This is a genomic window from Falsiroseomonas stagni DSM 19981, from assembly GCF_900114315.1.
Classification (GTDB): Bacteria; Pseudomonadota; Alphaproteobacteria; order Acetobacterales; family Acetobacteraceae; genus Falsiroseomonas; species Falsiroseomonas stagni.
This window is the reverse complement of sequence record NZ_FOSQ01000001.1, coordinates 1,199,718-1,420,665: the sequence shown is the minus strand read 5'-3', so window position 1 is coordinate 1,420,665 and position 220,948 is coordinate 1,199,718. Positions and strand designations below refer to the sequence as shown.

The 220,948-nt window shown below is 70.3% G+C and carries 222 protein-coding genes, 2 tRNA genes and 3 pseudogenes (1 of these 227 running past the window's edge); 128 read left to right on the top strand and 99 right to left on the bottom strand.

The window, feature by feature from the left end; all coding sequences use genetic code 11:
- The 6 genes from BM041_RS06700 to BM041_RS06675 form a co-directional block, all read left to right on the top strand.
- A protein-coding gene (locus tag BM041_RS06700; RefSeq protein WP_092957182.1) for a M20/M25/M40 family metallo-hydrolase crosses the window boundary here: on the top strand, nt 1-758 show its 3' portion. 649 nt of this gene lie to the left of the window's left edge; the window shows 758 of its 1,407 coding nt (coding positions 650-1,407); its start codon lies beyond the left edge, outside the window; its stop codon occupies nt 756-758.
- Between the two features lie 2 nt (nt 759-760).
- Nucleotides 761-1,723: a Bug family tripartite tricarboxylate transporter substrate binding protein gene (locus BM041_RS06695; RefSeq protein ID WP_245761946.1), complete on the top strand. Its 963-nt coding sequence runs from the start codon at nt 761-763 to the stop codon at nt 1,721-1,723.
- Between the two features lie 14 nt (nt 1,724-1,737).
- Complete coding sequence (locus BM041_RS06690) at nt 1,738-3,432, top strand: M28 family peptidase (RefSeq protein ID WP_092957177.1); 1,695 nt, start codon at nt 1,738-1,740, stop codon at nt 3,430-3,432.
- Nucleotides 3,432-4,190: an SDR family NAD(P)-dependent oxidoreductase gene (locus BM041_RS06685; protein ID WP_092957174.1), complete on the top strand. Its 759-nt coding sequence runs from the start codon at nt 3,432-3,434 to the stop codon at nt 4,188-4,190. Before BM041_RS06690 ends, BM041_RS06685 begins: the two co-directional genes overlap by 1 nt.
- Nucleotides 4,191-4,201: 11 nt before the next feature.
- Entirely contained in the window at nt 4,202-5,626 is a 1,425-nt protein-coding gene (locus tag BM041_RS06680) for a M20 family metallopeptidase (protein WP_092957171.1), read from the top strand.
- A gap of 131 nt (nt 5,627-5,757) precedes the next feature.
- The gene (locus tag BM041_RS06675) at nt 5,758-6,279 is read left to right on the top strand and encodes a MarR family winged helix-turn-helix transcriptional regulator (RefSeq protein WP_092957169.1); all 522 of its coding nucleotides are present in this window, start codon (nt 5,758-5,760) and stop codon (nt 6,277-6,279) included.
- On the opposite strand, the gene BM041_RS06670 is transcribed toward BM041_RS06675, so the two are convergent.
- Nucleotides 6,227-6,790, bottom strand: coding sequence for a nucleoside 2-deoxyribosyltransferase (locus tag BM041_RS06670; protein WP_092957167.1), 564 nt, complete (start codon nt 6,788-6,790; stop codon nt 6,227-6,229). The genes BM041_RS06675 and BM041_RS06670 overlap by 53 nt on opposite strands.
- A 137-nt stretch (nt 6,791-6,927) precedes the next feature.
- On the opposite strand from BM041_RS06670, the gene BM041_RS06665 reads away from it, so the two are divergent.
- From BM041_RS06665 to BM041_RS06635, 7 genes are read left to right on the top strand one after another with little or no spacing between them, the layout of a single operon-like run.
- Nucleotides 6,928-7,797 (top strand): FAD binding domain-containing protein, encoded by an 870-nt coding sequence (locus tag BM041_RS06665; protein WP_092957164.1) that lies wholly within the window; start codon nt 6,928-6,930, stop codon nt 7,795-7,797.
- Nucleotides 7,794-8,258: a (2Fe-2S)-binding protein gene (locus BM041_RS06660; RefSeq protein WP_092957161.1), complete on the top strand. Its 465-nt coding sequence runs from the start codon at nt 7,794-7,796 to the stop codon at nt 8,256-8,258. The genes BM041_RS06665 and BM041_RS06660 overlap by 4 nt, the downstream gene beginning before the upstream one ends.
- On the top strand, nt 8,255-10,591 hold the full coding sequence (locus tag BM041_RS06655) for a xanthine dehydrogenase family protein molybdopterin-binding subunit (RefSeq protein ID WP_092957158.1): 2,337 nt from the start codon (nt 8,255-8,257) through the stop codon (nt 10,589-10,591). The genes BM041_RS06660 and BM041_RS06655 overlap by 4 nt, the downstream gene beginning before the upstream one ends.
- Nucleotides 10,584-11,366: an ABC transporter ATP-binding protein gene (locus tag BM041_RS06650; RefSeq protein ID WP_245761945.1), complete on the top strand. Its 783-nt coding sequence runs from the start codon at nt 10,584-10,586 to the stop codon at nt 11,364-11,366. Before BM041_RS06655 ends, BM041_RS06650 begins: the two co-directional genes overlap by 8 nt.
- Nucleotides 11,356-12,222, top strand: a complete 867-nt coding sequence (locus tag BM041_RS06645; protein WP_092957152.1) for an ABC transporter permease — start codon at nt 11,356-11,358, stop codon at nt 12,220-12,222. The genes BM041_RS06650 and BM041_RS06645 overlap by 11 nt, the downstream gene beginning before the upstream one ends.
- Nucleotides 12,219-13,142: an ABC transporter permease gene (locus tag BM041_RS06640; RefSeq protein WP_092957149.1), complete on the top strand. Its 924-nt coding sequence runs from the start codon at nt 12,219-12,221 to the stop codon at nt 13,140-13,142. The genes BM041_RS06645 and BM041_RS06640 overlap by 4 nt, the downstream gene beginning before the upstream one ends.
- Before the next feature lie 19 nt (nt 13,143-13,161).
- Nucleotides 13,162-14,178 carry an ABC transporter substrate-binding protein gene (locus tag BM041_RS06635; RefSeq protein ID WP_456303954.1) on the top strand — a complete coding sequence of 339 codons (1,017 nt, stop codon included), beginning with the start codon at nt 13,162-13,164 and terminating at the stop codon, nt 14,176-14,178.
- 31 nt (nt 14,179-14,209) lie between these two features.
- Here BM041_RS06635 and atzD read toward each other — a convergent pair whose 3' ends face one another.
- On the bottom strand, nt 14,210-15,274 hold the full coding sequence (atzD, locus tag BM041_RS06630) for a cyanuric acid amidohydrolase (RefSeq protein ID WP_092957146.1): 1,065 nt from the start codon (nt 15,272-15,274) through the stop codon (nt 14,210-14,212).
- A gap of 65 nt (nt 15,275-15,339) precedes the next feature.
- Between atzD and BM041_RS06625 the strand changes: the two genes are divergently transcribed.
- Both BM041_RS06625 and BM041_RS32065 read left to right on the top strand, forming a co-directional pair.
- Entirely contained in the window at nt 15,340-16,491 is a 1,152-nt protein-coding gene (locus BM041_RS06625; protein WP_092957143.1) for an FAD-dependent oxidoreductase, read from the top strand.
- A pseudogene (locus BM041_RS32065) lies at nt 16,407-16,604 on the top strand (hypothetical protein); the annotation flags it as partial. The gene BM041_RS06625 and the pseudogene BM041_RS32065, both read left to right, overlap by 85 nt.
- Here BM041_RS32065 and BM041_RS06620 read toward each other — a convergent pair.
- The 5 genes and pseudogenes from BM041_RS06620 to BM041_RS06600 form a co-directional block, all read right to left on the bottom strand.
- A pseudogene (locus BM041_RS06620) lies at nt 16,527-17,057 on the bottom strand (ABC transporter permease); the annotation flags it as partial. The pseudogenes BM041_RS32065 and BM041_RS06620 overlap by 78 nt on opposite strands.
- A gap of 182 nt (nt 17,058-17,239) precedes the next feature.
- Complete coding sequence (locus BM041_RS06615) at nt 17,240-18,010, bottom strand: ABC transporter ATP-binding protein (protein WP_092957136.1); 771 nt, start codon at nt 18,008-18,010, stop codon at nt 17,240-17,242.
- Complete coding sequence (locus BM041_RS06610) at nt 18,007-18,972, bottom strand: ABC transporter substrate-binding protein (protein ID WP_092957133.1); 966 nt, start codon at nt 18,970-18,972, stop codon at nt 18,007-18,009. Before BM041_RS06610 ends, BM041_RS06615 begins: the two co-directional genes overlap by 4 nt.
- Before the next feature lie 10 nt (nt 18,973-18,982).
- Nucleotides 18,983-19,489: a VOC family protein gene (locus BM041_RS06605; protein WP_092957130.1), complete on the bottom strand. Its 507-nt coding sequence runs from the start codon at nt 19,487-19,489 to the stop codon at nt 18,983-18,985.
- A 113-nt stretch (nt 19,490-19,602) separates the two neighbouring features.
- Nucleotides 19,603-20,901 (bottom strand): amidohydrolase family protein, encoded by a 1,299-nt coding sequence (locus BM041_RS06600; protein WP_175533774.1) that lies wholly within the window; start codon nt 20,899-20,901, stop codon nt 19,603-19,605.
- 162 nt (nt 20,902-21,063) lie between these two features.
- On the opposite strand from BM041_RS06600, the gene BM041_RS06595 reads away from it, so the two are divergent.
- From BM041_RS06595 to BM041_RS06510, 18 genes are all read left to right on the top strand, one after another.
- A complete protein-coding gene (locus tag BM041_RS06595; protein ID WP_092957124.1) occupies nt 21,064-22,074 on the top strand; it encodes an ABC transporter substrate-binding protein in 1,011 nt (336 codons plus the stop codon).
- A gap of 4 nt (nt 22,075-22,078) precedes the next feature.
- On the top strand, nt 22,079-22,849 hold the full coding sequence (locus BM041_RS06590; RefSeq protein WP_092957121.1) for an ABC transporter ATP-binding protein: 771 nt from the start codon (nt 22,079-22,081) through the stop codon (nt 22,847-22,849).
- A complete protein-coding gene (locus BM041_RS06585; RefSeq protein ID WP_217648626.1) occupies nt 22,846-23,682 on the top strand; it encodes an ABC transporter permease in 837 nt (278 codons plus the stop codon). The genes BM041_RS06590 and BM041_RS06585 overlap by 4 nt, the downstream gene beginning before the upstream one ends.
- 11 nt (nt 23,683-23,693) lie before the next feature.
- Nucleotides 23,694-25,043, top strand: coding sequence for an FAD-dependent oxidoreductase (locus tag BM041_RS06580; protein ID WP_092957118.1), 1,350 nt, complete (start codon nt 23,694-23,696; stop codon nt 25,041-25,043).
- Nucleotides 25,040-26,188, top strand: a complete 1,149-nt coding sequence (locus tag BM041_RS06575; protein ID WP_092957115.1) for a CaiB/BaiF CoA transferase family protein — start codon at nt 25,040-25,042, stop codon at nt 26,186-26,188. Before BM041_RS06580 ends, BM041_RS06575 begins: the two co-directional genes overlap by 4 nt.
- A complete protein-coding gene (locus BM041_RS06570; protein WP_092957112.1) occupies nt 26,185-26,961 on the top strand; it encodes an enoyl-CoA hydratase-related protein in 777 nt (258 codons plus the stop codon). Before BM041_RS06575 ends, BM041_RS06570 begins: the two co-directional genes overlap by 4 nt.
- A 7-nt stretch (nt 26,962-26,968) precedes the next feature.
- Nucleotides 26,969-27,871: a LysR family transcriptional regulator gene (locus BM041_RS06565; RefSeq protein ID WP_092957109.1), complete on the top strand. Its 903-nt coding sequence runs from the start codon at nt 26,969-26,971 to the stop codon at nt 27,869-27,871.
- A gap of 238 nt (nt 27,872-28,109) precedes the next feature.
- A complete protein-coding gene (locus tag BM041_RS06560; RefSeq protein ID WP_092957106.1) occupies nt 28,110-28,913 on the top strand; it encodes a putative hydro-lyase in 804 nt (267 codons plus the stop codon).
- 32 nt (nt 28,914-28,945) lie between these two features.
- Entirely contained in the window at nt 28,946-30,022 is a 1,077-nt protein-coding gene (locus tag BM041_RS06555; RefSeq protein WP_092957103.1) for a TRAP transporter substrate-binding protein, read from the top strand.
- Between the two features lie 77 nt (nt 30,023-30,099).
- A complete protein-coding gene (locus tag BM041_RS06550) occupies nt 30,100-30,645 on the top strand; it encodes a TRAP transporter small permease subunit (protein ID WP_217648625.1) in 546 nt (181 codons plus the stop codon).
- Nucleotides 30,642-32,015 (top strand): TRAP transporter large permease, encoded by a 1,374-nt coding sequence (locus tag BM041_RS06545; RefSeq protein ID WP_245761944.1) that lies wholly within the window; start codon nt 30,642-30,644, stop codon nt 32,013-32,015. The genes BM041_RS06550 and BM041_RS06545 overlap by 4 nt, the downstream gene beginning before the upstream one ends.
- A gap of 9 nt (nt 32,016-32,024) precedes the next feature.
- A complete protein-coding gene (locus BM041_RS06540; protein WP_092957097.1) occupies nt 32,025-32,696 on the top strand; it encodes a DUF2848 domain-containing protein in 672 nt (223 codons plus the stop codon).
- Between the two features lie 119 nt (nt 32,697-32,815).
- Nucleotides 32,816-33,547: a GntR family transcriptional regulator gene (locus BM041_RS06535; RefSeq protein WP_092957094.1), complete on the top strand. Its 732-nt coding sequence runs from the start codon at nt 32,816-32,818 to the stop codon at nt 33,545-33,547.
- A gap of 61 nt (nt 33,548-33,608) precedes the next feature.
- Entirely contained in the window at nt 33,609-34,493 is an 885-nt protein-coding gene (locus BM041_RS06530; protein ID WP_092957091.1) for a polysaccharide deacetylase family protein, read from the top strand.
- Nucleotides 34,490-35,878 carry an MmgE/PrpD family protein gene (locus BM041_RS06525; protein ID WP_092957088.1) on the top strand — a complete coding sequence of 463 codons (1,389 nt, stop codon included), beginning with the start codon at nt 34,490-34,492 and terminating at the stop codon, nt 35,876-35,878. Before BM041_RS06530 ends, BM041_RS06525 begins: the two co-directional genes overlap by 4 nt.
- Nucleotides 35,879-35,932: 54 nt before the next feature.
- Nucleotides 35,933-37,102, top strand: a complete 1,170-nt coding sequence (locus BM041_RS06520; protein ID WP_092957085.1) for an acyl-CoA dehydrogenase family protein — start codon at nt 35,933-35,935, stop codon at nt 37,100-37,102.
- Nucleotides 37,102-38,304 (top strand): CaiB/BaiF CoA transferase family protein, encoded by a 1,203-nt coding sequence (locus BM041_RS06515; RefSeq protein ID WP_092957082.1) that lies wholly within the window; start codon nt 37,102-37,104, stop codon nt 38,302-38,304. Before BM041_RS06520 ends, BM041_RS06515 begins: the two co-directional genes overlap by 1 nt.
- Entirely contained in the window at nt 38,304-39,431 is a 1,128-nt protein-coding gene (locus BM041_RS06510) for a CaiB/BaiF CoA transferase family protein (protein ID WP_092957079.1), read from the top strand. The genes BM041_RS06515 and BM041_RS06510 overlap by 1 nt, the downstream gene beginning before the upstream one ends.
- Here BM041_RS06510 and BM041_RS06505 read toward each other — a convergent pair whose 3' ends face one another.
- A complete protein-coding gene (locus BM041_RS06505; protein WP_092957076.1) occupies nt 39,432-40,664 on the bottom strand; it encodes an acetyl-CoA hydrolase/transferase family protein in 1,233 nt (410 codons plus the stop codon). It abuts the gene before it with no gap.
- A gap of 71 nt (nt 40,665-40,735) precedes the next feature.
- Here BM041_RS06505 and BM041_RS06500 point away from each other — a divergent pair, with 71 nt between their 5' ends.
- From BM041_RS06500 to BM041_RS06490, 3 genes are read left to right on the top strand one after another with little or no spacing between them, the layout of a single operon-like run.
- On the top strand, nt 40,736-42,067 hold the full coding sequence (locus BM041_RS06500) for an MmgE/PrpD family protein (protein ID WP_175533772.1): 1,332 nt from the start codon (nt 40,736-40,738) through the stop codon (nt 42,065-42,067).
- A gap of 14 nt (nt 42,068-42,081) precedes the next feature.
- The gene (locus BM041_RS06495) at nt 42,082-43,473 is read left to right on the top strand and encodes a phenylacetate--CoA ligase family protein (protein WP_092957070.1); all 1,392 of its coding nucleotides are present in this window, start codon (nt 42,082-42,084) and stop codon (nt 43,471-43,473) included.
- Nucleotides 43,470-44,735: an amidase gene (locus tag BM041_RS06490; protein ID WP_175533771.1), complete on the top strand. Its 1,266-nt coding sequence runs from the start codon at nt 43,470-43,472 to the stop codon at nt 44,733-44,735. Before BM041_RS06495 ends, BM041_RS06490 begins: the two co-directional genes overlap by 4 nt.
- On the opposite strand, the gene BM041_RS06485 is transcribed toward BM041_RS06490, so the two are convergent.
- Nucleotides 44,722-45,501: an enoyl-CoA hydratase/isomerase family protein gene (locus tag BM041_RS06485; RefSeq protein ID WP_092957064.1), complete on the bottom strand. Its 780-nt coding sequence runs from the start codon at nt 45,499-45,501 to the stop codon at nt 44,722-44,724. The two genes, BM041_RS06490 and BM041_RS06485, sit on opposite strands and share 14 nt — an antisense overlap.
- Nucleotides 45,502-45,609: 108 nt before the next feature.
- On the opposite strand from BM041_RS06485, the gene BM041_RS06480 reads away from it, so the two are divergent.
- Entirely contained in the window at nt 45,610-46,611 is a 1,002-nt protein-coding gene (locus BM041_RS06480) for a TRAP transporter substrate-binding protein (protein ID WP_092957061.1), read from the top strand.
- A gap of 11 nt (nt 46,612-46,622) precedes the next feature.
- Here the strand turns inward: BM041_RS06480 and BM041_RS06475 are convergent, their stop codons facing one another.
- On the bottom strand, nt 46,623-46,997 hold the full coding sequence (locus tag BM041_RS06475; protein ID WP_092957058.1) for a carboxymuconolactone decarboxylase family protein: 375 nt from the start codon (nt 46,995-46,997) through the stop codon (nt 46,623-46,625).
- 77 nt (nt 46,998-47,074) lie between these two features.
- On the opposite strand from BM041_RS06475, the gene BM041_RS06470 reads away from it, so the two are divergent.
- From BM041_RS06470 to parE, 5 genes are all read left to right on the top strand, one after another.
- Nucleotides 47,075-47,608 carry a TRAP transporter small permease subunit gene (locus tag BM041_RS06470; protein WP_245761943.1) on the top strand — a complete coding sequence of 178 codons (534 nt, stop codon included), beginning with the start codon at nt 47,075-47,077 and terminating at the stop codon, nt 47,606-47,608.
- Nucleotides 47,605-48,900, top strand: coding sequence for a TRAP transporter large permease (locus BM041_RS06465; RefSeq protein ID WP_092957055.1), 1,296 nt, complete (start codon nt 47,605-47,607; stop codon nt 48,898-48,900). The genes BM041_RS06470 and BM041_RS06465 overlap by 4 nt, the downstream gene beginning before the upstream one ends.
- Entirely contained in the window at nt 48,900-49,832 is a 933-nt protein-coding gene (locus BM041_RS06460) for a hypothetical protein (RefSeq protein WP_092957052.1), read from the top strand. Before BM041_RS06465 ends, BM041_RS06460 begins: the two co-directional genes overlap by 1 nt.
- A 53-nt stretch (nt 49,833-49,885) precedes the next feature.
- Nucleotides 49,886-50,404 (top strand): MaoC family dehydratase, encoded by a 519-nt coding sequence (locus BM041_RS06455; protein ID WP_092957049.1) that lies wholly within the window; start codon nt 49,886-49,888, stop codon nt 50,402-50,404.
- A gap of 102 nt (nt 50,405-50,506) precedes the next feature.
- Nucleotides 50,507-52,534 (top strand): DNA topoisomerase IV subunit B, encoded by a 2,028-nt coding sequence (parE, locus tag BM041_RS06450; RefSeq protein ID WP_092957046.1) that lies wholly within the window; start codon nt 50,507-50,509, stop codon nt 52,532-52,534.
- Between the two features lie 68 nt (nt 52,535-52,602).
- Here the strand turns inward: parE and BM041_RS06445 are convergent, their stop codons facing one another.
- Both BM041_RS06445 and BM041_RS06440 read right to left on the bottom strand, forming a co-directional pair.
- Nucleotides 52,603-53,211, bottom strand: coding sequence for a hypothetical protein (locus BM041_RS06445; RefSeq protein WP_092957043.1), 609 nt, complete (start codon nt 53,209-53,211; stop codon nt 52,603-52,605).
- Between the two features lie 167 nt (nt 53,212-53,378).
- Nucleotides 53,379-54,005 (bottom strand): annotated as a pseudogene (locus tag BM041_RS06440) (TerC family protein); the annotation flags it as partial.
- Nucleotides 54,006-54,127: 122 nt separating this feature from the next.
- On the opposite strand from BM041_RS06440, the gene purB reads away from it, so the two are divergent.
- The 11 genes from purB to BM041_RS06385 all read left to right on the top strand — a co-directional run bounded on the left by purB (nt 54,128) and on the right by BM041_RS06385 (nt 62,658).
- Entirely contained in the window at nt 54,128-55,474 is a 1,347-nt protein-coding gene (purB, locus tag BM041_RS06435) for an adenylosuccinate lyase (protein WP_092957037.1), read from the top strand.
- An 82-nt stretch (nt 55,475-55,556) separates the two neighbouring features.
- Nucleotides 55,557-55,865, top strand: a complete 309-nt coding sequence (locus BM041_RS31145) for a hypothetical protein (protein WP_245761942.1) — start codon at nt 55,557-55,559, stop codon at nt 55,863-55,865.
- Between the two features lie 16 nt (nt 55,866-55,881).
- Nucleotides 55,882-56,622 carry an NRDE family protein gene (locus BM041_RS06425; protein ID WP_092957031.1) on the top strand — a complete coding sequence of 247 codons (741 nt, stop codon included), beginning with the start codon at nt 55,882-55,884 and terminating at the stop codon, nt 56,620-56,622.
- 142 nt (nt 56,623-56,764) lie between these two features.
- Entirely contained in the window at nt 56,765-57,529 is a 765-nt protein-coding gene (gene purC, locus BM041_RS06420) for a phosphoribosylaminoimidazolesuccinocarboxamide synthase (protein ID WP_092957028.1), read from the top strand.
- Nucleotides 57,526-57,765, top strand: a complete 240-nt coding sequence (gene purS / locus BM041_RS06415; RefSeq protein WP_092957025.1) for a phosphoribosylformylglycinamidine synthase subunit PurS — start codon at nt 57,526-57,528, stop codon at nt 57,763-57,765. The genes purC and purS overlap by 4 nt, the downstream gene beginning before the upstream one ends.
- A gap of 6 nt (nt 57,766-57,771) precedes the next feature.
- Nucleotides 57,772-57,999 carry a hypothetical protein gene (locus BM041_RS06410; protein WP_092957022.1) on the top strand — a complete coding sequence of 76 codons (228 nt, stop codon included), beginning with the start codon at nt 57,772-57,774 and terminating at the stop codon, nt 57,997-57,999.
- 99 nt (nt 58,000-58,098) lie between these two features.
- The gene (purQ, locus tag BM041_RS06405; protein ID WP_092957019.1) at nt 58,099-58,797 is read left to right on the top strand and encodes a phosphoribosylformylglycinamidine synthase subunit PurQ; all 699 of its coding nucleotides are present in this window, start codon (nt 58,099-58,101) and stop codon (nt 58,795-58,797) included.
- Nucleotides 58,794-61,013: a phosphoribosylformylglycinamidine synthase subunit PurL gene (gene purL, locus BM041_RS06400; protein WP_092957016.1), complete on the top strand. Its 2,220-nt coding sequence runs from the start codon at nt 58,794-58,796 to the stop codon at nt 61,011-61,013. Before purQ ends, purL begins: the two co-directional genes overlap by 4 nt.
- Nucleotides 61,013-61,252 (top strand): BolA family protein, encoded by a 240-nt coding sequence (locus BM041_RS06395; protein WP_092957013.1) that lies wholly within the window; start codon nt 61,013-61,015, stop codon nt 61,250-61,252. Before purL ends, BM041_RS06395 begins: the two co-directional genes overlap by 1 nt.
- Nucleotides 61,253-61,277: 25 nt before the next feature.
- On the top strand, nt 61,278-61,619 hold the full coding sequence (gene grxD, locus BM041_RS06390) for a Grx4 family monothiol glutaredoxin (RefSeq protein ID WP_092957010.1): 342 nt from the start codon (nt 61,278-61,280) through the stop codon (nt 61,617-61,619).
- 64 nt (nt 61,620-61,683) lie between these two features.
- Nucleotides 61,684-62,658 (top strand): glycosyltransferase family 2 protein, encoded by a 975-nt coding sequence (locus BM041_RS06385; RefSeq protein WP_092957008.1) that lies wholly within the window; start codon nt 61,684-61,686, stop codon nt 62,656-62,658.
- Nucleotides 62,659-62,881: 223 nt separating this feature from the next.
- Here BM041_RS06385 and rpsD read toward each other — a convergent pair whose 3' ends face one another.
- Nucleotides 62,882-63,499 carry a 30S ribosomal protein S4 gene (gene rpsD / locus BM041_RS06380; protein WP_092957005.1) on the bottom strand — a complete coding sequence of 206 codons (618 nt, stop codon included), beginning with the start codon at nt 63,497-63,499 and terminating at the stop codon, nt 62,882-62,884.
- A 223-nt stretch (nt 63,500-63,722) separates the two neighbouring features.
- Here rpsD and BM041_RS06375 point away from each other — a divergent pair, with 223 nt between their 5' ends.
- The gene (locus BM041_RS06375; protein ID WP_092957002.1) at nt 63,723-63,923 is read left to right on the top strand and encodes a hypothetical protein; all 201 of its coding nucleotides are present in this window, start codon (nt 63,723-63,725) and stop codon (nt 63,921-63,923) included.
- Nucleotides 63,924-63,993: 70 nt separating this feature from the next.
- On the opposite strand, the gene BM041_RS06370 is transcribed toward BM041_RS06375, so the two are convergent.
- The 6 genes from BM041_RS06370 to gltX form a co-directional block, all read right to left on the bottom strand.
- Entirely contained in the window at nt 63,994-64,962 is a 969-nt protein-coding gene (locus tag BM041_RS06370; RefSeq protein ID WP_092956999.1) for a Bug family tripartite tricarboxylate transporter substrate binding protein, read from the bottom strand.
- Nucleotides 64,962-65,828, bottom strand: a complete 867-nt coding sequence (locus BM041_RS06365; protein ID WP_092956996.1) for an alpha/beta fold hydrolase — start codon at nt 65,826-65,828, stop codon at nt 64,962-64,964. Before BM041_RS06365 ends, BM041_RS06370 begins: the two co-directional genes overlap by 1 nt.
- Nucleotides 65,825-66,655, bottom strand: a complete 831-nt coding sequence (locus tag BM041_RS06360) for an RNA methyltransferase (RefSeq protein WP_092956993.1) — start codon at nt 66,653-66,655, stop codon at nt 65,825-65,827. The genes BM041_RS06365 and BM041_RS06360 overlap by 4 nt, the downstream gene beginning before the upstream one ends.
- Before the next feature lie 154 nt (nt 66,656-66,809).
- A complete protein-coding gene (gene copM, locus BM041_RS06355) occupies nt 66,810-67,160 on the bottom strand; it encodes a CopM family metallochaperone (RefSeq protein WP_092956990.1) in 351 nt (116 codons plus the stop codon).
- A gap of 82 nt (nt 67,161-67,242) precedes the next feature.
- Complete coding sequence (gene cysS / locus BM041_RS06350) at nt 67,243-68,637, bottom strand: cysteine--tRNA ligase (RefSeq protein ID WP_092956987.1); 1,395 nt, start codon at nt 68,635-68,637, stop codon at nt 67,243-67,245.
- A gap of 5 nt (nt 68,638-68,642) precedes the next feature.
- Nucleotides 68,643-69,974: a glutamate--tRNA ligase gene (gltX, locus tag BM041_RS06345; protein WP_092956984.1), complete on the bottom strand. Its 1,332-nt coding sequence runs from the start codon at nt 69,972-69,974 to the stop codon at nt 68,643-68,645.
- Between the two features lie 135 nt (nt 69,975-70,109).
- On the opposite strand from gltX, the gene BM041_RS06340 reads away from it, so the two are divergent.
- On the top strand, nt 70,110-70,478 hold the full coding sequence (locus tag BM041_RS06340; RefSeq protein WP_217648647.1) for a hypothetical protein: 369 nt from the start codon (nt 70,110-70,112) through the stop codon (nt 70,476-70,478).
- 4 nt (nt 70,479-70,482) lie between these two features.
- Here BM041_RS06340 and BM041_RS06335 read toward each other — a convergent pair whose 3' ends face one another.
- The 3 genes from BM041_RS06335 to BM041_RS06325 are packed head-to-tail and all read right to left on the bottom strand — an operon-like array spanning nt 70,483 to nt 73,494.
- Entirely contained in the window at nt 70,483-70,896 is a 414-nt protein-coding gene (locus BM041_RS06335; RefSeq protein WP_175533769.1) for a hypothetical protein, read from the bottom strand.
- On the bottom strand, nt 70,893-72,557 hold the full coding sequence (locus BM041_RS06330) for an NAD+ synthase (RefSeq protein WP_092956981.1): 1,665 nt from the start codon (nt 72,555-72,557) through the stop codon (nt 70,893-70,895). The genes BM041_RS06335 and BM041_RS06330 overlap by 4 nt, the downstream gene beginning before the upstream one ends.
- A 31-nt stretch (nt 72,558-72,588) precedes the next feature.
- Complete coding sequence (locus BM041_RS06325; protein WP_092956978.1) at nt 72,589-73,494, bottom strand: DMT family transporter; 906 nt, start codon at nt 73,492-73,494, stop codon at nt 72,589-72,591.
- Nucleotides 73,495-73,552: 58 nt separating this feature from the next.
- Between BM041_RS06325 and BM041_RS06320 the strand changes: the two genes are divergently transcribed.
- Nucleotides 73,553-74,602 carry a 2OG-Fe(II) oxygenase family protein gene (locus tag BM041_RS06320; protein WP_139225972.1) on the top strand — a complete coding sequence of 350 codons (1,050 nt, stop codon included), beginning with the start codon at nt 73,553-73,555 and terminating at the stop codon, nt 74,600-74,602.
- Nucleotides 74,603-74,737: 135 nt separating this feature from the next.
- On the opposite strand, the gene BM041_RS06315 is transcribed toward BM041_RS06320, so the two are convergent.
- The 5 genes from BM041_RS06315 to glmU all read right to left on the bottom strand — a co-directional run bounded on the left by BM041_RS06315 (nt 74,738) and on the right by glmU (nt 81,603).
- Nucleotides 74,738-75,910: a beta/alpha barrel domain-containing protein gene (locus BM041_RS06315; RefSeq protein ID WP_092956973.1), complete on the bottom strand. Its 1,173-nt coding sequence runs from the start codon at nt 75,908-75,910 to the stop codon at nt 74,738-74,740.
- Nucleotides 75,907-77,289, bottom strand: a complete 1,383-nt coding sequence (locus tag BM041_RS06310) for a class II 3-deoxy-7-phosphoheptulonate synthase (RefSeq protein WP_092956970.1) — start codon at nt 77,287-77,289, stop codon at nt 75,907-75,909. The genes BM041_RS06315 and BM041_RS06310 overlap by 4 nt, the downstream gene beginning before the upstream one ends.
- An 86-nt stretch (nt 77,290-77,375) precedes the next feature.
- Nucleotides 77,376-78,752, bottom strand: coding sequence for a glutathione-disulfide reductase (gene gorA, locus BM041_RS06305; protein WP_092956967.1), 1,377 nt, complete (start codon nt 78,750-78,752; stop codon nt 77,376-77,378).
- 7 nt (nt 78,753-78,759) lie between these two features.
- Complete coding sequence (gabD, locus tag BM041_RS06300; RefSeq protein ID WP_092956964.1) at nt 78,760-80,238, bottom strand: NADP-dependent succinate-semialdehyde dehydrogenase; 1,479 nt, start codon at nt 80,236-80,238, stop codon at nt 78,760-78,762.
- Between the two features lie 57 nt (nt 80,239-80,295).
- Nucleotides 80,296-81,603 carry a bifunctional UDP-N-acetylglucosamine diphosphorylase/glucosamine-1-phosphate N-acetyltransferase GlmU gene (gene glmU / locus BM041_RS06295; protein ID WP_092956961.1) on the bottom strand — a complete coding sequence of 436 codons (1,308 nt, stop codon included), beginning with the start codon at nt 81,601-81,603 and terminating at the stop codon, nt 80,296-80,298.
- 63 nt (nt 81,604-81,666) lie between these two features.
- On the opposite strand from glmU, the gene BM041_RS06290 reads away from it, so the two are divergent.
- Nucleotides 81,667-82,317 (top strand): HAD-IA family hydrolase, encoded by a 651-nt coding sequence (locus BM041_RS06290; RefSeq protein WP_092956958.1) that lies wholly within the window; start codon nt 81,667-81,669, stop codon nt 82,315-82,317.
- Here the strand turns inward: BM041_RS06290 and BM041_RS06285 are convergent.
- On the bottom strand, nt 82,291-83,115 hold the full coding sequence (locus BM041_RS06285) for a DUF3108 domain-containing protein (protein ID WP_092956955.1): 825 nt from the start codon (nt 83,113-83,115) through the stop codon (nt 82,291-82,293). The two genes, BM041_RS06290 and BM041_RS06285, sit on opposite strands and share 27 nt — an antisense overlap.
- A gap of 60 nt (nt 83,116-83,175) precedes the next feature.
- Between BM041_RS06285 and BM041_RS06280 the strand changes: the two genes are divergently transcribed.
- Nucleotides 83,176-83,250, top strand: a tRNA-Val gene (locus BM041_RS06280).
- Nucleotides 83,251-83,315: 65 nt separating this feature from the next.
- Here the strand turns inward: BM041_RS06280 and BM041_RS06275 are convergent.
- From BM041_RS06275 to hppD, 5 genes are all read right to left on the bottom strand, one after another.
- Nucleotides 83,316-83,864, bottom strand: a complete 549-nt coding sequence (locus BM041_RS06275) for an EF-hand domain-containing protein (protein ID WP_092956952.1) — start codon at nt 83,862-83,864, stop codon at nt 83,316-83,318.
- A 123-nt stretch (nt 83,865-83,987) separates the two neighbouring features.
- Nucleotides 83,988-85,400, bottom strand: coding sequence for a M20/M25/M40 family metallo-hydrolase (locus BM041_RS06270; protein WP_092956949.1), 1,413 nt, complete (start codon nt 85,398-85,400; stop codon nt 83,988-83,990).
- Nucleotides 85,401-85,476: 76 nt separating this feature from the next.
- Nucleotides 85,477-85,824 (bottom strand): hypothetical protein, encoded by a 348-nt coding sequence (locus tag BM041_RS06265; RefSeq protein ID WP_139225971.1) that lies wholly within the window; start codon nt 85,822-85,824, stop codon nt 85,477-85,479.
- Between the two features lie 50 nt (nt 85,825-85,874).
- Complete coding sequence (locus BM041_RS06260; protein ID WP_092956943.1) at nt 85,875-87,023, bottom strand: acyl-CoA dehydrogenase family protein; 1,149 nt, start codon at nt 87,021-87,023, stop codon at nt 85,875-85,877.
- 138 nt (nt 87,024-87,161) lie between these two features.
- Nucleotides 87,162-88,268 carry a 4-hydroxyphenylpyruvate dioxygenase gene (gene hppD, locus BM041_RS06255; protein ID WP_092956940.1) on the bottom strand — a complete coding sequence of 369 codons (1,107 nt, stop codon included), beginning with the start codon at nt 88,266-88,268 and terminating at the stop codon, nt 87,162-87,164.
- A 118-nt stretch (nt 88,269-88,386) separates the two neighbouring features.
- On the opposite strand from hppD, the gene BM041_RS06250 reads away from it, so the two are divergent.
- Nucleotides 88,387-88,860: an Lrp/AsnC family transcriptional regulator gene (locus BM041_RS06250; protein WP_217648623.1), complete on the top strand. Its 474-nt coding sequence runs from the start codon at nt 88,387-88,389 to the stop codon at nt 88,858-88,860.
- Here the strand turns inward: BM041_RS06250 and BM041_RS06245 are convergent.
- Nucleotides 88,849-90,063, bottom strand: coding sequence for a BaiN/RdsA family NAD(P)/FAD-dependent oxidoreductase (locus tag BM041_RS06245; RefSeq protein ID WP_092956937.1), 1,215 nt, complete (start codon nt 90,061-90,063; stop codon nt 88,849-88,851). The two genes, BM041_RS06250 and BM041_RS06245, sit on opposite strands and share 12 nt — an antisense overlap.
- Before the next feature lie 63 nt (nt 90,064-90,126).
- On the opposite strand from BM041_RS06245, the gene BM041_RS06240 reads away from it, so the two are divergent.
- On the top strand, nt 90,127-91,122 hold the full coding sequence (locus BM041_RS06240; RefSeq protein ID WP_092956934.1) for an NAD-dependent epimerase/dehydratase family protein: 996 nt from the start codon (nt 90,127-90,129) through the stop codon (nt 91,120-91,122).
- Between the two features lie 57 nt (nt 91,123-91,179).
- A complete protein-coding gene (locus BM041_RS06235; protein ID WP_092956931.1) occupies nt 91,180-93,540 on the top strand; it encodes a xanthine dehydrogenase family protein molybdopterin-binding subunit in 2,361 nt (786 codons plus the stop codon).
- Nucleotides 93,541-93,747: 207 nt separating this feature from the next.
- Here the strand turns inward: BM041_RS06235 and BM041_RS06230 are convergent, their stop codons facing one another.
- Nucleotides 93,748-94,773, bottom strand: a complete 1,026-nt coding sequence (locus BM041_RS06230) for a dipeptidase (protein WP_092956928.1) — start codon at nt 94,771-94,773, stop codon at nt 93,748-93,750.
- Nucleotides 94,774-95,021: 248 nt separating this feature from the next.
- On the opposite strand from BM041_RS06230, the gene BM041_RS06225 reads away from it, so the two are divergent.
- Complete coding sequence (locus tag BM041_RS06225; protein ID WP_092956925.1) at nt 95,022-95,384, top strand: hypothetical protein; 363 nt, start codon at nt 95,022-95,024, stop codon at nt 95,382-95,384.
- 1 nt (nt 95,385) lies between these two features.
- Here the strand turns inward: BM041_RS06225 and BM041_RS06220 are convergent, their stop codons facing one another.
- Both BM041_RS06220 and pdxA read right to left on the bottom strand, forming a co-directional pair.
- On the bottom strand, nt 95,386-96,117 hold the full coding sequence (locus BM041_RS06220; RefSeq protein WP_217648622.1) for a pyridoxine 5'-phosphate synthase: 732 nt from the start codon (nt 96,115-96,117) through the stop codon (nt 95,386-95,388).
- A complete protein-coding gene (gene pdxA / locus BM041_RS06215; RefSeq protein WP_281244501.1) occupies nt 96,114-97,115 on the bottom strand; it encodes a 4-hydroxythreonine-4-phosphate dehydrogenase PdxA in 1,002 nt (333 codons plus the stop codon). Before pdxA ends, BM041_RS06220 begins: the two co-directional genes overlap by 4 nt.
- Before the next feature lie 142 nt (nt 97,116-97,257).
- Between pdxA and BM041_RS06210 the strand changes: the two genes are divergently transcribed.
- On the top strand, nt 97,258-98,040 hold the full coding sequence (locus BM041_RS06210) for an urease accessory protein UreH domain-containing protein (RefSeq protein ID WP_217648621.1): 783 nt from the start codon (nt 97,258-97,260) through the stop codon (nt 98,038-98,040).
- 82 nt (nt 98,041-98,122) lie between these two features.
- A complete protein-coding gene (locus BM041_RS31765) occupies nt 98,123-100,552 on the top strand; it encodes a calcium-binding protein (RefSeq protein ID WP_092956917.1) in 2,430 nt (809 codons plus the stop codon).
- On the opposite strand, the gene BM041_RS06200 is transcribed toward BM041_RS31765, so the two are convergent.
- Entirely contained in the window at nt 100,553-101,347 is a 795-nt protein-coding gene (locus BM041_RS06200) for a DUF2189 domain-containing protein (RefSeq protein WP_245761941.1), read from the bottom strand.
- 168 nt (nt 101,348-101,515) lie between these two features.
- Here BM041_RS06200 and ccoN point away from each other — a divergent pair, with 168 nt between their 5' ends.
- The 9 genes from ccoN to BM041_RS30465 are packed head-to-tail and all read left to right on the top strand — an operon-like array spanning nt 101,516 to nt 109,492.
- Nucleotides 101,516-103,012 carry a cytochrome-c oxidase, cbb3-type subunit I gene (ccoN, locus tag BM041_RS06195; protein ID WP_092956914.1) on the top strand — a complete coding sequence of 499 codons (1,497 nt, stop codon included), beginning with the start codon at nt 101,516-101,518 and terminating at the stop codon, nt 103,010-103,012.
- A gap of 13 nt (nt 103,013-103,025) precedes the next feature.
- Nucleotides 103,026-103,754, top strand: coding sequence for a cytochrome-c oxidase, cbb3-type subunit II (gene ccoO, locus BM041_RS06190; protein ID WP_092956911.1), 729 nt, complete (start codon nt 103,026-103,028; stop codon nt 103,752-103,754).
- Between the two features lie 14 nt (nt 103,755-103,768).
- Nucleotides 103,769-103,936, top strand: a complete 168-nt coding sequence (locus BM041_RS06185) for a cbb3-type cytochrome oxidase subunit 3 (protein WP_092956908.1) — start codon at nt 103,769-103,771, stop codon at nt 103,934-103,936.
- Between the two features lie 13 nt (nt 103,937-103,949).
- Nucleotides 103,950-104,822 carry a cytochrome-c oxidase, cbb3-type subunit III gene (gene ccoP, locus BM041_RS06180; protein ID WP_092956905.1) on the top strand — a complete coding sequence of 291 codons (873 nt, stop codon included), beginning with the start codon at nt 103,950-103,952 and terminating at the stop codon, nt 104,820-104,822.
- Between the two features lie 18 nt (nt 104,823-104,840).
- A complete protein-coding gene (gene ccoG / locus BM041_RS06175) occupies nt 104,841-106,328 on the top strand; it encodes a cytochrome c oxidase accessory protein CcoG (RefSeq protein ID WP_092956902.1) in 1,488 nt (495 codons plus the stop codon).
- Nucleotides 106,325-106,807 carry a FixH family protein gene (locus tag BM041_RS06170; RefSeq protein ID WP_092956899.1) on the top strand — a complete coding sequence of 161 codons (483 nt, stop codon included), beginning with the start codon at nt 106,325-106,327 and terminating at the stop codon, nt 106,805-106,807. Before ccoG ends, BM041_RS06170 begins: the two co-directional genes overlap by 4 nt.
- Complete coding sequence (locus tag BM041_RS06165) at nt 106,804-109,161, top strand: heavy metal translocating P-type ATPase (protein WP_092956896.1); 2,358 nt, start codon at nt 106,804-106,806, stop codon at nt 109,159-109,161. The genes BM041_RS06170 and BM041_RS06165 overlap by 4 nt, the downstream gene beginning before the upstream one ends.
- Nucleotides 109,158-109,319, top strand: coding sequence for a cbb3-type cytochrome oxidase assembly protein CcoS (gene ccoS / locus BM041_RS06160; protein WP_092956893.1), 162 nt, complete (start codon nt 109,158-109,160; stop codon nt 109,317-109,319). The genes BM041_RS06165 and ccoS overlap by 4 nt, the downstream gene beginning before the upstream one ends.
- Nucleotides 109,316-109,492, top strand: a complete 177-nt coding sequence (locus tag BM041_RS30465; protein WP_175533766.1) for a hypothetical protein — start codon at nt 109,316-109,318, stop codon at nt 109,490-109,492. The genes ccoS and BM041_RS30465 overlap by 4 nt, the downstream gene beginning before the upstream one ends.
- A 45-nt stretch (nt 109,493-109,537) precedes the next feature.
- Here the strand turns inward: BM041_RS30465 and BM041_RS06155 are convergent, their stop codons facing one another.
- The 6 genes from BM041_RS06155 to BM041_RS06130 form a co-directional block, all read right to left on the bottom strand.
- Nucleotides 109,538-110,359, bottom strand: a complete 822-nt coding sequence (locus BM041_RS06155) for a CheR family methyltransferase (protein ID WP_092956890.1) — start codon at nt 110,357-110,359, stop codon at nt 109,538-109,540.
- The gene (gene cheB / locus BM041_RS06150; protein ID WP_092956887.1) at nt 110,356-111,441 is read right to left on the bottom strand and encodes a chemotaxis-specific protein-glutamate methyltransferase CheB; all 1,086 of its coding nucleotides are present in this window, start codon (nt 111,439-111,441) and stop codon (nt 110,356-110,358) included. Before cheB ends, BM041_RS06155 begins: the two co-directional genes overlap by 4 nt.
- Before the next feature lie 23 nt (nt 111,442-111,464).
- On the bottom strand, nt 111,465-111,872 hold the full coding sequence (locus BM041_RS06145) for a response regulator (protein WP_092956884.1): 408 nt from the start codon (nt 111,870-111,872) through the stop codon (nt 111,465-111,467).
- Entirely contained in the window at nt 111,869-112,333 is a 465-nt protein-coding gene (locus BM041_RS06140; RefSeq protein WP_092956881.1) for a chemotaxis protein CheW, read from the bottom strand. The genes BM041_RS06145 and BM041_RS06140 overlap by 4 nt, the downstream gene beginning before the upstream one ends.
- Before the next feature lie 16 nt (nt 112,334-112,349).
- Complete coding sequence (locus BM041_RS06135; RefSeq protein ID WP_092956878.1) at nt 112,350-114,962, bottom strand: hybrid sensor histidine kinase/response regulator; 2,613 nt, start codon at nt 114,960-114,962, stop codon at nt 112,350-112,352.
- A 105-nt stretch (nt 114,963-115,067) separates the two neighbouring features.
- Entirely contained in the window at nt 115,068-115,682 is a 615-nt protein-coding gene (locus tag BM041_RS06130; protein ID WP_092956876.1) for a histidine phosphotransferase family protein, read from the bottom strand.
- A gap of 141 nt (nt 115,683-115,823) precedes the next feature.
- Here BM041_RS06130 and BM041_RS06125 point away from each other — a divergent pair, with 141 nt between their 5' ends.
- From BM041_RS06125 to BM041_RS06070, 12 genes are all read left to right on the top strand, one after another.
- Nucleotides 115,824-116,006 carry a DUF3553 domain-containing protein gene (locus BM041_RS06125; RefSeq protein WP_342713782.1) on the top strand — a complete coding sequence of 61 codons (183 nt, stop codon included), beginning with the start codon at nt 115,824-115,826 and terminating at the stop codon, nt 116,004-116,006.
- Nucleotides 116,003-116,758 (top strand): sulfite exporter TauE/SafE family protein, encoded by a 756-nt coding sequence (locus tag BM041_RS06120; RefSeq protein ID WP_092956873.1) that lies wholly within the window; start codon nt 116,003-116,005, stop codon nt 116,756-116,758. The genes BM041_RS06125 and BM041_RS06120 overlap by 4 nt, the downstream gene beginning before the upstream one ends.
- 113 nt (nt 116,759-116,871) lie before the next feature.
- Nucleotides 116,872-117,864, top strand: a complete 993-nt coding sequence (gene moaA / locus BM041_RS06115; protein WP_092956870.1) for a GTP 3',8-cyclase MoaA — start codon at nt 116,872-116,874, stop codon at nt 117,862-117,864.
- Entirely contained in the window at nt 117,864-118,280 is a 417-nt protein-coding gene (locus tag BM041_RS06110; RefSeq protein WP_092956867.1) for a hypothetical protein, read from the top strand. Before moaA ends, BM041_RS06110 begins: the two co-directional genes overlap by 1 nt.
- Nucleotides 118,281-118,409: 129 nt before the next feature.
- Nucleotides 118,410-119,213: an NAD kinase gene (locus BM041_RS06105; protein WP_175533765.1), complete on the top strand. Its 804-nt coding sequence runs from the start codon at nt 118,410-118,412 to the stop codon at nt 119,211-119,213.
- A 175-nt stretch (nt 119,214-119,388) separates the two neighbouring features.
- Nucleotides 119,389-120,066, top strand: coding sequence for an ATP phosphoribosyltransferase (gene hisG, locus BM041_RS06100; RefSeq protein ID WP_092956864.1), 678 nt, complete (start codon nt 119,389-119,391; stop codon nt 120,064-120,066).
- Entirely contained in the window at nt 120,063-121,394 is a 1,332-nt protein-coding gene (gene hisD, locus BM041_RS06095) for a histidinol dehydrogenase (RefSeq protein ID WP_092956862.1), read from the top strand. The genes hisG and hisD overlap by 4 nt, the downstream gene beginning before the upstream one ends.
- Nucleotides 121,395-121,597: 203 nt before the next feature.
- Nucleotides 121,598-121,816: a translation initiation factor IF-1 gene (gene infA / locus BM041_RS06090; RefSeq protein WP_092956859.1), complete on the top strand. Its 219-nt coding sequence runs from the start codon at nt 121,598-121,600 to the stop codon at nt 121,814-121,816.
- A 38-nt stretch (nt 121,817-121,854) separates the two neighbouring features.
- Nucleotides 121,855-122,436, top strand: coding sequence for a Maf family protein (locus BM041_RS06085; protein WP_092957570.1), 582 nt, complete (start codon nt 121,855-121,857; stop codon nt 122,434-122,436).
- Nucleotides 122,433-123,572 carry a ribonuclease E/G gene (locus tag BM041_RS06080; RefSeq protein WP_245761940.1) on the top strand — a complete coding sequence of 380 codons (1,140 nt, stop codon included), beginning with the start codon at nt 122,433-122,435 and terminating at the stop codon, nt 123,570-123,572. The genes BM041_RS06085 and BM041_RS06080 overlap by 4 nt, the downstream gene beginning before the upstream one ends.
- Nucleotides 123,569-123,751, top strand: coding sequence for a DNA gyrase inhibitor YacG (gene yacG, locus BM041_RS06075; RefSeq protein WP_092956856.1), 183 nt, complete (start codon nt 123,569-123,571; stop codon nt 123,749-123,751). The genes BM041_RS06080 and yacG overlap by 4 nt, the downstream gene beginning before the upstream one ends.
- A gap of 92 nt (nt 123,752-123,843) precedes the next feature.
- Nucleotides 123,844-123,919, top strand: a tRNA-Phe gene (locus BM041_RS06070).
- A gap of 40 nt (nt 123,920-123,959) precedes the next feature.
- On the opposite strand, the gene BM041_RS06065 is transcribed toward BM041_RS06070, so the two are convergent.
- Both BM041_RS06065 and BM041_RS06060 read right to left on the bottom strand, forming a co-directional pair.
- Nucleotides 123,960-125,630 carry an ADYC domain-containing protein gene (locus tag BM041_RS06065; protein WP_092956853.1) on the bottom strand — a complete coding sequence of 557 codons (1,671 nt, stop codon included), beginning with the start codon at nt 125,628-125,630 and terminating at the stop codon, nt 123,960-123,962.
- Between the two features lie 105 nt (nt 125,631-125,735).
- Nucleotides 125,736-126,011 carry a hypothetical protein gene (locus BM041_RS06060; protein ID WP_092956850.1) on the bottom strand — a complete coding sequence of 92 codons (276 nt, stop codon included), beginning with the start codon at nt 126,009-126,011 and terminating at the stop codon, nt 125,736-125,738.
- A 223-nt stretch (nt 126,012-126,234) separates the two neighbouring features.
- On the opposite strand from BM041_RS06060, the gene BM041_RS06055 reads away from it, so the two are divergent.
- From BM041_RS06055 to BM041_RS06040, 4 genes are read left to right on the top strand one after another with little or no spacing between them, the layout of a single operon-like run.
- The gene (locus tag BM041_RS06055; protein WP_092956847.1) at nt 126,235-127,149 is read left to right on the top strand and encodes a branched-chain amino acid ABC transporter permease; all 915 of its coding nucleotides are present in this window, start codon (nt 126,235-126,237) and stop codon (nt 127,147-127,149) included.
- Nucleotides 127,149-128,426, top strand: a complete 1,278-nt coding sequence (gene livM, locus BM041_RS06050) for a high-affinity branched-chain amino acid ABC transporter permease LivM (RefSeq protein ID WP_092956844.1) — start codon at nt 127,149-127,151, stop codon at nt 128,424-128,426. The genes BM041_RS06055 and livM overlap by 1 nt, the downstream gene beginning before the upstream one ends.
- Complete coding sequence (locus tag BM041_RS06045; RefSeq protein ID WP_092956841.1) at nt 128,423-129,247, top strand: ABC transporter ATP-binding protein; 825 nt, start codon at nt 128,423-128,425, stop codon at nt 129,245-129,247. The genes livM and BM041_RS06045 overlap by 4 nt, the downstream gene beginning before the upstream one ends.
- Complete coding sequence (locus BM041_RS06040; protein ID WP_092956838.1) at nt 129,244-129,969, top strand: ABC transporter ATP-binding protein; 726 nt, start codon at nt 129,244-129,246, stop codon at nt 129,967-129,969. The genes BM041_RS06045 and BM041_RS06040 overlap by 4 nt, the downstream gene beginning before the upstream one ends.
- A gap of 66 nt (nt 129,970-130,035) precedes the next feature.
- Here the strand turns inward: BM041_RS06040 and gluQRS are convergent, their stop codons facing one another.
- Nucleotides 130,036-130,875, bottom strand: a complete 840-nt coding sequence (gene gluQRS, locus BM041_RS06035; RefSeq protein ID WP_456303953.1) for a tRNA glutamyl-Q(34) synthetase GluQRS — start codon at nt 130,873-130,875, stop codon at nt 130,036-130,038.
- A 50-nt stretch (nt 130,876-130,925) separates the two neighbouring features.
- Between gluQRS and BM041_RS06030 the strand changes: the two genes are divergently transcribed.
- Nucleotides 130,926-131,576, top strand: coding sequence for an alpha/beta hydrolase (locus tag BM041_RS06030; protein ID WP_092956835.1), 651 nt, complete (start codon nt 130,926-130,928; stop codon nt 131,574-131,576).
- A 163-nt stretch (nt 131,577-131,739) separates the two neighbouring features.
- Complete coding sequence (locus tag BM041_RS06025) at nt 131,740-132,315, top strand: HNH endonuclease (protein WP_092956832.1); 576 nt, start codon at nt 131,740-131,742, stop codon at nt 132,313-132,315.
- 7 nt (nt 132,316-132,322) lie between these two features.
- Here BM041_RS06025 and BM041_RS06020 read toward each other — a convergent pair whose 3' ends face one another.
- Both BM041_RS06020 and BM041_RS06015 read right to left on the bottom strand, forming a co-directional pair.
- Complete coding sequence (locus BM041_RS06020) at nt 132,323-132,880, bottom strand: demethoxyubiquinone hydroxylase family protein (RefSeq protein ID WP_092956829.1); 558 nt, start codon at nt 132,878-132,880, stop codon at nt 132,323-132,325.
- Nucleotides 132,880-133,353 carry a disulfide bond formation protein B gene (locus BM041_RS06015; RefSeq protein ID WP_092956826.1) on the bottom strand — a complete coding sequence of 158 codons (474 nt, stop codon included), beginning with the start codon at nt 133,351-133,353 and terminating at the stop codon, nt 132,880-132,882. Before BM041_RS06015 ends, BM041_RS06020 begins: the two co-directional genes overlap by 1 nt.
- 94 nt (nt 133,354-133,447) lie before the next feature.
- Between BM041_RS06015 and BM041_RS06010 the strand changes: the two genes are divergently transcribed.
- Nucleotides 133,448-134,074 (top strand): glutathione S-transferase family protein, encoded by a 627-nt coding sequence (locus BM041_RS06010; RefSeq protein WP_092956823.1) that lies wholly within the window; start codon nt 133,448-133,450, stop codon nt 134,072-134,074.
- A gap of 70 nt (nt 134,075-134,144) precedes the next feature.
- Here the strand turns inward: BM041_RS06010 and BM041_RS06005 are convergent, their stop codons facing one another.
- The 5 genes from BM041_RS06005 to BM041_RS05985 form a co-directional block, all read right to left on the bottom strand.
- Nucleotides 134,145-134,705, bottom strand: a complete 561-nt coding sequence (locus BM041_RS06005) for a cob(I)yrinic acid a,c-diamide adenosyltransferase (protein ID WP_092956820.1) — start codon at nt 134,703-134,705, stop codon at nt 134,145-134,147.
- The gene (locus BM041_RS31760) at nt 134,699-135,733 is read right to left on the bottom strand and encodes an energy transducer TonB (protein WP_092956817.1); all 1,035 of its coding nucleotides are present in this window, start codon (nt 135,731-135,733) and stop codon (nt 134,699-134,701) included. The genes BM041_RS06005 and BM041_RS31760 overlap by 7 nt, the downstream gene beginning before the upstream one ends.
- Nucleotides 135,730-136,617, bottom strand: a complete 888-nt coding sequence (locus tag BM041_RS05995; protein ID WP_092957561.1) for a cation diffusion facilitator family transporter — start codon at nt 136,615-136,617, stop codon at nt 135,730-135,732. The genes BM041_RS31760 and BM041_RS05995 overlap by 4 nt, the downstream gene beginning before the upstream one ends.
- 127 nt (nt 136,618-136,744) lie before the next feature.
- The gene (gene metH / locus BM041_RS05990) at nt 136,745-140,248 is read right to left on the bottom strand and encodes a methionine synthase (RefSeq protein ID WP_092956814.1); all 3,504 of its coding nucleotides are present in this window, start codon (nt 140,246-140,248) and stop codon (nt 136,745-136,747) included.
- Between the two features lie 43 nt (nt 140,249-140,291).
- Nucleotides 140,292-141,242 (bottom strand): ArsR/SmtB family transcription factor, encoded by a 951-nt coding sequence (locus BM041_RS05985; RefSeq protein ID WP_092956811.1) that lies wholly within the window; start codon nt 141,240-141,242, stop codon nt 140,292-140,294.
- Nucleotides 141,243-141,281: 39 nt separating this feature from the next.
- On the opposite strand from BM041_RS05985, the gene BM041_RS05980 reads away from it, so the two are divergent.
- Complete coding sequence (locus tag BM041_RS05980; protein WP_092956808.1) at nt 141,282-141,653, top strand: hypothetical protein; 372 nt, start codon at nt 141,282-141,284, stop codon at nt 141,651-141,653.
- Between the two features lie 69 nt (nt 141,654-141,722).
- On the opposite strand, the gene BM041_RS05975 is transcribed toward BM041_RS05980, so the two are convergent.
- From BM041_RS05975 to BM041_RS05950, 6 genes are all read right to left on the bottom strand, one after another.
- Entirely contained in the window at nt 141,723-142,403 is a 681-nt protein-coding gene (locus BM041_RS05975; RefSeq protein WP_092956805.1) for a hypothetical protein, read from the bottom strand.
- On the bottom strand, nt 142,403-143,818 hold the full coding sequence (locus BM041_RS05970; protein ID WP_092956802.1) for a TRAP transporter large permease: 1,416 nt from the start codon (nt 143,816-143,818) through the stop codon (nt 142,403-142,405). Before BM041_RS05970 ends, BM041_RS05975 begins: the two co-directional genes overlap by 1 nt.
- Before the next feature lie 18 nt (nt 143,819-143,836).
- Nucleotides 143,837-144,505, bottom strand: coding sequence for a TRAP transporter small permease subunit (locus tag BM041_RS05965; protein ID WP_092956799.1), 669 nt, complete (start codon nt 144,503-144,505; stop codon nt 143,837-143,839).
- Nucleotides 144,506-144,566: 61 nt separating this feature from the next.
- Nucleotides 144,567-145,682 carry a TRAP transporter substrate-binding protein gene (locus BM041_RS05960; RefSeq protein ID WP_092956796.1) on the bottom strand — a complete coding sequence of 372 codons (1,116 nt, stop codon included), beginning with the start codon at nt 145,680-145,682 and terminating at the stop codon, nt 144,567-144,569.
- Between the two features lie 109 nt (nt 145,683-145,791).
- On the bottom strand, nt 145,792-146,616 hold the full coding sequence (locus tag BM041_RS05955; protein WP_092956793.1) for a ferredoxin--NADP reductase: 825 nt from the start codon (nt 146,614-146,616) through the stop codon (nt 145,792-145,794).
- Nucleotides 146,617-146,697: 81 nt separating this feature from the next.
- Complete coding sequence (locus BM041_RS05950) at nt 146,698-148,767, bottom strand: methyl-accepting chemotaxis protein (RefSeq protein WP_092956791.1); 2,070 nt, start codon at nt 148,765-148,767, stop codon at nt 146,698-146,700.
- A gap of 125 nt (nt 148,768-148,892) precedes the next feature.
- On the opposite strand from BM041_RS05950, the gene BM041_RS05945 reads away from it, so the two are divergent.
- The 4 genes from BM041_RS05945 (at nt 148,893) to BM041_RS05935 (ending at nt 151,714) form a co-directional block, all read left to right on the top strand.
- A complete protein-coding gene (locus BM041_RS05945; RefSeq protein ID WP_092956788.1) occupies nt 148,893-149,582 on the top strand; it encodes a GNAT family N-acetyltransferase in 690 nt (229 codons plus the stop codon).
- Nucleotides 149,583-149,652: 70 nt separating this feature from the next.
- Nucleotides 149,653-149,823, top strand: a complete 171-nt coding sequence (locus BM041_RS30460; protein WP_175533764.1) for a hypothetical protein — start codon at nt 149,653-149,655, stop codon at nt 149,821-149,823.
- Between the two features lie 76 nt (nt 149,824-149,899).
- Nucleotides 149,900-151,096: an amidase gene (locus BM041_RS05940; RefSeq protein ID WP_092956786.1), complete on the top strand. Its 1,197-nt coding sequence runs from the start codon at nt 149,900-149,902 to the stop codon at nt 151,094-151,096.
- Between the two features lie 99 nt (nt 151,097-151,195).
- Nucleotides 151,196-151,714 carry a GNAT family N-acetyltransferase gene (locus tag BM041_RS05935; protein WP_092956783.1) on the top strand — a complete coding sequence of 173 codons (519 nt, stop codon included), beginning with the start codon at nt 151,196-151,198 and terminating at the stop codon, nt 151,712-151,714.
- 17 nt (nt 151,715-151,731) lie between these two features.
- Here BM041_RS05935 and BM041_RS05930 read toward each other — a convergent pair whose 3' ends face one another.
- From BM041_RS05930 to BM041_RS30455, 4 genes are all read right to left on the bottom strand, one after another.
- On the bottom strand, nt 151,732-152,115 hold the full coding sequence (locus BM041_RS05930; RefSeq protein ID WP_092956780.1) for a hypothetical protein: 384 nt from the start codon (nt 152,113-152,115) through the stop codon (nt 151,732-151,734).
- Nucleotides 152,116-152,295: 180 nt separating this feature from the next.
- Entirely contained in the window at nt 152,296-153,846 is a 1,551-nt protein-coding gene (locus tag BM041_RS05925; protein WP_092956777.1) for a sigma-54-dependent transcriptional regulator, read from the bottom strand.
- A 6-nt stretch (nt 153,847-153,852) separates the two neighbouring features.
- Nucleotides 153,853-154,275 carry an Hpt domain-containing protein gene (locus tag BM041_RS05920; protein WP_092956774.1) on the bottom strand — a complete coding sequence of 141 codons (423 nt, stop codon included), beginning with the start codon at nt 154,273-154,275 and terminating at the stop codon, nt 153,853-153,855.
- Nucleotides 154,275-155,231 carry a glycosyltransferase family 2 protein gene (locus BM041_RS30455; protein ID WP_175533763.1) on the bottom strand — a complete coding sequence of 319 codons (957 nt, stop codon included), beginning with the start codon at nt 155,229-155,231 and terminating at the stop codon, nt 154,275-154,277. The genes BM041_RS05920 and BM041_RS30455 overlap by 1 nt, the downstream gene beginning before the upstream one ends.
- A 291-nt stretch (nt 155,232-155,522) precedes the next feature.
- On the opposite strand from BM041_RS30455, the gene BM041_RS05910 reads away from it, so the two are divergent.
- Nucleotides 155,523-156,629, top strand: coding sequence for a glycosyltransferase (locus tag BM041_RS05910; RefSeq protein WP_092956770.1), 1,107 nt, complete (start codon nt 155,523-155,525; stop codon nt 156,627-156,629).
- 7 nt (nt 156,630-156,636) lie between these two features.
- On the opposite strand, the gene BM041_RS05905 is transcribed toward BM041_RS05910, so the two are convergent.
- From BM041_RS05905 to BM041_RS05875, 7 genes are all read right to left on the bottom strand, one after another.
- Nucleotides 156,637-157,311, bottom strand: a complete 675-nt coding sequence (locus BM041_RS05905) for a lipid-binding SYLF domain-containing protein (RefSeq protein ID WP_092956767.1) — start codon at nt 157,309-157,311, stop codon at nt 156,637-156,639.
- Between the two features lie 132 nt (nt 157,312-157,443).
- Complete coding sequence (locus BM041_RS05900; RefSeq protein WP_092956764.1) at nt 157,444-158,076, bottom strand: histidine phosphatase family protein; 633 nt, start codon at nt 158,074-158,076, stop codon at nt 157,444-157,446.
- 42 nt (nt 158,077-158,118) lie between these two features.
- Nucleotides 158,119-159,405, bottom strand: a complete 1,287-nt coding sequence (locus BM041_RS05895) for a family 1 glycosylhydrolase (protein WP_092956762.1) — start codon at nt 159,403-159,405, stop codon at nt 158,119-158,121.
- A gap of 34 nt (nt 159,406-159,439) precedes the next feature.
- Complete coding sequence (locus tag BM041_RS05890; protein ID WP_092956759.1) at nt 159,440-160,246, bottom strand: ABC transporter permease; 807 nt, start codon at nt 160,244-160,246, stop codon at nt 159,440-159,442.
- Nucleotides 160,243-161,031: an ABC transporter ATP-binding protein gene (locus BM041_RS05885; protein ID WP_092956756.1), complete on the bottom strand. Its 789-nt coding sequence runs from the start codon at nt 161,029-161,031 to the stop codon at nt 160,243-160,245. Before BM041_RS05885 ends, BM041_RS05890 begins: the two co-directional genes overlap by 4 nt.
- 54 nt (nt 161,032-161,085) lie before the next feature.
- On the bottom strand, nt 161,086-162,261 hold the full coding sequence (locus tag BM041_RS05880; protein WP_092956753.1) for a hypothetical protein: 1,176 nt from the start codon (nt 162,259-162,261) through the stop codon (nt 161,086-161,088).
- Nucleotides 162,258-163,439 (bottom strand): hypothetical protein, encoded by a 1,182-nt coding sequence (locus tag BM041_RS05875; RefSeq protein ID WP_139225969.1) that lies wholly within the window; start codon nt 163,437-163,439, stop codon nt 162,258-162,260. Before BM041_RS05875 ends, BM041_RS05880 begins: the two co-directional genes overlap by 4 nt.
- Nucleotides 163,440-163,535: 96 nt before the next feature.
- Between BM041_RS05875 and BM041_RS05870 the strand changes: the two genes are divergently transcribed.
- Together BM041_RS05870 and rfaE1 are read left to right on the top strand one after the other, a co-directional pair.
- Complete coding sequence (locus BM041_RS05870) at nt 163,536-164,249, top strand: metallophosphoesterase family protein (RefSeq protein WP_092956747.1); 714 nt, start codon at nt 163,536-163,538, stop codon at nt 164,247-164,249.
- Nucleotides 164,250-164,493: 244 nt separating this feature from the next.
- Complete coding sequence (gene rfaE1, locus BM041_RS05865) at nt 164,494-165,984, top strand: D-glycero-beta-D-manno-heptose-7-phosphate kinase (protein WP_092956744.1); 1,491 nt, start codon at nt 164,494-164,496, stop codon at nt 165,982-165,984.
- A 174-nt stretch (nt 165,985-166,158) separates the two neighbouring features.
- Here rfaE1 and BM041_RS05860 read toward each other — a convergent pair whose 3' ends face one another.
- Nucleotides 166,159-166,632 (bottom strand): MmcB family DNA repair protein, encoded by a 474-nt coding sequence (locus BM041_RS05860; protein ID WP_092956741.1) that lies wholly within the window; start codon nt 166,630-166,632, stop codon nt 166,159-166,161.
- Between the two features lie 84 nt (nt 166,633-166,716).
- Between BM041_RS05860 and BM041_RS05855 the strand changes: the two genes are divergently transcribed.
- Nucleotides 166,717-167,142: an Rrf2 family transcriptional regulator gene (locus BM041_RS05855; protein WP_092956738.1), complete on the top strand. Its 426-nt coding sequence runs from the start codon at nt 166,717-166,719 to the stop codon at nt 167,140-167,142.
- On the opposite strand, the gene BM041_RS05850 is transcribed toward BM041_RS05855, so the two are convergent.
- A complete protein-coding gene (locus BM041_RS05850; protein WP_092956735.1) occupies nt 167,130-167,993 on the bottom strand; it encodes an NUDIX hydrolase in 864 nt (287 codons plus the stop codon). The genes BM041_RS05855 and BM041_RS05850 overlap by 13 nt on opposite strands.
- A 112-nt stretch (nt 167,994-168,105) precedes the next feature.
- Between BM041_RS05850 and BM041_RS05845 the strand changes: the two genes are divergently transcribed.
- The 4 genes from BM041_RS05845 (at nt 168,106) to BM041_RS05830 (ending at nt 171,748) form a co-directional block, all read left to right on the top strand.
- Nucleotides 168,106-169,962, top strand: coding sequence for an ABCB family ABC transporter ATP-binding protein/permease (locus BM041_RS05845; protein ID WP_092956732.1), 1,857 nt, complete (start codon nt 168,106-168,108; stop codon nt 169,960-169,962).
- Between the two features lie 77 nt (nt 169,963-170,039).
- Nucleotides 170,040-170,312: a hypothetical protein gene (locus BM041_RS05840; RefSeq protein ID WP_092956729.1), complete on the top strand. Its 273-nt coding sequence runs from the start codon at nt 170,040-170,042 to the stop codon at nt 170,310-170,312.
- A gap of 149 nt (nt 170,313-170,461) precedes the next feature.
- Entirely contained in the window at nt 170,462-170,761 is a 300-nt protein-coding gene (gene rpmB / locus BM041_RS05835) for a 50S ribosomal protein L28 (RefSeq protein WP_092956726.1), read from the top strand.
- Nucleotides 170,762-170,962: 201 nt separating this feature from the next.
- Nucleotides 170,963-171,748, top strand: coding sequence for a sensor histidine kinase (locus tag BM041_RS05830; protein ID WP_092956723.1), 786 nt, complete (start codon nt 170,963-170,965; stop codon nt 171,746-171,748).
- Here BM041_RS05830 and BM041_RS05825 read toward each other — a convergent pair whose 3' ends face one another.
- The 4 genes from BM041_RS05825 to BM041_RS05810 all read right to left on the bottom strand — a co-directional run bounded on the left by BM041_RS05825 (nt 171,749) and on the right by BM041_RS05810 (nt 176,328).
- Complete coding sequence (locus BM041_RS05825; protein WP_092956720.1) at nt 171,749-172,705, bottom strand: esterase-like activity of phytase family protein; 957 nt, start codon at nt 172,703-172,705, stop codon at nt 171,749-171,751. It abuts the gene before it with no gap.
- 8 nt (nt 172,706-172,713) lie between these two features.
- Nucleotides 172,714-174,582 (bottom strand): cobaltochelatase subunit CobT, encoded by a 1,869-nt coding sequence (gene cobT / locus BM041_RS05820; protein WP_092956717.1) that lies wholly within the window; start codon nt 174,580-174,582, stop codon nt 172,714-172,716.
- A gap of 61 nt (nt 174,583-174,643) precedes the next feature.
- Nucleotides 174,644-175,654 (bottom strand): cobaltochelatase subunit CobS, encoded by a 1,011-nt coding sequence (cobS, locus tag BM041_RS05815; protein WP_092956714.1) that lies wholly within the window; start codon nt 175,652-175,654, stop codon nt 174,644-174,646.
- A 62-nt stretch (nt 175,655-175,716) separates the two neighbouring features.
- Nucleotides 175,717-176,328 carry a J domain-containing protein gene (locus tag BM041_RS05810; RefSeq protein ID WP_092956711.1) on the bottom strand — a complete coding sequence of 204 codons (612 nt, stop codon included), beginning with the start codon at nt 176,326-176,328 and terminating at the stop codon, nt 175,717-175,719.
- An 88-nt stretch (nt 176,329-176,416) separates the two neighbouring features.
- On the opposite strand from BM041_RS05810, the gene BM041_RS05805 reads away from it, so the two are divergent.
- On the top strand, nt 176,417-176,713 hold the full coding sequence (locus BM041_RS05805) for a BolA family protein (RefSeq protein WP_092956709.1): 297 nt from the start codon (nt 176,417-176,419) through the stop codon (nt 176,711-176,713).
- A 1-nt stretch (nt 176,714) separates the two neighbouring features.
- Here BM041_RS05805 and BM041_RS05800 read toward each other — a convergent pair whose 3' ends face one another.
- Nucleotides 176,715-177,293: a DUF2889 domain-containing protein gene (locus BM041_RS05800; RefSeq protein WP_092956706.1), complete on the bottom strand. Its 579-nt coding sequence runs from the start codon at nt 177,291-177,293 to the stop codon at nt 176,715-176,717.
- Between the two features lie 90 nt (nt 177,294-177,383).
- A complete protein-coding gene (gene aroB / locus BM041_RS05795; protein ID WP_245761960.1) occupies nt 177,384-179,129 on the bottom strand; it encodes a 3-dehydroquinate synthase in 1,746 nt (581 codons plus the stop codon).
- Between the two features lie 49 nt (nt 179,130-179,178).
- Between aroB and BM041_RS30450 the strand changes: the two genes are divergently transcribed.
- Both BM041_RS30450 and BM041_RS05790 read left to right on the top strand, forming a co-directional pair.
- Nucleotides 179,179-179,325, top strand: a complete 147-nt coding sequence (locus tag BM041_RS30450) for a hypothetical protein (RefSeq protein WP_175533762.1) — start codon at nt 179,179-179,181, stop codon at nt 179,323-179,325.
- Between the two features lie 6 nt (nt 179,326-179,331).
- The gene (locus tag BM041_RS05790; RefSeq protein ID WP_092956700.1) at nt 179,332-180,225 is read left to right on the top strand and encodes a site-specific tyrosine recombinase XerD; all 894 of its coding nucleotides are present in this window, start codon (nt 179,332-179,334) and stop codon (nt 180,223-180,225) included.
- A gap of 108 nt (nt 180,226-180,333) precedes the next feature.
- On the opposite strand, the gene BM041_RS05785 is transcribed toward BM041_RS05790, so the two are convergent.
- From BM041_RS05785 to BM041_RS05775, 3 genes are read right to left on the bottom strand one after another with little or no spacing between them, the layout of a single operon-like run.
- On the bottom strand, nt 180,334-180,711 hold the full coding sequence (locus BM041_RS05785) for a hypothetical protein (protein ID WP_092956697.1): 378 nt from the start codon (nt 180,709-180,711) through the stop codon (nt 180,334-180,336).
- A 5-nt stretch (nt 180,712-180,716) separates the two neighbouring features.
- A complete protein-coding gene (locus BM041_RS05780; protein WP_092956694.1) occupies nt 180,717-181,475 on the bottom strand; it encodes an SDR family NAD(P)-dependent oxidoreductase in 759 nt (252 codons plus the stop codon).
- A 41-nt stretch (nt 181,476-181,516) separates the two neighbouring features.
- On the bottom strand, nt 181,517-182,239 hold the full coding sequence (locus BM041_RS05775) for a M48 family metallopeptidase (protein WP_092957555.1): 723 nt from the start codon (nt 182,237-182,239) through the stop codon (nt 181,517-181,519).
- A 75-nt stretch (nt 182,240-182,314) separates the two neighbouring features.
- Here BM041_RS05775 and BM041_RS05770 point away from each other — a divergent pair, with 75 nt between their 5' ends.
- Nucleotides 182,315-183,199 carry a DMT family transporter gene (locus tag BM041_RS05770; protein ID WP_175533761.1) on the top strand — a complete coding sequence of 295 codons (885 nt, stop codon included), beginning with the start codon at nt 182,315-182,317 and terminating at the stop codon, nt 183,197-183,199.
- Here the strand turns inward: BM041_RS05770 and BM041_RS05765 are convergent.
- From BM041_RS05765 to BM041_RS05755, 3 genes are read right to left on the bottom strand one after another with little or no spacing between them, the layout of a single operon-like run.
- Entirely contained in the window at nt 183,187-183,501 is a 315-nt protein-coding gene (locus BM041_RS05765) for a cupin domain-containing protein (protein ID WP_092956688.1), read from the bottom strand. The genes BM041_RS05770 and BM041_RS05765 overlap by 13 nt on opposite strands.
- Nucleotides 183,498-184,436: a dihydrodipicolinate synthase family protein gene (locus BM041_RS05760; protein ID WP_175533760.1), complete on the bottom strand. Its 939-nt coding sequence runs from the start codon at nt 184,434-184,436 to the stop codon at nt 183,498-183,500. The genes BM041_RS05765 and BM041_RS05760 overlap by 4 nt, the downstream gene beginning before the upstream one ends.
- A gap of 19 nt (nt 184,437-184,455) precedes the next feature.
- Nucleotides 184,456-184,956 carry a YcgN family cysteine cluster protein gene (locus BM041_RS05755; RefSeq protein ID WP_092956682.1) on the bottom strand — a complete coding sequence of 167 codons (501 nt, stop codon included), beginning with the start codon at nt 184,954-184,956 and terminating at the stop codon, nt 184,456-184,458.
- An 83-nt stretch (nt 184,957-185,039) separates the two neighbouring features.
- On the opposite strand from BM041_RS05755, the gene BM041_RS05750 reads away from it, so the two are divergent.
- Together BM041_RS05750 and BM041_RS05745 are read left to right on the top strand one after the other, a co-directional pair.
- A complete protein-coding gene (locus BM041_RS05750; protein ID WP_092956678.1) occupies nt 185,040-185,555 on the top strand; it encodes a DUF3592 domain-containing protein in 516 nt (171 codons plus the stop codon).
- Nucleotides 185,552-186,673: a glycoside hydrolase family 71/99 protein gene (locus BM041_RS05745; protein ID WP_139225967.1), complete on the top strand. Its 1,122-nt coding sequence runs from the start codon at nt 185,552-185,554 to the stop codon at nt 186,671-186,673. Before BM041_RS05750 ends, BM041_RS05745 begins: the two co-directional genes overlap by 4 nt.
- 153 nt (nt 186,674-186,826) lie before the next feature.
- Here the strand turns inward: BM041_RS05745 and BM041_RS05740 are convergent, their stop codons facing one another.
- Together BM041_RS05740 and BM041_RS05735 are read right to left on the bottom strand one after the other, a co-directional pair.
- Complete coding sequence (locus tag BM041_RS05740; protein ID WP_092956672.1) at nt 186,827-187,072, bottom strand: DUF3297 family protein; 246 nt, start codon at nt 187,070-187,072, stop codon at nt 186,827-186,829.
- Nucleotides 187,073-187,111: 39 nt separating this feature from the next.
- Nucleotides 187,112-187,732, bottom strand: coding sequence for a phosphohydrolase (locus BM041_RS05735; protein WP_092956669.1), 621 nt, complete (start codon nt 187,730-187,732; stop codon nt 187,112-187,114).
- Nucleotides 187,733-187,832: 100 nt separating this feature from the next.
- On the opposite strand from BM041_RS05735, the gene BM041_RS05730 reads away from it, so the two are divergent.
- The 6 genes from BM041_RS05730 to BM041_RS05710 all read left to right on the top strand — a co-directional run bounded on the left by BM041_RS05730 (nt 187,833) and on the right by BM041_RS05710 (nt 195,515).
- Nucleotides 187,833-189,059, top strand: coding sequence for a metallophosphoesterase family protein (locus tag BM041_RS05730; protein WP_092956666.1), 1,227 nt, complete (start codon nt 187,833-187,835; stop codon nt 189,057-189,059).
- Nucleotides 189,056-192,502 (top strand): ATP-binding protein, encoded by a 3,447-nt coding sequence (locus tag BM041_RS31755; RefSeq protein ID WP_092956663.1) that lies wholly within the window; start codon nt 189,056-189,058, stop codon nt 192,500-192,502. The genes BM041_RS05730 and BM041_RS31755 overlap by 4 nt, the downstream gene beginning before the upstream one ends.
- Before the next feature lie 60 nt (nt 192,503-192,562).
- Complete coding sequence (locus BM041_RS05720) at nt 192,563-194,098, top strand: UxaA family hydrolase (RefSeq protein WP_092956660.1); 1,536 nt, start codon at nt 192,563-192,565, stop codon at nt 194,096-194,098.
- Nucleotides 194,099-194,236: 138 nt separating this feature from the next.
- The gene (locus BM041_RS05715; RefSeq protein WP_092956657.1) at nt 194,237-195,139 is read left to right on the top strand and encodes a hypothetical protein; all 903 of its coding nucleotides are present in this window, start codon (nt 194,237-194,239) and stop codon (nt 195,137-195,139) included.
- Nucleotides 195,139-195,327, top strand: a complete 189-nt coding sequence (locus BM041_RS29885; RefSeq protein ID WP_139225966.1) for a hypothetical protein — start codon at nt 195,139-195,141, stop codon at nt 195,325-195,327. Before BM041_RS05715 ends, BM041_RS29885 begins: the two co-directional genes overlap by 1 nt.
- A complete protein-coding gene (locus tag BM041_RS05710; RefSeq protein WP_092956655.1) occupies nt 195,324-195,515 on the top strand; it encodes a hypothetical protein in 192 nt (63 codons plus the stop codon). The genes BM041_RS29885 and BM041_RS05710 overlap by 4 nt, the downstream gene beginning before the upstream one ends.
- Here the strand turns inward: BM041_RS05710 and BM041_RS05705 are convergent, their stop codons facing one another.
- From BM041_RS05705 to BM041_RS05680, 6 genes are all read right to left on the bottom strand, one after another.
- Complete coding sequence (locus BM041_RS05705) at nt 195,516-195,827, bottom strand: YdhR family protein (RefSeq protein ID WP_092956652.1); 312 nt, start codon at nt 195,825-195,827, stop codon at nt 195,516-195,518.
- 4 nt (nt 195,828-195,831) lie between these two features.
- A complete protein-coding gene (locus BM041_RS05700) occupies nt 195,832-196,023 on the bottom strand; it encodes a hypothetical protein (protein ID WP_092956649.1) in 192 nt (63 codons plus the stop codon).
- 24 nt (nt 196,024-196,047) lie between these two features.
- Complete coding sequence (locus tag BM041_RS05695) at nt 196,048-196,893, bottom strand: fumarylacetoacetate hydrolase family protein (RefSeq protein WP_092956646.1); 846 nt, start codon at nt 196,891-196,893, stop codon at nt 196,048-196,050.
- 41 nt (nt 196,894-196,934) lie between these two features.
- Nucleotides 196,935-197,684: an SDR family oxidoreductase gene (locus BM041_RS05690; protein WP_092956643.1), complete on the bottom strand. Its 750-nt coding sequence runs from the start codon at nt 197,682-197,684 to the stop codon at nt 196,935-196,937.
- 17 nt (nt 197,685-197,701) lie between these two features.
- Nucleotides 197,702-199,492, bottom strand: a complete 1,791-nt coding sequence (locus BM041_RS05685; protein WP_092956640.1) for an IlvD/Edd family dehydratase — start codon at nt 199,490-199,492, stop codon at nt 197,702-197,704.
- A 258-nt stretch (nt 199,493-199,750) separates the two neighbouring features.
- Nucleotides 199,751-200,794 carry an alpha/beta hydrolase gene (locus BM041_RS05680; RefSeq protein ID WP_092956637.1) on the bottom strand — a complete coding sequence of 348 codons (1,044 nt, stop codon included), beginning with the start codon at nt 200,792-200,794 and terminating at the stop codon, nt 199,751-199,753.
- Nucleotides 200,795-200,897: 103 nt separating this feature from the next.
- On the opposite strand from BM041_RS05680, the gene BM041_RS05675 reads away from it, so the two are divergent.
- From BM041_RS05675 to BM041_RS05660, 4 genes are all read left to right on the top strand, one after another.
- Complete coding sequence (locus BM041_RS05675; protein ID WP_245761938.1) at nt 200,898-202,301, top strand: MATE family efflux transporter; 1,404 nt, start codon at nt 200,898-200,900, stop codon at nt 202,299-202,301.
- 29 nt (nt 202,302-202,330) lie between these two features.
- The gene (locus BM041_RS05670; RefSeq protein WP_092956631.1) at nt 202,331-202,762 is read left to right on the top strand and encodes a hotdog fold thioesterase; all 432 of its coding nucleotides are present in this window, start codon (nt 202,331-202,333) and stop codon (nt 202,760-202,762) included.
- Nucleotides 202,759-203,763, top strand: coding sequence for an asparaginase (locus tag BM041_RS05665; RefSeq protein WP_092956628.1), 1,005 nt, complete (start codon nt 202,759-202,761; stop codon nt 203,761-203,763). The genes BM041_RS05670 and BM041_RS05665 overlap by 4 nt, the downstream gene beginning before the upstream one ends.
- A gap of 119 nt (nt 203,764-203,882) precedes the next feature.
- Complete coding sequence (locus BM041_RS05660) at nt 203,883-205,109, top strand: acyltransferase family protein (RefSeq protein ID WP_092956625.1); 1,227 nt, start codon at nt 203,883-203,885, stop codon at nt 205,107-205,109.
- Here BM041_RS05660 and BM041_RS05655 read toward each other — a convergent pair whose 3' ends face one another.
- Together BM041_RS05655 and aspS are read right to left on the bottom strand one after the other, a co-directional pair.
- Nucleotides 205,110-205,967: an EipB family protein gene (locus BM041_RS05655; RefSeq protein ID WP_092956622.1), complete on the bottom strand. Its 858-nt coding sequence runs from the start codon at nt 205,965-205,967 to the stop codon at nt 205,110-205,112.
- A 31-nt stretch (nt 205,968-205,998) separates the two neighbouring features.
- Nucleotides 205,999-207,816, bottom strand: coding sequence for an aspartate--tRNA ligase (gene aspS, locus BM041_RS05650; protein ID WP_092956619.1), 1,818 nt, complete (start codon nt 207,814-207,816; stop codon nt 205,999-206,001).
- Nucleotides 207,817-207,941: 125 nt separating this feature from the next.
- On the opposite strand from aspS, the gene rnd reads away from it, so the two are divergent.
- Entirely contained in the window at nt 207,942-209,123 is a 1,182-nt protein-coding gene (gene rnd, locus BM041_RS05645; RefSeq protein ID WP_092956616.1) for a ribonuclease D, read from the top strand.
- A 122-nt stretch (nt 209,124-209,245) separates the two neighbouring features.
- Here rnd and BM041_RS05640 read toward each other — a convergent pair whose 3' ends face one another.
- Nucleotides 209,246-209,878 carry a transposase gene (locus BM041_RS05640; protein WP_175533759.1) on the bottom strand — a complete coding sequence of 211 codons (633 nt, stop codon included), beginning with the start codon at nt 209,876-209,878 and terminating at the stop codon, nt 209,246-209,248.
- 201 nt (nt 209,879-210,079) lie between these two features.
- On the opposite strand from BM041_RS05640, the gene BM041_RS05635 reads away from it, so the two are divergent.
- The 5 genes from BM041_RS05635 to BM041_RS05620 all read left to right on the top strand — a co-directional run bounded on the left by BM041_RS05635 (nt 210,080) and on the right by BM041_RS05620 (nt 213,038).
- Nucleotides 210,080-210,823 carry a DUF5131 family protein gene (locus BM041_RS05635; RefSeq protein WP_092956610.1) on the top strand — a complete coding sequence of 248 codons (744 nt, stop codon included), beginning with the start codon at nt 210,080-210,082 and terminating at the stop codon, nt 210,821-210,823.
- Between the two features lie 2 nt (nt 210,824-210,825).
- Nucleotides 210,826-212,019: a three-Cys-motif partner protein TcmP gene (gene tcmP, locus BM041_RS05630; protein WP_092956606.1), complete on the top strand. Its 1,194-nt coding sequence runs from the start codon at nt 210,826-210,828 to the stop codon at nt 212,017-212,019.
- A 180-nt stretch (nt 212,020-212,199) separates the two neighbouring features.
- Nucleotides 212,200-212,346 carry a hypothetical protein gene (locus BM041_RS30445; RefSeq protein ID WP_175533758.1) on the top strand — a complete coding sequence of 49 codons (147 nt, stop codon included), beginning with the start codon at nt 212,200-212,202 and terminating at the stop codon, nt 212,344-212,346.
- Between the two features lie 52 nt (nt 212,347-212,398).
- Nucleotides 212,399-212,644, top strand: a complete 246-nt coding sequence (locus BM041_RS05625; protein ID WP_092956603.1) for a hypothetical protein — start codon at nt 212,399-212,401, stop codon at nt 212,642-212,644.
- Nucleotides 212,625-213,038, top strand: a complete 414-nt coding sequence (locus tag BM041_RS05620; protein ID WP_175533757.1) for a putative toxin-antitoxin system toxin component, PIN family — start codon at nt 212,625-212,627, stop codon at nt 213,036-213,038. The genes BM041_RS05625 and BM041_RS05620 overlap by 20 nt, the downstream gene beginning before the upstream one ends.
- Before the next feature lie 185 nt (nt 213,039-213,223).
- Here BM041_RS05620 and BM041_RS05615 read toward each other — a convergent pair whose 3' ends face one another.
- The 3 genes from BM041_RS05615 to BM041_RS05605 are packed head-to-tail and all read right to left on the bottom strand — an operon-like array spanning nt 213,224 to nt 217,658.
- A complete protein-coding gene (locus BM041_RS05615; RefSeq protein WP_092956598.1) occupies nt 213,224-214,738 on the bottom strand; it encodes a Ppx/GppA family phosphatase in 1,515 nt (504 codons plus the stop codon).
- A 16-nt stretch (nt 214,739-214,754) separates the two neighbouring features.
- Nucleotides 214,755-216,914, bottom strand: a complete 2,160-nt coding sequence (locus BM041_RS05610; protein WP_092956595.1) for an RNA degradosome polyphosphate kinase — start codon at nt 216,912-216,914, stop codon at nt 214,755-214,757.
- Nucleotides 216,915-216,923: 9 nt separating this feature from the next.
- Nucleotides 216,924-217,658: an HdaA/DnaA family protein gene (locus tag BM041_RS05605; RefSeq protein ID WP_092956592.1), complete on the bottom strand. Its 735-nt coding sequence runs from the start codon at nt 217,656-217,658 to the stop codon at nt 216,924-216,926.
- Between the two features lie 327 nt (nt 217,659-217,985).
- Here BM041_RS05605 and BM041_RS05600 point away from each other — a divergent pair.
- Nucleotides 217,986-220,948, top strand: a 2,963-nt coding sequence (locus BM041_RS05600; protein ID WP_175533756.1) for a tetratricopeptide repeat protein, incomplete at its 3' end; no start/stop codon positions are given.

Sequence of the window (220,948 nt, the reverse complement as noted above, 5' to 3'; positions counted from 1 at the left end):
GCCTGCGCGACCATGCGCATCATTCAGGCCATTGGGGCGGGGTGCTGACGGACCCCGGCCTGGTGCTGGCGCATGCGCTGGCCAGCATCACGGACCGCCAGGGCCGCATCCTGGTGGAGGGCTGGACGCCGGCCGCAATCCCGCCCGCGGTGAAGCGTGCCATCGGCGAATTGGTGTTCGAGGATATCCCCGGCCTGCCGCAGGGCGATGCGAACTGGGGCGAGCCCGGGCTGACAAAAGCCGAAAAAATCTTCGGCTGGACCAGCGTGATCGTGCTGGCGCAGATCACCGGCCACCCCGACGCGCCCACCAATGCGGTGCAGGGGGAGGCGCGGGCCCGGCTGCAGGTGCGGCACTGCGCAGACGTGCCGGGCGACAGCATCGTCCCCGCGCTGCGGCGCCACCTGGATGCGAAGGGTTTTCCGGAGGTCGAGATCATCCCCGTGATGGAGCGCGACATGTTCGGCGCTTCCCGCACCGATCCGGATGATCCCTGGGTCGGCATGGTGGCGGGGTCCATGGCGCGCACCACGAACCGTGCGCCGAACATCGTCCCCAACTCCTCGGGCTCCAATCCCTCCGACATGTTCCTTGAGGAGCTGGGCACGCCGGTGATCTGGATTCCGAACAGCTATGCCGGCTGCAACCAGCACGGGCCGGATGAGCACGCGTTGGCGCCGCTGCTGCGCGAAGGGCTCGGCCTGCTGGCGGGCGTGTGGTGGGACATCGGCGAGGGGCGGGTGCCGGCGAAGCGATGAGCATGCAGCGAAGGGGATTCCTCGCCGGCGGCGTGGCGCTGCTGGCGTCGCCGGCACTGGCGCAGGGCGGCTTCCCGGCCCGGCCCGTACGCGTGATCATCCCCTTCGCGCCTGGCGGTGGCACGGACAACCTCGCCCGGCTGATCGAGCCACATGTGAACCGGGCGCTCGGCCAGAATCTGGTGATCGAGACACGGCCCGGCGCGGGCGGCGTCATCGGATCGGAAGCCGTCATGCGGGCGGAGCCGGACGGCCACACCGTGCTGATGACGGATGCCAGCTTCAGCATCATCCCGGGCCTCTACCCCCGCCTGCCCTTCGACGTGCTGCGCGACTTCGCGCCGATCTCCCTGCTGGCCACGGGATCGTCCGTGCTGCTCGTGCATCCATCGCTCCCCGTGCGCAGCGTGCAGGAACTGATCGCGCTGGCGAAGGCGCGCCCTGGCGAACTGAGCTACGCGTCCGGCGGCAACGGCACCGGCCCCCACCTGGCGGCGGAACTGGTGAAGATCCAGGCGGGGATCGACCTGACGCATGTGCCCTATCGCGGCACGGGGCCGGCGACGAATGACGTGGTGGCGGGGCATGTGAAGCTGATGTTCAACGGCATCAGCGCCGCCAAGCCGCATGTCGATGCCGGGCGGCTCGTGGCGCTGGCCGTGACGGGCGATGTGCGCAACCGCGCGCTGCCGGATGTGCCGACCTTCGACGAGCAGGGCCTGCCGGGCATCGAGGCCGCGAGCAACTGGGGCGTGCTGGCGCCTGTCCGCACGCCGGATGCGGTCCTGCGCGTGCTGGAAAGCGCCTTTACCGCCGGTGTCACGGAACCCGCCATCGCGGCGCGGCTGGAATACCTCGGCTTCACCCCCGCGGGCGCGGATGGCGCGACCTATGGGCGGCGACTGGCGACGGATGTCGAACGCTGGACGCGGGTGATCCGCACTGCCGGCGTGAGAATGGATTGAGGGGAACGGCAAGCATGCCCGACGGCACGACGACGAACTTCACCGACGCGGTCAGCGGCCCGGAGATGATGGCCAATCTGCGAGAGATCGCGCGATGGGTGAAAAGCTCCGGCACCGCGGAGGAGCGGGAGGGCCTGGCCTTCATCGACCAGCGGATGCGGGATTACGGCTTCCGGACGGAGGTGATCCTGCATGACGCCTTCATCAGCCTGCCGGGCAAGGCCTCCGTGCTGGTCGACGGCAAGCCGCTGAAGGCCATCACGCAAAGCTTCTCCCAATCCTCGCCGCCGGAGGGTGTCTCCGGCGTGCCCCTCTATGTCGGGCATGGGACGGAGGCCGATTTCGCGGGCAAGGACCTGGCCGGGAAGATCCTGCTGATCGAGGGCATGGCCACGCCGGCGACGGCGCAGCGCGCGACGAATGCGGGCGCGATCGCCCATCTGCACATCAGCCATCACGAGCACATCCATGAGATGTGCATCTCCCCAGTCTGGGGCAGCCCGGGCAACAGCACCAGGGACGGCATGCCGCGCACCGTCGTGTGCAGCGTCGACCATGCCGATGGCAGTGCCATCCGCGATGCGCTGGCGGCGGGGAAGGCCCCGGTCGTCACGCTGCATGCGGAAGCCGATACCGGCTGGCGCAAGACGCCGATCCTGGTGGCAGAGCTGGACGGGCCGGCGGGCGGCGGTGACGAGCCCTTCGTCCTGCTCTCCGGCCACCACGACACCTGGTACTACGGCGTGATGGACAATGGCTCCGCCAATGCGGGGATGATGGAGGTGGCTCGACTTTGCGCTGAGCGGCGCGAGCAATGGCAGCGTGGCCTGCGGGTCTGCTTCTGGTCCGGCCATTCGCATGGCCGCTATTCCAGCAGCGCCTGGTATGCCGATGCCCACTGGGACGAGTTGGATCGCCGCTGCGTCGCGCATGTGAATGTGGACAGCCTGGGCGGCGCGGGCGCGACCGTGCTGGCGAACACGGCGGCGATGGCGGAGCTGTGGCAGTTGGCGGCTTCCGCCGTGCAGGCCCACACCAACCAGGTCTACAAGGGCAAGCGTAAGAACCGCAGCAGCGACGACAGCTTCGTCGGCGTCGGCATTCCCTCCATGTTCGGCACGCTCAGCGAACAGCCGGCGAAGCATGCCGCGGCACGCAATGCGCTGGGCTGGTGGTGGCACACGCCGCACGACACGATCGACAAGGTCGATGAGGGCAATCTGGTGCGGGATACGCGGGTGCTGGGCCAGGTCGTCTGGAACCTGATGGCGACACCGGTGGTGCCGCTGGATCATGCCGCGACCGCGGCTTCCCTGCTGGCGGAGTTGGAGCCGCTGCGGGCGACGCTTGCGGGACGCTTCCCGATCGAGGCGGTGGTGGACAGCGCCATGGCGCTGCGCGATGCGGCGGCGGCGCTGGCGGGGCGGCCGGCGAAGGACGCGGCGCGGGCGAATGCGGCGCTGATGCGGGCATCGCGCGCGCTGGTGCCGGCGGACTATACGGCCGGCGACCGCTTCCTGCATCCGCATGCCCTGCCCATGCCGAACTGGCCGACGATCCAGCCGATCCGCGACCTGGCCGCCACCACGCTGGGCACGGATGAGGAGAAGTACGCGGCCGTCGATGCGCTGCGCGCGCGCAACCGCATCGCCTATGCCCTGCGCGAAGCCCGCGCGGCCATCGCGGACGCCGCGGCGGCGCTGGGCTGATGCAGATCCGGTTCGATGGCCAGGTGGTGGCCGTCAGCGGGGGCGCGATCGGCTTCGGTCGCGCCATCTGCCAGCGTTTCGCGGCGCTCGGCGCGCGCGTCTTCACCTGCGACGTGGATGCGGCGGGGCTGGCGGAAACCGCGGTCGGGCGGGGCATCACGACGGCGGTCGTGGACCTCTCCGACCGCGCCGCGGCCGGTGCCTGGATCAAGGGCGTGGAGGCGGCAACGGGCGAGGCCATCCGCGTGCTGGTCCATAATGCCGGCGGCACGCTGGGCGCAGCCTTCCACCGGGTGGAGGAAGCGCCGGACGCCGATTGGGATTCGATCTTCGCCGTCAACGTCAACGCTGCCCTGGGGCTGACCCGTGCCGCGGGGGCGGGCATGAAGGCGGCGGGACGCGGGCGGATCGTCACCGTCTCCTCCACCGCAGGGCTCCAGGCCTCCCGCACCGGGATCCAGGCCTATACGGCGGCGAAGCACGCGCTGGTGGGGCTGACGAAGCAGCTGGCGGTGGAATTCGGCCCCTACGGCATCACGGTCAACAGCGTGGCGCCCGGGCTGCAATACAGCACGCCGGACAAGATGAAGGTCTGGGAGGCGCGGCCGGAGGCCGAGAAGCAGGCGGTGCTGCGGACCATCGCGCTCGGCCGGCTGGGGGAACCCGATGACATCGCCGATGGCGTGCTGTTCTTCGCCTCGGAGCATGCGAAACTCATCACCGGCCATGTCCTGCCGGTGAATGGCGGGCGGATCTAGGGGATACGGCAATGCGCAATGACGACGAGATCTGGCGCCTGGTGGATGACCGGCGCCCGGAATACGCGGCGCTGAGCGACCGGGTCTGGGGCATGCCGGAGCTCTGCTACAACGAGCATCGCAGCGTCGCCGAGCACATCGCGATGCTGGAAGCCGAGGGCTTCGCCATCACGAAGGATGTCGCCGGCATCCCGACCGCCGTCATGGGTGAGTTCGGGGAGGGTGGGCCGGTCATCGCCATCCTCGGCGAATATGATGCGCTGCCTGGTCTGTCCCAGGAAGCCGGCGTGGCGGAGCACCGGCCGATCCCGGGCGATGGCAACGGCCATGGCTGCGGCCACAACCTGCTGGGCTCTGCGAGCCTGCTCGCCGCCGCCGCGGTCAAGGATTTTCTCAAATCCAACAACCTGCCGGGGCGCGTCCGCTATTACGGCTGTCCCGCGGAGGAAGGCGGCGCGGCCAAGGGCTTCATGGTACGCGCCGGCGCCTTCGACGACGTGGACATCGCCATATCCTGGCATCCGGCCGCCTTCTCCGGCGTGAATGAACCGATCAGCCTGGCCAATACGCGCATCGATTTTTCGTTCATCGGCCGTGCCGCCCATGCGGCCTCCTCCCCGCATCTCGGCCGTTCCGCCCTGGATGCGATCGAGCTGATGAATGTCGGCGTGAACTACATGCGGGAGCACATGCCCTCCGACGCGCGCATCCACTACGCCTATCTCGATGCCGGCGGCATCGCGCCCAATGTCGTGCAGAGCCGCACCAAGGTCCGCTACCTCATCCGCGCGCGGAACCTCGATGAGCTGAACACGCTGGTGAAGCGCGTGCGCAAGATCGCCGATGGCGCGGCGCTGATGACGGAGACGACGGTCTCCACCCAGGTCATCTCCGCCGTCTCCAACCTGCTCGGCAACTCGCCGCTCGAACAGCTCATGCACGACAATTTCGAGCGTCTCGGCCCGCCGCCCTTCACGGAGGCGGACAAGGAATTCGCCGCCGAGATCCAGAAGACGCTGCGGGATGAGGACATCCTCTCTGCCTATCGCCGCCAGGGCGTGGTGCCGGAAACGGGCAAGCCGCTGTGTGACGCGATCGTGCCGCTCGGCGCCAAGGGCGCGGGGATGAACGGCTCCACCGATGTGGGCGACGTGTCCTGGAAGGTGCCGACCGTGCAGGCGCGGGGCGCCACCTACGCCATCGGCACCCCCGGCCATTCCTGGCAGGTGGTGGCGCAGGGCAAGACCGACGCGGCCCATACGGGCATGGTTCATGTGGCCAAGGTGATGGCGGGCACGGCGGTGGATGCGCTGCGCAACCCCGACATCATCGCCAAGGCCAAGGCCGACCACCGCGCCCGCACCGGCGGCAAGCCCTATCAGAGCCCGCTGCCGCCGGATGCCAAGCCGGCACTGGGCATGTCCCTGGCGGAATAGCCGCCCGGAACCGGCGATCGGGCCAGGGTCGTGCCCGGGGCGCACCCGCGGTCGCCTGCTTCTGGCCGCTCCTGCCCGGCTGACCCGCCGGCGCGCTTTCCGGCGCGGCGGCGGGGGTTGTAGAAGGGGCCATGACCCGTCGCGCCGCCAAGGATTCGGACCGCGCCCTGGCGCTGCCGCTGGAACACAGCCTCGGCTTCCAGGTCCGGGATTTGAACCGCGCCATGCAGCGCGCCCTGCAGATCCGCATCCAGCCCAGCGGTGCCACGCTCGGCGCCTGGTACTTCCTTCGCGTGCTGTGGGAGGAGGACAGCCTGACCCAGCGCGAACTCGCCACCCGCATCGGCATGCAGGAACCGACCGCCGTGATTGCCCTGCGGGGCATGGAGGAAGCGGGCTGGATCACCCGGGACCGCAGCCAGGAGGATCGGCGGAAGGTCCATATCCGCCTGACCCCGGCCGGCCGCGCCCTGCGGGAGGTGCTGCTGCCCCGGGCGCGGGAGGTGATCGGAGTCGCCACCCAGGGGATGAGCGAGGCGGAGGTCGAGACGCTGATCGCCCTGCTGAAGCGGGCCAAGGCGAATCTGGAACCCCCGACCTTCAGCCCGGCGCCACGCCGAGTCGCCGGGCCGCGGCCGCCACACAGCGACTGAAGACCGCCAGCGAATCGAAGGGCAGGTCCCGGCCGCCTTCCGGCAGCTGGATGGGCAACCCGCCGGTTTCCACGGCGCCCGGAATCATCAGGTTGTCCGGCAGGCCAAAGCCGCCGACTGTCAGCCCCGGCATGGGGTCCGGCACCGCCGCCACCTGCGCCTGGCTGCGGGCGGCGAAGAGGATCGCGCTGTTGGAATAGGCGAAGATCGGCCGGCCCCGTCCCAGGAACCAGCCGAGTTCGACCAGGGTGCCGGCATCGGCCGAGGCGCCGCGGAACGGCGTCAGGTTGGCGATGACGATGTCGGCGCGTTCCATCATCGCCATGTCCTTGGCGAAGATGATCCGCCAGGCCGCCGCCTCCGGCATGGCGGCCAGGCTCGCCACATCCTCATTCAGCGGCGGCAGGGCGGTGATGCCGTGCGCGGCGCAGATGGCGGATTTCCGCGCGGCATGGCCCGGCGCATCGGGCAGGAAGACATCGGGACCGGCGAGATAGGCGGTAATGGGCATGACCCCAGCTGACCACGCCGCGCGCAGCCTGGGCAAGAAGGCGGCATCCGGCGGCGTGGCGGAACGGGCGATGCGGAAAACGCCTCTGGCAGGGGCAGGCCCGGTTCTGGCAGTTTCGCCCCCATGAGGATGATCGCGTGAAGCCGGCGCCCTTCGACTGGCATGCGCCGGAGACGGTGGATGCCGCCCTGGCCCTGAAGGCCGCGCATGGGGAAGCCGCACGCTTCCTGGCCGGGGGGCAGTCCCTGGTGCCGGCGATGAATTTCCGGGTGGCGCAACCCGGCGTGCTGATCGACCTGAACCGGGTGGCGGGGCTCGATTCGCTGGATTGGCTGGCGGATGGGTCGCTGCGCGTCGGCGCCACCGTCCGCTACCGGATGATCGAGCGGGACGCGGCCGTGGCGCGGCGCCTGCCCCTGCTGGCGGAAGCGCTGGCGGAGGTGGCGCATCCGCAGATCCGCACGCGCGGCACGCTGGGGGGCAACCTCTCCCACGCCGATCCGGCCAGCGAGATGCCGGCGGTGATGCTGGCGCTCGGGGCACGGATGGAGCTGCGGCGCGCCTCCGGGATGCGGGAGGTCGCGGCGCGGGACTTCTTCCTGGGCCCGCTGACCACGGCGCTGGCGGAGGATGAGATGCTGGCCGCGATCATCATCCCTCCCCTGCCCCCGGACACCGGCACCGCCTTCCTGGAAGTGGCGCGGCGGCGCGGCGACTACGCGATGATGGGCGTGGCCGCTTTGCTGCGGCGGGATGGCGCCGGGCGCTGCGCGGAAGCGCGGCTGGCCTTCTGCAGCGCGGGGCCGACGCCGATGGCGGCACCGGTCGCGGCCGCTTCGCTGGTCGGAACGGCGCTGACGGGCGCGGATATCGCGGCAGCCGCCGAAGCGGCAAAGGCGGAGATCGAGCCGATGGGCAGCGTGCAGGCATCCCCGGCCTATCAGCGGCACCTCGCCGGCGTGCTGGCCGCCCGGGCACTGACTCTGGCGGCGGAGCGCGCGGCATGAAGGTGCGCGTGACGGTGAATGGCGTCGCCCATGAGCGCGACGTGGAGCCCCGCCTGCTGCTCAGCGACTTCATCCGCCACGAGATCGGCCTGACCGGCACGCATGTCGGCTGCGAGCACGGCGTCTGCGGCGCCTGCACGATTCTCTGGGATGGCGCGCCGGCGAGGGCCTGCCTTGCCTTCGCCGTGCAGGCGGAGGGGCATGACATACGCACGGTGGAGAGTCTGGCGCAGGCCCCGGCCAGGCTCAATGCGCTGCAACAGGCCTTCCAGGACAGCCATGCGCTGCAATGCGGCTACTGCACCCCCGGCATCCTCATGACCATGACGGCCTTCCTCGCCGAGAATCCGAAACCCACGGAGGATGAGGTGCGCCACGCGCTATCCGGCAACCTCTGCCGCTGCACGGGCTACCAGCACATCGTCGATGCGGTGTTGCTGGCCGCGGAGCGCGGCGCATGACGCATTCCTTCGGCAAGCCGCTGACCCGGAACGAGGACCCCCGCCTGCTGCGGGGCGAGGCGCTGTTCGTCGATGACGTGGAACTGCCCGGCCTGCTGCATGTGGCCTTCCTGCGCAGCCCGCACGCCCATGCGCGACTGCTGTCGGTCGATCTCGGCGCCGCGCGCGCCCGGCCCGGCGTGATCGCGGCTTATGCGGCGGAGGATCTGGGCGACTACTGGAAGCCAGGGCCGCTGCTGGTGCCGCCGCCGCCCGTGCCGGGCATGGTCTTTCATCAATGCTGCCAGGTGCCGCTGGTGAAGGACAAGGCACGGCATGTCGGGGAGCCCGTGGCGATGGTGGTGGCCGAGAGCCGCTACATCGCGGAGGACGCGCTGGGCGACATCGCCGTTGAGTGGGAGGTCCTCGACGCCGTCGGCGATCTCGAAGCCGCGCTGCAACCCGGCGCGGCCCTGGTGCATGAGCATCTCGGCGTGAACGTCGCGGCGAAGGTCCACCAGCATCGCGGGGATTACGCGGCGGCCGCGAAGGCGGCGGCGCTGGTCGTTAGGCGGCGCTTCACCTATGATCGCGGCGCCTCCATTCCCATGGAAACCCGCGGCGTCGTCGCGCAATGGGACCCGCGCGCGGACCGGCTGACGGTGTGGGACACGACCCAGGCGCCCGTCGTCATCCGCAACGGACTGGCGGCGATGCTGGGCCTGAGCGAACGCCAGGTGCGCGTGGTGGCGCCCAATATCGGCGGCGGCTTCGGGCCGAAGATGATGATGTTCTACCCCGAGGAAGTGCTGGTGCCCTGGGCGGCCATGCGCCTCGGCCGGCCGGTGAAGTGGATCGAGGATCGGCTTGAGCATTTCTTCGCCACGACCCATGAACGCAGCCAGATCCATGATGCGGAGATCGCGCTGGATGCGTCGGGCCGCATCCTCGGCGTGAAGGATGTGTTCCTGCACGACAACGGCGCCTACGACCCCTATGGCCTGACCCTGCCGCTGAACAGCCAGTGCACGCTGCTCGGCTGCTATGTCGTGCCGGCCTATGACAGCGTCTTCACCGCCGTCTTCACCAACCGCACGCTGGTCACGCCCTATCGCGGCGCCGGCCGCCAGCACGGTGTCTTCGTGATGGAAAGGCTGCTCGATATCGCGGCGCGACAACTCGGCATCGACCGCAACGAGATCCGGCGCCGCAACTTCATCCCGCCGGATGCCTTCCCCTACGACCAGGGCGTCATCTACCAGGATTTCTCCCGCCTCTCCTACGACAGCGGCAATTACGCGCCGATCCTGGCGAAGGCGCTGGACGCCATCGGCTATGACCGCTTCATCGCGGAGACGCAGCCCAGGGCGCGCGCGGAGGGACGTGCGCTCGGCATCGGCGTGGTCTGCTATGTCGAGGGCACCGGGATCGGCCCCTATGAGGGCGCGAAGGTCCAGGTGCAGGGCAGCGGCAAGGTCAGCCTCGCCACCGGCATCGGCAGCCAGGGCCAGGGCCACGCCACGGCCTTCGCGCAGGTGGTCGCCGAACAACTCGGCGTCGATATTCGCGACATCGAGGTGACGACCGGCGACACCGACCAGTTCTATTGGGGGGTCGGCACCTTCGCCAGCCGGGGCGCCGTCGTCGCCGGCAGCGCGGCGCATGAAGCCGCGAAGGTCGTGCGGCAGAAGATCCTCAAGACCGCCGCGCGCCACTTCGAATGCGCGGAGGAGGATCTGGTGATCGCCGATGGCAAGGTGCATGTCGTCGGCGTGCCCGACCATTCGATCACGCTCGGCGCGCTGGCGGGCCTGGCGAACCCCATGCGCGGCGCGGTCACGCCGGGCACGGAGCCGGGGCTGGAGGCGACCTCCTATTTCGGTCCCGCCGGCGGCGCCACGGCCAGCGGCGCGCATGCGATGATCGTGGAGGTCGATCCGCTGACCCTGCGCCCCACCATCCTCGACTACGTCGTGGTGCATGATTGCGGCACGGTGATCAATCCGCTGATCCTGGCGGGGCAGATCCAGGGCGGCGTCGCGCAGGGAATCGGCAATGCCTTCTTCGAACAGCTGCACTGGGACGAACAGGGCCAGTTGATGAATGCCAGCCTGGCGGATTACCTGCTGCCCACCGCGCTGGATGTGCCGCGCATCCGGATGGACCACACGGTGACGCCATCGCCGCTGAATCCGCTCGGCGTGAAGGGAGCCGGGGAGGCGGGCGCGATCCCCGTCGGCGCGCTGTTCGCGCAGGCTCTGGAGGATGCGCTGGACCTGCCTTCCAAGGAGATCGAGATTCTCGAAATGCCGCTCAGCCCCTCGCGCCTCTGGGAGATCAGCAACGGTGGCTGAGCCGGCGATCGCCGCGCGTAACCTGTCGCTGGTGTTCGGCACCAATGACGGGCCGGTCCATGCGCTGTCCGACGTGAATATCGACATCGCGCCAGGCGAATTCATCTCCCTCATCGGCCCCTCGGGCTGCGGGAAGACGACGCTGCTGCGCGTCATCGCCGACCTGGAGAAGCCGACGGGTGGCGAGATCCGCGTCAATGGAGTGACGCCGGAGGAGGCGCGGCTGGCGCGCGATTACGGCTATGTCTTCCAGGCCCCGGCGCTGTTCCCTTGGCGTACCATCGAGGGCAACGTGATGCTGCCCTTGCAGATCATGGGCCTCTCCAAGGCCGAGCGGCAGGAGCGGGCGCGCAAGCAGCTGGCGCTGGTGAACCTCTCGGGCTTCGAGCGGAAATTCCCCTGGCAGCTTTCGGGCGGCATGCAGCAGCGCGCCTCCATCGCCCGCGCACTCGCCTTCGAGCCGAAGCTGCTGCTGATGGACGAGCCCTTCGGCGCGCTGGATGAGATCGTTCGCGACCACCTCAACGAGCAACTGCTGAAGCTCTGGGCGGCGACGCGGAAGACGGTGGTCTTCGTCACCCATTCGATCCCGGAGGCGGTGTTCCTCTCAACCCGCATCGTCGTCATGTCCCCGCGGCCGGGGCGGATCACCGACATCGTCGATTGCGACCTCGGCCCCGACCGGCCGCTGGAGATCCGGGAGACGTCGGAATTTCTCCGCATCGCCCAGCGCGTGCGGGAGGGTCTTCGCGCAGGCCATTCCTATGAGGGCTAGCATCCTCCCGGTGCTGACCGTCTCCGCCGGGATCGTGGTGCTGTGGTACCTCGGCGCCGTCTGGCTGAACTGGCAGGTGGTGTGGGACATGCAGGCGCGGGCCGGCAACGCGCCCGACTTCGCCACGATGGTGTCGCTGACCCTGTCGCATGCCAGGCCGCTGCTGCCGGCGCCGCATCAGGTCCTGACGGAAACCTGGAACAGCCTGACGGGGCCACCCATCACATCGCCCCGCAGCCTGGTGAACCACGCGATAGTCACGCTGTCCGCGGCGCTGGCGGGGTTCGGGCTGGGGTCGCTGGCGGGGGTGCTGCTGGCGGTCGCCATCATCCATGTGCGGGCGCTGGAGCGCAGCCTGATGCCCTGGATCATCGCATCCCAGGCCGTGCCGGTGCTGGCGTTGGCGCCGATCGTGATCGTCGCGCTGGGCGCGCTCGGCATGACGGGGCTGATGCCGAAGGCGATCATCAGCGCCTATCTCTGCTTCTTCCCCGTCGCAATCGGCATGGTGAAGGGGCTCGCCGCGCCCGATGCGCTGGCACGCGACCTGCTGCGGACCTATTCGGCGACGCCGGCGCAGGTGTTCTGGACGCTGCGCGTGCCGACCTCCCTGCCCTACCTCTTCGCCGGGCTGAAGGTCGCCGTCGCGGCCGCCGTCGTCGGCGCCATCGTGGCGGAACTGCCGACCGGCGCGCAGGCGGGGCTCGGCGCGCGGCTGCTCGCGGGGTCCTATTTCGGGCAGACCTTGCAGATCTGGTCGGCGCTGACCGTCGCGGCCGTCGTCTCCGCCAGCCTGGTCGGGCTGCTGGGCCTGGCGGAGCGCCTCGTGGCGCGGCGGATGGGGGCGCGGGCATGAGGACGGCGCTGCTGGCCGCCCTGGCCGTGCTGGGCTTCGCGCTGGCGATCGCCGGCGTGCATGCGCCGGGCGAACCGGGTGGGCCGATGTGGTTCGGCATCACGGTCGTGGCGCTGCTGGCGGCCTGGCTGGTGAAGCGACTCGGCGACCTGCCGGGCCAGGGCTGGCAGGCGCTGGCCGCCCCCCTCGCCTTCGGGGCCACGATCCTCGCGCTGTGGGAGGTATTGGTGGTGGGCTTCGGGGTGCCGATGGCCCTGATGCCGGCGCCCTCCGCCATCGCGGTGCGCATGGTCGGCGGGGCGCATCTGCTCTGGCAGGATTTCGTGCAGACCTTCGTCAAGGCCGTGCTGGCGGGCTACGCCATCGGCTGCGGCGCGGGCTTCCTGATGGCCCTGCTGGCGGATCGCGTGCCCTTCCTGCGGCGCGGCCTGCTGCCCATCGGCAATTTGGTCGCGGCGCTGCCCGTTGTCGGCATCGCGCCCATCATGGTCATGTGGTTCGGCTTCGACTGGCAGTCCAAGGCCGCCGTCGTCGTCGCCATGACCTTCTTCCCGATGCTGGTGAATACGGTGGCGGGCCTGGCCGCCGCCGGCGCGCTGGAGCGCGACCTGATGCGCAGCTACGCCGCCGGCCATGGCCAGACGCTGCTGCTGCTGCGCCTGCCGGCAGCCCTGCCCTTCATCTTCACGGCGCTGAAGGTGAATGCCCCCCTGGCGCTGATTGGCGCCATCGTGGCGGAGTTCTTCGGGTCCCCCACCACCGGCATGGGTTTTCGGATCACGACGGAAGCCGCGCGCCTCGCCCTCGACATGGTCTGGGCGGAAATCGTTGTCGCGGCGGTGGTGGGTTCGGCATTCTACGGCGCCATGGCGCTGATCGAGCGGCGGGTGACCTTCTGGCACCCGTCGGTTCGCGGCTGACAATGAAGGAGAGACAGGGATGGTGATGGAATCGATGCGGCGCGCCCTGCTGGGCGGGCTGGTGGGGCTCGGGATGCTCGCGGGCGGTGCTGCGGCACAGGCGCAGCCGGTCGAACGCGTGAACCTTCAGCTGAAGTGGGTCACGCAGGCGCAGTTCGCGGGCTACTACGTCGCGCAGGCACGCGGCTTCTATCGCGCCGCCAACCTCGATGTGCGGATTGCGCCGGGCGGGCCGGACATCGCCCCGCCGCAGGTCATCGCGGGCAACCGCGCCGACGTAATCGTGGAATGGATGCCGGCCGCGCTGGCCAGCCGCGAACGCGGCGTGCCGCTGGTGAACATTGCCCAGCCCTTCCGTCGTTCCGGCATGATGCTGACCTGCCGGGCGGAGACCGGCATCCGCACCCCCGCCGACCTCCGCGGCAAGACGCTCGGCGTGTGGTTCTCCGGCAACGAGTATCCGTTCCTCGCCTGGATGTCCCGCCTCGGCTACCCCACCAATGGCACGCCTCAGGGTGTGCGGGTGCTGCGCCAGGGCTTCAACGTGGACCCGCTGCTGCAGCGCCAGGCCGATTGCGTCTCCACCATGACCTACAATGAGTACTGGCAGGTCATCGATGGCGGCTTCCGCCCGGAACAGCTCCAGGTCTTCCGGTACGAGGAACAGGGCGTGGCCACGCTGGAGGACGGGCTCTATGTGCTGGAGAACCGCCTGACGGACGCCGCCTTCGTGGCGCGGATGGCACGCTTCGTGCGCGCCTCCATGCAGGGCTGGGACTGGGCGCGGCAGAACCCGGATGCGGCGGCGCAGATCGTGCTGGATAACGATGCCTCCGGCGCGCAGACGGTCGCGCATCAGCGCCGCATGATGGGGGAGATCGCCCGCCTGCTGGATACCGAGGGCGGTGGCCGCCTGGTGCCCGCGGATTACGAGCGTACGGTGCAGACGCTGCTGTCCTCCGGCGGCGAATCGCCGGTGATCAGCCGGGCGCCGACCAATGCCTGGACGCATGCGGTGATGGACGCGATCCGCTGAACCTGCAGGGGGCCGCCGCTCGCGGTGGCCCCTATTCCCGCGCGAAGATGCAGACCAGGCCGCCACCGGGCGGTCCCTGATGTTCCGCCCCGCCGCTGACAAAAACCTGGCCATCGCCGGTGACAGCGGCGACGATGGCACCCAGCGCGCCGCGCAGATGCCGCTGCGCATCGATATCCGTATCGCCCAGCATGGTGTGCCGCGCGCCGCGGATATGGCCCGCCTTGTCGGGCTCCCCCTTCGCGATCACGCCGAGCACGCGGCTGCGATCCGCAACGGCGGGCGACGCTTCCAGCCCGGCCGCCCGGCAGGCGGCGATGACGCCATCGAGGTCCAGCAAATCCCGCATCGGCGCGACCCCCGCGGTGATGCCCGGCGTCCAGCCCGCAGCGCGGCCGATCACGACGACCTCGTTGCAGGTCACCTCGATGCCCGAGGAGATGCTCACGCGACTGGAGAAATGCTGGACGTCCCGCAGCAGCGCCGCTTCCGTGCCTGCTTCCGGCGCGATGTCGCCGATCGCGATGCCGGCGCCGAAAGCCGCCGCCGCGCGCGACAGCGCCATCAGCATGCGGGGATCACCGCTGCGCGCCTCCGGCCCGGGTGCCAGCGCGCAGGGCGCTTTCACCTGCACCAGGGCCACATCCTCGGCCCGCGCAATGCCGGCATCCGCCATGGCGGCGCGGACGGCGGCGGAGACGGCCTCGATCTGCGCGACGCGGCCGATCTCGCCGGCCTGCGTCGGCGGGCTGAAGGCGCTGCCGAGGGCGAGGCCCGATGCGCCACCACGGTCGCGCGCCACGGCGAAGACCATGTAGTGCGGCGAGAGGGCGCCCTCCGTGCCCCCCGACAGCACGCAGGGGATGCGCGCGGCCAGCGCCTCCGGTGCCTCGCCCGTATGCCGCGCCAGCAGCAGCATCAGCGATTGCGTGAAGAAGCCCCTGGTGAAGTCATTGAGGCCGCCATTGCCCTCCGTCTTGCCGATCACGGCGCGGACATCGCCCGCGCGGATCGTGCCGGCGGCGATCAGCCCTGCCAGCGCGGAAAGGTCGCCCGGATGGGCCATGGGGAGACGGTGGATCGACAGGCTCGGCATCGCTAAAGCATAGGTCAGGTGGCGCGGGCTTTGCACGGCCCGCGCGGAACTGGCGGGTATTTTCCATGCGCATCGGCATCATCGGTACGGGAGTCGCGGGCAGCCTGCTGGCGGAGGCGCTTCTCGACTCCCCAGGCATCGACGTGGCGGCCTTCGAACGCGTGGCGCCTGGCGAGCATGCGGAGGCCGGCACGGGCCTCAACATCGGCCCGAACGCGCTGAAGGCGCTGCGCCGGCATATGCCCGCCCGCCACGCCGCGCTGCGGGAGGCATCGCTCCCCTGGCATCGCTGGTTCGTGGACCTGGCCGATGGAACGCGGCTCTTCGACCTCGACATGCTCTCGGTCGCGGAGGAGCCGGGCGTGCGGATCCGCTGGTCGGAACTCTACCGCCTGCTGCGCGCCCCGGCGGCAGGCTGCACCCGCAACGCGCATGTGCTCGAGGCGCTGGAGGAGGATGCGGCCGGGCGCCTGGTGCCGGTCTTCCGCACGCCGGATGGCCTCACGCGGCACGGCTCCTTCGACCTGCTGGTCGGCGGCGACGGGCGCTACAGCCGGCTGCGGGCGCTGACGGCCGGAGAGCCGACGAGCACGCTGCTCGGCGTCTGCATCTGGCGCTTGCTGGTGACGGAAGCCGCGGACTGCCCCTATGACGATTACGGCCAGTGGTTCAACGGCAATGCGCGGCTGTTGTCTTTCCGCGTGCCGGGCGGCGCCGTCTACATCGCTGGCACCTTTCCGCTGAACGGGTCGGAGACGATCCCCGAGGCGATGAAAACGGCCGAGGCGCAGCGCGCCCTGTTCACGCCGGATGGCGGGACGCCCGGCCCCGCCGTGGCCTGGATGCTGGACAAGATCGAAGAGCACCTGCCCGAGATCCACTGGGCGCGCAGCGCGACGTCGCCTGTGCAGCGCCATGCCGCCGGCGGGCGCGCGCTGTTCCTCGGCGATTCGGCGCAGGCGATGGTGCCGACCCTCGGCCAGGGCGCGACGCAGGCAGTGGAATGCGGCGTCGTCGCCGGCGTGGTGCTGAAGCGCGGCGGGACGGTGGCTGAGATCGCGGCGCTGCGGGATCCCCGGGTGAAGTTCGTCAGCGACTTCTCCTGGGAAGCCAGCGACACGCTGGTACCGCCCTGCGACGTGGTGGCGGGCACGCGCGCCAAGATGCAGGCGCCCTTCATGGACAAGCTGCGGCAACTCTACACCGACGTCGTGTAGCGCTACCGCCCGGCCCAGTGCACGAAGCGCTTCTCGATCAGCAGGAAGAGCAGGTTGAGCGCATAGCCGAGCGCGCCCGCCACGAAGATGGTGCCGTACATCAACCCGCTCTCGAACAGCATCTGCGCGTTGATGACGCGGTGACCGAGACCGTCGGTGGATCCGATGAACATCTCCGCCACCACCACGATCACCAGCGCCAGTGACACGCCGGCACGCATGCCGACAAGGATCTGCGGCAGCGCCTCCCACACCAGCACATCGGCCATGATGCGCGGGCCGGAGGCACCCATGATGCGCGCCGCCAGCACCCGCGTCCTGCGCGCATTGATCACGCCATAGGCGGCGTTGAACAGGATGACCAGCGCAGCGCCGAAGGCAGCGACGGCAATCTTGGTGGACTCGCCCGGCCCGAACAGTACGATGAACAGTGGAAACATGGCGGAGGCCGGGGTGGAGCGGAAGAAGTCCACCACGAACTCCACGCTGCGATAGACGCTTTCCTTCGCACCCAGTGCGACGCCGAGCGGCACGCCGATGACCGTCGCGATCAGGAAGGACAGCATCGTGCGCTGCACGGTGCGCCAGGTATCCAGCGCCAGCGTGCCGCGCGTCAGCGCCGCCCAGGTATCGGTGAAGGCTTCCGAGGGCGGCGGCAGCAGGATCGGGTCGGCGACGCGCAGCCAGACGGCGACCTGCCAGAGCAGGATGAAGCCGATCGCGCCAGCGACGGGCGCCGCGAAGGTCTTCATGCCGCCACCGCCGCCTGGAACACATCCAGGCACCGCGCCTTGATGGCGACGAAACCCGGGGAGGACAGCGCCGCCGTGCCGCGCGGCCAGGGCAGCGCCACCGGCACATCATCCGCCACCGTCGTCGGCCGCCTGGTCAGCATGAGCAGCCGGTCCGCCAGCACGATCGATTCTTCCAGGTCGTGCGAGACGAGCAGCGTGGTGACGCCGATCTCCTTCAGCACGGCCTGCAGCAGGTCCCGCAGCGACAGCGTCGTCTCATAGTCGAGGGCCGAGAAGGGCTCATCCAGGAACAGCACCTCCGGCTCCACCGCCAGCGCGCGCATGATGGAGACAAGCTGCTGCTGGCCGCCCGAGAGTTCGTAGGGGTAGCGATGCAGGTCGAAGCGCACGCGGAAGCTGGCGGCCAGCCGCTCCACGCGACGTTCGATCTCCGACTTCGGCAGGCCCATCAGCCGCAGGGGGTAGCGGATGTTGTCGGCGGCGCGGCGCCACGGGAACAACGCCTCCCGGTAGTTCTGGAAGACGTAGCCGACGCGCACATCGGCGACATCGCGCCCATCATACAGGATGGTGCCACCATCCATCGGCAGCAGCCCCGCCGCCATGTTGATCAGCGTGGACTTGCCGCAGCCATTAGGCCCAAAGATGGCCAGGATGTCGCCCCGCCGCACATCGAGGTCGAAGCCGGAATAGACGGGCTGCCCGCCGAAGGCCTTGCGGAGGCCGCGGATCGAGATCGCGGCCTCCCGCGGGGGGATGCTCACAGCGCGCGCAGGAAGGACCGCACCTCGATCCGGTCGCGCACCACGCCCTGCGCCACCGCCAGGTCCACGAATTTCTGGAAATCCGCGATCTCCTCCGCCGTCATGTCCTTCACCATGCGGAAGTTCACCAGCGGGATGGTCGGCGCCAGTTCGGCGGAGGTCTGCATATGCTGCACCAGCAGCGGCCGCACGCTGGCGGGGTCCGACATCACCAGCGCGCAGGCCTGCGCCCAGGCTTGCGCAAAACGCTGCGCCACCGCGGGCCTTTCACTGAGGAACCTGCCCGTCAGCGCCGCACCCGCCGCCCAGGCCTGCGCATCGCGGCGGCCCAGCAGATGCGTCGCGATCACGCCCGTCTCCAGCCGCCGCGCGGCGCCGGCGCGTTCCGCGATGGTGGCGACGGGTTCCAGCGTATAGGCGGCATCGAAGGTACCGGCGGCCAGGGCACCGACATGCACGCCCATCTGCTGTTCCTGGATCGTGTAGTCCCACCCCTCCTGCAACCCGTTCGCCGCCAGCACCGCACGGGCGGCGGAGATGTTGGCCGGGCCAGGGGCGGAGAGGATGCGCGCGCCCTTGAGGTCCCGGATGGATTGCGCGGTGCTGCCGGCGCGCACCACGAACTGCTCCATCTGGTACTGCGCGTTCTGGCCGTTCAGCGCGATGTAGACCGCGGTGTTGGCGCGCCGCGCATTGATGTTGGCGCCCTCCAGCGTCACCAGGTTGGATGCGGCCTCCACATCGCCCGCCACCATGGACTGCACGATCAGCGGCGCGGCCTGCAGCGGCACGGCGCTGGCCTCGATCCCCTGCGCGGCGAAGAAGCCGCGCTCCACCGCGACATAATAGGGCAGGGCGGAGGAGACGTTGAAGACCGCGACCCGGACGCGATCGGGCGCCTGCGCGCGCGCCACGGACGGCACCGCGAGTGCGGCGAGAAGCAACGGGCGACGGCTGATCATGGCGGCTTCCTCAGACAAGCTTCGGATAGGAGGCGGGGTCGTGGAAATTCTGCCCGGCGACGTAGCGGCGATGGTCGGACATGTCCGGCATCGCCCCCGTCTCCGCCAGGCCATCGAAGGTGAGTTCGAGCTGCACGCCGGAGGGATCATGGACGAAGAGCTGCCAGAGGCTCGTGCCCGGCACCAGGAACTCCCGCCAGTCGAGACCCGCGGCGCGGAAGCGCGCGATGAAGGCGTGATAGCCGTGGCAGGTCAGGGAGACGTGGTCGATGGCGCCCGTGCCCGTCGGCGCGCGACCTTCCGCGCCCAGCGCGGGACCACCGGCATAGACATGCAGGATCGCGGCGCCGCCCGGCAGCGGAACGCCGAGCCAGGCGCCGGGATAACCGAAATCAGGCCGCTTGACCTCCGACAGCCCGATGATGCGGGTGTAGAAGGCGACGGTCTGCGCCAGGTCATTCGTCTTGACGGCGACATGGAACAGGCCGGCGGTGATCGCGGCGCCTTCAGGCTTCATGCTGCATCCATCCTCATCCCCGAGGAATGCAGCAACCCGCGTGCCAGCGTGGGCGCGCCGTCAGGGCCGTGCAGGAGACGCCGCATTGCGCGCGGCGCAGGCAGGCACGCCCATCAGGCGGGCAGGCCGCCCCAGCCCGCGCGGCGCATCGCCGCCACCAGCGCCGCCTCCTCCTCCTCCACCAGGCGCCCGTCGCGCACCAGCACGGCGCCATCCACCATCACGTCGCGCACGCTGCGTGGCGAGGCGGAATAGAGGAGGTTGGCGCCGAGGTCATGCGCCGGTGCCATTTCCAGACGGTCAAGGTTCCAGACGACGAGGTCCGCGCGCTTGCCGACCTCCACGCTGCCGGTGACGTGGTCGATGCCGAGTACGCGCGCGCCCTCCACCGTCATCATCCGTAGCATGGTGGCGACCGGCAGCGCGGTGGGATCGCCGGCGGATTGCTTGCCGACCAGCGCGGCCAGGCGCGCTTCCCAGATCATGTCCATCGCGTTGTCGCTGGCCGTCCAATCCGTGCCGAGCCCGACCGGCACGCGGCCAACATAGCGATGGAGCGGGATGGTCCGCGCCTCGATCTTCAGGTTGCTGGCGGGGCAATGGGCGATGGCGATCCCGTCCGCGCACCAGCCCTCGATCTCCGATTCGTCGAGGTAGATCGCATGGGCCGCCACGGTGCGCGGCGTGGCTAGTCCCGCCCGCCGCAGGCAGTCCAGCGCGCCCGCATGGCCGCGCGCCCGCACGGCGGCGACCTCCGGCGCGGATTGCGCGACATGCAGCACCACGCGTGCCTCCTCCCGTTCGGCGCGCCGCGACACATCGGCCAGCAGCGCATCCGAACAGGAATCCAGCGCATGCGGCGCGATGGCGGTGGTGATGCGGGAGCGCGCGGGATCGGCCCCGAAGCGATCGATCAGCCGGTCCGTCTCGGCCCAGGCCTCCGCCGCGCGCTCATCGGTCAGCGTGCTGCCGACCACGGCGCGCAGGCCGGAGGCCTCGATCACCGGCGCCAGGCGATCCATCCCGGCCAGGCGATCGGCAATGCAGGTGACGCCGTTCAGCAGGAATTCCGCGCAGGCGGCGCGCAACGACAGCGCGTAATCCGCCGCCGTGAACCGCTCCTGCCCCGGCACGCGGTAGGCGCCGGCCCAGAAGTCGCGCGGCAGATCCTCCGCCAGGCCACGGAACAGCGCCGTCGCGGCATGGGTGTGCACATTCACCAGCCCGGGCGTCACCAGCGCATGGCGGCAATCGATCACCGAATCACCGGGCGCCAGCGGCAATCCCGGGCCGACCGCGGTGATGCAGCCCGCCTCGACCCGGATGTCCTGGCCGAGCAGGGTGCGATGCGCCGCATCCATGGTGAGGATCGCGGCATGGGTCAGGATCAGGGCCATGGCCCATGCGCGCATGCCGCGGGCTGGCGGGTCAAGCCTGGCGACCCGTTCGATTTTTCCGCACAGCTCGGCCGCGAAATTCCTTCTTTTCGCACAGGCGGCACCATGCTTGCATGCCATCCCGACGCGCCGCGCAGCCGAGGGGGCCAAGCGCGCAACGTGCGATGGAGATTGGGCATGGCGTTGGATCGCAGGACGTTGCTCAAGGCCTCGGCCGCCGCCGCGGCGGGCACCGGGATGATGGTGGATGTGGCGGAAGCCCAGGGCCGCACGGTGATCAATCTCCAACTCGGCTGGATCACCGGAGGCAACCAGATCGGCGAGGTCTGCGCCAAGCAGCTCGGTTACTACGAGGCCGAGGGCCTGGATCTGCGCATCCAGCCCGGCGGGCCGAACATCGATGGCGTGGCCGTCGTCGCGGCCGGGCGGTTCGAGGTCGGGCAGGTCTCCTCCTCCCCCTCGCTCATGCTCGCGGCGTCGCAGGACATTCCGGTGCGCTGCTTCGCGGCCGGCGCGCAGGTGCATCCCTTCAGCTACATCTCCCGCGCCCGCAACCCGGTGCGCCAGCCGCGCGACCTGATCGGCAAGAAGATCGGCACGCAATCCACCGCCGTCATCCTGCTGCGGGCGCTGCTGGCCAAGAACAACATCGCGGAGCGTGACGTCACCATCATCCCGATCGGCGCCGACATGGCGCCGCTGATGACGGGCCAGGTGGATGTCATCACGGGCTGGCTGACCAACACCACGGCGCTGCGCGTGGTGCAGGACCCCGTGGTGATGCGGCTGTGGGACACGGGCGTGCGGCTCTACGCCCTGCCCTACTACGCCACGGCGCAGACGCTGGAACGCCGCGCCGATGTACTCGCGCGCTTCCTCCGTGCCTCCGGCCGCGGCTGGGCCTATGCCCATGCCAATCGCGCCGCCGCCGTTGACCTGCTGCTGAAGGAATTCCCGAACCTCAATCGCGCCGATGAGCGGGAGGCGCTGGAGGTGATGCTGGCCTACGCCTTCGGCCCGAAGACCGCCACGGAGGGCTGGGGCACCATGGACCCGGATGTGTGGCGGGAGCAGATCGACCTCTACGCGCAGCTCGGCCAGTTCTCCCGCCGCACGCCGCGGCTGGAGGAGGTGATGACGCTCGACATCCTCCGCATGACGAACGGCAACCGCCCGCTGATCGGCTGAGCGAGTGTCCGCGGCCGTCGAATGCCGGGGCGTCACGGTGCGGTTCGTCACGGACCGCCGCACTGTGACGGCCCTGCGCGATGTCAGCATGGCGGTGGAGGCCGGCGGCTTCCTCTCGCTGCTTGGCCCCTCAGGCTGCGGGAAGTCCACGCTGCTGCGCGTGGTGGCGGACCTCGTGAAGCCGAGCGCGGGCGATGTCTCCGTCTTCGGCATGGCACCGGCGGCGGCGCGGGCGGCGCGGACGCTGGGCTTCGTCTTCCAGGATGCGGCGCTGCTACCCTGGCGGACGGCGCTGCAGAATGTGGAGCTGCCGCTCGAAGTCGGCGGGCGGCGCGAACTGCCGAAGGGCGCGCCGACACCGCGGGAACTGCTGAAGCTGGTCGGGCTGGAGGGGTGGGAGAACAGCTTCCCTCATGAACTCTCCGGCGGCATGCGCCAGCGCGTCTCCATCGCACGCGCGCTGCTGGGCGGGCCGCGGCTGCTGCTGATGGATGAGCCCTTCGGGGCGCTGGACGAAATCACCCGCGACCGGTTGAACGAGGAACTGCGCCGCGTGTGGCAGGAGACGGGGACGACGATCCTCTTCGTCACCCATTCGGTCTATGAGGCCGTCTTTCTCGGCGAGCAGGTGCTGGTGCTGGCCGCCAATCCCGGCCGCAACGCCGCGCTGGTCACGGTGGACCTGCCGCGGGACCGTGACCTGTCGATACGGGAAACACCCGCCTTCACCACCATCGTCTCCGGCCTTCGGGACTCACTGGGGAGGGGGCATTGAGCATCACCGCCGACACCCTGATGGATGATCCCGGGCTGAAGGAGGCCGAGGCCGCACATGAACGCGCGCGCCGACGCCTGGCGTGGCGGCGGCGCCTGCTGCCGGTGGCGGGCATCCTGTCGATGCTGCTGCTGTGGTGGTGCCTGGTCTATATCCTCGAAGTCCCGCCCTTCGTCGCGCCATCGCCGGTGGCCGTCGCCACGACGCTGGTCGCGAAATGGCCGATCCTGATGGCGAATCTGGTGCCGACAGCGATCGAGGCGCTGGTCGGCTTCGCGCTCGGCAACATCGTCGCCATCATCATCGCCACCGTCTTCGTGCACCGGAAGACCGTGGAGGAAGCCTTCTTCCCCGTCGTCGTCCTCATCAACACCATCCCCGTGGTCGCCAAGGCGCCGATCCTGGTGCTGCTGCTGGGCAACGGGATGGAGCCCAAGATCGCGATCGCCGCGCTGATCTGCTTCTTCCCGACCCTGGTGAACATGGTACGCGGGTTGGAATCGGTGAATCCGCAGGCGATGGAGCTGATGCGCGTGCTCTCGGCCAGCGAGCGCGAAATCTTCTTCAAGCTGCGGCTGCGCAATTCGCTGCCCTATCTGTTCTCCGCGCTGAAGATCGCGGCCTCCACCGCCGTCATCGGTGCCATCGTCGGCGAATGGATCGGCTCCACCACCGGCATCGGCGCGCTGATCATCCAGTCCATGTACAATTTCGACAGCGCGATGCTCTACGCCACCGTCATCGTCGGCTCCGCCTTCTCCGTCGCCTTCTTCGGCGTGATCATCGCCGTGGAACGCCTGGTGGTGCGCTGGCAGCCGGCCAACCCCGTCTAGAGGAACCAGTCATGGACACGCAGCGCGTGCAGGAGACGCCGCGGGAGGCGACCATCGTCGCGCGGTCGGATGTCGTCGTCGTGGGCGGCGGTCCCGCAGGATTTTCGGCCGCCGTCGCGGCGCGGCGGATGGGCTGTTCCGTCACCCTGCTGGAACGCTATCCCTATCTCGGCGGCCTCGCATCCGGCGGCATGGTCCTGGTGCTGGACGACATGCATAACGGCCAGGAAGTCACCACCACCGGCATCTGCATGGAGATGATCGACCGCATGGCGCGCGTCGGCGCCTGCGTCTATCCGCCGGAAGCGGAGCGGGTGACGGATTGGGCGATGTACCGGAAGTGGTCGCGCTGGGGCGTCTTCGACTTCCGGTCCCATGTCCGCCCGCACCCCATCGTCATGGCCGCGACCTTCGACCCCGATGGCTGGAAGCGCATCGCCAATGAGATGGTGGCCGAGGCCGGCGTGCAGACGCGCACGCATTCCTGGTTCTCCTCCGCCATCGTGCAGGACGGCGCCATCAAGGGCGTGGTGTGCGAGACCAAGGCGGGCCGCCAGGCCATCATGGGCGATGTCGTCATCGACGCGACCGGGGACCTCGACGTCGTCGCGGCCGCGGGCGGGGACTTCACCCATGGCGCCTACATGGTGACCACCGTCTTCCGCCTCGGCGGCGTCGACACGGATGAAGCCGAACGCGTGCAGTTCGAGGAACCGGAACGCCACGCCGCCCTCGACAAGCAGGCCAAGAAGATCATGGGCGGGTCCTGGGACTATTGGTGGCTAAAGACGCCGCTTCCCGGCGTGGTCTGGTGCAACTGCCCGCACCTCGTCGGCTATGACGGGCTTTCCGTCGAGGACATGTCCAAGGCGGATTTCGAGGGGCGGAAGCGCATCTACGCGCTCGTCCAGTATGCGCGGGACCACATGCCCGGCTTCCAGAACTGCTTCGTCATCGATGTGGCGCCGCAGCTCGGCATCCGGCAGACGCGGCTGCTGCGCGGCGACTATGTCGTGACGAAGGAGGATGTGCAGGACCGCGTCCACTTCCCCGACACCGTCGCGCGCGGGCGGGACTACTACACCCCCTATCGTGCCATGCTGCCGAAGGGTCTGGATGGCGCCATCGTCGCGGGCCGGCACTACTCCGCCACTGAATCCGCGCAGAAGCAGTCGCGGGAGATTCCACCCTGCATGGCGATGGGGCAATCCGCCGGCGTTGCCGCGGCGCTGGCGGTGCAGGGCGGCATCGCGCCGCGCGCCGTCTCCCCGGCCGCCATCTGCGCGGCGGTCCGCGCCCAGGGCGGCGATCCCGGCGACCGACCCTCCGCCAATGCTAAGATCCTGGAGACGGCGGCATGAGCACGCCCCTGCCGCTGGACGGCATCCGAATCATCGACTTCACCCAGGTGATGATGGGGCCGGTGGCGACCCAGACGCTGGCCGATTTCGGTGCGGACGTCATCAAGATCGAACGCCCGCAGGGTGACCTTTCCCGCACCTCCTTCCCCGACCCCGCCGGCCCGCTCGGCCCGGTCTTCTGTTCCCTCAACCGGAACAAGCGCAGCGTGGTGCTCGATCTCCGCAAGCCGGAGGAACGGCAGGTGGTGCTCGACCTGGTCCGCACCGCCGATGTCGTGGTCAACAACTTCCGCGCCGGCGTGATGGAACGCCTGGGCTTCGGGTGGGAAGACCTGTCGAAGGTCAATCCGCGCATCATCTACGCCGTCGGCACCGGCTTCGGGCTGGAGGGCCCCTATGCCCACAAGGGCGGGCAGGATGTGCTGGCGCAGGCCATGTCGGGCGTGATGCACCGGCGTTCCAACACCGACCAGCCGCTCTATGTCCACGCCACCACCTTCGCGGATTATTCCGCGGGGATGCACCTGGTGCAGGGCATCCTGCTGGCGATCCTGCAGCGGCAGAAGACCGGCCGCGGCCAGCGCATCGCCGTCTCGCTGCTCGATTCCATGCTGGCGGCGCAGACGCAGGAAGGCGCGGCGCATCTGATGCGGGGCAAGGAGATCAACTGGGGCGCCATGCCGCTCTCCGGCGTCTTCGAGACGAGCGACGGCGCGCTGGTGATGGTCGGTGCCTTCAAGGCCGATCCGCTCGGCGACATCTCCACCGCGCTGGAGATCGACCACCTCGGCCGCGATCCGCGCTTCACGAGTTTCGAGGACCAGGTCGCCAACAAGCCGGCGCTGCAAGCGATCTTCCGCGAACGCTTCAAATCCAACACCACCGCCTATTGGCTCGCCCGGCTTGAAGCGCAGGACCTGCTCTGCGCCCCGGTCCGCAGCCTGGCGGAGGCGCTGGAGGATGAGCAGGCGCGGATCAATGAGATGATCCTCGAAGGCCCCGGCGAGATCGAGCCCATGCGCCTCGTCGGCTCCCCCATCCATATGTCGGATGCGAAGGTCACGCTGCGCATCCCGCCTGCCCGCCTCGGCAAGCACACGGAAGAAGTGAAGGCTGAACTCACCCGGGGCCTCGCCGCGGAATGAGCGTGATCTTCGAGGTCGCGGACCACGTCGCCCGCGTCACGCTCAACCGGCCGGAGGCGATGAACGCCGTCGATCGCGCGACGGAGGCCGAACTCCAGCGCATCTGGACCGAGATCGAGGGCCGCCGCGACATCCGCGCCGTGGTGCTGACCGGCGCCGGCACGCGCGCCTTCTGCGCCGGCGCCGATGTCCGGGATGGTGACGGCGTCACGGGGCTTGAGTACTGGGCCGCGCCCCGACCCGGCGGCTTCGGCGGCATCGCGCTCCGCACCACGCTCGACATCCCCGTCATCGCCCGCGTCAACGGCCATGCCCTGGGCGGGGGGTTCGAGATGGTGCTGGGCTGCGACCTCATCGTCGCCGCCGATACCGCGACCATGGGCCTGCCGGAACCGCGGCTCGGCCGACTGCCGCTGGATGGCGGCATGGCGCTGCTGCAACGCCAGATCCCGCATCGCATGGCGATGGGCATGATGCTGACGGGACGCCGGATCACCGCCGCCGAAGCCCTCGCCTTCCACTTGCTGAATGGGGTCGTGCCGCAGGACGGCCTGGATGCCGCCGTCGATCGCTGGCTGGAAGGCATCCTGGCCTGCGCGCCGCTCTCCGTGCGCGCCATCAAGCAGAGCGTCCGGCGCACAGCCCATCTGAGCGCGCAGGAAGCCCAGGCGGCCCGCCTGCCCGCACTGATCGAGGCCTTGCAGTCGAAGGACCAGGACGAGGGCGTCCGCGCCTTCATGGAAAAGCGCAAGCCGGTCTGGTCCGGCACCTGACCACGCCGTGCACGCCGCGGCGCTGACCTACTTCAGGGAGACGGCGAAACGCGGCTCCGTGCGCCGCGCCGCCGCTGCGCTGAACGTCTCCGCCAGCGCGCTCAACCGCCAGATCCTGAACCTGGAGGAGGAGTTGGGCACCGCGCTGTTCGATCGCCTGCCCGGTGGCATGCGGCTGACGGCGGCCGGGGAATTGCTGCTGCAACACGTCGTCGGCACGCTGGTGGAATTCGATCGCGTGCGATCCCGGATCGACGACCTCCGCGCCGCGCGCACCGGCCATGTCGGCCTCTCCGCGGTGGATTCCCTGCTGGTGGATTTCCTGCCCCGCGCGCTGGATCGCTTCCGCGCGGATTTCCCGGCCGTGACCTATGCGCTGGATGCCGCCAACCCGGCCGACGTCCCGCGCCTGGTGGCGGATGGGACCTACGACCTCGGCTTCACCTTCGTCGGGCCGACACCACCGTCGCTGCGCTTCGAGCATGAGGTGCCGGCGCCCATCGGCGTCGTCATGCCGTCCGACCATCCCCTGCGGCAGAAGCGCGAAGTCAGCTTCGACGATGTGGCCCCCTACCCCTTCCTGGCCCAGGCCGGTCCCCTGCCGCGCTCCGCCGATGTCGATGCCGGCTTCGCGCGCTTCCGGTCGGGGCTGCGGCCGCGCCTCGTCTCCAACTCCATCCAGGCGCTGAAGACCGCCATCCGCCTGAACATGGGCATCGCCTTCTTCACGCGCCTCGGCTTCCTGGAGGAGATCGAGCGCGGCGAGGTCGCCTGGCGTCCCTTCGACAGCCCCGCGATCAACGCGCTGCGCATCGGCCTGCTGGTGCCCGCCAACCGCCCCCCGACCGCGCCCGCACGCCAGTTGGCGGCCCGGCTGGTAGAGGAAATGGGGCGTCTCGACTCGGCCTGAGCGACGACGCAGGCTGCGTGCCGCATGGCCGATCTCCGCAGCCTCGGGGTGTTCTTCCGGGTCGCCCGCCTGCGTTCCTTCCGTTGTTCGGCGGAACCGCTGGCGGAACTGGCGGAGGAGGTGGCAGCGGAAGCCGGACACCGATAAGCCCGGATGATCGGAAAACATTCGGAATCACGATTGGCGCGTATCGCAAGGACCGGCATGATTTGTCCGGACAGGTTTACGAGGAGCCCCGATGCCGGACCATTTGCCGCCCACGATGCCGCTGGATGCCCTGGGCGTCCGGTTGGCGGCGCGTGCGGGGCGGCTGGCCGGCCATACCTCCTCCCTCGCCCCCGGCTTCGTGCAGGGCAACCTCGCCATTCTCCCGGCGGCACTGGCCGGCGATTTCCTCCGGTTCTGCCAGCGCAATCCGAAGCCCTGCCCGGTGCTCGGCATCAGCGAGCCGGGCAGCCCGCACATCCCCGAACTCGGGCTCGACCTCGACCTGCGGACCGACCTCCCGCGCTACCGGATCTGGCGGCAGGGGCAGTTGGTGGAGGAACCGACCTCGATCGCCCATGTCTGGCGGGATGACCTGGTCGCCTTCGTGCTCGGCTGCTCCTTCACCTTCGAACATGCGTTGATGGAGGACGGCATCCGCCTTCGCCATGTGGCGCAGGGCCGCAATGTCGCGATGTGGCGCACCAGCATTGCCTGCGTGCCGGCGGGGCCCTTCGCCGGGCCGATGGTCGTCTCCATGCGGCCCTTCTCGCCGGCGGATGCGATCCGCGCCATCCAGATCACCACGCGCTTCCCCGGCGTGCATGGCGCGCCCGTGCATATCGGGCACCCCCACCTCATCGGCATCGAGGATTTGTCCCGCCCGGATTACGGCGACGCTGTCGAGGTCGCTGACGACGAGATCCAGGTCTTCTGGGCCTGCGGCGTCACGCCCCAGGCCGTGATCGCCGCGGCAAGGCCCGACTTCGCCATCACCCACGCACCCGGCGCCATGCTGGTGACGGACCTGCGCAACAGCAGCCTCGCCGTGCTGTAGTAGCTACCATCGACAGGGAGAACAGGAAGATCATGACCAGCATCGTCCAGATGGGCCGCGCCGCGCTTGGCGCCGCGCTTGCCATCGGCCTTTCGGCCGGCACCGCGCTGGCGCAGGGGCCGCAGGTGAACATCCAGGCCGTGACGCAGCCCACGCCCGCCATCCCGCAATACACGCGCGTCGACATCCCGCTGCTGCGCGATGGCCTGGCCGCCGCCAGCAATGGCCGCATCCGCGTCAACCTGGCCGCCTGGCCGGAGCGCAACCTGAACGGGCCGGAGATCATCCGCCTGGTCCGATCCGGCCAGGTCGAGATCGGCGCCGTGCCGCTGAACACCGTCGCCGGTGACGTGCCGCTGCTGGACATGGTCGATCTCGCCGGCCTAAACCCCACCATCGGCCAGGCCCGCCAGGTGGCGGAGGCGTTGATGCCGGAGGTGAATCGCGGCCTGGAGCGCTTCGGCGTCCGCATCATCGCCATGGCGCCCTATCCGGCGCAGGTGCTGTTCTGCCGCGAGCGTGCCAATTCGCTGGCGGATCTCCGCGGTCGCCGCATCCGCACCGGCGGCGGCAGCATCAACGACTTCGTCGCCGCCGTGGGCGGCCAGGCCGTCGGCATCGGCTTCCCGGAAGTCTATGCGGCGCTCGAACGCGGTGTGGCGGATTGCGCCATCACCGGCACCGGCTCGGGCAATGGCGCCCGCTGGTATGAGGTGACGACGCACATGTATGCGCTGCCCGTCGCCTGGTCGACCTATGGCTACTTCATCAACCTCGCCTGGTGGAACCGCCTGGACGCCCCGGCCCGCGACCTCATCACCAGCACCTTCGCCAAGATCCAGGACGAGCAGTGGAAGCTGGGTGACGCGGCATCCGAGGACGGGATCGCCTGCAACATCGGCGACCGCGCCAATTGTTCCATCGGCCGCCTGGTGGAGAACCGGCCGATGACCGTCTCCCGCCCGACGCCGGCGGACCTTGAGACCCTGCGCGGGATCCTGAGCAACAACGTGCTGCCCGCCTTCGTCCGCCGCTGCGGCGCCGCCTGCGGGGAGACCTACAACCGCATCGTCGCGCCCATCTCCGGCACGCGCTACGAGGCGCGCTGAGCGTGGAGCGGCCCGCACCTCTCATCCTGCGGGCCGCGACCGGCCTGCGCCGCGCGGTCGGCTTCCTTGGCCATGCCATGGGACTGGTCGCCGGCTGGGGCTTCGTGCTCTGCGCCTTCTTCATCACCTTCGACGTGCTGGCGCGATCCATCTTTCGCGTCAGCACGCAATCCACCACGGAGATCACCGGCTACATGCTGGCCTTCGGCCTCTCCTGGGGCCTGGCGCATACGCTGACGCAGCGATCCCATGTGCGGATCGACCTGCTGGTGAACCGCCTGCCCCAGCGCATCCGCATCTGGCTGCACCTGCTGTCGCTGCTGCTGCTCGGCGTCTTCATGGCCTTCATCGCCCAGGGTGCCTGGGATTTGGTGGACGAAAGCCTTCTGTTCAACGCCACCGACATCAGCCTGCTGCGCACGCCGCTCGCCATCCCCCAGGGCCTCTGGGCCGCGGGCATGGTCGTGTTCCTCGCCCTCATCGCCTGCATGCTGCTGGAGAACCTGCTGCTCGCCATCCTGGGCGACGCGAAGCAGGTGGAGCGCAACCTCTCCTCCCGCGGTTATGACGAGGAGGCGCAGGAGGCGCTGGAAGCGCTCGGCGTCGCGGAGACGAAGCCATGATCGCTGTTGTCTTCATCCTGGTAATGCTCGTTGTCTTCCTCGGCCTGTCTCTGACGGGGAGTGGCGGCGGCGTCGATGTGCCGATCAGCGCGGTGCTGCTGCTGCTCGGTGTCTTCGGCGGCTTCTTCGCGGCGGGGATCTATGTCGGCGCGGCGCTCGGCGTTCTCGGGCTGCTGGCGGGCTTCGCCTTCTCCGACCGTCCCTTCTGGAACTTCCTGGGCCAGACGGCCTGGGGCCCCTCCTCCTCCTTCGTGCTCGTGGCGGTGCCGCTGTTCCTGCTGATGGGGGAGATCCTGCTGCGCGCCGGCCTGTCGGAACGACTCTACCGCGCGCTGAACCTCTGGCTGAACCGCATGCCTGGGGGCCTGCTGCACACCAACATCGTGGCGTCCGGCGTCTTCTCCGCCATCTCCGGCTCCTCCGTCGCCACCGCCGCCACCATGGGCTCGGTCGCCATGCCCTTCTTCCAGGGGCGCGGCTACGATCCGAAGATGGTGATGGGCAGCCTGGCGGCCGGCGGGGCGCTCGGCAACCTCATCCCGCCCGGCATCACCTTCATCATCTACGCGCTGATCACGGAAACCTCCGTCGGCGCGCTGTATCTGGCGGCGGTCGGACCCTCCATCCTGGTGATGGCGCTGTTCATCGGCGTGATCCTGCTGAAGAAGAACGCCGCGCCGCCGCCCGGCCCGGTGATCCCGATGCGGGAGAAGATCCGCGGCCTGGTCGGGCTGATCCCGACCATCGTGCTGATCCTCATCGTGCTCGGCACCATCTATGCGGGCCTCGCGACGCCGACCGAATCGGCGGCGCTGGGCGTGGTGGCGGCCATCGGCATCGCGGTGGTCGAACGCCGCTTCTCCTTCCGCATGCTGCATGCGAGCGCGGAGGCGACGGCGCGCAACACGGCGATGATCGGCCTCATCCTGCTCGGTGCCTATGTGCTGAACTACGTCATCACCATGCTCGGCGTACCGCAGATGATGGCGGGCCTCGTCTCCGCCCTGCCGCTGCCGCCCTGGGCGATCATGGCGCTGATCATCGGCTTCTACCTGGCGCTGGGGACGTTCATGGAGGGTTTCTCCATGATCATCACCACCATCCCCGTGATCTTCCCGGTCGTCACGGCGCTGGGCTACGACCCCATATGGTTCGGCGTCGTCGTCACCATGCTGGTGGAGATCGCCCTCATCAGCCCGCCGGACGGCACGGTGCTTTATGTGCTGCAGGGGCTGCGCAAGGATGGTGGCGCGATCGGCGATGTCTTCGCCGGCGTGCTTCCCTTCGTCGCCGTCTACATCCTGGCCATCGTGCTGATGATGATCGTGCCCGATATCGCGCTGTGGCTGCCCCGCGCGGTCGGGCCGTAGGGGTCGCCGATGCTCACCTTCGACCGCATCGCCGCGACGGGCACGGACCGGATCGCGGTGGAGATCACGACCCTCGTCATCGCCGGCTGGGCCGGGCGGGACGAGGAGGCGGTGCGCCACCATATCGAGGAACTGGCCGCGATCGGCGTGCCTCCCCCTTCCTCAGTGCCCGTCTACTACCGTGCCGCCGCCGCCAACCTGACCCAGGCGCCGGTGCTGGAGGTGCTGGGTCCGGACAGTTCGGGGGAGGTGGAGCCCGTCATCGTCTCGCTCGCGGATGGGCTCTGGCTCGGCCTCGGCTCCGATCATACGGACCGGAAGGCGGAGGCCGCGGGAATCGCCTTGTCCAAGCAACTCTGCGGCAAGCCGGTCGGCACCACGCTGTGGCGGTTCGAGGAGGTGGAGGCGCATTGGGATGCGCTGGAGATTCGCGCCACCGCCACCATCGACGGCGTGGCGACGATCTACCAGCAGGGCCTGCTCTCCGCCCTCCGCCACCCGCGGGACCTCATGGCGCGCAGCCCGGCGCTGCCCGCCGGCAGCCTGATGTTCTGCGGCACGCTCGGCGCCATCGGCGGCATCCGGCCGTCCAGCCACTTCGCCATGGAACTGCGTGACCCCGTGCTGGGCCGCACGCTGCGCCATGACTACGGCATCACGATCCTGCCCGTGGTGTCGTGACGACGCGGACGTTGTCCGGACAAAGCTGAGGCGCTAGCCTTCCCCGACAGGGGGAAGGACACGGCGCATGATGGGCAGGCACGCTCGCGACGGCGTTTCGGGCAGGGGGCAGTCGTTTCGTGGCTGACCGTGTCGCGCTGCCCCTCTATGCCCGTATCGAGGCCCAGCTGCGCGACGCGATCGCAAACGGTGACTACGCCGTCGGCACGCTGCTGCCGACCGAAGCCGAGTTGTGCGAAACCCTCCGCGTCTCCCGCCACACGATCCGCGAAGCGCTGCGCCGCCTGGTCGATTCCGGCCTGGTGGAGCGTCGCCAGGGCGCCGGCACCATGGTGGTGGCGCGTGAGGCACCGAGCGGCACCGTGCAATCCATGCGCAGCATCGAGGCGCTGTTCCAATACGCGGCCGATACGCGCCTCGACATCCGCAGCCGCCGCATGGCGCCGCTGACGCCGGAAGATGCGGCCGCGGTGCCGGCGCCGGTCGGGGAGAAGTGGCTGACGCTGGAGGGTCTGCGCATCGGGCAGGATGGCGCACCGATCGCGACGGCCGATGTGCTCATCCATCCCCGCTTCGCCACCATCGCCAATGCGCTGCCGGAGCGCGGCGCGATCTACGCCATGATCGAAAGCCGCTTCGGCGTGGAAGTCGCGGAAGTGATCCAGGAAATCACCGCGGCCCCCATGCCCGCTTCCGTCGCCACCGCGCTGGGCCGCAAGCCGCGCGCCGTCGGCATGCGCTTCCTCCGCCGCTACCTCGGCACCGATGGCGCGACGCTGCTGCTCTCCCGCTCCTGGCACGCGGCGGAGCGCTTCACCTATGCGATGCGCCTGCGCCGCGGCGAAGGCTGAGGGGCTTTTGCCCGGCGCGACCCGGGTCTAGCATTTGTCCGGACAACAGCAGGTAGCCCGGATGCCGACCTCCCCCTGGCCGCAGGATTCCCGCCTCGCCCTCTCCATCGTCGTGAATGTGGAGGAAGGCGCCGAGATGTCGGTGCGCGACGGCGACAAGGGGCCGGAGCCCGTCGATGAGCTGGGCGTCCACCTGAAGGTGCCGATCCGCAATTTCGCGAATGAATCCAACTACCTCTATGGCATCCGCGCGGGCTGGCCGCGGGTGGCGGCGCAACTCGCCAGACACAACGTCAAGGCCACCTTCACCGCCGCCGCCATGGCATTGGAACGGGCGCCGGAAATCGGCCGGGCCATCGCGCAAGGCGGGCATGAGGCCTGCAGCCATGGCTGGCGCTGGATCCACCAGTTCTCCTACGACGAGGCGCGCGAACGCGATTTCGTGCGCAAGGCCGTGACCTCCATCGAGGCCACCGCCGGCCACCGCCCGATCGGCTGGCTGTCCCGCTACCTCCATTCGCCGCGGCTCCGCACCACGCTGGCGGAGGAAGGCTTCCTCTACCACATGGATGATTTCTCCGATGACGAGCCGCGCTGGGACGTGGTGGAGACGAAGGACGGCCCCCGCGCCATCGTCATCATGCCCTATGCGCTGGACAGCAACGACATGAAGTTCTGGTTGGCGCCGGGCTACACGCCGCAGCAATGGCTGGACTACGCCGTTGAGACCTTCGACGTGCTCTACGACGAAGGCGCCAGCGCGACGCGGATGATGTCGCTCGGCGTGCATCTGCGCATCATCGGCCGCCCCGGGCGCATCGGCGCCTTCGGGAGGTTTCTCCAGTACGCCAACAGCAAGCCTGGCGTCTGGATGGCGACGCGCGCCGAGATCGCCCGCGCCTTCGCTGCCACCACCCCCCCGCCCGCGGAGCCCGCTGCACGATGAGCACGCCCTACGACATCGCCGCCGCCTTCGCCGCCCATGCGGTGCGGGTGCGGCACGCCGATCTCTCGCCGGGTGCGATCCGCGCGGGCCGGACCTTCCTGCTGGATACGCTCGGCGTCGGCATCGCCGGCAGCAGCGGCGCCAATGTGCAGACGGTGCAGGACCTCGCGGAGCGCTGGGGCAGCGGCAATGAGGCGACGTCCTGGCTGACGGGCCGACGGATGTCGGCCGGTTCGGCCGCCATCGTGAATGCCTATCTCATCCACTGCCTCGAATTCGACTGCGTGCATGAAGGTGCCGTGGTGCATCCCATGGCGACACTGCTCTCCGCGCTGTTCGCGTGGTGCGAACGGGAATCGGCGAAGGGCAATCAGGTCTCTGGCGACCGGTTCCTCGCCGCGATGGCTGTCGGCGTGGACATCGCGGGGCTGCTCGGCGTCGCGACCGACTCGCCGCTGCGCTTCTTCCGCCCCGCCACCGCCGGCGGCTTCGGCGCCGTCGCCGCCATCGCCAATCTCTCCGGCTTCGATGAGGCAACGACGCGCAGCGCCTTCGGCCACATGTACGGCCAGACCAGCGGCACCTTGCAGCCGCACCTCGAAGGCTCGCCACTGCTCGGCCTGCAGATCGGCTTCAATGCCCGCGGCGCGATCGAGGCCTGCGACCTGGCAGCCGCCGGCATGGGCGGCCCCCTCGACATCTTCACCGGCCGCTACGGCTACTTCACGCTGATCGAGGAGAGCGTCCATCCCGATCGCGTGGAGAAGGCACTGGGGCGCGAATGGCAGATCGAGAAGCTCTCGCACAAGCCCTTCCCCTCCGGCCGCCTCACCCATGGCGTCGTGCATGCGCTGCGCGACCTGATGCGGGACGAAGGTTTCGCGCCGGACGAGGTCGCGGAGATCACCTGCCGCGTGCCGCCGCTGGTGAGGCGCCTGGTCGGGCGGCCCGACATTCCCGATCCCGCCTCCAACTATGCGAAGCTCTGCCTGCCCTTCGTAGCCGGTGTCTTCCTGGCCAAGGGGCGTTGCGACGTGCCCGATTTCCGGGGTGAGGCTTTGCGCGACGCCCACGTCCACGCCTTCGCGTCACGCGTCCGGATCGAGCCGGACGGGAACACGAACGAGAATGCCTTGGACCCGCAGGAGATCATCGTGACGCTGGCCTCCGGCGCCCGCCATGTGAAGCATCTGCCCCACACCTACGGCCACCCCGCCGTGCCGCTGAGCGCGGAGGAGAACGAAGAAAAATTCTTCCGCTGCTGCGGCCACGCCGTCCCCCCGGTGCCGTCCGCCCGCGCCACCCGCATCCGCGACCTGGTGGCGGGCATCGAGACCCTGGCCGATGTCGCGGTGCTGTCCGCCGCCACCGGCGGAAGTGATTGACGCAACGCCAGCCCGGGCGTATTTGTCCGGACAAATTCCACGGGAGCACCAGCCATGGACACGCATGTCGCCCGCTCGCAGGCCATCGAGGAAGAGGCCGCGCTGCTCGACGCCATCGACAAATGGCTCAACCGCGACGTGCGCCCGCATGTGCTGCGCCTGGAACATGCGGATGAATACCCGCATGAGATGGTCGAGCAGATGAAGGAGCTCGGCCTGTTCGGTGCAACCATCGCGCCGGAATATGGCGGGCTCGGCCTCTCCGCCACCACCTATGCGAAGATCGTCGAGCGTATCGCCGAAGTCTGGATGTCGCTGTCCGGGATCTTCAACAGCCACCTCATCATGGCGGCCTGCGTCAGCCGGATGGGGACGGAAGCGCAGAAGGCCGAATGGCTGCCGAAATTCGCCACCGGCGAGATCCGTGGCGGCCTTGCACTGACGGAGCCGGATTGCGGCACGGACCTCCAGGCCATCCGCACCCGCGCGCGCCGAGACGGCGATCACTACATCATCAACGGCACCAAGACCTGGATCAGCAACGGCATCCAGGGTAGTTGCTTCGCCCTGCTGGTCAAGACGGATCCGGAGGCGCAGCCGCGCCACAAGGGCATGTCGATGTTCCTGGCGCCGAAGGGCGCGGGCTTCACCGTCTCCAAGAAGCTGGAGAAGCTGGGCTACAAGGGCATCGACAGCGCGGAACTCGTCTTTGACGACTACCGCGTCCCCGCCGATTACCTGATCGGTGGCGAGGAAGGCCGCGGGTTGCAGACAGCGCTGGGCGGCCTCGAACTCGGCCGCATCAACGTCGCGGCGCGTGGCGTTGGCCTGGCATCCGCCGCGCTGAAGGACAGCGTGAAATACAGCCAGATCCGCAAGACCATGGGCAAGCCGATCTGCCAGCACCAGGCCATCCAGCTCAAGCTCGGCGAGATGGCGACGCGCGTGCAGGCCGCCCGCCTGCTCACCTATGATGCCGCGCGGGCCTATGACGCCGGTGAGCGCTGCGACATGGAAGCCGGCATGGCGAAGTACTACGCCAGCGAGGCCGCGGTGGAGAACAGCCTGGAGGCCATGCGCATCCATGGCGGCTACGGCTACTCCAAGGAATACCATGTGGAGCGCTACTACCGCGACGCGCCGCTGATGTGCATCGGCGAAGGCACCAATGAGATCCAGCGCATGATCATCGCCAAGCAGCTGATCGAGCGGTTCCCCGCGTGATGCTGCCCCTGAAGGGGCTGAGGATCATCAGCTTCGAGCAGTTCGGCGCCGGCCCCTTCGCGACCATGAACCTGGCGGATCTCGGCGCCGAGGTCATCAAGGTGGAACCGCCGCCGGGCGAGGGCGGCGACCCGCCAGGCGACATCGCGCGCCACACCGGCGGCTTCCCGCTCGGCGAGAATGACAGCCAGTACTTCCAGTCGTTCAATCGCAACAAGCGAAGCCTGACGCTGGATGTCCGCAAGCCGGGCGCGCGCGACGCCCTGCATCGCCTCGTGCGGGATGCGGATGCCGTGTTGAACAATCTCCGCGGCGATCTGCCGGCGCGGCTCGGCCTCGACTACGCCGCGCTCTCCGCCGTGAAGCCCTCCATCGTCTGCGTGCATCTCTCCGGCTACGGCCGCGATGGCGAACGCGCCTCCTGGCCGGCCTATGACTACCTGGCGCAGGCGGAGGCCGGCTTCTGCGCCCTGACCGGGGAGCCCGACACCAACCCGGCCCGCGCCGGCCTCTCCGTCGTGGATTTCATGTCCGGCCTGACCGCGGCGATGGGGCTGCTGGCCGGTGTGACGGGTGCGCGCGCCACCGGACGCGGCTGCGATCTTGACGTCTCCCTCTACGATGTCGCGATGCAGACGCTGACCTATGTCGCCACCTGGTACCTGAATGACGGGTTCGAGGTGCCGCGCCGTCCGCGCGGCGGCCACCCCTTCATCGTGCCCTGCGAGATGTTCCCGACCGCCGATGGCCATGTCTTCGCCATGTGCATCAAGCCAGGCTTCTGGAAGAAGTTCTGCACCATAGCCGGCGTGCCGGACCTGCCCGCCGATCCGCGCTTCAAGGGCTTCGACGAACGCCTGGCGAATCGCGATGCGCTGATGGCCTTGCTCGATCCCGTGATGCGCTCGAAGACCTCCGCCGACTGGGTCACCGCGCTGGCCGGCCAGGTCCCCATCGCGCCGGTGCTTGGCCTCGGCCAGGCACTGACGAATCCCTATTTCCGCGAACGCGGCGGCATCCTCGACCTGCCGCATCCCGCGCGGCCCGACCTCAAGGTCGTCGCCAGTGCCATCCGCCTGGACGGCAAGCGCCTGCCTGGCCGCGCCGGTCCCGGCTATGGCGCGGATAGCGAGGCGGTGCTGGTCGAGGCCGGCTACACGCGGGAAGAAGTCGCGCAACTGCGCGCCCTGGGGGCGGTGTGATGAAGCTCGACGGTATCCGGGTTCTCGATCTCTCGCTGTTCCTGCCCGGCCCCTACATGACGACGGTCATGGCGGACCATGGCGCGGAAGTCATCAAGCTGGAGCCGCCCTCCGGCGAGCCGGTGCGCAACATCGGCGAACGCGCGGGCGGGCAGAGCGTCTGGTTCCGCAATACGCATCGTGGCAAGAAGTCCATCGTGCTGGACCTCAAGAAGCCGGACCAGTTGGCGGCGCTGCATGACATCGTCCGCACCGTCGATGTCTTCGTGGAGGCCTTCCGCCCCGGCGTCGCCGATCGCCTCGGCTTCGGTCCCTCGGCGATGACGGCGCTCAACCCGCGCCTAGTCTATTGCTCCATATCCGCCTTCGGGCAGGATGGCCCGCTGCGCGACAAGCCCGCGCATGATCTGGCGGTGGAGGCGCTGGCCGGCACGCTGTCCACCAATCTCGGCCAGGATGGGCTGCCCACGCACCCCAACGTCCCCGTCGCCGATGCCACCGCCTCCCTCCTCGCGCTGTCGGCCGTGTTGATGGCGCTGCTGCGGCGGGAGAAGACGGGAAGCGGCGATGTCATCGACATGGCGATGTATGACGCGACGCTGTCCTGGCTGCCCAACGCCACCGGCGCCGTGCTCGGCGCGGATCGCGCGCCGGATGTGAAGCAGGTGCGGCAATGGGGCGGTGGTGCCTTCTACAACATCTATGCGACGAAGGATGGCCGGCACGTCGTCCTCGGCGGCAGCGAGCATAAATTCGTCGAGAACCTGCTCCGCGCGCTCGGCCGCGACGACCTCGTGGCCGGCGCCAGCGGCCCGCCCGGCCCGGCCCATGAACCTGCCAAGGCCTTCCTGCGGGAGACCTTCCTGACCCGCACGCGCGACGAATGGGAAGCGTGGTTCGAGGGCCGTGACGTCTGCTTCGCGCCGCTGCTCGACCTGCATGAGGCCTTCCATCGCCCGCACGCCGCTGCGCGCCAGATGCTGGTGCGGGACGAGGACGGCAATCTCCATATCGGCCTGCCCATCAAGTTCCGCGACGAACCCGGCACGCTCGATCCCACCCTGCCCGCGCTCGGCGAACATACCGAGGCCGTTGTCGCCGACGCGCGCCGGCGCCTAGGGCGCTGATCAGAAACGCGCGCGCATCCGCGCCCAGCCATCGGCCAGCGCAACCTGGTGCTGCGGCGCGGCGATGGCGATCAGCCGTTCCGCCCGCTGGTCCAGGTCCGCGTCCCGCAGAAGCGCGACGCCATGTTCCGTCACGACGATGTCCGCATCCCCGCGCGTGATGGAAACCGGCGTGCCGGGCGCCAGTTGCGGGACGATCCGGCTGATGCTGCCGCCCTTGCCACTGGCCAGCAGCGCGATCACGGCGCGCCCCTCCTTCGTCCGGCGCGCCCCACGCACGAAATCGGCAACGCCGCCCTGGGCGGAAACCTGCCTTCCCTCGATCATTTCCGAATTCGCCTGGCCGAACAAATCCACCTCCACCGCCGCGTTGATCGCGATCATGGAGGGCAGCGCGGCGATGCGCGCGGCATCATGCGTGACGCCGACAGGCCGGAAGGCGATCCGCTTCTCGCGCGCGACCCGGTCATGCAGCGCCGCGCTGCCGATCGCGACACCGGTGGTCACGGCATCCACCACGCCCGCATCCAGCAGGCCGAGCACCGGATCACCGATCATCCCCCCGTGGAAGCGCAGCCGCCGATGCCCGCCCATGGCCTGCACCACCGCAGCCACGGCCGTGCCGATGCCGGTCTGCACCATATCGCCATCCCGCACCAGGCCGGCGACATGGCGGCCCAGCGCGGCCATCGCCTCCCCGGGCTCATCCACCGGCAGCAGCGGCGTGGCGGAGGGTCCATCGACCAGCGCATGCAGCCGGTCCAGCCCGATGCGCACGCCATCCGGTACGTCCGGCAGGGACGGATCAACCACCGCGACCAGCGCCGCGCCGGCCTCCATCAGCGCGGGCACGAAATCATGCGTCAGCGCGAGGGACACGCTGCCATCGCGCGGTGCCGCGCAGCGGAAGATCGCCATGTCGGCGCGCGCCGGGCCGCGCAACCAGGCGAAGGCGTCGCTGTAGTGCAGCGGGCGGAAGCTGACGCGCCCCGCCCCGAGGCCGGCGCGCAGTTCCGGCGTCATGAAGGCGCATTCCAGCGGCGCCAGCGCGGACCAGTCGCGCCGGTTGATGCTCGCGATCGGCACGCCGAGCAGCGTGCTGGCCGCCAGCGCCGCCGGCCGCGCGGCGAGCGCATCCAGCACCGCGGTCGGTTCCGCCGCGCAGCCTGCGATGAAGATGCGAAGACCCGGCCGCAGGGTCTCAGCGAAGGTGGCGGGCGTGATCATCGGCATGGCGGCTTGCGTCCTCGGCGTGCTTCCGTTGATATGTCCGGACAACTTTGCTGGCAAACGGGGTCGTCGCCTTGGGCACCTTGACCGAGGGTATCGCCGCGCTGCTCCGCCGTCCCATCACCGATGCGGATCGCGATCGGGCCGCGCTGCACCTGCTGGACTGGATCGGCTGCGCGGTGGCGGGGGCGGCGAGCGAGACCGGTGCCGTCTTCCGTCGCCAGGTCGCGCGCCAACCCGCGGGCGCCGCGCGCGTGATCCTCGGCGCGGCGCACACCGCGCGCGATGCCGCCTTCGCCAATGGCGCCTTCGGCAATGTGCTGGAGATGGATGATGTGCACCGGGAGGCGATCCTGCATCCCGGCCCCGTCGTCATCCCCGCGGCGCTGGCGCTGGCGGTCGAACGCGGCGCCGATGGCCCCGCGCTGCTGGACGCCATCATCCGCGGCTACGACGCGGAAATCCGCATCGGCCGCGCCATGGGCCACGCCCATTACCGCCAGTTCCACCCCACCGCGAGCTGCGGCCCCTTCGGCGCCGCCGCCGCTGCGGCGTCGCTGCTCGACCTTGATGAGGCCAGGACCGTCTGGGCGCTCGGCAATGCCGGCACGCAGACCGGCGGCGTCTGGCAATGCCGGGCGGAACCGGTGATGACGAAGCAGCTCCACACCGCCCGCGCCGCCGTGATGGGGCTGGAGGCTGCGCTGCTCGCCGCCGATGGCCTGACCGGCCCGCGGGAGATCCTGGAAGGCGCCCTCGGCATCTTCGCCGGCATGGCGCCGGATGCAAAGCCCGATCGCGTGCTGGCCGGCCCCGATGCGCCCTGGCTGGTGCATGAGACCAGCTTCAAGCCCTGGCCCGCCTGCCGCCACTGCCACGCCACCATCGATGCGGCGCTGGTGCTGCGGGACTGGGTGGCGGGGCGCGAGATCGCCGCGGTGGAAGTCGCCACCTACGCCGATGCCGTCGCCTTCTGCGACCGCGCGCAGCCCGAGAGCGTGATCCAGTCGAAATTCTCCCTGCAACACGCCGTGGCAGTGACGCTGCGGGACGGCCCGCCACCGCTGGAAGCCTTCGCCCCCGCCTGCTTCACCGACGCTGGCCTGGCCGCGCTGCGTGACCGCGTGACGCTGGTGCGCGACGCCGGGTTCACCGCCGCCTATCCCGCCCGCTACGGCAGCGCCGTCACCGTCACCCTGGCGGATGGTGAGACGCGCCGCGCCGACATCCCCGATGCGCTGGGCGATCCCGAGAACCCGCTGCCCGTCGCCGACATCATCGACAAGGCGCGCCGCCTGATGCGCAGCGCCGGCGTGGCCGATGACGTGATCGAGCGCGTCATCGCCACCACCCTCGCGCTGCCTGGCGGCGCGCCCGCCGCGACGCTCGACACCATCCTGCCCTGAAGGAGCCGCCCCGCATGACCGTCTTTGACTATGTGACGGCGATGGACCATCCGGCGCTGCTGCGGGACTTTCCCATCGGCGCCGATTATCCCGGCGCGCTGCGCGGCCTGTCGCGGGACGCCCTGCGCGCGCGGCAGGAAGCCGATTTCCGCAAGCTCCTCGCCTTCGCCTGGCAGGTGCCCTTCTACCAGCGGCTCTGGGGTGCCAAGGGGATCGAGCCCGGTGACATCCGGGGCCTCGATGACCTGCCGAAGCTGCCGGCCTATGACAAGTCGGACCTCATGGCCTCCGTCGCCGCCCATCCGCCCATCGGCGACTTCCATGGGCAGGACGCGCATCCGCCGGAACGCCGCCCGCAGATCATCATGCAGACCACCAGCGGCACCACCGGCACGCCCCAGCCCCTGCTGTTCGGCCCGAAGAGCCGGGAGGTGCAGAACCGCCTGCTCGCCCGCATGTACCTGATGGCCGGCATGACCCGCGATGACGTCGTCCATTCCGTCTATGGCCACGGCATGATCAATGGCGGCCACTACGTGCGGGAGACGGTGACGCATTGGGTCGGCGCGCGCTTCCTCAGCGCCGGCACGGGCGTGGAGACGCGCTCCGCCCAGCAGGTCTTCATCATGAAGCAGTTCGGCGCCACCGCCATCGTGGGCTTCGCCGACTACATCAAGCGCCTGGCGGAAGTGGCGCGGGAGGAAGGGCTGGAACCCGGCCGCGACCTGCCCATCCGCCTGATCTGCGCCCATCTCGGCAGCGAGAGCCAGGCGAGCCTCTCCGCGGCCTGGGGGGGGGCGGCGGTCTATGACTGGTACGGCGTCGGCGATACCGGGATCATCGCCGGCGAAGGCCCGGACCGCACCGGCATGCATGTGATGGAGGATGCGCATGCACTGGAGATCGCGGACCCCGATACCGGCCTGCCCGTGCCGGAAGGCACGCTGGGCGACATGGTCTGCACCTGCCTCTTCAAGGACGACATCTTTCCCATCATCCGCTTCAACACCCATGACGTGACGGAGGAAGTGCTGGGTGCCAATCCCCTCGGCATCCCCTTCCGCCGCATCAAGGGTTTCCTCGGACGCAGCGACAACATGGTGAAGCTGCGGGGCATCAACCTGTTCCCGACCGGCATCGGCGCGCTGCTGGTCGAACAATGCGAGACCGCGACCGGCGACTTCATCTGCCGCGTCGGGCGCAGCGATGGACGCGATTCGATGGTCGTGCACCTGGAAGTGCGCGGCGATGCCGATGCCGCGCTGCAGTCGCGCCTGGAGGGGGCGCTGCGCACGCGCCTCGGCGTGGAGATCGGCGTGGCGCTCTGTGCGCCAGGGTCGCTCGCCGCGCTGACGCAGGTGGAAAGCCGGCAGAAGCCGATCCGCCTGATCGACGACCGCAAGTGACGCCCAGCGACATCCCCGCGCTGCTCGCGCGCATCGCCGCCGAGGATGGCGCGATCGGCAGCTTCTGGCAGGTGGATCGCGACGGCGCGCTGGCCGCGCGCGCCGCGACCGCTGGTCCGCTCGATGGCGTCGCCATCGGCATCAAGGACAATGTCGATGTCGCGGGCCTGCGCACCACCGCGGGCATCGCTGCCTTCCGCCACCGCGTGGCCGATCGCGATGCGCCCGTCGTGCGCCGCCTGCGCGACGCCGGCCTCGTCATCCTCGGCAAAACAGCGATGCATGAGGGCGCGCTGGGCGCCACCACGGATACGCCGGGCTTCGGGCGCTGCATGAACCCGCTGCGTGCGGGCTACACGCCAGGCGGTTCCTCCGGCGGGTCGGGCGCCGCGGTCGCGGCGGGCTTCGTGCCGCTGGCCATCGGCACGGACACGATGGGCTCCGTCCGCCTGCCCGCCGCCTATTGCGGCGTCATCGGGTTGAAGCCGACATCGGGCCTCGTCTCACGGACCGGCGTCGTGCCGCTCTCGCCCCGGCTCGACCATGTCGGCATCCTGGCAGCGACCGTCGAAGGCGCCGCGCTGGCGCTGGAGGTCATGGCCGGCGACGACCCGGAGGACCCGGATTCGCGCCCCGCGCCGCCGGGCTGGCGCGCCCTGACCGCGCAGCCAGCCAACCCGCGCGGCCTGCGCATCGGCCTGCCGGAGGCGGTCCTCGCGGCACCGATGGAACCCGCCATCCGCACGGCGTTGGAGGAAGCGCAGACGCGCCTCCGCGATGCCGGCGCGCTGCTGGTACCTGTTGCCGTGCCGGGCTGGGACCTGACCGCCACGCGCCGTGCCGGCCTGCTGCTGATCGAGGCCGAGGCCGCCGCTCTGCACCCCACTCTGGTCGATGATCCCGAAGCCGCCACGCCCGGCTTCCGCGCAGCCCTGGCCTATGGGCGGGATGCGAATGGCGCGCGGATCGCGAAGGCGCTGTTCCGCCTGGCGGAGGCACGGGCCGGCGCCTTGCGGGCACTCGACCAATGCGACCTGCTGCTGATGCCCACCGCGCCACAGCGCGCCTTTACCCACGGCACGCCGGCACCGGTGGACCAGGCGGATTTCACTGCGCTGGCCAATGTCGCGGGCCTGCCCGCCATCGCCCTGCCCTGGGCGGCGGCGGATGGCGGCCTGCCCTGCTCCATCCAGATCGTCGGCCGCGCCCATACGGAACAGGCGGTCTGCGCGCTGGCAGATTGGCTCGTCAGGGCGCGCTGAAGCGCGCGGGGCGCTTTTCCAGGAAGGCGCGATAGCCCTCCTGGAAATCCTCGCCGGCAAAGGGTTCCGCGAACAGCGCGGCCAGCGCGGGCGTCTCCTCCGCGGCGCCGGCGGCAATGGCGTCCACCATCGCCTTCACGCCGCGCAGCGCGGGGCGGGATGTGGCCGCGATGGCGGCCAGGTAGCGCGCTGCCTCATCCTCGAAGCCCGCGGCGTCCCACAGCCGGTCCACCAGCCCGATCCGCGCGGCCTCCTGCGCTTCCACGGCGCGCGCTGAAAACAGCATTTCCTTCGCGCGATTCGCGCCCACCGCCAGCACCAGGCGGCGCGTATCCGCATGGCTGTAGGTCAGGCCGAGCCGCACCGGCGTGACGGCAAAGCGTGCATCATCCGCCGCAAGGCGCAGGTCGCAGGCCAGCGCCATCGCAACGCCCCCGCCGACGCAGGCGCCGCGAATGGTGGCGATGCTGGGCTTCGGGCAGGCGGCGATGGCCTCGATCGCCTCGCGGATCAGGCGGTTGCTGTCCGCGATGGCGGCGGCATCCGCATAGGCGGCCCCGAACTCCGCGATATCGGCGCCGCCGCAGAAATGGCCACCGCTGCCGGCCAGGCGCAGCACGGCGATGGCGGGGTCCGCCACGGCGGCCGCAACCAGTGCGGGAACGGCAGCCCACATGGCGCGCGCCATCGCGTTGCGGCGCGCGGGGTTGTCGATCAGCAAGGTGGCGATGGCGCCGTCGCGCGTCAGCCGGATCGGGGAATGCATGTCGGAATGCTAACGCCGGCCACTACATTTGTCCGTACAAATTTCTTGTCGCAGGCGCGGACCCATGCTTCGCTTCCGTCCCGGAAACCATGGGGCAGGGAGATCGGGATGCTTCGACGCGATGTGATGAAGGCGGCCGCGGGTGCGGCCCTGGCGACCGGCGCCGCCGGCAGCGCTCAGGCGCAGGCACCGACGCGCTGGGACATCTCCATCCCCTGGGGCCCTGCCGAGTTCCACACCGTCAACGCCCAGCGCTTCGCCACCGAAGTGCGCAACGCCACCAATGGCGCCGTGCAGACGACGGTCCATGCCGGCGGCTCCCTCGGCGTGCGGGCGAATGAGACGGTGCGCGCGGTCGGCGATGGCGTGGTGCCGATGGCGGAATTCGCCGCCTTCCAGAATGTCGGCGACCTGCCGATCCTCGGCATCGAGAGCATCCCCTTCCTCATCAGCAACTACGACGAGTTGCAGATCATGCACTCGCTCGTGCGCCCGATCTGGGAGAGGGAGCTGGAGCGGCGCAACCAGACCGTCCTCTATATGTGCCCCTGGCCCACGCAGCTCTTCTACTTCAAGCGCCCCATCGCGACGGCCGCCGACCTCCGCGGCATCCGCATGCGGACATATGACCGCGTAACGGCGGAGATGTGCACGCGGCTCGGCATGGTACCGCAGCAGCTGACGAATCCGGACGTGGTGCCGGCGCTGGCCTCCGGCCGCATCGACGCGGTGATGACCAGCGGCACCACCGCGGTGGCGCAGCGCTACTGGGAATTCCTGAAGCACGCCTACGTCACCAACCATCTCTGGGCCACCAACCTGATGGTGGTGAACAACGATGTCTGGCGCCGCCTGCCGGCCGCGACCCGCACCACCATCGCCGATCTCGGCAAGCGGCTGGAGCCGGAGTTCTGGAACGTCTCGAAGGGCGAGCACACCGTCCGGATGGGAGAGTTGCAGCAGCACGGCATGACGGTGGAGGAGCCTTCCCCGGCGCTGCTGCAGGCGCTCCGCCAGGCGACGACGACGATGGGCGATGATTTCGCCCGCGCCAACCCCGTGGCGGCCCCGATCCTGCAGCAGTTCCGAAGCCGCGTCGGCCGGGCCTGACGGCCCGCGTGTCAGCCTTTTCCCGTGGCCGTGATGTGCTCGACATGGCGCATCACGGCGGCGCCGGCCCGTGCCCAGCACTGATGCCCATGCACCAGGATGGCGATGCTCAGCGCTTCCATGATCTGCCCCGGCGTCAGCCCGGCGCGGATCCCGGCCTCCGCATGGGCGACGGCACCCTCGACATGCCCCGCCGCGACATCCAGCACGATGAAGACGAGTTCCTTGCTCGCCAACGACAGATGGCCTTCCGGCGGCAGGCGGTAGGCTGCCTCCCGCGCCGCGCGGTAGGCCGCGAAGGCATCCGGCGCGTGGCGTTGCAGCAGCGCGACGCTGTCCGGCACGCTGCCGATGGTATCCTTGAAGTGCCCCGTCGCATCGGTCATGGCCCGTCCTCTCCGCCCGTCGCGGATGCCAGCCTATCCCAGCGGGGCCATCCTTCCACCAGGCAAGGGTCCGCCGCATGAAGCCTGTCACAGCGCGTCTCCTCATCGCCATCGACATGGCCTGCGCCCTCGGCGCCGCCGCGGCAGCGGTCTCCGCCCTGGCGCTTGCCGCGCTGCTGATCGCGGAGGTGATCGTCACTTCCTTCTTCGCGTGGTCACAGCCCTGGGCGGTCGAGTATTCGATCTACCTGCAGGCCGTGGTGATGTTCGGCGGCGCGGGATGGGCGCTCCGCAATGGCGGCCACATCCGCGTGCAGATGGGCCTCTCCGCGATGTCGCCGCTGGCGTTGCGCGTCGTGGATGCGTCGGTCTCCGCCTTCTCGCTCGGCATCGTCGGCTTCATCGCCTGGGCGCTGACCAGCCAGGCCTGGCGGACCTTCGACCTCGGCAGCGTCAGCTACTATCCCATGCAGACCCCGGTCTGGATTCCGCAGGCGGCGCTGGCGCTCGCCTTCATCCTCTTCGCCCTCGCCCTTGTCGCGCGGCTCATCCGCCTCGGCCTCGGCGAGGATGCGGAGATCCCCAACACCGTCGGCGGCACCATCGAATGACCCTCACGCTCGGCGTCGTCATCGCGCTCGTCATCGGTTTCCTCGGTGCCGGCATCTGGGTCGGCCTCGCCATGCTGGCGGCCGGCATGATCTCGCTCGAACTCTTCCGCGACATCCGGATGGACCGCTTCCTGGCCAGCGACATCTGGGCCAGCGCGACGGCGGAGGAGCTGGTCACGCTGCCGCTCTTCATCCTGATGGGCGAGATCCTGGTCCATACGCGCATCTCGGAAAGCCTGTTCCGCGGCCTCGCCCCCTGGACGCGGCTGATCCCCGGGCAGTTGCTGCATGTGAACGTCATCGGCAGCACGATCTTCTCCGCCGTCTCCGGCTCCTCCGCCGCCGGCACCGCGACGGTCGGCCGCATCACGATGCCGGAGCTGCTGTCCCGCGGCTATGACCGCAACATCGCGATGGGGTCGCTGGCCGGCGCGGGCACGCTGGGCTTCCTCATCCCGCCCTCCATCCCGATGATCGTCTATGCCGTGCTGGCGGATGTCTCGATCCTCGACCTGTTCATGGCGGGCACCGTGCCGGGCCTCATCCTGGCGGGGCTCTACATGGGCTGGATCGCGTTCCGCGCGCTGTCCACCCCCTCCCTGGTTCCGGCGCGGGAACCACCTTCCACCTGGCGGCACCTGGCCGCCTCGCTGCTGATGCTGGCGCCGGTCACCTCGCTCGTGCTGCTCGTCATCGGGTCCATGCTGCTGGGCTTCGCTTCCATCACGGAAGCGGCCGCGGTCGGCGTCATCGGCGCGCTGCTGATCGGGTTGCTGGAACGATCGCTGACGCCGCACACCCTCTGGATGTCGCTGCTGGCGACGGTCCGGACCTGCGCCATGATCGGCGTCATCCTGGTCGGCGCGCTGTTCCTCTCGAAGGTCGTGGCGCGGCTCGGCATCCCCGCCGAGGTCGCGTCGATCATCCAGGGCTGGGGCCTCAGCCCCTTCCTGCTCATCGTGGTGCTGATGCTGTTCTATCTCCTGCTCGGCACGATCCTCGATGGGCTGTCCACCATCGTGATGACCTTGCCCGTCACGCTGCCGATCGTCGTGGCGGCGGGCTTCGATCCCGTCTGGTTCGGCGTCTTCCTGATCATTTCGGCGGAGCTGTCGCAGGTCTCCCCGCCGGTCGGCTTCAACCTCTACATCATCCAGGCATTGTCCAACGCCACGCAGTGGGAGGTGGCGCGTGCCGCGCTGCCCTTCTGCCTCATCATGCTGGGCCTGACGGCGCTGATCACGGTCTTCCCGGAGATCGTGATGTGGCTCCCCTACCAGATGCGCCAGTGATGGGCGCGGCCGGCGGCCTGATCCGCCGCCATGGCCTGCCCCTGATCGCGGTCGGTGCCTTCATCGGCATCGCGCTGCCGGGGCTGGCCAGCGCCATGCGGCCCTGGCTGGTGCTGCTGTCCATCGGCACGATGATGGTGGCGCTGCTGCGGATCGAGCCCGCGGATTTCGGCGCCGTGCTGCGGCGTCCGCTGCTCGCCATCCTCATCCTGGCCTGGGTGACGCTGGTGGTGCCGCTGATGGTGTGGCTGGCGCTGCGGCCGGTGCTGCCGGCGGAGTCGCCCTTCCTGGCCGCCGCCGTGCTCATCGCTGGCACGCCCTCCGTCATGTCGGCCTCCGCCTTCGCCATCCTGCTGGGGGCGGATGGAGCGTTGCTGACCGTGGTGGGCATTCCCTCCAACGCGCTGGCGCCGGCCTGGCTGCCCATGGTGGCCTCGCTGATGGGGGTGGGGGCGCAGGTCGATCCGCTGGCCATGGCGCAGCGGCTGGCGGTGCTGGTCGGCGGCAGCTTCGCCGGCGCGCTGCTGGCCGTGCGGGTCTGCGGCCGCCCCGCCATCCGGCGCGCGGGGCCGGCTCTGGACAGCTGGGTGGTCCTGCTCATCACCCTCTCCGCCATCCCCTGCATGGATGGCGTGGGGCCGGCCCTGATGGCGCGGCCCGCCACCTTCGCGGGCATGCTGGCCTTCGCGCTCGGCCTCAACATGGTCCTCCAGGTCATCGGCTACCTGGTCTTCCAGCGCGCGCCCGTGGCCGCCGCGCTCTCCGCCGCCCTCGTCACGGGGTCGCGCAACAATGTGCTGCTGCTGGCCGCGATCGGCGCGCCGGGGGATGGCGACCTCAGCCTCATCATCTCCGCCGCCCAGCTCACGCTCTTCATCATGCCGTCGCTGGTCGCGCCGACCTACCGCGCCATCGCGCGGCGCCGAGGTTGAACCGACCCGCCCCCTGGGCTACCAATTTGTCCGGACAAATCAGGAGACGCCGCATGGTCCAGACCCACACGGAGATCGCGCCCCAGCGCTTCCGCGAAAGCTTCGGCCGGTACTTCGAGGATTTCAACGTCGGCGACATCTACGAACACCGCCCGAACCGCACCATCACGGAGACGGAGAACACCTGGTTCACCCTGCTGACGATGAACCAGCACCCCATGCATTTCGATGCCGAATACGCCAAGCATTCCGAATTCGGCCGCTGCATCATCTGCTCCCCCTTCACCGTCGCCCTGCTGGTGGGGATGAGCGTGAGCGACGTCAGCCAGAAGGCGATCGCCAATCTCGGCTGGAAGGAGATCAAGCTGACCTTCCCGCTGTTCGCCGGCGATACCCTGTCCGGGGAGAGCGAGGTGCTCGACAAGCGCGAATCGAAGTCCCGCCCGAACGCCGGCATCGTCGCGGTGCGCACCCGCGGCTACAACCAGGACCGCAAGATGGTCTGCGAGTTCGACCGGATGATGCTGATCGCCAAGCGCGGCTTCGATGTGGAGAAGAAGGCGGGCTACTGAACCGCCCGGCGGGCCGCCAGGCCCGCCACGCCTCGACTCGGGGGAGTTGGTTGTGCCGGGGCCGCCCGGTCGCTATCTTGGCCCCCGAATTGAGAACACAGCATGAACGACCTCTTCTCCCGCAACGGCTCCTCCAAGGGCACGACCAAGGCGGCCCCCAAACCCGCGACGCCCGCCCCCGCCCATGTCACCGGCGCCTCCGACTATTCCGCCAAGGACATCGAGGTGCTGGAGGGGCTGGAACCCGTGCGCCGGCGCCCCGGCATGTATATCGGCGGCACCGACGACAATGCGCTGCACCATTTGGCCGCCGAGATCATCGACAATGCGATGGATGAGGCCGTGGCCGGCCATGCCGATCGGATCGAGGTGACGCTGGAGGCCGACAACTGGCTGACCGTGCGGGACAATGGCCGCGGCATCCCCATCGACCCGCACCCGAGATTCCCCAAGCTCTCGGCGCTGGAGGTCATCCTCACCACCCTGCATTCCGGCGGCAAATTCTCCGGCAAGGCCTATGACACGTCCGGCGGCCTGCACGGCGTCGGCTCCTCCGTCGTCAATGCGCTGTCGCTGCGGATGGAGGTGGAGGTCGCGCGCGACCGCACCCTGTTCGGCCACGCCTTCGAACAGGGCAAGCCGGTCCAGACGCTGCAGAACCTGGGCAGCGTGCAGAACCGCCGCGGCACCCAGGTCCGCTTCAAGCCGGACCCCGAGATCTTCGGCAAGCAGGTCTTCCAGCCCGCGCGGCTGCATCGCCTCTGCCGGTCCAAGGCCTATCTCTACAAGGGCGTGGAGATCCGCTGGAACTGCGACGCAAAGCTGGTCGAGGGCACGGACACCCCCGCCAGCGCCATCCTGCATTTCCCGGGCGGCCTGCGGGACTACCTCGCCACCTCCATCGAGGGTCGCGCCACCGTCGTGCCTCAGCCCTGGGCCGGGGAGGTCGGATTCGCGGAGGGCGCGGGCCGCGCCGAATGGGCCATCACCTGGGTGGAGCAGGGGGATGGCTTCCTCTCCACCTACGCCAACACCATCCCGACCCCCCAGGGCGGCACCCACGAAGCCGGTCTCCGCGCCGCACTCGTGAGAGGGCTGCGCGCCTATGGCGAGCTGAAGAAGGAACGCCGCGCCGCCAATGTGACGGCGGAGGATCTGTTCGGCGGCCTGGCCGGCATGTGTTCCGTCTTCATCCGGGAACCCCAGTTCCAGGGCCAGACCAAGGACAAGCTGACGAGCCCCGAGGCCGCGCGCCTGGTCGAGAATGCGCTGCGCGACCATTTCGACCATTGGCTGGCCGGCGATCCCGGCAATGCGGACAACCTCCTCGCCTGGACGATCGAGCGCGCCGAGGACCGCATCCGCCGGCGGGAGCAGAAGGAGACGCCGCGGAAGTCTGCGACGCGCAAGCTGCGCCTGCCCGGCAAGCTCGCCGACTGTTCCCGCGAAGGCGTGGACGGCACGGAGCTGTTCCTGGTGGAGGGCGATTCGGCCGGCGGTTCCGCCAAGCAGGCGCGGGACCGGGAGACGCAGGCGGTGCTGCCGCTGCGCGGCAAGATCCTGAACGTCGCCAGCGCGTCGGCCGACAAGCTGCGGCAGAACCAGGAACTGCGCGACCTGATCGAGGCGCTGGGCTGCGGCGCGGGGGATCGCTTCGACCTGGCGCGCCTGCGCTACGGCCGCATCGTCATCATGACGGACGCCGATGTGGACGGCGCGCATATCGCGGCGCTGCTGATGACCTTCTTCTACAAGGAACTGCCCGAACTGGTGCGCCAGGGCCGGCTGTTCCTGGCGCAGCCGCCGCTGTTCCGCCTGCAGGCCCCCGGCAAGACGATCTATGCCAAGGATGATGCGGACCGGGAGCGGCTGCTGAAGAAGGAGTTCAAGCCCAACCAGAAGGTCGATGTCAGCCGCTTCAAGGGCCTGGGCGAGATGCCGCCCGCGTCGCTGAAGGAAACCACGATGGACCCGAAGCGCCGCACCCTGCTGCGCGTGGTGCTGCCGACCGAGGAACGGGCCCGGACGTCCGAGCTGATCGAGGCGCTGATGGGCCGCCGCCCCGAACTCCGCTTCCGCTTCATCCAGGACAATGCCGCGAAGCTGGACGAGGAATCGGTGGACGCCTGAAGGCGCCCGCCCGGGGCGTCAGCCCCTGGTGGCCTGCGCCTATTCAGCCACGCGCAGCCTGCGCCTATTCAGCCACGCGCAGCCTGCGCGATGCCCACCACGAAGGGCATCGGGCTGACCGGCCGCACCTGGCGGGTCGGCGCGGTGACCAGGATCTTCAGGTAGCGCCCCGCCGCGGGGCCGAGGCAGACCAGCGTCTGGACCTCCTGCCGCCCATAGGTCCCGTGCAGAGTCGCGCAGCGCATCGGCGCCTGGCCCGGCACCTCGACATCCGTGCGGTCGCGTTCCGCGATGCGCTGGCTGGTGCGGGTGCCCGCCATGGCCACCGCCTCGCTCACAGCCGCGGTGAACTCGGCCTGTAGCGCGGCCGAGTCGATCTCATTCGGCACGTCCGGCTGGCCGCGATCATAGACGCTGACGGTGGCCACCGCGCTGCGGGCTGGCCCGTCGTAATCCATCGCCACGCCCAGCCCCGCGCGGGTCTGCTCGTGCCAGGTGGTGTCTCGCCGCGTGAAGCCCGCCACCGTACCCGGCAGGCGGTCCGCCATCGCGGCGAGCGTCGGCCGCCCGCCGGGTGACGATGTCGTGGCGCCGGCCTCCCCCTCCCCTTCCTGCTGCGCGCATCCGGCCAGGCCGAAGGTCAGCGCGAGAAGAACAAGGAAGGGGGCGTGGCGCATGGTCAGCGGTTCCTGCGCAGCAGCTGCTGCGTCAAATCCACCACGATGGTGGCCACCATGGCCACCACGGCCACCTGGAACAGGGTCGCGAAGATCCAGAGGCCCACGGGGAACACCTCCGGCACCGCCATCCAGCCGAGCGGCAGGAAGAGATAGCCATACGCCTCCGGCACGTTGTCCGCCACCTGATGCGTGCCTTCGAAGATCATCTGGCCCGCGACATAGAGGATGACCAGCAGGCCGACCCAGGCGATCCAGCGGTTCTTGTCCAGCAGCCTGGCGATCAGCGTCGCCGCCACGCCCATCAGGACGACGGAGAAGGCGAGGCCGATGATCATGATGTAGGGATGATCCTTCGCCGCGCCGGCCACCGCCAGCACGTTGTCCAGGCTCATCGACACGTCTGCCACCAGGATCTGGGTGATGGCCTGCTTCAGCGTCTTGCGCGGATTGCCATTCTCGTCGAGCTCGACGCCGGTGTCCGTCACCTCGCCATCGCCATGGCCGCCGTGGCGCAGCTCCCGGTACATCTTCCAGCACACCCACAGCAGCAGCACGCCACCCGCCAGCGTGATGCCGACGATCGACAGCAGCTGCACGGTGATGGAGGCGAAGCCGATGCGCATCAGGGTCGCCGCGGCGATGCCCCAGAAGATCGCCTTCTTGCGCTGGTCGGCCGGCAGTCCGGCAGCGGCCATGCCGACGACAATCGCATTATCGCCCGCCAGGACGATGTCGATGAAGAGAACTTGTCCCAGCGCGACAAGTTCTGGGCCAAATGAAGAAAAATCCATGTTACGACGTATCCATTCCCGGTCTCGGCGCCGCTAATTCCATTGGTGGCGGGAGGCTTGTCAACCGCCTCTTTGCGGCGTCATGACCGCTTCACGACTCAATCAAACATGGAAACCACGACATGGTGCCCCGCTACAGCCGACCGGAGATGGTCGCCATCTGGTCGCCGGAGACCCGGTTCCGCATCTGGTTCGAGATCGAGGCGCTGGCGGCGGAAGCCATGGCCGCGCTCGGCACCATCCCCGCCGAGGCCGCGGTCGCGATTCGTCGCGGCGGCAGCGCCAAGGTCGCCACCATCACCCAGGCGGACCTCGACCGCATCGACGCGATCGAGCGTGAGACTCGCCACGACGTGATCGCCTTCCTGACCTGGCTGGGCGAGGGCATCGGCCCGGAAGCGCGCTTCGTGCACCAGGGCATGACCAGCAGCGACGTGCTGGACACCTGCCTCGCCGTGCAGATGACGCGCGCCGCCGACCTGCTGATCGCTGATGTGGACGCGCTGCTGGTGGCGCTCCGCCGCCGCGCGGAGGAATACCGCCACACGCCGACCATCGGCCGCAGCCACGGCATCCATGCGGAGCCCACGACCTTCGGCCTGAAGCTGCTCGGCTATGTCGCGGAGTTCGAACGCAACCGCGCCCGCCTGCTCGCCGCGCGGGCGGAGGTCGCGACCTGCGCCATCAGCGGCCCCGTCGGCACTTTTGCGAGTGTCGATCCCCGGATGGAGGCGCATGTCGCCAAGCATCTGGGCTTGGCCGTGGAGCCCGTCTCCACCCAGGTCATCCCCCGCGACCGCCACGCCGCCTTCTTCTGCGCGCTCGCCGTCGTGGCCAGCGGGGTGGAGCGCCTGGCCACGGAAGTCCGCCACCTGCAACGCAGCGAGGTGCGGGAGGCGGAGGAGTTCTTCCACGCCGGCCAGAAGGGCAGCAGCGCCATGCCGCACAAGCGGAACCCGGTGCTGAGCGAGAACCTGACCGGCCTGGCGCGCATCGTGCGCGGCTACGCCATGCCGGCGCTGGAGAATGTCGCGCTGTGGCATGAACGCGACATCAGCCACAGCAGCGTGGAACGCGTGATCGGCCCGGATGCCACCATCACCCTCGACTTCGCGCTGATGCGGCTGACCGGCATGATGGACAAGCTCACCGTCTATCCCGAGCGGATGGCGGAGAACCTGGAAAGCCTCGGCGGCGTCGTGCACAGCCAGAAGGTGCTGCTGGCCTTGACCCAGGCGGGGATGAGCCGGGAGGGCGCCTACTCCGCCGTGCAGCGTTCGGCCATGGCGACCTGGCAGAAGCTCGGCAAGCCCGATGCGCAGGATTTCCGCACCAACCTGCTGGCGGACCCCGAGGTCGCGGCCTGCATGACGGCGGAGGCGCTGGACCGCGCCATGGATCCGGCGCGGGACTTCGTGCATGTGGACCAGACCTTTGCTCGTGTCCTGGGCGGCAAGCCGCAGGGCTGACGATCGCGATCCCGTCATGCCGGATGCCCCGGTTTCGCCATGGGCGGTGCCTATATCCACCGCCCATGGGGAGGTTCTTGTGATGCGTTCGATGTCGGGGATGGTGATGGCCGCCGTGCTCGGCGCGGGGATTGCCGCTGCCGCGCCAGCCATGGCGCAGGAAGGCGCCACGGCCGTGGATTGGAAGCCCTACGGCTACTACGCGCCGCCGCCCTACTACGCGCCGCCGCCGCGCTTCCATGCGCCATCGCCGCCGCCCTACTACTACGCGCCACCCCCGCCGCGGGCGCGCTACTACGCGCCGCCGCCGGCCTACTACTACGCGCCGCCCCGGCCGCGGTATCACCGCCCGCCACCGCCGCCCGGTGTCGGGCTGTATTTCCGCTTCTGAGGGTCGCGCCCCGGCCGTGTGTTCGCTGATCTGCCTGTGGCGCCCCGCCCATGCCTGGCCGGTCCTGGTCGCCGCCAACCGGGATGAGCGCCTGGACCGCCCCTGGGAGTGCCCTGGCCCGCATTGGCCGGACCGTCCCGGCGTGATCGGCGGGCGGGACCTGATGGCGGGCGGGACCTGGATGGCGCTGGGCGCCAGGGGCGTACTGGCGGGGATCCTGAACCGCCCCGGCAGCCTCGGCCCCGCCACGGGGAAGCGCAGCCGGGGCGATCTTCCCCTCCAGGCCGCGTCCAGCCGGTCGGCGGAGGAGGCCGTCGCCGCGCTCCGCGCCATCGATGCGGGCGAATGGCGCCCCTTCAACATGGTGGTCGCTGATCGCGACGGCGCCTGGTTCCTCAAGGGCCTGGGCGAGGGCCGGCCGGTCGTCTCCCGCCTGGCGCCCGGCATCGCGATGGTCACGGCACATGACCCGAACGACCTGGCCAGCCCCCGCACCGCCCGCCACCTGCCGCTGTTCCAGGCCAGCGCGCCGCCCGATCCGGACCGGGAGGATTGGACGTGGTGGGAGGCCAGGCTGGCCGACGACACCGCCCGCCCGGGCCAGGGGGCGGAAGCGCTCCGCGTGCCGCCGGTGAACGGCTTCGGCACGGTCAGCGCCAGCCTGGTCGGCCTGGCGGCGGATGGCCGCCGGTGCTGGCGCTTCTGCGCGGCCCCGCCCGGCACCGCCCCCTTCGTCCCGGTCTCGCTGAGCCCCTGACCCGCCGCCGGCCTGCATCCCGCCGGTGGCGTGGCGGGCGCCTTCTTCCCCTGCTATAGCCCCCCAAGCACCGGGCCCGCGCCCGGCAGCGCCCGCGCGCCCCATTCCCTGGCGGCCGCGGCAGTCGAGGAGTTTCAGCACCATGGCGCGCCGCCGTCAGCTCTACGAGGGCAAGGCCAAGATCCTGTTCGAGGGCCCGGAAGCCGGCACCCTGGTGCAGTATTTCAAGGACGACGCGACCGCTGGCAACGGCGCGAAGAAGGGCACGATCACCGGCAAGGGCGTGCTCAACAACCGCATCAGCGAATACCTGATGATGAAGCTGGCGGAGATCGGCATCCCGACCCACTTCATCCGTCGGCTCAACATGCGGGAACAGCTGATCCGCGAGGTGGAGATCATTCCGCTCGAGATCGTCATCCGCAACGTCGCCGCCGGCAGCCTGGCCAAGCGCCTCGGCATCCAGGAAGGCACGCGCCTGCCGCGATCGATCCTCGAGTATTATTACAAGAACGACACGCTCGGCGATCCGATGGTGTCGGAGGAGCACATCACCTGCTTCGGCTGGGCCTCCACGCAGGACCTCGATGACATGGTGGCGCTGTCGCTGCGGGTGAACGACTTCCTGACCGGCCTCTTCCTCGGCGTCGGCATCACGCTGGTGGACTTCAAGCTGGAATTCGGCCGCCTCTACGAGAATGACGAGATGCGGATCGTCCTGGCCGATGAGATCAGCCCCGACAATTGCCGCCTCTGGGACGTCAAGACCGGGGAGAAGATGGACAAGGACCGCTTCCGCCGCGACCTCGGCAAGGTCGAGGAAGGCTACCAGGAAGTGGCGCGCCGCCTCGGCATCCTGCCGGAGGCCGGCGTGAGGGACATGAAGGGGCCGGAGACCGTCCAGTGAAGGCATTCGTCACCGTCATGCCGAAGGCCGGCGTGCTCGACCCCCAGGGCAAGGCGATCGGCCATGCCCTCTCCTCCCTCGGCTTCGAGGGCGTCGCCGATGTCCGCACCGGCAAGGTGATCGAGCTCGACCTGGCGGAGACCGACCCGGCGAAGGCGCGCGCGGCGGCGGAGGAGATGGCCCGCAAGCTGCTGGCCAATAGCGTGATCGAGTCCTTCAAGGTCGAGGTGGTCTGACCCTCGATGGTCAAGGTCTCCCTCCTCGTCATGCTGGTGCTGACGGTCCTGATCTCCATGGTGCTCCGCTGGCGCGAACAGCGGATGCCCGCGGTGGCGCAGGCCAAGCGGCTCGGCCTGATGGCGCGGGGGAAGAAGGGCCTGGACCGCTGGGTGACCGCCGCGGCGCTGGCGGCGCTGGCCACGCTGGTTGTGGTGGGCGGGTTGCACTGGCTGCGTGTCTGGATCGGTTGAGGGCGGCGCCGTGACCGCGGCGCGCGCGACGCACAAGCAGGACCCGCGATCGGCGGGCGAACGGCAGGACCCGCCTTGGGCGGGCGAACGGGTGGGCCCATGAACGCCGTCATCATCGTCTTCCCCGGCACCAACCGGGAAAGGGACATGGCCATCGCGCTGGAACGCGCCAGCGGCCGCAAGCCGACCATGCTGTTCCACCGCGCGGATTCGCTGCCCGCGGGGACGGACCTCGTGGTGCTGCCCGGAGGCTTCAGCCATGGCGACTACCTCCGCTGCGGCGCCATGGCGGCGCAATCGCCGATCATGCAGGCCGTGAAGGACTTCGCCGCCAGGGGCGGCCATGTGCTCGGCGTCTGCAACGGCTTCCAGATCCTGACGGAGACCGGGCTGCTGCCCGGCGCGCTGCTGCGCAACGCCACGCTCCGCTTCCTGTCGATGGATTGCCACATGCGGGTGGAGCGCGCTGGCACGCCCTTCACCGCCAACTGGCGGCAGGGCGACGTCTTCCGCGCGCCGATGGCGCATGGCGACGGCAACTATTTCTGCGATGAGGAGACGCTGGCGCGGCTGAACGGCGAGAATCTCGTCGCCTTCCGCTACGCCACGCCCGACGGCGCCATTACCCCGGCCGCCAACCGCAACGGCGCGCGCGACAATATCGCGGGCATCCTCTCCCCCAACCTCCGCATCTGCGGCCTGATGCCGCATCCTGAGGACCTCGTGGACCCGCTGATGGGCGGGGAAGACGGGCTGCCGATGTTCACCTCGCTTGTGGAAAGCCTCGCCACCGCATGAGCACTCTTCCGATCCCGCTCGACACGGCGCGCGCGAAGCAGCTTTCGGCCGAATTCGGGCTGAAGGGGGATGAGTTCGACCGCGTGCTGGCCATCCTCGGCCGCACGCCGTCGCTGACCGAACTCGGCATCTTCTCCGTCATGTGGTCGGAGCACTGCTCCTACAAATCCAGCCGCGTCTGGCTGCGCACCCTGCCGACCAAGGCGCCCTGGGTCATCCATGGCCCCGGCGAGAATGCGGGCGTGATCGACATCGGCGACGGGCTGGCCGCCATCTTCAAGATGGAAAGCCACAACCACCCGAGCTTCATCGAGCCCTACCAGGGCGCGGCGACGGGCGTCGGCGGCATTTTACGAGATGTCTTCACCATGGGGGCGCGGCCGATCGCGAACCTCAACGCGCTGCGCTTCGGATCGCCCGAGGCGCCTCGGATGAAGCGCGTGATCGATGGCGTCGTGCGGGGCATCGGCGGCTACGGCAACAGCGTCGGCGTGCCGACCGTGGGCGGCGAGGTCAACTTCCACCCCGCCTACAACGGCAACCCGCTGGTGAATGCGATGACCGTCGGCATCGCGCCGAAGGACCGCATCTTCCTGAGTGCCGCCGCCGGCATCGGCAACCCCGTGGTCTATGTGGGCTCCAAGACCGGGCGCGACGGCATCCATGGCGCGACCATGGCCTCCGCCGAATTCTCCGCCGACTCCGAGGAGAAGCGCCCCACCGTCCAGATCGGCGACCCCTTCACGGAGAAGCTGCTGATCGAGGCCTGCCTGGAGCTGATGGCGACCGACATGATCGTCGCCATCCAGGACATGGGCGCGGCGGGGCTGACCAGCTCCTCCGTCGAGATGGCGGGCAAGGGCGGCGTCGGCATCGAGCTGGTGATGGACAACGTCCCCCAGCGCGAGGTCGGCATGACGGCCTATGAGATGATGCTCTCCGAGTCGCAGGAGCGCATGCTGATGATCCTGAAGCCCGGCCGCGAGGCCGAGGCCGAGGCGATTTTTCACAAGTGGGAACTGGACTTCGCCGTCATCGGCCATTTGACCGATACCGGCCGCATCGTCATCCGCCACAAGGGCATGGTGGAAGCGGACATTCCCCTCGCGCCGCTCGAATCCGAAGCACCGCTCTATCGCCGCCCGACCGCGGAGACGCCGAAGCAGCCGGTGCTGGATGCCGCCAGCATCGCCGATCCGGTCGGCCCGCTGGCGGCACTGACGACTCTCGTTGGCAGCCTCGACCTCTGCTCCCGCCGCTGGATCTGGGACCAGTATGACAGCACGGTCGGCGGCCAGACGGTGAAGCGCCCGGGCGGCGCGGATGCCGCCGTGGTGAAGCTGGAGGGGCTCAAGCGCGGCCTCGCCATCACCACGGATTGCACGCCGCGCTACTGCCAGGCGGACCCGGAAGCGGGCGGCGCGCAGGCGGTGGCGGAAGCCTGGCGCAACCTGACCGCGGTGGGCGCGCGCCCACTGGCCATCACGGACAACATGAATTTTGGCAACCCCGAGAAGCCGGAGATCATGGGCCAGTTCGCGAGCGCGGTGCGCGGCATGGCGGCGGCCTGCATCGCGCTCGACTTCCCGGTCGTGAGCGGCAATGTCTCCCTCTACAACGAGACCGAGGGCCGCGCGATCCTGCCCACCCCCGCCATCGGTGGCGTCGGTGTGCTGGAGGATGCGGCCCAGTCCATCGGGCTGGCGCTGAAGCCGGGCCTCGACCTGGTGCTGATCGGCGATACGAAAGGCTGGCTCGGCCAGTCGCTCTGGCTGCGGGAGATCGCGGGGCGGGAGGAAGGGGCGCCGCCGCCGGTGGATCTGGCCGCGGAACGCCGCAACGGCGACTTCGTCCGTGCCCGCATCCTGGAAGGGACCGTCGCCGCCTGCCACGACCTCGCCGATGGCGGGCTGCTGGTCGCGGTGGCGGAGATGGCGATGGCGGATGGCACGGGCGCCACGCTCACGGCCCCGCCCGCCGGCGTCGCGCCGCATGGCTGGTGGTTCGGTGAGGACCAGGCGCGCTATGTGCTCGCCGTCACCGATGGCGCCGGGCTGGTCGCCGCAGCCTCCGCCGCCGGCGTGCCGGCCGCGGTGATCGGCCGCAGCGGCGGCGGGGACTTGGTTCTTGCCGGCGGGTCCTCCATATCCGTGGCCACGCTGCGGGCGGCCCATGAGGCCACCCTGCCGGCGCTGATGGAGGGGAGAGCGGCCTGATGGCGATGGATGCGGCGGAAATCGAGGCGCTGATCAAGGCCGCCCTGCCCGATGCGCAGGTGACGATCGAGGATCTCGCCGGCGATGGCGACCATTATGCCGCGAAGGTCGTCTCCTCGGCCTTCAAGGGCATTCCCCGAGTCAGGCAGCACCAGATCGTCTATGCGGCGCTGCAGGGGCGGATGGGGGGCGTGCTGCACGCCCTCGCGCTCCAGACCTCCGCGCCCGACCAGGCTTAACCAGGCACCACAGGGACCCGACCCGATGAGCAACCCCACCTTCGACCGCATCCAGGCCGATATCGAGGCGAACCCGGTCGTCCTCTACATGAAGGGCACGCCGGTCTTCCCGCAATGCGGCTTCTCCGCCCGCGTGGTGCAGATCCTTTCCCACGTCGGCGTGCCCTTCAAGGGCGTCAATGTCCTGGAGGACATGGAGATCCGCGAGGGCATCAAGGCCTTCTCCAACTGGCCGACCATCCCCCAGCTCTACGTCAAGGGCGAGTTCGTCGGCGGCTGCGACATCGTCACCGAGATGTTCCAGGCCGGTGAACTGGAGTCGCTGCTGGCCGAGAGGGGCGTGACGACCAAGGCCTCCGCCCAGTAGCGGCAGGGCCCTGCTTGCGGGGTGTTGATTTCGGCACCCCGCCGGACTGCCCCACTCTGGGGTGATGACCGCAGCGCTGGTATCGATCGTCACCCCCGCCTTCGACGTCGCCCCCTTCATCGGGGACGCCGTGGCCTCCGCCCGCGCCCAATCGGATACGCGGTGGGAGATGGTGATCGTCGATGACGGGTCGCGCGACGGCACGGCCCTGGCCGCCGAACGCGCGGCCGAGGGCGACCCCCGCATCCGCATCCTCCGCCAGGCCAATGCCGGCGTTTCCGCGGCCCGCATGGCGGGGATCGCGGCCGCCAGCGGCGATACGCTGCTGTTCCTCGATGCCGATGACTGGCTGGCGCCGGATGCGCTGCTGCGGCTCCGCGCCGCCTTGCAGGTCGCGCCCGGCGCCGTCGCGGCCTATGGCCCCTGGGCGGCCGTCGCCGAAAGCGCCCGGCCGGGCGACGCGCCGCTGCGGCTGAAGGCCGGGCCCTACCCCGCCGGCGATATCCTGCGGCGCCTGCTGGTGGAGAATCTGCTGGCCAATGGCGGCCACCTGCTGGCCCGCCGCGCAGCCTTCGACCGCGCCGGCGGCTTCCGCCCGACGCTGCGCTATGGCGAGGATTGGGAGTGCTGGATCCGCCTGGCGCTGGAAGGCCCCTTCGCCACCGTCGAGGGCCGTGACCCCCTGCTGTATGTGCGGGAGCGCGGGGGCAGCGCCTATCGCCGCATGGCGCGGGACCCCGCCGCCTTCGCCCCCGCCATGGCGGCGATCTGGACGAATCCGACGTTGACGGCGCGCCTCGGCCCCCAGGCCGCCGCCGCGATCAGGCGTCGGGCGGAGGCGGAGAATGACTGGGTGATGGGCAAGGAATTGCTCCGCCATGGCGCGCGGGCCGAAGGGCTGCGGGTGCTGCGCGGTGCGGCCCTGGCCGCGCCAGGCCTGAAGCGCCTGGCGCTGCTCGCCGCCGCCCACACCCTGCCCGCCTTGCCCCGCCGGCTGCACGGCCCCTTCGCGCGCTATCCGGAGACGCGGGAGGTGTGACGCTTCGCGGCCTACTATGGATTTAGCCGATTAAGCCGATTTAGGACGTTTAGCACCGCTTTTCGGCCTGCCCGGGCCGTGGCGATGGACGCGGTCTGGCGCCTGATGTCCGGAACATAGAACGAACAAAGCCCGGATGCCAGCGCTTTCGGACGCCCCCCAAACGCAAAACGCCGGCCCCTTGCGGGACCGGCGCTTCGCTTGACCCTGACGGGTCGAAACCTCAGCGCGAGTAGAACTCGACCACCAGGTTCGGTTCCATCTGCACGGGGTAGGGCACGTCCGACAGCTTCGGCGCGCGCAGCAGGCGGCCGCGCATCGCGCGGTGGTCGATCTCGATGTATTCCGGCACGTCGCGCTCACCGGACTGGGCGGCGTCGAGCACCGCGGTCAGGGACTTCGACTTCTCCTTCACCTCGATCACATCCGTGTCCTTGACCAGGTAGGACGGGATGTTGAGGCGCTTGCCGTTGATCAGCACGTGGCCGTGGTTGACGAACTGGCGCGCGGCGAAGGGCGTCACCGCCAGCTTCATGCGGTAGATGATGGTGTCGAGGCGACGCTCCAGCAGCTCGATCAGGTTCTCCGAGGTGTCGCCCTTCCGGCGCACGGCTTCCTCGTAGTACTTCCGGAACTGCTTCTCACCGATGTTGCCGTAGTAGCCCTTGAGCTTCTGCTTCGCCATCAGCTGGACGCCGAAGTCGGTCGGCTTCTGCTTGCGGCGCTGGCCGTGCTGGCCGGGGCCGTATTCGCGCTTGGCGATGGGGGACTTCGCACGGCCCCAGAGGTTCACGCCGAGGCGGCGGTTGATCTTGTACTTGCTTTCTGCGCGCTTGGTCATGCGCTGCTCCTGCCCCGTCCATGGCCTGCGCCAGGGGTCCGGGTTCTTCTTGTGCCGGCACCCTTATGGGCATCGCGGCGGGTTGTCCCGGTAGGCCCCTGGCCCGAATGGCCAGCGACGGGCGCAGGCCCCGAAGGCCTGTCCACGTTCCCGGAAGTGGCGGCGCTATAGGTGCGGGGCGGGCACCTTGTCAAACCAGGGGTGGCGCCCCTACTCCCGCGCCATGGTCAAGCGCGAAGAGATTCTGGTCCTCGGCCTCACGGCCGGTGTCGTCGGCAGCCTGGTGGGCGGCATGATGCTTGGCATCGGCATGGGGCTCATCATCGGCGGGCAGCATCTGGGCTGGCTGCTGCTGCTGCCGGCGGCGCCGCTGTCCGGCCTGCTGGGGTATGTGCTGGCGCGGAAGCTGGCGAAGCAGCTCTGACGATGGTCCAGGGGGGTCTCCCCCCTGGCGGATGGGGTCTGGGGAAGGCAGCGCCTTCCCCAGTTGCCTGTCAATCCGGCTGGATCCCCGCCGCCCGGATCAGCCCCGCCTTGTAGGCCAGATCCTCCCGCAGGAAAGCCGCCGTCGCTTCCGGCGTCGCCGCATGCACGGTGTAGCCCGCCGGCGCCAGGATGCGGTCCCGCACCGCGGGTTCCGCCATGGCCGCCGCGATGTCCCGGTGCAGGCGCGCGACCAGCGCCGGCGGCGTGGAGGCGGGGGCGAAGGCGCCGAACCAGGTGCGGGGGTCGATATCCCCGTAGCCGGCTTCCGCGAGTGTCGGCACCTCCGGCAGGGCCTCGAACCGCGTGGGGCGGCCGACGGCCAGCGCGCGCAGCGTGCCGGCGCGGATGTGCTCCGCGCCGCTGGCGATCCCGGCCAGGGTCATCTGCACCTCTCCGGCCACGGTCGCCAGCACGGCGGGGGTCAGGCCGCGATAGGGGACGTGCACCATCTCGATCCGTTCGCGCGCCATCAGCGCGCCGAAGCAGAGATGCGGCTGGCTGGCGGTGCCGTAGGAGCCGAAGTTGAACCGCCCCGGCGCGGCGCGGGCGGCCGATACCAGTTCCGCCATGGACCGCGCACCGACCGAGGGATGCACCAGCACCATCTGGTGCACATCGACCAGCAGGCTGATGGGCGCCAGATCCCGCATCGGGTCATGCGGCAGCGCGCGGATCAGGTGCGGGTTGGAGGTGATGGAATTGTCCGCGGTGATGAGCAGCGTGTGCCCATCGCCCGGCGCCTTGGCGACGATGTCCGTGCCCGGCACCGTCGATCCGCCCGGCCGGTTGTCCACCACGACCGGCTGGCGCCACGCCGTCTGGAGGCGATCCGCCAGCGCCCGCGCCAGCGCATCCAGGCCGCCGCCCGGCGGGAAGGGCACCACCAGGCGGACCTGGCGGGTGGGAAAGTCCGTCTGCGCCTGCGCGACGGCGGGCAGGGCCAGGGCGGCCAGCAGGGTGCGGCGGGACAGGCGCATCAACGGTCTCCCAGGGCTTGGGCGCGGAGAAGGGCGAGGGTCTGGGCGGGGGCCTCGACCTCCGGCAGGTGGCCGATCCCCTCGGGCGAGAGGAAGCGGGCGCCGGGGATGGCTTCCGCGATCAGGCGGCCGACATCGGGCGGGTTCACCACATCGTCCTGGCCGGTGATGGCCAGCGTCGGCGCGGCGATACGGGGCGCGAAATCCTCCACCACATCCACCTGGTCCGTCGCATGGGCGGCCTGCATCAGGCCGGCGGGGTTGGTCGCCGCCACCATGGTGCGGACCAGGTCCATCACCAGAGGTCCCGTGCGCGGCGAGACCAGCTTGTCCGACCGCGTCCGCGCCAGCGCCACGCCGCCCTCCGCCACGCTGGCCCTTCGCATGGCGAGCATGGCGGCGCGGCCATCCTCCCCCTTCCAGCGCTGGCCGCGCGACGTGCCCATCAAGGTCAGGGAGGCGACACGCCCGGGATGGCGGGCGGCCAGGCAGGCGCCGAGCATGGAGCCGAAGGAGGAACCGGCCACATGAACCGGACCCTCGACGCCGAGCGCCCCCAGCAGCCCGACCGCGGCATCGGCATAGTCCTCGGCCCGCGGCCGTTCGGCCAGGAAGGGGTCGGACATCAGGTAGCCCGGCGCGTTCCAGGCGATGACCCGCGCGGCATCCGAAAGCCCGGCCAGCACGAAGCGCCAGCCCGTGGAATTGGCGCCGATGCCGTGCAGACAAAGGATGGTCGTGGCCCCCCGCCCGGCCTCCATGAACGACAGCCGCCGCCCCGAAAGCCCGAGCGGCCCTGCATCGACCTCCGTGAAGCGGAGGTCCGGCAGGGGCGTGACCGGGGTGCCATCGGGGTGCAGCGTCACGGCGTCTCGGTCTCCTGCCAGGGCGGCGGGTCATTGTCCTGGAAGCGGCCACGGCGCATGCGGCCCTTTGCCAGTTCCGTCACCACCCCATGCAGGGTGCGCAATTCCTGCGCCGTGACCTCCCCCCGTTCGAACCAGTGGCGGAGGTTCCGCACCATGCCCGGGCGCTTCGGCGCATTGTGCAGGAAGCCGGATGCGTCGAGTTCATCGACCAGTCGGGTGAGGAAGTTCTCGAGTTCCCCCTTCGTGGCGGGGCGGGTCTCGTTCATCTGAAAGTCGCGCGGCGGGGTCTTCTCCGCCTGCATCCACCATTCATAGGCCAGGATCATCACGGCCTGCGCCAGGTTGAGCGAGGTGTGCTGGGGGTTCAGGGGGTAGCGGACCAGCGTGTCGCAATGGGCCAGGTCATCGGCCTCCAGCCCGGCGCGCTCGGGGCCGAAGAGGACGGCGACGCGGAGGTCGCGGCCATTGATCTCGCGAAGGTCCTCGGCCGCGGCGCGGGCGTCCCGCATCGGGATGATGACGTGGCGCGGGCGGGGACAGGTGCCGAAGACGCGATGGCAATCGGCGACGGCGGAGGCGATGTCCGGGAAGACCTGGGCGGCATCGATGATGGCATCGGCGCCCGACGCCGCGGCATAGGCGTTGGGCTGCGGCCAGCCATCGCGGGGTGCGACGATGCGCAGGTGGAAGAGGCCGCCATTGGCCATGGCGCGGGCGGCGGTGCCGATGTTCGCCGCCATCTGGGGGCGGACCAACACGACGATGGGGCTCTCGCCGGGGGCGGGGGTGAGCAAGGCGCCGCCTTCGCCGCGGCCGCCGGTCATGCTGTGCGCAGGGGGAGCGCTGCTCCCCCTGCCCCCCCTCGCCAGGGTCCAGCGGGACCCTGGACCGCGGGATTATTGATGATGGTCCAGGGGGCTCTGCCCCCTGGCGGATGGGGTCCGGGGAAGGCAGCGCCTTCCCCGGGAAGCACGGTCCTCATCGCGCCAGGAACGCCCTGAGCCTGGCGATCTCCGCCTCCTGCGCCGCGATGATCTCCTCCGCCAGCTTCTGCATGTCTGGGTCCGAGCCGTGGCGAAGCTGGATGCGCGCCATCTCGATCGCGCCCTGGTGGTGCGGGATCATGCCGGCGGCGAAGTCGCGGTCGGCGTTGCCGGTGAAGCGGATGTCCATGTCCCGGTGCATCCGCGCATTGGCCGCGCGGAATTCCCGCGTGCTGGCGGGTTCCGCCACGCCGGGCGCGGGGCGGGTATTGTGGCCCTGATGGCCCTGCTGCGCGAAGGCAGGGGTGGCGATCAGCAGGGCGGCGGCGAGGGCAAGACGGATCATGGCGGTTCCTCCGGTCAGATGGCCGGACCGGGACATGGGGCCTTACCCCCGTGGGAAGGCAAGAGGGCGGAAGGCAAGCCCCTCACGCCCTGCGCCATGTCGTGCCGTTCGGCCCGTCCTCCAGCAGGATGCCCTGGGCGGCCAACTCCTTGCGGATGCGGTCGGCCTCCGCCCAGTCCTTCGCCTTGCGGGCGGCCAGGCGCGCGGCGATGGCGGCCTCGATCGCCGCATCGTCGCCGGCATCGCCCCGGAACCAGGCGGCGGGTGATTGGCCGAGCAGGCCGAGCATCTGCCCGCAGGCCAGGATGCGGCCCTTCAGCGCGGGAAGATCCGCCGTGGCATCGCGCCCCAACGCATCATTCGCGGCGGAGACGAGGTGGTGCAGCGTGGCCAGGGCCAAGGGCGTGTTGAGGTCATCCGCCAGCGCGGCCTCGAAGGCTGGGGTTTCCAGCGGCAAGGGCTCGGCGCCGTCGGTCGCCTCCACATCCTCCATCTTGGCCAGCGCGCGGTAGAAGCGGTCCAGTTCCCGCCGCGCTTCCTCCAGCCCCGCCAGCGTGTAGTCGATCGCCATGCGGTAGTGGGTCTTCAGCAGCAACAGACGAAACGCCTCGCCGGCCCAGGGGCCGTGCTGGAGGATGTCGCGCACGGTGAGGAAGTTGCCGAGCGACTTCGACATCTTCTCCCCGTCCACCAGCAGCATGCCGTTATGCATCCAGTAGCGGGCGAAGTGGCTGCCCGGGAAGGCGCAGACGGATTGCGCGACCTCGTTCTCATGATGCGGGAACATGAGGTCAGCGCCGCCGCCATGGATGTCGAAATCCGGGCCGAGATGCTTCCAGGACATGGCGGAGCATTCGATGTGCCAGCCCGGCCGGCCGCGGCCCCAGGGGCTGTCCCAGCCCGGCTGTTCGGGGGTGGAGGGCTTCCACAGCACGAAGTCGCCGGGATCGCGCTTGTAGGGCGCGACCTCGACCCGCGCGCCGGCCAGCATTTCGTCAGTTGAGCGGCCAGACAGCGCTCCGTACTGCGCGAAACTCGCCACGGCGAAGAGGACATGGCCCTCCGCGGCATAGGCGTGGCCATTGGCGATCAGGCGTTCGATCAGCGTGACCATTTCCGGGATCGTGCCCGTGGCGCGGGGCTCGATATCGGGGGGCAGGTTGCCGAGGGCCGCCATGTCGCGGTGGAAATCGGCGGTGGTGCGGCCGGTGACGCTGTCGATCGGCTCCCCGCTTTCCCGCGCGCGGTCGATGATCTTGTCGTCCACATCGGTGATGTTGCGGGCGTAGGTCACGGCCGGGTAGGTGCGGCGCAGGAACCTCGCCAGCACGTCGAAGACGACGACGGGGCGGGCGTTGCCCAGATGCGCCAGGTCATAGACCGTGGGGCCGCAGACATAGAGGCGGATGTGCTGGTCATCGAGCGGGATGAACCGCTCCTTGCGCCTGGTGGCGCTGTTGTGCAGCTGGATGTCCATGGTGCTCAGCCTGCGGCCAGCGTCAGGCGCTTGAGCGCCCTTTCGCGGCCGATCAACGGGAGGAAAACCTTGAGGTCGGGGCCGTGATCCTCGCCCGTCAGGGCGCGGCGCAGCGGCAGGTACAGCGTGCGGCCCTTGCGGCCGGTGCTGGCTGCCAATGCTCCGGTCCAGGCCGGCCAGGTCGCCTCATCCCAGGGTTCCTCAGGCAAGGTCTCGATCGCCGCGCGCAGCAGGTCATGGTCGGCGGCATCGGCCAGGGGGACGATAGTGCCGGCAACGACATCCCACCAGTCCCGTGTTTCGCGGAACAGATCGACATTGCCGCGCACCGCCAGCCAGAAATCCTCCCCCGCGCCTTCCGGCAGCAGGGCCTGGACTGCGGCGAAGGGCAGGCCGTGCAGGTGCTTGCGGTTCAACGCCAGCATCTGCTTCAGGTCGAAGCGTGCGGAGGAATGGGAGACGCGCGACAGCTCATAGCCAGGCGCCAGTTCCGCGGGCATGGCGGCGACCGGGTCGCCGGAGGTGCCGAGCGCGGCCAGGTAGCCGACCAGGGCCGCGGGCTCGATCCCATCCCGGCGGAGTTGCCGCAGGCCGACGGCGCCGGTGCGCTTGGATAGCGGCCCGCCATCACTGTCCGTCAGCAGCGGCAGATGGGCGAAGCGCATGGCATCGCCCTTGCCGCCCAGCGCCGTGAAGATGTCCAGCTGGATGCCGGTATTGGTGACGTGGTCCTCGCCCCGGATCACGTCGGTGATGCCCATTTCCAGGTCATCGACGACGGAGGTGAAGGTGTAGAGGAAGCTGCCATCGGCGCGGATCAGCACGGGGTCCGACAGGCTCGGCAGTTTCACGCTGCGCCGGCCCAGCACGCCGTCCTGCCATTCGACGGAGGTGTGGGACAGCTTGAAGCGCCAATGCGGGGATTTCCCGTTGGCCAGCGCCCGGTCCAGCTGTTCCTTCGTCATCTTGAGGGCGGCGCGGTCGTAGATCGGCGGGCGGCCCTGCTTCTGGCGCTGTTCGCGCTTGAAGGCGAGTTCCTCCTCCGTCTCCAGGCAGGGGTAGAGGCGGCCGGACTTCTTCAGGACTTCCGCGGCCGCGGCGTAGCGGGCCAGGCGGTCGGTCTGCCGGACCATGCCATCCCAGTCGAGGCCGAGCCAGCGGAGGTCTTCCTCGATCGCCTGGGCGTATTCGGGCTTGGACCGCTCGGTGTCCGTATCGTCGAGGCGCAGGAGGAAATGGCCGCCATGGCGCCGGGCGAGGCACCAATTGGCGATGGCGATCCGGGCATTGCCGACATGCAGCAGGCCGGTGGGAGAGGGGGCGAAACGGACTTTCATCGGGGGCACAGGAACGCCATGGCGGCGCGGAAGGCAAGGCGTGGCGCGCAACTCCGCGGCATCGGCCCGTCTTCTCCATCATTTGGGCGCATTTGACGCCAGAATGGGCGGCCTGAAGGCGGGCGGAGAGCGGCAATGAAGCGGATGCTGGCGGTTGGGATGGTGGCGGTGGCGGCCCTCGCGGCGGCCCCTGCCCCCGCGCAAGCGGATTGGCGCGGCCGGTCCTACGGGCACCATCACGGCTACAACGGGGGCGGCGTGGCGCTGGGCGCGATCGTCGGGCTGGGCGCCGGGGTCGCGCTGGGCGCGGCGCTGGCCCCGCCGCCGCGCGTCTATTACGCGCCCCCGCCGCGGGTCTATTACGCGCCGCCGCCGGTGTACTACGCGCCGCCGCCGCCCGTGTATTACGCGCCGCCGCCGCGGGTCTACTACGCGCCGCCGCCGGTTGCCTATGCGCCGCCGGAGCCGTTCTATGGCATCCCCTGGCAGGGCGGATGGAAGTGAGGGCCTAGCCCTCCTCCTCCTCTTCCTCATCCTCGTCGTCGCCATCCCGCCTCGGGTCGAGGATCCGCCAGTTGCGGTCCTCGGCATCCGCGGCGCGGCGGGCGGCGAAATCATGGATTTCGGTGGCACTCTTCCAGGCATCGTCGCCGGCGCCCGCCACTTCAGCATCCTCGCCCCAGGCGAACCAGGCTTCCAGCACGGCGGCGGCATCCATGCCCCGGGTGCGGCAGCGATCGACCGAATCCCGGACATAGCGGCGCGCGAAGGCATTGGCGTGGGCGATGGTGTCGAAGCCGCGCACGACCTCCACGGGGTCGGACCCGTTCGCGCCGGACAGATCCATGATCCTGACGGCCAGGCCCGAGACGGTGCCGAAGCCGGCTTCCCCGAAAATGGGGTCTTCGTCGGACTCGCTCATGCGATCAGCGCCGAGAAGCCGTTGGTGAGGGGGTAGCGCCGGTCCCGGCCGAAGGCGCGGGGCGTGATCTTCACCCCGGGCGGCGCCTGGCGGCGCTTGTATTCGGCGCGGTCGAGCATCCGCCAAACGCGCAGCACCGTGGCGCGGTCATGCCCCGCGGCGACCAGCGCATCGACGCTGAGTTCGCGCTCCACCAGCCCTTCCAGGATGGCGTCCAGGATCTCATAGGGCGGCAGCGTGTCCTGATCCTTCTGGTCGGGCTTGAGCTCCGCCGAGGGCGGCTTGGTGATGACGCGTTCCGGCATCACCGGGCCGCGCGGACCCTGCGAGCCTTCGGGGAAATTCTCGTTCCGCCAGCGGCAGAGCGCGAAGACCGTCATCTTCCAGACGTCCTTCAGCACGGAATAGCCGCCGCACATGTCGCCATAGAGGGTCGCGTAGCCCGTGCTCATCTCGCTCTTGTTGCCCGTGGTCAGCAGCATGTCCCCGAACTTGTTGGACATCGCCATCAGGGTCACGCCACGGATGCGCGATTGGAGGTTTTCCTCCGTGATGTCGGGCGGGCGGTTGCCGAAGGCCGGCGCCAGCATCCCCGTGAAGGCTTCCATCGCCGGGCCGATGGGGACCGATTCGTAGCGGATGCCGAGCAGCCGCGCGCAATCCGCCGCATCCTCCAGGCTTTCGGTGGAGGTGTAGGGGGATGGCATCATCACCGCCCTCACCCGGTCCGGGCCCAGCGCATCGGCGGCGACGGCGGCGGACAGCGCGCTGTCGATGCCCCCCGACAGGCCCAGCACCACGCCGGGGAAGCGGTTCTTGTCCACATAGTCCCTGAGGCCGAGCATCATGGCGCGGTAGATCTGTTCCATCCGCGGCATGGCGGGCGCCACGGCGTGGGGCGTGCAGGCCCAGCCCTTCGGCCCGCGATTCCATTCCGTGACCAGCACCTGTTCGGCGAACATGGGCATCTGCACGGCCAGGCTGCGATCGGCGTTCAGCACGAAGGACGCGCCTTCGAACACCAGCTCATCCTGCCCGCAGATCTGGTTCAGGAAGACGAAGGGCAGGCCGGTCTCCACGACCCGGGAGACGGCGAGTTGCACGCGCGTATCCTGCTTCTCGGCCTCGAAGGGCGATCCGTTGATGCTGATCAGCATCTCCGCCCCGCTTTCCATCAGCGTCTCGCTGACCGCGGGGAACCACCAATCCTCGCAGATCATCAGGCCGAGCCGCACGCCGCGGAACGCCACGGGGCCCGGCGCCGGGCCGGCGATGAAGACGCGCTTGTCGTCGAAGACGCCGTAATTCGGCAATTCATGCTTGGCGCGGCGGGCCAGGATGCGGCCGCCTTCCAGGACGAAGAGCGCGTTGTGCAGCCGGTCCCCGTCCCGCCAGGGGCCGCCGACCACGATGCCCGGGCCGCCATCCGCGGTCTCCGCGGCCAGCGCCTCGATCCGCGCCATGCAGGCCTCGACGAAGGCGGGCTTGAGGACCAGGTCCTCCGGCGGGTAGCCGGCGATGGAGAATTCGGGCGTGACCAGCAGGTCCGCCCCCTGCGCGGCGGCTTCCGCCCGCGCGGCGCGGATGCGATCCGCGTTCCGGTCGAGCGCCCCCTCATGCGGGTTGATCTGGGCAAGGGCGATGCGGAGGCGGTCGGTCATGACCGGAAGCTAGGGTTGGGGCCGGGTGGGGTCAACGCGCGCGGGCCACGGGGGTCGGTTGCAGCACGCCGATCACCATCCCCGCCGTCACCAGCGCCACGCCGCTGAGCGCCGCGGCGTTCAACGGTTCCCCCAGCAGCGGCCAGGCCGCCAGCGCCGCCATGCCCGGGACCAGGGAGGTGATGGTCGTGGTCCGCCCCGGGCCGATGGCGGTGACGGCGCGGGTGAAGAGGAACCCCGCCACCAGCACGGCGAAGACGCCCTGGAACAGCATCTGGAAGCCGATGACGCCCCAGGGCGCGGCATGCAGGCTGGACGGCAGCGCCAGCCACCAGATGGGCAGATAGACCGGCCCCGCCCAGAGCGCGACGGCCATCGTCCCCTCCACGGCCGAGATCCGCCAGCGCCGGATGGCCGTGGTGTAGATGGCCCAGGACAGGCTGCCGCAGAGGAACAGCAGATCCCCCCGCCAGGTGCCGGGCTGGTCCCCGAAGGTGCCGATGGCCAGCAGCAGGATTCCCGCCGCCACGATGCCGAGGGAGGCGAAGCGCCGCCTGGTCCAGGCCTCCCCCAGCAGCCAGAAGCCGAGGGCGGCGGTGAAGAAGGGCAGCATGCCCGTCATGAACACCCCCGCATGCGCGACCGGGGCGAAGCCGAGCGCGACATAGGCCGCCAGGGGAAAGCCGAAAGCCGCCGTGCCGAGCACGACGAGCAGCCGCGCGCCCCCCAGCCTCGGCCAGCCCAGCACCGCCACCAGCGGAACCGCCGCGAGGAAGGCGCCGGCATGGCGCAGCGCGGCCGTGTCCCAGGGTGTCAGCGCCTGCCGGGCCGATAGCCGCGCCGTCAGCAGGAAGCCCACCCAGAGGAACAGCACCGCGAAGGCACAGGCGTAGCCGATCCGGCGTTCCCGCCGGGCCTCTGGGGAGGATGCTTCCATGGCGGTGACACTAGGCGGGTGTTCACGCCCTGCCCATCGGGATGCGAGAATGGCAGCCATGAGCGCCCCATCCCCCCTCCGCCCCACGCCGTTCCAGGCGGGTGACCTGCTGCCTTCCCTCGCCTTGCCGGATTCGGCGGGCCAGCCCTTCGACCTGGCGCAGCAGACCATCGCGGACCGCTACCGCATCCTGCTGCTGGGCGCGGCGGCGGAACGCCTGGCCGCAGACCCCGCCATCGGCCAGGCCGGCGCGGTGCCGATCGTGGTGCTGCCGCAATCGCCACCGGCGAAACCGCCCGCGCCCGGCCCGGCGCGGGTCTTCGATGCGGACCGCAAGCTGTTCCTGGGCCTTGGCCTGGCGGAGGGCGGGGTCGCGCTGGTCACGCCGCGCGGGCGGCTGGCCTATGCCGGGCAGGGGGACGGCGCCCTCGCCACCGCGCTCGCCCTCCTCCCGCCCCCTGCCCCGCCCGCCCCGGTAAGGCGCGGCGGCGCGCCGGCGCTGATCATCCCGGGCATCCTGGAGCCCGACTTCATCGCCGCCCTGCTCGCCCATTGGGAGAAGGGGGAGAAGGCCAGCGACCGCGTCGCGTCCTCCGCCGGGGGCGCGGGCGCGGGCAAGGTCGCGAACATCAAGCGCCGCGCCGATGTCTTCCTGGACGACAAGACACTCTACGAAGGCTTCCAGCGCCGGATCGAACGCCGCGTGGTACCGGAGATGTGGCGCGCCTACCGCTTCCGCGCCGCAAGCTTCGAAGTGCCGCGCATCGGCTGCTACGACAGTGCCAATGCCGGCGCCTTCGGCGCGCATCGCGACAACCGCACCCCCTTCACCGCCCATCGCCGCTTCGCGATGAGCCTTAACCTCAACACCGGCGCCTATGAAGGCGGCACGTTGCGCTTCGGGGAGTTCGGGACGGAGGAATACGAACCGGAAGCCGGCGGCGCGGTGATCTTCTGCTGCGACCTGCTGCATGAGGCGCTGCCGGTGACGGAGGGGCGGCGCTTCGCGATCTTCACCTTCTTCACGGATGCGGAAGGGGCGCAGCAGGAAAGGCGGTTGATGGAGGAGGCGAAGGCCAGGGGGCAGGGGGGCGTTACCCTGAGGTAGTTGCTGGGGAAGGCGCTGCCTTCCCCAGACCCCATCCGCCAGGGGGCAGAGCCCCCTGGACCATCGTCAAAATCTCCCGGTCCAGGGTCCGGTTGGACCCTGGCGGGGGGTCAGGGGGGCAGCGCCCCCCTGCGGTCAGCCATGCCCCTCCCCGTTCCGCTTCCGCGCCCCGTTCCGCCGCAGCAGGAACTCACGCCCCACCTTAACCCTCGGCGCGCCGTCATATTCCACGATATCCGCCGTCGCGTAGGTCTCGCTCCAGGCCTCCGGAATGAAGCTCCCGGTGCCGACCACGTCGATCGGCGCCCTCGCCTCCGCCACCACCCGGCACTTGCCGACGCCGAAACCGGAGGAGACGACGATCCGCACCTTCGGATAACCCGCCTCGTCCAGCGCCTCCCGCATCCGCCACACGGCCGCGGCGGAAACGCCGGTACCGACCAGGTGCCGCAACTCCGTCTCGCTGCGATAGCGCCGCACGGCCTGGGGCGCGTGGCGTTCGAGCACGGCGTAGGAGGAGCCGGGGTCCAGCCCCTCCAGGAACCGCCCGCCATGGGTATCGAGCCGCACGGCCAGCCGACCCGCCGCGGCCAGGTCCGGGAAGCGCGCGCAGACCGCGAGCGCGTCCGTGATCTCCCGCCCGAAATAATCGACCAGCACCGTCAGGTCGCTATCGGGAAACGTCTCATGAAACATCTCGGCGGCGCGGACGGTGGTGCCGGCATAGCCGATCAGGGCATGGGGCATGGTGCCCAGCCCGCGCGGCGCGCCGAACCAATGCGCCGTCGCGTCATTGGCGTTGCCGATGAAGCCGCGCGCCCCTTCGCGCTTCGCGGCCTCGCTGCCGATGGCGGCGGCATAGGCCATCATGTCCTGCATCTCCGCCCCCGCGCAGTGCCGCGCATCCATGGCGAGGAAGGGGACGCCCGGCAGTTCCAGGCACATCTGGTAGGCGTTGTGCGCGGCGACGCAGGCCGCACCCAGCTTCTGCAGCAGCAGCGTCTCGAGGTCCGCCAACTGCACGAAGGAGCCGGAGAGGTAGAAGATCGGGTCGCCCGCGCCGACCCAGTCGCCCTCCCGGTGCATCAGCTCGATGTCGAACTTCGTCCCGCGCGCGGCGGCCACCGCGTCCAGCCAGGTCGTTGCCAGGCGCGGCGCGGAGATCACCGGCCGCCGCAGGAACACCGCATAGGTCACGCGGCAATCGCCGAAGCGGGAGACCACCGCCTTGGTGCGGTTGAAGTAGGTGTCCGTCCAGGCGCGGACGGCATCCGCCCCTGGTGACGGACCCGGCGCCTGCTCCGTCACTGCGCGGCCTTGGCCGGCAGGGTGGCGGCGCCGGGGCGGCGGGCCTTCAGCTCCTCGGAGATCAGGAAGGCCAGTTCCAGCGACTGCTCCGCATTCAGGCGGGGGTCGCAGAAGGTGGCGTAGTTGGCCGCCAGATCGGCCTCCGTCAGGCGATGCGCGCCGCCGAGGCATTCCGTGACGTTCTGCCCCGTCATCTCCACATGCACGCCGCCGGGCACCGTGCCCTCCGCCGCGTGGCAGTCGAAGAAGCCGCGCACCTCGCCGAGGATGGCGTCGAAGCTGCGGGTCTTGTAGGCGCCGGCCTTCACGCCGTTGCCATGCATGGGATCGCACAGCCACACCACGTTCCGGCCGGCGCGCTTCACCGCCCGCAGCAGGCCGGGCAGCTTCGCTTCCACCTTCTCCGCCCCCATGCGGGAGATGAGGGTGAGGCGCCCCTTCTCATTCGCCGGGTTCAGGATTTCCGTGAGCTTCACCAGCTCATCGGCCTCCATGCTCGGCCCGACCTTCATGCCGATCGGGTTGGCGATGCCGCGCATGAATTCGACATGCGCGCCATCGGGCTGCCGCGTGCGGTCGCCGATCCAGAGGAAGTGGGCGGAGCAGGCGAAATGCCGGCCCGGATGGGTGCTGGGCTGGCGGGTGAGCGACTCCTCAAACGGAAGAAGGAGTGCCTCGTGGGACGTATAAAACTCCGTCTCCCGCACCTGGGGCAGGTCGGACATCCCGCAGGCGCCCATGAAGCGCAGCGTCTCATCGATCCGGTGCGCGAGGCCCGCATAGCGGTCGGCCAGCGGGCTGCGCGCCGCGAAATCCAGGTTCCAGCGATGGACCTGGTGCAGGTCCGCATAGCCGCCCGTCGCGAAGGCGCGCAGCAGGTTCAGCGTCGCCGCCGATTGGAGATAGGCGAATTCCATGCGGCCCGGATCGGGCACGCGGGCTTCCGCGGTGAAATCCGGGCCGTTGACGATGTCCCCGCGATAGGAGGGCAGCGTGACGCCGTCGATCGTTTCCGTATCGCTGCTGCGCGGCTTGGCGAACTGCCCGGCCATGCGGCCGAGCTTCACCACCGGCAGGGCTGCGCCGAAGGTCAGCACCACCGCCATCTGCAGCAGCACCCGGAAGGTGTCGCGGATGTTGTTGGCATGGAATTCCGCGAAGCTTTCCGCGCAATCCCCGCCCTGGAGGATGAACGCATTGCCATCGCCCGCACGCGCCAGCTGGGCCTTCAGCCGATCAGCCTCACCTGCAAAAACGAGGGGGGGAAATCGGCGGACCTTGTCCTCCATGGCCTTCAGCCTGGCCTGGTCGGGATAATCCGGCACCTGCCGGATGGGCATTGCCCGCCAGCTATCCGGGGTCCACGCGCGCGCACTCATGGTTCTGGGCTCCACCTCGAGCCCGTTCCTGGGCTCCACTCCGAGCCGGGGACTGTAGCGGCAGCCCCCGGTTTCGCAAAACCTGACTACTCGGCCGCGGCCTTGACCCCGGCTTCGCGGGTGCGGGTGCGGAGCGTCACGAACTCCTCCGCCGCGGTCGGATGGATGCCGATGGTGCGGTCGAAATCGGCCTTGGTTGCGCCCATGACCACTGCGATTCCAATGCCTTGCATGATTTCCGCCGCGTCCTCCCCGATCATGTGAGCGCCCAGGACCTTGTCCGTCTGCTGGCAGACGATGAGTTTCATGAGGGTCCGGCGGCCCTGGCGGCGGCTGATCGTGTGCCGCATGGGGGTGAAGCGGGTGACGTAGACATCGACCGGACCCTCTGCCGCGGCCTCGGCCTCGGAAAGCCCGACCGTGCCGATGGGGGGGGAGGTGAAGACCGCCGTCGGCACGTTGCGGTAGGAGGCGCGGCGCGGGCGGTTGCCGAACAGCGTGTCGGCCAGAGCGTGGCCCACCGCGGTTGCCATGGGCGTCAGGTTCACGCGGTCGATCACGTCGCCGATGGCGAAGATGTGGGGCTGGCTGGTGCGGTGGTCGTCATCGACGATGATGGCGCCATCCTTGCCGGTGGCCACGCCCGCCGCTTCCAGCCCGAGCTTCGCGGTGTAGGGGGTGCGGCCGGTGCAGAAGAACACCGCATCGACCTCCCGCATCATGTTGTCGGCGGCGGTGACGATGATCTGGTCCCCCACCTTCGCGATGGAGGTCGGCGCGGTGTTGGCGTTGAGCCGGATGCCCTGCGCGGTCAGCGCCTCCACCATCGCCTGGCGGATGTCGTCGTCGAAGCCGCGCAGCGGCAGCGCCGCGCGATACATCACATCGACCTCCGCCCCCAACCCCTTCAGGATGCAGGCGAATTCAAGGGCGATGTACCCGCCCCCCACGACGACGACGCGCTTCGGCAGCGCGGGCAGGGTGAAGAGATCGTCGGAGATCAGGCCGAGTTCGGCGCCGGGGATGTCCATGCGCCGCGCCTGGCCGCCCGTCGCGATGACGATCCGCTCCGCCGTCACGCGCTGGTCGCCCACCTGGATGGTATGGGCATCGACCAGGGTCGCGCGGGCGTTGAAGATGGTGGCGCCGGCGCCCTGCAGCAGCTTGTCGTAGATGCTGGACAGGCGCGCGACTTCCGCATCCCGCGCCTGCGCCAGCTTCGCCCAGTCATGGGCTTCGGTGGTGATGGACCAGCCGAAGGCGGCCGCATCCTCCGCCCACATGCCGTATTCCGCGGCGTTCACCATGATCTTCTTCGGCACGCAGCCGACATTGACGCAGGTGCCGCCCCAGAAACGTTCCTCCGCGATCCCGACCCGCGCGCCATGGCCCGCCGAGATGCGCGCGCAGCGCACGCCGGCGGAGCCGCCGCCGATGACGAAGAGGTCGAAATCGTAGCTCATGGTTCGTTCAGGTCCCGATGCCGCCAAGGGCGAGGTACTTGATCTCGAGGTAGTCCTCGATCCCGTATTTGCTGCCCTCGCGCCCGAGGCCGCTCTGCTTCACGCCGCCGAAGGGGGCGACTTCCGTGGAGATGATGCCCTCATTGGCGCCGATGATCCCGGCCTCCAGCGCCTCCGCCACGCGGAAGATGCGGCCGATGTCGCGGGCGTAGAAATAGGCGGCCAGGCCGAATTCGCTGTCATTCGCCAGGGCCACCGCCTCCTCCTCCGTCCTGAAGCGGAACAGGGGTGCCACGGGGCCGAAGGTCTCCTCCCGGAACACGATGGCGTCGGGGGAGACATTGGCGAGGATGGTGGGCTCGAAGAAATTGCCGCCGCGGGCGTGGCGCTTGCCGCCGGTGACGATGGTGGCGCCCTTCGCGGTGGCGTCGGCGATGTGCTCCTCCACCTTCGCCACCGCATCGGCGTTGATCAGCGGCCCCTGCGTGACGCCCGGCTCCATGCCGTTGCCGACCTTGAGCGCTTCCACCGCCGCCTTCAGCTTGGCGGCGAAGGCGTCATAGACGCCGTCCTGCACCAGGATGCGGTTGGCGCAGACGCAGGTCTGGCCGGTGTTGCGGTACTTCGACGCCATGGCGCCCTGCACCGCGGCATCGAGGTCCGCATCGTCGAAAACGATGAAGGGCGCGTTGCCGCCCAACTCCATCGAGGTCTTCTTGATGGTCGGCGCGCATTGCGCCAGCAGCTTGCGCCCGACTTCCGTCGACCCGGTAAAGGACAGCTTGCGGATGATCGGGTTGGAGGTCAGCTCGCCCCCCGTCTCCCCCGAAGGCCCGGTGATGACGTTGCAGACGCCCGCCGGCATGCCCGCGCGTTCCGCCAGCACGCCGAGTGCCAGCGCCGAGAACGGCGTCTGCGACGCCGGCCGGATCACGCCGGTGCAGCCCGCCGCCCAGCCGGGGCCGGCTTTGCGGGTGATCATCGCCGCAGGAAAATTCCAGGGCGTGATGGCGGCGAAGACGCCGATCGGTTCCTTGAACACCAGGACGCGGCGGCCCTTGGCGTTCTGCGGGATGGTGTCGCCATAGATCCGCTTCGCTTCCTCCGCGAACCATTCGATGAAGGACGCCGCATAGGCGACCTCCCCCTTCGCTTCCGCCAGCGGCTTGCCCTGCTCCGCCGTCATGATCGCGGCGAGGTCATCGGCATTGGCGAGCATCAGGTCGTTCAGCCGGCGGAGGATCGCGGAACGCTCCTTCGCCAGCATGGCGCGCCAGGCGCCGAAGGCGGCGGCGGCGGCATCGATGGCGCGGCGGGTCTCGGCGGCGCCCATGGCGGGGACATGGCCCACCACCTCCCCGGTCGCGGGGTTGCGGACGGCGATGGTCTTGCCGCTATCGGCCTGCACCCACTGCCCGCCGATCAGGTTGGCCTGGCGGAACAGGTCGGGGTCCTTCAGCGGCAGGCTGGCTGTGACGTCGAGCATGGTGTGTTCCTTCGTCCCTTCCCCAAGCGCGTCAGATAGGCGCGGCCGCGCGGCATTTCAGCGTGCGGGCTTGCCCTTGAAGCCGCGCCCCGGCTTGTTGACCTGGCGGCCCCGCGCCAGCGCCATGGCATCGGCGGGCACATCCTCGACCACCACGCTGCCGGCGGCAACCAGGGCGCGGTCCCCGATGGTGACGGGCGCGACCAGCGCGGTGTCGGATCCGATGAAGGCACCCTCCCCGATCACGGTGCGGTGCTTGTTCACGCCATCGTAATTGCAGGTGATGGTGCCGGCGCCGATATTCGCCCCCGCGCCGATCGTCGCATCGCCGAGATAGCTGAGGTGGTTGGCCTTGGCACCGCGGCCCAGCACCGCGGCCTTCAGCTCCACGAAATTGCCGACATGGGCGTCCTGCTCCACCACCGTGCCGGGGCGGAGCCGCGCGAAGGGGCCGATGATGGCGCCCGTCTTCACCACGCAGCCCTCCAGGTGGCTGAAGGCGCGGATCTCCACGCCATCCTCCACCGTCACGCCGGGGCCGAAGACGACATTCGGGCCGATGGTCACGTCCTGCCCGATCCGCGTGTCCCAGGACAGCACCACGCTCTCGGGCTGGATCAGCGTGGCACCGCCGGCCATCGCGGCGGCCCGCATCGCCTGCTGCGCCTCCGCCTCCGCCCCCGCCAGCTCCGCCCGGCTGTTGATGCCGCGCAGCTCCGCTTCCGGCGATTCCACGGCGACCACGCGCTTGCCCCCCGCGACGGCCAGCGCCACGATGTCGGTCAGGTAGTATTCGCCCTTGGCGTTGTCGTTCCGCACCTGCCGCAGCAGGGCGAACAGCTCGGCGGCGGGCGCGCAGACGACGCCGGCATTGCAGAGGCCGACTTCGCGCTCCGCCTCCGTCGCATCCGCCCATTCGACGATGCGTTCCACATCGCCGGCGGCATTGGTGATGACGCGGCCATACTGGCCGGGGTTGGCCGGGCGCATCGCCACCAGCGCCAGCCCGGCCTGCGCCCGCGCCGCCACCAGGCGCTTCAGCGTATCGACCGTGATCAGCGGGTTGTCGGCGTAGAGCACCGCGACATCGCCGCCCGATCCCTCCAGCAGCCCCGCCCCTTGCAGGGCCGCGTGGCCGGTGCCGAGGCGTTCCGCCTGCACCACCGTCGCATGGGGCGCGACGGCCTTCTCCAGCCCCGGCATGTCCGGCCCGACCACGACCACCGCGCGGTCGAAGACCTGCGTCGCGGCGGCCAGCAGGTGCTGGACCATGGGTCGCCCCGCAATGGGGTGCAGGGCCTTCGGAAGGCGGGACCGCATGCGCGTCCCGAGGCCGGCGGCGAGGATGAGGGCGGTGCTGGGCATCCCCCCGCGTAATCCCGCCATGCCCCCTTCCGCAACCCTCGCCCGGCCCGTAGGAGGGCGGCCATGACACGCATCGCCGTCTTCGACCTCGATGGCACGCTGGTGGACAGCGCGCCGGACCTCCATGCCTCGCTGGACCGCCTGATGGCGCTGCGCGGCCTGCCCGACTTCGCGCGGGCGGAGGTGATCGCCATGATCGGCGATGGCGCCAAGGTGCTGGTGGAGCGCGCGCTGGCCGCCCGCGGCCAGGCCTTCGACCAGCCGGCGCTGGACTGGTTCCTGGACGACTACGGCGCCAATGCCGCCGTCGAGACCGCCACCTTCGACGGCATTCCGGCGGTTCTCGCGACGCTGAAGGCGGAAGGCTGGCGCATGGCCGTCTGCACCAACAAGCCGGTCGCCCCGGCGCGGACGTTGCTGGCGGGCCTCGGGATCGACCAATTCTTCGACGCGATCGGCGGCGGCGATTCCTACCCCGTCCGCAAGCCCGATCCCGCCCATCTGCTGGCGACTCTGCGGGACGCCGGCGGAGAGGCGCGGGACGCCATCATGATCGGCGACCACCACAATGATGTCGCCGCCGGCCGGGGCGCGGGGCTGCCGGTGATCTTCGCGGGCTGGGGCTATGGCCCGCTGTCCATGGCGGCCGGTGCGCCGGTGGCGGCGACGCCGGCCGACCTCCTGCCGCTACTGCGCGCGGGCCTGCTGGCCTAGCGGCTCCGCCCGCAGCAGGATCGCCGTCGCCGTGCCGAACCAGCGGGACGGCATCTCCACCCGCACGGGGATCGGCGGCGCGCCGGCGAAGGGGGCGGCGACCCAGGCGGTGCCGGGGGTCGGGCGGCGCTCATCGCCGCTGCCATCCTTGCGGAAGCCGGCGACCACACGGGCCTCGAACCCGCAGCGCAGCGCCACCCCGTGCCAGGCGTCGCGGGAGGGGAAGATGCGCTCCCACCCGCCGCTGCGGCTGGTGTAGTCGCTGCGGCGGCGGCCATCGAAGACGGCGGCCTGGCCATCGCAACTGCCCGTGCTGGCGATGGCGCGGGACAATTGCGCCAGCGCCGAGAGTGCATCGACGGTGCCGCGCTGGAGATCGGCGGGCACGTCCTCCCGCTCCTCCGCATTGGGGGGCACCATGTCCCGCACCACCGGATCCCCGCCGCGCCAGTCCAGCGCCGTGCGCCGCGGCCGGCCGCGCCAGGCGCCCTCCGAGACGTAGGAGGCCGGCGTGGCGGTGGCGCCCTGCCAGGCGCCTGCGACGCGGGTCGCCTGTTCCCCGGGCGCGAAGACGGCGGCGATGCCGCGGGTGCGGACGGTGGTGGCCAGGCGGTAGCCGCCCGGCGTCACCTCCATCTCCGCCTCCATGGTCAGCACGACCATGCCGGCGGCGTGGACCTCATAGGTCGCGCGCAGCGGCTGCGCCGTGGCGGGCAGCGCGGCGAGGAGGGCGGCGGCAGCGGGCAGGACGTGGCGCATGTCCCCCCATATCGGCAGCCAGTCGCGGATGCCAAGCATCACGTCGCCGGGCGCTTGACACCCCCCGCCCCGCCGCCCTATCCAGCCGCTCCCGGGGATGGGCGCGTAGCTCAGCGGGAGAGCATTCGCTTCACACGCGAAGGGTCACAGGTTCAATCCCTGTCGCGCCCACCATCCCCCGGCTTTCCTGACAATGATGGCGTGGAAGGGAAGCCCCGAAGGGCTTCCCCAGGCTGTGCTCAGTTCGGCTGCGCGGGCGGTGCCGGCGGCGGGCCGCGGCGGCCTTCCGGGCCGGGGCCGGCATGGTGGTGGCCATGGCCGCGACGCTCGGGCCGCACCTCCTCCCGGCTCAACGCGCCATCGGCATTGGTGTCGCGCGCCCGGAACATCGCCTCCGCGAAGGGCGTGATCTCCTGCAGCGTCACGCGGCCATCGCCATTCGCGTCCACCGCGCGGAACATCGCCGCGCCGTGTTCCTGCGCCCGCGCCGGCGGCGTGCGGCCGCCCATGCGGGCCTGGGCATAGGCCGTGAATTCCTCCAGCGAGACGCCGCCATCGCGGTTGGCGTCCACCTCCTGGAAGCGGGCGGCCAGCCAGGCGCGGCCTTCCTCCAGCGTCACGCGGCCATCATTATTGGCGTCGGCGCGGGCGAAGGCCTCCCCCACCGCGAAGCCGCGCGCCGGGGGCGGGCCGCCGGCGGCGGGCGCCGGCTGGGCCAGGACGGGCAGCGCGCCCGCCGCCAGGATCAGCGCCGCGCCGGCCAGCAGGCCGATCTTTGTCGAAGCCATGTCGTGTTCTCCGTTTCCTGCCGGCACCGCGCCGGTCTGAGGGGAACATGGCAATCGCTTGCAACAGGGGCGTGTCCGGCGCGGTGACCTCGGGTGAGGAAGCGTAACGCGCTTTCCAGACTGTCAGCCCCCCTGGCACCCTCTCGGGGGCGTGCCGCCCTCCCCCAGATCCCACCACATCCCGGCGAAGCCCGCGATGCCTTCGCGCGCGGCGGCGATCAGCAGGTGCTCATCCGGCCCATGCTGCTTGCAGCCATTGTAGCTGTGCGGCACCCACACCAGCGGCACGCCGAGGTGATCGACGAAGACATCGCCCGGCAGGCCGCCGGAGCTGTTCGGGATGATCTGCACCGGCTTGTCCAGCGTGCGGGTCAGCGATTCATGCGCCCAGCGCACCCAGGGATGGTCCGGTGCCGTGCGGCTGGCGGGCATGCGGAGGCCGGGGTTCTCGATCAGCACCTGGGACAGCCCGTGGGCATCCAGGTGCTGGCGCAGCGCGGGCAGGAAGTCCTTCGGATCGCTGTCCACGGTGTAGCGGATCTGGCAATGCGCCCGCGCATCGGGGGCGACCGCGTTCACGGGGTTGTCCGGGCGGCCGGAGGTCATGGCCAGGACGATGAAGCTGTTCCAGCCATAGATCTTCTCGGCCGGGGTCAGGTTCGGCTCCCCCCAGCCCGCATCGATCGTCGCCGCGCCATCGCCGCCGCCGACCGGGCAGCCATCCAGCACGCCCTTCACCGCGGCCGGCACGCCGTTCCGGGGCAGCCAGTCCCGCACCAGGATCTTGCCCTCCCGGTCCATGATGGTGGAGAGCGCATGGGCGAGGATGATCGCGGGGTCCATCGTCAGCCCGCCCCAATGGCCGGAATGCACGCCGCCCGCCCGCAGCCGCACGGCCAGGTCGAAATGGAAGGTGCCGCGCGTGCCGGTCGCGATGGTCGGCACGCCAGGCTCCACCCGCGGCCCGTCGGAGGCGATCAGCGCATCGGCGGCGAGTTCCCGGGCATGGGCGGCGACGAATTCGCGCAGGCCCTTGGAGCCGCGTTCCTCCGCCGTCTCGATCACCAGCTTGATGTTGGCGCCGAGCCTGCCGCCGCGCTCCTCCAGCACCGCCTCCAGCGCCGCGATGTTCAGCGCGTGCTGGCCCTTGTTGTCGGCGGTGCCGCGGCCGTACCAGCGGCCATCCTCCGTCGTGACCGTCCAGGGATCGAGGCCGTCCCGCCACTGTTCCTTGAGGCCGCGGACGGTGTCGCCATGGCCGTAGAGGAGGATGGTCGGCAGGGACGCATCCTCGATCCGCCTGCCCATGAGGATGGGGCCGAAGCCGTCCAGCGGGTTCGGGTGGATGGAGACCGCGAAGCCCAGGCGCTTCAGCCAGGGCTCCATCGTCTCCGCCAGGTAGGCATCGAGGGCGGGGGCGGACTCCGCCTCCTGGGAGGTGGAGGGGATGGCGACGAGGGTGCTGAGCAACTGCTCGAAGCCCCCCTGGTCGAAGAAGCTCAAAGCGCGCCCGATGGCCCCGCCGCGTGTGCCCATAACGATGTTCGGTTCCGAGTGGTGAAGGAGGCGGGAGGATGGCCCAGCGCGGGCCGAGGGTCCAGCGAGCGGGCGGTCAGCGCGTGCTGGCGGGCGCGCCCGTGGCGTTGCCGGAACCCGGCGTGCCGGCGCCGAGCAGCACCGCCCCCGCGATCGGAAGCAGGGCGGGCAGGAAGGCGCCGAGGCCGGGACCGGCGGGCAGGACCACGGCGGGCGGCGGGACCACGGCCGGCGGCCCAGGGGGCAGCGCAGGGGGGGGTGGCGGCGCGGCGCGAACCGGCAGGGGCGCGCGCGGCACTGCCTGGCCACGCGGGGCCACCACCAGCGGTTCATCCGCCGGCACGACCATGGTGCGCAGCGGCTGCGCGGCCACGGGGCCGGTCAGGACCACAACCAGGACGGCAATGACAAACCGGACAACCATCGTCACAGGATAGAACAGGGCCCGCGGCCGGGCCAGCGCAAACCCGCGCGCTACTTCCCCAGCATCCCGCGGGCGATGATCAGGCGCATGACCTCGTTCGTGCCTTCCAGGATGCGGTGGACCCGCAGGTCCCGCACGATCTTCTCGATCCCGTAATCCGCGAGGTAGCCGTAGCCGCCCAGCAGTTGCAGCGCCTCATCCGCCACGCGGAAGCCGGTATCGGTGGCGAAGCGCTTGGCCATGGCGCAGAAGGCGGTGGCGTCGGGCGCGCCGGAATCGAGCTTGGCGCAGGCGCGCCACATCAGGGTCCGCGCCGCCTCCAGCTCCGTCACCATGTCGGCCAGGCGGAATTGCGTCGCCTGGAAGCGGGCGATTTCCTGCCCGAAGGCGCGGCGTTCGCGCACATAGGCCAGCGCCTTGTCGATCGCCGCCTGCGCGCCGCCGATGGAGCACGCCGCGATGTTGAGGCGGCCGCCATCGAGGCCGCTCATCGCATAGCGGAAGCCCTGCCCTTCCTCGCCCAGCAGCGCCTCGGCGGGCAGGCGCACATCCTCCAGGATCACCTGGCGGGTCGGCTGGGCGTTCCATCCCATCTTCTTCTCATTGGCGCCGAAGGACAGGCCGGGCACGTCCTTCGGGACGAGGAAGGCGGAGACACCGCCCGCCCCGGCGCCGCCGGTCCGCGCCATGACCAGATAGAGGTCCGACACGCCGGCGCCGCTGATGAACTGCTTGGTGCCGTTCAGCACATAGCCCTGGTTGTCCCGCACCGCGCGCGTGGCGAGTGCCGCCGCATCGCTGCCCGCGGCCGGTTCCGTCAGGCAGTAGCTGGCGATGCGGTCCATGGGGATGAGGGAGGGCAGCCAATCCGCGCGCTGCGCGTCGCTGCCGTAGCGATCGATCATCCAGGCGACCATGTTGTGGATCGACAGGAAGGCGGAGATGGTGGGGCAGCCCGTGGCCAAAGCCTCGAACACCACTGCGGCATCGAGCCGCGTGAGGCCGGCACCGCCGGATTCCTCCCGCACATAAAGCGTCGCCATGCCGAGTGCGGCTGCTTCGCGCATCACGTCGACGGGGAAGTGGCGCTTCTCGTCCCATTCGAGGGCGTGGGGGGCCAGGCGTTCGGCAGCAAAGGCGAGGGCGGTGTCGCGCAATTCGCGCGTGGCCTCGGGCAGGTCGAAGAGGGTGTCGGACATGGTGTTTCTCCCCGGGCGAGTATGCGCGGGGGAGCGGTGCGTCGCCAGCGGGGTGATTCCGGGGAAGGCGCTGCCTTCCCCGGACCCCATCCGCCAGGAGGCAGAGCCTCCTGGACCATCATCAATAGCCCCGCCGGCTCACGCCGCGTCGGCCTTCAGCGTCCCCCGCCGGATCTGGTCCAGCTCGATGCTCTCGAACAGCGCACGGAAATTGCCCTCGCCGAAGCCCTGGTCACCCTCGCGCTTGATCAGCTCGAAGAAGATCGGACCGATGACGTTGTTCGTGAAGATCTGCAGCAGGCGCCCGCCTTCCGGAGTCGGCGCGCCATCGACCAGCACGCGGTTGCGGCGAAGCCGGTCGATATCGGGCTCCGTCCCCGGGATGCGCTTCGGCAGCAACTCGTAATAGGTCTCCGGCGTGTCGAGGAAGCCGATACCCGCGCCGCGCATCGCCTCGACGCTCGCATGGATGTCGGTGGTGCCGAGTGCGACGTGCTGGATGCCCTCGCCATTATAGGCGCGGAGGTATTCCTCGATCTGCGACTTGTCGTCGCTGCTTTCGTTGATCGGGATGCGGATCTGGCCGCAGGGGGAGGTCAGCGCGCGGGACTTCAGGCCGGTCAGCTTCCCCTCGATATCGAAGTAGCGGATCTCCTGGAAGTTGAAGAGCTTCGCATAGAACTGCCACCACACATCCATCCGGCCGCGCAGCACATTGTGCGTGAGGTGGTCGATGACGGTGAGGCCGTGGCCCTTCGGCGCCGGGTTGGCATCCCCGATCCAGCGGAAATCGACGTCATAGATCGTGCCGCGAGGGCCGTAGCGATCGACGAAATACAGCAGCGACCCGCCGATACCCTCGATGGCCGGGATGTTCAGCTCCATGGGCCCGACGCGGTTCGTCACGGGCTTGGCGCCGAGCGCGATCGCACGCTCATACGCCGCGGCGGCGTCGGCCACCCGGAAAGCCATGGCGCAGGCGCAGGGGCCGTGCACGCGGGCGAAGGATTGCGCGAAGCTCTCGGGCTCCGCGTTCAGGATGAAGTTGATGTCGCCCTGGCGCCACAGCGTGACGGCCTTGGACCGGTGCGTCGCCACCGCGGCGAAGCCCAAGCGGGTGAACAGCGCTTCCAGATAGGCGGTGTCCGGGCCGGTGAATTCCACGAATTCGAAGCCGTCCGTGCCCATCGGGTTGGCGTCGGAGATCGCGCCGGCATAGGCGGTGCGGTCGGGGGGGATGTCCATGGCGCGGGCTCCTCGGCTGGGGGTGACACCATGGTAGGGCGGGGAAAGGGGTGATTCTCGCCGGATTTCGCGCCAGACTGCGGCCTGGCGCAGTCTTTCACCAATCAGGGGCCCCGGAATGGCAAAGTCCACCATCGAGCTGGATGCGACGGATCGCCGCATCCTGCGCGCCCTGCAGCGGGATGGCCGCATGGCCGTGACCGCCATCGCGGACCAGGTGGGGCTCTCCGCCACGCCCTGCCTGCGGCGCATCAAGCGGCTGGAGGAGGCGGGCGTCATCGCCCGCTACGCCGCGGTGATTGACCCCGCCCGCGTCGGCCTGCCCATCCAGGCCTTCGTGCAGGTGGCGCTGTCCAGCCATGCGGAGGAAGTCGCCACCGCCTTCCACAAGGCGCTGGCGGCGCGGGATGAGGTGATCGCGGCCTACGCGATGAGCGGCGGCATGGATTACATGCTGCATGTCATGGCGACGGATTTCGACGCCTATGCGGAATTCGCCCTGAAGGCGCTGCTGCGCATGCCGGGGGTGAAGGAGACGCGGAGTTCCTTCGTCCTGACCGCCCTCAAGCCCCCTGGCGCGCTACCTTTGTAGGCGCGCCAGCACGCCACGCGCGGCCGCGACGCCGGTGCTGAAGCAGCCCTGCAGCAAATAGCCGCCGGTCGGGGCTTCCCAATCCAGCATCTCCCCGCAGGCGAACACTCCGGGCAGCGCCTTGAGCATGAGGTGCTCGTCCAGCGCATCCCACCGGATCCCGCCGGCGGAGGAGATGGCCCGCGCCAGGCCGGCGATGCCGGTGACGCGCAGCGGCAGGGCCTTCACCAGCGACGCCAGATCCGCCCGCCCTGCCCCGCCGGCATGAATGGCCTCCTGCACCAGGCCGATCGCGACGGGGGACAGCCCGACCGCCTTGCGCAGCACGGTCGAGACCGATTCCGCCCGCCCCCGCACGCCGAGCTTCGCCGCCACCGCCGCCGCCGGCAGGTCCGGGCGGAGGTCGATGGACAGCGTTGCCGAACCGTCGCGGGCCAAAGCCTCCCTCACCGGGCGGGACAGCGCGTAGATGACGCCGCCTTCCAGGCCCGCCTTCGTCACCACCGCATCACCGCGGGCGGTGTGGCCCGCGAAGGTGATGGCCAGGCGCTTGGCCGCCGCACCCTCATGCCGCGCCAGGAAGGGGGCGGACCAGTCCAGCGTCACGCCCATGTTGGACGGCGCGAAGGGCGTGACCGGCACGCCCGGCAGCAGCGCGGGCCAGGCGCCATCCGAGCCGAGCCTCGGCCAGGAGGCACCGCCCATCGCCAGCACCACCGCGCGGGGATGGACGGGCGCGGCTTCGGTCGAGAACAGCCAGCCGCCATCGGCATCGTGCCCGAGGAAGCGGCTGCGCGGGCGGATCTCCACGCCCAGGCCCTCCAGCCGCCGCAGCCAGGCGCGCAGCAGGGGGGATGCCTTCATCGTCACGGGGAAGACGCGACCGCTGCTGCCGACCATGGTCGGGACGCCAAGCCCCTCGCACCAGGCGATCAACTCCGCCGGCGTGAAGTCGCGCAGGGCATCGACCAGCGCGGGCGGCGCCGGGGCGAATCGCGGCAGGAAGGCGTCGAGCGGTTCGCTATGCGTCAGGTTCAGCCCGCCGCGGCCGGCCATCAGGAATTTCCGGCCGACGGAGGGCATCTGGTCATGCACCACCACGCGCAGCCCTGCCTGGCCCAGCACCTCCGCGGCCATCAGGCCGGCGGGGCCGGCGCCGATGACGATGATGTCGGGGGTGGTCGTGGCGGGGGATGGGGTCATGGCGGCTTTCTGGCCCGGATGATGCGGGTTATCCAGGGCTGGTAGGAATTCCGGAGGGGTTTGATGGCGGCTGTCCTGGTGACCGGCGGGGCCGGCTTCGTCGGCCTGAACCTGCTGGAGGCGCTGCTGGGCCGGGGGGAGGAGGTCGTGGCCTTCGGGCGGGAGGACGCCCTGCCCCCCGCCGCCGCCGCCGCCGCCGCCCTCTTCGCCACGCTGCCGGGCCGGCTGACCCTGGTGCAGGGCGATGTGCTGGACGCGGCGGCCCTGAAGGCGCTGTTCCAGGCCCACCGGATCGACCGCATCTTCCCCTTCGCCGCCATCACGGCGGGCCCGGCGCGGGAAGCCTCGGTCCCCGGCGCCATCATCGACGTGAACCTCAAGGGCCTGATCACCACGCTGGAAGCGGCGCGGGATGCCGGGGGCGTGCGGCGCGTCGTGCTCCCCTCCTCCGCCGCCGTCTATGGCGAATCCGCCTATGACCACGCGCTGCTGGACGAGGCGACGACACCCTGCGTGCCCATCAGCCTCTATGGCGTGACCAAATACGCGGTGGAGCGCGCGGGGCTGCGCCTCGCCCAGCAATGGGGCCTCGACGCCATCGCCGCGCGCATCGGCGCCACCTTCGGGCCGTGGGAGCGCGATACGGGGGTGCGGGACACGCTGAGCCCGCACCTCGCCATCGCGACGCTGGCGAAGAACGGGGGGGAGGCCGTGCTGCCCGCGACCGTCCATGCCTATGACTGGGTCTATGTGCGGGACCTCGCCGCCGGGCTGCTGGCGCTGATGGATGCGGAAGCGCCGCCCGCCCGCGTCTTCAACCTGGCCTCCGGCCAGGACTGGTCGCCGCATCTGGATGCCTGCTGCGCGGCGATGGCAGGGGTGCTGCCCGCCTTCCGCTGGCGCCGTGCGTCAACCGGTGAGGCGCCTGGCGTCACCTTCCCCGAAATCCGCCCGCGCGGCGTCATGAATGTCGGGCGCGCGCGCGGCATCGGCTGGGCGCCGCGCTTCACGCCGGAAGCGGCCTATGCCGATTATGCGGCCTGGATGAAGACCACCTGACCCTTACCGGGCCACCGATCACGCTTACCTCCCCTTCGACTTCCCCGAGGATGCCCCATGCCCGATACCCTGCCCTTCGATCCCTCCCGCCTGAAATTCGGCATCGGCCAGCCCGTTCCCCGCGCCGAGGACCCGACCCTGCTCACCGGCCGCGGCCGCTACACCGATGACATCTCCCTGCCCGGGCAGATGTGGGCGGTGATGGTGCGCAGCCCCTATGCCCATGGCGTGATCCGCGGCATCGACACATCGGCGGCGCGCGCCATGCCGGGTGTCGCGGGCGTCTGGACCGGGGCGGACCTGGTCTCGGCCGGCTACGGGCCGATGAAATGCGCCATGCCGCTGAAGAACGCGGATGGATCGCCCATCCGCAGCACGCAGCGCCTGCCGCTGGCCACTGACCGCGTCCGCTATGTCGGCGATCCCGTCGCCTTCGTCGTCGCCACCACCCGCGCCGAGGCCAAGGACGCGGCGGAGGCCGTCGAACTCGACATCGATGCCCTGCCGGCCGTGACGGTCGCCTCCGCCGCCGCCGCGCCGGATGCACCCCAGCTCTACGACGACATCCCGGGCAACGAGGTGCTGGATTTTCGGCACGGCGACCGTGAGGCGGTGGCGAAAGCCTTCGCGGAAGCGGCCCATGTCACGAAGCTCTCCATCCGCAACAACCGCATCGTCGTCTGCGCGATGGAGCCGCGCAGCGCGATCGGGTCCTTCGAGGACGGGCGCTACGTGCTGCGCGTGGGCTGCCAGGGCGTCTTCGGCCTGCGCAACCAGCTGGCGAATGAGGTCCTGAAGGTACCGCCCGCGCAGGTGCGGGTGCTGACCGGCAATGTCGGCGGCAGCTTCGGCATGAAGGCCAATGTCTATCCCGAATATGCCTGCCTGCTGCATGCGGCCCGCGAACTCGGCCACCCCGTGAAGTGGACGGATGAGCGCAGCGGCAGCTTCCTGTCCGACCAGCATGGCCGCGACCATGAGGTCGAGGCGGAACTCGCCCTCGACAAGGACGGCCATTTCCTCGCGGTGCGGCTGACCAGCTTCGCGAATATGGGCGCCTTCCTGTCCCCCGTCGCGCCGCTGATGGGCACGGCGAACTTCATGAAGAACGTGCAGTCCAACTACCGCACGCCGCTGATCGAGGTCTCGACGCGGAGCCTGGTGACGAACACCACGCCCGTCTCCGCCTATCGCGGCGCGGGGCGGCCGGAGGGCAACTACTTCATGGAGCGGCTGATCGAGAGCGCCGCGCTGGAGATGGGGATCGATGCGGTGGAGTTGCGCCGCCGCAACCACATCCGCCCGGACCAGTTCCCGTATTCGGCGGCCTCCGGCAGCGTCTATGACGGCGGCGACTTCACCGCGCTGCTGGAACGCACGCTGCAGGAAGCGGACCTGCCCGGCTATGCCGCGCGCAAGGCGGCCAGCGAAGCGCGAGGGATGCTGCGCGGCCGGGGACTCGGCAATTTTCTTGAGTGCACCGCACCGCCGACGAAGGAACAGGGCGGCATCCGGTTCGAGGAGGATGGCAACGTCACCATCATCACCGGCACGCTCGACTACGGGCAGGGCCATTGGAGCGCCTTCGCGCAGGTGCTGCACCAGAGCCTCGGCGTGCCGTTCGAGAAGGTGCGCCTGCTGCAGGGCGATTCGGACCAGCTGATCGCCGGTGGCGGCACGGGCGGGTCGAAATCCATCATGGCCTCCGGCGCCGCGATCCTGGAGGCGTCGGCGCTCGTGATCGAGAAGGGGCGCGACGCCGCCGCCTGGGCGCTGGAGGCCGCGCCGTCCGACATCGAATACGAACCGCATGCGGAAGGGGGCCAGGGCCGCTTCACCATCGCGGGCACCGACCGCGGCATCGGCATCATGGATTTGGCCGTGAAGCTGCGCGGCGCGCAGGGGCTGCCGGAGGGCGTGCCGAACACGCTCGACGTCACCCATGTCTTCGACCAGGCGCCGCAAGCCTATCCGAATGGCTGCCACGTCGCGGAGGTGGAGATCGACCCGGACACCGGCATCGTCACCGTCGATCGCTACGTCACGGTGAATGATTTCGGCGTCATGGTGAATCCGCTGCTGGTGGCGGGCCAGGCGCATGGCGGAATCGCGCAGGGCATCGGCCAGGCGCTGATGGAAAGCGTGAGCTTCGGGGAGGATGGGCAGCTGCTGACCGGCAGCTACCTGGACTACGCCCTGCCGCGCGCGGGCGACCTGCCGGATATCGGCTTCGTCAGCCACGCCGTGCCGGCCACGACGAATCCGCTGGGCGCCAAGGGCTGCGGGGAGGCCGGCTGCGCCGGGTCACTGCCCGCGGTGATGAACGCGATCGTGGATGCGCTGTCCGGGCATGGGGTGCGGCATATCGACATGCCGGCGACGCCGGAGCGGGTTTGGCGGGCGATCCACGCGGGGTGACGGCTCCGCAGGGGGCTCCGCCCCCTGCACCGACCATCAATGCAAGGGGGCTCCGCCCCCCTGCACCGACCATCAATGCAAGGGGGCTCCGCCCCCCTGCACCCGCGCCAAGGGCCAGCGGGCCCTTGGAACCCTTGTATTGACGATGGTCCAGGGGGCTCTGCCCCCTGGCATGGGGGGTACGGGGGGAACAGCGTTCCCCCCGGGCTACCGCGCGCTGCGCAGCACGTCGCGCCAGACGCGCAGGAAATTCCCCGACCACAGCAGCCCGATCTCCCGCGACCCATAGCCGCGGCGGTGCAGTTCCTCCGTCACCGCGCCGGTCGTGCTCGCATCCATCCAGCCCGGGAAGCCGCCGCCGCCATCGAAGTCGGAGGACAGGCCGACATGGTCGATCCCGATGCGCTGCACCGCATGGTCCACATGATCGACATAGTCGCCGATGGTCGCCCGCGCATGGCCGTCCGGCCCCGGCGCCACCAGGAAGCTCGGCACCGCCGTGATCTGGATCAGCCCGCCGCAATCCCGCAGCGCGCGCAGCTGTTCGGCATCCAGGTTGCGGGGATGCGGGCGAAGCTCGTGGCAGCAGGCATGGGTCGCAACAACCGGCGTGGCAGATAGCGCGGCCGCTTCCAGCATCGCGGGCTTCGCGACGTGGGAGACATCGACCATCAGCCCCACGCGATTCATCTCCCTGACCGCGGCGCGGCCCAGGGCCGAAAGCCCGCCATGCAGCGTCGGCCCATCGCCGAGTGCTGGCTTCGGCCGCGCCGAATCGGACAGCGCGTTGTGCCCGTCATGCGTGACGGTCAGGTAGATGGCGCCGAGTTCGCGCCAGCGTGCCAGCCGCGACAGATCCTCCCCCATCGCATAGCCGTTCTCGACCGCCAGCAGCACGGCGAGTTCGCCGGCGGCGGCGCAGGCTTCCAGCTCATCCGGCGTGGTGCAGAGGCGGCGCGGCATGGGCTGCGTGCCCGCGGTGCCGCGCAAGGCCAGCAGCATCGCCTCCGCCCTCGAAGCGGCACCGGCGTGGCCTTCCGGCGTCAGCGGGCCCTGCGGCACATAGGCGATGAACACCACGGCCTTCAGCCCGCCGGCCTGCATCTTGCCGAAATCGACGCAGCGGGTGGTGGCCGTCGCCGGGTCCGACATGGCGGGCCAGGGAATATCGACATGGGTATCGAGGGTCAGCGTGCCGGCATGGATGCGGGCTGCGTCGCTGGATGGCGGCATGGTGCTGTTGATCCCCGTTTCGTTAAGCCGAGTTGACGGCAGGAAGCGTCAATCTTTGCGATACATTTGGCGCGTCACTATGCCCCGCGTCGACCGGCGCCGCGAATTTCGTCACGGGATCATCATCGAACCGCCTTGCGGCCTTGTATCGACAGGGTGCGCTCCCCATCCCTTGGAACGCTGCGGGGGGAGCCGCGGCAGCCGACGCGTCGCTTTTGGCGCTGTTCGATAGCAGGAGAAGTCGAGACATGGCGGATACGGGTAGGGTTCGTGAGCCTGAGGCGGCGAAGATCCGCGCGCTCCGATCCATCGCCGACCTGGCCGGGGACGGTCTGGCGGAGCGCATGCGCGTCGATGCCGCTGCCCGTGTCCTCACCATCGCGCGCCGCGCGCTGCAGCTGCAGGTGGCGCCCGCCGCCACCGCCGGCAGTGCCGGCGTGGTCGCGGACCTGGCGCTGCGCTGGGACCCGACGACGACGACGGCCACCGAATATCTGGAGGCGCTGTCCGTCCTGCAGCTCGACGCCTTCCTGGCCGCGGCGCCGGGCTGGGCCGCTTCCGTCCGCGCGGCCAATTCGGACGTGATGCAGGACCAGCGCCGGGTCGCCTGACCTAGCCGCCGCGTGCCGCGTCCATCAGGGCGCGCATGCGGCGTACGGCGTTCTCGATCCCCTCGAAGACGCTTTGGCTGATCAGGAAGTGGCCGATGGACACCTCGGTCACCTCCGGGATCGCCGCGATGCCCCCGATGCTGCCGTAATCCAGCCCGTGGCCGGCATGGCATTCCAGGCCGGCACCCACCGCGATGGCCGCGCCGGCGCGCAGCCTGGCCAGGATGGGCGCGCGATCCCCGGGCGCGGCATCGGCATAGGTACCGGTGTGCAGTTCGACGCAGGCCGCGCCCAGCGCCGCCGCCCGCTCGATCGGCGCAGCATCGGCTTCGACGAACAGCGATGTGCGGATGCCGGCGCCGGCCAGGCGCTTCACCGCCTCCGCCAGGCCCGGCCCGGCGTTCAGCACATCCAGCCCGCCTTCCGTGGTGAGTTCCTGGCGCTTCTCCGGCACCAGGCAGACGGCGTGCGGCATCACGCGCAGCGCGATCGCCACCATCTCCTCCGTCGCCGCCATCTCCAGGTTCAGGGGCGCGGCGACCTCCGCCTTCATGCGCTCCACATCCCGGTCGCGGATGTGGCGCCGGTCCTCCCGCAGATGGATGGTGATGCCTTCCGCCCCGGCGGCGATGCAGCGCTGCGCGGCCGCCACGGGGTCCGGGAAATGGCCGCCGCGGGCGTTCCGCAGCGTGGCCACGTGATCGACATTGATGGACAGCACGAGGTGGTTCACGGGCAGGCGGCCTTTCGTCTTGTGTCGGCAATCTCGGCGGCCAGGCGCAGCGCGGCGATCAGGCTGCCGGCATCCGCCTGGCCCCGGCCGGCGATATCGAGCGCAGTGCCATGGTCCGGGCTGGTGCGCACGATCCGCAGGCCGAGGGTGATGTTCACGCCCCCATCCATGTCCAGCGTCTTGATCGGGATCAGCACCTGGTCGTGGTACATGCCCAGCACGCAATCATAGGTCGCCCGCGCGCGGGGCGTGAACATCGTGTCCGGCGGAAAGGGCCCGCGCGCGGCGATGCCCGACGCGCGCAGCGCCTCCACCGCCGGGGCGACGATGCGGATATCCTCATCCCCCATCGTCCCGGCCTCCCCCGCATGGGGGTTGAGGCCGGCGACCGCGATGCGCGGCTGGGCGATGCCGAAATCCCGCCGCAGCGCCGCCGCCACGATGCGCCCATGCTCCACGATGATATCCGTGGTCAGCCGGTCCAGCGCGGCGCGGAGCGAGAGATGGACGGTCACGGGCACCACGCGCAGCCCCGGGCAGGCCAGCATCATCACCGGCGGCTGGGCGGTGCCGGCAAGTTCGCCGAGGAACTCCGTATGGCCGGGATGGGCGAAGCCGGCGGCGGTCAGCACCGATTTCTGGATCGGGTTCGTCACCACCCCCCCCGCCCGGCCCGCCAGGGCGAAGCCCACGGCCTGCTCGATGGAGGCGATGACCGCGGGCGCATTGGCGGGGTCCAGCAGGCCCGGCATGGCCGGCGCGGCCAGGGGCAGCGGCAGCACCGGCAGGGCATGGGGGAAGGCGCTGGCGGCCTGTTCCGGCGCCTCGATCAGCGCCACGGGGGCGTCCTTCACCAGGGCCGGGTCGCCGAGCAGGAAGAAGGCCGGCCCGGCGGCGCGCACCGCCCACCAGGCCTTGGCCGCGATCTCCCCCCCGATGCCCGCGGGTTCCCCCATGGTGAGGGCCAGCGGGGGACCCTTCACCGTCCCGTGCTGCACGATCATCCTCCGTCGGCGCCTGTCGGGGCGTAAAAGCACCCGGCGGGGCGGCCGTCACCCCCAAGTCAGCCCCACGCCCCCCTGGGGCATCCACGCCGCGTCATCCGGGCTTGATCTGGCGCAAGCCGGCCAGTGCGCAACCATGCCATCGTGGGACATGATCGCGAATTGCCTGCATGACCTGACGGCCATAGGACCGGGCGGCCTGCCCGTGGTGGCGCTGGCGCTGTTCCTGGCCGGGCTGGCGGGCGGGCTGACGCATTGCGCCGCCATGTGCGCGCCCTTCGTCATCGCCCAGGCCAGCGCCGCGGTCGGGCCGGGCGGCACGCTCTCGCGCCTCGCCGGTGCGGCACTGCTGCCCTACCACGCCGGGCGGATGGTCGGCTACGCGACCCTGGGCGCGCTCAGCGGGCTGGCGGCGGGGGTGCTGAACCAGGCAACCGGGCTGCGCCATGTGCTGGCGGCGCTGCTGCTGGCGGCCGCCGTGCTGATGGCGCTCCAGGCCCTGCAACGCCTGCCCGGCCGCTGGCGCGTGGCGCCGGCGCGCCTGGTGCCGGCCTGGCTGCTGCGCCCGGCGGAGAGCCTGGCCGGCCGCCTGACGGCCCGGATGGCGCCGCTGCTGGCGACGCCTGGAGGGGTGCCAGGTCGGGCACAGGGCTTCGGGCTCGGCCTGCTGCTCTCCGGCCTGCCCTGCGGGCTGCTCTACGCCGCGCTGGCGGCTGCCGCGGCCACGGGTAGCGCGCTGGCGGGGGCGGTGGCGATGGCGGCCTTCTGCCTCGGCACCATCCCGTCGCTGGTGGGCGTCGCCTTCCTCGGCCGCTTCTTCCTGCGTGCCCTCGGCCCGCGCTTCCAGCTGGCGGGTGCGGCGCTCTTCGCCCTCAACGCGGCCGTCCTGGCGGGCACCGCCATCCACCTCTCCGCCTGAAAGCCCTTTGCCGGCCGCGCGTTGACGGGGCGTCAACCCGATCCCGGCTTGATGGTGGCGCCACCAGGATGGGGCCCCGTTGATGTCAGTGGTGGTGACCGGCACCGTGCCGGCCACGATCTTCGAGAATGCGCAGCCCGCCGACTGGTCCGCCACCCTGGCCCTGTCCGGCCCGGTGCTGGAGGTTGCGCTGACGGGCGCGGATTCGGGCGCCTTCTCCGCCACGCTGCAAGCCGCGGGCACCCGCATCCGCATCACCCCCGCCGCGGTCTTCGATGCGGAGACGCTGGGCGACGGCTTCGTCTTCCGCTTCGGCCTGACCGTCCGCACCGCCTCCGGCTGGGTGGCGCTGCCGGACAGCTACGCGGTGCAGCTGGTCGGCCTGGATGACACGCCGCCGCAGAACCTGCGCTTCTTCTCCGGTGGCGTGGTGCTGGCCACCGATGTCGGCGCCGAGATCGGCATCCTGCTGGCCGATGATCCCGATTCCACCGGCCCGCTGGAATACAGCGTCGCCTGGCCCGATTCCGCCTGGTTCGAGATGGTGGGCACCACGCTCCGGCTGCGCCAGGGCGTCGACCTGATCGGCCAGGGCGGCACGGTCCGCGACGTGATGATCGAGGTGTCGGACGGCCGCAACATCGCCGCCTTCATCGTCAGCGTCACCATCCTCCAGCCCGGCTCCCTGCCCGCCTTCACCGTGACGGATGGGACGACCGGCGCCGAGTCGCTGGCCGGCGCCGCCGGCGCGGATGCCATCTTCGGCCATGGCGGCAACGACACCCTCGCCTCCCTCGACGGGAATGACAGCCTGGGCGGCGGCGCGGGCAATGACAGCGCGGATGCCGGCGCCGGGAACGACACGATGCTGGGCGAAGATGGCAATGATTCGCTCCTCGGCGGCACGGGCAACGACCTCATCGATGGCGGGGCGGGCAACGACCTCGTCACCGCGGGCGGCGGCAATGACACGGTGTCCGGCAATGCGGGGGCCGATACGCTGCGGGGCGGATCGGGCAATGACCGCCTGGTGGGCGATGATGGCGCGGACATGCTTGATGGCTCCACCGGGGCGGATACGCTGGAAGGCGGCGCGGGCGCCGATTCGCTGCTTGGCGGGTCGGAGATCGACCTGCTGTCCGGCGGCACCGGCGCCGACACGCTGGATGGCGGGACGGAGGCCGATTCGCTGGAGGGCGGCGCCGACAATGACGTGCTGCTGGGCGGCGACGCGGCCGACACGCTGCTGGGCGCCGATGGCGATGACCTGCTGGATGGCGGCGCGGGGAATGACAGCCTGGTCGGCGGGGCGGGCAACGACACCTACATCCCCGGCACCGGCGACATCTGGGTCGAACTGCCCAATGGCGGCATCGATGAGATCGTGACCGCCGGCGCCATGACCATGCCGGCGGAGATCGAGCGCCTGCGCCTCGCCACCGGCGCCGGCAACCTCGCTTTGTTCGGCAGCGCCGGGCCGGACAGCCTGTTCGGGAATGAGGGCGCCAACCTCCTGGCCGGCGGCGACGGCAATGACCTGGCCGATGGCGGGGCCGGGGCGGATTCGCTGATGGGCGGCGCGGGGGATGACCGGCTGCTGGGCGGGGCCGATGGCGATACGCTGGATGGCGGCGCGGGTGTGGATCTGCTGGCGGGCGGCGACGGCGCGGATTCGATCAGCGGCGGGGATGGCGTGGACCTCGGCTTCGGGGGCGCGGGCGCGGACACGCTGCTGGGCGGCGCGGGCAATGATGTGCTGAACGGCAATGACGGGGATGACTGGGCATCGGGCGGCACCGGGCGCGATGTCCTGTCCGGCGGCCCGGGCAACGATACGCTGGAGGGCGCGGAAGGTGCCGACTGGCTGCAGGGCGATGCCGGCAACGACCGGCTGCTGGCCGGCAGCGGCGGCGGCGACGAACTGCGCGGCGGCGCCGGGGCGGATACGCTGGATGGGCGGGCGGCGGATCGCCTCGACTCGCTGCTGATCGGCGGTGCGGATGACGATCTCTACCTGATCGATTCCGCACGGGACCTCATCGTGGAGGAACCGGGCGGCGGGAATGACTGGGTGCAGGCCGACCTGTCCGGCGGCGGCTACATCCTGCCCGGCCAGGTGGAGAACCTGCTGCTGCTCGGCGGCCTCGTCACCGGCACCGGCAATGCGCTGCCGAATGTGATGCGCGGCAATGCGCTGGCGAATCTGCTGCTCGGCGCCGGCGGGGCCGATACGCTGCAGGGCGGCGGCGGCGGCGATACGCTGACGGGCGGCGCGGGCGCCGACCTCTTCGTCATGGAGGTCACGGGAGGGCAGGACCAGGTCACGGACTTCGCGCGCGGCGAGGACCGTCTGGGCATCCCCGTCACGCTCTACGCCAGCACGGCCGCCGTGCTGGCGGCGTTCCAGTCCACCACGGATGGCGCGCTGCTCGCGCTGGGGTCGGGGCACAGCGTGCTGCTGGCGGGCGTGTCGCCCGCCACGCTCGGCGCCGCGGATATCGTGCTGCTGTAGTCAGCGCACCAGGTCGCGATAGCAATGCCAGGTCGCGTGCCCGATCAGCGGCAGCACCAGCGCCAGCCCGAAGAAGAACGGCACCAGCGCCATCGCGGTGAAGACGACGATCAGCCCCGCCCACAGCGCCATGGCACGCCAGTTGCGCATGACCGCCGTGACGGAGACGGCGACCGCTTCGAAGGCGGAGATGTCGCGGTCGATGATCATCGGGATGGAGACCGCGGAAATGGCAAAGGACACGCAGGCCAGGACGAAGCCAAACCCCGTGCCGATAACCAGGAAGGGAAGCAGGTTGTCGGAGCGCAGCATGGCGATCGGCAGCGATTCGATCGCGGGCGAGAAGCCGAGGCCGAAGAACAGCGCGAAGAGCAGCCCCGCGATGCGGATCCAGAACAGATGGATCAGCAGCAGCGCCGTGCCGATCAGCGCAAGCTGCGTGCCGTTGCGGCGGAAGGCATAGGCACAGCCGAGGAAGCTCGTCTCCTCCCCCCGTTCGCGCCGCCGGCTCACCTCATAGAGGCCCGCGCCCAGCAGGGGCGCCACGACGAAGAAGCCCGCCGTCGCCGGCAGGATCGCCCAGGCGCTGCCGAGTTGCAGCAGCACCACCACCAGCACCCATCCCGCGACGACCACGGCGCCGCCATAGACGAAGCCGAGATGCGGCACCGCCATCAAATCCTGCCACCCGGCCGCGAGCCAGCGCCACGGCCGGTCATTCGACACGAGGGCGATGCCGGGCATCCCCGTCTTCGCCTGTTCCGTCTTCGCCAGCGGCATGGGTTCGCCGTTCATCGGGGGGATTCCATCTTCCTGGGGCGGCTTCCTTGGCATGCAGCATAGGCACGCCACGGCGCATCGGTAATTGATCCGCATCAAGGACGCCCAGTCTGGGAAGGTGTCATCTGCCCCCATAGCGCCGGTCAGATCGCGACCGTGGCATGCGCAGGGGAGATCGATGCGATGGCTGTAGCAGGCTACGCCGCCAACCAGGCCGGGACGGCCGCGGTTGCACGGCCCGAGCCCTATGTGGAGGCACCGATCCGTGCCTTCGCGATTGCAACCGTCTTCTGGGGGGTCGTCGGCTTCCTGGTGGGCGTGGTGATCGCATCGCAGCTGGCCTGGCCGCTGCTGAACCTCGATCTGGAATGGACGACCTTCGGCCGCTTCCGGCCCGTCCACACCAGCGCCGTGATCTTCGCCTTCGGCGGCAATGCGCTGTTCTGCACCAGCCTCTACATCGTTCAGCGTACCTGCCGCGCGCGGCTGTTCGGTGGAGAGCCGATGGGCTGGTTCCTCTTCTGGGGCTACCAGTTCGTCATCGTCACCGCCGCCCTCGGCTATGTGCTGGGCGTGACGCAGGGCAAGGAATACGCCGAGCCCGAATGGTACGTCGATCTGTGGCTTACCGTCGTGTGGGTGCACTACCTCGTCGCCTTCGGCGGCACGATCCTGCGGCGGGAAGAGCCCCACATCTACGTGGCGAACTGGTTCTTCCTGGCCTTCATCGTCACCGTCGCCATGCTGCATATCGGCAACAACCTGGCGCTTCCCATCAGCTTCGGCAGCGCCAAGAGCTATGGCGTGGCGTCCGGCGTGCAGGACGCGATGATCCAGTGGTGGTACGGCCACAATGCGGTGGGCTTCTTCCTGACCGCGGGCTTCCTCGGCATGATGTACTACATCATCCCGAAGCAGGCGGAACGGCCGGTCTATTCCTACCGGCTGTCGATCGTGCATTTCTGGTCGCTCATCTTCCTCTACATCTGGGCGGGCCCGCACCACCTGCACTACACGGCGCTGCCGGACTGGGCGCAGACGCTCGGCATGGTGTTCAGCATCATGCTGTGGATGCCGAGCTGGGGCGGGATGATCAACGGGATCATGACGCTGTCGGGCGCGTGGGACAAACTCCGCACCAATCCGGGGCTGCGCTTCTCCGTCACCGCCGTCGGCTTCTACGGCATGTCGACCTTCGAGGGACCGGTGATGTCCATCAAGGCGGTGAACGCACTGTCGCACTACACCGACTGGACCATCGGCCATGTGCACAGCGGCGCCATGGGCTGGGTCGGCTTCATCACCTTCGGCGCGCTCTACTGGCTGTTCCCGAAGCTCTGGGCGAAGAAGGGCGTGTACAGCGAGAAGCTGGTGTCCTGGCACTTCTGGATCGCGACGCTCGGCATCGTCCTCTACATCACCTCGATGTGGGTGTCGGGCATCCTGCAGGGCCTGATGTGGCGCGCCTATGATGAGCTGGGCTTCCTGCAATACAGCTTCATCGAGACGGTCGCCGCGATGCACCCCTACTACGTCATCCGGATGCTCGGCGGCGTGCTCTACCTCAGCGGTGCGCTGATCATGGCCTACAACCTCTGGATGACCGTGACCCGCGGCGAGAGCGAGGAGCCGGCTGCGCTGCCCGCCTTCGCCATGCCCGTCCCGGCACCGGCCGAATAAGGAGGACCCGGCAATGCGCTGGTTCAATCACGGCATCATCGAGAAGAACCTGATCCTGATGGGCGTGCTCACGCTCATCACGGTCTCCATCGGCGGGCTCGCGCAGATCGTGCCGCTGTTCACGGTGGAGAGCACGATCGAGCGTGTGCAGGGCGTGCGCCCCTACACGCCGCTCGAGCTGATGGGACGCAACATCTACATCCGGGAGGGCTGCTACACCTGCCACAGCCAGATGGTGCGTCCCTTCCGGGACGAGCTGGAGCGCTACGGCCACTACAGCCTGGCGGCGGAAAGCATGTTCGACCATCCCTTCCAGTGGGGCTCCAAGCGCACGGGGCCGGACCTGGCGCGCGTCGGCGGCCGCTATTCGGATGACTGGCACGCCGCCCATCTGCGCAGCCCGCGCGCCGTGGTGCCGGACAGCATCATGCCGCCCTACGCCTTCCTCGACCGGCCGCTGGCCTATGGGGACATCGCCGACCACCTGCGCGCCCAGCGCAACGTCGGCGTGCCCTACACGGATGAGATGATCGCGAATGCCCGCGCCGACCTGGAGACGCAGGCCCGGCCGGAGCGTGACGCGAGCGCCTTCAGCACCCGCTACGCCCGCGCCCGCCAGGGCGTCTTCGACGGCAATGCTGGCGTGGTGACGGAGATGGATGCGCTGGTTTCCTACCTGCAGATGCTCGGCACGCTCGTCAGCTTCAGTGACGTGACGCCCGACCAGCTGCGCCAGCAGTGAAGGGGACGGCCATCATGACGCTCGCCGATCTGCAGCCCGTCTTCTCCAGCATCTGGGTCGTCTGGTTCTTCGTGCTGTTCACGGGAATCCTGTTCTACGCGCTGTCGCCCAAGCGGAAACGCCGGTTCGAGGAATCGGGGAACATCCCCTTCCGCGACGACCCGCGCGACCGCCTGTCCTGAGGAGTGTCAAGCGATGCCCACGAAGATCGAGAAGGACAGCCTTACCGGCACCGACACCACGGGCCATGAGTGGGACGGGCTGAAGGAGCTGAACACGCCGCTGCCGCGGTGGTGGCTCTATGTGATGTACGCGACGATCGCCTTCGCCGCCGTCTGGGTCGTGCTCTACCCCGCCTTCCCCTTCCAGGGGGCGACGGGCGTCACGGGCTGGATCGCGCGGGAAGCGGTGGTCGGCGATGTGCGTGCCGCGCAATCGCGGATGGAGCCGATGCTGGCCCGCATCCGGGCGTCGGACCCGCAGACCATCGCCGCCGATCCGACGCTGCGCGCCTTCGCGGTGGCGGGTGGGCGCACCGCCTTCGCCAACAACTGCGCGGGCTGCCACGGCGCCGGCGGCCAGGGTGCGGTGGGTGGCTTCCCGTCGCTGGCCGATGACGACTGGATCTGGGGCGGCACGCATGACGCGATCCGCCACACCATCGCCAACGGCGTCCGCGCCGGCGAAAGCGATGAGGAACGCACCAGCCAGATGCCGCGCTTCCTGGCGGATGGCGTGCTGACCCTGCCGCAGGTGAACGACACGGCCGAATACGTGCTCTCCCTCTCCAACCGTTCGCAGGATGCGGCGGCGGCGGGGCGCGGTGCGACGCTCTACGCCGAGAATTGCGCGGCCTGCCACGGCGAGCGTGGCGAGGGCAACCGGGACGTCGGCGCGCCGCGCCTGTCGGACCAGATCTGGCTCTATGGCGCCGACAAGGCCTCCATCGCGCGCAGCATCTCCTATGCCCGCGCCGGCGTCATGCCGGCCTGGGGACGGCGCCTGGACCCCGCGATCATCAACATGCTCGCGGTCTATGTCCACGCGCTGGGCGGCGGCGAGAACTGAGCAGGCAAGGCCAGGACAATGAGCACGATCCAGGCGCCCGAACGCCTCAAGCCCGTCGGGACGCCGCCGCCATCCCTCTATGCGGACCGGCAGAAGGTCTATCCGAAGGCCGTGAAGGGCCCGGTGCGGCGCGTGAAATGGGCCGTGCTCATCCTGTGCCTGGCGCTCTACTACCTCGTCCCCTGGCTGCGCTGGGACCGTGGTCCCGGCGCGCCGGACCAGGCGGTGCTGGTCGACATCACCAATGGCCGCCTGTTCTTCTTCTTCATCGAGATCTGGCCGCAGGAGGTCTATTTCCTCACCGGCCTGCTGGTGCTGGGCGCCATCGGGCTGTTCGTCGCCACCAGCCTCTTCGGCCGCGTCTGGTGCGGCTTCGCCTGCCCGCAGACGGTCTGGACCGACCTGTTCATGGGGGTGGAGCGCCTGGTCCAGGGCGACCGCAATGAACGCATGCGCCTCGACAAGCAGCCCTGGACGCTGGAGAAGCTGCGCAAGAAGAGCCTGACGCATGGCGCCTGGCTGCTGATCGCGGCGGCCACCGGCGGCGCCTGGATCATGTATTTCAACGATGCGCCGACCGTGACGGTGGAACTGCTGACCGGCGAGGCATCACGCGACGTCTATTTCTTCTTCGGCCTCTTCACCGCCACGACCTATGTGCTGGCCGGCTGGGCGCGCGAACAGGTCTGCACCTACATGTGCCCCTGGCCGCGCTTCCAGGCGGCGATGCTGGATGAGAATTCCCTCGTCGTCACCTATCGCGACTGGCGGGGGGAGCCGCGCGGCAAGGCCAAGGCCGATGGCATCGGCGATTGCGTGGATTGCCAGGCCTGCGTGAATGTCTGCCCCACCGGTATCGACATCCGCGATGGCCAGCAGCTGGAATGCATCGGCTGCGGCCTCTGCATCGATGCCTGCGACGACATCATGACGCGGCTCGATCGCCCGACCGGCCTCATCGCCTTCGAGACGCTGTCGAACCTCGCCGCCTCCACCGCCGCGACCAAGGCGCTGCCGCCGTCGCGCGCCCGCTGCGCCACGGGAATGGAGGTGCGGCGCATGCCGCGCTTCATCCGGCCGCGCACCATCCTCTATGCCGGCATGCTGGCCGGCGTGGTCGCCATCATGCTGGGCGCCTGGCTGCTGCGGCAGACCGTGACGCTGTCGGTGCTGCGGGACCGCGCGCCGCTCTTCGTCACGCTCTCCGATGGCGGGGTGCGCAATGGCTATACGCTGAAGATCGCCAACAAGGACCGCGATGTCGGCACCTACGCCCTGGTGCTGGATTCCCGCACGCCCCTACTCATGCAGGTGCAGGAAGCCCATGGTGACCGGCCCATGGTCACGACGCGGCCTGACGGCATCACGCAATGGCGCGTGCTGCTGACCCAGCCGCCCGGCACGCCGACCCGCGCCTCCATCCCCGTCACCTTCCGCCTGGTCGATGGCCGGGGCCGGACGGTGGTCAGCGAAAGCAGCATCTTCCTGGGACCCGAAGCCCGATGAGCGACATGGTCATGAAGCCCGCCGCCCTGCCACGCGGCCGCTGGATTCCCTGGGTCTTCGTCGGCGGCATGCTGCTCGTCGTCGTCGTGAACATGGTGCTGGTGTTCTTCGCCCTCACCACCTTCACCGGCGTCACCACGGGCCGTGCCTATGATCGCGGCCGCACCTACAACGACGTGATCGAGGCCGCGTCCCGCCAGGCGGCGCTCGGCTGGCGCGCGGATGTCCAGCTTCGCGGCGGCAGCGTCGTGGTGACGGTGAAGGATCGCGATGGCGGCGCGGTGCCGGGGCGCCTCGAAGGCCGGCTGCTCCGCCCGCTGGAGGGCACGACCCTGCCGCTCGACTTCGCCGCCACCGCCACGGGCAGCTTCCGCGCGGAGACCGGCGCCCGCCAGCCCGGCCAATGGGATGCGGTGCTGCGCTTCCTTGGGCCGGATGGCCAGGCGCTCGACATCCGCCAGCGGATGATCCTGCCATGAATGCCAGCGTCGGCCTTCCGCGCGCCTTCGCACCGGGCCTGTCCCGCGCGCAGTGTGCGCATTGCAGCGCGGAGCTGGCGCCGGGCCAGGGCGAGTTCTGCTGCCATGGCTGCGCCGCCGCCCATGCCCTCGTGCGCGGCCTCGGCCTCTCCGCCTTCTATGCGCGGCAGGAAGCCGTGGCCGGCGCCCTGCGGCCGGAGGACCTGCCCTCCGCCGTCGATTTCGCATCGCTGGCGCAGACGGAGGCCGATGGCACGCTCTCCCTCGACCTCATGGTCAGTGGCCTGACCTGCGGCGCCTGCGTCTGGCTGATCGAACAGGCGCTGGCGGCGGAACCCGATGTGCTGCGCGCGCGCGTCAACCTGACCGCCCGCCGGCTGTCCATCCGCTGGCGCGGCGACGCGGCGCGGGCGCGGGCGCTGGCGGCGCTGGTGGCGCGGCTCGGTTTCCGCATCGCGCCCTGGTCCCCCGCCTGCCTGCGCGCGACGGAGGATGAGGAAGGCCGGCAACTGGTCCGTGCGCTCGGCATCGCCGCCTTCGGGTCGATGAACGTCATGCTCGTCTCCGTCGCCGTCTGGGTCGGCGGCGACATGGGGGAGCATACCCGCGCGCTGATGCACTGGCTGGCGGCGCTGTTCGGCCTGCCGACGGTGCTGGTGGCGGGCATGCCCTTCTACCGCTCCGCCTGGCACGCCATCCGCGCGGGCCGCGCGAACATGGACCTCGCCGTCTCGCTCGGCGTGCTGGCCACCACGGCGATGAGCCTGAGCGAGGCGATCCGCAACGGCCCCTATACCTGGTTCGATGGCGCGACCGCGCTGCTCGCCTTGCTGCTGGCCGGCCGCGTGCTGGATCGCGGCATGCGGCGCCGCGCCCGCCAGGCGGTGGCGGAGCTGCTGGCGCTGCAGGATGGCAGCGTGGAGCTGCGCCTGGCCGATGGATCGACGCGCGCCGTGCCGGTGGCCAGCGTGCGCGCCGGGGATCTGCTGCTGGTCGCGACCGGCGACCGGCTGCGGCTGGATGGCACCGCCGGCAACGACGTGCTGCTCGACACCAGCGCCACCACCGGTGAATCCCTGCCCCGCCGGATCGCCGCCGGGGATGCGCTGATGGCGGGCGCAGTCAACATGGGCAGCGCCTTCACGCTGCGCGTCACCGCCGCGGCGAAGGACGGGTCGCTGGCCGCCCTCGGCCTGCTGATCGAGAAGGCGGAACAGGGCCGCGGGCGCTTCGTGTCCATCGCCGATCGCGCGGCGCGCTGGTACGTGCCCGTCATCCATGCCGTGGCGGCGATGACCTTCCTCGGCTGGTGGCTGGGCATGGGGCTCACCTGGCAGGCGGCGCTGGTGCCGGCGGTGGCGGCGCTGATCGTGACCTGCCCCTGCGGCCTCGCCATCGCGGTGCCGGCGGTGCAGGTGGCGACCGTCGGCGCGCTGTTCCGCCGCGGCGTGCTGGTGGCCTCCGCCACCGCGCTGGAACGCCTGGCCTCCGCCGACCATGTTGTGCTGGACAAGACCGGCACGCTGACGCTCGGCCATCCCACGCTGATCGAGGACCCCGCGCTGGACGCCGCCGCGCTGCGGCAGGCGGCCTCCATGGCGCATGGCAGCCGGCACCCGCTGGCGCAGGCCCTGGTCCGCGCCTGCCCGGACGCCCCGGCGCTGGATGGCGTGGAGGAAGTACCCGGCAGCGGGCTGATGCATGGTGACAGCCGGCTTGGCAGCGCGCGCTTCTGTGGGTTCGACGATGCGGCGGATTCCGGCATGTCGCTGCATCTCGCCATCCCCGGCCAGGCGCCGGTCGCCTTCCGCTTCGCTGATGCGCTGCGGCCCGATGCGGCGCGCGTGGTGGCGGAGTTGCAGGCACTCGGCCTGACCACGGAACTGCTCTCCGGCGACGGCGCCGGCGCGGTGGAGGAAGCGGCCGTCGCGACGGGCATCGGCCCCTGGCAGGCCCGCGCCACACCAGCCGACAAGGCCGCGCGGATCGAGGCCCTTCGCCAGCAGGGCGCGCGGCCCCTCATGGTGGGCGATGGAATCAACGATGCCGCCGCGCTGGCGCTCGCGCATGTCTCCGCCAGCCCTGCGACCGGCACGGACATCGCGCAGGCGACATCGGACCTCGTGCTGCGCGGCGATGGTCTCTCTGCGCTGCCCGCCGCCATCCGCGCGGCGCGCAAGGCGCAGCTGCTGGCGAAGCAGAACATCGCCTTCAGCCTGATCTACAATGTCGTGGCGGTGCCGATGGCGGTGCTGGGCCTGGTCACGCCGCTGATCGCCGCCGTCGTGATGGCGAGCAGCTCCATCATCGTCATTCTGAACGCGCTGCGCGCGGGCAAGGAGGCTTCGTCGTGAACGCCCTGGTCTTCCTGGTGCCGGCCGCCCTGTTCCTCGGCCTGCTGGCGCTGGCCCTGTTCCTCTGGACGCTGCGGAACCGTCAATACGACGATCTCGATGGCGCCGCGTCCCGCATCCTGTTCGACGATCAACCCCAGAAGGAGTCCCGCCGATGATCTACTTCATGGTCTTCTCCGCCATCACCGCCCTGCTCGGCCTGGCCACCGCGGCGGCCGCGCATGACGCGGCGCTCGCCATCTTCGGCTATGGCCTGTTCGGCTTCGGCGTGATGTTCGCGCTGTTCCTGGTGAAGCGGCATTTCGATGCGGCGGACGCCGCGCGCCACTGACGGCGTGGATGATCCCGCGCGGCCCCGCGCGGGATCACCGGTCGCTCAGGCCGCCGCCCGCTGTTCGGCCACGCTGTAGGCGCCGCGCTCCCCGGAAACCGGCACCAGCCGGTCGGTCAGCCCTAGCACCGTCTCCGCACCGCCGAGGTAGAGGACACCGTCCGGGTTCAGCCGCTTGGCGAGCGAATCCAGCACCCGGGTCTTGGTCGGCGCATCGAAGTAGATCAGCACGTTCCGGCAGAAGATCGCGTCGAACTTGCCGAGCGAGGAGAGGTCCGTCAGCAGGTTCCGCTCCTCGAACCGCACCATGGCGGCAAGGTCGGGGTTGATCCGCCACTTGGCGCCGTCCTGCTTGAAGTACTTCACGAGGGAGCGGATCGGCAGGCCGCGCTGGACTTCGAACTGCGTGTAGACGCCCTGCTTCGCGCGGCCGATCACGTCGCCGGAGATGTCGGTGGCCAGGATCTCCACCTTCGGCCCGGGGCGCCCCGCCAGCGCATCCGCCACCAGCATCGCGATCGAATAGGGCTCCTGCCCCGTCGAACAGGCCGCGGACCAGATGCGCAGCGGCCCCGTGCGACCGGGTGCGAGCATCCGCGGCAGCAGCTTCGCCAGATGCTCGAAGGGCTTGCCGTCTCGGAAGAACGAGCTTTCATGCGTGGTCAGCGCTTCCACCACCGCGCGTTCCAGCTGCTCATCCGGGCGCTGCCGCAGCTTCGCGCCGAGCGCGCCGATGGAGGCCAGCCCGAATTTCTGCAGCACCGGCCCCAGCCGCGTTTCCAGCAGATAGGCCTTGTCATCGGTCAGGACGATGCCCGAGCGGCGGCGAACCACGCCCGCGACGTCAGCGAATCCATCACTGCTCATGTGCGCCTTCCGTTTCCGCCAGCAGCGACAATGCGCTCCGCGATTTCCTCGATACTCGTGACGGCGGCCGCGATGCCCGCCTTGGCGACCGCGCCGGGCATGCCCCAGACCACCGAACTCGCCTCATCCTGCGCCAGCACCTGGCCGCCCGCGGCCACCAGGGCGCGGCTGCCCGCCAGGCCATCGCTGCCCATGCCGGTCAGGATCGCGGCAAGCACCTTGCCCTGGCACGACGCGACCAGGCTGCGCAGCATCGGGTCCACGGCCGGGCGGCAGAAATTCTCCGGCGGCCCGTCCGACAACTGCGCCACGAAGCCCTGCCCGGCAGGCTGGACCAGCAGATGCCGGTCGCCGGGCGCCAGGTAGAAGCGGCCGGGCAGCAAGGCCTCCCCATCCTTGGCCTCGCTGCAGGGCAGCGCGCCGATGCGGTTCAGATGGTCCGCCAGCAGGGTCGTGAACCCCGCCGGCATGTGCTGCACCGCCACCACCGGCACGGCAAGCGGCCGGTTCAGCTTCGCCACCAGCACCGCCAGCGCCTGCGGCCCGCCGGTGGAGGACCCGATGGCGATGACCCGCGGCTTCAGCGTGGCCGCCACGCCGGCCGCCGCCGCCGCCACGGGCCGCGCCATCGGCGCTGCCATGCGCATCGCGGGCATGGGGGCGGAGGCCGGGGCGCGCCGGCGCATGCGCGCCCAGCCCTTCACCTTCGCCACCAGTTCCGCCTGGAACTGCCCGCCATTCATGCCGCCGGCGGCGGCGGAGGGCTTCGGCACATAGTCCACCGCGCCGGCGCGCAACGCCTCCATCGTCGCCTTGGCGCCGCGCTGGCTCAGCGCGCTGGCCACGATGATGGAGGTCTCGGGCGCCACGCGCAGCAGGTGCGGCAGGGCGGTCATCCCGTCCATGCGCGGCATTTCCAGGTCCAGCAGGATCACCTGCGGCCGGTCCATCGCCTTCATCGCTGAAAGCTGTGCCACGGCCTCCGTGCCGTCGGTCGCCTTCGCGATGACCTCGATGCCAGGATCGGTGGAGAGCATCCGCGCCATGACAGCCCGCGCCGCGGCACTGTCATCGCAGAGCATCACCCTTACAGGGCCCGTCAATGTCAGGCAGCCTCTGCCTGGATCAGGCCGAGTTGCGCGAGCTTGCCGCCGATGATCTCCGCATCGAAGGGCTTCATGACGTATTCCTGCGCGCCGGCTTCCAGCGCCTCCAGGATCCGGTCGAAGCCGCATTCGGTGGTGCAGAGAACGATGATCGGCTCGCTCGGCCCGAATTCGGCCCTCGCGGCGCGCAGGAAGGTGATGCCGTCCATGACCGGCATGTTCCAGTCCAGCATCACCAGCTCCGGCAACGCCTCGCGGCAGGCCTCCAGCGCCTTGGCGCCGTCCTCCGCCTCCCGCACCTCGAAGCCCAGGCTCTCCAGGATGCGGCGCGCGGCCTTGCGGACCACCTTGCTGTCATCCACCACCAGGCAGCCGCGCTTCGCCGGCTGGGCGTGCGGGGCACTCATCGGCCACCGCCGATCGTCAGCACGCGTTCCACATCCAGCACGATGAGGAGCTGGCCGTCCCGGCGGTGCACGCCGCGGGAGACCTCCCGCCACAGCGGATCCAGCGTCGGAGGGTTGGGGGCGCTGTCCTCCGAGCGCAGTGGAACCACCTCCCCCACCCCATCGGCCAGCATGCTGTAGAGCTCGCCCGCCATCTCGACGACGATGCTCATCGGCTGCTGTTCCGCGGGCCGCGGCGCCAGGTTCAGCCGGCGGCGCAGATCGATGGCGGTGACGATGCGGCCACGCAGGTTCAGGCTGCCCGCCACTTCCGGCGGCGCCAGCGGGATGCGGGTGATGGTCTGCGGGCCGAGCACGTCGCGCACGACGAGCACCGGCACGCCGCAGGTCTGCCCCGCCACCGTGAGTGTCAGGAACAGGTCGGCATCGGCGATGCTCGACTGGATAGACTGGGTTTGCACCGTTTCCTCCCCCGCCTCAGGCCGCGACCGGCACGTTGAAGCATTCCGCCAGGCTGCCGATCAGCGCTTCGCGGTCGAACTTCGCGACATAATCCGTGAAGCCGGCGGCGCGGCCGCGCGCCACGGCAGCCGGTTCCACCCGCCCGGTCAGGGCGATCATCGGCAGGCCCGCCCAGGCGCCGCCGGCGCGGACTTCCTTCGCGAAGCCGTAGCCGTCGATGTCCGGCATCTCGATGTCGGAGACGATGCCGTCGAACACCTCGCCACGCTCACGCAGCTTCAGCGCGTGGGTGGCGCTTTCGACTGCGACCACCTCATACCCCTCCGCCGCCAGGGCGGGGACGACGAGTTCGCGGAAGAAGGCGCTGTCCTCCACCACCAGCAGGCGGCGCGTGACGGTCTGCGCGGGCGATGCGCGGAACCAGTCACCGCCGGCCTGGCGCAGCCACCAGGCGGTATCGACCACGTCCGTGACCTTGCCCGCGATGACGGCGGAACCCAGGAAGCCCGGGCGGCCCTGGCCGGCCTGTACGTTCAGCGATTCATCCACCACGTCCAGGATGGCATCGACCATCAGGCCCAGGCTGCGCTCACCCTCGCTGAACACCAGCACCGTCTGGCGCCCGCGTTCGTCCTGCGGCGGGCCGTAGTCGCCGGTCATGGACAGCAGCGGCATCAGCTGGCCGCGATACTGCACCACCGGCGTGCCGCCGGAATGCTCGATGTTCTCGACCGGGATGTCGTCGAGCCGCGCGATGAGGCCGAGCGGCACCGCCTTCGGCGTCGCATCCCCCGCGCGGAACAGCAGCAGCGCCGTCTTGTCGTTGGACCGCACGCCACTCGTCGCCTGGCCAGCCATCGACCGCTGCTCCGCCCCGTCCCCGGCCACGCCCGTCACGCGGGCGATGCCGTTGGGGTCCAGGATCATGATGACGCTGCCATCGCCGAGGATGGTGTTGCCGGAGAACATGCCGATATGGCGCAGGATCGGCGCCACCGGCTTGACGACGATTTCCTCCGTGTCGAACAGCCGGTCCACGATGATGCCGAAGACATGCGCGCCGACCTGGGTGACGACGACGAAGCCCATGTCGCCGCTGTCGCCGCCCCCGCTGCCACCGACCGGCACCTCCTTCGGCTCCTCCAGCCCCAGCACGGCGCCGAGAGAGACGAGGGGCAGCAGCCGGTCGCGCAGCCGCAGCACGGGCGCATCCTTGATGCGCTCCACCCGCGTATCCGCGCCGCCGCCGACGCGCACCAGTTCCAGCACGCCGATCTGCGGGATGGCGAAGCGCTCCCCCGCCACTTCCACGATCAGGGCGGAGACGATCGCAAGCGTCAGCGGGATCTTGATGGTGAAGCTGGTGCCGCGCCCCTCGGTGGAGGAGACGTCGATGGTGCCGCCGATCCTCTCCACATTCGTCTTCACCACATCCATGCCGACGCCGCGGCCGGAGACGGCGGTGACGGCGGCGGCGGTGGAAAAGCCGGCACGGAAGATGAAGCGATGCACCTCCCGCTCGCTCATCGCCGCGATCTCGGCTTCGGTAGCGAGCCCCTGCGACAGCGCCTTGGCGCGGATGCGGTCCGTGCTCAGCCCCTTCCCGTCATCGGCGATCTCGATGAGGATGTGGCCGCCTTCATGAAAGGCGTTGAGCATGATGCGCCCGGTCTCGGACTTGTTGGCGCGGCGGCGGTCCTCCGGCATCTCCAGCCCATGGTCGGCGCTGTTGCGCACCATGTGCGTCAGCGGATCCTTGATGAGCTCAAGCACCTGGCGATCCAGCTCGGTATCCGCGCCGCGCATCTCCAGGTTGATCTTCTTGCCGAGTTCGATGGAGAGGTCGCGCACCAGGCGCGGCATCTTCGCCCAGGCATTGCCGATCGGCTGCATGCGCGTCTTCATCACGCCGTCCTGCAGGTCCGACGTGATGTGCGACAGGCGCTGCAGCGGCACGGTATAGGCGCCGTCGCCCCGCGCGCGGGCCAGCTGCATCAACTGGTTGCGCGTCAGCACCAATTCGCTGACCAGCATCATCAGGTCTTCGAGGACGTCGACCGAGACGCGGATGCTCTGCGGCGGCGCGCGGCCGCCGGAGGCGGATTCCTCGCCCTGCGGCTCCGCCGGCGGCGGCGCGGACGGCGGCGCGGCAGCGGCACGGTGTTCCGGCGCCGGGGCCTCAGCGACGACAGGCTCCGCCACCTCCGCGGGCTTCGGCGCGGGCGGCGCCTCCGCGGTGATGGCGGCCATGTCGCCCGTCGCGGCCGCATCCAGGCGGCGGATCAGCTCCGCATCGTCGCCCACGGGCTCCGCCCCGCCGGATTCCAGCCCGCCCACGATCTCCTTGATGCGATCGAGCGCATTCAGGATGAGCGTGACGCCATCGGGCGTGACGGCGAGCACGCCGTCGCGATACAGGCCGAGGACATTCTCCGCGGCATGCGCCACCTTCTCCAGCCGCCCGAGGCCGAGGAAGCCGCAGGTGCCCTTGATGGTGTGCACCAGACGGAAGATCTCGGACAGGGTCGGCTTGTCCTGCGGCTGCTTTTCCAGCCGCAGCAGCGCGGCATCGAGCGCCACGAGGCCCTCATGCGTCTCGGTCAAGAAATCTGCGAGCAGATCGTCCATGGTGGCTCCGGCGCCTCTTCTCGCCCGGAGCTTGCGGCATCGGCCCGAATATTCGGTAAATGGCGGGCGGTGAATCGCCCTGCCCCCATTTCCGTCCCGCGCGCGTCAGTTGCGGGTGATGGCCGTCATCAGCAGCGGCGCGGCGACGCCGGTGCGGCCATGCAGCAACTCCAGCCGGATGCCCGAATTCGCCGCCACGGAGACCAGCAGGGGGATGGACACGTTGCGCGGGGTGAATTGCATCGCCTCCCCGGCCAGGCCGGCGGCGAGGAGCGGCGGCCAGGCGGCGGAAGGACCATCCGGCCAGATCGAGATCCCACCCTCGAGGTCGCCGCCGACGCGCACGGCGCCGCCGCGCGGCAGCCCCTCGATCGCGGTCCACAAGGCCAGCAGCACCGCCTGCGCCACATGGGCCGGCAGCACGATGGTGGCTTCCAGGTCATTGAAGTCGATGATGGCGCGGCGCCCCAGCGTCAGCCCCTCCGCCGCCTGCGCCAGTTCCTCCACCCGGCAATCGCCGCAGCCCGCGCCGACCGCGGCGCGGTAGAAGCGGATCCGCCGGTCCATGATGGCGGAGGCATCGCGCGCGACATCCATCGCATCGCCCGGCGCGCCATCCATCAGGTCCAGCGCATTCGCCAGCGCCCCCACCGCGCCGCCCAGGTCGTGGCAGAGGCGGGTGCATACCGCTTGGGCGAGGGCGATCTTGTCAGGCAGCATCCATTTCCTCCGAACAACGACGGGGCAATCCGTTGGCGCGCCGGGCTGCCCTTCCCGGCCCGCAGCGTCGCAGGCCGGCAAGGGAAGACGAGATTGCGCCCGGCAGGCTAGTCTTGAAGCCGTAAATCTTGGTAACGCTGGATGATGAACAATGAGCTTTTCCCCGGCAGCCGGGTCATGAACCCCGCGCGTCCGGATTGGGGGGCCGGCCAGGTGCAATCCGTGGTCGGCAATCGCGTGACGGTTAATTTCGAGAATGCCGGCAAGATGATGGTCCATGTCGACCATGTAACGCTAGAGCCCATCGATCGCGATCCAGAATGACCGGGCTTCCGGTCGAAATGGCGGCGCTGCTGGGTGACTGGCGCTTCTACGCCGCGGCGCTCATCACCGCCCTTGCCGGGCTGATGCGCGGCTATTCGGGCTTCGGGACCGCCGTATTGCTGGCGCCGGCCTATTCGGTGCTGTGGGGGCCGCGCATCGGCATTCCCGTGATGCTGCTGATGGAACTCGCCGTCTCCCTCCAGCTGCTGCCCAAGGCCTTCGGGGACGCCAATCGCCGCGTCATCCTGCCGATCGGCGCCGCCGCCTGCCTGGCCACGCCGGTCGGCGCCTTCATCCTGCTGACGGCGGACCAGGACCTGCTGCGCCGCTTCATCGGCGGCTTCGTGCTGGTCTTCGGCCTGCTGCTGATGTCGGGCTGGCGCTACAACGGGTCCCGCCCCCTGCCGCTGAACGTCGCGGTCGGCACCCTGGCCGGCCTGCTGAAGGGCGCCACGGGGATGAGCGGCCCGCCCGTCATCCTCTATCTCCTGGCGGGGCCGGAGGCCGCGAAGCAGCACCGCGCCAACCTGATCCTGTTCTTCGCCACCATCGCCGTCATCTCCGTCATCCCGCCGGCCATCGGCGGGCTGATGGGGTGGATGGTGGTCGCCAAGGCGCTGGTGCTGCTGCCGGTCCTGCTGTGCTGCGTGCCCATCGGCGCCCGGCTGTTCCATGTGATCCCGGACCGCTGGTACCGCCGCGCGGCCCTGACCTTCCTGGTCATCACCGGCAGCATCACCTTGTTGATCTGAAGGCGCCCCCCACCCGGGGGGGGCTTGCACCACACGGGGTCGGCGGACCAAATGGCCCGAAGCGCCCCCTTCGCGGCGCCTGCACCGTGCTTCTTGATGGGGGGATTGGCCACATGATCGATCCGTTTGGCCGACGGGTCAGCTACCTGCGCGTCTCCGTCACGGATCGCTGCGACCTGCGCTGCGTCTACTGCATGGCGGAGGACATGACCTTCCTGCCCAAGGCGGAAGTGCTGAGCCTGGAGGAGCTGGACCGCCTCTGCGGCGCCTTCATCGGCCTCGGCGTGGACAAGATCCGCCTGACCGGGGGGGAGCCCCTGGTCCGCAAGAACGTCATCTCCCTGTTCCGCAACCTGGGTGCCCGGCTGGGTGCGGGAGGGCTGAAGGAGCTGACCGTCACCACCAACGGCACGCAGCTCACGAAGATGGCCGGGGACCTGTATTCGGCCGGGGTGCGCCGCATCAATGTCAGCCTGGACACGCTGGACCCCGCGACCTTCGCCGCCGTGACCCGCTGGGGGAAGATCGAGCCGACGCTGGACGGCATCTTCGCCGCCAAGGCCGCCGGGCTGCATGTGAAGATCAACGCCGTCGCGATGAAGGGCGTGAATGAGGGCGAGTTCGACCGGATGATCGCCTGGTGCGGCGAACACGGCCTCGACCTCTGCCTGATCGAGACGATGCCGCTCGGCGAGATCGATGGCAGCCGCAACGACCAGTACCTGCCGCTGTCCACCGTCCGCACGCGGCTCCGCCAGAACTGGACGCTGGAGGAGACGGATTATTCGACCGGCGGCCCGGCCCGCTACTTCACGGTGAAGGAGACCGGCCAGCGGATCGGCTTCATCACCCCGCTGACCCATAATTTCTGCGAAAGCTGCAACCGCGTGCGCGTGACCTGCACCGGCACGCTCTACATGTGCCTCGGCCAGGACGATGCCGCGGATCTGCGCCGCCCGCTGCGCGACAGCACCCTGGACGATGAGGGGCTGAAGGCGGCGATCCTGGAAGCCATCTCCCGCAAGCCCAAGGGGCATGACTTCGTGATCGACCGCCAGGCGCGGGCGCCCGCCGTGGCGCGGCACATGAGCGTGACGGGCGGCTGATGCTCCAGGACATCCTGGCCGCGCTGACCATCCCAGGCCTGCCCGACTGGGTGGGCCTGGTGCTGCTGGTCTGCCTGCTGCTGGTGGGGCTGGCCTATCTGCTGATGCCCTTCAGCGTCTTCGGGCTGAAGGGAAGGCTGGACGCCATCGAGGCCCAGCTGGACGAGATCCAGACCGATCTCCGCAGCCTGGCGCTGCGCCTGCCGGAGGGCGGCCGCCGCCGCCCGGCGCTGGAGGAGGATTGGGTGGAGCCGCCCCCCTCCCTCCGCCCCGCCTCCCTCCATCCCGGGGCGGAAAGCCCCCTGCCCCGCCAGGCCCCGCCCGCGCCCCCGCCCCCGGTCTTTCCGGAGCGGGACCGGAACCCCGGCGGCAGCCGGGCGGAACCGCGCCTCGACTGGCCGCGGTCGCCGCGCTGACCGGCGCGGGGCCGGGGCGCTTGCCTTGCGGGGACCTCCCCGGCAGGGCTTCATGGTTCCTGACATCGAGGAGTGCGGCCGGATGAGCCTGGCAAGGGGAAGCGCGGCGCCCGCCCATCGGCGCCGGCGATGACCGGGATGGACGCCGCCGGGACGGAGGCCGCCGCGCTGGCCGGGCGCATCGCGCTGGTGGCCGCGCCGACGGACCAGGCGGCGGAGGCGCTGGCCCGGCTCGAAGCCGCCTATGGCAATGCGGCGCTGGATGATGCGCGCATCGTCGTGGCGCTGGGGGGCGATGGCCTGATGCTGGAAACCCAGCACCGGATGCTGGGCCGCAACCTGCCGGTCTATGGCATGAATTGCGGCAGCGTCGGCTTCCTGATGAATGATTTCCGGCTGGACGGGCTGATGGAGCGGCTCGCCGCCGCCCAGGCCGCCAGCCTGCATCCCCTGCACATGCGGGCCTATGTGGGGGACGGCCCGCCGGTGGAGGCGCTGGCGATCAACGAGGTCTCCCTGCTGCGGGAAACCCGCCAGGCCGCCAAAATCCGCATCCAGGTCGATGGCAAGGAACGGCTGTCGGAGTTGATCTGCGACGGCGTGCTGGTTTCCACCCCCGCCGGCAGCACGGCCTACAACCTCTCCGCCCATGGCCCGATCATCCCACTGGGCGCCAACCTGCTGCCACTGACGCCGATTTCCGCCTTCCGCCCGCGGCGCTGGCGGGGCGCGCTGCTGCCCGCGGAGGCGGAGGTGGTGTTCGACGTACTGGAACACGCCAAGCGCCCGGTGGCCGCGGTGGCCGACTACACGGAGGTGCGCGACGTACGACGCGTGGAGGTGCGGGAGAACCGTGCCGTGACCCTCACCATGCTGTTCGACCCCGACCACGGCCTGTCGGAGCGCATCATCGCCGAGCAGTTCACGGTCTGACGACGGTCCAGGGCCGGTTCGGCCCTGGCGGATAGGGTCTGGGAAAGGCAGCGCCTTTCCCAGGATCATCCACGCAGCCCCGCCGGTTGACGCCGCCCCCCTCATCTGCGATCCGCCCGCCGTCGCACCCGCGCCTCGGCGCCCCGACCCCGGCAACATCGAGTCCCGCGCGCCCATGACCGCCGCCGCCCCCGCCCCCCTCGTGCTGGCCCTGCCGAAGGGGCGCATCCTCAAGGAATTGCGCCCGTTGCTGAGCCGCGCCGGGATCGAGCCCTGCGCCGATTTCCGGGACGAGGACAGCCGCCGCCTGCGGTTCGAGACGAACGACCCCAGCCTCGACGTGGTGCGGGTCCGGTCCTTCGATGTCGCGACCTTCGTGGCGCATGGCGCCGCGCAGATCGGCGTCTGCGGTGCCGATGTGCTGATGGAATTCGACTACGACCAGATCTATGCGCCGCTCGACCTCGGCATCGGGCGGTGCCGCGTTTCGGTGGCGGAGCCCGTCGCCACGGCGGGGCAGCAGGACATGGGCGCCTGGTCCCGCGTCACGGTGGCGACGAAATACCCCACCATCGCCCATCGCCATTTCGCCGCGCGCGGCATCCAGGCGGAGGTGGTGCACCTGAACGGCGCCATGGAACTGGCGCCTTCCCTCGGCCTGGCGCGGCTGATCGTTGACCTGGTGCAGACGGGGTCCACCTTGAAGGCGAATGGCCTGGTCGAGTCCGAAGTGATCGCATCCGTGACATCCCGCCTGATCGTGAACCGCACCGCCCTCAAGACCCAGCCGGAGGCGATCGGCGCCTGGATCGCCCGCTTCCGCGCGGCGCTTGAAGGGGGGAGCGCCGCGTGAAGCGCCTCTCCACCGCCGATGCGGCGTTCGAGGCCGCGTTCCGGTCCCTTCTGGACGAGGCGCGGGACACCACCGCCCGCGTCGATGCCGCCGTCGCCGGCATCATCCAGGCGATCCAGGCCGGGGGCGATGCCGCCCTGCTGGACCTGACCCGGCGCTTCGACCGCTGGTCCCCCGCCGATGCCGCGGCGCTGCGGGTGACGGAGGCCGAGATCGACACCGCCACCGCCGCCATCCCCGCCGACCAGCGCGATGCCCTGGCCGCCGCGGCGCGGCGGATCGAGGCTTTCCACGCCGCCCAGCTTCCCCGCGACATCACGCTGGATGACGGCGCGGGCATCGTGACGGGCATGCGCTGGGGCGCCATCGACGCCGTCGGCCTCTATGTCCCCGGCGGCAAGGCGGCCTATCCGTCCTCCGTCCTGATGAATGCGCTGCCGGCCCGGGTGGCCGGGGTGGGGCGCATCGCGATGTGCGTGCCGACGCCGGATGGCGTGCTGAACCCGCTGGTGCTGGCGGCCGCGCGGCTGGCCGGCGTCAGCGAGGTCTGGCGCATCGGCGGCGCCCAGGCCGTGGCGGCGATGGCCTGGGGCACGGCCTCCATCGCCCCCGTCGATCGCATCGTCGGCCCCGGCAATGCCTATGTGGCGGAGGCCAAGCGCCAGGCCTTCGGCAAGGTCGGCATCGACAGCATCGCCGGCCCGTCGGAGGTGGTGGTCCTGGCCGATGGCACCAACAACGCCGACCATGTCGCGCTGGACCTGCTGGCCCAGGCCGAACATGACGAGGCCGCGCAATCCATCCTCATCACCGATGACGCGGCCTTCGCGGACCGCGTGGTCGCCGCCGTGGACAAGGCGCTCGAAACCCTGCCCCGCGCCGCCATCGCCGGCGCGTCCTGGCGCGCCCATGGCGCCGTGATCGTGGTGGAGAGCTGGAACCAGGCGGTGGACCTCACCAACCGCCTGGCGCCGGAACACCTGCAGATCATGGTGGAGGCGCCCCGCGCGCTCTTCGCCCGCATCCGCCACGCCGGTGCCGCCTTCCTCGGCCGGCATTGCCCGGAAGCGCTGGGCGATTATGTCGCCGGCCCGAACCATGTGCTGCCCACCGGCCGCACGGCGCGCTTCGCGTCGGGGCTCTCGGTCTTCGACTTCATCAAGCGCACCACCTGGGTGGAGGCGACGGAGGCCGGCATCGCGGCCATCGGCCCGGCGGCGGTGGTACTGGCGCAGGCCGAGGGGCTGGACGCGCATGGGCTGAGTGTCGCAGCCCGTCTGCGCCTGAACGGCCCGGCCCGGTTGCGTCTCAACGGGCCCACCGCTTGACGAAACAGGACAACCGTCCTTGACCAAGGGCGCCGTGGCGCTCATGTTCCGCGCCGCCTTGCGCGCCCCCCCGCGCCGTGAACGGCCTTGTGCCTGACCCCCTGGGGTCGGTGCAGGCCCCTACGACCATCCCGGCCCCTCGCGGGGCCTCACGACCCCCCCGAGGCCCGCACGGGTCCCGGCGACTCCGATGAAGGATCTGCATGTCGAAAGAGGACATGATCGAGTTCAGTGGCACCGTGGTGGAGCTGCTGCCCAACGCGATGTTCCGCGTGAAGCTCGACAACGACCACATGGTTCTCGCCCATACCAGCGGGAAGATGCGCAAGAACCGCATCCGCGTCCTGGCCGGTGACCGCGTGAACGTCGAAATGACGCCGTATGACCTGACCAAGGGGCGCATCACCTTCCGCTTCAAGTAGCGGCAGGCGGGCACCCCATGCCCAGCACCACCGGGCCCATGCCCCGCCCGCCCCTGGTCCTCGCCTCCGCCAGCCCGCGGCGGCTGGAATTGCTGGCGCGCATCGGCGCGACACCGGACCGCGTCCTTCCCGCCGATATCGACGAGACGCCCCGCAAGGCGGAGCTGCCCCGCGCGCTCGCCGGCCGGCTGGCCGTCGCGAAGGCGGAAGCCGTTGCCGCGCAATGCCCGGATTGCCTGGTGCTGGCCGCCGATACCGTCGTCGGCGTGGGCCGCCGCATCCTGAACAAGCCCGCCGATGCGGCGGAAGCCGCGAAATTCCTCTCCCTGCTATCCGGCCGCCGCCACCGCGTCACCACCGGGCTCTGCCTGATCCGCCCCGACGGCAAGCGGTCGAAGCGGGAGGTCGTGACCATCCTGGGCTTCCAGCGCCTGACCGCCGCCCAGATCGAGGATTACGTCGCCGCCGGCGAGTGGCAGGGCGCGGCGGGCGGCTACCAGATCCAGAAGCGGGCCGAGAGCTTCGTCCGCTTCCTCTCCGGCAGCCATTCCAACGTCGTCGGCCTGCCGCTGTTCGAAACGGCGCAGCTGCTGCGGGGCGCCGGCTGGCTCACCCCGTGACGGGTGACCGCATCCTGGTCAGCGCCTCCCCCGGTGAATGGCGGGTCGCGGTGCTGCGGGATGGCGAACTCCAGGCCGTGGCGATCGATCGGCCTGACCTGCCCGATGGCGTCGGCGACATCCATCTCGGCCGCGTCACCGCCGTCTCCGCGGCGATGAGCGGCGCCTTCGTCGAGATCGCGGGCGGCGAGTCCGCCTTCCTGCCGGAGAACGAAACCCCCCCGCCGCGGCGCCCCATCACCAAGGCCGTCAGCGAGGGCGACTGGCTGCTGCTGCGCGTGATGCGCGCAGCCCAGGGGGCCAAGGGCCCGCGCGTGACCATGCGGATCGACAACCCCCCGCCCCTGCCCGCCAGCCGCAAGCCCCAGTTGATCGCCCGCGGCCCGACCGGGGCGGAGCGCCTGGCGCGCCTGCTGCCGGACCTGCCGGTGGAGACCAACAGCGCCGCCGTGATGGCCCTGCTGGGCCGGGACCGCGCCCGCCTGGTCCAGGGCAGCGCCTTCGACGAGGCGACCGAATCGGCCTTCGCGGAACTGGCGGAGCCCGTGGTCCTGCTGCCCGGCGGCCTCCGCCTGCACATCCACCCGACGCCCGCCCTGGTCGCCATTGATGTCGATGCCGGCCGCGCCGCCGGCCTCGGGGACGCCAGCGCCCATGGCAGGGTGAACGAGGCCGCCGCCGCGGAGGTCGCCCGCCAGATCCGCCTGAGAAACCTGTCCGGCGCCATCCTGGTGGATTTCGCGGGTCTGCCCATCCGCAAGCGCCCCACCGTCCTGCCCCCGCTGGAGAAGGCGCTGGCGGCGGACCCGCTGGCGCCGGACCTGCTGGGCGTGACGCGAATCGGCCTGGTGGAGGTCATGCGCCGCCGGGTTCACCCCCCCTTGCATGAGGTGCTGGGCAGCCCGGCCTCCGCCGTGACCCGCCTGCTGGCCGCGCTGCGCGCCATGGCGCGGGATGCCGCCGCGCGGCCCCATCGGGCGCTGGCGCTGCGCGCGGCGCCGGAGGTCGTGGCCGCCGCCGCCGCCCTGCCCATCGCGCTGGCGGAATACCAGGCCGCAACAGGCCGCCGCCTGGTGCTGCGCGCCGATCGCGCGCTGCGGCCAGACGAGGCAGAGATCGAGGAGGATCGCCCGTGATCCAGGACGTGCCCCGCCCGCCGAAGCCCAGGACCTGCCCCATCTGCAACCGCGCCGCAGCGCGGGAGGGCAGCCGCTTCTGCTCCGACCGCTGCCAGACCATCGACCTCGGCCGCTGGCTGAAGGGCGACTATGCCGTCCCGGTGAAGGCGGAACCGAACCCGGACGAGGAGGACTGAAACAGCCTCCGGGGGTGGGTGGACAGCCGAAATCGCTTCCGCTATCACCCGCCTCCTCTACGGCGGGCCGGCACAACCGGCCTTCTGCTTGGGCCCAGGTAGCTCAGTTGGTAGAGCATGCGACTGAAAATCGCAGTGTCGGTGGTTCGATTCCACTCCTGGGCACCATCCCCCCCCTGGCCATCCCTTCCGCGAGAATCGCCGCGCGTCATTCCGCGGCGGATCGGTTGAAGACCAGCGCGCCGAGCGCGCGCGCCGTCTCCTCCGTGCAGGCTTCCGCCCCCAGCCTACCCTCCGCCGCCAGGCGCGGCGCAGCCAGGGCCAGCGCCGCCATGTCGGTGATGGCCGGCACCCGCGCATGGGCCACGCAGACGGCGCCATGCGCTGCCCAGCCAGCCTCGAAGGGCATGCCCGTCTCGTTCTCCGCGCTGTTCACGCCGGCGACGTCGAAGGTCTCGATCGGCGTGCCGTTGCGGGTATGGTAGCGGCCATCGCCGGCATATTCGGCGGGCAGCATGCGCAGGCAGGCGCGGTGGAAATCGGCCAGTGACCGCCCATCCGGCGCGATGCGCCAGGGCGCGTAGCCCATGCGCACGCATTTCGCGACATTGACGTTGGCGCAATGCGGTTCGATGGCGCCCTGCACGGTCTCCAGGAAGATCACGGCGCGTGTGCCGTCATGCGCCGCCTCGCAGGCCGGGATGGTCCAGGCGCCCGTGGCATCGCGTCGGCGAAGGTCATAGAGCCAGGTCTCGCCGGTCGCATCCCGCGGATCGGGCCGCGCCTCCACGATCCGCAACAGGCCATGGGCGCGGCCGAGATCGAGGGTGCTGCCGGCCAGGGCCGTGCCGCGGCGGGTCGATCCATCGGGCAGCGTCGCGACCAGCTCGCCCTGCGGCGCGCGGATCATCGGCGCCGCCGGCTGTGCCAGGGCGGGGGATCCGGCGGCAAGGGCGGTGAGGAGGCCGAGGGACAGGGCCGCGGGCGGCACCGGCGCCGCCACCTGCGCCCCGCCGAGGCGGCCGCGGACCAGGCCCCACCAGGCGATGAAGGGGCCAAGGAGCAGGCCCGTGGCGGGCGGGTTGGCCACCTCGCCCTCCACCCCGGTGCGGGGCCACTCGGCGCGGTCCGGCAGCCAGGCCGTGCGGAAGATGATGTCCCAGGCCGGGATGAAGGCCGCGAAGTTCCGGTTGCGGTGCCGCGCCTCGATCGAGTGGTGGATGCGGTGGTATTGCGGGCCGCCGATCACCGCGGCGAGCGGACCCAGATGCAGCCGCAGATTGGCGTGGATGTACCAGGTGAGCTGCCCGTAGATCAGCAGCACCAGCCCCACCTGCGCCGGCGTCAGGTCGATGAACAGGGCGATGGGCACGGCGATGAAGGGGGCACGCAGGAAGTGCTCCAGCCAGTGATGGCGGTAGCCCGAGACGCAGTTCAGGTGTTCTTCGCTGTGATGCAGCTTGTGCTGTTCCCACAGCCACGGCCAGGCGTGCTGGGCGCGGTGGAACCAGTAGTAGAAGAAATCGCCGACGATCAGCGGCAGCAGCGCGACCGGCAGGATCAGCAGGACGTACCAGAAAGCGGGCTGCGCCTTCAGGAAGGCGTCCAGGTCCACGACGACGACCGCCGATCCCACGGTCCGGTCCACCACGAAGGCGGCAACGCTGGCCGCGACGAAGCTGCCCGCGCGGCCGGCCAGCGCGTTCAGCGCCGACGCCACGCCGCTGTAGAGGCGGCCCGAGAGAGGCTGCCCCCGCTCCGCCGGCAGCAGCCATTCGAGCACGGACCAGAAGGCCAGGCTCAGCAGCGACCCGCCAAGGGCAAGGGCGAGCACGAAGGGGTCATAGGTCGCCTGCATCCAGGCCTGGATGTGCTGCATGGCGTGGGCTCCCGGATCGGTGCGGGCGGTGCCGGGAAGATGGCTCGCCGCAAAAGGGGGGATGGCCCCGCCACCGGGGCGCCGGCGGCGGGGCTTCGTGGACGATCAGCGCTGCGGCTGGAGGCGGATGCCATCCTCCAGCACCAGGGGGATGAGCGGCTGGCCCGGCTGCACCGCGCCCTGACTCTCGATGCCATTCGCCTCCGGCATGCCATTCGCCTCCGGCATGCCATTCGCCTCCGGCATGCCGTTCATCTCCGGGATGCCGTTCATCTCCGGGATGCCGTTCATCTCCGGGATGCCGTTCATCTCCGGGATGCCGGCGAAGGCGGGGACGGTGGCGAGGGCCAGGGCGGCGGCGAGGATCAGGGGGCGGATCATGGTCGGGGTTCCTTGCGGGTTGGGGGACGGCATCCGCGCCGTCCGTGATCCAACCCTAGCCACGAGCCGTTTCAGCCCGACGTCGCGGGCCAGCCACATGGTTGCGCGGCCTGTTTCGATTGCTTCGCCGCGTGGCGGCGGGCGGGTCCCGGCGAAACCCTTGCACTCATCCGCGCTTCGTCGGATCACTGGTGGCTGAGACTCGCCGGGAAGGAGGCTCGCCATGGCCTACGCGCTGCAGCAGCTGATCAACGGCGTCAGCCTCGGCATGATCTACGGCCTGATCGCGGTCGGCTACACGATGGTCTACGGCATCATCGGCATGATCAACTTCGCCCATGGCGACATCTTCATGATCGGCGCCTTCATCGCGCTGACCGCCATGGTGATGCTGGTCTCCGGAGGGCTGATGGAAGGCCCCGCCGCCATCCTGCTGGTGCTGGCCATCTCCATGACCTTCACCGCGCTCTATGGCTGGACGGTGGAACGCATCGCCTATCGCCCACTGCGCGGCAGCTTCCGCCTGGCGCCGCTGATCTCCGCCATCGGCATGTCGATCGTGCTGCAGAACTTCGTGCAGGTCAGCCAGGGTGCCCGCGTGAAGCCGCTGGAGCCGCAGCTGCCCGGGGGCATCGAGCTGATGCGGGAAGGCACCTTCGTCGTCCAGCTCTCCTACATGCAGATGCTCATCATCGTCTCGACGCTGACTGTGCTCGCGATCTTCACCTGGCTGGTGACGCGAACGCCGCTCGGCCGCGCCATGCGCGCCTGCGAGCAGGACCGGAAGATGGCGTCGCTGCTGGGCATCGACACGGACCGCACCATCAGCCTGACCTTCGTCATCGGCGCGTCGCTGGCCGCCGTGGCGGGCACGCTCTACCTGCTGCGCTATGGCGTGATCGATTTCTACATCGGCTTCCTGGCGGGGGTGAAGGCCTTCACCGCCGCGGTGCTGGGGGGCATCGGGTCGCTGCCCGGGGCGGTGCTGGGCGGGCTGCTGATCGGGCTGATCGAGACCTTCTGGTCCGCCTATTTCTCCGTCCAGTACAAGGACGTCGCGGCCTTCTCCATCCTGGCCATCACCTTGATCTTCATGCCGACCGGCCTGCTCGGCCGGCAGGAAGTGGAAAAGGTCTGATGGCCTTCGCTGCCGCGCTGCGGGACGCCGCCAAGGCCACCGCCGTCGCCTTCGGCCTCTTCGTCGTGATGGTCGGGCTGCGCACCGATGTCGGCCCGACCGGCGCGCTGTTCCTGCGTACGCGATGGCCAGAGGTCGCGATGCTCTGCGCCGCCATCTTCGCCGCGCGGCTCGCCATGGGGCTCTGGGTCATGCCGCGATTCATGAAGGCGGCGGGGTCGTCGATGTCCGGGCCGCTGGCGCGCATCGGCACCTTCTTCGGCATGGGCCTGCTGGTGGTCGCCGTCATCCTGCCCGCCATCCCGGGGATCGAGCGCGGGCAGATCGACCTCGCCATCCTCGTGCTGACCTACATCATGCTGGGCTGGGGGCTGAACATCGTGGTCGGCCTCGCGGGGCTGCTCGACCTCGGCTACGTCGCCTTCTACGCCGTCGGCGCCTATTCCTACGCGCTGCTCGCGCAGTATTTCGGCCTCTCCTTCTGGGTCTGCCTGCCGCTTGCCGGCATCCTCGCGGCCTTCTGGGGCATCCTGCTCGGCTTCCCCGTGCTGCGGCTGCGCGGCGACTACCTGGCGATCGTGACGCTCGCCTTCGGGGAGATCATCCGCATCATCCTGCTGAACTGGGTGGACCTGACCGGTGGCCCCAACGGCATCAGCGGCATCCCGCGCCCCACCTTCTTCGGCCTTCCCTTCAACATGTCCGGGGACCCCGGCACCTTCGCGCATTTCTTCGGCCTGGAGCCCAGCCCGACCCATCGCGTGGTGTTCCTCTACTACCTCATCCTCTGCCTCGCGCTGCTGACCAACTGGGTCACCATCCGCATCCGCCGCCAACCCATCGGAAGGGCGTGGGAGGCGCTGCGGGAGGATGAGGTCGCCTGCCGCGCGCTCGGCATCAACGTCACCACCACCAAGCTGACGGCCTTCGCGCTCGGCGCCATGTTCGGCGGCTTCGCCGGCGCCTTCTTCGCCACCCGCCAGGCCTTCATCAGCCCGGAAAGCTTCACCTTCATCGAAAGCGCCATGATCCTGGCCATCGTCGTGCTCGGCGGCCTCGGCAGCCAGTTGGGCGTCGCGGTCGCGGCCATCGTGATGATTGGGGGGTTCGAGTTGTTCCGCGACCTCGGCGAATGGCGGATGCTGGTCTTCGGCGCGGCCATGGTCGTCATCATGGTGCTGCGGCCGCGCGGCCTCGTCGGCTCCCGCACCCCCACCGTCGCCCTCGGCCGGAAGCGCGCCATCGGCGCCGAATTCGTGGGCGAGGGTCGGGGATGAGCACGACCACCACCGGCATCCTGCGCGTCGATGCCCTGACGATGCGCTTCGGCGGCCTGCTCGCGGTCGATGCCGTCAGCTTCGAGGTTCCCCGCGGCACCATCACCGCCCTGATCGGCCCGAACGGCGCCGGCAAGACCACGGTCTTCAACTGCATCACCGGCTTCTACCGCCCGACCGGCGGCGGGGTGCACCTGGCGACGCATGATGGCCGCGACGTCGTGCTGAACCGGCTGAAGGACCACAACATCGCCCGCGCCGGCGTGGCGCGCACCTTCCAGAACATCCGCCTCTTCGCCGGCATGACGGCGCTGGAGAACCTGCTGATCGCCCAGCACGGCCCGCTGCACAAGGCGACGGGCTTCGGCATCGGCGCGCTGCTCGGCATCTCCGGCTACAAGGCCGCCGAGGCCGCCGCCATCGACCACGCCGCCGGCTGGCTGCGCGCCATCGGCCTGCTCGACCGCGCCGACGATCCCGCCGGGTCGCTGCCCTATGGCGACCAGCGGCGGCTGGAGATCGCACGCGCCATGTGCACCGGCCCCTCGCTTCTCTGCCTGGATGAACCCGCCGCCGGCCTCAACCCCCGCGAATCCGATGACCTGGCGAAGCTGCTGCTGGCGATCCGCGACGGCACCGCCACCAGCGCCGCGCCCACCTCCATCCTGCTGATCGAACACGACATGGGCATCGTCATGCGCATCTCGGACCATGTCGTCGTGCTCGACCACGGCAGGAAGATCGCCGAAGGCAGGCCCGCCGCCATCCGCCAGGACCCCCACGTCATCGCCGCCTATCTGGGGGAGGCGGAGGAGGAATGACCGCCGCCGCACCGATGCTGGAGGTCCAGGACCTCCGCACCTTCTACGGCGCGGTGGAAGCGCTGAAGGGCGTCTCCCTGCATGTCGATCGGGGCGAGATCGTGACCCTGATCGGCGCCAACGGCGCCGGCAAATCGACCCTGCTGATGAGCCTCTGCGGCGATCCCCGCGCGCGCTCCGGCCGCGTGCTGCTGGAAGGGGAGGACATCACGGCGATGCCCACCCACCAGATCATCCGCCGCGGCGTCGCCCAATCCCCGGAAGGGCGGCGCATCTTCCCGCGCATGACGGTGCTGGAAAACCTCATCATGGGCGCGCAGGCCATGGGGCATGACCCGGCGCCGGAACTGGAACGCGTCTTCGCCCTGTTTCCCCGCCTGAACGAACGCCAGGCGCAGCGCGGCGGCACCCTCTCCGGCGGCGAACAGCAGATGCTGGCGATCGGCCGCGCACTGATGTCGAAGCCCCGGCTGCTGCTGCTGGACGAACCCTCGCTCGGCCTGGCGCCGCTGATCGCCCGCCAGATCTTCGCGGCCATCAAGGCGCTGAACGAATCGGAGGGGCTGACCGTGCTGCTGGTGGAGCAGAACGCCAACCAGGCCCTGCGGCTGGCCCACCGCGGCTACGTGCTGGTGACGGGACGCATCACCATGAGCGGGACAGGGGCGGAATTGCTGGCGCGGCCGGAAATCAGGGATGCGTATCTGGGGGGCGGGCACTGATCGCCCGCGGGGGAACGCTGTTCCCCCGCACCCCCATGCCAGGGGGGAGACCCCCCTGGACCATCGTCAATAACCCGCCATGGAGCGGACCTCGGCCGAAGAACGACCAGCCTCGCGCAGGGCGCGGACGGCGAGCGCGCCGTCGCGCTTGGCCAGGCGGCGGCCGGCGCCGTCAACCAGCAGGGCATGGTGGCGATAGGCGGGCTCGGGCCAGCCCATCAGCGCCTGGATCAGCCGATGCAGATCCGTCGCGGGCAGAAGGTCCTCCCCCCGCGTCACCACCGTCACCCCATCCCGCGCATCATCATGCGTCACGCAGAGGTGATAACTCACCGGCACCTCCTTCCGCGCCAGCACCACATCCCCGAAGCGCGCGGGATCGCAGCGCAGCCGGCCCCGCCCCTCCTCCTCGAAATCCAGCGCCCCCACCCGCGCCACCGCCGCCGCCATGTCGAGCCGCAGCGCGAAAGGATCGCCCCGCGCCACCCGCGCCGCACGCTCCTCCGCCGACAGGCGCCGGCAGATGCCGGGATAGAGCGGCCCATCCGGGCCCTGGGGGGCCCCGCCACTCGCCGCGATCTCCCGCGCGATCTCGGCGCGCGTGCAGAAACAGGGATAGAGCAGCCCCATCCCCGAAAGCCGGTCCAGCGAGTCGCGGTAATCGGCGCAGTGCCGGGACTGCACCCGCACCGGCCCATCCCAGTCGATGCCGAGCCAGCGCAGATCCTCCTCGATCGCCGCCGAGAATTCGGGCCGGCAGCGCGTCGAATCGATATCCTCGATGCGCAGCAGGAAGCGCCCGCCCGCCTGCCGCGCCCGGTGCCAGCCGCAGAGCGCGGAATGGACATGGCCGAGGTGCAGGAACCCCGTGGGGCTGGGTGCGAAGCGCGTGACGATCATGGTCATCCCCGCCATCCTGCCAAGCTTCCGACACAACGCGAACCGGGACCGATGACATGAGGGATGAGGAGGAAGGCCCGCGCTGGGGCCCGGCGGCGGGCGGCGCGCCCAAGGCGCTGGTGGTGCTGCTGCACGGCGTCGGTGCCGATGGCTTCGACCTGATCGACCTGGCCCCGGGCTGGGGCAAGGCCGTGCCCGGCGCCCTGTTCATCGCCCCCCACGCGCCGGAGCCCTGCGACCTGGCCCCCTATGGCCGCCAATGGTTCAGCCTGCAGGATCGCCGCCCCGTCGCCATCGCCGCCGGCGCGGATGCGGCCTCCGGCGCCCTCTTCGCCTGGATCGACGGGCAGCGCCTGGCGCTGGGCCTGGGCTGGGACCGCGTGGCGGTGATGGGCTTCAGCCAGGGGGCGATGATGGCGCTGCGGGTCGGGCTCCACCAGGCCCGCGGCGCTGCCGCCATCCTCGCCTATTCCGGCGCCCTGCCCTGCCCCGTGCCGCCCGGCCCCGGCCCTGCCGTGCTGATCGTGCATGGGGAGGATGATGAGGTCGTGCCCCCCGGCGCCAGCCGCAACGCCCTGGCCGCGATCGAATCCGCGGGGCTCTCGGTGGAGGCCGCCTTCCGCCCCGGCCTCGCCCATGGAATCGACGAGGCCGGCATCTCCCTGGGCGCGCTGGCGTTGCAGAAGGCACTGGCCGCCAGCCCGTGACGCCCCCCGTGACACCCCGATGAAACCTCGGCGATCGCCGGTTGCGCCGCCCCCTTCGCACTGGCACAAATGGCCAGACAATGCAGCTAAGCCACAGGATATGGGGCCTTACTGTCGTTGACGGCCCCAGTTCTGGGCGTGCTGCCATTCATAGGAGTGGCGCTTGCCTGATGGCGGACACTTCGTACAAGGACAGTCCTTCCCCGCGCTCGTCCTGAACGCGGATTTCCGGCCGCTGTCCTATTTCCCCCTGTCGGTCTGGGCCTGGCAGGATGCGGTGAAGGCTGTGTTCCTCGACCGCGTCTCGGTCCTGTCGGAATACGAGACCGAGGTCCATTCCCCCCGCATGACCATGCGGCTGCCCAGCGTGATCGCGCTCAAGGAATACATCCCCGCGGCCAGGCGCCCGGCCTTCACGCGCTTCAACGTCTTCCTGCGCGACAGCTTCGCCTGCCAGTATTGCGGCCACCCCAAGCCGACGCCGGACCTGACCTTCGACCACGTCATTCCCCGCAGCCGCGGCGGGAGGACCACATGGGAGAACGTCGTCACGGCCTGCGGGCCCTGCAACCTCCGCAAGGCCAACAAGCTGCCCCGCGAATGCCAGATGGTCCCCCGCCTGCCCCCCCGGCAGCCCACCAGCTGGGAATTGCAGGAGAACGGCCGGTCCTTCCCGCCGAACTACCTGCATGAAAGCTGGCGGGACTACCTCTACTGGGATTCCGAGCTGGAGAACTGAGCGGGCGTCACACCCGCTCGCTGACCTTGATCGCCACCTTGCAGCCCGCCTTGATGGCCGCGCTCAGCAGCTTGTAGGCGGGCGCCAGCTCGGCCTCGTTCTCCAGCCCGATATCGCGGTGCTCCAGCTCCTCCGCCCGGAAGCGCTCGATATCCGCGCGCAGCGGCGCCTCGTCATCGCCCAGCGTCTCCGCCTGGGCGCGGTAATGCTCGTCGATGGCTTCCTCCACCGCCACGGTGCAGGCCATGGCGGCGCGGTGGCCCAGCAGCGCGGTGGCGGCGCCCAGCGCGAAGCCCGCGACATGCCAGATCGGCAGCAGCGCCGTCGGCCGGACCCGGCGCTTGGCGATCAGCCCCGCGAAGGTGTCCAGGTGCACCTGCTCCTGTTCCTTCATGTGCTCCAGGATCGGGCCGTATTTCGTCCGCCCCAGCACGGCCAGCTGGCCCTGGTAGATGCGCTTGGCGCCGTATTCGCCGGCATGGTCCACGCGGATGGTGCGCGCCACGTATTCCCGCGGCGTCGGGTCCCCGGGCAGGCGTCGCTCGGCGGTCTCTCGGTTCGGCATCAGACCCTCCTGGCGGCCCGGCTGAACACGAAAGCCGCCAGGCCCGCCGCATAGATCAGGTTCATCATCGCCATGGAAAGGGGGAGCCCTGGAATCAGGTAGGTCGCCTCGTCGCACGGCTTGTTGGGCGCGGGATTCAGGCTGCGCAGCAGATCGTCCACGCTGGCGCCGGCGGCCACCGGCGGCGCCTGGCAGGCCGGCAGGGGCGATGGCCACCACCCCTGCTCCACGCCGACATGCAGCACCGCGATGGCGCCGGAGACCAGCACCGCCAGGCCCGCCGCCCGCAGCGCCCACACCCGCCACCGCGCCGGCAGCAACGCGGCGGCGACGGCCAGCGCCGCCGCCACCCAATAGGGCCAGCGCTGCCACAGGCACAGCGCGCAGGGCGCCAGCCCCGGCCAGCGTTCGCTGCCGAGCGCGATCAGCGGGGCCGCGGCCGCGAGGCCCGCCACCATCAGGGAGGACATCATCCGCCTTTCATCCCCCAAGCCCTGCCGCCCCGCAACTGGACCCGTTCCGCGCCCAGCCCTAGCCTGCCCCGCACCGAAAGCGGGGAGACGCGGGATGCTGACCATCTGGGGCCGGGCGAGTTCGTCCAATGTCATGAAGGTGCTGTGGCTGTGCGAGGAACTCGCCATCCCCTTCACCCGCATCGATGCCGGCGGCGCCTTCGGCCGCACGCGGGACCCCGACTACCTCGCCAAGAACCCCAACGCCCTGGTCCCCACCATCGAGGAGCCGGACGGCTTCACCCTGTGGGAGAGCAACAGCATCTGCCGCTACCTCGTCCGCAAGCACGCCGCCGGCCATGCCCTCTACCCCGCCGATCCGCGCCTGGCGGCCGATGTGGAGCGGTGGATGGACTGGCAGCTGGCCTCGCTCAACCGGCCGATGACCACGGTCTTCTTCACCTATGTCCGCATCCCGGAAGCCGACCGCGACTGGCCCGCGACGCACAAGGCGCGGGCGGAGGCCGAGGCGCTCTGGGCCATGGTCGATGCGAAGGTCGCGCAGCACCCCTTCCTCTGCGGGGATTCGCTGACGCTGGCCGACATCGCGCTCGGCCCCTATCTGCATCGCTGGTTCGCCATGCCGATCGAGCGTGCGCCCATGCCCGCGCTCCGCGCCTGGTACGACCGCCTGCTCGCCTACCCCGGCTTCCAGAAGCACCTCGCCGGCCCGCTGGTTTAACCCGGCGGTCCAGGGTCCCCCTGGACCCTGGCGAGGGGGTCAGGGGGAGCAGCGCTCCCCCTGGATCACCCTAGCGCGTCGCCCCCGGCGTCCAGGTCACATCCCCCGTCCCGTTCCCGTTCAGCCGGCGCGACAGCACGAAGAGGTGGTCCGACAGCCGGTTGAGGTAGCGGATCACCGCGGGGTTCACCGCATCCTCCGCCGCCAGCGCCACCGCCTCCCGCTCCGCCCGCCGCGTCACCGTGCGGGCCAGATGGGCATGGGCGGCGCCGGGCGATCCGCCGGGCAGGACGAAGCTGCGCAGCGGCGGGATGTCGGCGTTCATCGCCGCGATCTCCCCCTCCAGCCGCAGGCACTGGCCGTCCGTCACGCGCAGCCGGTCCTCCCCGGTCCCGGGCACGCAGAGATCGGCGCCGACATCGAACAGATCGTTCTGGATGCGGCCGAGCATCGCATCCGCCTGCCGGTCCCCCGCCAGGTGCAGGCGCAGCAGGCCGATGGTGGCGTTCACCTCATCCACCGTCCCATAGGCCGCGACCCGCAGCGCATCCTTCCGCACGCGGGTCCCGTCGCCCAACGAGGTCTCCCCCCCGTCGCCCCCCCGCGTCGTGATGACGTCCAGTTTCACCATCGGCGATCTCCTTCGAGGCGGAAGCTGATATCGACCGAGGCAACCGCAACGACCGCCTGGCCATCCCGTGCCGCGGGCTGGAAGCGCCAGTTGCGCACGGCGCGCAGCGCCGCCTGGTCCAGCGCCTGGAACCCGGCCGATTGTTCCACGCTGACATCGACCACGCGCCCCGCCTGGTCCACCTGCACGCGCAGCCGCACGCGTCCCTGTTCCCCCCGCATCCGACTGGCATAGGGGTATTCGGGCGCGGGGTTGGAGGCACCCGCCAGCGGCCGCGGCGCCGTCACCGCCCCCATCGCCTGGGCTCCGGCCAGAGACAGGGCCGGGCTTGCCTCCGCGGAAGTGCCCCCGGAAACGGAGGCCGGGGCCGGGCGCGCCTCGCTGGCCGGGGCGGGCCGGGGGCGTGGCGGCGCGGGCCGCTGCTGCGGCACGGCGAGTTGCAGCGGCCGCGGCGGCGGCAGTTCAAAGGCGGGTTCGGGTTCCGGGCGTGACGCCTCCGCGGCTGGCGGCGGGGGGGCCGGCGGCGGGGGGATGGACGGCGCCTCCGCCCGCATCACCGGCGCGGCAGGGGCGGCTGGCAGCGCGGGCGCCGGCGCCGCCATCACGGGCGGCGGCGGCGGCGGGGAGGTCGGCGGCGGCGCGATGGGCAGCGGGGCCGGCAGCGCGGCCATCGTCGGAGGTGGCGGGGGCGCAGGTTGCGTGGCGGGCGGCAGCGCGGCCATGGCCGGGGGCGCGGGCTGCGCGGCAGGCGGGGGTTCGGGCGGCGCCGGCACGCCCTGAATCGCGGGCAGTGCGGCCAGGGGCGGCGGTCCCGGGGGCGCCGGGACGCTCACCGGCGCCGCGGGGGCAGCGGCCGCCGCATCCACCGCGTCGCTGTTGCCCGGCGTATCCTCGCCCCACACCAGCGTGACGCCCTGCTCCAGCGGCCGGGGCGGCTCCTCCGCCGCGCGGTCCAGCAGCAGCGCGCCCGCGATGGCCGCATGCACACCCAGCGACAGCAGCAGGGGCCAGGACCGCCCGCCGGTCACAGCACCAGCACGCCCTGGTGCTTGGCCTTGCCCTCTGGCTCGACATGGATGGTGATGATGGCGGATTCGAGTTCGGCCTTCAGCGCCGCCTCCACCCGGTCGCAGATCTCATGCGCCTGCGTCACCGTCATGTCGCCGGGCACCACCAGGTGGAACTCCACGAAGGTGAAGCGGCCGGAATGGCGGGTGCGGAGGTCATGCGCCTCGATCGCGCCCTCGGCATGTTTCGCCACCAGGCTGCGGATGCGGCCCAGCGCTTCCGGTGGCACGGCCTCATCCATCAGCCCGCCGACGGATTCCCGCATCAATTGCCAGCCGGAGAACAGGATGTTGACCGCCGTGAGCGCCGCCAGCGCCGGGTCGATCCAGGCTTGCCCCGTCAGCGCCACCAACGCCACGCCGACGATCACGCCGCCGGAGGTCACGACATCCGACAGCAGGTGCCGCGCATCGGCCAGCAGCGCCGGGGAGCGGGAGGCGCGCCCCCGCCGGAACAGGAAGGCCGCCCAGCCCGCATTGATGCCCGTGGCGATGGCGGAGACGAGGAGCCCCGCGCTGGCCTGTTCCAAAACCCGTGGCGCCTGCCAGGCGGCCCAGGCCTCGTGCAGGATCAGCACGGCGGCGACGATGATCAGCGCGCCTTCCAGCACGGCGGAGAAATACTCCGCCTTGGCATGGCCATAGGGGTGGTCGGCATCGGGCGGGCGGGCGGAAACGCGGATGGCCGCCAGCGCGGCCAGCGCGGCCGCCACGTTCACCACGCTTTCCAGCGCGTCGGCGAACAGCGCCACGCTGCCCGTCAACCACCAGGCGCCCGCCTTCAGCCCCAGCACCGCCAGCGCGATGCCGACGCTGGCCATGGCGATGGTCTCGATCCGCGTCATGCCCGGCATGGCGCCGTCGCGATCGATGGAAAAGCGGACAAGGGATGAACTCCTGCGAGGCCCGATTGATGCCGCGCCGGGGTGCGTCCCCGCAACCCCGGACCGCTCATGCCAGCCCCGCAGTGTCCTACACGGAGAAGTACTTGGCCCGCGGATGATGCAGCACGATCGCGCTGGTCGACTGCTCGGGATGCAACTGCCATTCATCGGACAGCGTCACGCCGACGCGATCCGCCTTCAGCAGCCGCAGCAGCCCCTCCTGGTCCTCCAGCCGCGGGCAGGCGGGGTAGCCGAAGGAATAGCGGCCGCCGCGATAGCCCTGGCTCAACATCTTGTCGATGTCGCGGTCATCCTCACCCGCGAAGCCGAGTTCGGCGCGGATGCGCTTGTGGACATATTCCGCCATCGCCTCCGCCATCTCCACCGACAGGCCATGGAGGTACAGGTAGTCCTGGTAGCGGTTGTCCTCGAACCAGTCGCGCGCGATGTCGGACGCCTTCTGGCCGACGGTGACGACCTGCAGGCCGATCACGTCGCGCTTCTCGGGCCCGTCATCGATGTCGCGCACGAAATCGGCGATGCATTCGCCATCGGCCTTGGGCTGGCGCGGCAGGGTGAAGCGCCAGGCTTCCGTGACGCCATCCTCCTCGAACAGCACCATCTCATTTCCCTGCCCCGCGCATTTCCAGTAGCCGTAGATGGCCTGGGGCTTGAGGATGTTGTCCGCCTCCGCCAGCGCCAGCATGCGCTTCAGCACCGGGCGCAGTTCCTGCTTGGCCCAGCCGAGGAAATCCTCCAGCGAACGCCCGGCCTTCTTGAACCCCCATTGGAATTGATAAAGGCTGCGTTCGTTGATGAAGGGCACGATCGCCTTGGGCGCGGATTCCATCACCCGCGGACCCCAGAAGGGCGGCACCGGCACGGCGCTTTCGGCGGCCACGCGGCGGCGGCGTTCCTGGGCGTATTTCACATCGACGGGCGCGAAGCCGCGCGGATCCGCCTGGCCCAGAACCCGCTTCTCGTTCTTCGACTTGCCGACGCGCTTGGTCTGCAGAGCCGCGAGATAATCGTCGAAGCCGTTGCCCATCACCTTGTCCATGAGGTGAAGGCCATCGAAGGCATCCCGCGCATAGGCCACGCGCCCGCAGGCGTAGGACTTCACGCAGTCATCCTCCACGTAGTTCCGCGTCAGCGCCGCGCCGCCCAGCAGAACGGGGATGTCGATGCCCTGGCGGCTCATCTCCTCCAGGTTCTCCCGCATCACCACGGTGGACTTCACCAGCAGGCCGGACATGCCGATGGCATGCGCCTTGTGCGTCTTGGCCGCCGCGACGATGTCGAGGAGCGGCACCTTGATGCCGAGGTTGACGACCTTGTAGCCGTTGTTGGTCAGGATGATGTCGACCAGGTTCTTGCCGATGTCGTGCACGTCGCCCTTGACGGTGCCGAGCACGATGGTCCCCTTCTCCTGCCCCTCGACCTTCTCCATGAAGGGCTCGAGGTAGGCGACGGCGGCCTTCATCGTCTCCGCGCTCTGGAGCACGAAGGGCAGCTGCATCTTGCCGGCGCCGAACAGCTCGCCCACCACCTTCATGCCGTCCAGCAGCACGTCGTTGATGATGGACAGCGGCGTGTTGCCCTGGTCCAGCGCGGCCTGGAGTTCGTCATCCAGACCCTTGCGGTCGCCATCGACGATCCGGTCCTTGAGGCGCCCTTCGACGGTGTCCGCCCGCTTCTTCGCGGTGGTATCGGCGGCCTTGCGGCCGGAGAAGATCTCCAGCGTCTTCTGCAACGGGTCATAGCCTTCGCGGCGCCGGTCGAAGATCAGATCCTCGATCACCGCCACTTCCTCGGCCGGGATCTGGTGCAGCGGCTTGATCTTGGAGACGTGGACGATCGCCCCCGTCATGCCCGCCTTCACGGCATGGTCCAGGAAGACGCTGTTCAGCACGTGGCGGGCGGCGGGGTTCAGGCCGAAGCTGATGTTGGACAGGCCGAGGATGATCTGGATGTCCGGGAATTCGTCCCGGATCATGCGGATGCCCTCCAGCGTCCAGACGCCGAGCTTGCGGTCATCCTCGTTGCCCGTCGCGATGGTGAAGGTCAGCGGGTCGATCATCAGGTCGGATTGCGGCAACCCGTGCTGGTTGCAGGCGAAGTCGACCAGGCGGCGCGCGATGCGCAGCTTGTCCTCCGCCGTCTTCGCCATGCCCACCTCGTCGATGGTCAGCGCGATCACCGCCGCGCCGAACTTCTTCGCCAGCAACAGGCGCTCATGCGCGGCGTGCTCCCCATCCTCGAAGTTGATGGAGTTGATGATGGGCTTGCCGCCATGCAGCTTCAGCGCGGCCTCGATCACCGGCGTTTCCGTGCTGTCGATGACCAGCGGGCTGTTAACGCTGGACGTGAAGCGCCGGATGACCTCGTTCATCTCCGCGATCTCGTCGCGGCCGACGAAGGCCGTGCAGACATCGAGGCTGTTCGACCCCTCCGCGACCTGTTCACGGCCGATGGCGACGCAGCCATCCCAATCATGCGCTTCCTGCCGCTGGCGCCAGACCTTGGACCCGTTGGCGTTGCAGCGCTCCCCGATCGAGAAGTAGCTGTTCTCCTGCCGCAGCGACGTCGCGGTGTAGAGGCTGGCGACGGAGGGCACCCAGACCGAGTTCCGCTTCACCGGCGCCGGCCGCGTCCGCGCGCCGCCATGCTTGCGCAGCAATTCGTCCAGCGCCTGGATATGCGGCGTGGAGGTGCCGCAGCAGCCGCCGATCAGGTTCAGCCCATCCTCCAGGATGAAGCGCTCCATCCAGGAGGCGAGCTCGGACGGGCCGAGCGGATAATGCGTCTTGCCATCCACCAGTTCAGGCAGGCCGGCATTGGGCTGCACGCTGAGCATGCCGGGCCAGTTCTGCGACAGCCAGCGCACATGCTCCGCCATCTCCTGCGGCCCCGTCGCGCAATTGAGCCCGATGAGCGGCACGTCGAGCGAATGCACCACCGTCGTCGCGGCAGCGATGTCGGGCCCGACGAGCAGCGTGCCCGTCGTCTCCACCGTCACCTGCACGAAGATCGGGATGTCCGACTTCGTCTCCGCCTTCGCGATCTTGCAGGCGTTGACGGCGGCCTTGATGAACAGCGTGTCCTGGTTCGTCTCCGTCAGCAGCGCATCCGCGCCGCCCGCGATCAGCCCGCGGCACTGCGCGACCAGCGCGGCCTCCAGCGTGTCGTAGTCGATGTTGCCGAGGCTCGGCAGCTTCGTCCCCGGCCCGATATCGCCGATCACCCAGCGGTGGCGCCCATCGGCGAAGCTCTCCGCCGCCTCCCGCGCCAGTTCAACGCTGAGCTTGTTGATCTCGAAGGCCTTCTCCTCCAGCTCGAACTCGCCAAGCGTGATGGGGCTGCCGCCGAAGCTGTTGGTCAGCACCATGTCCGACCCGGCTTCGTAGTAGCTGCGATGGATGTCGCGCACGATGTCGGGGCGCGAGAGGTTCAGCACCTCCGTGCAATTCTCCTTGCCCCAGAAATCCTTGTCGACATCCAGCGTCATGGACTGGATGCGCGCGCCGAAGCCGCCGTCGCAGAGCAGCACCTGGTCACGAAGCGCGTCGAGGAGATGGGGGCGCGAGGTCATGCGTGGTTCTCTCAGCGAAAGGTCGGGCAGCGAAGGTAGAGGGTCAGAGGGCGATGGCGTGGGTCGGCTGGGCGAAGCCGGCGACGCGCCGGGCAGGCCAGAGCCGGACGGCCAGCGGCCCCGGAACCTCGATGGGGGAGGCGATCGTGCAGCCGGCGGCACCCAGCCAGCCGGCGATGGCGGCATCGTCGAAGCCGGGCCAGCGATGGGCATGGCGCTGCAACAGGTCGCTGCGCCCATGCGGCGCCAGGTCGGCGATGATCAGCGTGCCCTCGGGGTGCAGCACACGGGCGGCCTCCGCCACCGCGGCCGCGGGATCTTCCGCGTAGTGCAGCACCATCTGGAGCGCCACGGCATCGAAGGCACCATCGGCGAAGGGCAGCCGGTACATGTCAGCCTGGCGCACCGCGGCGCGATGCGCGATGCCACGCTCCGCGATCCGCGCGCGGGCCAGCGCCAGCATGTCCCGGCTGGCATCGACGCCGAGTGCCCGTTCCACCCGGTCCGCCACCAGTTCCAGCAGCCGCCCGGTGCCCGTGCCGATATCCAGCAGCGCGGCCGCGCTGGCCGGCAGCAGGCTGATCAGCGCCTGTTCGATATCCCCGGCCGGCAGGCCGAGCGCGCGCATCTCGTCCCAATCCATGCCGCCCTCCCGGAAGGCGGCGGAGGCCGCGCGCGCGCGTTCCGCCGCGATCCGCGCCGCGGCACGGCGGTCCGCGGCCAGGCGGGGGTCATCCTCCGGCAGCCGGGCCAGGATCATGCGCGCCACGCCGGCATCCGCGGGCAGCTGGAAATAGGCATTGGCCCCCTCCGGCACCCGCTCCAGCAACCCGGCCTCCACCAGCAGCTTCAGGTGGCGGGACAGGCGCGGCTGGCTCTGGCCGAGCACGTCGCAGAGGTCGCTGACGCACAGCGCGCTTCGGGCGCAAAGCGCCAGCAACCTCAGCCGGGTCGGCTCCGCCGCCGCGCGGAGTTGCGTCAGAAGATCATCCATGGCTTGCAAATGACATAAACATATCCTTATGTCCAGTGCATGGCATGGTCCCTCGACGCCCGAATCCCCCTGAGCCTCCTCCCCGCCGGGGGGGACCTGGCGGCGCTGCTCGCCACCGGCAAGCCCGCCGCCCTGCTGGCGGAAGCACCACCCGACCCGCTGCCGCCAGGCGCCGTCGCCCAGGCCAGCTTCGACCCCACCGGGCCGTCCCACGCCGCGGCCTGCACCTGCTGCGCCGGGCGCAGCGCCGCCGCCGCCGCCCTGGACCGCCTGTTCCAGGCGCGGGTGCGCGGGCAATGCGGCTGGTTCGACCGCGTGGTGGCGGTGGTGGAGACCGCGGAAGCGCGAGCGGAGGTGGAAACGGCGCTGCGGGAGGATGCGCTGACCAGCGCGCGGTTCAGGAAGGCGTAGCAGGGGGGAGCGCCGCTCCCCCCTGAACCCCCCTCGCCAGGGTCCGGCGGGACCCTGGACCGCGAGGCTTCAGCCGATGACCGCCTCCGCGGCGCCGAGGCCGGTGATGGTGACGCGAAGGGCGCCCTCGGCCGGCACCACCTCTCCAAGGCCCGCCACCACCAGCAGCGCGCCCGCGGGCAGGCCGCCCCAATGGCGCGCGACCGCGGCGGCATCGGCGAACAGCGCGGCCAGGTCGAAGGATTCGCCACGCCGGCGATGGCCCGCGGGACCGATCGCGATCCGCACCGGCGCTTCCGGCATCGGCTTCCCGCGCCCGGCCACCACCAGGCCAAGCCGCGCCAGATCGGCCGTCATCGCCAGGGTGTCGGTGGGCGCCTGGGTGAAGCGGGTGGAAGACAGGTCGATCGCCGGATGCACCCGCGCCAGCACCGGCGGGCCGTCACCCAGCTCCTCCGCCAGCACGCCGATCACCGCCGCACTCGCCAGCCCATGCCGCAGCATCCCCGGCGCGATGGGCGATCCGGACGGCACCAGCCGCCCCTCCACCATCGGCCCCGCCAGCCCCGGGGCGCGCAGCACGCGCAACCCGCAGGGCGTGATGCCGAGCGCGGCCAGCACGCCGGCGGCGATCTCCTCGGCCTCCGCCGGGCTGGTCGGCGCCAGCCCCTCCGGCAACGCCGCCAGCGGGCTGCCGGTCTCCACCGCCTCCGCCAGCCAGCGCGCGGCGTCCTCGATATCCGTGCCCATCAGTTCATCGAGGGAAGGCGGATTTCCTCTTCCTCCTGGAAGCCGCCCGCGGGGGGTGCATCCAGCGCGGTGGGCACCGAGCCATCGGCCGGCCCGCTGGAATACAGCGTCTCCGGCAGCCAGGTCACCAGGCCGGGGAAGATGTAGACCATCGCCATGCAGAAGATGACGATATAGATGAAGGGCATGCAGCCCTTGAAGATGTCCTCCAGCTTCACGTGCGGCGGCGCCACGCCCTTCAGGTAGAAGGCGGCCATGGCGACGGGCGGGCTGAGGAAGCTGGTCTGCAGGTTCAGCGCCACCAGGATGCCGAAGAACAGCGGGCTGACGCCGAAATCATCCAGCAGCGGCAGGAAGATCGGCACGAAGATCACGATGATCTCCGTCCATTCCAGCGGCCAGCCCAGGATGAAGATGATGACCTGCGCCAGCAGCATGAAGGTGAAGGTGTTCAGCGGCAGGGACTTCACGAACTCCTCCACCACCGACTGGCCGCCGAGGTAGCCGAAGACGGAGGAGAAGATGTAGCTGCCCACGAACAGCCAGCAGACCATGGCGCTGGTCCGCGCCGTCAGGAACACGCTTTCCTTCAGCTTCTGGAAGGTGAAGGCGCGATAGACGATGGCGAGGAGGATGGAACCGAGCGACCCCATCGCCGCCGCTTCCGACGGCGTGGCAAGGCCCATGATGATGGAGCCGAGCACGGAGGCGATCAGCAGCGCCAGCGGCAGGAAGGATTGCGCCAGCGCCACGAAGATCTTCAGGACCGGGACGTTGCGCTCCTCCGGCGGCAGCCTTGGGGCCATCTCCGGCTTGAAGATGCCGACGCCGATGGCATAGACGACATAGAGCAGCGCCAGCGAGATGCCGGGAATGAAGGCCGCGGCATAGAGCTGCACGACGGAAACGCCCGCCGTCGCGCCATACAGGATCAGCATGATCGATGGCGGGATGAGGATGCCGAGGCACCCGCCCGCGCAGGTCACGCCGGCCGCCAGCTTCGGGTCGTAGCCCGCGCGCAGCATGGCCGGGAAGGCCAGCAGCCCCATCAGCGTGACCACCGCGCCGACGATGCCCGTGGCGGTGGCGAACAGGGCGCAGGTCACCAGGGTGGCGACCGCCAGGCTGCCCGGCACGCTGCCCGATGCCAGCTGCAAGGATCGGAACAACCGGTCCAGGATGTTCGCGCGTTCGATGATGTAGCCCATGAACACGAACAAGGGCACGGAGATCAGCACGTCATTCGCCATCACGGCGTAGGTGCGCTGCACCAGCAGGTCGAAGACCCGGTCCTGCATGCCGAGGTAGCCGAAGAACAGCCCCATCGCCATCAGCGTGAAGGCGATGGGGAAGCCCAGCATGATGAAGAAGAGGAACAGCAGAAGCTGCGTGAGCCCCAGGGCAGCGTCAGTCATGGCGTGGTATCCCGAGGCTCAGGAATGGGGGTGGCGCGGGGTGGGGTCCTGGGCCGCCTGCACAGCGCCCAGCATCGCCGCCTCTCCGCCGCGCGCCATCTCGGCGGCCAGCGCCTCGGCGCCCTTGGCCTCGGCGGCGGCGAGGATCTGCTTGTCCAGTTCCTCCACGTCGGAAAGCCGCTGCGGCCAGGCGCCGGTCTGGATCGTCTGGATGCAGCGCACCACTTCCACCAGGCCCTGGAGGAGCAGCAGGAAGCCGACGATGGGGATCAGCCCCTTGAACGGCCAGATGATCGGCCCGTTCGGGCTGAACATGCTGCGTTCATTCTGCGCCATGCTGTCGGCGAAGAAGTGGAAGCCGGAGATCATGAAGGCGAAGATCGCAGGGAAGAAGAACAGGATGTACAGCGTCAGGTCGAACTTGGCCTGCAGCGCCGGGCTGAAGTTGCGATACAGGAAGTCGCCCCGCACATGCCCGTTGCGCGACAGCGCATAGGCCCCCGCCATCATGAACAGCGTGCCGTAGAGCATGTAGGCAACGTCGTAGCCCCAGGTCGTGGGCGCGGCGAAGAAGCGGCGGGCGCAGACGTCATAGACGATGACGCCGGTCAGCAGCAGGATGCACCAGGAGAAGATCTGGCCGACCAGCGTACTCAGCCGGTCGATGCCGAGGAGGATCTGCTGCACGCGCGGGCCCCTCAATCATTGAAACGCCCCGCCGGGACAGTCCCGGCGGGGCGCTGCCCGCTCAGCCGCGGGCGAAGAAGTGGTTGTAGGACACCGCCGGCGATGCCGTGGCGCGCAGGAAATACGCGCCGACGCGGCGGCACCAGTCGCGCTGGCTGTCGCAGACCTTCTTGAAGAAGGGGTCGGCCTCGTAGCGCGTCAGCACGCCGTCCCAGGCGCGCAGCTGCGCGTCCAGGATGGAACGCGGGGTGGAGCGCACCTGCACGCCCTGCTGGCTCGCCATCGCCTGGAGGTCGCGCGGGTAGCGGTCCATCGCCTTCCACAGCATGTCGGACGACGCCGCTTCCGCCGCGATCTTCAGGACCTGCTGCAGCTCCTGGGGCAGTGCCTCCGCCTTCTGGCGGTTGAACAGAACCTCGAAGGATTCAACCGGCTGGCCGAAGCTCTGCAGCATGTAGTTCTTGGCCACATCCGGGAAGCCGAGCAGGCGGTCGGAGGACGGGTTGTTGAACTCCGCGCCGTCGATCACGCCGCGCTCCAGCGCCGGCACGATCTCGCCACCCGGCAGCGACACCACGGCCATGCCGAGCGAGGTCGCGACATCGGCGTTCAGGCCGACGGTGCGGTAGCGCAGGCCGCGCAGCTGGTCCGGGTTCTCGATGTTGTTGCGGAACCAGCCCAGCGGCTGGCAGGGCATCGGGCCGGTCAGGTAGCCGATCGCATTGGCGCGGACGATGCCATGCATCAGCTCGCGGTACAGGGCCTCCCCACCGCCATGGTAGAACCAGCCCAGGAACTGGTTGGCATCGCCGAACCAGGGGGCGGAGGTGCCGAACAGGCTGAAGGCCGGGTTCTTGCCCCACCAATAGGCGGTGACGCCATGCCCGCCATCGAGCGTGCCGGCGGACACCGCATCCAGCAGCTGGAAGGCGCCGACCACGGCACCCGCCGCCAGCAGTTCCAGCCGGAGCCGGCCGCCCGAGAGCGTGTTGACGCGGCTGACGTAGTCCTGCGCGAATTCATGGAAGATGTCGCGCTGCGGCCAGGTCGACTGGAAGCGCCAGGTCACCGTCTGCGCCCGGCTGACACTCGGCGTCATCAGCACCGTGGTGCCCACCGCGCCGACAGCCGCCGCCTTGAGAAGCCCGCGGCGCGCGGGCGAGTTCGTCTCGGTCATTGTTCCCTCCAGCGGGGCGCCTCTCGCTCAGCGAGTCAGGCGTCCGGTTGCTCCCTGTCGTCCCATTACGGAAGCCGGGAGGAAACTGCAATGGTGGGTATACCCCTTGCTATTTCGTCACGAACGCCTTCTCGACCACATAGGTGCCGGGGGCGTTGTTGGCGCCTTCGTCGAAGCCGCGGCCTTCCAGCAGGGTCCGCATGTCGGCGTTCATCGCCTCGCTCCCGCACAGCATGACGCGGTCCGTCGCCGGGGACAGCGGGGGCAGGCCAAGTTCCCGGCAGATCTGCCCGCTCTCCAGCAGCGTGGTGATGCGCCCCTGGTGGCGGAAGGGCTCCCGCGTCACGCTGGGGTAGTAGGTCAGCTTCTCCCGCACGATCTCGCCCAGCAATTCGTGCTCGCCCAGGCCCTCGATGAGTTCCCGGTAGGCCAGCTCCGCCACCTGCCGCACGGTATGCGCCAGCACCACGCGGTCGAAGCGGTCATAGGTCTCGGGATCGCGCGCCAGGCTCATGAAGGGGGCGAGGCCCGTGCCCGTGCCGCAGAGCCACAGCGTGCCGCCCGGCGCCAGGTTGTCCGGCACCAGCGTGCCCGTCGCCTTGCGGCCGATCAGCACGCGGTCGCCGGGCCTGATGTGCTGCAGGCGGGATGTCAGCGGCCCCTGCTGAACCTTGATGGAGAGGAACTCCAGGTGCTCCTCCCAGGGCGGGCTCACCATGGAATAGGCCCGCACCAGCGGCTTGCCGTCCACCATCAGCCCGATCATGGCGAACTGGCCCGCGCCGAAGCGGAATTGCGGGCTGCGCGTGCAGGCGAAGGAGAACAGCCGGTCCGTCCAATGGTGAACGGACAGGACCTCCTCCAGGTAGAAGCCGGGGGGGGCCGCCACCGTGCTGGTGGTGGCGGCGTCGGGGGCGGAATCGCGGATGCTCATGGCGCCTAAATGCTCTGGACCGCGCCACCCTGCAACGTGAAAGCCCGGGGGGCCACCGCCCCCCCGGCCCCGCCGCGCGGCTCACGCGGCGCGGATGCCGGCCAGGAAGCCGTCGATATCCGTCCGCAGCGTCGCCGAATCGGCGGAGACCTGCTGGATGGTTCCCAGCATGTCGCCGGTCGCGCCCCCCATGGCGTTGGCCGCCGCGGTCACGGCCGCCGTCTCGCGGGACACGGCGTCGGTGCCGCTGGCGGTGCGCTGGATGCTCGCCGCGATCTCCCGCGTCGAGGCTCCCTGCTGCTCCACCGCCGCGGCAATCGTGGTGGAGACGTCGTTCATCTGAGAGATCCGCTGGACGATGCCCTGGATGGTGGCCACCGCCTCCCCGGTCGCAGCCTGGATCTCGCTGATCTGGCCGCTGATCTCCTCGGTCGCCTTGGCGGTCTGGGCGGCCAGGCTCTTCACCTCGCTCGCCACCACGGCGAAGCCCTTGCCCGCCTCGCCGGCGCGCGCCGCCTCGATCGTCGCGTTCAGCGCCAGCAGGTTGGTCTGGTTGGCGATCCCGCTGATCAGGCGCACCACTTCGCCGATCTTCTGCGCGGCGACCGCCAGGCCCTTCACATTGGTATTCGCGGCCTCGGCCTCGTTCACCGCCTCGCCCGCCACCAGGCTCGCATGCTGCACTTGGCGGGAGACCTCGGACACGGAGGCCGTCAGCTCTTCCGTCGCCACCACGACGGTCCGGACCTCCCCGCTGGCCTGCTCGGCGGCGGCGGCGACCTTGGCGGCAAGCTGCCGCGTCTCGTCGCTCGCGCCACCGACGGTATCGGCGGCGCGTGTCATCGCCGTGGTCGAACCGCCGACGCGGCCGAGCGTCGCGTTCACCGCGCTGGCGAAGTTCTGGATCAGCCCCTCCATCGCCGCCACGCGGCGCTGCCGTGCCGCCTCGGCCGCCGCACGCTCGCGCTGCAGGTCCAGCGCCTCCTGCGCGTTGCGCTTGAAGACCTCCAGCGCCCGGGCGAGTTCGCCGACCTCGTCCCGGCGGGCGGCATGCGGCACCGGGGTATCCAGCTTCCCGCCTGCCACATCCCCCATCGCGATGGTGATGCGCTCCAGCGCCGCCAGCACATGGCGCTGGAACAGCCAGCCGCCGATGCCAAGGCCCAGAAGCAGCAGCAGCGCCGCGACGCCCACCAGCGCCATGCTGCGCATCGACTGCGCCCGCGTCTCGGCCAGCGCCGCCTTCAGCTCCGCCAGCGCGGCGTCACGCAGGCCGAACATGACGCCCAGCTGCTCGATCCCCCGGTTCCAGGCGGCGACATCCATGGTGAAGCCACGGCCCGCCCGCGCCTCGGCCGAGGCGGTATCGAACAGGCGCTTCACTTCCAGCGCGCGCCCGATCGACTCCTCATAGCTGCGGCGCAGCGCCGGCGCCGCAGCCTCGCCGGTTGCCGCGGCGCTCAGCCGCGCCAGCGTGGCATCGAAGGCGCCACGCCCGGCTTCGGACCGGGCCAGCTCATCCGGCGTGATCTGGCGGTTCTGCCGCAGCGCCCCGCCCACCGGCTGGACGAAGGTCGACATGCTTTCCCGCAAGTCGATCACAAGCCGCGCGATACCGGCCAGGTCGCCGACCTCCGCATCCATCGCCTGCAACCGCTGCTCGGCCAGGCGCATCGGCTCGCCGAGCCGCGCCTGCAACTCGCTGCTGCGGGCCGATAGCTGGGGTTGGCGCGGCAGGCGCTCGGCGTGCGGGCGGGTCATGGTCGCATCCACTTCGGCGCGCCATGCCGCCAGCTGCTGCGCCAACTGGCCGTAGGCCTCCCCGACCACACGCGGCATGTGGGCCTCCGCGGCGCGGAGCGACTGGCGCACGGCCTCCACCTGGCCATCCACCCGCCGCCGCGCCTCGGCGAAGGCCGATACATCGGCCGCAGCCGGCTGCGCCGCACCCACGATGCGCGCCATCACCGCCCGCTCGTTCCCCATCAACTCGGGAACCACCAGCATGCTGGCATAGGCTTGGCCGACCTTCACCGCGGCCTCGCTTCGCCGCAGATCCTGCCAGCCAGAGACAAGCACCACCGTGCTGGCGCTGAGCGCCACCACGGCAATGGCGCTGAGCGCCAAGGCAAAGATTGATCGTATGCGCATTCTTCCCGCCTTCAAACGCCGGCCTCGCGGCCACGATGCGGGGATACCGTGATTTCACTAACGCCGGCTTGACCGCCCCCGCGCGCCACCCGAAAGCTGCCGCCCCGACCGGACAGGCCCCCCCCATGACCGCCCCCCCCATCGGCCCCGAGGTTGACGCCACCCCGCGGCCCCTTCCCGCCCGCATCCCCCATGCCGGCCGCGCCGTGACGCTGGAGCCGCTGGCGGTTCGCCATGCCGCCGAACTCTGGGATGCCGCGCAGGCCGATCGCAGCGGCGATGGCTGGGCCTATATGGGCTACGGCCCCTTCGCCGATGCCGCTGCCATGCGCCGCCACGTCGCCGCCTTCGCCGCGCAGCACGACCCGATGGCCTGGGCCATCCGCCCGCACAGCAGCGGCGCCGTCTCCGGCTGGCTGACGCTGATGGAAATCCAGCCCGCCAACGCGGCGATCGAGATCGGGCACATCTGGTTCTCGCCCCGCCTGCAACGCACCCGCGCGGCGACGGAGGCGATGTTCCTCCTGATGCGCCATGCCATGGATGATCTCGGCTACCGGCGCCTCGTGTGGAAGTGCAACGCCCTCAACGCCCCTTCCCGCGCCGCCGCCGCGCGGCTCGGCTTCACCGAGGAAGGGACGCTGCGCGCCCATCTGGTGGTGAAGGGCCGTCGCCGCGACACCGCCTTCTACTCGATCCTGGAGGATGAGTGGCCGGACCGCCGCGCGCGCATCGGCGCCTGGCTGGACGATGCCAATTGGGACCATGCAGGGCGGCCCCGCACCTCCCTCTCCGCCGCCATGCGCGGGACCTGACCCACTTCCCGCTCGAAACTGACGTGGCGGTCATGTATCTTCCACCCGCCTGCAAACCGGGAGAACCGCCATGACCTCGCTGTCCAGCGTGCTCGATTTCGGCGATGTCGCCGCCTGGGGCCTCATCGTCGCGATCGCCGTCTTCGCGGTCGCCATCCGCCGCCTGCCGATGGGCGGCGCCGTGGCGCTGGCCGCCCTCGCCGCGCTCGCCGCCAAGTCGGTGATGATCCCGCTGATCTGACCGCCGCCCACCGGTTGCCATACCGGCCGGCCTGCCGCACCCTCCCCCTGTTGCGGGATGGCTGCGGAGGCGAGTGATGGCGCGGGATATCGACGACAAGGTCGGCGCGTTCGTGCCGGGACCGCGGCTGGAGATAGCGGGCGCGGCGGAGGGACCGCTCGCCGGCCTCGACTTCGCGGTGAAGGATCTGTTCGACGTCGCCGGCGCCAGCACCGGCTATGGCAATCCGGACTGGGCCCGCACCCATGCCCCTGCCGCCGCCACCGCCCCCGTGGTGCTCGCGCTGCTCCAGGCCGGGGCCAGCCTGCGCGGCAAGACCAAGACGGTCGAGCTCGCCTATGGCCTGACCGGGGAGAATGTCTGGCAGGGCACGCCGATCAACCCGGCGGCGCCGGACCGCTTCCCCGGCGGGTCCTCCTGCGGGTCCGCCGCCGCCACCGCCGCGGGCCTGGTGGATTTCGCGCTCGGGTCGGATACCGGCGGGTCGGTCCGCATCCCCGCCAGCTATTGCGGGCTGTTCGGCATCCGCCCCTCCTGGGGCGCGGTCAACCTGACGGGCGCCTGTCCCCTCGGCCCCAGCTTCGACACCGCCGGCTGGTTCGCCACCCGCGCCTCCATCCTTCGCCGGGTGGGGGAAGTGCTGCTGCCCGGCGGCGGGGAAGGCGCGCTCGGCCCGCTGCTCAAGGTGCAGGAAGCCTGGGTCAATGCCGTGCCGCAGACCGCGACGGCGCTGGTCCCGGCGCTGGCGGGGGCGGAGAAGGTGCTCGGCCACGCGCTCTCCATCCACCTGGCGCCCGAGAGCCTGGACCAGTTGTTCGAGCATTTCCGCGCCGCGCAGGCGGAGGAAGCCTGGGCCAGCCTCGGGTCGTGGATCGAGGCGGTGAAGCCCCGCTTCGGCCCCGGCGTCGGCGAACGCTTCGCCGCGGCGAAGGCGACGGACCCCGCCCGCGCCGCCGCCGCCCGCGCCTTCAAGGACGTCTTCCGCACCCGCATCCGCGCGCTGCTCGCCGGCGGCGCCGTGCTGGCCTACCCCACCTCCCCCATCCCCGCGCCGCACCTGACCGCCAGCGCCGAATCGCAGCAGGCGGTCCGGGAACGCACCATGGGCGTCACCGCCATCGCCGGCCTGGCCGGGCTGTGCGAGGTGACGATCCCCGCCGCCCGGGTGGATGGCGCGCCGGTCGGCCTGTCGCTGGCCGCCGCGCCCGGGCGGGACCGCGCGCTGCTGGCGCTGGCGGAGAGGGTGGCGGCCGCGCTGCACCTGCCGATGTGAACCGGCCCGTCCGAATCGTCATGCGCGCGCGCCTTGCCCGGGCCGGGCAGGGCGCCTAATGCCGCGCAGAGCCTCCTTCAACAGGTAAGCCGCGCCGCCATGCTGATCCGTGACGCCCAGCCGGCCGATGTACCGGCCATCACCGCCATCTATGCGCATCACGTCGCCGTCGGCACCGGCACCTTCGAGGAACAGCCCCCGGCCGAGGCCGAGATGGCCGCGCGCATCGCCAAGGTGCAGGGCGCGGGCTGGGCCTGGCTGGTGGCGGAACTGGACGGCGCCGTCATCGGCTATGCCTATTTCAACCAGTTCCGCGACCGCTCCGCCTATCGCTTCGCGGCCGAGGATTCGATCTACATCCGCGACGATGTCCGCGGCCAGGGCGTCGGCAAGGCGCTGGTGGAGGCGCTGCTGGCCCGCGCCACCGAATGCGGCTTCCGGCAGATCTTCGCGGTCATCGGCGATTCCGAGAATGTCGGCTCCATCGGCCTGCATGTCTCCCTGGGCTTCCGCCAGGCGGGCGTGCTGAAGGCGGCGGGGCTGAAGTTCGGCCGTTGGGTCGATGTGGTGTTCATGCAGCGCGCGCTGGGCGAGGGCGACCGCACCACCCCGGCCTGATGCCGGGGGCGCCCGCCCTACCGCGGGGCGGAAACCGCCAGCGCCAGCCCATCCAGCAGCCACAGCGCCAGCGCCAGCGCCGCCACGCGCTCCGCGTGCCACAGCAGCCGGTCGCGCATGACGGCCGCCATCATCGCGCCGCGGCCCTGGTCGGGCAGCCGGTCCGCCACCCCGTGGTCGACCGCCAGCGCCCACAACTCGCTGTGCCGCATGTTGCGACGGGGCATGCGATGGGCCTGGATCAGCAGGCCCAGCAGCGTCGCCGCCGCCACCCAGGCGCCCATGCGCAGCGCCAGCACCAGATCGTAGGACAGGGACAGCATCAGGGTCGCGGCCGCCAGGCCGGCGAAGCCGAGCGCCCTCCGGATCACGTAATCCGCCAATGCGCCGAGACGATCCATCCGTCCTGCTCCTTCCCTGGCGATCCTGCCATGCGGGGGGCGCCTGCCGTCCAGGCCAAAACGCGCATTGATCCGCCGCCGGGCGCCGTCGTGGCGCCCCGGGCCAATGTCGCCGGGCGATACTGCCAAAGGGATAACGGGCCGGCGGGTTCCCCCCGCCTCGCATCCTGCGGCCGCGGGCTAACCCGCCCCGTCCTCCGCCCGCCAGGCCTGCAATTTGCGATAGATGGTGGAGGGGTTGATCCGCAGGACGGAGGCCGCGCGCGGCACGTCCTGCCCCACCTGGTCCAGCGCCGCCAGGATGTAGCGCTTCTCCACCTCCGCCAGCGGCTGGAAATCCTCGATCCGCGGCGGCGGCACCCAGGGAAGCGCCGGCTCAGGCGCGGGTTCCGGCAGGCGCGGCATCGGCGCCATGGGCGGCGGCGGCGCCTCCTCCTCCGGCTCCGGCCAGGCCTGCGGTTCCAGCCGCGTCACCACCGCGACCGGCATCGGGGGTGCCACCGGCATAGGCGGCGGCGGCGGCGCGGCGGGCAGGGGCGCGCGGCCGGACGCCGTGCGCAGAAGCATGGGCGGCAGCATCGCCACCTCCACCCGTTCGCCGTCATGCAGCACGACGATGTTGCGGATCACGTTCTGCAACTGCCGGACATTGCCCGGCCAGGGATAGGAAGCCAGTGCCGCCTCCGCCTCCCGCGCGAAGGCCCGGAAGCGCTTGCCTTCCTCCTTCGCGAAGGCAGCCAGGAAGTGGCGCGCCACCAGGGCCACGTCGGCGCCGCGGGCGCGCAGCGGCGGCATCTCCACCGGCACGACATAGAGGCGGTAGTACAGATCCTCCCGGAACCGCCCAGCCTCCACCTCCGCCCAGGGGTCGCGGTTGGTGGCGGAGACGAAGCGCACATCCCCCTTCTCGGGCTTCGAGGCGCCGACAGGCTGGTAGCTGCCCGTCTGCACGAAGCGCAGCAGCTTCACCTGCATGTCGAGCGGCAATTCGCCGATCTCGTCCAGGAACAGCGTCCCGCCATCGGCCAGCTTCGCGGCGCCCAGGCGGTTATCGGTGGCCCCGCTGAAGGCGCCCTTCACATGGCCGAAGATCTCGCTCTCCAGCAGGTCCCGCGGGATGGCGCCGCAGTTCAGCGCGATGAAGGGGCCGGCGCGGCGCGGGCTCGCGCGGTGCACCGCCTCCGCCGCCAATTCCTTGCCGGTACCGCTCTCACCGGTGATGAAGACATTCGCGCGGCTGGCCGCGACGCTTTCGATGGTGCGGTACACCGCCTGCATGGCAGGCGACCCGCCGATGAACCCCATGAAGCGGTCGCGCGTCAGTTGCGCCTTCACCTCGCGCAGTTCGGTCGCCAGGGCGCGCTTCTCCAGCGCGTTCTGCAAGGTCACCGTCAGGCGCGTCTTGGCGTAGGGCTTCACGATGAAGTCGACCGCGCCCTCCCGCATCGCCTCCACCGCATGGTTCACGCTGCCATGCGCGGTGACGACGATGATGGCGGTCTCGATGCCCGCGGCGCGCAGCCGGCGCATCGCCTCGAAGCCCGAGAAATCGGGCAGCTCGATATCCATCAGGATGGCGTCGGGCTGCCAGGCGAGGGTCTGTTCCACCGCCGCCGTGCCGGTTTCCGCCACGCGGATCTCATGGCCCAGGTCGCGCAGCAGCGCGCGGGCAACCTCGGCCTGGGTGGGCGTATCCTCGACGATCAGGACGCGCGCGGCGGCCCCGGCCATGGGGGGTCAGGCGGATCCGGGAGGATTGTCGGCCAGTGCCGCCAGTTCCGCCAGCGCCGCCCGTGCCTCATGCTGCACATGCAGGGAGATGGTGCGGGGGTCGACCTGCGCGCGGTGATCCATGCCGAGCCGCGCGACATGTTCCAGCCGCCGCGCGCCAACGGCCGCCGCGGCCCCCGCCAGGCTGTGCGCCGCACGGCGATAGCCGTCCTGGTCCCCGTTCGCGACGGCGGCTTCAAGCTGCCCGGCCAGGCGGCCGAGGTCATCCTCGAAGGTCCGCACGATGCGCACGAAATCCTCGAGCGGAAGCTCGGCGGCCAGCTGTCCGGCAATGTCAGGGTCGATGGCGCTCACCTCGAACCTGTGGCACTCCGCGACGAGCCGGTCAACGACCTGCATGGCGGGGAAGGCGATGGCGGTATCCATCATCACGACCCCCGGGCTTCCAGCGCCGCCTGGTGGCCGCGCGGGCGGAACAGGTCCCAGGCCCCGGCGCGAACCGCGTCGCGCCGCGGCTGGCTGGCGAAGGCGGACAGGCGCAGCAGCGCCGCCTGCACCCGGTGCCCGGCCAGCGCCGCGCCATCGGCATCCAGCGCCAGCAGGTTGCTGCGGCAGGCCCGCGGTGCGTCCTCATCCAGCAGCCGCGCCGGCGCGGCATAGGCCTCCGCCACCTGCCGCCGCGCCGCGCGGCGCAGCAGCGCCTCATGCCCATCCGGGTCCATCACCCGCACCAGGCGGTCGGCCAGCGGCTTCGGCAGGCAGCCCACCGGGCCGCAGGCCGCCAGGTGCAGCCAGAGATCCCAATCCTCCGCCCGGCGCAGTTGTTCGTTGAAGCCGCCCACCGCGCGCAGCAAGGCGGTGCTGGCCATGACGGTGGAGGTCGCGACCAGCGGCTCGGCATAGATCTGGGCCTGCGCGCCGCGGTCCAGCACGAAACCCTCCCGCCGCATGGCGTGGCGCGCCGAGAAGGCGGCGCAGCGGCCAAGGCCGGTGGCCAGCGCCGCCCCGTCCTCCGCGAAGCGCCGGTGATCGGTGAAGGAGAAGGCGAGCTCGGGATGCAGCCGGTGCAGTTCCAGCTGCGCCGCGATCTTGCCGCGGCGCCAGCGGTCATCGGCATCCAGGAAGGCCACCAGCGGCGCCAGCGCGGCCGCGATTCCCACATTGCGCGCCGCCGCCGCGCCTTCGCCGGTGGAGACCAGCGGCCGGACGCGACGATCGGACCGCGCGATGCCGCGGAGATAGTCGGCCGTGCCATCCGTCGATCCGTCATCGACCACCAGGATCTCGATATCGGCGCGACCGCCGACGGAGGCGATGGCGCCGGGCAGCCAGCGGATCGCGTTGCGGGCGGGGATGATGACGCTGAGCCTGGGGGTGGTGGACACGGGCGCCTCTCGAACTGCATCGCGGCGGGCCGGGACAGGGCCGCCTGGGGGGGCTGGTGCAGGGGGCGTGCCGGAGGGTTGCGTTGCAGATTGCAAGAGCGGGGAGGCGTGATGACGGGGAGCGCTGCCCCCCGAACCCCCCGCCAGGGTCCGGCGGGACCCTGGATCGCGGGGTTTTGGCAATGACTTCAGGGGCCTGCGGGCTCGGGGGGGGAGTCGCGGAACGCGCGGCACGGCGCCTGCGTAGCGCCAGGCGGCGCAGCCCCCAACCGCGCCGGAGGAGTCCGAACCATGCCGTTCGACGCCACGCCACAGGGCCCGACCACCCCAACGGCCCCGCTTCTTTGCATCCTGCCCGCCGATGGGCGGGAACCCGCGGAACTCGCCAGCCTCCGCCGGATGGGCTGGCCGATCGTCACCCTCGCCTTGGCGGACGGCCCGGCGCCGGCATCCAGCCTGGCACGGATGAACCCCCTCGCCCTGGCCCGCGCGAGTCACTTCGCCTTCGCGCAGCGGGACCTGCCGCCGCGCGACGCGCTGCGCCAGGGCGCCCGCATCGCCGCCGCCTTCCGCGCCCATGGCTGCGGCGCCATCCACGCCACCGCCGCCGATGCCACCGCCACCGCCGCCCTGGTCGGCGCGCGCCTGGCAGGGGCGCCCGCCTCCCTGATCGTGCGGGACGGGGATGGCCAGGACCTCGCGCGCAAGCTGCGGGCCGCGGACATCGTCTTCGCGACCGGGGCGACGATGGCCGGCCGGCTGCGCGCCCTGGCACCGCAGATCGCCCTCCGCACCCTGCCCCTCGCGGTCGATATCCCGGCCGATGCCACGCCCGGGCCGCGCAACGCCCGCCTGCTCTGCCTGGCGTCAATGGACAGCGCGGCCGGGCTGCGGCCCCTGCTGGCCGCCCTGGCGCTGCTGCCCGCGGACCAGCGGCCCGTGGTGGACGTGATCGGCAGCGGCCCGCTCTTCGACACGCTGCGGGCGGAAGCGCTGGAAGCCGGCGTCTCCGACCACGCCCGCTTCCTCGGTGCGCGGCCGGCCGACTGGCTGGCGGCGGAAGGCCCGCGCTACCTCGGCTTCGTGGCGCCCGATGCCTCGGCCGGGGATGCCTTGCGGGCCATGGCCCTGCGCCTGCCCGTCATCGGCCCCGCCACGCCGGGGATGCGGGACGTCGTGGCGGCGGATTGCGGCCATCTGGTGCCGCCCGGGGATATGCCGGCGCTGGCCCGCGCGCTGCGCTGGCTCACCATCCTGCCGAATGACCAGCGCCGCCTGATGGGCGAGGCGGGGCGGGACCGGGTGCTGGGCGGCCACACCACCGCCATCCGCGCCGCGGCGCTCGCCCAGGGATTGGCGACCATGGCCGCCGCGGCGACGGCGCGGCTGGCGGCCTGATGGGCTGCTACTGGCGCGCGCCGAAGCGCAGCAGCATGGCGCGCAGCGGGTCGGAACCGGGGTTATGCGCCTCCATCGCCATCACGATCTGCCGCGCGGAATACTGCCGGCCGTAATAGGCGGTGGCGGCCTCCGGCCGGTAGGACAGGACGGAGCCGGAAAGGGAGATGCCCGCGAACAACCCGCGGGACCGCGCGACGGCCACGATATCCGCCCCCGCCGCCGCCGTGGTGCTGCCCTGGATGCCGCCGCCGATGGTGGCCAGCGCGACGGAGGCATCGGCGCCGATCTTGAACTGGCTGTCCATCACCGCGCCCAGGCCGCGATCCGTCATGATCATCATGATGACCATGGCGTCCTGCACGCCGATCTGCAGGCCGACGCTGCCCGACCCCACCGTGTAGAAGGCCGGCGAGGACCAGGACCCGGCCCCGTCCCGCCCGACCAGCACGCAGGACCCGCCCTCACCCCCCAGGATGAAGCCGGCGCGGAACAGCCGCGGGCAGACCATGACGGCGCGCGACCGGCGCAGGAAGCTCAGCGCATCGGCCGTATTCTCCCCGGTCGACATCAGTTCCTGCACCGCGAGCGTCGCCCGGTCGACGAGGGCCTGTTCCTCCTGCTGCGCGGCCGCCGGCAGCGCGATCAGCAGGCTGAGTGCCACGATGATGCCACGGAGCATGAACGACCTCCTCCAACCCTATGAGGGTCAAGGTTCTACCCGTCCGCGACTCGGGTGTCCAAGGGCAAGCTGTGGCGGCCTCGGGGTGTTTTGGTGGCGGAGGCCCGGACGACCCGCCACGGGCGTGAGCGGCTACGCCGCCACGGGAGTGAAGGGTTCCTCGTTCACCGCCGCCACCCGCCAATCCGCCCCCTGCTTCTCCAGCCGGGTCAGGGACAGGTTCTTGATGGAGAAGATCAGCGCCTGGTGCGGCGTCAGTCCCATCGCATGGGCGATGGCGGCGCGGATCGACCCGCCATGGGCCACGATCACGATATCGCCGCCCGGCGTTTCCGCCGCCAGCCGCTCCAGCACCGGCGCCACGCGCTCCACCATCTCGCTGAAGGATTCCCCGCCGGGCGGCTTCTCATCCGCCCCATGCGGCCAGAAGGGGTGCGGCGGGTGGCGGAGCTTCTCGGCGAAAGCCTCATGCGACAGGCCCTGCCATTCGCCGAGGTGCTGTTCCGCCAGGTCCGGCTCCGTCTGCAAGGGCGCCTCCGGATAGCCCGCCGCGAAGATGGCGGCGGCGGTGGCGCGGGTGCGGGACAGGCTCGTCACCACCCAGCGCGCCCCGGCCGGCAGCCGGGCGGCCAGCCAGCGGTAGGACAGCGCCTCCTGCTGAAGCGCCAGGTCGCAGAGCGGCACGTCCATGCTGCCATAGATCAGCGCGCGGGCCGAAGGCTCGACCAGCGCATGCCGGACGAGGAAGATGCGGGTGTTCGTCACGTTGCCGGGTCTAGCGCCGGCATCCGCGCGCCGGAAGGCCCCCTATCGCGCCCGTTGGCGCGCCTGCCCCACCCAATAGGCCTCCGGCAGCCCATCCACCTGGTGCGCGCTCGGCATCACCACCGGCACCTGGAGGCAGAGCGACTGCGCCGGCAGCACATCCCGCCACTGTTCCACCAGTTGCTTGTAGGCGCGCCCGACGGGTCGGATCTTCCGGTCCAGGTCATAGAGGCCGACGGGATCGACATGCCCGTTCTCCTCCCGCAGCGCGCTGTCCCAATCCACCTGGTCCGTCAGCGAATACCAGGTGAAGCCCACCACCGGCACGCCGTCATTCCGCACGCGCAGCACATTCGCCCATTGCTTCCACAGCCAGCGTTCCGCGGCGCCCTCGCCATCCTCGCGGATGTTGGTCTCGGTATGCATCACCGGCAGCGCGTAGCGGTCATGGTACTGGTGCGTCAGCACGGCATAGCCGAAGACCTCGCCCGAGGCGCGCGTCGCGCCATCCGGCATAACCAGGTGCTCGTTGGTCCAGTAGTAGTCATTGCCCATGATGCAGTGGCGCTTCAGCGGGCTGTGGCTCAGGAAGAAATGGTATTCCGCTCGTGTCATGCCGTTGTCCATCAGGTATTCGTACATCCCGCTGTCCACGCGCCGCCCGTAGTTGAGGTCGAGCGACAGGAAGCGTTCCTGGTTGCGCAGCTCCGCCGGCCCGATCGCGGCCGGGCTCTCCGCGTGGAAATACTCCGTGCTCTCGGACTGGATGAAGATCGCGTCGGGCCGCACCGCCAGGATCGCGCGCATCGCCAGCACATTGGCGGCGACGATGTGCTTCAGCGCGGTGACGAAGCCGCGGTCGGTGGAAAGCTGTTCGTTCCACCAGCCATAGCGCGCGGAGAAGAGCGCGCAGATGTACATCTCATTGACCGGCGTATAGAGCTGCACCCAGGGAAAGCGCCGCGCGAAGGCGCCCGCATAGGCCGCGAAGAGATTCGGGAAGTCCGGATTCTGGAAATCCCCGATCCAGTCCGGCACGCCGAAATGGCAGAGATCGACGATCGGCACGATGTCGCGGCGATGCAACTCCCCGAAGGTCTGGTCGGCGAAGTCCCAATCGTGCCGGCCGGGGCCGATCAGCGTGGTGTGCAGCGGCGGGCCGTAGCGCAGGAAACTCAGCCCCATCTCCTGCACCAGCGCGAAATCCTCCCGCCATCGCTCGTAATGGCCACAGCGCGCCATCTGGTCCACGCGCACCGTGCCGCCCTTGATGCGGGGGATGCTGTTCTCGATGCCGGTGGCGAAGAGGAAGGCGGGGGGCGTGCTCATGCAGCCGCAACGCCCACCAGCGCTTCGGGTTGGCCTACTCCCCGATGCTCAACAGCGCGCCCCGCTCCCGCGCCGCCTGGAACTGCCGCAGGAACAGCGCCACCGCGCCCGCCAGCCACACCAGGTTCAACCCGAAGGCCGCGGCCAGATGGCCCCAGGCGATGGTGCCGTCCAGCAGCACGCCGCGCATGCCCTCGAACACATGCGCCGCCGGCACCATCAGCGCCACCGGCTGCAACCAGCCCGGCAGGACGGAGACGGGGTAGAACACGGCCGCGAAGGGCGTCAGCCCGAACAGCACGCTCCACGCCAGCGGCTCCGCCCCCGCCCCATGCCGCAGGATCAGCGCCGTGACGGCCAGCGCCACCGCCCAGCCCATCATCATCAGCCCCGCGAAGAACAGCACGATGACGGGCCCCAGCGTCCACAGCCCGAAGCCGTAGAGCAGCCAGGCCAGGCCCACCGCCGGCAGCACGCCCGCGAACATGCGCAGCGCGCTCATCGCCACCAGCGCCGCCACCAGTTCCATCGGGCGCAGCGGGCTGACGAAGACATGGCCTAGGTTGCGGCTCCACACCTCCTCAAGGAACGATATCGCGAAGCCCATCTGGCTGCGGATCGCGACCTCCCACAGCAGCACGCCGCCCAGCAGCACCCCCGCCGCCACGCTGGCCACGTTGTTCTGCACCCCCGCGAGGTAGGCGGTGACGAAGCCCCACACCACCATCTGCAGCACCGGCCAATAGGCCAGTTCCAGCACCCGCGGCCAGGACCGGCGATAGAGCGCCAGGTGCCGGTACATCAGCCCCCAGACGCGCCGGCCCGCAGACGCCCCGCTCATGCCATCTGCTCCGCCGACCCGTCGGCGCGCTCCGCCGCGTTTCCGCGTTCACGCGCAATATCGAGAAACACCTCCTCCAGATCGTCCCGCCCGTAGCGTTCCAGCAGCGCCGAGGGGCTGCCCCGATCCACCACCCGCCCCGCGCGCAGCACCAGCACCTCCGCGCACAACCGCTCGACCTCCGCCATGTTGTGGCTCGCCAGCAGGATCGCGCAGCCGCTTTCCGCCCGGTAGCGTTCCAGCCAGGACCGCACCCAGTCGCCCGTATCCGGGTCGAGGCTCGCCGTCGGCTCATCCAGCAGCAGCAGATCCGGCCGGTTCACCAGCGATTTCGCCAGCGCCACGCGCGTCTTCTGCCCCGCGGAGAGTTCCCCCGCCGGCCGCTTCAGCAGGTCTGTCAGTTGAAGCTGTTCCGCCAGTTCCTCGATCCGCTGCCGAGGCTTCGGCACACCGTAGAGATGCGCATAGACCATCAAATTCTCCGCCACGGAAAGCCGGTGCGGCAGCGCGACATAGGGGGAGGAGAAGTTCATCCGCGCCAGTGCCGCGAAGCGATCCACCGCCATGTCATGCCCCAGCGCCAGGATGCGCCCGCCACTCGGCACCAGCAGGCCGAGCAGCATGGCGATGGTCGTCGTCTTGCCCGCGCCATTGCCCCCCAGCAGCCCCCAGGTGGCGCCGCGCGGCAGGGTGAAGGACAGGTCCACGACGGCGGGGGCGCCTTCGGGCCTGTAGCGCTTGGTCAGGCCCTGGACGGCAAGGGCCGCGTTGTCATCGGTGATCATCCCACCGATATGCGCGGCGGCCCGGCCAGGGCAAGCGCACGGGCCTGGGCCTGCTCAGTGTCCCCGGCGCCGCCGCTCCACCAGCGGCCCCTGGAAGCGCCGGATGCCGACCTCCCACCCCCAGGCGATGGCGGCGGGGCGATCGACGCCCACCAGCACCACCGCCTCCGCGCCCCGGCCTTCGGCCGCCTGCCCCTCGGCCAGGAAACTGGCCAGGCCGGATGGCACCGTCATCGGCAATTCCGGTGACCAGCGCAGCCGCAGCAGGTCCAGCCCGAGCCGCGCCATGGGCAGCACCGCCAGCAGCCCGGCCGGCGCATCGTCCAGTGCCAAGCCATAGCCGCGTGGCCGCACCAGGTCCCGCGCCGCCACGAAGCCGACGGGGTCCGCCAGCACATCCGCCGCCCGGAAGCTGATCGTGATCTCCTTGCGCCGCCCAGCCGGCAGCCCGGCATCGAAGCGGTCGAAGGCCGGGGAGGCGATGGTCGCCGGCGCCAACGGCAGGCCGACCGGCTTCCAGCCCATCTGCGCCGCGGGGCGCACGATCTCCGCCAGCATCCGCGCTTCCGCCAGTCGCGCCAGGCGCCGCCGCAGGGCGGAGGATGCGCCGGTATCCGCGCCTTCCAGCACCAGGGCCGACAGCGCCGGCCAGGCGATGCGCCGGTCCTCCCACAGCGGTTCCGCCGGCGCGCCATCGGGGTCCATCCGGCAGACCGCCTGGCGGGCCGTCACGGGGTCCAGATCCGCCCGCGCCAGCGCGCGTTCCGCCGCGGCGATCTGGGCGGTGGTCACGGGTGGCCGCGGCTCCGCGGCATCGGGCTCCTCCGGCGCCGGATCCAGGCCGAGGCTTTCCGACGCCGCCGCCAGCAATTGCGCCGCCGCTTCCGGCAGCCGCAGGCTCCTCACCGCATCCTGCGCCGCGGCGTCCAGCGTCCGCGCCAGCGCGGCGCGGGTGTTCTCCAGGGCCAGGGCCGGCGGCGGCGCGACCGCCACCACATCGCCATTCGGCAGGTCGAAGACGCGGGTGCGGGCGCCGGACAGCGCCGGGCCCAGCGCATCCCGCAGCATCCGCTGGTGATGCGGCCGCCGCATGGCCGGCGACAGCCCCGCCATGCGCAGGTGCAGCACATCCCGCGACGCATTCGCCGCCACCGTCTCCCGCACGAAGGCCGCGAGTTCGGCCGCGGCGCGGATGGTGGAGGGGCGGCGGTCGGTGTCGAGGCCGCTCATGCCGCCGGGCTCAGGACCGGGGGCGGCACCAGGGACGGCACCGGGGCCGGCGGCCGGAAGGCCACGGGGGCGGGCACCGGCATCGCCAGCGCCGCCGCCAGCGCCGGAGCGGGTTCGATCCGCGTCACGCCCAGGCTGCGCGCCCAGGCCAGCGCATCGGCATCCCGCACCCCCGCCAGGGTCAGCCGCGCGGGGTCGACCCGGCGCAGCGCGGCGTGGCAGGCGGGCGCCAGCAGCGCCTCACTCCAATGCAGGCGCAGCAGGTCCGCCGGCAGGTCGTCCGGCGCCAGCAGGCCCAGCGCCTCCGCCGTCAGCCCATCCACTTCCAGCAGCCAGCCCATGCCGGCCAGCAATGCCCGCCGCGCGGCCAGCGCGCGCGGGTCCGCCGCTTCCTCCAGCGTCACGGCGGCCACCAGCATGGCACCGCCCCGCCGGCCGCCATCGCGCCCGGTCAGCGCGGCGGGCGGCACGGGCAGGTGCAGCGGGCCCGGCAGCCGGTCCCCGATCAGCGGGCCGCATTGCGCGGGATCCCCGATGGCGCGCAGCAACCGCCCCGCGATGGCCCGCGCCGCATGTTCCACCAGGTCCCGGTCCTGCCCCAGCACGCCCATCTTCCGCGCCAGCGCATCCCGCGCCACGTCCAGGCGCAGGAAGGCCGGGCGGGGCGCCGCCTGGCCCTCCGCCAGCCGCCAGCCGACGTGCCGCGCCACCACGCCCTCCAGCGCCAGGCGCTTCAGCCAGTCATCGAGTCCCGCCAGTTCCGGCCCCGCGGAGGCCGCGATCGGCTCCGCCAGCCCGTCCCGCCCCGCGGCGTAGTCCAGCAGCGCCGGGGCATCGCGTTCCAGCGACCACAGCCCGGCATGGACCGCCCCCGGCGCGCCCCCGCCCAGCAGGCGGTCGAGCAGCAGGCGCAGCCGTTCCGCCCGCGCCGCCTCCGCCCCCACCAGCAGCAGGTCGCCGCCATGGCCTTCCGTCACCGTGCCGCCCGCGGCCAGCGCGCCTTCCAGCAGCAGCGCCCGCGCCACGCGGCGCCGGTGCGCCGGCAGGTCCCGCACGCGCAGCACCACCCGCCCCGCGGGGGCGCGCAGCGCCTCCCGCATCACCACGCCGATCGGGGGCCCCGCCCCGGGCCCGGGCGACGCCCCACCCGCGGCGGCCGGGGCGGCCGTGTCTGGCACCGTCTCTCGGAACGTTGGACCTTCGGGCATGTTGATGGGACCACCGGGGGGCCGGAGGGCGACGTGCGCCCCCCTTCGCGCTAGGTTCCTCCCGGCATGCTTACGGAATTCTTAGCGCCGGCCCGGCTTCCGCACGGCCAGCGCATCTACGCGATCGGCGATCCCCATGGCTGCGTGGGGCGGCTGGAGGCGCTGCACGACCGGATCGCCGAACACCTGCTGGACCACCCGGTGGAACGCGCCACGCTCATCCACCTCGGCGATTATGTCGATCGCGGGCCGGACAGCGCGGCGGTGATCGACCTGCTGCTGGGCCCGCCACCGCTGCACGGGATGCAGGTGGTGAACCTGGTCGGCAACCATGAACAGATGATGCTGGCCGCGCTGTCCCCCACCGCGCCGGATGCGGTGCTGGATTTCTGGCTGGACAATGGCGGCGGCGCGACGCTGGAAAGCTACGGCCTGTCGCCGCGCGATCCCACGGGCTGGGCCGCAGTGCCGGACGACCACCTGGCCTTCCTGCGGGGCTGCCGGGCCAGCCACGCCGCGGGCGGCTATTTCTTCGCCCATGCCGGCATCCGGCCCGATGTGCCCCTGGCCGCGCAGGACGTGATGGACCTGACCTGGATCCGCGAGCCCTTCCTGTCCTGGCGCGGCCCGGTGCCGGCGGTGGTGGTGCATGGCCACACCCCCTGCAAGGCGCCGGAGATCCGCGGCCACCGCATCGGTATCGATACCGGCGCCGTCTTCGGCGGCGACCTGACCTGCGCGGTGCTGCAGGATGACCGCATCGGCTTCCTGATGGCTTGATACCAACGGCCGCTTGCAGCGACTCGTTGGTGTTCGCTTTTCGCCCTCAAGCGCCGGGCGCGGCCTCCGGCCGCTGGGCCCGCGGCACTGGCCGCGGGCCGCGTTCGCGCCCTCGGCCGGCTACGCCGGCCGCAGATCATGCCATCGCGCCGTTGGCATGAGACCGCCGGCCACTTCCTACTTTATTGCCCACCCGCGCGGGCGTGCCTTGCGCCCGATGGCGCGATTGGGGTAGGGCGATTGCATGCAAGGCCCCGCGCCCGCCGACCTGCCGACCCCCGAAATCCCCGTCGGTGACCTGACGGAGGCGGTGCGCCTGTTGAAGCGCGCCTCCGTCCTCGTGGTCGGCGACGCCATGCTCGACCGCTACGTCTATGGCCAGGTCCAGCGCGTCAGCCCGGAGGCCCCGGTGGCCGTGCTGGCGGTGGAACGCGAACTCGCCATGCCCGGCGGTGCCGGCAATGTGGTGCGCAACCTGACCGCGCTCGGCGCCGCCGTCGCCTTCGTCTCCGTGGTCGGCGACGACCAGGCGGGCAGCGACCTGACGGGCCTGATCGGCGGCCAGCCCAATGTGGAGCCCTGGCTGCTGGTCCAGGGCGGCCGCGCCACCACCACCAAGACCCGCTTCATCGCCGCCGGCCAGCAATTGCTGCGCGCGGACCATGAGATGGCGGGGCCGATCAATGCCCGCCTCGCGGACCGCATGGTGCGGATCGCCGCCGATGCCGTGGCCGCGACCACCGTCATGGTGCTGTCCGACTACCAGAAGGGCGTGCTCGCCGGGGATGTCGCGCAGCGCCTGATCGCCGCAGCCCGCGCCGCCGGCCGCCGCGTGGTGGTGGACCCCAAGGGCGTGGACTACGCCCGCTACGCCGGCGCGGACATGGTCACGCCGAACCGCGCCGAACTGGCCCTGGCCACCGGCATGGCGGTCGATACGGAAGAAGCCATCGTCGCCGCCGCCCAGCACCTTCGCGACACCTACCGCTTCGGCGCCGTGCTGGTGACGCGAAGCGAGGATGGGATGACCCTGGTCGATGCCCAGGGCATCCGCCATTTCCCGGCCGAGGCGCCGGAGGTGCATGACGTCTCCGGCGCCGGGGATACGGTGGTCGCCGTGGTGGCCGCGGGCCTGGCCGCGGGCCTCACCGCCCCCGTCGCGGCGCGGCTGGCCAACATCGCGGCCGGCATCGTGGTGGGCAAGGTCGGCACCGCCGTGGCGCGCGAAAGCGACCTGGCGGAGGCCCTGACGCCGGAGCGCGGCGCGCTGCGCAAGGTCGTCTCCCGCGCCACCGCCATGGAACAGGTGGAACGCTGGCGCCGCCGCGGCTACCGGATCGGCTTCACCAATGGCTGCTTCGACCTGCTGCATCCCGGCCATGTCCATCTGCTGGAACAGGCGCGGTCCTGGTGCGACCGGCTGGTGGTCGGGCTCAACGCCGATTCCAGCGTCAAGCGCCTGAAGGGGGAAACCCGCCCCATCCAGGGGGAGGCCGCCCGCGCCGCCGTCCTGGCCTCCGTCTCCTCCGTCGACCTGGTCAGCGTGTTCGAGGAAGACACCCCCGTCGACCTCATCAAGCTGCTGCGGCCGGATGTGCTGGTGAAGGGCGCCGACTACACCGTGGACAAGGTGGTAGGCGGCGACCTGGTCACGGAATGGGGCGGCCAGGTGCGCCTGGCGCAGCTCCTCCCGGGGCAGAGCACCACCGCCACGGTGGCCCGCATCCGCGGCTGAGGCCGCGGGTTCCACTGGCTTTCCCGCCGATGTTCCTGCTATGATCCCGTCGCCACGGGGGTGATCCATGCCCGGGGCCGGGCGCCGTCACCCACCGCCCCCCGAAAAACGCGACTAAATGCGCATAAATCGGCTAATCGGCTTAAACGGGTTAGTGGCTAAAATGCCACGGCATCACTCCACCCGCAGCGCCGCCCGCATCTCCGCCAGCCCCGCCGGGTCCTGCAAGGCCGCCAGCCGCCCCGCCGCCGTCACGGCATAGCGATGCAGCAGGGCGCGGCGTCGCGCCGGGGCCAGGGGATGGGAAGACGCCTCCCGCACCAGCGCGGCCTCCCGCCCCTCCACCACCAGCAGCCCGGCATCCGGCGGCAGCAATTCGATGGGGAAGTCGAGGTCCACGGCGAAGTAGAGCAGGTCGCAGAAATCCCGGTATTCCGGCCATTTGGCGTCACTGAGGAAATCCCGCGCGCAGGACTTCACCTCCACCACCGCGAAGCGGCCATCGGGCAGCAGCGCCAGGATATCGGCCCGCCGCCCATTCGGCAGCGGCATCTCCCGCACCGGCGCCCAGCCGCGGAGGCCACAGAACAGGCTGGCGGCACGGCAGACGGCGACGGTGCGCTCAGGCGTGGTGATGGCGGCGGACATGCCTCATGTTCGGGCTTCGTTCACGCAACAGTCAATCCGTCGGCAGCGTGAGGAACCGGCAAGGCCGCGGCGCGTGTTACAGTCATGGTCGCAACACGGTTTGCCGTCGCCATCCACATCCTTCTCCTCCTCGCCACGGAACCCGGCGGGCAGGCCACCAGCGGCCGCCTGGCCGACAGCGTGGGCACCAACCCCGTCGTCATCCGGCGGCTGGCGGGTCAGCTGGCCCGCGCCGGGCTGATCCGCATCCGCCGCGGCCCGGGCGGTGCGGAACTCGCCCGGCCGGCGGCGGAGATCACGCTGGCCGAGATCTGGCAGGCCATGCGCCGCAACGGCCTGCCGCTACTGCCGATCCATCGCGCCCCCAACAACGGCGATGCCATCGGCCGCGGCGCGCCCGCCTTGCTGCGGGAGGTCTTCGATGCCGCGGAGGCGGCGCTGGAATCGCGCCTGGCCGGCGTGACGGTCGCTGATCTGTGCCGGCAGCTGGCGGCCGCTCAGGCGACCTGATCGAGCCCGGCGCGCAGCGCCTCCGCGCCCGGCGCGCCGGGGTCGATCAGGCCGTGGCGCAGGAAGAAGTCGATCAGCACCAGGTTCACGTTGAACTTCACCCGGTCCGTCTCCCGCACCGCGCGGGCCACCGCCTCCACCGGCAGCAGTTCGAAGCGCTCCACCTCGTCATCATGCGGCGTGGGGGTGAAGCCGTCGGGGAGTTCCAGGTCGTAGCAATGCAGCACGTCCCGGCGCAGCCCTTCTGGTGTCGCCATGATGTAGGAGACGCGGCCCGCGAAGACCGCCTGCCCCGCCAGTTCCGGCGGGATGGAGGCTTCCTCGGCCGCCTCCTTCACCAGGCATTCCGCGGGGGAGAGGCCGGCCGGGATGCCACCCGCCACCACATTGTCCATCTGCCCCGGCGCCACCGGCTTGACGCGGGATCGCCACCCCACCCAGAGGTGCAGCCCGTTCGCCCGGCGGACGAAGCCGTTCACATGCACGCCCTGGGACATGATCCCGAAGGCCGGCAGCGCGCCGCGGTCGATCGTCGCCAGCGCCGGGCCATCGGGCGTGGCCCGAACGTCGAAGGCCTCCTGCCGGATGGTCAGGTGCCCGCGGCCGGCCAGGCCCTTCACCGCCGTCGCCAGCGCCTCGCTCCGCGCCCCCGGCGCGCGCAGCCGCCCGGCCAGCGCCACGCCGCGATCGTCGAAGTGGAACTCCCGGGGATAGAAGGCCAGCGCCCTGGCGAGTTCGGCGCCGAGCCACCCCACCTGTTCCTCCCCGATCCGGAAGCGGATGAGGTGGGAGGGGGAGGCGATGTTGTTGCAGGCGGCGATGTGCCGCTCATAGGGGGCGAGCGCGTCCATCCCTCCCAGTAGCGCGCGCAGCGCATGGCACGGAAGACCACTTGCCGGTTTGCGCGACCTGCGTCACGCCCCACTTATGAAAGGAACGCGCCTCCGGAGCCCTTGAGTGCAGATGAATATCCCCGGTGAGCGCAGCCATCTGCGCACGCTGATGAACATGGCCCCCTATCTCTGGCCGCCGGGCGAGCCCGGGCTGCGCGCGCGCGTCGTCATCAGCCTGGCGCTGCTGGTCTTCGCCAAGGCCGCAAATGTGCTGGTGCCCATCGCCTTCGCCCGCGCCGTGGATGCACTCGCCCCGCAAGCCGGGGGTGCGGGGGCGATCGCGGCGGTGCCGATCGCGCTCGTCCTTGGCTACGGGCTGATGCGCATCACCAGCAGCGGCTTCAATGAATTGCGGGACGCCATCTTCGCCCGCGTGCAGGGCCGCGCCACGCGGCGCATCGCGCTACAGGTCTTCCAGCATCTGCACGCGCTGTCGCTGCGCTTCCACCTCGATCGCCAGACCGGCGGCCTGTCCCGCGTGCTGGAACGCGGCACGCGGGGCATGACCTTCGTCCTCGACTTCCTGCTGTTCAACATCATTCCCACGATCTTCGAGATCCTGCTGGTCTCCCTGATCCTGTGGGGGATGTTCGACGTGACCTTCACCGTCGTCATCCTCGGCACCGTCGGCGTCTACATCGCCTACACGCTGCTCTTCACGGAATGGCGGCTGCGCTTCCGCCGCGCGATGAACGAGACGGATACCGAGGCCAATACGCGCGCCATCGACAGCCTGCTGAACTACGAGACGGTCAAGTATTTCGGCAACGAGGCGCACGAGGCCCGCCGCTACGACGGCAGCCTGGAGCGCTACGAGAAGGCCTATGTCCGGTCCGAGGTCAGCCTGAACGGCCTCAATTTCGGCCAGCAGGCCATCATCGGCCTCGGCCTGACCATCGTCATGCTGATGGCGGCGGGGCGCGTGGCGAATGGGGGGATGAGCGTCGGCGACTTCGTGCTGGTCAACACCTATATGATCCAGCTGTTCCAGCCGCTGAACATCCTCGGTTTCGCCTATCGCGAGATCAAGCAGGGGCTGACGGACATGGAAGCCATGTTCCGCCTGATGCGGGAGGAGCGGGAGGTCGCCGACAAGCCCGGCGCGCCGGCGCTGGCCGTCACGCAGGGGGAGATCCGGTTCGAGGATGTGCGCTTCGGCTACCGCCCGGACCGCACCATCCTGAAGGGCGTCAGCTTCACCGTGCCCCCTGGCCGGACGCTGGCCATCGTCGGCCCGACCGGCGCCGGCAAATCCACCATCAGCCGGCTGCTGTTCCGCTTCTACGACACGTCAGGCGGCCGCGTGATGATCGATGGGCAGGATGTGCGGGACGTGACGCAGGACAGCGTCCGCGCCGCCATCGGCGTGGTGCCGCAGGACACGGTGCTGTTCAACGACACCATCCGCTACAACATCGCCTATGGCCGGCCGAGTGCCAGCCAGGAGGAGGTGGAGAATGCCGCCCGCCTGGCGCAGGTGCATGATTTCGTGCTCCGCCTGCCGGATGGCTACGACACCAAGGTGGGGGAGCGGGGCCTCAAGCTCTCGGGCGGGGAGAAGCAGCGCGTCGCCATCGCCCGCACCCTGCTGAAGAACCCGCGCCTGCTGATCCTGGACGAGGCCACCAGCGCGCTGGATACGCGGACGGAGCAGGACATCCAGGCCGCGCTCCGCGATGCCGCCCGCGGCCGGACCACCCTGGTGATCGCGCACCGCCTCTCCACCGTGGTGGATGCGGATGAGATCCTGGTGCTGCAGGACGGTCAGGTGGCGGAGCGTGGCTCCCACGGCCAGCTGATCGCCGCCGATGGCCTCTACGCCGCCATGTGGCGCCGGCAGTCGGAGGCGGTGGCCGCCGCGGAAGCGGCGGCGGCCGCCCAGGCTGCCGCGGAGGACACCTCGGCGGCGCTGGCGGCGCCCGCCTGAGCCATCTTCGGCCGCCCCGGGGCTTCCCTCGGGGCGAGTCGCTGCCTATGTCGCAGATCATTCAAGGAAGACGCCGCATGCAGTTCGACCCCCAGGGCGTGGCCCCGGAAGACCTCAGCCACGCCGGTTCGGTGGTCGACAAGGCCATCGAATACATGATCGAGCAGGGCATCGCGCCGATCTCCATCGCCTCCGCCCTGCTGGGCGGCGCGCTCGGCATGCTGTCGCGCAGCATGGATGACCGCGCGGTGGCGGGCGTGCTGCGCAGCGCGCTGTCCTCCGTCGAGGCCGGTGAGCTGGCGGAGATGCGCCGCGCGGCCGGCGAGCCTCCGCACGCTGCCAACCTTTAGCGCGCCAATCTCTGGCGCGATCGCCGCGCCAAGGCTTGACGCCGCGGGGGCGATCCGCGATATGGCCCCCTCTCCGGACCACTCCGCGTGCGGCAGCCTGGCCACTCCGTCCCAGGCCCCCGTGCGCGCGCTTTCTCGGGATACATGTCATGGCCCGCCGCTGCGGAATCACCGGCAAGGGCGTGCTGACGGGTAACAACGTCAGCCACGCCAACAACAAGACCCGTCGCCGCTTCCTGCCGAACCTGCAGGAAACGTCGTTCTTCTCCGATATCCTTGGCACGCCGGTGCGCATGCGCCTGTCCGTCAACGGTATCCGGACGGTGGAGCACAATGGCGGCTTCGACGCCTTCCTGCTCAACACCCCGAACCGCGACCTGCCGGTCGAGGCGCAGGTGCTGAAGCGCCGCCTGGCGCGTGCCCAGGCGAAGAAGGCCGTCGCCGCCTGACGACGGTATGGCGCGGCATCACGCCGCGCCGTTCACGGCGTGTCCGGTTGCCTTGACGGTCCCGGACACCCGCTCTTCCCGCCCGACAGCGGGCTCCTCACGAAAGCGTCAACTCAGTTTGACGTTTTTACATGACATGGACCGGCATTAAGGCTCCGACGTTTACCGTTCGGAAACCAAATCGGTTCCACTGTCGCGCCGATGACGCCCGAGTCCCTCCTTCTGATCGCCGTCCTGCCGGCGGCCGCGGCCCTTGCCGTGGCGCTTTGGATGCGATCGATCCTGATCGACGCGCGCAACCGCGTCGCGGCTTCCGAACGGCTGGCGGCCGCGCGGGGTCGGTGCCTCTCCCTCGCCGCGCAGGAACTGCGCGGGCCCGGCCTGGCGCTGATGGCCCAGGCGGCCCAGATGGTGCCCGGCCCGCGCCGGGACGGGGAGGAGACGCCACTCGAAGGCGTTGCCCAGCAATTGCTGCGGCTGGCCGATGACCTGGCCGACTTCGCCACCGAACCCTCCCCCCGCACGCTGCATGAGGCACCGGCCCTGCTCGGCCCCGTGGTGGATGCCGCCATCGCCGCCGTGGCCGCGCAGATCCGGCCGGGCCGTCGCCACTGGCAGGTCGATCCCGGCCTGCGCAGCCTGACCGTGAAGGCCGATCGCCGCGCGCTGGAAGGCGCGCTGGCCGCCCTGCTGCGCCGGGCCGCGCGCCATTCCCGCGACGGCGACGTGGTGGCCCTGCGCCATGTGCTGGGGGCGGAAACCGTCGCCATCGTCGTCGAGGATGAGGGCGATGGCCTGCCGGCCCATGACCTGGTGATGGATGCGGCCAGCCCCGTCGCCGGCACGCGGGGACTCGACCTAGGCCTGACCCTCGCGCGGTCCCTGGCCGCGGCCCATGGCGGCGACATCCGCCTGGAAAGCGCGCCCGGCATCGGTGCCCGCGCCTGGCTCACCCTGCCCCGCGAAAGGCTGATGGAAGTCGCCTGATCAGCCCGGCAGTTCGAGGACCAGCAGCAAGGTCCGCTGCAACCGGTTCTCGTTGTCGTCGGAGATGATGGCCAGCAGCGTCCGGCCCTCCCGCCGCAGCACCGCCAGCCCCTCGTAATTGTCGCTGGGGATGGGGGCGGACAGGCGCAGCAATTCCTCCCCCTGCAGCACCGCGCCGATGGCGGGGGCGGCAAGCTGGGCGGGCGGCACCCGGACCAGGCGGCCGGAAAAACCCCCGAAGATCGAGAAGCTGCGTTCCAGCACCAGCAGCGCGCCATCCGGCAGCGCGGCCGCATCCACTGGCAGCAGGCCCGCGCCGGGGCGATAGGCGATGGGGCGCCAGGCGCCGGGCCGGCCGATCCAGGCGGCCGTGACGGTGGGGTCCTGCCCCGGCGGAAACTCCTCCGCGATCGCCACCAGCCTTCCATCCGGCAGCACCGCCAGCGATTCCAGCCCCGCATTGGCCGGCGCCAGCTCCAGCCGCGGCGGTGCCTCCACATAGGTGCCGGGCGATGACAGGGTGCGATAGGCGCGGATGCGGTGCCAGCGCTCGAACCCCACCAGCCAGGTGCCGTCGGGCAGGCGAACGAGCGACTCGGAATCGCCGGCATGGCCCCGCGCCAGCGGCTGTCCGGCGCCATCGCGCAGCGGCCCGGCCCGCAGCAGGCTGAGCGAGACCGGCCGCAGCCCCGCATCCAGCGCCAGCCGCATCTCCGCGAATCGGCCGAAATCCGACACCGCCGTGAGGGTCAGGTCATCCGCCAGATGCAGCGCCGACAGCCCGCCGAAGCCCAGCACCCGCGTGTCGATCTCAAGCCCGCCCAGGACGCGGATCGGCCCGCCCGGCGGCAGCGGCGGCAGGTCCAGCGTCCGGCTGAGCGCCCCGGCCTCCGCCCCCGGCATGCAGCCGGGGAGCATCGCCGCCGCGAGCGCAAGCAGCCCGCGGCGGGTCGCCATCCCGGGGATCAGGCGACGAGCGGGGACCGCTCCGCCGCGGCCCTCTGCCAGGCCATCGCCGCATCCTCATCGAAGAGTTCGGCGAGCTTCTTCATCATGGTGCCGCCCAGTTCCTCGGCATCCACGATGGTGACGGCGCGGCGGTAGTAGCGGGTGACGTCGTGGCCGATGCCGATGGCGATCAGCTCCACCGCCTCCCGCCCCTCGATCTCCCCGATCACCTTGCGCAGATGGCGTTCCAGGTAGTTGCCGGGGTTCACGGAGAGCGTGCTGTCATCGACCGGCGCGCCATCGCTGATCACCATCAGGATGCGGCGGTGTTCGGACCGCTGGAGCAGGCGCTTATAGGCCCATTCCAGCGCCTCGCCGTCGATGTTCTCCTTCAGCAGCCCCTCGCGCAGCATCAGGCCCAGATTCTTGCGCGCGCGGCGCCAGGGGGCATCGGCGGCCTTGTAGACGACGTGGCGGAGGTCGTTCAGGCGGCCCGGATTGCGCGGCTTGCCTTCCTGCACCCAGCGTTCGCGGCTCTGCCCGCCCTTCCAGGCGCGGGTGGTGAAACCCAGGATTTCCGTCTTCACCGCGCAGCGTTCCAGCGTGCGGGCCAGGATGTCGCAGCACATGGCGGCGACCGTGATCGGCCGGCCGCGCATGGACCCCGAATTATCGATCAGCAGCGTCACGACCGTGTCGCGGAAATCGGCCTCGCGCTCCCGCTTGTAGGACAGCGACAGCATCGGGTTCACGACCACGCGGGCCAGGCGGGAGACGTCGAGGATGCCTTCCTCGAGGTCGAATTCCCAGGCGCGCTGCTGCTGCGCCATCAGCCGGCGCTGGAGGCGGTTGGCGAGCTTGGAGACGACGCCCTGGAGGTGGGAGAGCTGCTGGTCGAGCTGCTGGCGCAGCCGGGCCAGTTCCTCCGCATCGCAGAGGTCGTCGGCGTCCACCACCTCGTCGAAGCTGCGGTTGTAGGCGCGGTAGACGGAGGCGTCGTCCACCTGCGGCACCTCGCGCCGCTGCTGCGGGCCGCCCGGGCGGTCATCGCCCTCGGCGGCGGCGCCTTCCTCCTCGCCCTCCTCAGTCTCATCCTCGGCGGCGTCGCCCTGCATGGTCTCGGGCTGCGCGCCGAGCATGCTTTCCGTGTCCTGGGCCTGGGCCTCGCCCTCCCCGGACTGATCCTGCTGGGAGGAGGTCTCGCCGCCCTCCCCTTCTTCCTCATCCTGCTCGGCCTCGGCCTCGACCTCGGCCTCCGCCAGGTCCAGCGCCGCCAGCAGCTTGCGGGCGGCCCTGCCGAAGGCGTCCTGGTTGCCCTGGGCGGCGGCCATTTCCGCCAATGCGGATTCGCCCTTTTCGCCCACGGAGTCGCGCCAGAGGTCGAGCACCCGGCGGGCGGCGGGGGGGACGGGTTCGCCGGAGAGGCGTTCGCGCGCGAGCAGGCCCAGCGCCGCGGGCAGCGGCAGCTGGTCCTTCCGCGTCATCCGGTCGTAGCCCTCGGCCTCGCACTGTTCCGACAGGCGGGCGCGGAGGTTGGCGGCGACGCCGGCCATGTGCTGGCTGCCGATGACCTCGACGCGCACATCCTCCAGCGCGTCGAAGACCTCCCGCGCCTCACGCCGCTGCGGCACGCGGGCGTTGTGGACGCCTTCGTCGTGGTGGCGGAGCTTCAGCGCGATGGCATCCGCGGCACCGCGGAGTTTCGCCATCTCGCTGGGCGGCAAGGCGCGCGTCGGCAGCGGCAGGCGGGCGCGCTTGCCGGCCAGGCCGGAGGGGCCGGGCTGGTAGGCCACCTGCACTTCCGGCACCTGCGCCATGGCGCGCAGCGCCCCGGCGGTGGCGCGCTTGAACTCCTCCTGCCGGGTCTGGTCCTTGGTGTTTGCCATGGGGCTCCGCTCCGCCATCAACGATTAGCCGGCCCGGGGCTGCTGCCCCAGGCCGGAAGCCTCACCCCGCCTTGCGGAGCAGGCTGCCGCTCGGCAGTTCCTCGTTGAAGCAGCGCTGGTAGTACTCCGCCACCGTGCCGCGCTCGGCCTCGTCGCATTTGTTGAGGAAGCTGAGGCGGAAGGCGAAGCCGACATCGCCGAAGATCTTGGCGTTCTCGGCCCAGGTGATGACGGTGCGGGGCGACATCACGGTGGAGATGTCGCCGGCGATGAAGCCCGCGCGCGTCAGGTCCGCCAGCGCCACCATGGCTTCCGTCTGGCGCTTCGCCTTGGCGTCCTTCTCGTCCAGGCCGAGCTTGGCCATGACGATCTGCGTCTCCTGCGCATGCGGCAGGTAGTTCAGCGTCGCCACGATGTTCCAGCGGTCCATCTGGCCCTGGTTGATCTGCTGCGTGCCGTGATAGAGGCCGGTCGTATCGCCGAGGCCGACGGTATTGGCGGTCGCGAACAGGCGGAAGCCGCGATGCGGGCGGATGACCTTGTTCTGGTCCAGCAGCGTCAGCTTGCCTTCGACTTCCAGCACGCGCTGGATCACGAACATCACGTCAGGCCGGCCGGCATCGTATTCGTCGAAGACCAGCGCGCAGGGGTGCTGCAGCGCCCAGGGCAGGATGCCTTCGCGGAATTCCGTGATCTGCTTGCCGTCCTTGAGGACGATGGCGTCCTTGCCGATCAGGTCGATGCGGCTGATGTGGCTGTCCAGGTTCACGCGGATGCAGGGCCAGTTCAGCCGTGCAGCGACCTGTTCGATATGCGTGGACTTGCCCGTGCCGTGATAGCCCTGGACCATCACGCGGCGGTTATGCGCGAAGCCCGCGAGGATCGCGAGCGTCGTCTCCCGGTCGAAGCGGTAGGAGCTGTCGATCTCCGGCACATGTTCGGTGCGAAGCGAGAAGGCCGGGACCGTCAGGTCGCTGTCGATGCCGAAGACCTCGCGCACATTCACGCTGGTGTCGGGCATGTCGATCGCGGCGGTGGGACGGGTCTCGGTGGGGCTGGCGGCCTTGGTCATCTCTGGGTCCGGCTGTGGCATCGGGTTGATCCTAGGGCGGTGGCGGCGGCGCGGCTACCCACTCAGCCCTGCTTGGCGGCGGGAGTGGCGGCGCGGCCGGGAAGGGCGCGGCGGAGCAGGCTGTAGGCGCGGCTGATATCCTTCAGCCGTTCCTCCCCCTGGCGGTCGCCGCCATTGGCATCGGGATGGTAGCGCTTGGCGAGTTCCTTGTAGCGCCCGCGCAGCGTCACCGCATCGATGGGCCATGCCAGGCCGAGAACGTCGAGCGCCGCGCGCAGTTCGGGCGGCGGTTCATCCGCCCGGGGCGCCGGGCGGCGGCGCTGGGCATGGAGCGGCGTATCCTTCAGCATCCCGAGCGGGTCGCGGAACATCTCCGGGTGGTCGAAGGGGTTGGCGCCGCCGAGCCGGCCGAGCGGCCAGGTGGGGCGCTGCCAGCCGGCATCGTTGCGGATATTCGCCTCGATCTCCCCGGGCGCCATGCCTTTGTAGTAGTCCCAGGCGCGATTGTATTCGCGCACATGCTCCAGGCAGAACCAGCGGTACTGGTTCAGCGCGGCGCGATCGCGGGGCGCGCGGAAGCCCCCGGGCTCCGCACAGCCCGGCGATTCACAGGGACGCGCGGGCGCTTCCGGCTCCGCGGTCGCCAATCCGATACGGTCGCCTCGTCGCGCCATGCGGGACTTATGGTCGCGGCATCCGGGGTGCGCAAGGCAGACCCGTCATGCCTTGCGCGGGGCTTCACGCGGCGGCAGGAAGCCCCACATGACAGCCATGAACACGCAGAACCGCGCCGCCCGCATCGAGGCCGCGATCCGCACCGCCTTCGCCGCGCGCGAGATCACCGTGCAGGACGACAGCGCGCTGCATGCGGGCCATGCCGGCGCGCGGCCGGGGGGCGAGACGCACTACACGCTGCGCATCGTCGCCGATGCCTTTGCCGGGCAGAGCCGCGTCGCGCGGTCCCGCGCCGTCCATGCGGCGCTGGCGCCGGAGTTCGAGGCCGGGCTGCACGCCCTCTCCCTCCGGCTGCTGACGCCGGAGGAAGCGTCCCGGACCTAGCCTATTCCTCCATCGCCGCCTGGTGGCGGGCGACCACGGGGCTGTCCGGCGCATAGGCGAGGCAGGAGCCGATCGGCAGCTTGCGGATGGGGCCGGGCGGCGGCAGGCCCGCTTCCTTCAGCCGCGCCGCTTCCTCCCTTGCCTTGCGCCATTTCAACGGGCCGATGGTCTGGAACGCCACCGTCGCCATCTGCGCCAGCAATTCGCGGAGGTGGGTGCAGCCGACGGACCCGCCCACCCTGTCCTTCACCGCGCGATTGAAGCCGACGCCGATGGAAACGCCGGCCAATGCGGAAAAATTGGGTGCGGCGCCGGGGCAGACGGCGTAGGGGGCGAAGTCGGTGGAGGCTTCGCAGGCGCGGATCACCATGTCCTCCCCCACCACCAGGCGAAGCCACATGCCGTGCAGGGGTTCGCCGGCGGGGATGGCGCCGCGGTCCATGTTCTCGAAGGCGTAGGTCTTGGTGTCCACCAGGTGGGCTTCGATGTCGTAGAGGCCATCCGCGCGCGCGAAACCCTGCATCTCGATCGCTCGGGTGTGGATGAGGCGACGATCGGTTTCGGGCGCGGACAGCGGCATGGGGGTCCCCCGGCGATGGTGCGGTGCGGGATGACCCTAGCGGCTGGGGGACAAGGCGGGAATGCCGGGGCGGGAATGGCGGCGCGCCGCCTACTCCCCGCACCCCTCATCCCGCAGCAGCGTCTGCACCGCCAGCGGCGCCACGTCACTCGTGGTGAAACAGTCGCCCGGGGCGCGCAGCAGGATGAAGCGCATCGCCCCTTCCCGCGCCTTCTTGTCCTTGCGCATGCGGCCCATCAGCGCCTCCGCCGAGAACTTTCGCCCGAGGTCGCCGATCCGCGCCGGCAGCCCGACTTCCTGGAGGTGGGAGATCACCCGCCCCGGCAGTTCCTGGCTGCAATGGCCGAGGCGCGCGGAGAGCGCGGCGGCGAGGCCAAGGCCGACGGCCACGCCCTCCCCATGCAGCAATTCGCCGCCATAGCCGCATTCCGCTTCCAGCGCGTGGCCGAAGGTGTGGCCGAGGTTGAGCAGCGCGCGGCCGCCTTCCTCGCTCTCCTCCCGTTCATCCGCCGCGACGACGGCGGATTTCAGGCGGCAGGATTCCATCACGGCATGGGCCAGCGCGGCCGGGTCGCCGGCCACGGCCCGCGCGCCCTCGGCCTCGCACCAGTTCCAGAGTTCGCCTTGCAGCAGGCCATGCTTCGCGACTTCCGCGTAGCCGGCGCGGAGTTCGCGGGGCGGCAGGGTGCCCAGCACGCCGGTATCGGCCAGCACCAGCCGGGGCTGGTGGAAGGCGCCGACCAGGTTCTTGCCGAGGCTGAGATTGATGCCCGTCTTGCCACCCACCGAGCTGTCGACCTGCGCCAGCAGGGTGGTCGGGATCTGGATGAAGGTGAGGCCGCGCAGCGCCACCGCGGCCGCGAAGCCCGCCAGGTCACCCACCACGCCGCCGCCCAGCGCCACCACCGCGGTGCGGCGATCCGCCCCGGCGGCCAGCGCGGCTTCCAGCACGGATTGGAACTGGGCGAAGGATTTGCTCGCCTCCCCGGGCGGGACGGTGATGGCGGAGACGATGGTGATCCCGGCCTCCGCCAGCCCCGCGGTCAGGGTGGGCAAATGCAGCGCGGCGACATTCTCATCCGTGATGACCACGACGCGCCGCGCCGGCAGGACGGGGGCGATGAGGGCGCCGGCGCGGGCGACCAGCCCCTCGCCCACCAAGATGTCATAGGCCCGGTCGCCGAGCCGGACCGGCAGGCGGGAGGGGTCGCGATGGGCGGCCAGCGCCTCCATCACCCGGCGGGTCGTCGTCTCCGGCGGTTCGTCGGTGCAGTCCACGATCACGGGGGCCTCGGCAAAGGTGGGGTGGCGCGCCGTCATCAGGCGCTCCAGCACCTCACGCGGGTCCTTGTTGAGGAAGAGGGGCCGGTGTTCGCGGCCCGCGACGCGGCGGAGCAGGGTGGGCAGGGAACAGCGCAGCCAGACCGCGACGGCGCCGGAAGCCGCGACCGCGGCGCGGGTCCGGGCATCGGAGAAGGCGCCCCCACCGGTGGCCAGCACCAAAGGCGGCCCGGCCAGCAGCCGGGCGATGACGCGGCGTTCGCCATCCCGGAAATGCGGCTCCCCGTATCGCGTGAAGATCTCGGTGATCGGCAGGCCGGCGGCGGCCTCGATCTCCGTATCCGCATCGATGAAGGGCAGGCCCAGTTTTGTCGCCAGGCGCCGGCCGATGGAGGATTTGCCGGCCCCCGGCATGCCGACCAGCACGATGCTGCGAGCGGCCGCCGGATGGGGGGGCGCATGGGGGGCTGCCTCCGCGCCGAAGGGCGCGGGGGGGGCCGGGATGGGGCTGGCATCGAGGAGCGGCCAGGCCGGAAGGACGGTGTTGCGTGACACGATGCGCAACGCTAGCACAGCCTTGCCCGTGCGAGGATCCGCCCGACCGATGTTCCGCCACCCCATCCTGCTGCTGCTCGTGCTGCTGTTCGGGGTGGTCGTGCTCGGCCTGCTGGCGATCGGCGCCTTCCCGCCCACCGTGACGCCGCAACCGGTGGAGCGGACCGTGCCGGCGGAGCGCTTCGGCACGCGCTGACCGCCGATGGCGTCCTGGGACCGGCACACCGAATCCTTCCTGGAGATGCTGGCCGCGGAACGCGGCGCGGCGCGCAACACGATCAGCGCCTATGCCGCGGACCTCGAGGATTTCGGGGTGCATTGCCGGCAGCAGGGTGTGGCGCCGGCGGAGGCCGATGTGGAGGTGGTGCGATCCTACCTCCAGGGTCTTTCGGCCGCGGGGCTCGCGGCACGCACGGGGGCGCGGCGGCTATCCGCCCTGCGGCAGTATTTCCGCTTCCTGGCGCGAGAGGGCATCCGGGCGGATGACCCGACCGACCTCCTCCAGGGCCCGCGCCTGCCCGCCAGCCTGCCCAAGGCGCTGAGCGAGGCGGATGTGACCGCGCTGCTGGAAGGGGCGGCGGGGCTGCCGGGCGCGCGGGGGCACCTGGCGGTGGCGCTGGTGGAACTGCTCTACAGCAGCGGGCTGCGCGTCAGTGAATTGATCGCGCTGCCGGCCAATGCGCTGCGGCCGGGGCAGCCGCTGGTGGCGGTGACGGGCAAGGGCAACAAGGAAAGGCTGGTGCCGATCTCCGCCCGCGCGCGGGAAGCGGCGCTGGCGACGATGAAGGAATTGCCGAAGGGTGCGAAGCCCAGCCGCTGGCTGTTCCCCTCCCGCGCCGCGGGCGGGCACATCACGCGGCAGAATGTGGGGCTGATCCTGAAGGATGCCGCGAAGGCGGCGGGGCTCGACGAGGATCGCGTCAGCCCGCATGTGCTGCGGCACAGCTTCGCGTCGCATCTGCTGGGACATGGCGCCGACCTCCGCAGCCTGCAGATCCTGCTGGGCCATGCGGACATCGCGACGACGCAGATCTACACCAAGGTGCTGGAGGAACGGCTGAAGCGCCTGGTGGAGGAACACCACCCGCTGGCGTGAGGGAGCCTCAGAGCCTGTGAAAGAATCGAGCTTGAGCATTAATGCCCGTTGAAATCATCGGGCTTTTTCCTCGGATTCCAGCGCTTTCGGGCATTAATTCACAAGCTCTCAGAGCCGCCCGATCAGATCCCCGAAGCCCCAGACCAGCGTGCCCAGGATCAGCAGCGCGAAGCCCGCCTTCTCCATGATCTGGCGGTCGAGGTCGCGTTGCAGGCGCTTGAAGCTCTCCAGCCGCACGGTGCGTTCCGCGCCGTCCACCCGTTCCATGTCCTGCAGCAGCGCCATCAAATCGGCGCGCGCGATCAGCACCTTCCGGCTGGCCAGCACCAGGCCGAATGCCGTGATGATGGCGCCCGACCGCGCGAACCACATCCAGTCCGTGGTCGCGATGGACAGCCAGATGCCCGCCACCATGGCGGCGATGGTGGCGGCGGTGAAGCCCTGCACCACGCGGCGCAGCGCGCGCGATCCCTGCTCCGGCGCCACGCGGGTCAGCCCTTGTGGACGCGCAGCGGGCCGAAGCTCTGCGCCACCGGCATCAGCTGCATGGTGTTGATGTTGACGCGCGCGGGGCGGGAGACGGACCAGTGGACGGCATCCGCGATATCCTCCGGCGTCAGCGGATCCGTCCCCGCATAGGGGGCGGCGGCCTTGGCGGCATCGCCCTTGAAGCGCACGGCGCTGAATTCCGTGCCGCCCACCAGGCCGGGCTCGATCTCCGTCACGCGGATCTGCGTGCCGAAGAGGTCGGCGCGCAGGTTGTGGCTGAACTGGCGGACGAAGGCCTTGGTGGCGCCATAGACATTGCCGCCGGGATAGGGCCATTCGCCGGCGGTGGAGCCGATGTTCACGATGTGCCCGCGATCCCGCGCCACCATCCCCGGCAGCACGGCGCGCGTCACATACATCAGCCCCTTGCAGTTGGTGTCGACCATCGCGTCCCAGTCATCGAGGTCGGCGCCCTGTGCGGGATCGAGCCCGGCGGCCAGGCCCGCATTGTTCACCACGACGTCGATCACGCGGAAGCTGCCGGGCAGGGCATCGATCTCCGCCAGCACGGCCTTCCGGTCCCGCACATCCAGCGGCACGGAATGGCAGCGCGCGGGGCCAAGTTCCTCGACCAGCGAGGCCAGGCGGTCGCCACGCCGGCCGGTCGCGATGATGCGCCAGCCATCGGCGGCGAAGCGGCGGGCGATGGCCAGGCCAAAGCCCGCGGTCGCGCCGGTGACGAGGATGGTGCGCTCGGTCATGGCCGTTCCCTGTCGTTGCGGCGATCGATGTCGCCCCGGTTTCAGCCGACGCGCAAGAGCGCCGGCCCCTCCAGCCGCAGCCATTCCACCGCATCGTCGCGATTGGGCGTCAGCCGCGACACATGCGCCCAGAAGCGGGCGGAGTGGTTCAGCTCCTTCAGATGCGCGACCTCATGCGCCACGACGTAGTCCAGCACCCATTCCGGCGCCATGACCAGGCGCCAGGAGAAGGCGAGCGTGCCATCCGGCGCGCAGCTGCCCCAGCGGCTGCGCGTGTCCTTCAGCCGCAGCGCGCGCGGCTTCACGCCCAGCGCCGCGGCATGCGGGGCGAGCAGGGCGCGGATGCGGCGCCGCGCTTCGGCCCGCATGAAATCGCCGACGCGGCGGCGCAGGAAGGCGGGATCGCCGGCGACGATGATGCTGCTGCCATCGAGGAAGGCGCCACCCAGCGCCGCCGGATCATGGCGGATGCGATGCGGCGCGCCGCCCAGCAGCACCGTTGCATCGGCCTCGAACGGCGTGGCGGGGGCCAGGGCGGCCAGGCGTTCCATCACCCAGTCCGCATGTTCGCGCAGCAGCGCGAGGCCGGCGCGGCGCCCCTTGCCCGGCGGCAGGATGACGACGACGGCGCCATGCTTCGGGCAGATGCGCATGGAAACGCGGCGCGCGCGGGTGGAAGGCTGCCAGCGCACCAGGCAACGCGCCGGCGGCGCCAGATGGCCCTTCGCGGCGGGCAGCGTGATCAGTTCCGATTCGGGGAGCATCGCCCCACCATGGCGCGAAGGGCCTTCGCGATTCAACCGCTTGACATCCTTTGTCCTGACACGGTGTTAACGGGGATGCCCCAACGCCTTTCCATCGCCCTCGCGCTGCTTGCCCTCGGCGCCATCTGGGGGCTGACGCCGGCGATGGCGAAACTCGCGATGGCGCAAGGGATGAAGCCGCTCGGCGTCGCCACCATCGCGGCGGTGATCAGCGCCATCACGCTGCTGCTGGTCTGCGTGCGAAGCCGCGACATGCCGCGATGGACGCGGCCGCACTGGGTGCATTACGTCAGCGGCGGCTTCATCGGGCTGGCCTGCGCGAACCTCTTCGCCTTCACGGGGCTGATGCGCGCGCCGGCCGGGCTCTTCGCGCTGCTGGTGCCGCTGTCCGGGCTGCTCAGCACGGTGTTCTTCGCCATGGCGGGAATCGAACGCGCGACGCCGCGCATCGTCGCGGGCACGCTGCTGGGCGTGGCGGGCGTCGCGCTGGCGATGGCGCCGGGGGCGGCGCTGCCCGATCCCGCGCTGCTGCCCTGGGCGGCGCTGATGGTGCTGACGCCGGTCTGCTATGCCGCGTCCAACCTGCTGTCGGTAAAGCTTGCCGTGCCGGGGAGTTCGCCGCTGGCACAGGCGGCGGGCACGCTGGTGGGCGCGTCGGGATCGGTGCTGCTGATGGCGCTCGCCCTCGGCCATCTGGGTCCGCCGCCGAGCCTCGGCATCGCGCTGCTGCTGCTGGCGCAGGGCGTGATCACGGCCGCGGCCTATCTGATCTATTTCCGCCTGCTGGTCAGCGCGGGCGGGATGGTGACCAGCCAGGTCTCCTACCTCATCACGCTCGCCGGGCTGATCTACGGCTTCCTGCTGTTCGGGGAGGTGCCGGGCTGGCTGACCTTGCCAGCCGCGGCGCTCATCTTCTCAGGCCTGGCGCTGGTGACGCTTTCGAAGCGTCAGCCGGCATAGGCCTTCAGCTCGACCTCGACGAAGGACAGCGGCGCGGTGCCGGCATTGACCACATTGTGCTCCACGCCGAAGGCGCGGGCGTAGCTGACGCCGGCCTTGAGTTCCGCCGTCGCGGTCTGGCCGCCCGGCAGTTCCAGCAGCAGCGTGCCGTCGGTGATGGGCGTGACCACATAGGACATGCCGTGGCGGTGCCAGCCGGTCTCCGCGCCGGGATCGAAATCCCAGCGCGTGACGCGCACCTTGTCGTCGTCGATCTGTACCGTGCCCGTGGCGGGGGCACGGCATGTCAGCGGCGTGCTCACTCCGCCGCGGCCTTCATGCCCATGCCCGCCAGCGGCAGCGCGCCGGCGGCCTGCATCGCATCCCACGCCTTCTGGCCTTCATCGCCCACCAGCGGCAGATGCGGCGGGCGGATCACGCGCCAGCCATCATGGCCGGTGCTGCGGGCGATGATCTCCCGCAGCCCGGGGATGAGGGCGACCGCGGTCGCGGCCTTGCGCGTCGCGTCCAGCACGGCCTGAGCGGCATCGGCTTCCGGCCCCGTGCGCTTCTGGTAGACGATCTGGCCGAAGCGGGCATTGACGTTGGCGGCGGCGGTGATGCAGCCGGCGCCGCCCTCGGCCAGGATCTTCTGCACGAAATTGTCGGCGCCCGAATAGACCTCGAACCCATCCTTCGCGAAGTGGTCGATCATCGCCTTCATGTTGGCGTAGTCGCCCGAGGAATCCTTCACGCCCTTGATGACGCCGGGGAAGGCCTTCAGCAGCCGGCCGATGAGGTCGAGGCTGAAGGGCACGGCCGATTGCTGCGGGAAATGGTACAGGTAGAGGGCGATGCCGCCGCCGGTGCGGTTCACGACCTCGCTGAAATAGGCGAAGAGGCCGTCATCCGTCGGTGCCTTGTAGTAGAAAGGCGGCAGCACTAGCACGCCGCGGCAGCCCTGCGCCTTGGCGTGCTTCGTCAGCTCCACCGTATCGGTGAGGGAGGCGCAGCCCGTGCCGGGCATCAGGCGCGTCGCGGGCACGCCGCGCGCCACGATCCCTTCCAGGATCTCCTTCCGCTCATTGAAGCCGAAGCTGTTGGCCTCACCGGTCGTGCCGAGGATGCCGAGGCCGTTGCAGCCATTGGCCAGCAGCCACTTGCAATGCGCGGCATAGGTGTCGAGGTCCGGCGAGAGGTCGGGGTTCATCGCCGTCAGGGCTGCGGCGTTGATGCCGCCGAAAAGCGCGTCCTTCATGAGATCCGGGTCCTTCCCTTCAAAGTTCGGTATCCGATCCACGCTTGAGGGGCGGGATCGGCCGCGCCGCCTTGGGCACGCGGCCCGGCCAGGCGACGACATGGTCTTCCAGCGCACCCGCATCCCGTTCCGCGACCGCGCGGCCGCGGACGGAAACGCCGGCCTGGTGCACCGTCTCCGGATCGCCGGAGACGAGGGGGTGCCACCAGGGCAGGTCGCGGCCTTCCGCCAGCAGGCGATAGGCGCAGGTCGGCGGCAGCCAGTCGATCGCGGCCACCTTGGCGGGTGTCAGCTTGACGCAGTCAGGCACACGGGCCTTGCGGTTGGCGTAGTCGCTGCACTGGCAGGACTGGCTGTCCAGCAGGCGGCAGGCGACATGGGTCCAGAGGAGTTCTTCCGTCTCCCCGTCCCGCAGCTTGTGCAGGCAGCAGCGGCCGCAGCCATCGCACAGGCTTTCCCATTCCGGGCGCGTCATCGCGCCGAGGGTCTTCCTGCGCCAGAAGGGATCGGAGGCCGCCATCGACGGCACCCTAGCCCGAATGGTCGCGCTGGCAAGGCCGCTGCTTGACCGCAGCCGCCCGGCGCGGGCAGGTCTCCCCTGCAATGACGGCGCCCAATCCCTGGACGGCACGGCGCGGCGGCGGCGCGGCATGGCCGCCACCCCATTTCCGCAAGCGCTTCGCGCTGGCGCTGCTGGCCTGCGCGCTGGTGATGGCGGCCGGCCTCGTGGAGAAGGTGACGATCTGGCAGGGCACCGACACCACGGTCGCGACCGTCGTGCCGCTGCGCAAGGCGAATGGGGAGCCGGTCACGCGGGGCGAGGACCTGCCCGCCTGGCTGCCCGTGCCGCTGTTCACGCTGCGCTTCGAAACGCGCGACGGCGTGGTGGTGGAGGCGGAGAACGCCTCGCTGCGGCAATGGCCATCGGAAGGCGCCCGGATTCCGATTCGCTACGACCCGAGCGCCCCGGCGCGCAGCGTGGTGCAGGGGTCGAATTGGGACCTGCTGGTGCAGGCGATCGGCATCCTCGGCTTCGGCTGGGTGCTGATCCCGCCGCTGTGGCGGGCAATGTGGGGCGGGCTGCTGCGCTTCTGGCCGCTCTGGCCCTGGCGCGGATGATGATCGCGCGCCGGGCGCTGCTGGCAGGGCTGGCGGCCCTCCCGATGCCGGCCCGCGCGCAGGCGCGGCCTGTCGCCATCGGCGCCATCCGCTGGGATGCCTGGTATGCGCCGCGCTCCGTCCCCACCGCGGCGGTGGAACGCGCGCTCAGCCCCCCCGCCTGGCGCCACCGCGCGCCCTTCTTCGCGGAGGTGCCGGCGGATGGCGGGCCGGTGCGGATGCCGGCGCCGAGCCAGGCGGTGATGGACCGCCAGATCGACTGGGCGGCGGAGGCCGGGATCGATTACTGGGCCTTCGTCAGCTACCCGGCCGCGGCATCGATGAGCGCGGGTTTCCAACTGTATCGCGCCAGCGCGCTGCGCCACCGCGTGAAGTTCGCCCTGGTCTGCGAGGCCGTGCGCTGGGGCCGTCGCGATGCGCCCGGGGAGGCGCTGTCCACCCATCCCGCGCTGCTGGCGGACCCGGATTGCCAGCGCGTGGCCGGGCGGCCGCTCTATTTCCTCGGCTTCCTGTCGGATGACCTGATCGTGGAAGCCTGGGGCGGGATTGCGGGGCTGCGCGCGGCGGTGGACGGCTTCCGCCAGCGGGCGCGGGATGCGGGCGCCGGCGATCCCTTCATGGTGCTGATGACGCCGGTGCCGGACCAGGCGCGGCGCTGGGTGCCGCTGCTCGGCCTGGATGGCGTCTCCGCCTATGCCTGGCAGGCCGGGGCGCGGGCGGCACCCTATGCGGCGCTGGCGCAGGTGGCGGAACGCGGCTGGGCGGCGCAGGCGGCACTCGGCCTGCCCGTGGTGCCGACGGCGATGACGGGCTGGGACCGGCGCCCGCGCGTGCAGAACCCCGTCCCCTGGGAAGCCTGGCAAAGGCCCGGCGAGGGGATGGACCGGTTCTACGCGGCGCCCACGCCGGCGGAACTGACGGCGCATCTTCGGCGCGCCATCGCCTTCGCGGCGGGGCAATCCCCGCGCATGGCGCTGATCTATGCCTGGAACGAGAATGACGAGGGCGGCTGGCTGGCGCCGACCCATCCCCTCGATGCGTCCCGCCTGCGGGCGCTGCGGGATGCGGCCTGCCGGCCGGCGCCCGCGGATCGCTGCGTCAGGCTGCCGGCTTGGTGACCGTTTGGGAATGGCGGCGGCTGAGGGTTCGCCAGGGATTTTTCGGCCTGGGAAGGCGCTGGGCGCCGCCGATGCTGGTTGCATCGGCAAGCCCTGCAACGCACCCAGGGCGGAAAAGAACGGCGAAACCGACCCGCCGCTGTTCTCAAACGGTCACGCGGGCTCGTCGCGGAAATAGGGCTCGACGGTGCCCTTGAGCTTGAGCGTCAGCGGCATCCCACGGCGGTCCACGGCCTTGCCGACGGACACCCGCACCCAGCCTTCGCTGACGCAGTATTCCTCGACATTGGTCTTCTCGGTGCCGTTGAAGCGGATGCCGACACCGCGGGCCAGCAGCGCCTCCTGGTAGAAGGGGCTGCGCGGATCGACGGAGAGGCGGTCGGGCAGGGTATCGGTCATGCGGCCCCACTAACCCCCCCGAAGCCGCCTGCCAAGGGTTCAGGCGACCCGGCGCAATTCCGCGAGGAACCGCTCCGCCGCCAGTTCCGGCGGCCAGGGGCGCCAGGGATCGCCGCCATGGATCGCGGCCAGGGGGTCCGTTGCCATCACGGCGGCGCGGATGCCAAGCGTGTCGCGCACCTCCGCCACCGACCAGCCCGCGACATGCACCGCCTCCGCCGCCGCCATCGCGATGTCGAGCTTCTTGTGGAGCTTCTTCGACTCGGGCTCCCAGGCGGGCAGCGCGTAGCGGGTGGCGATCGCCGCGGAGAGCCGTTCCTGCAACTGGAGAAAACCGGGGCCGAGAAAGGGCTTGAGGGGGGAGATGCAGTCGAAATTGGTCAGCCCTTCCTCCGCGTCATGCAGCAACTCGCGCCTGGCCTCCGCGCGCGTCGGCGCGGGCTTCGTGGCCCGGCGCAGCGCCAGCACGGCCAGCGAATGCTGCGCGACGGAAAGCGGCGCGCCCGGCCACACCGAATGGCCGCCCCAGCGGAAGGTGCGGGCGAGGCCGGTGGCCAGATCCTCATCCGTCCAGTCGAAGGGGGTGGGCGCCAGCAGGTCGAGCCGCCTTCCGGATGGCAGGCGGACCCAGGCGCGCGCCTCCTTCGCCTTCGCAACCATGCGCAACCCTCCTGCCGATAGCGTCCCTTGATAGCGGGGTTGCACCAGCCGCCAAGCCGCGCGATGAAAACACAAGAGAATCCACCGTAACGGGGCCGGCATGAAATTCCTGCACGCGGCCGATATCCACCTCGACTCTCCACTCGCCGGCCTGCACGCACGGCAGGACCTCCCCGCCGGCCTGCTGCGCGACAGCACGCGCCGCGCCTTCATCGCCCTTGTCGACCTGGCGATCGCGGAGGACGTGGCCTTCATCGTCATCGCCGGCGATCTCTATGACGGGGACTGGAAGGATTTCTCCACCGGGCTGTTCTTCGCCGAGCAGATGAAGCGCCTGGCACCGCGCCCGTGTTTCCTGCTGCGCGGCAATCACGACGCGAAGTCGATCATCACCAAGGACCTGCGCCTGCCCGCCAATGTCCGCGAATTCTCCACGCGCAGCTGCCAGACGCATGACGTGGCCGAACTCGGCGTGGCGCTGCACGGCCATTCCTTCCCGAACCGCGCGGTGCCGGAGGATATTTCCCTCAGTTACTGCGAACCGCTCCGCGGGCGCCTCAATATCGGCGTGCTGCACACCTCCGCCCAGGATGCCGGCGAGCATGAGACCTATGCCCCCTGCGAACCCGGGCAGTTGCGGCTGAAGGGCTATGACTACTGGGCGCTCGGCCACATCCATGCGCGGCGCGTGCTGCATGAACGCCCCTGGATCGTCTTCCCCGGCAACATCCAGGGCCGCCACATCAGGGAGACCGGCGCCAAGGGATGCAGCCTGGTGACGGTGGAGGATGGCCGCGTGGTGGCGGTGGAGCACCGCAACCTCGACACGCTGCGCTGGGCGCTGCTCGACGTGGATGCGGAAGGCGCCGACATCGTCACGCTGACCGGGCGGATCGGCGATGCGGTGCAGGAGGCGATCGCGGCGGCCGATGACCTGCCCGTGCTGGCCCGCCTGGTACTGCGCGGGGAGACCGATCTGCACGCCGCGCTGGCGAGCGATGGCGAACGCCTGGCCGCCGAATGCCGCGGCGCCGCCATCGCGGCGGGCGGGCGATTGTGGGTGGAGGCGGTGCGGGTGCGGACCTCGGCGCCGAAAAGCCGGGCGGAGGGGATGCTCGACCCGCTGCGCGCCGCCTTCGCCGCGGGGCTGTCAGACCCCGCCCGGGTGCAGGCGCTGCTGGCGGAGATGGCGGCGCTGCGCGCCAAGGTGCCGCCGCCGGGGCGGGACGCGCTGGATGTGCCGGCCGATGAGGAAGGGCTCGGCCGATTGCTCGAGGAAGCCTGGCAGGTGGCGGAAGCCGCCATCACGGCGGAGGAACGGGGATGAGGCTCCTCACGCTCGACCTGCTGCGCTACGGGCATTTGTCCGATGTGCGGATCGACTTCCCGGCGGATGCGGCCCTGACCGTGGTGCTGGGCGCGAACGAGGCGGGGAAATCCACCGCGCTGTCGGCGATCGGCGATGCGCTGTTCGGCTTCCCCGAACGATCCCCCTTCGCCTTCCTGCACCAGGGCACGGCGCTGCGCATCGGCTTCACCGTGGCGGCGCGGGACGGGCGGCGCGGCGCCTTCATCCGCCGCAAGGGACGGCGCGACACGCTGCTGGACGCCGATGGCACGGCGGTGCCGGAGGAAGCGCTGCTGCGCCTGATGGGCGGCGCCGACCGCAAGCTGTTCGAGACCGCCCACGGCCTGGACAGCGCCACGCTGCGCCGGGGCGCGGAGGCGCTGCTGGGCAGCGGCGGGGAGGCCGGGGAAAGCCTGCTGGCCGGCATGGGCCTGCCGCATCTCCGCCACGCGCTCAAGCGCCTGGATGACGAAGCCAAGGCCCTGCATGGCGATGGCCGCGGCCGCCGCGCGCTGTCCGTCGCCACCGAGGCCTGGAACGAGGCCCGCCGCCAGGCCGAGGAAGCCGCCATCCGCCCGCGCGAATGGGCGGAGGCGGAGGCGGCGCTGGCCGATATCCGCGCGCGGATCGAGGCCGACACGACAGCCGCCGCCGACCTGGCGGCGGAGGCCGCGCGCCTGCAACGGCTGCGCCGCGTGCTGCCCATCCTGGCGCCGCTCGCCCGGCAACGGCAGGAACTGGCCCGGGTGGCCGATGCCCCCCGCCTGCCCGCCGATGCCGCCACCCGCCTGGCCGCCGGCCAGGACGCGCTGCGCCAGGGGGCGGAGGATGCGCGGCGGGAAGCGGCGGAGGGCGCGCGCCTGCGGGCGGAGCGCGACGCCATCGCGCCCGATGCCGCGGTGCTGGCCCTGCAGGACCGGATCGACGCCCTGGCCGCGCAGCGCGTGGCGATGACGGAGGCCGAGCGCGACCTGCCCGGCGTGCTGCGCCAGGTGGCGGGGTATCGCGCCGCGGTGGCGGAGGCCGCGGGGACGATCGGCAGCGAAGCGCCGCCGGAATCCCTGCGCGATGCCCTCCCCTCCCCCGCCGCGCGGGACCGCGCGCAGAAGCTGATCCGCCGCCGCACCGAATACGCCACCGCGCTGCGCAGCGCGGAGGAGGCGCTGCGGGAGGCGACGCGCCGGCGGGACCTGGTGGCGGCGCAGTTGGCCGCAGCCCCAGCACCACCCGCCGCCGGGCCGCTGAAGCGCGCGATCGAGGCCGCGCAGGCCGAGGGCAAGGTGGAGCAGGAATGGCTGGCGGCGGAGCGCGCGCTGGCAGCGGCCACAGCCCAGGCAAGCGCCGCGCTGGCCGCGCTGCCGCTGTGGTCCGGCGATGCCGCCGCCCTCGCCGCCTGCCCGCTGCCGCTGCGGCCGATGGCAGACGCCGCAAGCGCGCGGCTGCAATCCACCGCGGAGGCGCTGGACGCCGCGCGCCGCGCCGCCACCGCCCTGGCGGCGGAGGTGGCTGCGCTGGAGGAGGCGGTGGAGCATCTGGCGCGCGGCGAGGTGGTGCCGACGCGGGACGTGATCGCCGCCGCCCGGGCGCGCCGCGATGCCGCCTGGGCCGCCTTCCGCGATGGCGCGGCCGATGAAGCGCCACGCTTCGAGGCGCTCCGCGACGAGGCCGATCGCCTGGCCGATGCCCGCGCCGACGACGCCCAGCGCGTGAACGACTACGCGGCCAAGCAGGCCCGCCTGGCGCTGCTGCGCGGCCGCCAGGCCGAAGCCGCCACCGCGATCGAGGCCACCGGCGCGGAGGCCACGGCCGCGCAGGCCGCCTGGGCCGCACTGTGGTCCCCCGCCGGCATCACCCCCGACACCCCCGCCGCCATGGCGGAATGGCGACGGGCGCGGGAGGAGGCGCTGCGCCTGGCGGCGCTGCAGGCCGAGGCCCGGGCGCGCCGGGACGGGCTGACCGAACGCCGCGACCAGGCCCGCGCCGCGCTGCGGCCGCTGCTGCCGGGCGCCGCGCCCGATGCCTCCCTCGCCGCGCTGCTGGCGCTGGCGCTGGATGCGATGGAACAGGCGGAGGCGACGGCGCAGGCGCATCGGCGCCTGTCGGACCGGCTGGCCCAGGGCGGGGACCAGGTGACGGAGGCGCAATCGCGGCTGCGCGCCGCGACGGCCGATTTGGCGGGGTTCGAGCCCGAATGGGGCGCCGCCGCGCAGGCGCTCTCCCTGCCCGAGGGTTCGGGGGCGGAGGCGGTGGAGGCGGCACTCGGCGCCTGGACCCGGATCGCGGAGGCCGCGCGGGCCTGGCGGAACGATGAGGGGCGGGTGGCCGCGATGCAGGCGGCCCTCTCTGCCTTCGGGCAGGAAGCGGCGGCGCTGGGCGCGGCGGCGGGGGAGGCAGCGGAAGCCCCATCGATCCTCGCCGCCCGGCTGGCACGACGCCTGGCGGAAGCGCGGCTGGCAGCGGGCAGCGTGGCGGCACTCGGCAAGCGCATCGCCGAACGGGATGAAGCGGTGACGAAGGCGCTGGCGCGGCAGGAGGCGGCAGGGGCGGCGCTGCGGGACCTCGGCGACCAGGCGGGCACGGATGACATCCCGGCGCTGGAGGAGGCGATCCGCCGCGCCGCCGCGCGGGATGCGCTGGCTGCCTCCGTCGCGGGGCTGGAGGCGGAGTTGCTGCGCCAGGGCGACGGGCAGCCCGAGGAGGCGCTGCGGGCGGAGGCCGAGGCGGTGGACCCCGACCAGGCGGCGGCGCGGATCGCGGCCATCGAGGCGGAGCAGGCGGCGCTGCGCGACCGGCTGACGGCATCGGGCGCCGCGCGGCAGGAGGCGGAAAGCCGCCGCGCCGCCCTGGAAGCAGGGCGGGACGCGGCGGCCCATGCGCAGGAGGCCCGGCACCATTTGGCGGAGGCGCAGCACGCCGCGGAACGCTACGCCCGGCTGCATGTGGCGCGCACGCTGCTCCAGGCGGGGATCGAGCGCATCCGCCAGGAAAGCCAGGGCCCGCTGCTGCGCGCCGCCAGCGCGCATTTCGCCCAGCTGACGGAAGGCCGCTACGCCGGCCTGACGGTGGATGAGGATGAGGCGCGCCGGACCCTGATCCGTGCCCGGCGCGGCGATGGCAGCGAATGCCCGGTGGACGGGCTGAGCGAGGGCACCCGGGACCAGCTGTTCCTGGCGCTGCGCGTCGCGGCGGTGGAAGCCCAGGCCGCGCGGGCGGAGCCCCTGCCCTTCATCGCCGACGACCTGCTGGCGACCTTCGACGATCGCCGCGCCAGCGCGGGCCTCCGGCTGCTGGCAGGGCTGGGCGCCAGCACCCAGGCGATCCTGTTCACCCACCACGCGCATCTGGCCGCCCTGGCCGCCCGCCTGCCGGGGGTGGTGGTGCGGGAATTGCCGGTACCGGCGGGCATGCGGCCGGCGGCGTAGCGCTTCCGACTTGGCGCGCGCCCCGTCTGGCGTAAGCTGCGCGCAAAGAGGAACGCTGCCATGGACGTCCGCACCCTGCCCCCCGTCATCCGCCTCGGCGACGATGATACCGTCCTGATCGCCCGCATCGGCCTGCCCCCCGGCACGCCGGTGATGGAAGGCGTCGCGGTGCGGGACCGCCGCGTGCCGCCCGGCCACAAGGTGGCGGTGCGCGCCCATGCGGTGGGGGATGCCATCCGGCGCTACGGCCAGATCATCGGCTTCGCGACGGAGGTGATCCAGCCCGGGGATTGGGTGCACACCCATAACTGCGCCATGGGCGACTTCGCCAAGGATTACGGCTGGGGCGTGGATGCGAAGCCGACGCAATTCGTCACCCCAGCCGCCACCTTCCAGGGCTTCCGTCGCGCGGATGGGCGGGCGGCGACGCGCAACTACATCGGCATCGTGACCAGCGTGAACTGCTCCGCCCATGTCGCGGAGCTGATCGCCGACGCCTTCAAGAAGAACCCCTTCACTGGCACCGATCCGCTCGCCGATTTCCCCAATGTCGACGGCGTGGTGGCGCTGACCCACAAGACGGGCTGCGGCATGACGATGGGGGAGCCGCTGAAGCTGCTGCGCCGGACGCTGGCGGGCTTCGCGAGGCATGTGAATTTCAGCCACGTCATCGCCATCGGCCTGGGCTGCGAGGTCAACCAGCTCGGCCCGATGCTGGAGGAACAGCGCCTGGCCGGGCGGCTGCGGAACATGGACATCCAGGAGATGGGCGGCACGCGGAAGACCGTGGAAGCCGGCATCGCCTTCGTCCGCGAAGTGCTGGCCGAGGCCAACCAGGCGGTGCGGGAGACGATCCCGGCCAGCGAATTGACCATCGCCCTGCAATGCGGGGGCTCCGACGGCTATTCCGGCATCACGGCCAACCCGGCGCTGGGCGTGGCATCGGACCTGCTGGTGCGGCATGGCGGCACCGTGATCCTGTCCGAGACGCCGGAGACCTATGGCGCCGAGCACCTGCTGACGCGCCGCGCCGTGTCGCGGGAGGTTGGCGAGAAGCTGGTCGGCCTGATGCGCTGGTGGGAGGAATACACCGAGCGCGAGGGCGCCGAGATGAACGCCAACCCCAGCCCCGGCAACAAGGCGGGCGGGCTGACGACCATCCTGGAAAAGTCGCTCGGCGCCATGGCCAAGGCGGGCAGCACCAATCTGGTCGAGGTCTATCGCTACGCGGAGCCCGTGACCGCGAAGGGCTTCGTCTTCATGGACACGCCGGGCTACGACCCGGTGGCGGCGACGGGCCAGGTGGCGGGGGGTGCCAACCTGGTGTGCTTCACCACCGGGCGGGGGAGCGTCTTCGGCTGCAAGCCCGCACCCTCCATCAAGCTGGCGACCAATTCCGCGATGTATGAGCGCATGTCGGAGGACATGGACATCAATTGCGGCGGCATCGTCACGGGGGAGGAAAGCGTCGCGGAATGCGGCCAGCGCATCTTCGAGCTGATCCTGCGGGTGGCGAGCGGGGAGCGGACGATGAGCGAGGCGTATGATTTCGGGGGGGCGGAGTTCGCGCCATGGACGCTCGGCGCGACGATGTGAGTGCGGGGGGCGGTGGTAGCGTTCCCCGGATGGGCGCGCACCATCAGCCTTTGGATACGATATCAAAACATCTTGGCGACGACAGAATGGCGGGCTAGCGTCATCCCTCGCTAAACCTTTGGCGACCGCCCGTTCGACATGAGCCTTGATGCAGCACTGATCGGAAACGACTTCCACCGCCTCAAGCGGACGGTGTTGGTGCTCGCGATCGTCAACATCCTCACATGGATCCTCAATGTCACCATAGCCGATGGAAGCACTGTGCTGGGCGTCATCAGGATCGATACCTCTGTCAGGCTGGCCGATTTCCTGTCCGCGATACTCATCGTATCGATGATTCGCCTAGCGTTCGACTGGCATTCGCAGCCGACCGAGCTGAGAAAAAATTCGACCGAGATCGTTGATTTTTCCCTGACCCTTTGTTTCGCCATCCTCGTCGTAGCCTGTTATTGGCCCGTACGCGGCTTCGAGTTTCTCATGAAATCACAGAAGCAGGCCACGGTTAAGGAATTCAACGAGTATGTCCTGATTTTCATTATCGGCACAGCCGGCTTCCTGGCGATCGCCTATTCGTTGATCTCGACATGCCTTCGATTCACGAGCGGCGTGCATGTCATCGCTCAGTATGTGCAGGAATTCCGTGAAGGCCCCTTCGAGACCGACCCAGCGAAGCTGGAACGATATCTGACGGTATCGGAACAGAAATTTGTTTTCTTTCCGGATTCGCCGACGCAGTTTAAGATACTGCGTTTTGGAAATAGCGACTCTCACCTGACACGCTCGCTGATCACGAAAAATGGCAATGAGAATGAATTCGCGTGGAAAATTGTGGGAGGTAGGGCGGGGGCGGGCGCCACGCTGGAGATTTATGCCAGACAAGACTGGAACGAAATTGCGGGCACGAATGCGGGAACGCCCTATTCGGTTTTCCGGTTTCATCGTCGTAGACTGATGTGGGTCATGGACAACAACGCCAGAGTCCGGAAAGGCCCCGTGCTGAACCAGTACATGATGCCGCACGAGGCAGAAAAGCAGACGTGATGCTGTGGCGCCAGGATGCCACAGACACGCCGCCCTATCACGGCAAGCGCAAGGGAATGGGGCTCGCTCAGGCAGGTCTGTTGCTTGGACCGGCCATGCACATCGAGGAAGCCCGGCTTGACTGCCGGATCATCGAGCGGACAGCAGGCACTGCCGATCTGGCGACAGTTCACGGGAAGGGACCATGAATCGCATCAACCCCGCCGAACGCCGCGCGCAGATCCGTCATAAAATCGCCGAAGGCGCCGTCATCCCGCCCGCGGAGGCGATGATGAATTCCGGCCGCCGCCGCACGCCGGAGAAGCGGGAGATACTGAAGCGCCTGCAGGAACTGGCCGAGGAACGCGGCCAGAAGCCCTGGCCGGCGAAGTTCTGATCAGCCGAGCGGCGCGCCGTTGATGGCGCTCAGCGCCGGATTGATGGTGCGGTATTCAGCGACCATCTCATGCACGCCGCGCTTCGCCAGGCGCACGCGGTGCGCCTCCACATAGGTCTCCGCCAGCGCGCGGCTTTCGAACAGATAGACCCCGCCGGCGCGGCCGGCCGCGCGGTCCTCGGTCCAGATCTTCCACAGGAAGCCCGGCGCGCGGCCGATCTCCTCCGCCATCGGCTTCAGCGCCTCGGTCCGCTCGGCGCTGAAGTCGTGGTTGGCGAAGTCGACGAAGATGACGACCGGGCCGTCGCTCATCGGCTCAGGGGGCCGGCGGCGCTGCCGGGGCGTTCAGGTCCAGGAACTTCAGCGGCCGCCAGCCGGAGACGTTGTTCGCCTCGAAGCTCAGCTTCCAGGAACGGCCATTCACGCTGTCCACCAGGACCACGAACATCCCCGTGCCCACCGGGCAGGCGACGACCTGGTAACGTCCGTTCTCGCTGCTGTCGGCCATGCTCTCGATTCCCCTGATGGTCGCTTATTCGTAGGCCACGGTGCGCTGCGTCTGCTCGCCAAGGCCCTTGATGGACAGCTTCATGGTCTGCCCGGGCTTGAGGAACATCGGCGGCTTCTTACCGAGCCCGACGCCCGGCGGCGTGCCGGTGGAGATCACATCTCCGGGATGAAGCGTGATGAAGTGGGAGACGTAGTGCACGAGGTGCCGGACGCCGAAGATCATGGTCCGGGTGGACCCGTCCTGCATCCGAACCCCGTCCACGTCCAGCGTCATCGCCAGGTCCTGGGGATCGGCCACCTCGTCCTTCGTGACCAGCCAGGGGCCGAGGGGGCCGAAGGTGTCGCAGCCCTTGCCCTTGTCCCAGGATCCGCCGCGCTCGATCTGCCATTCGCGCTCGGAGACGTCGTTGCAGACGGCGTAGCCCGCGACATGGTTCATCGCCTCATCCTCCGACACGCACTTGGCGGTGCTGCCGATGATGATGGCGAGTTCGACTTCCCAATCCGTCTTCACGGAGTTTTTCGGGATCATCACGTCGTCATTCGGGCCGCAGAGGGCGCCCAGCGACTTCAGGAAGACGATCGGCTCCTTCGGGATGGCCGCCCCCGTCTCCGCCGCGTGGTCGGCGTAGTTCAGCCCGATGCAAACGAAGTTCTTCATGCCGGAGACCGGCGGGCCAAGCCGCGGGCTGCCGGGGACCGCCGGCAGGCTGGCCGGGTCCAGCGCCGCCAGCTTCGCGAGGCCAGCGGCGGAGAGCGCATCCCCGGCCAAATCCGGGATTACGCCCGACAGGTCGCGGATGGTGCCCGAGGCATCGAGCAGGCCGGGTTTTTCCTGGCCCGAGGGGCCGTAGCGGAGGAGCTTCATGGGGGACGCCTATAGAAGAAAGCTGCGGGGGCGCGAAGAGGCTACAGGGTCCAGCCGCCATCGATGACGATGGCCTGACCCGTGACAAAGGCGCTTTCGTCGCTGGCGAGGTAGGTGGCCAGCGCCGCCATCTCCTCCGCCGTCGCCAGCCTGCCCATGGCCTGGCGGGCCACGAAGGCGGCGCGGGCGGCCTCCACGCTGCCGGCCACCGCGGCATTGGCGGCGATGCGGTCGCCGAGGCTCGGCGTATCCACCGTGCCGGGGCAGATCGCGTTGCAGCGGATGCCCTGGGTCACGTACTCCGTCGCCACCGACTTGGTCAGCCCGATCACCGCGGCCTTGGTGGTGCCGTACAGGAACCGGTTCGGTGCGCCTTTGATCGAGGAACAGGCCGAGGACATGTTGACGATGGTGCCGCGGCTTCGCGCCAGCATCCCCGGCAGCACTGCCTTCACCATCCGCCACATCGACCGGACATTGAGGTCGAAGGCGAAGTCCCATTCCTCATCGGTCGCTGTCAGCACCGTGTTCTGGTGCACGAAGCCCGCGCAGTTGAAGAGGATATCGACCTCCCCCATCGCCGCCACCGCATCGGTGATGGCGCCGGGGTCGAGTACATCGAGCGCGCGGGTCGTCAGCCCCGGCGCCTTGAGGTCCGCGAGCTTCGCCACATCCCGGTCGGTCGCGACCACCATCGCGCCTTCCGCGGCGAAGGCGAGCGCGGTGGCGCGCCCGATCCCCTGCGCCGCCGCCGTCACCAGGCAGCGCTTGCCTGCCAGTCTTCCAGCCATGGTCCCGTGTCCCGCCGTCAGTGGTTGTGGCGGCTCTCGCCGCGCGTCTCGAGGATATTCAGGAACAGCGTCGCCGGCTCCAGGCACCCCCCGGTGCCAAGCTGCCCGACCATGGAGCGGTAGATCTCCTCCCACGGTGTCTTGTGCAGCAGGTCGGGTGCCTTCCAGGCGGCGCGGCGGGCTTCCATCTCCTCCGCCGGGATCAGCACGTCCACGCGCCGTGCCTTCAGGTCGATGCGGATGGGATCGCCATGCTTCAGCAGCGCGAGGCCCCCGCCCACCGCCGCTTCCGGCGTGACGTTGAGGATGGAGGGGCTGCCGGAGGTGCCGGACTGCCGCCCGTCACCCATGGTCGGCAGCGCCATGATGCCCTGTTTGATCAGGGCGGCCGGCGGCTGCATGTTCACGACCTCCGCCGCCCCCGGGTAGCCCACGGCGCCGCAGTTGCGGACCACGAGCACCGTCTTGTCGTCGATGCCGAGGGAGGGGTCCTCGATCCGGGCGTGGTAGTCCTCCGGCCCCTCGAACACCGCGACCTTGCCCTCGAAGACGTCGGGGGTCTCGGACAGGAAACGCTCGCGGAACGCCTTGTCGATGACGCTGATCTTCATCACGGCGCTGTCGAACAGATTGCCCGTCAGCACGATGAAGCCGGCGTGCTCCTTCATCGGCTTGCCGAAGCTGCGGATCACCTCGCGGTCGGGCTCACCGACGCCTTCCAGGTTCTCGGCCACGGTCTTGCCGGTGACGGTCATGACATCGCCATGCAGGATACCCGCCTTGAGCAGTTCCTTCATCACGGCCGGCACGCCGCCGGCGCGGTAGAAGGCCTCGCCCAGGAAGCGCCCGGCGGGCTGGCAATCCACCAGCAGCGGGATCTCCGCGCCGACGCGCTGCCAGTCGGCCAGCTCATGCTCCACGCCCATGTGCCGGGCGATGGCGATCATGTGGATGGGGCAGTTGCTGGACGCGCCGATGGCGGAGGCGACCATCACCGCATTCTCGAAGGCCTTCTTCGTCATGACGTCGGAGGGGCGGAGATTCTCCCGCACCATCTCCACCGCGCGCACGCCGGTCATGTAGGCCATCTGCGCGCGCTGCCGGTACGGCCCGGGGATCGCCGCGGAACCCGTCAGCGTCATGCCGACAGCCTCAGCCAGCGAGTTCATCGACAGCGCCGTCCCCATGGTCGAGCAATGCCCGACCGAGGTGGAGGACGCCGCCACCATTTCAATGAAACCCTCATAGTCGATCTCGCCGGCGGCCAGGCGCTTGCGCGCTTCCCAGACGATGGTGCCGGAACCGGCCAGGCGACCATGCCACCAGCCATCCAGCATCGGTCCGCCCGGCAGCGCCACGGCCGGGATGTTCATGGTGGCCGCGCCCATCAGCATGGCGGGGGTGGTCTTGTCGCAGCCCGTGGTCAGCACGACGCCGTCGATGGGGTAGCCGTGCAGGATTTCCACCAGCGACAGGTATTGCAGGTTCCGGTCGAGCGACGCGGTGGGGCGCTTCAGCGTTTCCTGGATGGGGTGGACCGGGAATTCCAGGGGCACGCCCCCGGCATCGCGGATGCCCGCCTTCACGCGTTCGGCCAGGGCGATGTGGTGGCGGTTGCAGGGGGAGATGTCGGACCCCGTCTGCGCGATGCCGATCATCGGGCGGCCGGACTGCAACTCCGCCCGCGTCATGCCGAAATTCAACTGCCGCTCGATGTAGAGGGACGTCATCCCCGGGTCCTGGGGATCGTCGAACCAGCGCTGGCTGCGCAGCTTGAACGGCTTCTTGGTCTGGTCGTGATCGTCCATGGCCGGGCTCCTCCTGCGGGTTGACCGCCTTGATCGGGAGTGAGGGGCCGGGCCGCGCGCCTGTCAACGCCGCGGGCGGCGGCGAGGTGCCATGGAAAGCTCCGGCGCGGCCCGCCGATGCGCGCCGCGGCCGTTCCGGCTACTGGATGTTGATGTCCGTCAGCGCGCAGGTGTTCTGGCGCATCCATTCCTGCGACCGGCCATCGGGATAGACCACCTTGATGTCGTTCACGCATTGCCCGTCGGGCAGGCGGATCGTCAGGCCGCCGCTTCTTCGAGAAAGACCTGCACGGCCTGGAACAGCGCGCCGCGGTTTCGTTCCATCAGCATGGTGTGCGTCCCCTCGCCCAGCAGCACCAGGCGCTTGCCCGGGCTTGCCGTCAGCAGCGGGAAGATGGTGGTGGCCATGGCGGGCGGCGTGTCGCGGTCCCACTCCGCCACCACCAGCAGGGTCGGCACGGTGACGCGCGCGGGGTCCCAGAAGGGCCGGCCCGACTGCCAGAACTCCGCGCTGTCGGCCAGCACGCCATTGGGTGCGCGCAGCACCGAAGGGTTGCGCCGCATGCCCTCCGGGTCCGTCGCCCAGGTCACGCCGGACCAATGCTCGAACCAGCCGGGCGGGATAAGGCCGGCGCGCGCCGCCTCCGGCACGCCGGCCATCCAGCGGTCGCGGGCCTGGGCCTGCGTCACGCTCCGATAGGCGCCGAGCTGCGCGCCCGCCCCCACGGAGGCCGGGGTCGCGCCCTGGCGCAGCCATTGCGGCGCAAACAGGACCAGGCGGTCCACCATGCCGGGGTTGTCGGTGGCGTAGCGCGCCATCAGCGAGCAGCCCCAGGACCAGGCCATGTGCACCATCCGGGGCACCGCGCGGCGCTGGCGGATGAAGGCGGCCACGGCGGCGACATCGGCCACCGCGGCATCGCCACGCATCAGGGGCGGGTTGGCTTCCGGCGGCTCCGCCATCGCGGCGGGGCGGGTGCTGCGGCCATAGCCGCGCAGATCCATGCACCACACGTCGAAGCCGCGGCCGGCGATGTAGTCCATCCAGGACAGGCCGCCGAGCGGCAGGTCGAAGGCGGTATGGGCGGGATAGGTCGCGCCATGCACGAACAGGATGGTGCGGCTGGCGGAGGCCGCCAGGCCCTCCGGCCGCTTGCTGCGGACGAAGATCTCACCCTGGCCGTCAGTGGCCGGCACCATGAATTCCTCGGTGACGATGCGGGGCTGCGCCTGGGCGGCGGCCGGCAGGGCGGCTGCGCCGGCCACGAGGGCGGGCGCGGCCAGGATGTTGCGACGCTTCATGGACCGTGTCTCCGGGTCTGTTGCGCGCATCCTAAACGCAGCCATGGCGCCGCCCCAAGCGTGGTCATGCGACAGGGCAGGCGCGACGCGCTATGCCCGGCCCATGGACGAGAATGCCGGGGGGAAGCAGGGGCGCGCGTGGTCCGCCGAATGGCGGGCGATGCTGGCGCTGGCCTGGCCGCTGGTGCTGACCAATCTCAGCCAGTTCGCGCTCGGCCTGACCGATTCGGTGTTCCTCGGCCGCGTCGGCACGCTGGAACTGGCGGCGGCGACGCTCGGCAGCAACCTCTACTTCGCCGCCCTGGCGCCGACCTTCGGCCTGGCGCTGGCCGCGGCGCCGCTCTGCGCGCAGACGCGCGGGCGGGGGCGCGGGCATCTGCGGGGCATGCGGCGGGATGTGCGCGCCGCCTTCTGGGCCGTGGCCGCGGGCACGCTGCCGACCTGGGTTCTTCTGTGGAACACGGAAGCCGTGCTGCTGGCCCTCGGGCAGGAGGCAGCGCTGGCGGCGCTCGCCGCCGAGTATGTCCGCGCCATGATGTGGGGGATGCCGCTGTTCTGCGGCTTCATCGTGCTGCGCGGCTTCCTGGCGGCGGAGCAGCGGCCGAACGCCGCGCTTGTTGTCTCCGGCTTCGGCATCGCGCTGAACATCCCGCTCAACTACTGGCTGATCCATGGCGGCTTCGGCGTTCCGGCGCTGGGCGTGGCGGGGGCGGGGCTGGCCTCCGCGCTCTGCAACCTCGCGATGCTGGCGGGCCTGGTGGCGATGATCGCGCGGGACCGGCGGCTGCGGCGCTACCATCTGTTCGGCCGGCTCTGGCGATTCGATGCGGCCCGGCTGAGGGAGGTGGCGGCGATCGGCCTGCCCATCGCCGGCGCCATGGCGCTGGAGATCGCGGTCTTCTCCGCCGCCGCCATCGCCATGGGCTGGATGGGGGCGCTGGCCGTCGCGGCGCATGCCATCGCGGTGCAGGTGGCGGCCATGACCTTCATGGTGCCGATGGGCGTGGGCCAGGCCGCCACGGCGCGGGTCGGGCTGGCGACGGGCGCCGGGCGCGCCAGCGCCGCGTCCCGGGCCGGCTGGGTCGCGATCGGCTTCGGGGCGGGGTTCATGGCCTTCGCGGCCACGCTGCTGCTGCTGGCGGGCGGGCCGATCGCCTGGCTGTTCCTGGATGCCGCCAATCCGGGCGCCGCGGAGACGGCGGCACTGGCCACCACCCTGCTGCTGGTGGCGGGGCTGTTCCAGCTGGCGGATGGCGTCCAGGCGGTGGCGGCGGGCGCGCTGCGCGGGCTGAAGGATACGCGCGTGCCGATGCTGCTGGCGGGCCTCGGCTACTGGGTCATCGGCCTGCCCTGCGGCCTGGCGCTGGCCTTCCCCGGCGGGCTCGGGCCCATCGGCATCTGGCTCGGCCTCGCGATCGGGCTGTTCATCGTGGCGGGGCTGATGCTGGCGCGCTGGGTCAGGCTGTCCCGGGCGGGTGGGTTGACCACGCGCCGCTGGCCGCGCTGACTTCGCGGCTTCATCGGACGAGGATCGCCATGGCTCTCTGGAAGCGCGACTGGACGGCGGAACAGATCAACGCGCGGATGGTGGGCAACATGTCCGGCCATCTCGGCATCCGCATCACCGCCATCACCGAGGATTCGCTGCAGGCGGAAATGCCGGTGGACGACCGCACCGCCCAGCCCTTCGGCCTGCTGCATGGCGGCGCCAGCGTGGTGCTGTCCGAATCGCTCGGCACCCTGGCCAGCATCATGACCCTGCCGGAAGGGCAACTTGCGGTCGGGATCGAGGTGAATGCCAACCACATGGCGGGCGTGCCGAAGGGCCAGACCGTGACCGCCATCTGCCGGCCCCTGCATACCGGGCGCCGCACCCAGGTCTGGCAGACCGAGATCCGCCGTGCCGACGGGAAGCTCGCCTGCGTCTCCCGCCTCACCACCGCTGTCGTAGAAGGAAATGCCGCATGAGCGGGCTGCCGAAGGTTGCCGTGATCGGGACGGGGGGGACCATCGCCTCCCAGGGCCTCGATCCGCTGGATGTGCAGGACTACGCCTCCTCCGGCCGCCCGATCCTGAATGCGGAGGAGCTGGTGGCGGGGATTCCCGCGCTGAAGCAGGTGGCCGAGGTCATCCCGGTGCTGCACTCCGCCATCCCCTCCACCGCCGTCGGCTGGTCGGACTGGCAGGCGCTGCTGGCGCGGATCGCGGCGCTGCGGGCGGCGCATCCCGACCTCGATGGCATCGTCATCACCCACGGGACGGCGACGCTGGAGGAGACGGCCTATTTCCTCTCCCTCACCGTGCCCAGCGACATCCCGATCGTGGTCACCGGCGCGCAGCGGCCCTTCACCGGCCTGTCCACCGACGGGCACATGAATCTGGTGAAGGCGGTGCGCGTAGCGGGCCACCCCGACAGCCGCGGCATGGGCGCTCTCGTCGTGCTGAACGATGAGATCCAGGCCGCGCGGGAAGTGACCAAGACCTCCACCGGCAGGATGCAGACCTTCCGCAGCCCCGATGTCGGCGTGCTCGGCCATGCCGATGCGGACCGCATCACCTATTGGCGGCGCCCCATGCGCGTGCTGCCGGTGGCGGACCGCTTCGACGTGGCGGGCATGGCGACGCCGCCGCGCGTCGACGTGATCTACTCCGTCGCCGGTGGCGATGGCGTGGCGGTGAAGGCTTTCCTCGGTGCCGGCGCGCAGGGGATCGTGGCGGCGGCCTTCGCGCCGGGCTTTACGACGCCGGCGGAGCGCGTGGCGCTGGCGGAGGCGATGGAAGCGGGCTGCACCGTGGTCCTGTCCTCCCGCGCCATGTCGGGGCGCACCTTCCCGGCCAAGCGCTACCGGGCGGAGGGGTTCCTCAACGCGGACAACCTGACGCCGCAGAAGGCCCGCGTGCTGCTGATGCTGGCCCTGACCCGCACGCGCAATCGCGACGCGATCCAGGCGATCTTCGACGCTTGTTGAAGTAGGAAGTTGAGCATGGCGGGGAACCGCCGGGCGGCGCCGGAGGTTTTCCCCGTCAGCCGCCTCGGACGACAGCCCGCCATGCTTCCGCCCTAGCCCCCATCGGCCTGCCCCGCCTCATGACCACCCATGGGGAGACGCCGATGCAACGAGAGATGCGCCCCGGCCAGCCGACCGACCGGCTGGAGGAGCTCGACGCGCTGCGGGGGCTGGCCGCTTTCGCGGTACTGATCCACCACGCGGTCCAGCTGATCCCGCACTACGAGACGCCCGCCATCACCGGCGCGGGCTGGCTGCGCTACACGATGACGCAGCTGACGCCGCTGCGGATCGTGGAAATGGGGCGGCCCGCCGTCCTCTTCTTCTTCGTGCTGTCCGGCTACGTGCTGGTGCGCGCGCTGCTGCGGAACGGCTCGCCGGGGCTCGGCGCCTTCGCCGCGCAACGGACCATCCGGCTCGGCCTGCCGGTCGCGGTGTCCGTGCTGCTGTCGGTCGCGCTCTATGCCGGCTTCGCGGAGCCGGCGCTGCCGGCTGAATGGCGGGAGCGCAGCCTGTTCACGTGGCTGGAGCCACCGACGCTCGGCCAGGTGGCGTCCAACATCGCGCTGATAGCCGACAATGACGACATGCGACTGAACGTGGTGCTGTGGTCGCTGGTGCATGAATGGCGGCTGTCGCTGCTGCTGCCGCTGGTGCTGCTGTTCCGCGGGCGGGTCGCGCTGTTCGTCGCGGCGGTGCTGGCGCTGATGGCGATCGGCATCATGGGCGGCGCCACGGAAAACCGTGTGCTGCTGGGGCCGCAGCTGCACAGTACCGTCGCGGCCAGCTTCTACTTCGCCGGCGGGATCGGCACCGGCGCCGCGCTGGCGCTGGCCCTCGGGCAGGATGTGCCGCGGCTGTCGCCGCAGGCGATGATCGCGGCTGGCATGGCGACGCTGGCGCTGTTCAGCATGTCCTCCGACCTGCCGGTCTATGCGGCCTCCGCGCTGCTGATCGTCATCGCGCGGCAGCCGGGCCGGTTGAGGGCGCTGCTGCGGTCATCGCTGCTGGTCGGGCTGGGGGCAATCTCCTTCAGCCTCTACCTCGTGCATGTGCCGGTGCTGGTGGCGACGATGCATGCGCTGCACGATGACTGGCCGCCGGAGGCGATGGCCGCCTTCGCGACCCTGCTGGCCCTGACGGCGGCGCTGCCGATGTATCGCTGCGTGGAAGTGCCGTCCCGCCGCCTGGCGCGGCGGGTGGAGAAGCGGCTGGCGCGGCGATCCTTCGCCACGCCGGTGGTGCGGTCCCCTGCCCCGGTGCCGGACTGGGCGCCGGAGGGCGGGATGCCGAGCCGCGTGGCGTGATCAGCAGCCCGCGGGCAGAGCGGCCAGTTCCAGCACCTGGCCGGAGACGGAGAATTCGCCGAAATCCATGATGATCTCGTCCGCCACGCCATTCTCGAAGTAGCGCAGCCCGACCTCGTATTCCGGCTGGGAAGCGCCATTGCCGCCGGCCCCGCGTTCGAAGAAGGCGATGCGCATGCGGCCCGAGGCCTGGTCCGCCATCAGCGGGAAGCGCGGCTGGGCGGCCGCGGGAGACCAGGCGGAGATGATCGTCGTGGTGTCCTGCGGGCCTTCGTCGGAGGTGCCGTCGAACAGCGGCGAGGTCAGCAGGCGGCGGCCGGTGCGGGCAGTCTCCACAGCCAGGACGGTGTGGCGCATGGGCAGCAGGGTGCCGGCAGGCAGCGCCTCCTCCTTCCCCGCGGGTTCGGCGTAGCGGATGGTGCCGGAACCGTCGGGGTTCAACTCCGCCTCACCAGAGACGCGCTGGCTGACGGCGCCCTGCGTCGTCTGGGTGAGGGAGAAGCGAAGGCGCGAATTGTCCTTCGCCTCATAGGTCGCGTAGTCGGAGACGGTCTCGATCTCCTGCCCATCGCGATCCGTGACGGTCATGGTCATGCGCTGACGGGTGGCCCAACCCTCGCAGGCATCGGCCACGTCGAAGACCATGGCGCCGCGGACGGAGGCGATGCCGGAATTGCGGGCCTCGCCGAGGTCCAGCCGGTAGGCGGCGCGATGGGCCGCCATCCGGGCGATGCCGGCCGAGAGCGCCTGTTCGCTGACACCCGCGCGGGGGCCCGTGGTGACGGGACCCTGAGCGAAGGCAGGAGCCGCCATCAGGCAGAAGGCGGCGGCGAGCGTGAGGCGGCGAGGCTGGGCCATGGATGCTCCTGGAGGCGCTGGCCCCCGGTATCTAGGACGCCTTGGGCCCGGCCGCACCCGTCTTGGCGGGGGGGATGTCGAGTTTGATCGACAGCTCCTTCAGCCGGGCCGGTTCCACCGCCGCGGGGGCGCCCATCATCAGGTCTTCCGCCTGCTGATTCATAGGAAACAAAATTACTTCACGAATATTCGGCTCATCGGCCAGCAGCATGACGATGCGGTCGATGCCGGGGGCGGAGCCGCCGTGGGGGGGGGCGCCGTAGCGGAAGGCGTTCAGCATGCCGCCGAAGCGCTGTTCCACGACCTCCGCGCCATAGCCCGCGATCTCGAAGGCGCGGAGCATGATGTCGGGGCGGTGGTTGCGGATGGCACCTGAGCTCAGCTCGATGCCGTTGCAGACGATGTCGTACTGGTAGGCCTTGATATCCAACGGGTTCATCGTGTTCAGCGCCTCCAGCTCCCCCTGCGGCATGGAGAAGGGGTTGTGGCTGAAGTCGATCTGGCCGGTTTCCTCGTTCAGCTCATACATGGGGAAGTTCGTCACCCAGCAGAATCGATAGACATCCTTCTCGACCAGGCCGAGGTCGGTGCCGATGCGGGTGCGGGCCTTGCCGGCGAGCTTGGCGGCGTCCTCCACCTTCCCCGCCGCGAAGAAGACGGCGTCGCCATCCTTCAGGCCCATCGCGTCGCGCAGCGCGGCGGCGCGGGCGGGTTCCAGGTTCTTGGCGATCGGGCCGGCGCCGACACCACCCTCGAACGTCATGTAGCCGAGGCCGCCGGCGCCCTCGCTGCGGGCCCATTCGTTCAGTTGGTCGAAGAAGCGGCGGGGCTGGCTGGCGGCACCCGGCGCGGGGATGGCGCGGACGACGCCGCCGGAGGCCGTGATCTTGGCGAAAAGACCGAAGGAGCCGCCGGCGAAGTGTTCGGTCACATCGGCGATGCGCAGCGGGTTGCGCAGGTCCGGCTTGTCCGACCCGAATTCGAGCATCGCCTGGTCATAGGGGATGCGGGGGAAGGGCGCCGGCGTGACTTCGCGCTTGGTGCCGGAATAGGACGAAAATTCCTCGAACACGCCGGCCAGAACAGGCTCGATGGCGGCGAAGACGTCTTCCTGGGTGACGAAGCTCATCTCGAAGTCAAGCTGGTAGAACTCACCCGGCGAGCGGTCCGCGCGGCTGGCCTCGTCCCGGAAGCAGGGGGCGATCTGGAAATAACGGTCGAAGCCGGCGACCATCGCCAGCTGCTTGAACTGCTGGGGGGCCTGGGGCAGGGCGTAGAACTTGCCGGGGTGGTTGCGGGCGGGGACGAGGAAGTCTCGCGCACCCTCCGGGCTGCTGGCCGTCAGGATGGGGGTCTGGAACTCAGTAAACCCTTGATCGATCATGCGCCGGCGGATGCTGGCGATGACGCTGGCGCGGAGCATCAGGTTGCGGTGCTGACGTTCGCGCCGCAGGTCGATGAAGCGGTAGCGGAGGCGGAGATCCTCCGGGAATTCCTGCTCTCCGGCGACCTGGATGGGCAGGACCTCCGCCGCGGACTGGACCGTCACCTCCCGCACGCGAAGCTCGATCTCTCCGGTCGGGAGCTTGGGGTTGATGGTGCTGCCCTCGCGGGGCACGACCTCTCCGGTCACGGTCACCACGCTTTCGGGGCGGGCGTTATCCAGGGTGTCGAAGCCCGGGGCGCCCTGGGCCACCACGCATTGGGTCAGGCCGTAATGGTCGCGCAGGTCCACGAACAGCAGGCTGCCATGGTCCCGCTTGCGGTGCACCCAGCCGGAGAGGCGGACGGTCTTGCCGGCATCGGTGGCGCGGAGGGCGCCGCAGGTATGGGTGCGATAGGCGTGCATGGGTATGGGCCTGCGAGCAAATGAGGATTCCGGGGCGAAAGCGCCGCACGGGGCCCCTCCTGTCAAGGGCCCAAGGGGACCAGCATGGCTTCCCCCGGCCCCTCCGCGGGTCTACACGGGTTCCCATGAGCCGCCGCACCCCGGGCGCCGACGCGTCGCCTGACCTGATCACGGATACCGAGACCCTCAGCGCGCTGTGCACCCGGCTTCGTGCCGAGGCCTTCGTGACGGTCGACACCGAATTCATGCGGGAGCGGACCTACTGGCCCGAACTCTGCGTCGTCCAGCTTGCGGGCGACAATGAGGTCGCGGTGGTGGATGCGCTGGCGCCGGGGCTCGATTTGGCACCGCTGGGGGCGCTGCTGGCGGACCCCGCGGTGGTGAAGGTGTTCCACGCGGCCCGGCAGGACGTGGAAATCTTCCTGCTGAAGTTCGGGGCGGTGCCGACTCCGCTGTACGACACGCAGGTGGCCGCCACCGTGGCCGGCTTCGGCGACCAGGTGAGCTATGACCAGCTCGCCCGCTCCCTCGCCAATGCGCAGATCGACAAGGCCCACCGCTTCAGCGACTGGGCGGCGCGCCCGCTCTCCCCCGCCCAGATCAACTACGCCGCCGCCGACGTGACGCACCTCCGGCGCATCTATACCGGGCTGACATCCAAGCTGGCGCGCGAGGGCCGCGACGGGTGGGTGGCGGAGGAGATGGGGGAACTCGCGAACCCCGCGACCTATCGCCAGGACCCCGAGACGGCGTGGGAGCGGCTGCGGCCGCGGACGCATAACCGCCGGTTCCTCGGCATCCTGCGCGCCGCGGCTTCGTGGCGGGAGAAGGAGGCGCAGCGCGTCAACATCCCCCGGCAGCGCCTGGTGAAGGACGAAACCCTGCTGGAGATCGCGGCCACGGCGCCGGAGACGGTGAACGACCTGGCGCGGGCGCGCGGCATCTCCGAGGGATTCGCCAAGGGCAAGTCCGGCGCGAGCCTGCTGGCGGCGATCACCGCGGCGAAGGGGCTGCCGGACAGCGCCCTGCCCGAGGCGCCGCGGGAACGGAGCGGGGCAGCCCCCTCCCCCGCTTTGGTCCAACTGCTGAAGGTGCTGCTGGCGGCGAAGAGCGAGGAGCACCACGTGGCGCCCCGCCTGCTGGCCAATACGGATGAGCTGGAACGCCTGGCGGCCGGGGAGACCGATGTGCCGGCGCTGGTGGGCTGGCGGCGGGACGTGTTCGGGGAAGCGGCGCTGTCGCTGAAGGCGGGCAAGGTGGCGCTGGGCGTGGACGGGAAGAAGATCCGGCTGATTTCAGCGGGTTAGCTTGCGGGTCCGGGCGCTACTACGGATTTAGGCATAGTATTTTTAGGGGTCGATTCCGGCTTTCGTTCGGAATCAAGGGGTTGGGGCTGAGCCGTAAAGCCCATTTAGCCGATTAGGTGCATTTAGCACCGTTTTTCATGCTGTCCCCGCCGCCGGCGGGGCTGCGCTGTGGCGTGCGCGATCGGCAGCAGGGGCGCCTGCGGGCGGCGCGGGACGCGGGCGGGCGGCGGGGCCGGGAGGCCGCGCAGCGCCTGGGCCGGGATGCGCAGGACCAGGCGGATGCGATCAGGCGGCAGGGGCGCGCCGGGCTTCGGCGGCGGCGGCAGATCGGCCGGATCGAGCGGCAGCGCGGTGGCCATGCCGAGGGTACGGGCGAGGAGCAGATCCTCCGCCGGCACGATCCGGGACGCACGCCGGAAGGTGGTGGCGATGCGGTATTCCAGGGAGGCGAGGGCCGGGTCCGCGAAGGGATGACGGGAGACGGCGAGGAGGAGACGGGATAGGACGCCCGTCCTGGCCGTGGTGGCGAGGGCGCTGTGGGCGTTGCCCTTGGTGACGCGCCGATTGGCCTGGAGGGCGGTCCAGGGGGCGTTGGTGACGGCGAGCCAGAAGATGGCGTCCCAGGTGGCGCGGCGGTCCCTCGGCGGGCGTCCGGTGCGCTTGTTGGTGGGGCGGAGATAGGGTTCGAGGAAGTGCCACTCCTCGTCGGTCAGGGGGGACCAGGGGTGGGAGGGGGTGGGGTGGAGGGGGAGCATGGGGGGATCCGACGTGCCAGAGCCTACCATCGTATAAGATTTTCGTCCTACACGCAACGATTTTCGTGACCACCATGCGAACTGTCAGGGGGTGCTACCTACGGCGAAGGGGATTCGTTGCTGACCAGCCACTTGCGCGTTTTTATTGCCATGATTTAGGAGCCCAGTTAGTCTTGTGCACGTACTTCCAAGGTAACCGTCATGGCAGATGGCAGCACCATTGAGTGGACAGATGCGACGTGGAATCCGGTTACGGGTTGCACGAAGATAACGCGCGGCTGCGATAACTGCTACGCGGCGCGATTCTCAGAGCGATTCCGTGGCGTGGCGGGACATCCGTTTGAGAACGGCTTTGATCTAACCATCAGGCCGGAACGGATTTCGCAGCCTTTATCTTGGCGCCGTCCTCGCATGATTTTTGTTAATTCGATGAGCGACCTGTTTCACAAGCGAGTCCCAGCCCCGTTTATCGATCAAGTGTTCAGTACGATGGAGACAGCCCACTGGCATGTCTTTCAGGTGCTGACCAAGCGCAGTTCGACCATGCGCGCATATCTCAAGCGACGGTACGAGAAAACGTCGCCACCCGCGCATATCTGGACGGGGGTATCCGTCGAGGACGCGGGCGCCAAAAGCCGAATTGAGCATCTCCGTGGATCGCCATCGGCCGTCCGCTTTTTGTCAATAGAGCCCTTGATCGGGTCCATTGGACTGCTCGATTTGAGAGACATACATTGGGTCATCGCGGGTGGAGAAAGTGGCCCTAACGCCCGCCCGATGCATATCGATTGGGCAAGAGAGGTTCGTGACCAGTGCGCCGAACAAGGCGTAGCCTTTTTTTTCAAGCAGTGGGGAGGCTTTCGACCAAAAACTGGAGGTCGTTCGCTTGATGGGCGGGAATGGAATGATCTACCGGACTCGAGCATTCGCGCGAAGGTCGCTTAAAAATGGCAAACCCGCCAGAAAACTATAAAGGAAGAGAACAAGCATACATAAAACATTATCTCTTGAGGAATTATTTTTCGCGCTTGATACACAAGGTTGCTGGGGCATTCCAAGAATTCACATATGTTGATGGATTTTCCGGCCCATGGCAAAGTAGTAGCGACACATTTTCAGATACATCTTTCGGAATCGCGCTGGAGGAAATGCGCAAAGCGAAGCAAGCTTGGGCAAATCACGGCCACCACATAAGAATGCGCGCACTTTTAGTTGAAAAGAACGCTCAAGCGTTTGCCAAGCTCACCGAAGTACCCGAACGGTATCCAGATATAGAAATTACGCCACTCAGGGGAGATTTTGTAACTCTTGTCCCCGCCCTGATGAACAGCCTATCATTCTCAACTTTTACCTTTTTATTTATTGATCCCAAGGGTTGGGGAATCAATACCTCAGAAATTGTACCACTGCTAAGGCGGCCAAACACTGAAATTCTATTTAATTTCATGTTTGACTTTATCAATCGCGCCATTTCGATGAACGATTCCAATATTGTCAGCAAAGTTAATAATTTAATTACAACCACAAGTTGGCGCGAACGACTATTATCAGCGCCGAGCGAAGAGCGGCGGTCCATCATTCTTGAGGCTTTCGCTCAGACACTCCGCGACGTTGGGGGCTATAGCTTTGTTGCTGAAACACCGATATTGCGGCCGAGTATAGATCGACATATCTACTCACTGGTCTACGCGACCCGACACCGAGCCGGGGTCAAGGAATTCCGCGACGCTCAACAAAAAACCATAGAAGAACAGGAGATCGTTCGGGACGGAGTAAAAATGGAGTCGCGGAGCGGATCGCAGACAGAACTATTTTCATCCGCGGAAATGAAGCCGAGTGCGATAGCTGCATTTATTGAACGCGAGGCAGAACTCGCCGAACAAATGCTGCTTGCGCTTATAGGGAGCAGCGCAACAGACGCGACAGCCTACGGTGAGATATGGCCACAGGTTCTGTCCCGCCGCGCCATTACTCATGCTGAGCTAAACAAGCTCGTGGCCAAGCTCCGGAGATCGAAAACAATATTGTCTGATCATTGGATGCCACGTCAGCGCGTTCCGACCAACGCCTCCCTATTATACCGAAATCCAGACATGAATGTTAAGACTCCTGCCCAGGAAAATAGCTCGTATACCAATTGATAACTTGAAGCGATTCACAACCTTTCGACATTCGTAGTCTTTATTAGGTAGCTGAGTAAGCGCCAGAGCGGAGGTAGGGACACTCCCATGCTATTGCCAATACTGGGAGCAATACCGTTGTCGCCAGAAGCAGGCGACATATCGCGCAACGGTCCGGCGAAGCTCTCAATGGTGGAGGGCTTGGTTGATGATCTGCTGCGCGACTCCGCGCCGGGCGATCCGCTGCTGGCGATGATGGACGCGATAGGGCGCAAGGCGCAGGCGGCCGGGCTGAACGAGGCAGATGTGGATGCCGAGCTTGCCGCCTGGAACGCGGAGCGGCGTTGATTCGCGTGAAGGTCGCGCGCTCTGGCGTTATGCTGGGGCGCAGGAGGTTCCGATGAACCAGGTGGTCATGGTGCCCGTGCCGCTCTCGCAGGAGGCGGCGGACATGTTGCGGGATGATCCGGCCAAGCTTTCGCTGGCCGGGCAGATGCTCACGCGGCTGCTGCATTCGCCGGCGGGGGAGGCTGATCCGCTGGTGGCGCTGCTCGCGGGGTTGAAGCGAGAGCCGGGGGTGCCTGACCTCACGGATGCGGAGATCGAGGCGGAGATCGCCGCTTATCGTGCCGCGGATCGTCCTTGATACGAATTTGCTGGTGAGTGCCTTCGTCGCGCCGGGTGGCGTGGCGGCAACGGCGTTGCTGGTGGCGCGTGCGCGGTTCCGGTTGTGCTTCTCCGCGGCGATGGAGGCGGAGCTTCGCGGGGTGCTGATGCGGCCGAAGTTCCGGCGGTATGGCGCCTCGGCCGAGGTGGTGGCGGGGTTCGTGGGGGCGCTGCTGGTGCGGGCGGATCGGGTCGAGCCGGTCGAGGCGGTGACGGATTGCCGGGATGCCAAGGACAACATGGTGCTGGAGGCAGCGCTGGCGGGTGGCGCGGGGGTGATCGTGTCGGGGGATGCGGACCTGCTGGTGTTGAACCCGTGGCGCGGGGTGGCGGTGGTGTCGGCGGGGGAGTTCGTGGCGGGGTTCGACGGGTAGGCATTCGGCGAGGGGCGCCAATTTGGGTGGGGTCTGGGGACGATCATCGTCCCCAGCGGGGTTCGGGGCGGAGCCCCGATCTTGATGCTGTTGCTTGTGGGTTTGCGGGGGTGCGCGGTCCCCCACCCTCCCGTGCTTCGCACGGGCCCCTCCCTCCCCCGCAAGCGCGGGGGAGGGTTTAGGGTTCAGCCCGCCGTTGAGACTTCGACGGTTGCGGTCAGCCCCAGCACGGCGGCCAACGCGTCTAGCCTTCGCTGCACGCTCTCCCCGGCGAAGACGCCGCTGCCCTCCACAAGTCTCAACTGCAATTCCCCGCCGTGGCGGCGCAGTGATGTGCCGCGCAGCAGCACCGGGGTGCCACCGGACAGGGTGAAGGCCAGGCGCAGGGCGGCGCCCAGGATCTCGGCGCGCTTCACGGCGCTCGCGTCCAGCAGCACGCGGGCGGTGGCGAGGAAGCCCATGGTCGTGTCGGCTTCGTAGCGCAGCGCCACGACCATCGCGAGGAAGGCGCGCTGGTGGTGGTCCAGGCCGACGCCGGGCTGGCGGAGTACGCGGTAGAAGGCTTGTTCGGCGCGGTAGTCCGGGTGGTCGTGGCTGCCGATGTCGGCGATCCAGCAGGAGGCTTCGCGGAGGTCCTGTTGTTCGGGGGCTTCATCCTCGAACAGGGGGTGGGTCCAGGCGAGGAGGGCGGGGGCGAGGGCGGTGTCGCGGCCCCAGCGCTGGGCGAGTTCGCGGCCGGCGGCGAGCAGGGGTTCCTCCTGCCGGATGGGGTCGGGCAGGAGGTTGGCGTACCAGCCTTCGCGGAGGCCGTTGGCGGAGAAGACGACGCGGCGGGCGCCGGTGGCGCGGAGCAGGCGCCGCAGCGTGATGGCGGCGAAGGGCATGTCGCCGAGGCGCTTGGCGGGGGCGCCGGGGATTTTCTCCAGGATCTTGCGGGGGGATTGGGCGACGAGGCCGGCGAGGTCGCGGGCTTCCTCCCGCCGCAGGACGTAGTGGTGGACGATGGAGAGGGGGTAGGCGGTCTGGGCGATGTGCATGCGGGCCAAAGCGCGCCAGGCGCCGCCGACGAGGTAGAGGTCCCTGCCCTCACCTTCCCGCAGCCAGGGGATGCGGGCGAGTTCGGATTCGACGATGGCGCGGGCGCGCAGCGGGTCTCCGCCGGCGCGGTCGGCCAGGCGGATGGCGCCGATGGGGAGGGAGGCGGCGGGGCCGGCGGTGCCGTGCCGCAGGTCCACGAGTTCGAGGGAGCCGCCGCCGAGGTCGCCGAGGATGCCGTCGGCGCCGGGGAAGCCGAGGAGGACGCCGTCGGCGGAGAGGCGGCCTTCTTCCTCCCCGGTCAGGACGCGGACGGGCATGTCGGGCAGGCGGGTGCGGATGGCTTCGATGAAGGCGGGGCCGTTTTCCGCGTCCCGCGCCGCGGCGGTGGCGATGACCTGGACGGGGTTGGCGCCCATGGCGCGGGCGACGGCGGCGTAGCGGGCCATGACGGTCAGCGCCGGGTCGATGGCGGCTTCGTTGAGGCGGCCGGTGAGTTGCAGGCCGCGGCCGAGGCCGAGGACGGCTTTCTCGTTGAAGATGGTCAGGGGGTTGCGGGTCAGGCCTTCGAAGATGACCAGGCGGACGGAGTTGGAGCCGAGGTCCACGACGCCGAGGCGGGGCGGGTGGGTGCGGCTGGTGGTGTGGGTCGGGGGGAGGTCCAAGCGGTGTTTGTCCTGATCAGTCCTGGGCCACGCGGTCCTGGCGGGACCGGCGGGATGGGGCGGCGGGGCGTTGCTGAAGCGCGCTGCCGCGGCCGGAGAGGGAGGGGTTGGTCATGAAGTATTCGTGCGCGGAGACGGGTTTCGTGCCGGGGGGCAGGCGGCGGTAGGTGCCGTCGGGTCCCAGTTGCCAGCTTTGCATGCTGTCCTGGAGGTTCACCACCATGACCTGGTCGAGGATCTGGGCGTGGACGGTCGCATTCTCGATCGGGACCATGGTTTCGACGCGCCAGTCCATGTTGCGGGCCATGAGGTCCGCGCTGCTGATGAAGACGCGGGCGCGGCGGGATGGCAGGCGGTGGCCGTTGCCGAAGACGTAGATTCGGGAGTGTTCGAGGAAGCGGCCGACGATGGATTTGACGCGGATGGAGTCGGAAAGGCCGGGGATGCCGGGGCGGAGGCAGCAGATGCCGCGGACGACGCAATCCACTTTCACGCCGGCCTGGGAGGCACGGTAGAGCGCGTCGATGAGTTGTTCGTCGACGAGGGAGTTGAGCTTGAGCCAGATGGCGGCGGGCTTGCCTTCGCGGGCGAAGGCGATCTCCCGGTCGATGAGGCCGAGGAGGGCGGGGCGGATCGTCAGGGGGGCGAAAGCCAGGCCTTCCATGGTCTCGGGCCGGGCGTAGCCGGTCATGTAGTTGAAGAGCTTGGCGGCGTCGCGCGTCAGGGCCGGGTCCGCGGTGAAGAAGGACAGGTCCGTGTAGATGCGGGCGGTGATGGGGTGGTAGTTGCCGGTGCCGAAATGGGCGTAGCTGCGAAGGGCGTCGCGTTCTCGGCGGACGACGAGCGACACCTTGGCGTGCGTCTTCAGCTCGACGAAGCCGTAGACGACCTGGACGCCGGCGGCTTCGAGTTCGCGGGCGAGGGCGATGTTCCGTTCCTCATCGAAGCGGGCCTTGATTTCCACGATGCCGGTGACGGATTTGCCGGATTCCGCGGCCTCGATCAGGGCCTTGGCGATGGGGCTGTCGCGGGTGGTGCGGTAGAGCGTCTGCTTGATGGCGACGACGTTGGGGTCCCGCGCGGCCTGGCGGAGGAACTGGACGACGACGTCGAATGATTCATAGGGGTGGTGGACGACGATGTCCTTGGCGGCGATGGCGGCGAAGCAGTCTCCGCCGAAATCGAGGATGCGTTCGGGGAAGCGCGGCGTGTAGGGGGTGAAGAGGAGGTCGGGGCGGTCGTCGACGATGAGCTGCTTGAGGTCGGTGACGCCGAGCAGGCCATCGAGGGTGAAGACGTTGGCGCGGTCCGCGTCGAGTTCGCGGGCGACGAGGTCGATCATGTCGGGGGACATGCGGGCATCGACGGAAAGCAGGATGGCGCGGCCGCGGCGGCGGCGCTTGAGGGCCGTTTCGTAGCTGCGGACCAGGTCCTCGGCCTCTTCCTCGAACTCCACATCGGTGTCGCGGATCAGGCGGAAGAGGCCGTGCTCCGCGGTGATGAAGCCGGGGAAGAGGCGGCGGAGGAAGAGGACGATCAGATCCTCCAGCATCACGAAGCGGATGGCGCGGTCCGGCGTGGGGGGGAGGCGGATGAAGCGCTCGATCTGCGGGGGGACGGGGAGAAGGGCGCGCATGGTGCCGCCGTCTTCCTCCCGCACCAGCTTCAGGACCATGCAGAGGGCGAGGTTCTGGATGAAGGGGAAGGGGTGGGCGGGGTCGACCGCCAGCGGGGTGAGGACGGGGAAGACTCGGTCCATGAACCAGCCCTCCAGCCATTCGCGGTCGGGGGCGGAGAGGGCTTCGGGGTCGCTGACCACCAGGCCGGCGGTGGCGAGGAGGCCGCGGAGCTCATGCCAGGCGGATTGCTGGGCGGCGATGAGGCCCTGCGCCGTGCCGTGGATGGCGGCGAGCTGCTGGGCGGGGGTCAGGCCATCGGGGGATGGGGTGGAGATGCCGGCGCGGTCCTGGCCGATGAGGCCGGCGACGCGGACGGAATAGAATTCATCGAGGTTGGAGGCGCTGATGGCGACGAAGCGCAGGCGTTCCAGCAGCGGGTGGCGGGGGTTGGCCGCTTCCTCCAGCACGCGCGTGTTGAAGGCGAGCCAGGACAGTTCGCGGTTGATGAAGCGCTGCGGGCTGTCGGCGGCGAGGGTCGCGGGGGCGTGCGTGTCCATGCGCCGAGACTAGCCCGGGTTATCGGCATCCGGGGAGGTTTCGGGGAAATCATTCCCGAAACGGTCATCATCCGTGTCGTCCTCGCCAGGCCGGGGCCCGAGGATCTGGCGGGCGAAGGGGCGGGTGATGGGGACGGACTGGGCCAGCGCGGCGTCATCCAGCGCGGCGATGGCGGCGCCGAGGCTGGCGGCGTCCCTCGGCAGGCGGGCGAGGAGCCAGGCCTGGACGGCGGGGTCGAGGCGGAGCTGGCGGTCGGCCAGGTGCTTCGTGAGCAGGGCGGCGAGGAGGCCGTCGCTCGGCTCCGCCAGGCCGACGGCATGGGTGGCGCGGAGACGGCTGGCGAGGTCGGGCAGCGTGGTGGCCCAGCGGGCGGGGGGAAGTCGGGCGGCCAGCAGCAGGGGCGCGCCGGTGGCGGCGGCCTGGTTGATGAGGTGGAAGAGGGTGGATTCCTCCGCCTGGTCGGCCTGGTCCAGCACAGTGCCCGGGGCTGGGGCCAGGGCTTCCGCCTGCGTCAGGGCCGGCCCTTGCAGGTGGCGCCAGCCGTGATCCGCCGCGGCGATGGCGAGGAGATGGGACTTGCCGGTGCCGGGGGGGCCGGAGAGGGCGAGGCGATGCAGCGGCCAGGTGGCGGGGGCGGCCAGCCAGGCCAGGGCCTCGGCATTGGAGACATCGGGCACCCAGTCCGCGCGGGCGGAGGAGGGCGGGCGCGCGAGGGGGAGCGGGAGCTGGGTGGGGGGGAGCATGTGGGGGGAAGCGATAGGGCAGATGGGGGCGACGGGGGAGTGGGGAGCGGGCTGCCCGGGGATATGCAGGAGCTGGAGAACAGGAAGAGGCAGCACCGCAAGCCGACTGCAGCGCTGACAAATGGGCTTCGAGTTGCGGCAGGTCCTCATGGGCGGAAAACGGGCGATGTCGGCCGCCGCAAGCTAGTTGAAGGACGCGTTCGAAATCCGTAGCTCTTTTCCTGCCCGCCAGCGGGAAGACGGGCGCGGTGGACGCGCGGTAAATCTGGTTTAGCATCGAATCGGTTAAGGGAGCTCCGAGCCATCCCAATCGCCGCGCCCCCATGGTTGAACCGGAAGCTGCTGACCGTGCTTGGCCTGGGCGCCACGGCGGCTGCGGTGGCCTGCAGCGGTGGTCCTGCCATCACCGCAGGCGCCCTCGGCCTCGCCTTTGCCGGCGGCATCACGGGCAACATCGCCGGCAACCTTGCCACTGAACTCTTCAAGGACTTCGACCGTGCAGCCGGCGAGCGCTGGTTCGACAGCCTGGCCGGCATCGACCAGAACCACGTTGTTCTGATGGAGTTGCGGCTGGCGCATCTGCGGGCCCTGCGCGCCGCGGTCGGCCGGTTCGAGGCGCTTACGCGCGACGTGGACCATCACGACGATCGCGCGCGGCAGCTGGCCGATGACGCGCTGATCCGCCACATCCGGGCACTTTGCGGCGCGGAGGAGGATGAAGCACGGGACCTGCGCTTCGGATTCACGGAAGCGACCCCGGAGGCGGAGCAGCGGGTCCGGACATCGCTTCTCAAGGCGTTGCCCGATGCCTTCGACGCGGGGCTCGCGGAGCGTCGCCAGCCAAAGGCGGAAGCGCAGGCAGCGAAAGCCCTGCAGAAGCTCAAGGTGGGCATCGAAGCGGTGGCGCTCGACGAACTCACGACGCTGCTGGCCCGGTCGCAGGCGGACGCACGCGGCGCCGCCGACGTTCCCCCTCCCCTGTCCACCCCGGGTGATTCGCCCTCCGCCAGCTTCGAACTACCCGACGACTTCCTGACAGCCTTCCGCGGCAAGCCGGGCGAGGTCGCCTGCTGGTTCAACGACTTCATCCTCGATGCGGCAGAGCGGCTGCGCAGCAAGCCCGAGTTCAACACCCTGTGGCAGGCCGAGCAACTCTCGGCCGTGAAGGCCCTGGCCGAGGCCCAGGACAGGGCCATCGACGGCCTTGCGACGCGCGTCGATGGCCTGGCGTCGGCGCTGGCCGGCCTGCCGGCGGCGGTCCAGCAGATTCGGGCGAATACGGCGGAAATCCTCCGGCTGATGACCGGGCTGCGCATGCAGCGCGGCTACCGGGAATTGCCGCCGGACGCGATCGCGCGGAAGCCGACCGCCATGATCGTCGCGGATTACGGGCTGATCCCCTTCGATGACAGTCGCGGGCTGCTCGGCACGCTGGAGGATCGCGGGGAGGAGACGCTGCTCGGCTGGATCCTGGATGGCGGCGACGTCCGCGTCCGGCTGATCCATGCGGCAGGCGGGCAGGGCAAGACGCGGCTCGCGCTGGAAGCCATCGCGCGGCTGAACGCGGCGGGGCTGGGCTGGCAGGCCGGGCTGCTCGGCCACGGGCAACTCGCCGCCGCCCTGGCGCCGGGGGCGGACCGGCTGGCGGCGCTGCTGGCGCGGCGGGGCGCGGGCGGCATCTTCATCGCCATCGACTATGCGGAGACGCGGCAGGACCAGTTGCAGGCACTGGCCGCGGTGCTGGAGGAAGCGCCCGAAGGCGGCCCGATCCGCGTGCTGCTGCTCGCGCGCACGGATGCCTGGTGGCGGGGCTTCCTGCAGGGGATCGACACCGCGACGCGGCTGCCCTTCGAGGAGACGGCCATCGCGGCCGATCTCGGCGTCGCGCCAGCAGCGATCCCGGCTTTCCTCGATGCCGCCTGCTCCGCCTTCGCCGCGCGGCTTGCGCAAGCACCGCGCCGGCCCGGGGAAGCAGGGCTGGTGGCCGCCGACTGGCAGGCGCGGCCGGTGGAGCCGGGCGCAGGCGGAAGCCCGCTCGACCTGGCGATCCGGGCCTATCTGCGGGTGCGCGGCATCGCCGTTGTCGTCTCACCGCTCGCGACGCTTGCCGATGACGAGCGCGCGCATCTGCGGCGCGCCCTGCGTGGCATCCTGGGTGGGGAAGCGCGCGAGCCTGTCGCGGAACTCGCCACGCAGGGCGCGGCCGGGCTGACGCTGCTGGGTGGCCTTTCCGCGGAACAGGGGGAGGATGCGCTGCGCCGCCTGATCGACCTGGCGGCGCAGAGGATCAGGCGCCCGGTCGATGATGCGGCGCGGGAGGCGGTCTTCGACGCGCTGCGCCTTCTCTATGGCGGCCCGAACGGCACCGCACGGTCCATCCTGCCGGACCTTCTGGGCGAGCAGATCATCGGCGAGGTGCTGGCGAAGGCGCGCGACCTGCTGCCGGCGCTGCTCGATGCGTTTCCCGAGGATTGGCCAATCGTGTTCGTCGGGCTGAACCGGATCAGCCGGCAGAACCCCGATGGCGACTTCGTCCATGAGGCGGTTCAGGTGGTCTCGCCCACCCGCGAAGCGCTGCGCGCCGCCTTGGCACCGCGGCTGGAGAACCCAGTGCTCGCCGCGTCGGTTCTGTTCGCCGCCCAGGCCGAGACCGGCACATTGCAGGAGGATCTGCGCGATGCCCTGCTGGGCCTCGACGCCGCGGCGCGGGCGCGTTCGGCGCGGGCGGTGGCCCGTGCCGCCGGCCAGCTTGTCAGCGCCAATGCCGCACCGGTCCGCCTGCGCGGCGTTCTCGGCACCATCGCCGCCGAGGCTGGCGCAGCCATGGTGGCGGAGGACATGCTGCCGGATAGGGAGACGCGGGCGCGGGACGCAAACAACCGCAGCGTTCTGCTATCCAATGCGGGCCGCCGGGAGGAGGCGCTGGCGGCGAGCGAGGAGGCGATCGGGCTCTATCAAGAGTTGGCGTCGCAGAACCGCGACGCCTTCCTGCCCGCCCTCGCCGCAGCGCTCAACAACCTGAGCACTCATCTGTCCGATCTCGGCCGCCGGGAGGAGGCGCTGGCGGCGAGCGAGGGGGCGGTCACGCTCCGAAGGGAGCTGGTGGCGAAGAACCGCGACGCCTTCCTCCCCAACCTCGCCTCCGCACTCAACAACCTCGGCGGCGATCTCTCCCGTCTCGGCCGCCGGGAGGAAGCGCTGGCGGCGAGCGAGGAGGCGGTCACGCTCCATCGGGAGCTGGTGGCGAAGAACCGCGGCGCCTTCCTCCCCGACCTCGCCGGAGCGCTCAA

What these genes read in the sequence shown, in the direction of transcription:
- BM041_RS31755 (WP_092956663.1), top strand. Translation starts at nt 189,056, where the DNA reads ATGAGGCTCCTCACGCTCGACCTGCTGCGCTACGGGCATTTGTCCGAT.
- BM041_RS05955 (WP_092956793.1), bottom strand. Translation starts at nt 146,616, where the DNA reads ATGAGCATCCGCGATTCCGCCCCCGACGCCGCCACCACCAGCACGGTG.
- parE (WP_092957046.1), top strand. Translation starts at nt 50,507, where the DNA reads ATGAACGACCTCTTCTCCCGCAACGGCTCCTCCAAGGGCACGACCAAG.
- BM041_RS06250 (WP_217648623.1), top strand. Translation starts at nt 88,387, where the DNA reads ATGGCAAAGTCCACCATCGAGCTGGATGCGACGGATCGCCGCATCCTG.
- BM041_RS06085 (WP_092957570.1), top strand. Translation starts at nt 121,855, where the DNA reads ATGCCCCGCCCGCCCCTGGTCCTCGCCTCCGCCAGCCCGCGGCGGCTG.
- BM041_RS06040 (WP_092956838.1), top strand. Translation starts at nt 129,244, where the DNA reads ATGACCGCCGCCGCACCGATGCTGGAGGTCCAGGACCTCCGCACCTTC.
- BM041_RS06675 (WP_092957169.1), top strand. Translation starts at nt 5,758, where the DNA reads ATGACCCGTCGCGCCGCCAAGGATTCGGACCGCGCCCTGGCGCTGCCG.
- BM041_RS06540 (WP_092957097.1), top strand. Translation starts at nt 32,025, where the DNA reads ATGCTCACCTTCGACCGCATCGCCGCGACGGGCACGGACCGGATCGCG.
- BM041_RS05665 (WP_092956628.1), top strand. Translation starts at nt 202,759, where the DNA reads ATGAGCGGGCTGCCGAAGGTTGCCGTGATCGGGACGGGGGGGACCATC.
- BM041_RS05655 (WP_092956622.1), bottom strand. Translation starts at nt 205,967, where the DNA reads ATGGCCCAGCCTCGCCGCCTCACGCTCGCCGCCGCCTTCTGCCTGATG.
- BM041_RS05975 (WP_092956805.1), bottom strand. Translation starts at nt 142,403, where the DNA reads ATGGGCACGGATATCGAGGACGCCGCGCGCTGGCTGGCGGAGGCGGTG.
- BM041_RS06240 (WP_092956934.1), top strand. Translation starts at nt 90,127, where the DNA reads ATGGCGGCTGTCCTGGTGACCGGCGGGGCCGGCTTCGTCGGCCTGAAC.
- BM041_RS05940 (WP_092956786.1), top strand. Translation starts at nt 149,900, where the DNA reads ATGGCGCGGGATATCGACGACAAGGTCGGCGCGTTCGTGCCGGGACCG.
- BM041_RS06595 (WP_092957124.1), top strand. Translation starts at nt 21,064, where the DNA reads ATGGCGTTGGATCGCAGGACGTTGCTCAAGGCCTCGGCCGCCGCCGCG.
- BM041_RS06170 (WP_092956899.1), top strand. Translation starts at nt 106,325, where the DNA reads ATGAGCGACATGGTCATGAAGCCCGCCGCCCTGCCACGCGGCCGCTGG.
- BM041_RS06385 (WP_092957008.1), top strand. Translation starts at nt 61,684, where the DNA reads ATGACCGCAGCGCTGGTATCGATCGTCACCCCCGCCTTCGACGTCGCC.
- BM041_RS05985 (WP_092956811.1), bottom strand. Translation starts at nt 141,242, where the DNA reads ATGGATGATCTTCTGACGCAACTCCGCGCGGCGGCGGAGCCGACCCGG.
- BM041_RS06360 (WP_092956993.1), bottom strand. Translation starts at nt 66,655, where the DNA reads ATGACCGGCGGCCGCGGCGAAGGCGGCGCCTTGCTCACCCCCGCCCCC.
- BM041_RS06610 (WP_092957133.1), bottom strand. Translation starts at nt 18,972, where the DNA reads ATGATCAGCCGTCGCCCGTTGCTTCTCGCCGCACTCGCGGTGCCGTCC.
- BM041_RS06060 (WP_092956850.1), bottom strand. Translation starts at nt 126,011, where the DNA reads ATGATCCGCCCCCTGATCCTCGCCGCCGCCCTGGCCCTCGCCACCGTC.
- cobT (WP_092956717.1), bottom strand. Translation starts at nt 174,582, where the DNA reads ATGGCAAACACCAAGGACCAGACCCGGCAGGAGGAGTTCAAGCGCGCC.
- BM041_RS06680 (WP_092957171.1), top strand. Translation starts at nt 4,202, where the DNA reads ATGCGCAATGACGACGAGATCTGGCGCCTGGTGGATGACCGGCGCCCG.
- gltX (WP_092956984.1), bottom strand. Translation starts at nt 69,974, where the DNA reads ATGAAAGTCCGTTTCGCCCCCTCTCCCACCGGCCTGCTGCATGTCGGC.
- BM041_RS05825 (WP_092956720.1), bottom strand. Translation starts at nt 172,705, where the DNA reads ATGGCGACCCGCCGCGGGCTGCTTGCGCTCGCGGCGGCGATGCTCCCC.
- BM041_RS05870 (WP_092956747.1), top strand. Translation starts at nt 163,536, where the DNA reads ATGCTTACGGAATTCTTAGCGCCGGCCCGGCTTCCGCACGGCCAGCGC.
- BM041_RS06270 (WP_092956949.1), bottom strand. Translation starts at nt 85,400, where the DNA reads ATGGGCACACGCGGCGGGGCCATCGGGCGCGCTTTGAGCTTCTTCGAC.
- BM041_RS05780 (WP_092956694.1), bottom strand. Translation starts at nt 181,475, where the DNA reads ATGACCGAGCGCACCATCCTCGTCACCGGCGCGACCGCGGGCTTTGGC.
- purQ (WP_092957019.1), top strand. Translation starts at nt 58,099, where the DNA reads ATGAACGCCGTCATCATCGTCTTCCCCGGCACCAACCGGGAAAGGGAC.
- BM041_RS05680 (WP_092956637.1), bottom strand. Translation starts at nt 200,794, where the DNA reads ATGAAGCGTCGCAACATCCTGGCCGCGCCCGCCCTCGTGGCCGGCGCA.
- BM041_RS06445 (WP_092957043.1), bottom strand. Translation starts at nt 53,211, where the DNA reads ATGCGCCACGCCCCCTTCCTTGTTCTTCTCGCGCTGACCTTCGGCCTG.
- BM041_RS06045 (WP_092956841.1), top strand. Translation starts at nt 128,423, where the DNA reads ATGAGCACGACCACCACCGGCATCCTGCGCGTCGATGCCCTGACGATG.
- rpmB (WP_092956726.1), top strand. Translation starts at nt 170,462, where the DNA reads ATGGCCCGCCGCTGCGGAATCACCGGCAAGGGCGTGCTGACGGGTAAC.
- BM041_RS30450 (WP_175533762.1), top strand. Translation starts at nt 179,179, where the DNA reads ATGTTCCGCCACCCCATCCTGCTGCTGCTCGTGCTGCTGTTCGGGGTG.
- ccoN (WP_092956914.1), top strand. Translation starts at nt 101,516, where the DNA reads ATGGCTGTAGCAGGCTACGCCGCCAACCAGGCCGGGACGGCCGCGGTT.
- BM041_RS05950 (WP_092956791.1), bottom strand. Translation starts at nt 148,767, where the DNA reads ATGCGCATACGATCAATCTTTGCCTTGGCGCTCAGCGCCATTGCCGTG.
- BM041_RS06120 (WP_092956873.1), top strand. Translation starts at nt 116,003, where the DNA reads ATGACCGGGCTTCCGGTCGAAATGGCGGCGCTGCTGGGTGACTGGCGC.
- BM041_RS05705 (WP_092956652.1), bottom strand. Translation starts at nt 195,827, where the DNA reads ATGAGCGACGGCCCGGTCGTCATCTTCGTCGACTTCGCCAACCACGAC.
- BM041_RS06655 (WP_092957158.1), top strand. Translation starts at nt 8,255, where the DNA reads ATGACGCATTCCTTCGGCAAGCCGCTGACCCGGAACGAGGACCCCCGC.
- gluQRS (WP_456303953.1), bottom strand. Translation starts at nt 130,875, where the DNA reads ATGACCATGATCGTCACGCGCTTCGCACCCAGCCCCACGGGGTTCCTG.
- BM041_RS06325 (WP_092956978.1), bottom strand. Translation starts at nt 73,494, where the DNA reads ATGGAAGCATCCTCCCCAGAGGCCCGGCGGGAACGCCGGATCGGCTAC.
- BM041_RS05790 (WP_092956700.1), top strand. Translation starts at nt 179,332, where the DNA reads ATGGCGTCCTGGGACCGGCACACCGAATCCTTCCTGGAGATGCTGGCC.
- BM041_RS06485 (WP_092957064.1), bottom strand. Translation starts at nt 45,501, where the DNA reads ATGCATTCCCCGATCCGGCTGACGCGCGACGGCGCCATCGCCACCTTG.
- BM041_RS06600 (WP_175533774.1), bottom strand. Translation starts at nt 20,901, where the DNA reads ATGCGCGCATGGGCCATGGCCCTGATCCTGACCCATGCCGCGATCCTC.
- rpsD (WP_092957005.1), bottom strand. Translation starts at nt 63,499, where the DNA reads ATGACCAAGCGCGCAGAAAGCAAGTACAAGATCAACCGCCGCCTCGGC.
- BM041_RS06185 (WP_092956908.1), top strand. Translation starts at nt 103,769, where the DNA reads ATGACGCTCGCCGATCTGCAGCCCGTCTTCTCCAGCATCTGGGTCGTC.
- BM041_RS06265 (WP_139225971.1), bottom strand. Translation starts at nt 85,824, where the DNA reads ATGGTTGTCCGGTTTGTCATTGCCGTCCTGGTTGTGGTCCTGACCGGC.
- BM041_RS06260 (WP_092956943.1), bottom strand. Translation starts at nt 87,023, where the DNA reads ATGTCCGACACCCTCTTCGACCTGCCCGAGGCCACGCGCGAATTGCGC.
- BM041_RS05800 (WP_092956706.1), bottom strand. Translation starts at nt 177,293, where the DNA reads ATGCCGCTGTCCGCGCCCGAAACCGATCGTCGCCTCATCCACACCCGA.
- BM041_RS05855 (WP_092956738.1), top strand. Translation starts at nt 166,717, where the DNA reads ATGGTCGCAACACGGTTTGCCGTCGCCATCCACATCCTTCTCCTCCTC.
- BM041_RS06200 (WP_245761941.1), bottom strand. Translation starts at nt 101,347, where the DNA reads ATGAACGGCGAACCCATGCCGCTGGCGAAGACGGAACAGGCGAAGACG.
- BM041_RS06690 (WP_092957177.1), top strand. Translation starts at nt 1,738, where the DNA reads ATGCCCGACGGCACGACGACGAACTTCACCGACGCGGTCAGCGGCCCG.
- BM041_RS05640 (WP_175533759.1), bottom strand. Translation starts at nt 209,878, where the DNA reads ATGCTCCCCCTCCACCCCACCCCCTCCCACCCCTGGTCCCCCCTGACC.
- ccoO (WP_092956911.1), top strand. Translation starts at nt 103,026, where the DNA reads ATGCGCTGGTTCAATCACGGCATCATCGAGAAGAACCTGATCCTGATG.
- BM041_RS06285 (WP_092956955.1), bottom strand. Translation starts at nt 83,115, where the DNA reads ATGCTTGGCATCCGCGACTGGCTGCCGATATGGGGGGACATGCGCCAC.
- BM041_RS05625 (WP_092956603.1), top strand. Translation starts at nt 212,399, where the DNA reads ATGAACCAGGTGGTCATGGTGCCCGTGCCGCTCTCGCAGGAGGCGGCG.
- BM041_RS05845 (WP_092956732.1), top strand. Translation starts at nt 168,106, where the DNA reads ATGAATATCCCCGGTGAGCGCAGCCATCTGCGCACGCTGATGAACATG.
- BM041_RS06495 (WP_092957070.1), top strand. Translation starts at nt 42,082, where the DNA reads ATGACCGTCTTTGACTATGTGACGGCGATGGACCATCCGGCGCTGCTG.
- BM041_RS06640 (WP_092957149.1), top strand. Translation starts at nt 12,219, where the DNA reads ATGAGGACGGCGCTGCTGGCCGCCCTGGCCGTGCTGGGCTTCGCGCTG.
- BM041_RS06340 (WP_217648647.1), top strand. Translation starts at nt 70,110, where the DNA reads ATGAAGCGGATGCTGGCGGTTGGGATGGTGGCGGTGGCGGCCCTCGCG.
- BM041_RS06410 (WP_092957022.1), top strand. Translation starts at nt 57,772, where the DNA reads ATGGTCAAGGTCTCCCTCCTCGTCATGCTGGTGCTGACGGTCCTGATC.
- BM041_RS05715 (WP_092956657.1), top strand. Translation starts at nt 194,237, where the DNA reads ATGAGCCTTGATGCAGCACTGATCGGAAACGACTTCCACCGCCTCAAG.
- BM041_RS06555 (WP_092957103.1), top strand. Translation starts at nt 28,946, where the DNA reads ATGACCAGCATCGTCCAGATGGGCCGCGCCGCGCTTGGCGCCGCGCTT.
- BM041_RS06645 (WP_092957152.1), top strand. Translation starts at nt 11,356, where the DNA reads ATGAGGGCTAGCATCCTCCCGGTGCTGACCGTCTCCGCCGGGATCGTG.
- BM041_RS05735 (WP_092956669.1), bottom strand. Translation starts at nt 187,732, where the DNA reads ATGGTTGCGAAGGCGAAGGAGGCGCGCGCCTGGGTCCGCCTGCCATCC.
- BM041_RS06545 (WP_245761944.1), top strand. Translation starts at nt 30,642, where the DNA reads ATGATCGCTGTTGTCTTCATCCTGGTAATGCTCGTTGTCTTCCTCGGC.
- copM (WP_092956990.1), bottom strand. Translation starts at nt 67,160, where the DNA reads ATGATCCGTCTTGCCCTCGCCGCCGCCCTGCTGATCGCCACCCCTGCC.
- infA (WP_092956859.1), top strand. Translation starts at nt 121,598, where the DNA reads ATGTCGAAAGAGGACATGATCGAGTTCAGTGGCACCGTGGTGGAGCTG.
- BM041_RS05720 (WP_092956660.1), top strand. Translation starts at nt 192,563, where the DNA reads ATGGACGTCCGCACCCTGCCCCCCGTCATCCGCCTCGGCGACGATGAT.
- BM041_RS06570 (WP_092957112.1), top strand. Translation starts at nt 26,185, where the DNA reads ATGAGCGTGATCTTCGAGGTCGCGGACCACGTCGCCCGCGTCACGCTC.
- rfaE1 (WP_092956744.1), top strand. Translation starts at nt 164,494, where the DNA reads ATGCAAGGCCCCGCGCCCGCCGACCTGCCGACCCCCGAAATCCCCGTC.
- BM041_RS30460 (WP_175533764.1), top strand. Translation starts at nt 149,653, where the DNA reads ATGACCTCGCTGTCCAGCGTGCTCGATTTCGGCGATGTCGCCGCCTGG.
- BM041_RS05760 (WP_175533760.1), bottom strand. Translation starts at nt 184,436, where the DNA reads ATGAAGGACGCGCTTTTCGGCGGCATCAACGCCGCAGCCCTGACGGCG.
- gabD (WP_092956964.1), bottom strand. Translation starts at nt 80,238, where the DNA reads ATGCTCGACGTCACAGCCAGCCTGCCGCTGAAGGACCCCGACCTGTTC.
- BM041_RS06130 (WP_092956876.1), bottom strand. Translation starts at nt 115,682, where the DNA reads ATGCTGCCTGACAAGATCGCCCTCGCCCAAGCGGTATGCACCCGCCTC.
- BM041_RS05770 (WP_175533761.1), top strand. Translation starts at nt 182,315, where the DNA reads ATGCCCCAACGCCTTTCCATCGCCCTCGCGCTGCTTGCCCTCGGCGCC.
- BM041_RS05925 (WP_092956777.1), bottom strand. Translation starts at nt 153,846, where the DNA reads ATGGCCGGGGCCGCCGCGCGCGTCCTGATCGTCGAGGATACGCCCACC.
- BM041_RS06245 (WP_092956937.1), bottom strand. Translation starts at nt 90,063, where the DNA reads ATGACCCCATCCCCCGCCACGACCACCCCCGACATCATCGTCATCGGC.
- BM041_RS05810 (WP_092956711.1), bottom strand. Translation starts at nt 176,328, where the DNA reads ATGGCGCGACGAGGCGACCGTATCGGATTGGCGACCGCGGAGCCGGAA.
- purL (WP_092957016.1), top strand. Translation starts at nt 58,794, where the DNA reads ATGAGCACTCTTCCGATCCCGCTCGACACGGCGCGCGCGAAGCAGCTT.
- BM041_RS05830 (WP_092956723.1), top strand. Translation starts at nt 170,963, where the DNA reads ATGACGCCCGAGTCCCTCCTTCTGATCGCCGTCCTGCCGGCGGCCGCG.
- BM041_RS06320 (WP_139225972.1), top strand. Translation starts at nt 73,553, where the DNA reads ATGAGCGCCCCATCCCCCCTCCGCCCCACGCCGTTCCAGGCGGGTGAC.
- BM041_RS06225 (WP_092956925.1), top strand. Translation starts at nt 95,022, where the DNA reads ATGGCGGATACGGGTAGGGTTCGTGAGCCTGAGGCGGCGAAGATCCGC.
- BM041_RS06135 (WP_092956878.1), bottom strand. Translation starts at nt 114,962, where the DNA reads ATGGACGATCTGCTCGCAGATTTCTTGACCGAGACGCATGAGGGCCTC.
- BM041_RS06455 (WP_092957049.1), top strand. Translation starts at nt 49,886, where the DNA reads ATGGTCCAGACCCACACGGAGATCGCGCCCCAGCGCTTCCGCGAAAGC.
- BM041_RS05635 (WP_092956610.1), top strand. Translation starts at nt 210,080, where the DNA reads ATGGCAGATGGCAGCACCATTGAGTGGACAGATGCGACGTGGAATCCG.
- BM041_RS05895 (WP_092956762.1), bottom strand. Translation starts at nt 159,405, where the DNA reads ATGAGCACGCCCCCCGCCTTCCTCTTCGCCACCGGCATCGAGAACAGC.
- BM041_RS06015 (WP_092956826.1), bottom strand. Translation starts at nt 133,353, where the DNA reads ATGATGTCCTCCCTGATGGTGGCGGGCCTCGCGGCCGCGGCCCCGCTG.
- BM041_RS05920 (WP_092956774.1), bottom strand. Translation starts at nt 154,275, where the DNA reads ATGATGGATACCGCCATCGCCTTCCCCGCCATGCAGGTCGTTGACCGG.
- rnd (WP_092956616.1), top strand. Translation starts at nt 207,942, where the DNA reads ATGAGCCGCCGCACCCCGGGCGCCGACGCGTCGCCTGACCTGATCACG.
- BM041_RS05700 (WP_092956649.1), bottom strand. Translation starts at nt 196,023, where the DNA reads ATGGCCGACAGCAGCGAGAACGGACGTTACCAGGTCGTCGCCTGCCCG.
- BM041_RS06010 (WP_092956823.1), top strand. Translation starts at nt 133,448, where the DNA reads ATGCTGACCATCTGGGGCCGGGCGAGTTCGTCCAATGTCATGAAGGTG.
- BM041_RS06660 (WP_092957161.1), top strand. Translation starts at nt 7,794, where the DNA reads ATGAAGGTGCGCGTGACGGTGAATGGCGTCGCCCATGAGCGCGACGTG.
- BM041_RS05905 (WP_092956767.1), bottom strand. Translation starts at nt 157,311, where the DNA reads ATGCTCCGTGGCATCATCGTGGCACTCAGCCTGCTGATCGCGCTGCCG.
- BM041_RS06145 (WP_092956884.1), bottom strand. Translation starts at nt 111,872, where the DNA reads ATGAGTGCCCCGCACGCCCAGCCGGCGAAGCGCGGCTGCCTGGTGGTG.
- BM041_RS06605 (WP_092957130.1), bottom strand. Translation starts at nt 19,489, where the DNA reads ATGAAGCCTGAAGGCGCCGCGATCACCGCCGGCCTGTTCCATGTCGCC.
- BM041_RS06550 (WP_217648625.1), top strand. Translation starts at nt 30,100, where the DNA reads ATGGGACTGGTCGCCGGCTGGGGCTTCGTGCTCTGCGCCTTCTTCATC.
- BM041_RS05860 (WP_092956741.1), bottom strand. Translation starts at nt 166,632, where the DNA reads ATGTCCGCCGCCATCACCACGCCTGAGCGCACCGTCGCCGTCTGCCGT.
- BM041_RS06110 (WP_092956867.1), top strand. Translation starts at nt 117,864, where the DNA reads ATGCTCCAGGACATCCTGGCCGCGCTGACCATCCCAGGCCTGCCCGAC.
- hisG (WP_092956864.1), top strand. Translation starts at nt 119,389, where the DNA reads ATGACCGCCGCCGCCCCCGCCCCCCTCGTGCTGGCCCTGCCGAAGGGG.
- BM041_RS30465 (WP_175533766.1), top strand. Translation starts at nt 109,316, where the DNA reads ATGATCTACTTCATGGTCTTCTCCGCCATCACCGCCCTGCTCGGCCTG.
- BM041_RS06330 (WP_092956981.1), bottom strand. Translation starts at nt 72,557, where the DNA reads ATGACCGACCGCCTCCGCATCGCCCTTGCCCAGATCAACCCGCATGAG.
- BM041_RS05930 (WP_092956780.1), bottom strand. Translation starts at nt 152,115, where the DNA reads ATGGATCGTCTCGGCGCATTGGCGGATTACGTGATCCGGAGGGCGCTC.
- BM041_RS06470 (WP_245761943.1), top strand. Translation starts at nt 47,075, where the DNA reads ATGAAGCCTGTCACAGCGCGTCTCCTCATCGCCATCGACATGGCCTGC.
- ccoP (WP_092956905.1), top strand. Translation starts at nt 103,950, where the DNA reads ATGCCCACGAAGATCGAGAAGGACAGCCTTACCGGCACCGACACCACG.
- BM041_RS05690 (WP_092956643.1), bottom strand. Translation starts at nt 197,684, where the DNA reads ATGGCTGGAAGACTGGCAGGCAAGCGCTGCCTGGTGACGGCGGCGGCG.
- BM041_RS06275 (WP_092956952.1), bottom strand. Translation starts at nt 83,864, where the DNA reads ATGGCTTCGACAAAGATCGGCCTGCTGGCCGGCGCGGCGCTGATCCTG.
- BM041_RS05750 (WP_092956678.1), top strand. Translation starts at nt 185,040, where the DNA reads ATGACGGCGCCCAATCCCTGGACGGCACGGCGCGGCGGCGGCGCGGCA.
- BM041_RS05730 (WP_092956666.1), top strand. Translation starts at nt 187,833, where the DNA reads ATGAAATTCCTGCACGCGGCCGATATCCACCTCGACTCTCCACTCGCC.
- BM041_RS06685 (WP_092957174.1), top strand. Translation starts at nt 3,432, where the DNA reads ATGCAGATCCGGTTCGATGGCCAGGTGGTGGCCGTCAGCGGGGGCGCG.
- BM041_RS31765 (WP_092956917.1), top strand. Translation starts at nt 98,123, where the DNA reads ATGTCAGTGGTGGTGACCGGCACCGTGCCGGCCACGATCTTCGAGAAT.
- BM041_RS06505 (WP_092957076.1), bottom strand. Translation starts at nt 40,664, where the DNA reads ATGCCGATGATCACGCCCGCCACCTTCGCTGAGACCCTGCGGCCGGGT.
- BM041_RS06370 (WP_092956999.1), bottom strand. Translation starts at nt 64,962, where the DNA reads ATGCGCCTGTCCCGCCGCACCCTGCTGGCCGCCCTGGCCCTGCCCGCC.
- BM041_RS05970 (WP_092956802.1), bottom strand. Translation starts at nt 143,818, where the DNA reads ATGACTGACGCTGCCCTGGGGCTCACGCAGCTTCTGCTGTTCCTCTTC.
- hppD (WP_092956940.1), bottom strand. Translation starts at nt 88,268, where the DNA reads ATGGACATCCCCCCCGACCGCACCGCCTATGCCGGCGCGATCTCCGAC.
- BM041_RS06695 (WP_245761946.1), top strand. Translation starts at nt 761, where the DNA reads ATGCAGCGAAGGGGATTCCTCGCCGGCGGCGTGGCGCTGCTGGCGTCG.
- BM041_RS05660 (WP_092956625.1), top strand. Translation starts at nt 203,883, where the DNA reads ATGACCACCCATGGGGAGACGCCGATGCAACGAGAGATGCGCCCCGGC.
- BM041_RS05945 (WP_092956788.1), top strand. Translation starts at nt 148,893, where the DNA reads ATGACCGCCCCCCCCATCGGCCCCGAGGTTGACGCCACCCCGCGGCCC.
- BM041_RS06375 (WP_092957002.1), top strand. Translation starts at nt 63,723, where the DNA reads ATGGTCAAGCGCGAAGAGATTCTGGTCCTCGGCCTCACGGCCGGTGTC.
- BM041_RS06165 (WP_092956896.1), top strand. Translation starts at nt 106,804, where the DNA reads ATGAATGCCAGCGTCGGCCTTCCGCGCGCCTTCGCACCGGGCCTGTCC.
- BM041_RS06055 (WP_092956847.1), top strand. Translation starts at nt 126,235, where the DNA reads ATGGCCTACGCGCTGCAGCAGCTGATCAACGGCGTCAGCCTCGGCATG.
- BM041_RS06235 (WP_092956931.1), top strand. Translation starts at nt 91,180, where the DNA reads ATGCCCGATACCCTGCCCTTCGATCCCTCCCGCCTGAAATTCGGCATC.
- cysS (WP_092956987.1), bottom strand. Translation starts at nt 68,637, where the DNA reads ATGGACATCCAGCTGCACAACAGCGCCACCAGGCGCAAGGAGCGGTTC.
- BM041_RS06030 (WP_092956835.1), top strand. Translation starts at nt 130,926, where the DNA reads ATGAGGGATGAGGAGGAAGGCCCGCGCTGGGGCCCGGCGGCGGGCGGC.
- BM041_RS05610 (WP_092956595.1), bottom strand. Translation starts at nt 216,914, where the DNA reads ATGGACACGCACGCCCCCGCGACCCTCGCCGCCGACAGCCCGCAGCGC.
- BM041_RS05850 (WP_092956735.1), bottom strand. Translation starts at nt 167,993, where the DNA reads ATGGACGCGCTCGCCCCCTATGAGCGGCACATCGCCGCCTGCAACAAC.
- glmU (WP_092956961.1), bottom strand. Translation starts at nt 81,603, where the DNA reads ATGCCCAGCACCGCCCTCATCCTCGCCGCCGGCCTCGGGACGCGCATG.
- tcmP (WP_092956606.1), top strand. Translation starts at nt 210,826, where the DNA reads ATGGCAAACCCGCCAGAAAACTATAAAGGAAGAGAACAAGCATACATA.
- purC (WP_092957028.1), top strand. Translation starts at nt 56,765, where the DNA reads ATGGCGCGCCGCCGTCAGCTCTACGAGGGCAAGGCCAAGATCCTGTTC.
- BM041_RS06510 (WP_092957079.1), top strand. Translation starts at nt 38,304, where the DNA reads ATGAAGCTCGACGGTATCCGGGTTCTCGATCTCTCGCTGTTCCTGCCC.
- BM041_RS05840 (WP_092956729.1), top strand. Translation starts at nt 170,040, where the DNA reads ATGCAGTTCGACCCCCAGGGCGTGGCCCCGGAAGACCTCAGCCACGCC.
- BM041_RS06560 (WP_092957106.1), top strand. Translation starts at nt 28,110, where the DNA reads ATGCCGGACCATTTGCCGCCCACGATGCCGCTGGATGCCCTGGGCGTC.
- BM041_RS06580 (WP_092957118.1), top strand. Translation starts at nt 23,694, where the DNA reads ATGGACACGCAGCGCGTGCAGGAGACGCCGCGGGAGGCGACCATCGTC.
- BM041_RS05740 (WP_092956672.1), bottom strand. Translation starts at nt 187,072, where the DNA reads ATGACCGATACCCTGCCCGACCGCCTCTCCGTCGATCCGCGCAGCCCC.
- BM041_RS06065 (WP_092956853.1), bottom strand. Translation starts at nt 125,630, where the DNA reads ATGCAGCACATCCAGGCCTGGATGCAGGCGACCTATGACCCCTTCGTG.
- BM041_RS06005 (WP_092956820.1), bottom strand. Translation starts at nt 134,705, where the DNA reads ATGGTGAAACTGGACGTCATCACGACGCGGGGGGGCGACGGGGGGGAG.
- BM041_RS06395 (WP_092957013.1), top strand. Translation starts at nt 61,013, where the DNA reads ATGGCGATGGATGCGGCGGAAATCGAGGCGCTGATCAAGGCCGCCCTG.
- BM041_RS06230 (WP_092956928.1), bottom strand. Translation starts at nt 94,773, where the DNA reads ATGCCGCCATCCAGCGACGCAGCCCGCATCCATGCCGGCACGCTGACC.
- BM041_RS29885 (WP_139225966.1), top strand. Translation starts at nt 195,139, where the DNA reads ATGCTGTGGCGCCAGGATGCCACAGACACGCCGCCCTATCACGGCAAG.
- BM041_RS06460 (WP_092957052.1), top strand. Translation starts at nt 48,900, where the DNA reads ATGGGCGCGGCCGGCGGCCTGATCCGCCGCCATGGCCTGCCCCTGATC.
- BM041_RS06210 (WP_217648621.1), top strand. Translation starts at nt 97,258, where the DNA reads ATGCCATCGTGGGACATGATCGCGAATTGCCTGCATGACCTGACGGCC.
- BM041_RS05885 (WP_092956756.1), bottom strand. Translation starts at nt 161,031, where the DNA reads ATGATCACCGATGACAACGCGGCCCTTGCCGTCCAGGGCCTGACCAAG.
- BM041_RS05710 (WP_092956655.1), top strand. Translation starts at nt 195,324, where the DNA reads ATGAATCGCATCAACCCCGCCGAACGCCGCGCGCAGATCCGTCATAAA.
- BM041_RS05745 (WP_139225967.1), top strand. Translation starts at nt 185,552, where the DNA reads ATGATGATCGCGCGCCGGGCGCTGCTGGCAGGGCTGGCGGCCCTCCCG.
- grxD (WP_092957010.1), top strand. Translation starts at nt 61,278, where the DNA reads ATGAGCAACCCCACCTTCGACCGCATCCAGGCCGATATCGAGGCGAAC.
- BM041_RS05805 (WP_092956709.1), top strand. Translation starts at nt 176,417, where the DNA reads ATGACAGCCATGAACACGCAGAACCGCGCCGCCCGCATCGAGGCCGCG.
- BM041_RS05880 (WP_092956753.1), bottom strand. Translation starts at nt 162,261, where the DNA reads ATGAGCGGCCTCGACACCGACCGCCGCCCCTCCACCATCCGCGCCGCG.
- BM041_RS06530 (WP_092957091.1), top strand. Translation starts at nt 33,609, where the DNA reads ATGCCGACCTCCCCCTGGCCGCAGGATTCCCGCCTCGCCCTCTCCATC.
- BM041_RS06475 (WP_092957058.1), bottom strand. Translation starts at nt 46,997, where the DNA reads ATGACCGATGCGACGGGGCACTTCAAGGATACCATCGGCAGCGTGCCG.
- BM041_RS05960 (WP_092956796.1), bottom strand. Translation starts at nt 145,682, where the DNA reads ATGACCGAGACGAACTCGCCCGCGCGCCGCGGGCTTCTCAAGGCGGCG.
- BM041_RS05935 (WP_092956783.1), top strand. Translation starts at nt 151,196, where the DNA reads ATGCTGATCCGTGACGCCCAGCCGGCCGATGTACCGGCCATCACCGCC.
- BM041_RS06575 (WP_092957115.1), top strand. Translation starts at nt 25,040, where the DNA reads ATGAGCACGCCCCTGCCGCTGGACGGCATCCGAATCATCGACTTCACC.
- BM041_RS05605 (WP_092956592.1), bottom strand. Translation starts at nt 217,658, where the DNA reads ATGCTCCCCCCCACCCAGCTCCCGCTCCCCCTCGCGCGCCCGCCCTCC.
- moaA (WP_092956870.1), top strand. Translation starts at nt 116,872, where the DNA reads ATGATCGATCCGTTTGGCCGACGGGTCAGCTACCTGCGCGTCTCCGTC.
- BM041_RS06335 (WP_175533769.1), bottom strand. Translation starts at nt 70,896, where the DNA reads ATGAGCGAGTCCGACGAAGACCCCATTTTCGGGGAAGCCGGCTTCGGC.
- BM041_RS05695 (WP_092956646.1), bottom strand. Translation starts at nt 196,893, where the DNA reads ATGAAGCTCCTCCGCTACGGCCCCTCGGGCCAGGAAAAACCCGGCCTG.
- BM041_RS05995 (WP_092957561.1), bottom strand. Translation starts at nt 136,617, where the DNA reads ATGACGCGGATCGAGACCATCGCCATGGCCAGCGTCGGCATCGCGCTG.
- BM041_RS05890 (WP_092956759.1), bottom strand. Translation starts at nt 160,246, where the DNA reads ATGAGCGGGGCGTCTGCGGGCCGGCGCGTCTGGGGGCTGATGTACCGG.
- BM041_RS31145 (WP_245761942.1), top strand. Translation starts at nt 55,557, where the DNA reads ATGCGTTCGATGTCGGGGATGGTGATGGCCGCCGTGCTCGGCGCGGGG.
- BM041_RS06465 (WP_092957055.1), top strand. Translation starts at nt 47,605, where the DNA reads ATGACCCTCACGCTCGGCGTCGTCATCGCGCTCGTCATCGGTTTCCTC.
- BM041_RS05675 (WP_245761938.1), top strand. Translation starts at nt 200,898, where the DNA reads ATGGACGAGAATGCCGGGGGGAAGCAGGGGCGCGCGTGGTCCGCCGAA.
- cobS (WP_092956714.1), bottom strand. Translation starts at nt 175,654, where the DNA reads ATGACCAAGGCCGCCAGCCCCACCGAGACCCGTCCCACCGCCGCGATC.
- BM041_RS06635 (WP_456303954.1), top strand. Translation starts at nt 13,162, where the DNA reads ATGGTGATGGAATCGATGCGGCGCGCCCTGCTGGGCGGGCTGGTGGGG.
- BM041_RS06020 (WP_092956829.1), bottom strand. Translation starts at nt 132,880, where the DNA reads ATGCCGAACCGAGAGACCGCCGAGCGACGCCTGCCCGGGGACCCGACG.
- BM041_RS05775 (WP_092957555.1), bottom strand. Translation starts at nt 182,239, where the DNA reads ATGCTCCCCGAATCGGAACTGATCACGCTGCCCGCCGCGAAGGGCCAT.
- BM041_RS06310 (WP_092956970.1), bottom strand. Translation starts at nt 77,289, where the DNA reads ATGAGTGCGCGCGCGTGGACCCCGGATAGCTGGCGGGCAATGCCCATC.
- metH (WP_092956814.1), bottom strand. Translation starts at nt 140,248, where the DNA reads ATGACCTCGCGCCCCCATCTCCTCGACGCGCTTCGTGACCAGGTGCTG.
- gorA (WP_092956967.1), bottom strand. Translation starts at nt 78,752, where the DNA reads ATGAGCTACGATTTCGACCTCTTCGTCATCGGCGGCGGCTCCGCCGGC.
- BM041_RS05685 (WP_092956640.1), bottom strand. Translation starts at nt 199,492, where the DNA reads ATGGACGATCACGACCAGACCAAGAAGCCGTTCAAGCTGCGCAGCCAG.
- BM041_RS05755 (WP_092956682.1), bottom strand. Translation starts at nt 184,956, where the DNA reads ATGGCGGCCTCCGATCCCTTCTGGCGCAGGAAGACCCTCGGCGCGATG.
- BM041_RS05980 (WP_092956808.1), top strand. Translation starts at nt 141,282, where the DNA reads ATGGCATGGTCCCTCGACGCCCGAATCCCCCTGAGCCTCCTCCCCGCC.
- livM (WP_092956844.1), top strand. Translation starts at nt 127,149, where the DNA reads ATGGCCTTCGCTGCCGCGCTGCGGGACGCCGCCAAGGCCACCGCCGTC.
- BM041_RS06480 (WP_092957061.1), top strand. Translation starts at nt 45,610, where the DNA reads ATGCTTCGACGCGATGTGATGAAGGCGGCCGCGGGTGCGGCCCTGGCG.
- BM041_RS06155 (WP_092956890.1), bottom strand. Translation starts at nt 110,359, where the DNA reads ATGAGCAGTGATGGATTCGCTGACGTCGCGGGCGTGGTTCGCCGCCGC.
- BM041_RS06515 (WP_092957082.1), top strand. Translation starts at nt 37,102, where the DNA reads ATGCTGCCCCTGAAGGGGCTGAGGATCATCAGCTTCGAGCAGTTCGGC.
- BM041_RS06290 (WP_092956958.1), top strand. Translation starts at nt 81,667, where the DNA reads ATGACACGCATCGCCGTCTTCGACCTCGATGGCACGCTGGTGGACAGC.
- BM041_RS06625 (WP_092957143.1), top strand. Translation starts at nt 15,340, where the DNA reads ATGCGCATCGGCATCATCGGTACGGGAGTCGCGGGCAGCCTGCTGGCG.
- BM041_RS05910 (WP_092956770.1), top strand. Translation starts at nt 155,523, where the DNA reads ATGCCGTTCGACGCCACGCCACAGGGCCCGACCACCCCAACGGCCCCG.
- atzD (WP_092957146.1), bottom strand. Translation starts at nt 15,274, where the DNA reads ATGCCGAGCCTGTCGATCCACCGTCTCCCCATGGCCCATCCGGGCGAC.
- BM041_RS05670 (WP_092956631.1), top strand. Translation starts at nt 202,331, where the DNA reads ATGGCTCTCTGGAAGCGCGACTGGACGGCGGAACAGATCAACGCGCGG.
- BM041_RS06525 (WP_092957088.1), top strand. Translation starts at nt 34,490, where the DNA reads ATGAGCACGCCCTACGACATCGCCGCCGCCTTCGCCGCCCATGCGGTG.
- BM041_RS06125 (WP_342713782.1), top strand. Translation starts at nt 115,824, where the DNA reads ATGATGAACAATGAGCTTTTCCCCGGCAGCCGGGTCATGAACCCCGCG.
- BM041_RS06520 (WP_092957085.1), top strand. Translation starts at nt 35,933, where the DNA reads ATGGACACGCATGTCGCCCGCTCGCAGGCCATCGAGGAAGAGGCCGCG.
- aspS (WP_092956619.1), bottom strand. Translation starts at nt 207,816, where the DNA reads ATGCACGCCTATCGCACCCATACCTGCGGCGCCCTCCGCGCCACCGAT.
- cheB (WP_092956887.1), bottom strand. Translation starts at nt 111,441, where the DNA reads ATGCTCTGCGATGACAGTGCCGCGGCGCGGGCTGTCATGGCGCGGATG.
- purB (WP_092957037.1), top strand. Translation starts at nt 54,128, where the DNA reads ATGGTGCCCCGCTACAGCCGACCGGAGATGGTCGCCATCTGGTCGCCG.
- BM041_RS06670 (WP_092957167.1), bottom strand. Translation starts at nt 6,790, where the DNA reads ATGCCCATTACCGCCTATCTCGCCGGTCCCGATGTCTTCCTGCCCGAT.
- ccoG (WP_092956902.1), top strand. Translation starts at nt 104,841, where the DNA reads ATGAGCACGATCCAGGCGCCCGAACGCCTCAAGCCCGTCGGGACGCCG.
- BM041_RS06105 (WP_175533765.1), top strand. Translation starts at nt 118,410, where the DNA reads ATGACCGGGATGGACGCCGCCGGGACGGAGGCCGCCGCGCTGGCCGGG.